Source organism: Mitsuaria sp. 7, assembly GCF_001653795.1.
GTDB lineage: Bacteria > Pseudomonadota > Gammaproteobacteria > Burkholderiales > Burkholderiaceae_C > Roseateles.
Genome location: NZ_CP011514.1, coordinates 1,471,257 through 1,699,230 on the forward strand (window position 1 = coordinate 1,471,257; position 227,974 = coordinate 1,699,230).

Genomic DNA, 227,974 nt, shown 5'->3' on the forward strand with positions numbered 1-227,974 from the left:
CGCACACGCTGATCGGCGCGGGCGGCGCGGCGGGGACGGGCGACGCGGCCAACCTGCTCAAGCCCGCGCTCGCGCGCGGCAAGCTGCGCACGATCGCGGCGACGACCTGGGCCGAGTACAAGAAGCACATCGAGAAGGACCCGGCGCTGACCCGGCGCTTCCAGGTCGTGCAGGTGCCTGAGCCCGATGAGCACAAGGCCGTCCTGATGCTGCGCGGCGTGGCCTCGATCCTGGAGAAGCACCACCGCGTGGCGCTGCTCGACGAGGGCATCGAGGCGGCGGTGCGTCTGAGCCACCGCTACATCCCGGCGCGTCAGCTGCCCGACAAGGCGGTGAGCCTGCTCGACACGGCCTGCGCGCGCGTGGCGGTGAGCCAGCATGCGACGCCGGCGGAACTCGAGGACTGCCTGCGCCGCATCCAGGCGCTGGAGATCGAGCGCGAGATCATCGGCCGCGAAGGCGCGATCGGCATGGACGTCGCGGAGCGCAAGCAGCGCGTGGCGACGCAGCTCGACGAGGCGCAGACGCGCAAGGCCGAGCTCGAAGCGCGCCACCTGAAGGAAAAGGGCATGGTCGACCGCGTGCTGGAACTGCACGCGCTGCTGCGCAAGGACGGCGAGGGCGCGCCGGAAGAGGCCGAACGCGAGACGCTGCTGACCGAGCTGCACGGCCTGCGTTCGGAACTGACGACGCTGCAAGGCGATGCGCCGCTGATCCTGCCGCAGGTCGACGAACAGGCGGTGGCGGCTGTGGTGCAGGACTGGACCGGCATCCCCGTGGGCCGCATGGTGCGCAACGAGGTGCAGGCGGTGCTGCAGCTGGCGGACACGCTGAACCAGCGCGTCGTCGGCCAGCGCCACGCGCTGGAGATGATCGCCAAACGCATCGAGGTCTCGCGCGCCGGGCTGGACAACCCGAGCAAGCCGATCGGCGTGTTCCTGCTGGCGGGCACCTCGGGCGTGGGCAAGACGGAGACGGCGCTCGCGCTGGCCGAGGCGCTCTATGGCGGCGAGCAGAACGTCATCACGATCAACATGAGCGAGTTCCAGGAGGCGCACACGGTCTCCACGCTCAAGGGCTCGCCCCCGGGCTACGTCGGTTACGGCGAAGGCGGCGTGCTGACCGAGGCGGTGCGTCGGCGCCCCTACAGCATCGTGCTGCTGGACGAGGTCGAGAAGGCCCATCCGGACGTGCACGAGCTGTTCTTCCAGGTCTTCGACAAGGGCCGCATGGAGGACGGCGAGGGCCGCCACATCGACTTCAAGAACACCATCATCCTGCTGACCAGCAACGCGGGCAGCGACCTGATCATGAAGCTGTGCGCGGACCCGGAGCTGATGCCCGAGCCGGACGGCATCGCCAAGGCGCTGCGCGAGCCGCTGCTGAAGATCTTCCCGGCGGCGCTGCTGGGCCGCCTGGTGACGATCCCGTACTACCCGCTGAGCGAGGAGATGCTGGGCCAGATCGTGCGTCTGCAGCTGGGCCGCATCCAGAAGCGCGTGGGCGAGAACCTGGGCGTGCCGCTGACCTTCGGCGAGGACGTGGTCAAGCTGATCATCAGCCGCTGCAACGAGGTGGAGAGCGGCGGCCGCGTGGTCGACGCGATCCTCACGAACACGGTGCTGCCGCGCATCAGCCGCGAGTACCTCACCCGTGTCACCAACGGCCAGGCGATCACCAAGGTCGAGCTGGCGGTGAAGGACGGGGACTTCGCGTACGCGTTCGACTGAGGGCGACAGGAAGGGTGTCCGGCCGGCGGCGCAGCGCCTCGCCGCTAGGCAAAGGGATCGGACTTTTCAAGCGGCATGCCCACGATTCGTGAACTATGTCCCATGAACAAGTGTCGAACTCCTTTACAGCTTGTCACTGATGCAAGGGGCACGGCTGCGTTAAGTCATTGACGCGGCTGGGAATTTTCCGGGTGGCACGGTCGGTGCAATGGGTGGGTTGGTTCCAACCTCATTCAAACGACAACACCATGACCTTCCGCTCGATGATCACCACCGCCCGTCTGTCCCTGGGCGCCGTGGCGCTGGCCTGCGCTTCGCTGCCGATGACCGCTTCCGCGGACGTCGTGTTCCAGTCGCTGCCCAGCCTCACCGGCAACTCGGCCACCTCGCCGTGGTGCTCGGGCTGCGGCGGCAGCTACCGCGTCTTCGACCAGTTCACGCTGAACTCGGCCAGCGACATCACCGGCTTCAGCGTCAACATCTACAACGTGGGCCAGTACTGGAACAGCGGCATGACGTTCTCGGTGTGGAGCCTCGGCGGCAACGGCCTGCCGGGCACGCAGGTGTTCAGCCAGACGCTGGGCGCCAGCGACTTCACGACGACGGACCTCGGCGGCGGCCAGGCCACGGCCACCACCGACGATCTGCTCCACCTGAATCTGGCGGCCGGTACGTACTACGCCAGCTTCTACAACACCAACCTGGCGGTGTGGGGCTACCGCAATGCGGGCGGCGTGCTGTATCAGCAAGGCGCCTCCCTGCGCAACGGCGAAAGCGCCGCGTTCGCGCTGGAAGGCAACGCCGTGCCGGAACCCGCGTCGCTGGCCCTGGCCGGTCTGGCGCTGGCGGCGGTCGGCGTCGTGCGCCGCCGCAAGTCGGCCTGATCGCCGACGTCATCGTCGGACCCGACGGTCCGACGCCGCCGCCGTCAGGCGGTTGAAGGAACGCCCGCGCTCGCGGGCGTTTTCACGTGCGGTCCCGGATCGACGGCGGCAGTCGCTCAGCGCGCGGTGATCGACAGCGAGCCGTCTTCGCCGGTGGGATCGCCGCCGATGACGCGGCGGTCGATCTGCCCCTCGCAGCCCTTGGCGCTGCACTGCTGGTTCACGAGCCGCAAGGGCTTAGCCGCCGTCGGCTCGCCGCGCTCGATGACCGGCAGCACGACCTGACCCTGCGTCGACCCGGCTTGCAGCGAATCACATCCGGCCCAGTAGCCGACGAAGCGATGCGCCGTGCCGGCGGGCTTGCCGCCGCTGAACGGCACCAGCACCACGCTGCTCCAGCGCTGGTACACGCCGCTCTTGCCGATGCCGGTGTGCGTGAACTCCAGGCAGCTGCCCCAGCGCTGGCCGCCGGCCGTCACGCGGTAGGCGTCCGTCGAGGTCCAGTCGATGTCCGGCAGCGGCTCGCCGCCCATGGCCTTGTGTTCGACGAGGACGAGCTGCCTGCCGCCCGGCGCCTTGGCGAAGCCGCCCTTGTCGCGGTCGAGGCGCAGCTCGCCGACGTCGACGAAGCAGCCCTGCGGTCCGCACCAGCCTTCCGTCCTGATCGGTTCCAAAGCTGCGGGCGTCGCGGTGCCGCGCAGCAGATCCCGCAGCTCGGTCGCGTTCTTGACCAGGGCATCGGCATGCGCAGCGCATGCGGTGAAGAGCGAGACGGCGAGGGCGGTCGCCGCGATCGGCGGCAGTCGGGACAGGCGAGGCATCAGTCGTACACCTTGTTGTTGGTGGCCTTCACGAAGTCGTCGTTGTACTTCCAGAAGATCGTGCCGCCATACGCGGCGGTGGACTCGTACTTGTAATCCCATTTGCCGCGCAGCTTGGTCTTGGCGCCCGCCGCGCTGCGCCACCATTCTTCACCGGGGACGTCCTTGTCCTTGATGTCGTAGATGTTGTGCTTCGGATCGGTGATGTGGATGCCGGCCTTGACCTTGGGGTGCTTGTCGTAGTTCGACTTGATGTCGGCGCCGTCCCAGAAGTAGCCGCCGTTGGCGTAGTCCGTCCCGGTGGGGCTGAGCGCGTTGCGCGCACCGCGCACGGCGTCGTTCATGCCGGTGTCCGCGGCGATCTCTTCCGCAGTGGCCTTCTTGAGCTTGTTGTGCCGCTGGTTGCCGTCATGCGCGGCGAACGCGAAGGTCTTGTCCGTCTTGATGAACGCGCTGATCGTCGCGAAGCCGCGCGCCTTCTGCTGACGCACGAGCACGTTGGCGATCGCGGCCATCTCCTCGTAGACGTTGCCGGTCGAGCCCTCGCCGTAGGCGACGGCGGCCAGCGCGCGGGTGTCGTCGTCGATGGCGGCGGCCTTCTCGGCGCGGGGCGCGGCGCCGACCGGCGACACCAGCGGCGAGGCGGCGCGGATCATCGTGCCGTCGTCGATCTCGTGGGTATTGGCCCCGGCGCCCAGGGGTCCGGGAATGCGTGCAGCAGGCATCGGCGCCTCTTCAGAATGCGGATGGACCCGAAGGTACCGGGCGGGACGGTCGGGCCGAAGTGACTTTGGCCTCTGCCCAGGCGGGAATTCGCAACGGGATGTTTCTCAGAGGGCAAGACCTGGCCCGTCTATCCGTTGATCCGCCGTGTCGGCATCGGCGCCGGCAGCCCGCGGACAATCACTTGGCCAGGTTCGAAGAGGGATTCCAGACGCTTGAGAAGCTGCTCGGCAGGCTGCTTGATCACGCCCAGATTGCCCAGGCCGATGGCGTACACGCTGATGCGGACCGAATAACGATCGCCATCGGGCAGGGCCACCGCGGTGACCGAGATCGGCTCGATGCGGCCGCCGAAGCAGCTGTCCGCGTCGTCGACCTTCAGGTTGTGCTCCGCGCAGGGCCGAAGCCCATGCTCGACGGCCCAGGCCGCGAAGATCTCCCGGACCTCCTGGTCCTTGCCATCGGGCAGGCTGAACTCGCGTGTGCCGAAGCTCTGGCAGGCGGTCAGCAGCAGGCTGGCGGCCAAGGCGGCGAACGGCGCGACGGCGATGCGGGGTGGGCGGGCGAAGTGGGGCATGAATGAGTTCCTGGGTCGATGGCTGAGGTTTCCAGGACGACGCGCGTCGGCGCGGGTGCCATGTCTTGCGCAGGCGGACTCCCCCATCATCGCCGCCGACGTGGCGTGCTTGCTGGTGCAGATGTCTTCTCGCCGCCGAACTTCGCGAGCCACGTGCCCTTGATGATCAGCACGAACAGCGCCATCCCGATGCTCAGCCAGAGCGCGACGCAGAGCACAAACATCATCGGTGACCGCGCAGCGACGAGGTCCGGCGCGCTCCAGAGCGGCGGGATCACGCCTCGCGCCAGCCCGCGGATCGCGATGAAGATCGGCGCGCCGCCGAAGATGACGGCCAGGAAGACGCCGAACACGCGGCCGGACCGTTGACCCAGCACGGAGTTGTCGAAGCCGCTGTCTTCCCACTGCCTATCACCGAAGACCTTGAGGTTGAAGATCGCCGCTGCCAGCGCCAGGATGCCGATGATCACCGCCATGATCGCGAAGGCGCCGCCCACCATGCCGAAGGTGCCTCGTCGACTCTCCTGGAAGGTCCAGACGCAGCCGGCGAGGACGGCGAAGGCGATGACGCGGCGGAGGAGGGACATGGCGCGCTTCAGGCGTTGGGCAAGCAGTAGTGGGCGATTGGCGAGCGAGCGGAGTATCGAGCGTTTCTCGCCCGGAATGACCTTCGCCGCTGACTTGCGTGATCGGGCGTCCTATCGTGCGCGCCTGAGAACACCTCAGGAAAACGCGGCAGCGAGCTCGACCCATGAACCTGGAAATCGATGTGATCGACGGACGTGTCACCGTCGACGGAAAGCTCGTCTGGCAAGCTGGCGCGTTGGGCGTGGCGGGTCTGGAAGGTGGGCCGGTCCGGTACTTGGACCTCTCGGCGAAACTGGTGATCGACGCCCGCAGTGGCCGAGCCCCTGCGGCATTCGTGCTGTTCGACGAGGAGGAGTTTCCGGAGTCGATCCTGACCTCGCGGATGGTGAAGCGCTTCGTCAAGAAGACCGGTGTCGAGCCCGAGATGGCGGCGCAGTCCCGAGCGGTGGCCCGATTCCCTTGGGGCGAGGTTGAGTTCTACGTCGATCGGAGGCTGGGCGATCTGTCGATCGAAGTCCGCGGTTGACGTGCGGCTAAGGCCGTCAGGCAGGCAGGACCTGACCCCCGTGGGGTGCCATTCTGATAATTCTGCGGAATTCACCTGAGGCTTTCGAACCGTCGGAGTGACTTTCGACCGTTGTGGTGATCGCGGGTGATCCCTAGCCTCCGGGTGTCGACCTGACCCTTGGTGCCATGGCCTCTCCTTTCCGCCTCAAGACCGCCTTGCCTGAAGAGACCCTGCGCGTGCACAGCTGTGTATCGCGGGAGGGTCTGAGCGACGCCGGAGACACCACGCTGACGCTGTTGAGCGAACGCAAGGACATCCAGGCCTCGGACCTGCTGGGCAAGCCCGCGACGCTGACGATCGCGCTGCGGGACGACGCGCCGCGATACCTCAGCGGCTACGTGACGCGCTTCGCGCAACGCGGCTTCGAGGGCAAGCACTGCGTCTACGAGATGCAGCTCAAGCCGTGGCTGTGGCTGCTGTCGCGCACCTCGGACTGCCGGATCTTCCAGGAGCTGTCGGTCCCCGACATCGTCAAGCAGGTCTTCGAGGACCACCCGGTGGCGCGCTACGAGTTCAAGCTGCTGCGCCCGTACCGGACCTGGAACTACTGCGTCCAGTACCGCGAGACGGACTTCAACTTCGTCGCTCGACTGCTGGAGCACGAAGGCATCTACTGGTACGTCGAGCACGACGAGGGCGGCCACAAGGTGGTGCTGTGCGACTCGGCCAGCGGACACGATGCACGCCCGGGTTGCGAGTCGCTGCCGTTCTATGGCTCGGGGGCGCAGGCCACGCCGGCGCTGGAGTACGTGCAGGCCTGGGGCAGCGCGGAGTGCGTGAAGCCGGGCAAGGTCGTGATCACCGACTACGACTTCCAGCGGCCGTCGACGTCGCTGGAGACGGACCAGAGCGTGGCGCGCAACTACGACCTGTCCGACGGCGAGATCTTCGACTACCCGGGCGGCTACATCCAGACGGGCGACGGCTCGCAGTACGTCGAGGACCGCCTGGACGAGCTGCAGACGCAGTTCCAGACCTACGACGGCACGACGAATGCGCAGGGCGTGAGCACGGGGCATCTGCTGTCGCTGTCGCGCCATCCGCGCGAGACCGAGAACGCGCAGTACCTGATCACGGGCACGCAGATCAGCCTGAGCCAGGCGGCCAACGAGGCCGGCTCGGGCGAGACGGGGCTGCGCTGCAGCTTCAGCTGCATCCCGGCGGCGCAGCAGTACCGGCCCGCGCGACGCACCCCCAAGCCGCTGGTGGCGGGGCCGCAGACGGCCATCGTGAGCGGTCCGGCGGGCGAGGAGATCCACACCGACAAGTACGGCCGGGTGAAAGTGCAGTTCCACTGGGACCGCCGCGGCAAGCGCGACGAGCGCAGCTCGTGCTGGGTGAGCGTGGCGCATCCGTGGGCGGGCTCGAACTTCGGGGGCATCCATATCCCGCGCATCGGGCAGGAAGTGATCATCGGGTTCATCGAAGGCGACCCGGACGCGCCCATCATCATGGGGCGCACCTACAACGGCGAGAACCTGCCGCCGTGGGACCTGCCGGCCAACGCCACGCAGAGCGGCTTCCTGACGCGCTCGACCAAGGGCGGCAGCTACGGCAACGCCAACGCGATCCGCTTCGAGGACAAGCACGGCGACGAGCAGCTGTGGATCCACGCGGAGAAGAACCAGGACATCGAGGTCGAGAACGACGAGACGCACTGGGTCGGGCGGGACCGGACCAAGACGATCGACCGGCATGAGACGACGCTGGTCAAGGGCAACCGCACGGAGACGGTGAACCTGGACGAGACGATCACGATCCATCAGAACCGCACCGAGCGCGTCGACCTCGACGAGAAGATCTCGATCGGGATGAACCGGACCGAAGATGTCGGCATCAACGAGACGATCAGCGTCGGGTCGAATCGGTCGGTGACGATCGGCGGCGTGAAAACGGAGACCATCGCCTTGGCGAAGGCCGAGACGATCGGACTGGGCAAGGCCCTGACCATCGGTGCGGCCTATCAGACGACCGTCGGCGGGCTGATGAACACGACGGTCGGACTGCAGCAGTCGGAGCAGGTAGGGTTGAGCAAGACCACGCGCGTCGGCAAGACCTACGAGTTGGTCGCGGGCGACGCGATCCGCTTCGTCGTCGGCAAGGCCAGTCTGACGATGACGAAGGACGGCAAGGTGACGATCGTTGGATCGGAGTTCCTGTTCGACGCGTCGGGTCCGGTGCAGATCAACGGCAAGGACATCGACCTCAACTGAGGTCGGAGCTCCGTATGGAACTGGTCAACCTCACGCCGTTCGGCGCGGCGGGTTATCGCGGCATCGACACCCAGGACCGCGAGCATGAAATCGTGGTGGTACGCACGGTCTACAAGCTCGTGCCGGCATGGCAACTCGAGGGCGCTCAGCCGACGACCGCCGGTCCGATGCGCCTGGTGCCGCAACTGATCGACGAAGGCGCCCCCCCGCTGGTCACCGAGGATCAATACGTCGGTGAGGTCGGCCTGAGCAGCGTACGCACGGAAAGCGATCTCGCGCCGTTCAAGCCGAAGTGCGACGTCCTGGTCACCGGCACCAGCCATGCGCCGGCAGGACGGCCGAGCGAAGGCTGGTTGGCCCGGCTGCGCGTCAGCCAACCGTCGCGTCATCCCCAGGCGGACCCGGCGGCCGGTTATGTGCCGCCGTTGACGGATCCCGACACGAGCTTTGCGGACCGCGTGGCGTGGCAGGAGGAGCGACGCGTCGCGATCGACGGCTGGCTGCGCGCGCCGGGACCGAACGGGGATCGCAGCCGCGAGATGCTGCTGGACAAGGCCTTGCATTTGCATGCGCCGTCGGAATTCGTGCGCGACGCCAAGGGCGCGTGGGCACGGCGGACGCTGAGTGCCGCGACCAGCGTCCCGCTGCTGTATGAACTCGCCTACGGCGGCAGCAGCCGCGTGCCGCATCCCGATTTCGGACGCGATGCGGAGGCGCCGGAACTGCTGCTCAACGAGGTTTGTTTCCTGAATCCTCTGGGCCGCGGCTGGATGCATGCGGATCTGGAACGCGCGTCGCGGGAGGCCCGTGTACCGGTGCCGACGTCGTGGCCCGCGCCGCAGATCGAGGCGCCGGATCTTCCGGTCGATCGACCGGACATCACGGCGCAGGCCGCAGGTCAGCAGCCGCCGCAGATGCTGGAGCAGGCCAGGGCTTATGCGCATCGTCCCGCGGGTTTCGGTCCGGTCGGACGCGCCTGGACGCCACGCATCCAGCGCGCAGGTTCCTATGACGATCGATGGCTGGCGGAGCGCTGGCCGAATCTGCCCAAGGATTTCGACATGGCGTACTGGAACGCCGCGCCGCAGGATCAGCAGATCGCCTTTCCGCGGCCCGACTGCTACATCGAGCTCGGGAACCTGATCGCCCCCGCGCTCTGCCCGAGCGGTCACGCCTTCGTCGCGCTGCCGGGGCATCGCGTGTCGGTGCTGTTCCATCTCGCCAGCGGCCTGATGCTCGGCGGCGTGTGCGCGATCGATACCTTGCACGTCGATACGGACGCGATGGAACTCGCTATCGTCTGGCGCGCGAGCGTGTCGGCGGAGATGGGCGTGAAGACGACCGAACTGCGTTTCGAGACCGACCTGACAGCGCCGCTGTTCAAGATGGAGGAGGCGGCTCATGGCCAATAACCTGGGAGCGCGCAAGGAAGGTGGCTGGGTCGTCTACAGCATGCCGCCGGACGTCTGCAAGACGCCGATGGGCAGTTCGATGGTCCCGGTGCCTTATCCGATCACTTCGCAGCTCAGCGATGCGACGGGCGTCGTGAAGAGCGTGAAGATCAATGGCAATCCCGTCGTGGTCTTCGACCAGAGCAAGACGCCCAGCAGCGCGGGCGACACGCCCGGCAGCGGCACCGGCATCAAGAGTGGCACGGTGGGCAAGAAGTGCGAGCCGCTGGACAAGAGCTCCACGGTGCGTGCCGGCAAGAAGTGGATGGTCCGCCACGGTGACAAGTTCTGGATGAACGGCGGCTGATCGCATGGGAAGCTACAACACGACGGGCGTCCTGCAGAAGCCGGCGGCCAGCGCAGGGAAGGCGGAGGACGCGAACGCGGCGGTCAAGGTGGAGACCATGGAGATCTCCAAGCTGGACGCGCTGCAGATGCTCCTGGATGTGGTGGGGTTGATCCCGGGCCTTGGGGCGCCGGCGGACATCCTCAACGGGCTGATCAGCGTGGCGCGCGGGGACTGGATCGGTGCGGGCCTCTCGCTGATCGGCGTTGTTCCCATCGCCGGCGAGGCGGCCGTGGCGGGCAAGATCGCCAAGAACGCCGACCGCTATGCGGCCGGCGTCCGCAAGGTCGCCGACGAGATCCTTCCTCATCTTCCGGAAGGCGTTCAGCGCAAGCTTCGCGATGCGATCGAGAAGGCCGAGGCCAAGATCGATGAACTGGCCGGGAAGGAAGCCAAGCCCAAGGCCAAGCCCGACGAGGCTCCGAAGGCGAAGGACGAAGGCGACGACGGCTTCAAGGGCAAGCCCAAACCGAAGCCCAAGTGCGGCCAGACGGGCCCTTACAAGGATCGCGACAGTCACGACAACGCGGGATTCAACTGGGATCACGTGCCATCCAAGGCCGCGCTCCTGAAGCGAGCGGAAGAGCTTGCCGGTGACGTGCTGTCCAAGGATCAGATCAAGGCCATCATCGAGAATGCGCCGACCATCGCGATCCCCGACAAACTGCACCAGAAGCACAGTGAGACTTACGGTGGTCGCCAGAACCAGATCGTCGACGACGAACGGCGCATCAAGCGCGACTCCGGCAACCTGCAGCGGGCGGCCAAGGAGAATACGGACGCGCTTCTCAAGCACGTCGACGACTTTGATCCGGGCTGCAAAGGCGCTTACAGTGAGGCCGCAAAGGCTTTCTCGGCCATCACCAATGACGATTGGGACAAGTGGTTGAAGAAGACGATGAAGGCCGCGAAGAAGAAGTGATTTCAAAGAGGTAATTGATGAACATCGAAGACTTTCACCAACTCCTCGGTCTGTCGAATACGGACCAAGAGCTCGTCGCGGCGATCGCGGAGCATGGCGGCAATGTGGCGGACCTGTCCGCGAAGAATATTCGCGAACTGGGTACCGACTACGTCAACCTGAGCGAGAAGGGACTCTCGCTGGCATTCCAGTCGCGCGCACGATTTGAAGATTCGCGGGGGACGCCGCGTGGCGAAGGCCCGTACGTGCTGTCCGGCATGTTCTATTACCCGCATGGCGGCACCGATCTCAGCACGTATGCGGGCCCGGCGCCGTTCGCGTCCGACAGTGTCCGCAATCGGGAAGACGCGCTTCGCGCTTACGGCGAGCCCAGCCGCACGGAAGAGGATGACGACGAGATCGAGTGGGATCAGTGGAGCAAGGACGGTCGCCAGCTGCGCACCAGCTACAGCGAAGATCTGCAGATCGACACGGTCTCGGTATCGGTGCCGATGGTGAAACGGTGACCATGTCGCCCGTGGATCATCTGGGTCGAGGGTGGAGCGACCCCGCAGTCCAGCGGGCGGTTGCCGATTGGCCGGATCGCCCCTATATCGATCGGGAGTCGATCGACAAGGCTGTGGAGGACGGCAGGTTCTCGCTTTTCAACCTCGAACAGGGCATCTTTCTGTTCTTCACGGACGGGCCTTCGTACATGGCCCGTTTCGGACTCGCAAAAAGCGAGGGTCCGATCGTCATCAGCCGTGTGGTGCTCTTCGGGACGTACCACGACGACGTTGACCCCTTTCAAGGACCGGTCCTCGGCGAACTGACGACGCGGTCCCGGCTCGACGCCTGGGCGGATGCGCTGGGTCGTGCCGAATGGACTCATGAGGTCGCGGGCACGGTCCGGAAGGCGCGATGGCTCGCGGACGGCGTGCTCGTCGATGTGAGCTTCACTCCGTCGGGAGAGTGCAAGCTGGTGTCGTTGATGCCGCCGTACGCCCTCGAAGCTGAGGCAATGCGCAGCGAGGCGAGGCAACGTCATGGCGCGCTGCCGGGCCCGGAGCAGATTCTGGTCGCGTTGGGAACCCCGGTCTCAGCCGATGCGATGAAGGTGGCGTTTGATGCAGTCGGCTACGCCGGAAAGCTTGAAGAAGCCAACAGCCATGGAGAAATGGATTTCTCCAGGACGGACGGCTTCGAGCTCTACGCCGCGCCTGCCGAAGTGCTGAACCCGCGGCGCGCGATCGACGCACCGCCGGCCACGCTGTGCTTGTCCGGCGCTCGTTATCGCTGTGATCTCGACTTCAAGAGCCTTCAGTGGCAAGGGCCGCTGCTCTTCGGCATCACGTTCGATGATGGACCCGATACGGTGATCGCCAAGGTCGGACGCCGGCCTGACCGGCAGAGCATGGATGAGATGCAAGGACATCATCGATGGCACCTCGGTGCCTACGACCTGCACATCCTCTACAGCCTGGCCGAGGACCATGTTTCTCGCGTGACCCTGCTTGGCAGGAAGAAGGACGGCGATTGACCGTCCTCCGGCTTGGCCGAACGGCGAGCTGACCGCCTGGGTTCCATCCGGATCGCCCGCCCGGCCCAACGACCCCAATACGGGTTATCGTTCAGCCTCATGACCACCACCACCATTCCGATGCTCCCCGAGCTCCCGAGCCTCCTCGGCCTGACCGAAGTCGACGCTCCGCTGATCGCCGCGGTTCTCGCGTACACCACGCCCGCGGGCACGCCGGCCCCGACCGAGCTCTCCCAGAAGCGCAAGAAGGAGATACGCGCCGGTTTCGTGCACCTGAAGGAGGCCGGCGTCGTGCTGTCCTTCTCCCCGCGCGAGACCCACGCGGTCGACTACGGCGAGCCGCTGGGCACCGGCACCCACGTGCTGAGCGCGATCTTCTACTACCCCGAAGGCAGCGAGGAAGTCGATCCCTACAAGGGGAACGGCCCGCTCGCCACCACGCCGGTGGACACCCGCGAGGCCGCCACCGCCGCCTACGGCGAAGCGGTCGACGGCGAGGAGGAAGAGGGCGTCTTCGAGTGGGAACAGTGGGAAGTCGAAGGCCGTGAGATCACCGTCGACTACGCCGACGACGGCGCCGTGCTGACGATCACCGTCTCGCTGACGCTGCCGATGTAACGGCCCAACGTGCGCCGCCGCACCGTGCGGCGCACGCGTCACCCACACCAGTGACACGCCCGGGGCTGCCGTATCACCCCTTTACATGGGGCGCCCCCGGGAATGACTTTGGTCGCTTTCGGCGGTGTTCGCACGAGCCTACCGTGAAGGTCCGATTGCTCCGGTCCGCCTTCACGGTCCGCCCATGGCAGCTCCATTCCGCCTCCAGACCGCCCTCGACGCCGATGTCCTCCGCGTGCACGCCTGCGCGTCGCGGGAGGCCCTGAGCGACCTCGGCGAAACCACGCTGACCCTGCTCAGCGAGCGCAAGGACATCCGCGCCTCGGAGCTGCTCGGCAAGTCCGCGACGCTGACGATGGCCCTGCGCGACGACGACCCGCGGCACCTCGCCGGCTATGTCACGCGCTTCGCGCAGACCGGCTTCGAGGGCAAGCACACCGTCTACCAGATGACGATGCGCCCCTGGCTGTGGCTGCTCACGCGCACCGCGGACTGCCGCATCTTCCAGGAGATGACCGTCCCCGACATCGTCAAGGCGGTCTTCGACGACCACCCGGTCGCCCGCCACGAGTTCAAGCTGATGCGCGCCTACCGGCCCTGGACCTACTGCGTCCAGTACCGCGAGACCGACTTCAACTTCGTCGCCCGGCTGCTCGAGAACGAGGGCATCTACTGGTACTTCACCCACGACGAGTCCGGCCACACGCTCGTGCTGACCGACGCCGCCTCGGCCCACGACTGCGCCCCCGGCTGCGAGACGCTGCCGTTCTACGGCGGCGCGAACAACGCGCCCCCGGAGCTCGAATACGTCGACACCTGGGTCACGCAGGAGAGCCTCAAGCCCGGCAAGGTCGTCATCACCGACTACGACTTCGAACGGCCCTCGACCTCGCTGGAAACCAAGCTGGACCGCGCCCGCGACTACGACCTGTCCGACGGCGAGGTCTTCGACTACCCCGGCGGCTACGTGCAGGGCAGCGACGGGGCGCAGTACGTCGAGGACCGCCTCGACGAGATCCAGACCGCCTACGCCCGCTTCGACGGCGACACCAACGCCCAGGGCGTGCGCACCGGTCATCTGCTGTCGTTGAGCCGCCATCCCCGCGACGACCAGAACGCCAAGTACCTCATCACCGGCACGGTCACGCAGCTGCGCCAGGCGTCGACGGAGTCGGCCTCCGGCGAGTCCGAGCTGCGCTGCCGCTTCAACGCCATCCCCGCCGACCAGCAGTTCCGGCCCGAGCGCCGCACGCCCAAGCCGATGGCGCCCGGCCCGCAGACCGCGATCGTGACCGGCCCGTCGGGCGAGGAGATCTTCACCGACAAGTACGGCCGCGTGAAAGTGCAGTTCCACTGGGACCGCCGCGGCCAGCGCAACGAGACCAGCTCGTGCTGGATCCGCGTCTCGCAGCCCTGGGCCGGCAAGGGCTGGGGCGGCGTGTCCATCCCGCGCATCGGGCAGGAGGTCGTGGTCGACTTCGTCGAGGGCGATCCCGACCAGCCGCTCATCACCGGCCGCGTCTACAACGCCGAGCAGATGCCCCCGTACGGCCTGCCGGCCGCCGCCGTCATCAGCGGCATGAAGTCCAAGACCCACAAGGGCGCCGGCTACAACGAGATGTCGATGGACGACACGGCCGGCAAGGAGATGATCACGATCCACGGCCAGTACGACATGGCCACCACGATCGAGCACGACCAGACCTCCACCATCCACAACAACCGCACCGACACGGTGGACGTGGACGACTCGGAGACCGTCGGCAACAACCAGACGCAGTCGATCGGCGTCAACCAGACCGCCACGATCGGGTCCAACCAGACGATCTCCGTCGGCAGCAACCGCAGCAAGACGGTCGGCGTGGACGAGACGCTCACCGTGGGCGCCAACCAGATCGAGACCATAGGCGCGACCCGCACGCTGAGCGTCGGCGCGGCCGACACGCAGAGCTTCGGCAGCACGCAGACGGTCACCGTCGCGCTGCTCAAGGCCGAGACCATCGGCGCGGCCTATGCGCTGACCGTCGGCGCGGCGATGAACCAGGCCATCGGCGCGGCGCTGCTGCAGGAAGTGGGCGCGGCCAAGGTGGTCGGCGTCGGCGGCCTGAGTTCCGAGACCATCGGGCTGAGCAAGTCCGTCAAGGCCGGCACGCACATCAGCCACGAGGCCGGCGGCAAGATCGCCCACAAGTCCGGCGCGGCCTACTCGGCGCAGGCCGGCGCGACAATGAGCTTCAAGTCCAGCGGCGACTACAGCGTCAACAGCGGCGGCAAGGGCGCGATCGACGCCGCCTCCGAGCTGGTGCTCAAGTGCGGCAGCGCGCAACTGGTGCTCAAGAGCAGCGGCGAGATCCTGCTCAAGGGCTCGGAGCTGACGATCCAGGGCAGCGGCAAGATCTCGGTGAAGGCGGGCGGCGACCTGAACCTCAAGGGTTCGCCCAACATCAACCAGAACAGCTGACGGAACGCCCATGGCCCACCCTTTCGATCTGGCGCCCCTGATAGGCGCCACCACCACCGGCTCGGCGCTGCGACGCGGCGAGGCGATCGCCCTGGACGACGACGGCTGCATGCGCGTGTCGGTGCCGGGGCTGGACCAGCCGCTGCGCTGCGAGGTCCTGCACCCCGAGACGCCCGGCGCGATGGTCTCCGGCGGCGACGCGGTGCTGGTCTGGCTGGAGGGCGGCGACCGGGGCGTGATCCTGGGCCGCATCGGTCCGGCGCGCGCGGCGTCCCCGGCGGTGACGGAGGCTGCGGCCTTCGCGGCGCGGCCCAAGACGCTGGTGCTCGAGGCGCAGGGCGACATCGTGCTGCGCAACGGACACTCGCGCCTGCGGCTGGGCGAGAACGGCGATGTCGAAATCGTCTGCAACAGCTTCGCCACGCGCAGCCAGCGCCTGTTGCGCCTGCTGTCGCCCTTGATCAAGTTCAACTGAGTGCGCGCCGCGCCTACGCGCACCATCGCCGGCCCGCCATGAACTCGACTGTCCTGCTGTCGGACGTGCCTCGCTGCCTGCGCCTGTCCGACGTGTTCGTCGGCGATCCCGCGGTGCGCGTGGTCGCCTCGCCCGGCTGGCGCGACGCGTGGCGCGACCGCGCCACGCCGACCGACGGCGCCGAGGCTTTCCGGCGCGACGCCGTCGAGCAGTGCCTCGATCTGGTCGGCGTGCTGCGCGGCTACCGCGAGCCGCAGGACGGCGAGCACTGGCGCACGCCCGCGGGCTCGGAAGAGCGGCTGCTCGCGCAGGTCAGCGCCATCCTCGGACTGGGCGGGACGGCCTTGCATCACGTGCGCGCGCTGGCGATCGACGAGGACCTGCCCGATCCCGGCCGCGTCTTCGCCGCGCTGTTCGTGCTCGGTTGCGTCGAGGGATCGACGTGGCTGGAGGCGATCCGCGAGGTCTTCGTCACCGCCGTCGCGCGTCATCCGCAGGAGGCCGCCGCGGCGGTCGAGGCGCTGTGCCTGGCCCCCAATCCCGGCATCGCCGACCTCCTTCATCCCTTGCTGGCCGATGAGCGCTGGCGCCTGCGCGCTGCCGCCGTGCGCGTGCTGGCGTACCGCGAGGCGCTCGACGATGCCGCCTGGCGGCACGCCGCGCAAGACCTGGAACCGGGCGTGGCGCAGGCCGCGCTGGGCGCGCCGCTGTGGCGCCTCGATCCGGGCGGCTGCGAGACCGTGCTGGCGTCGATCGCGGCGCGCACGGAGGCGCCGGAGGCGCTGGTCGCCGCGGCCTTGCGCGCCGGTGCGACCCACGGCATGAACGCGCTCCACGGCATTGCGCTGAAGCGCGCCGCGCACAGCGCGGCCTGGGCCGACGCGCTCCATGCCGTGGCCCTGCACGGCCGGCCGGAGGACGCGCCCTTGCTGCGCGCCGCGCTGGGCACGGGCGATCGCTGGCTGGCGGTACGGGCGGCGGGGCGGCTGGGCGCGGTGTCGCTGATGCCGGACCTGGTCGGCCTGCTGCTGGAAACGCCCTGCACGCCGGAAGAGGCGAAGCAGCTGCACGCGGCGATCCACGCGATCAGCGGCTTGCCGGTGGATGCGAAGGGCGTCTGGCGGCAGACCTGGCATGACCGCGCCGAGGCCTACCGGGAGGACCGCCGCTACATCGAAGGCCAGGAGGCCGCGCCGCGCTGGCTGCTGAGCCTGCTGTGCGCGCCGACCGCGGCCCGGCCGACGCGTCAGGCCCTGTACGCGTCGCTGTGCCTGGCCGCGCGCACGTCGCTGCCGCGCTTCAATGCCTACGATTTCGTCGGGGAACAGGTCCAGGCGCTGTGCCGGATCGGCGCGGCGCTGGGCATCTCGCGATCCGCCGCCGAGCATGCCGCAGCCGAGCATGCCGCCGCCGGACAGCCCATGGCCGGACCACCCACTGGCGGACAGACCAGCGATGGGCACGCCGATGCCGGCCACGCGCCGGCCGCCGGCGGCCAGAGGATCCCTCATGGATGAGCCGGCCTTCTACAACCACAGCGGCCATGCGGCGACGCTGCTGCCCATCGTCGATCGCGACGGCGCCCAGGCGCGGCTGGTGATCGTCAAGGCGGTCTATGCGATCACGCCGATCCGGCAGGGCCAGCCGGGGCCCGCCGCCGCGCAGTCGCTGCGTCCGGCCGACGCGCCGCGCGAGATCCGTCTGGGCGACGAGCCCTGGGGCGCGCCCGAGATCGCCGACCTGCGCCTGCCGGCGGACTTCGGCCTGCCCAAGCCGGGCACCGACTTCATCCTCGCCGGCCACGCCGTGCCGCCGCGCGGCGCGACGGCCACGCGCATGGACGTGGGCGTGCGCGTCGCCGATCGCATGAAGGTCCTGCGCATCCACGGTCCCCGGACCTGGCGCCGCTCGCTGACCGGCGTGGTCCCCGGCCCGGCGGGTCCGGTCGAGCGCACGCCGCTGGCCTGGTCGCGTGCCTACGGCGGCGCCGACTTCAGCGACCCGCGTCGGCCGCTCGAGGACGCGCGCAATCCCGTGGGCATCGGCATCACGCGCCACACCGAGCACCTGATCGGCCGCCCCGCGCCGCAGATCGAGTCGCCCGACGAGCCGGTCGCCTCGGCCGGGGGCTCGTACGCGCCGGTGGGCTGCGCGCCGCTGGGCCGGCACTTCGATCCGCGTCGCCGCACCGCGGGCACCTACGACGCGGCCTGGCTCCAGGGCGCCTATCCCGGCCGACCCGCCGACTACCGCCCCGAACACGAACACTGCGCGCCGCCGGACTTCGTCTTCCAGGAGCCGCTGCGCGGCGGGGAATCGGTCCGCATCGTCGGTGTGCATCCGGACGCGCTGCTCGATTTCCTGCTGCCCAAGTGGCTGGTCCGCGTCGACGCGACGATCGACGGACAGGTGCGCGAACAGCGTCCGCACCTGGACACGGTCGTCGTCGACAGCGACGCGATGGTCGTCGAACTGGTGTGGCGCGCGCTCTTCCGTTGCCCGCCCAAGATGCGCGACCGCTTCACCGCGGTGAAGGTCCAGGCCAAGGAGTTCCTCGCATGAGCGCGCGCATGCCCACGGCCAAGTGGCAGGCCGGCCTGAGCCATGCGGAGGCGGTCACCAGCCTGGGCGAATCGCTGGCCGAGACCGCGCTGCTGTACCGCGCCGGGTTGAGCGCGGTGGCCATGTCCGACCTGGTCGACGGCGACGGCGAGCGCGTGATGCTGTGCGCCTCGCCCGCGCTGCCGCGCGACCTGCCGGTCGTCGAACGGATGCTGACGATGGCGGCCCACGCGCTGGCCGGCGTCGAGCGCAAGCTGCATGCGTCCGGCGAGGCGCATGCCGCCGGACGTCCGCCGGTCATCCTGCTGTGCCTGCCGGCGCGCTGGTCGCGCGCGGGGCGGCACTTCGAGATCAATGCCGAAGGCCGCGCCTTCGTCCAACGACTGGGCGAGCTGCTGCCCGAGCGCTGGCGCGGCGCGGACATCGAGCCCTTCCCGGTCGGCCGCGCGGCCGGCGCGATGGCGCTGGCGCGCGCGCTGCAGCTGGTCGAGGGCGCGCGCGACATCATCTGGGGCGGCGTCGACAGCCAGGTCGACTGGCCGGTGCTGGAGGCGCTGGCCGCCGCCGACCGGCTGCTGACGATGAAGCAGGTCGACGGCCTGCGTCCCGGCGAGGCTGCCGCCTTCGCGGTGGTGATGCCGGGCACCCGCGCGGATGCCTTCGTGCTCGGCCTGGGCCTGGGCCGCGAGCCCGCGCCCGTCGGCGCCGAGGCGCCGTGCCGCTCCGACGGTTTCGCGCAGGCGCTGGGCGCGGCCGTGGCGCCGCTGCGCGCCTCGGGGCAGCGCAGCCGCGGCTGGTGGCTGGACACCTCGCATGAGAGCCACACCACGAACGAATTGCAGAACCTGATCGCGCGCTTCGGCGACGTGCTCGCGCCGCGCACCACCTTGCAGACGCCGCTCAAGGAACTCGGCGACGCCGGGGCCGCGACAACGCCGCTGCTGGCCGCGCTGGCGATGCAGTTCTGGGCGCACGGCGTGGCCGACGACGACGTCGCGGTGCTGGCCGCCGGCTCCGACGACGGCACGCGCGGCGCGCTGCTGCTGGCGGCCCGCGATCCGAAGACGGGCGTGCGCCAGCGCCGCGCCGAAGACATGGAGTTGCCCGCATGAGCGTCGTCGCCAACAACCGCGAGGTGGCCGGGGAATCGACCGGCCACAAGATCGTCTACATGACGCCCAGCGTGTGCCTCACGCCGGCCGCGCCCAGCCCCGTGCCCATCCCGTATCCGATCATGACGCCCGCGGGCACGGGCAACCTCGACGACGACGCGCGCAAGGTCAAGATAGGCGGCAAGCCGCTGTTCCACGTCGACGGCATCGTCCACAACTGCGTCGGCAACGAGCCCGGCTCGCAGAAGGAAGTCGTCAGCCACAAGACCAGCTCCAGCGCCTTCATCCTCGACGGCAGCCCGAACGTGAAGGCCGAGGGCAAGGCCGTGGTCTTCACCGGCAGCAAGTCGATGGGCAACCAGGCATGAAAGCAGGCAACGGCCATGGCTAGCAGCGCGGCGATGGTCCAGGCCCTGATCGTCAAGGCCGGCGGGATCGGGGGGATCGGCAAGCTGGACTGCTCGGAGGTCAAGGCCGCCTTCGGCATCGTGTCGGGCCGCTACAAGGACCTGGACATCAACAAGGGCGAGAACCGCGAGCACGGCGGCGCGCCGGCGAGCTCGTTCTACGAGAGCGGCCGCGGCCACGCTGGCGACGTGAAGCTGGACGGCTGCGGGAGCTACGATCCCGCCAACGCCTGGTGCTGGAACGTCGACGACGGACAGACCCACAACACCGAGCACCGCTACCTGACGGATAGGATGGCGGAGTTCCAGTCCTCCAACGGGGGCGGGCAGAAGACGCTCACCGAGCACATGGACGCGTACCAGAAGGCGGCCGAGGACTGTCTCGTCGACGGCGACCGGGCGCGCGACCTCAAGGACCCCGAACGCCGCGAGATGGCCAAGCGCGCCGCCGAGTGCATGCGCGAGGAACAGGAAGCGGCGTTCGCCAAGGAAGACTGCAAGGTCGAGGGCAAGACCAAGCTGCGCGCCCAGTCGCTGCCGCTGCGCTCGGAGCGGCCGAAGACGCTGCGCCGCCGATGAATTCACGAAAGGATTTCCGATGACCGACCCCACCGCCGCGCCCGCCCCCTCCGCCGATGCCGACGAGCCTGAATTCGTCGAGGACATCGTCGTCGTGCAGGAGAACGCCGGCCTGGTGCACCTGCTGATGATCACCTACCTGCCGGGCCACTCGGGCAACGCGTCCGGCTACGTGTTCCGGCGCCCGGTCGGCAGCGACGATCCGGCCGAGAACATCCTCGCCACCAACGACACGCTGCGCCAGCTGTGGGTCACGCCCGAGGGCAGCGTCTGGGCCGCCAGCAGCACCGGGCTGATCTGGACCACGGCCTCGGTCGACTGGCCCGACGAGATGGCGCCCGACCTCGAGTTCGACACGCCCGAAGGCGACATGACCTGGCACCACGTCGCCCTGCCGGCGCAGGAGCACAACGGCGCGCGGCCCAATCCGATGGCGATCTGGGGCAGCTCCGACCAGGACCTGCACGTCGCGACCTTCGGCGGCGTGCTGTACCACTGGAACGGCCGCGCGTGGTCGCAGTGGAATCCGGGCATCGGCCAGCCGATCGGCGCCTTGCGCGGCCGCGCGGCCGACGACGTCTACGCCGCCGGCTACGGCAGCACGCTGCTGCATTACGACGGCAAGCAGTGGACGCGCCTGGCCGATCCCGACGGCCCGGACATGTCGGACCTGCTCGCGGGCATCGCCTTCGACGACGCCGGCGAGGTCTATATCTGCGGCAAGTCCCGCGGCGGCCGCGTGCTGCGCGGCACGGCGGCGCAGGGCTTCTCGGTGCTGGGCCGCTATGACGCGCCGCTGATCGACATCGCGCAGGTCGACGGCCGGGTGTTCCTCGCCGCGACGAAGCAGGGCGTGCTCGAGCTGACACCGCAGGGGCCCGTGTCCATCGGCGAGGACTTGGTCCCCTGGTCCGTCGTCCCGGGCGAAGGCCGCATCTACGTCACCGAGACGCCGGGCGAAGCGGCGTACTCGGAACTCGACCTCGCCAGCGGGCAGTGGACCCGCCGCTACTACTGAGCCGGGCAGGCGGCATGGACCTCGGAACGCGGGACTTCGTCGCGGCCTGCCGCGCCACCGTCTACGTGGCGTCGCCGGACCAGCTCGGCGGCGACGCGGTCATGGCGGTGGTGGAGCGCCTGCGCGCGGGCGGCGCGGCGCTGCGCGTCCGCAGCGCCTCAGGCGCCGCCTGGCGATCGCTCGATCAAGGGGAACTGACCCGCCGTCTGCACGCCTGGTCCGAGCATCCCGATCGCGATGCGGTGCTCCAGTTCTCGCGCGACGGGGCGTCGGCACGCGACGCGTGGGATGAGGTCGACGCCGCCATCGTGCGGCGAGGCGCGTTCGTCACCACGCCGCGCGCCAGCGAACTGAGTTTCCGTTTCGAGGAGACAGCCCCGGCCGCGGAGCTGGCCGCCTTCGGGCTCTGGGCGATGGAACGGCTGCCGGTCTGGTGGGGCTGCGCGGGCTGGCAGTTCGTGCGCCGCGCGGGGTGGGGGTTCTGGATGGAGGACCGCGCGCTGATCGCGCGCGCGCGCCGCTACTGGACGATCCAGCCGCTCGATCCGGTGCTGATGCAGTGGGACGCGCTCGACGGGCTGCCCGGCGTCAACTGGCTGACGATGCTCGGCGACGCCTTCCTCCAGCAGCGCGAGCTCGATGTGGACGGGCTGTGCGCCGCCGCCGCCGCGCTCGGGCCGGAGGGCGTCTATCTGCGTCGCGCCGGGGCCGGCGTCGTGATGGCCGCCGGACCGCAGCCCTTGCCGGGCGACATCAACGCCCGGGCGGCGCTGGCGCCGTACGTCCGGATCGCCGAGCTGCTGTCGCCGCTGCTGCTCACGGCGCACGGCACGCGGGGCGGGGAGGGCGGTGGTAACGAGGTGTTCGCCGATCATCTCGCGCGTTTCCTGCAGCCGGACCGCTGGCTGGCGGCGCCTCTCCCGACGCGGTAGGGCAAGGGCGGCGGCGCGCCTGGTGACTTTCGTTCATTGCCCCCGATCCCCGTGACAGGGACGATGCGCATCGGGCGGCGATTCTCGTCGCGGCGAGGCGTTCGATGTCACGAAAAGAAGGCAATCCCCGCTCGGCCAAGCCGGGCAATGCACCGGCGGCGGCCGACGATCCCACGCTCGATCCGGACGCGACACGCATCGTGCCGGCCGGCGCGCCGCTCGACCGCATGCCGCCCAACACCGCCGCCAACCGCGCCGCGCCGGCCCCCGAGCCTCTCCCCGAGCCGCCCCCCGAGGCGGACAAGGAACCGCCGCACGACGACGGCCCCGAGACGGTCCAGCATGAGCGCGAGATCAGCTTCATCGATCCGACCTTCCCGGACACCTTCTCGATGCGCGCCGGCCGCAAGCCGGCCGACATCCCCGTCGACACCGATCACACCGTCATCGCGCCCGCCGCGCTGTTGACGCCACGCCCGCCCGCCGAATCCGCCGTTCCCGCCGTTCCCGCCGTTCCCGTCATTCCCGCTGAAGCCTCTTCCGTGACTCCCTCCCCGACGCCTTCGGCACCCGCTCCCTCCATGACACCGCCCGCCGCCCCCGTCGAGCCGCCCGCCGCGCCGCCCAAGTCGCTCGCCGAGCTCTCGGCGACCGGCAATGAAACGGTGATCGTTCCGGCGTCGGCACTGCCGCCTTCCACCAGGCCGGCGCCGTCCGCCGTTGTCGCAACGCCGGCCGCTCCCGCCACGCCGGCAGCGAGCCTGCCGCCTGCCGCGGCGACCGGCAACGAGACCGTGATCGCCCCGGCGGCGAAGCCGGTCGTGGCCAAGCAGCCGGCCGTCGAGGCCGCTCAACCCCCGGTGGAGCCGCCGGCGCCTGCAGTGGCGCCGCCCGCGCCGGTTGCCGCGCCGGTTGCCGTGCCCGTGGCCTCGGCGCCTCGGGCGGCCCCGCCGGTGGCCGATGAGGAGGAATCCGAATTCGGCGCCTCCGAGTTCGCCGAGACCGTCTTCGATCCCGACGCCGCCGCCGCCATGGCGGCGCTGCGCGCGATGCCGCCCGAGCCCGAGCGTCGTCCCTCCACCGGCACGCTGCCCGGCGGCACGCTGGCCGCCAAGGTCGCCAGCAACGATGCCCCGGTCCGCCAGGTCGGCCGTTTCCAGGTGCTGGACCGCATCGGTCGCGGCGGCATGGCCAGCGTGTTCAAGGCCCACGATCCGAGCATCGGCCGCGACGTGGCGATCAAGTTCCTGCACGCCTCGCTGTGCGAGGACGAGGAGTACCACGCCCGCTTCCTGCGCGAGGCGCGTGCCTCCGGCAGCCTGTCGCATCCCAACATCGTCACCGTGCACGACGTGGGCGAGGTCGACGGCCGGCCCTACATGGCCATGGAGCTGCTGGACGGGGATCCGCTCGCCGACCTGCTCGAACCCGGCACGCCGCTGCCCATCCGCGACACCGTCGTGATGGCCATCCAGCTGGCGCGCGCGCTGGACTACGCGCACAAGCGCGGCATCGTCCACCGCGACATCAAGCCCGGCAACATCGCCCGCGTGCGCGGCACGCTCGACATCAAGGTGATGGACTTCGGCATCGCCCACATGGAGTCGACCAAGGGGGAGCAGCGCACCCGCGTCGGCGACGTGCTGGGCACGCCGCAATACATGGCCCCCGAGCAGATGAACGGCGAAAAGATCGACGGCCGCTCGGACCTGTTCTCGGTCGGCATCGTGCTGTACCAGATGCTCACCGGGGTGCGCCCGTTCACCGGCGACAGCGTGGTGAACCTGGCGCTCAAGATCGCCAAGGACGATCCGACGCCGCTGAACAAGCTGCGCCCGGAGATCCCCGCGTCGCTGCGCCGCGTCGTCGACCGCTGCATGGCCAAGGCGCCGGACAACCGCTTCCAGACCGGCGCGGAGCTGGCGGACGCGCTGGTCAAGGTGCTCACCGAGATCGACGAGGAAGCGCGCAACAAGGGCCGCGCCAAGCTGATCCCGCTGCGCGTGAAGTGGGCGGCCATGATGGCCGGCATCGTCGCCATCGTGATGGCGGTGAGCGGCTCCATCATCAGCCAGCGCCAGAACGCGGCGCTGATGCAGCAGGTGGCCGACTACGGCACCGCGCTGTCGCGCTTCATCGCCGCGCAGAACGCCACGGCGGCGCTGGGCGAGGACTGGGTCTCCGTCGACGTGTCGCTGCAGGAGATCATGAAGACGGGCGACTTCGAAAGCGTCTCCGTCATCGACCGCGCCGGCGTGGTCGCGGCGTCCAGCCTGCCCGACACCGTCGGCAAGCCCTACCAGGCGCCGCCGGGCGAGACGCTGGGCGAGCAGGGCGTCGTCAAGCGCACGCGGTATCACGCGGCCGGCGGCGCGGCGATCCTGGGCTTCGACTCGCCGATCACCTTCCAGGACAAGACGGTGGGGCGCGTCGCGCTGGGCCTGCCGGAGCGTCCGCTGGAAAGCGTCGCGCGGCTGTCGCGCACGCTGATGGCGGTGCTCGCGGTGACGACGGTGCTCGCGGTCGCGATCGCGATGTTCTTCGTCGCCAACTGGTTCTCACGGCCGATCAAGCTGGTCGTGGAAGCGCTGGACGAGATCGGCCGCGGCCGCGTCGACTTCCGCATCCGCGAGCAGCGCAAGGATGAGTTCGGTCTGCTGTACGCCGCCTTCGACCGCATGGCGCAGGCGCTGCAGGACAAGCAGGCGCTGGCGGCCTCCGCCGCCAAGGCCGAGGCGCCGACGACGATCGGGCGCAAGTCCGGTGCCTTGGCCGCGGCGCGCAAGCAGGCTGCGGAGGCTGCTCAGGCCTCGTCGGCCGAGCCCAAGGCGCCGGTCGCCGCCGCGCCTTCGGACGAGCAGACGCAGCCCGCGCCGCCGGTGCCTCCGTCGACGCCGGGAGCCGCCTGATGTCCGTGTTGAATGGATTCATGGCCGGCGGTACTTCGCCGGCCGCTGGCCCTCACCCCCGCCCTCTCCCGCGAGCGGGAGAGGGAGAGGGAGTCCGACTGCGGCTTGCTGGCGCTGTCGCGGCTGCGGTGCTTGCGCTGACCGGCTGCGTCACGACGCCGACCGCGACCCCGCCGCTCAACGAGCCCGCGCCCGCGAAGGCGCCCTCGACCACGAGCAACGGCGAGATCGTCGCCCGCAGCGACCGGCTGCTGATCTACGTGCCGGTGGCCGGTGAATCGCTGCGCGGCATCGCGGGCCGGCTGCTCGGCAGCGAGGACCGCGACTGGCAGATCAGCGAGGCCAACGCCGGCGCCACCAAGGCCGAGCCGGGCCAGCCGCTGATCGTGCCGCTCAAGCCGATGAACCCGCTGGGCGTGCGCTCCGGCAACCTCCAGACGGTGCCCATCCTCTGCTATCACCGGCTCGGCACGGTGGGCGGGAAGATGGCCGTGTCGCAGGGCAACTTCGCGGCGCAGATGGAGTGGCTGGCGAAGAACGACTACCGCGTCGTCAAGCTGTCGCAGCTCGCGGGCTACCTCGACGGCAAGGAGCCGCTGCCGCCCAAGGCCGTGGTGATCACCTTCGACGACGGCTACGAGTCGGTCTACAAGCTCGCCTATCCGGTGCTGCGCAAGCTCGGCCTGCCGGCGACGATGTTCGTCTACACCGACTTCGTCGGCGCGGGCGGCGACGCGGTGAGCTGGCCGCAGCTGGCGGAGATGCAGGCCTCGGGACTGATGGACATCCAGTCGCATTCGAAGTCGCACCGCAACCTGATCGAGCGCACCACCGGCGAGAACGAGGAGCGCTACAAGCGCAACCTCGACACCGAGACCGCCGGCCCGCGCGACCTGATCGAGCAGAAGCTCGGCACGGCCGGCCAGGTGCGCCATTACGCCTATCCCTACGGCGACGCCAACGAGCTGGTCCTGGACACCCTGACGCGACAGAAGTACACGCTGGCGGTGACCGTCAACCCGGGCGGCAACGCCTTCTATGCGCAGCCGCTGATGCTGCGCCGCACGATGATCTTTGGCGACCACGACCTCGAGGCCTTCAAGGCCCGGCTGCAGACCAGCCGACGCATCGGACAGACCCCATGAGGGCGGCCGTTGCACTGGCCCTGGTGATGACCGCCGCGCTGGCGGCGTGTACCGGCGGTCCCGGCGGGCTGCGCAATCCGGAGGGGACCGCGGGCGCGCCGCCGTCGGCATTCGAGCTGGCGCAGGTCCAGCGCGCGCAGGAGCAGACGAAGGACGGCCAGCTCTCCGATGCCGCGTGGACCTGGGAGGCGCTGACGGTCCTGCGCCCGGACAACGCCGGTTATCGCGACAGCCTGGCCGCGACGCGGCAGCAGATCGACAGCGGCGTGAGCGAGCGCCTGGACAAGGCCAGGGCCGCGCAGAAGCGGGGTGACCTCGACGGCGCGACCACGCAGTACCTCGGCGCGCTGTCGCTGCAACCGGACAACGAAACCGCCGCCGATGCGCTGCGTGCGCTCGAGAAGGAACGCAACCAGAAGAGCTACCTCGGCAAGCCGGCGCGCGTGACCTTGCGCAAGGCCGCGCCGCCGCCGGTCGCGGCGAAGCCGGCGCCCGCGGCGAAGGCGCAGGCGTCCGCCTCGGGTGCGCCGGCGAAGGAGTCGGCCCAGGCCGCGGCGGCCGCCGCCGGTCCGGACCGCAACGAGCTGGAGCACATCGCGATGCTGGCCGCGCAGGGCGAGGTCGACGAGCCGATCCGTCTGCTCGAGAAGCGCGCGCCGCTGGACCGCAACGATCCGTCGGCGAAGCGGCTGCTGGCCGATCTCTACGTGCGCAAGGCCGAGAAGCTCGCGGTCATCGACAAGTCCGGCGCGATCATGGTGCTGCAGAAGTGCCTGCGCGTGGACCCGAAGAACGCGCGCGCGACGGCCATGATGCGGCAGCTCATCGACGAATCGGCTGCGAAGACGGCGTCGCCCCCGCCCACGCAAGCACCCGCCGCCGCGGCGACGGCGAAGAACAAGGTGGACAAGAAGTGATGGCGTAAGGGCCGGACGGGCGCCGGCTCAGGCGTCGTCTCGAGCGCCGATTCAAATACCGGCTCAGCGGCAGACCAGCCCGGCGCTCAGAACGTCACCTTCACCGACGCCGCGCTGCGCTTGGCCTCGCCGTGGAAGACGGCCTCGATGTTGTTGCCATCGGGGTCGAGCACGAACGCCGCGTAGTAGCCCGGGTGGTAGGGCCGCTCGCCGGGCGCGCCGTTGTCGGTGCCGCCGTTGGCCAGCGCGGTCTTGTGGAAGGCGTCCACCGCGGCGCGGTCCCTGGCCTGGAAGGCCAGGTGATGGCGACCCGTGAGGTGACCCTGCGCGGCCTTGCTGTCCGCGGTCGACACGAACAGCTCGTCGGCCCAGAAGTAGTCGTCGCCCGAGCCCCCGATCGGCACGCCCAGCGGCGGCAGGATCGCCTCGTAGAACTTCCGGCTCGCGGGCAGATCCCGCACGACGAGCTGGAGGTGGTCGATGAGACGTCCGCGATGCAGTTCCTGCGTTTCCATGGGGATCTCCTTGAAGTCGTGGCGGGGCGTCCGGTGAAGCCGCCCATTGAAGCCGATCAGCGATGAGGACGGGGCAAACGGCGTTCTTGTCCGTTGGCGATGCCGGCGCGTAGCCATTCGTTTTTCCCCGCGATACGTTCGGCGCCCCCGGAGTCCGGGACAGCGCGCGCGCTCGACGGGCCCCGCGTTTGCTCGCTTTGCCGCTCTCGTGCTTCGCACGTCTCCGAAGGCAGCCTTTTCATGAAACCGCTTCTTCTTGCCGCACTGTTCTGGGCCGTCGTGCCCCAAGCGCAGGCGCAGTTCAATCCGCCCGCCGGGCCCGAACAGACCATCGACCTGCACGCCGGCAATGCGACCGACAGCCGATCGAGCCATGGCTCCCCGGGATGGCTGAACGCCTCGGCCAGCGAGCACGGCATCGATGCCTCCGGCAACGCCTTCAGCTCGAGCGCGTCGGCCTCCACACGCATCGGCCCGGGCTACCTGTCGGGCAGCCTCGCCACGAGCGTGACGGGCAGCGGCAGCTCGACGAGCACCCTGACGGCCTACCAGACCGACGCGCTGACCTTCACGCGCAAGGACGGGAGCTTCGATCCGGAGTTGATCGTCCACTACAACATCGTGATCGCGGGCGGCACTTCAGCCTCGATGAGCGGCGGCGACGGCGGCACCACGCAGGCGGGGTCACTGGACTGGACCCTGGTCCACCAGCTCGACGGCTTCTACACGACCGCGTGGCAGAGCACGACCACGCTGGCCCACGACGGCAGCGTCGTCACCGACACCCAGTGGAACAGCAGCCCGATCAACGGCGTGTACGCGGTCTACAGCTTCTCCGCGGCGATCTCCGCGGGGTACGCGACCGACATGGATTTCTACCTCGAGATGAACAGCCATCTGAATGCGGCGGGGCAGGGGGGCACCGCCTCGATGGCGGCCAATGCGCCGACCATCCTCTGGGGCGGCATCTCGCAGGTCACCGACTGGAACGGCAACGTCATCGACTACTCGGTGTCGTCGGCGTCGGGCTTCAACTACGCGCTGTCGGCGGCCTTGTCGCCGGCGCCCGAACCGTCGACCTGGGCGCTGCTGATCGCCGGCGTCGCGGCGCTGGGCCTGCGGGCCCGTTCGATCTCGCGGATGCGGCGCGGCGAGGTCGGTCCGGCGTCCAGCATCGTCTGAACCCGGCCCTCGGCCTGCGCGACCAGCGGCTCGATCAACGCCGCTTCCGGCAGGTTCGCCCAGTAGCGGCGCGGCATCTCGCGTTCCATCATCGCGACCTTCAGCCGCGCCGGGTTGAAGATGCTGCGGTAGTAGGTGAGCCAGAGCTCGGCCCCGGCGTCCGGCGGCGGCGCGTCCTCGCGCCGGCCGCCGGGACCGGTCTGCAGCGTCGCGCCGTCCCACGACACCGAGCAGCGCGGCGACAGGATCGCCCATCGCAGGTTGGCGAAGCGCCGCGCGAAGAACGGCGCGGCGGCCTCGAGCGTGTGGTGCGTCGGCTCGAACCACGCGACCAGGCGCTCGCCATCGGCGTCCTGGACCGGCACGAAGCGGACGAACGCATGGGTCTTGTGGATCTCGTGCCGGACCTCGCGTTCGAGCCGCTCCGCGCGGCGGCGGTCAGCGTCCAGCGTGTCGCGCCAGTAGCCGGGCTCGGTCTTCAGGCGGAACAGCATCCGGTACAGCAGCGTGAAGCGCTGAGGCTCGGTGTGGAGCAGGGCGGTGCGACACAGTGACAGGAATGCGGCCGGCACGGTGAACGCGACCGGCGAGGACCCGGCCTGCGCTTCCTGCTGAAGCGGTAGCTCGGCGAGGGCGGGCCCGTTCTCGTGAGCCTCCTCTCCCCACAGGCCATCCGACTCGTGGCCCGTGGTCCAGACGACATCGGAGGGCGGGATGCCGAGCGCCATCAGCCTCTTCGCTGCCTGGCGGAAGCCATCGAGATCGATGGGGCCGTCGAGCTGGACGCGGACCATCAGAACAAGCCCATCTGCATGGGCATCGGCATTGCGGGGAAGGTCGTCGGATCGGTGAGATCCGTTGGCGATGCGGAACGCGCGGCCAAGGACGTCGTGGCCGTCAACATCGCTCCGGGTCTGTGCCCATCGACGATCACGAACGGCAGCACCTTGCGGGCCGGCACCTTCAGCTGCTTGAGATCCTCGGCGCGCAGGCGGCGGACGCGGCGCGCGACGATCAGCTTGTCGACCGAGCCGACGCCCAGTCCCGGCACACGCAGCAGCATCTCGCGTGGCGCCACGTTGAGGTCGACGGGGAAACGTTCCGGATGCGCCAGCGCCCACGCGTGCTTGGGATCGACGTCGAGCCGCAGCAGGCCGGTGCCGTCGTCGACGATCTCCTCGTGGTCGAAACCGTAGAAACGCATCAGCCAGTCGGCCTGGTAGAGCCGATGCTCGCGCACCAGCGGCGGCGCCTTCAGCGGCAGCGCCTGCGCGGCGTCGGGGATGGGACTGAAGGCCGAGTAGTACACGCGCCGCATCCGGAAGCGGACATAGAGCGCTGCGCTGCTGCGCAGGATGCTGCGGTCGTCGCTCGCATCGGCGCCGACGATCATCTGCGTGCTCTGGCCGGCGGGCGCGAAACGCGGCGGGCGCGCCGGCCGTGCGGTCGCGCCCGGCATCACGCGGATGGGCACCGCGGCCGAGGCCTTGTGCGCTTCCTTCGCATCGTCGATGTGCAGCCGCAGGCGGCCCATGGACCGGTGGATGGCGGCGGTGTCCTTTTCAGGCGCCAGCTCCTTCAGGCCTTCATCGGTCGGCAGCTCGACGTTGATGCTGAGCCGGTCGGCATACCGGCCGGCGCGCTGCAGCAGTTCCTCGCTGGCATCGGGGATGGTCTTCAGATGGATGTAGCCGCGGAAGTCGTGCTCCTCGCGCAGCACCTGCGCGACGCGCACGACCTGCTCCATCGTGAAGTCCGGGCTCTTGATGATCCCGCTGCTGAGGAAGAGGCCTTCGATGGTGTTGCGGCGGTAGAAGTCGAGGGTCAGTGCGACCACTTCCTCGACGCTGAACTTCGCGCGCGGCACGTTGCTCGACGACCGGTTCACGCAGTACAGGCAGTCGTACTGGCAATGGTTGGTGAGCAGGATCTTCAGCAGCGAGATGCAGCGGCCATCGGGTGCGTAGCTGTGGCAGATGCCCATGCCTTCGGTCGAGCCGATGCCGCTCCCGCCGCGGGAGTCGCGCGGGTCGGTGCCGCTGGAGGCGCAGGACGCGTCGTACTTTGCGGCGTCGGCCAGGATGGCGAGCTTGCGGGAGAGGTCCATGAACTGCCGGGGGGATTGAATACTGTATGAATATACAGCTTCATCGGCAGATGCCCGTCAGTTGCCGGGTGAGATGTCCGCTGCGTCCGTGCGGGTTTGCCACGTCCCCCGCATCGCGCGCGTCGCCAGTCCGGTGAGGCGCTTCATGACGCCCTCCAGCGCCACCGCGAGCCCGACGCTCGCGATGACCGCCGGCACATACACGACGAAGGTCCATGCCTGCGACGGGCCGAGCAGCGCGCGATAGAGCGCGACCGTGCCCAGCACGACGAACATGTGGCTCAGGTAGAGCTCGTAGCTGAGCCGTCCCATCCGGGCGAGCCAGTTCAAGGCGCCATGCGGGGAGGGCACCAGCGCGCGGAATGCGATCAGCATCGCGCCGGTGCCCACGCACAGGCCATACATGCCGCTCTTGAAGAGATGGCGGTGGACGAGGTCCCCCCACCCGATCACCAGCAGCACGCAGAAGCCGCCGAAGAGCGCGAGCGCCCGCGCATCACGCGGGCCTGGCCGCCAGCGCTGCGCGACCAGCGCGGTCAGCACGCCCCAGGCGATGGCGGACATGCCAGGCAGATAGGCCTTCTCCCACCAGACCTCGTCGCTCACGGGCACGAGGGCGCGCAAGGGCAGCAGGCTGAGCGCCAGCGCGGCGAGGACGACGATGAGCAGCGGGCGCGGCAGCGCCAGGCACAGCAGCGGAAAGGAGACGTAGAAGACTTCCTCGATCGACAGCGACCACAGCACGTCCCACGCGGCCGGTGCCCAGCCGGTCCGGCCCTCGTACCAGTTGAAGGTGAAGGTGAGCGCCGAACCCAGCAGGCCGCCCAGCGATTGCGCCGATGAGGGCGCGAAGTCCGGGACATCGAGCGCGGCGAGCAGCGTCAACACGCTCAGCACGACCAGCAGCAGCGGCACGATGCGACGCGCGCGGGCGAGGTAGAAGGCGCCCAGGTCGACACGCCGCAGATCGCCGTGCCGCTCGAGGAGTCGCGTCGTGATCAGGAATCCCGAGATCACGAAGAACATGAACACGGCTTCGTAGCCGTTGAAGCTGACGGCGTCGATGAGCCGCTTGGGGATCCACGGGCCGAGCAGGCTGGGCGCGAGCGGCAGCCGGAACGGCAGCGCCAGGTGGTGCACGACCACCAGCAGGATGGCCACACCGCGCAGGCAGTCGATGGCGAAGTTGCGTGGAGGGCGGAGAGACATGCGTGGAATTCGGCTCGGCAGGACGGGACGCCGCGCATGTTAGCGGCGTCCCGCGTCGAGTCACCGGGGATTCGCGCGGCCCGTGGGCAGAAGCGCCAGCTTGCGGATCAAAGAGGAGTCGCGAATACCGAAGCGTTCCACCACCTGGTCGACAGGCACACCCGCCCGGACGGCGGGCGCGGCCACCTCGTTGAACGACAGAATTTCCATTTGCCGGACAACGGCGTTGCATTCGTTGTCCGACCCGATGCCGAACTCTTGCTGGACTTTGCGACAGCTTTCTCCGGAGAGGATGCGCTGTCGGGCCGTGCGCTCGAACACGAGCTGTTCCATCAGCTCGAGAAATTCGCGGTCCTGGATGTCGTTGCGATAGGCGATATGGCCGACATGGGCCCCCGGGCTCAGCAGGGCCGTCCGCACTTCCTGTTGCCCGGACCAGCGTGCCAGTCGACGGACTTCGAACAGGTTCTTGATGCCGAAACGCCCTGCCACTTCCAAGGGCGCTTCACCAGCGCTGACGCAGTCTCCCGCAGCGTGGCAGATCGCGAGTGTGTGAAGCGTGTGGTGACTGTCGTACCCTTGAAGTTCAAAACGCTCGATCGCCTGCTGGACGGTGTCGCCCGCCCGGATCATGTCCCCCGCCGCATGGTCGACGAAGAACGCTTCAAGGGTGGAGGTGCTTGGATACCCCACCAAGCCCTGGTCTTTCACGAGATCCCTCACATCGCAGCCAGCCTTGGCCTGATTCAACAAACGCATCGCGGCGAATTGTTCCAACACCTCGCAGGCGCAATGGTCGTGACTGAGCCGATGTTCCGACACGACTTTGCGCACCGGTTCGCCTTGCCGGATCTTCTCGACTGCCGCAAGCACATTCGCCAGATCGACATCCTTGAAACAGGCTTCACAGACTGTCCGGATATCTTCATCCGCCGTAATGGCTTCCACGAAGTCGGAATGCTGCAGGACGCGCATCAGACGGCGCAAGTGATCCGTCTCCGCCGTTCTGGGCAACCTGGCGGAGGCCGCATCGAGTGACTCCAACATGAGGCTCACTTCACCGGGTAACACTTGGAGGTGAGCGATGGTCCTTGCCGCCGCAATGAGGGGCCACTGCCGATGGCGGACATCCAGAGTGGCACTGACCGCGAGCTTCCTTTCGAGCTCCGGCCACGTCTTCGTCTCCGATATCTCTGCCGCCAGTTGTTTCGCGAGAAGAACTCCCTCCATGGCCGCATTGATGCGGGCGGAGCCGGCCATCTTCAACGCCATCAGATCGCTGTGGGCCATGCTGCCCCCGATCTTCTCCAGGAGCTCAGGCGGCATGTCGTTCAGCGTGGGACGCCCGCTCTGCGCATCCCCTGATTCAGCAGCGTCCGGTGATCCTTCGGCGCTCGACGCCGCGAGGTCGAAGGGAGACATCGCGGTCAGGCTGTCAGTATGGGTTTGAATGAGCACGTGTCGGTTTTCGTTTCTATTCGTTGATCGAACGTCATTGCTGGAATTCCAGAAACGGCGAAGGAGTCGATATGTAGAAACGACGGAGCCGTGGGTTCACGTGAAAACTGGAGGGGACGTTGAGGCGCAGAAAAGCGAAAGGGCGCCGAAGCGCCCCTATCGCATGCGGTCAAGGACCAGTCACTTCAGCTGATCCGCCTTCGCCTTCAGCGTGACGGCCTTCTGGCGTTCCAGCTTGGCGAGCTCGTTGTCCGGGTCGAGCTGCAGCACGCTGTCCCAGCCCTTGATCGCGCCGGCCAGATCCTGCTTGGCGAACGCGGTGCGCGCCGTCAGCGTGGCCTTGGCGATCTGCTTCTTGCGGACGGCCTCGATCTTGGCGCCGGCGCCCGGCTGATCGGCGGCCTCGGCGCGGCGGTATTCCTCCAGCGCCTTGTCGAAGCGGCCCGCGCGGTCGTGCGCATCGCCGGCGCGCATGGCCTTCTCGCCGGGCGTGAGTTCCGGCGGCGGAGGCGGCGGGGGAGGCGCAGCCGGCGTCGGGGCTGCGGCGACCGTCGTCGTGGCGGGCGGCGTCTGGGCCTGTGCGGCAGCGGCCGCTGCGGCAGCCGCTGCGGCGGCCGCCTTCGGATCCGGCTTGGACGAGGGACGCGGATACAGCGGGCCCGCCGGCGGCTTGCCGGGGATGCGCAGCACCTGGCCGCCCGACACCTGGCGCGGCACGCGGATGTCGTTGTAGCGGGCCAGGATGTAGAACGAGTAGATGTCGCCCATGAAGCGGCCTGCGATCCGCGACAGCGTGTCGCTGGACTGCACCGTGTAGGCGAAGGATTCGCGGCCCAGCTGCTGCACCGGATCGACCGTGATCTGGCGCATCAGGTTGTTGGCCAGCTTGTTGGCGGGATCCAGCTGCAGCGCGCGCTGCAGCTCGTTGCGGGCCTGGTCTTCCTGGCCGGCCTCCAGCAGCTCGATCGCCTGCATGGCGGTCTTCTGCGACAGCGCCTGCTCGGCCGCGGTCGGCGGCACGGGCTCAGGCGGAGGCGGGGGCGGCGGCGGTGCCGTCACCACCGGATCCACCGGCGGCGGAGGCGGGGGCGCGGGTGTGACGCAGGCCGCGAGCGCCAGGCTCAGCAGCAGGGCCGTACCGGCCGCCAGGGGGGAATGACCACGACCCCGCGCCGCTTGCGCGGTCGGGGTCAGGGGATTCGGAGCATCGGAACGGAAGGTGGTCGACATCGGCATCACGTCGGGATTCGAGCGGGGTGGAGTATGAAACAGCGACAAGCCCCTCTCAGGTGACTTTCGTTCATTGAAGCGGAGCCATTGTCACGCAAACATCCCATGCCAGTCTCCCGAGGTCCCAAAGGCAGCCACATGACCCTCACCCTGCGCGCGGTGTCGCTCAACGACCTGCCCCTGACGCAGCCCATCACCGCGCGCTTCGACGCCACCGGGGGAACCATCGGTCGCGCCGACAACAACACCATGGCGCTGCCGGACCCGGAGCGCCACATCTCGCGCCAGCAGGCCGAGATCAGCGCCGAAGCCGGCGGCTATGTCATCCGCAACGTCGGCAGCGCCAACCCCATCACCGTCGCCGGCCAGCCCGTGGGCCAGGGCCAGGCCGTGCCGTTGCGTCATCTGGACATGGTCCGGATCGGCGGCTACCTGCTGGAAGTCCAGAGCGAGGCCGGCGCCGACAACGGCGCCACGGTCATCCGCCGCGCGCCCGACCTGAGCCGGCCCGTGACGCAGGGACCGGCTATCGCCGCGGCCCCGTCGCCGGCCGCCTTGTCCAGCTCCAACCCGTTCGCCGACCTGTTCGGCGGCACGTCGCCGCCGCCCGACGTCTTCAACGCCTCGCCGTCGCCGGCGCCGCACGTCTCCGCCTTCGCGGCCCCGCCCGTGCAGGCGCCGCCGCCCGCGTCGGCCGGTCCGATGATGCTGCCCGACGACTTCGATCCGTTCGCGCCGCCGCCGTCGCGGGCCGCGCCGGTGTCGTCGCCCTTGTCGCCCTCGTCATCGTCTTCCTCGTCGATGTCCGGCGGTGCCTCGTCCTTCGATCCGTTCGGCGGGCTCGATCTGGCGCCGCCGCCCGCGCCGGCCCTGCCGCCGGCGCGCAACGACGACCTGGGCTTCGGCGGTGCCTTCGCCGACCTCGTGCCGGGCGACAACAACCGGTCGCTGGACGACCTCTTCGGCCTGCAGCCCGGTGGCAGCGATCCGCTGGCCGGCTTCATGGCCGGCGCGTCCAAGCCCGGCGATGCGCTGCGCGACACGGTGGCCTCGGATCCGCTGGCGCTGTTCGGCGCCGCCGCCCCCGCGACGAACACCGAGCCTCAGACCCCCGCGCTACCGGACCACACCCCGGCGCTGAACTCGGCCTTCCGGCCGCCGGAGATCCGGACGCCGCCGCCGGTTCAACCGGTTCAACCGGTTCAGCCACCCGTGGCCGCCCTCCCGCCAGCGGTCGTCGCGCCGGTCATGCCGCCCGTGACGGCCCCGGTCGCGGCGCCCGTGATGCCGCCTGTGGCGCCGCCGCCGCTGGCGGTCGTCCCGCCGCCGTACATGCCGCCCGCTTATGTGCCGCCGCCCGCGCCGACGGTGGCCGCCGCGCCGACGGCCCCAGCGGCTCCGGGCCAGGCGGCCGACACCGCCGCGCTCTGGCAGGCTTTCTGCGAGGGCGCGGGCATCCGCATGGCCGCGCCGCCGCAAGGCTTGAACCCGGATCTGATGCGCGTCATCGGCTCCCTGCTGAACGCCTCCGTCGACGGCGCGTTGCGCATGATGGCCGTGCGCGCCGCGACGAAACACGAGCTGCGCGCGCAGGTGACCGTCATCCGCTCGCGCGAGAACAACCCGCTGAAGTTCTCGCCCGATGCGCAGTCGGCGCTCGAGCAGCTGCTCCAGCCGCCGGTGCGGGGATTCCTGCCCGGTCCCGCGGCGATGCAGGACGCGATGCGCGACCTGGTCGGCCACACGATCGGCACGATGGCCGGCACGCGCGCCGCGTTGGAGGGCGTGCTGACGCGCTTCCAGCCCAAGGCGCTGGAGGCCAAGCTCACGAGCCGGTCGGTGCTGGACAGCGTCCTGGCGATGAACCGCAAGGCCAAGCTCTGGGAGCTCTACCTGCAGCATTTCGAGTCCATCAAGGACGAGGCGCAGGAGGACTTCCACACGCTGTTCGGCAAGGCCTTCCTGGAGGCCTATGAAGACCAGCTCGAGCGCCTGAGCCAGCATGGGCAGAGCGCGTCCGCGTCTTCGCCGTCACCACAACAACAAGCACAGCAGAGCGGGGCTTGAGCCCCGCCACTTGTCCTACACGTCGTTCATACCATGCTCAAGATCAGGGTTGCCGCCTGCAGCGAACAAGGCGCGCGCAACAACAACGAGGACGCCATCGTGGCGCACGAGAACGGCCCCGGCTGGTATGCCGTGCTGGCCGACGGCGCCGGCGGCCACCGCAACGGGGCCGAGGCCGCGCGCCGGGCCGTGCACCGCATGCAGACCAGCCTGGGCGACGCGACGCTGCCGTGGCGCCCGGAGCTGCTCACCGGCGCGGTGCTGGCCGCGCACGACGACGTGCGTCGCGGCGTCGAAGGCACCGGCCGCGACCGCATGCACACGACGCTGGTCGCGCTGTGCGTCGACGCGCAGCGCAACTTCGCGCTGTGGACGCACGTGGGCGACTCGCGCCTGTACCGCATCCGCGGCGGGCAGATCGACACGATCACGCAGGACGACAGCGTCGTGCAGATGCTGATCGAGGCCGGCCTCCTGACGCCCGAGCAGGCGGAAGACCACCCGCACAAGAACCACCTCGTGGCCGCGCTCGGCATCGAGGACGACCTGAACCCGCACACCACCTCGCCGCAGCCGCTGCAGGACGGGGACGTCTTCCTGCTGTGCAGCGACGGCTGGTGGGGCAGCGCGGGCGACACCCTGATCCACGACACGCTGGGTGCCGCCGGGTCGCCGGACGACTGGCTGGCGGCGATGCGCGGGGTGATCGAGGAACGGCGGCTGCCGGATCAGGACAACTTCAGCGCGATCGCGCTGTGGGTGGGCGAACCGGTGCTGGCCTCCGTGGCGCAGACGCCCACGGACGAAGCGGGCAGCGCAGCGCAGGAGTCGACGGTCGACTCCGGCCCGATCCCGCTGGAAGAGGAAGAAGAGGACGACTCGACGCGGCGCATGCCGCTCTGAGTCTCGGCGCGGCTTCAGGTCGCTCGCGCGCGTTTCGTGGGTTTCGTGGGTTTCGTCGATTTTTCGGGCTTGGCGCGCTTCGTCGCGCCATCGGGGTCAGATCTTGCCGCCGACCACTGCGTCGGCGACGCCACGAACGCGCTCAACCGCAGCGCGGTCCTCGACAACGCCGCCGCCGTCTCCAGGTTGCTCTGCGCGACCTGTTCCGCATCGGCCGTCGCGCGGCCGACGTCGGTCAGCGCGACCTCCAGCTGACGTCCGGCGCTGGACTGCTGGTGCGTGGCCATCTTGATCTCCTTGCTCGCGATGTCCGACGCGGCCACGCGCTCCGAGATCAGTGTGAACATGGCCTCCGCTTCCGAGAACAGCGATGAGTTCGCCGCCACCGCCTTCACGCCCGCTTCCGTCGACATGATGGTGGCGTTGGAGACGTTGCGGATCGAGTCCAGCTGCCGCCGGATGTCCACCGCGTCGGCGCGCACCTTCTCGGCCAGGCGGCGGATCTCGTCGGCGACCGCGCGGAAGCGTTCACCGGCATCGCCCGCGGCGTAGGCCTCGATGGTGGCGTTGATCGCGAGGATGTTGGTGCGCTCTGCCAGTTCCTCGATGGCGCCGAGCACGGTGGAGGCGCCCTGGACCTCCTTGCCCAGCGTCGTCATCTGCGTGACGACCATGTCGATCTGCTGGCTCAGCCCGACGGTGGCCTCGCGTGCGCGGGCCATCGCGTGGCTGCCGGCATTGGCGGCGCGGGTGCTGGCCGAGGCCATCTCCTCGACCTCGGTCGAGCGCTGCGCGATCTGGTTCGCGGCGGCCTGCACCTCGTGCATCGTGGCGGTGAGCTCGATGGCGGCGGAGGAGGTCTGCTTCGTCGCCGCGGCCTGCCGCAGCGAGGAGGCCTCGAGTTCCCGCGAGCGGTCCGCCACGTCGACGGCGGATGCGCCCACCATCTGCGTCAGGAGGCGCTGCAGCAGCAGACCGGTGACGGCGACGATCAGCAGGCCGAGCGCCGTGCCTCCGAGCCCCACGGCCTTGATCGTCCGCGTGGTGTCGCCCATCTCGGCCGAACGCGCCTCCAGGTGCCGGACCTCGTCCTGCTCCATGTCGTTGAAACGGGCGCGCAGCCGCTCCATGCGCTGACGGACCTGGTTGACCTTGGGGGACCGGGTGACCTCTTCCAGCGTCATCGTCTGGCGGTCGGCGATGCGTTCACGGAACAGCACGAGGAGCGCCGAGATGTCCTTCTCCGTGTTGTCCAGGTCCACGGCGCGCGCCCGCCAGGCGGGCGTCACGCGGATCTCGGCCATGTCGGCGTTGACCTCGGCGGTCGACTTGTCGAGCGCCGTCAGATAGCCCGGGTCCTTGGTCAGCATGAAACCGCGCTGCGCCGCTTCGGCCTCGGCCACGTCGTTCAGCAGCTCGGCCAGGATGCGCAGGCCCTGGTGGCTCTGCGTCACGCCGGCGGCGGCCGACTCCATCAGGTAGGCGCTCCGCATGGCGACGGCGCCGACGCCGCACAGCACCGCCGCGGCCAGCAGGAATCCCAGCGCGAGGCTGTGTCCGAAGGTCTTCATGTGCGTGTTCTCCCTGGGACGCAATGTCGCACAGGTGGCGCCGCAGGTCTCGTGCCTTCCATGTGGGGGGTGGACGAGGCGCGGTCTTCAGGGCTTAGGCAAACCCATCTGCGGGCAAATCCAGATTGACGCGCTACCGGTGCTCGCCGCCAATCCATGCGGATATCGCAGAACGGAAGGCTGGTTCAGTCATCGATAGACCGCATCAAGGAGGTGGGATGGAGATTTCCCTTGTCGATCCGATCGAATGGGCGCGTAGTCATCCCGAGATGTTCTTCGGGACAGACGCAGTCGAACCCGTTCACTTGCTTTGGTACTTGTTGGGCGACGTCATTGAACTGGGGAGAGGAACTTGCGTCGTCTTCCAGGAAGGTGAGTGGACGGTCGTCGGGAGCGACGTGGACTGGCTGCAGCATGATCAGTACGCGCCGGAGGAACTGTTCGCCCACGTGGTGGCCGAGCCGAAACGCGGCGTTCATTCGATGAGAGGGGAGATCCTCGTCGGCGCCTTCGCACGACACATCTCCCTGGGGCTCGAAGGCAAGCTACACAGGATCGTTGGCGAGCTGCCACCCAAGCAAGTGCAGGATCGCGCGAGCCAACTCCATCAGGCCATCTTCTTCTCATTGCCCCCGCCGTAGATCCGGCGGCGACATCAGCCCGCCTTCTTCTCCAGCATCGCCGCGAACGCCTCCACGTACGGCAAGCCCGGCCCCCAGCGCATGTGGACCGGCTGCCCGGGCTCCGGGTTGGGCGACCACACCGTGCAACCGGCCAGGCGTTCCAGCAGTTCACCCGCCGCCAGCATCGGCACCGCCGCGGTGAGCAGGCTCGCCGGGGCGGTGTAGGTCACCCACTGCACCGCGTTCTCCGGCGCGGGCAAGGTCGCCGCGTGGCTGGAAGGCCAGGGCGGCGCGGCGGCCAGCGCCGCCTCCAGCGAGTTCACCGTCGCCGTGTCGTCCAGCGTGCGCATCGCCGCGTTGGCCAGCACCGTGTACCAGCGGTCCAGGTGATCCAGCCCGGCGCGGTCCACCGGCGGCTGCGCGCGCGGCTGCGCGATCACCAGCGGGAAGTAGCGCCCGACGTTGTCGCAGCTGGCCATCAGCACGCCGAACCACCACTTCATGTCGACCACGCCCGGCGCCCACGCGAAGCGCAGCACCGGCGCGGTCAGGTAGGTGTCGAGCCAGCGGGGACCGAGCGTCTTCGGCAGGTCCTGCATCATTCCGGACAGCCACGCGTCGCAATGCTGCACGCAGTGCTGCGGTAGGCGCCGCTGGGCGAAGTCGCCCAGTGCGGCGACCTTGCCGTACCAGCCGGGGACGGCGTCGCCGGCGGTGTTCAGTGCTTCGGGCAGCGCGCTCATGATCGGGCTCTCCTGATGTGGCTCACAGACCGCCCGGGCAGCGGAACTCGTTGAGTTCCTGCAGGCGGAACGGATTGCGGACGCTGCTGGCGGTGACCTCGAAGACCGCCTTGCGGCCTTCGATCTCGAAGGTGGCCTTGAAGCGCTCCGGCGCGGCGGTCTTCTCGATCTTGACGCGGTCGAAGAGCCGGAACAGCGCCCACGGGCCGTCGTTGACCAGACCCGACGAACCGCTCGCGCTGACCGGGCTCAGCTGCACCCGCACCTGCGAGCTGCCGCGCGGTCCCGGCCACTGCACCGAGGTCGGGATCTGCGGACCGTGGCTGTAGCGCACGATCTGGCCGTCCACGTCCAGGATGAACTGCTGGATCGTGGTGTCCATCTCGATGGGCTTGAAGTCCAGCCGCAGCGACGGCGCGTTGCTGCCGGGGAAGAAGGTCTCCTTGATCGCCTGCGCGCGCTGGAACTGCGGCAGCGTGCCGCTGTCCCCGCCCAGCGGCGTGCCCTCGACCGCGCGGAACTTCCACGGCCGCGTCGTCGTGTCCACGTAGGGCGCGAGCTTCTGCTGGAAGAGCTGGTCGATCTTGCCGCCCGGTCCGAACAGCATCGCGAAGTCCGCCTGCGTGGCGTCGCGCGGCGAGTTGCGGTCCAGCGGATAACGTCCGGCCACGGCCTGGTTGCAGAACTCGCCGACCTGCGAGCGCACCTCCATGCCGAGGTTCTGGCGCATCGCGCCCTGCGACACGCGGGCGCTGCTGCTGCCCAGGTCGTCGAGCATGGTGCGCAGCGGCTCGGGGCTCATCGCGGCGGCGGCCTTCAGGCGCGTGGGCACCGGCGACGGCGGCGGGGCGCTGCCGCCCTTGAGCGCGGAGTCGGCCGCCGTCAGCATGATGTTGGCCTCGGCGATCAGGCCGACCGTCTCGTCCAGCGGCGCCTTGCCGCCGCCCGGTGGGGCCGTGACCATGCTGCGCAGGCCGACGAAGCGCTCGTCGACGATGTTCTCGATGCGCGGTGCGTTCGGGTCCGCGGCGTTCGGCTGGCCGGGCTTGTTCGAGAAGATGCCCGCCACCTTTTCGCGGGTCTGCTGGACCAGGTCCGCGGCACGGCGCTCGGCGTTCTCGATCGCGTTGCCGGGCTGCGCGAGCGTGGTCTCGCGCGAGGCCGCCCGCAGGAACGGACCCAGCGGGCTGTCCGGCGCGGACAGCATGCGCGAGCGCTCCACCGACTGCGGCACCGTGGCCATCGGCAGCAGCTTCACGCTGTTGAGGAAGGACTCCCAGGAGGCCGCGTAGTCGTTGAGGTAGAGCCGGCGCACGTCGTCGACCAGCGGCGCGTTGGCGCGCACGATCGCCGACGCGTCCTTGGGGGCGGCGGCGACGCCGAGCACCCAGGGCTCTTCCGCGGCGAGCTCGTCCGCGACCTGGCCGACCCGCGGCTGGAAGCCGCGCAGGTAGGCGTCACGGGTGAAGAAGCCCGGCACGCCCTGCGTCAGCGGCGCGCCGTTGGCCCGTGTGAACAGCAGCGGCGCGTTGTGGCCGCCGGCGCGCGCGACGGTGAAGTCGGGGTACTCGGTGCCCAGGCCTTGCGCCCGCAGCCGGTTGTAGATCCGCTGCGGCAGCGGCTGCGTCGCGAGCTGCGTGCGCACCGAGGTCAGCAGCGAGGCGTCCTCCGGCAGCGGCGAGGCGATGCCGCCCTGCGACAGCAACGCGTCCAGGTGGGCGCCGAGCGCCTCGCGCTGGTCCGGCGTGAGCTCGCGGCGCGTGCTCTCCCAGTCGCCCTCGATGTGCTGCTTCAGCGCCGGCGCGTCGAAGTGCTGCGGGTCGTGCAGCATCACGTAGGCCTTGAGCGCCTCGTACAGCGTGACGGGGGTGGCCGCGCCCTGGCGCAGCTGTTCCTCGATGCGCAGCACCAGCCGCGGCAGGACCGCGTCGCCCAGCATCCGCTGGTAGGCCGCGCGGGCCGCGCTGTCGAGCTTCTTGCCCTGGAAGAGGCCCAGCCGCATCGACCAGGGCACCTTGTCGTCGACCGCCGCCAACGCGCGCGTCGCTTGCAGCGCGGGCAGGATGGGCAGCAGGTCGGCGGAGGCGCGGTTGGGCGTCGCCTGCAGCAGCTCGCGGACTTGGTCCGCGCGCGCCGAGGTCTCTTCCAGGTACTTCTTGTTGTTGAAGTAGCTGACGGTCCAGGCCGTGAGCATGCCGATGCCCGCCACCGCGACGACCGCATAGCCCGCCAGTGCCATCGCGTTGCGTCGGCGCTCCCAGCCGCGGTGCGTGCCGCCCAGGCCGGCTTCGGCGAAGACGACCTCGTTGAGCAGCCGGTTCAGGAAGTAGCTGCGACCGCTGGCCTGGTTGGGCGCCTGCACCGCGTTCTCGATCTGGTAGCTGCGCGCGACCGAGCCGAGCACCCGGTCGATCGGCGTGCCTTCCTGCGTGCCGCTGACGAAGTAGACGCCGCGCAGCAGCGGCTGGGATTCGTAAGGGGAGGGCGCGAAGACGCCCTCGGCGAACTCGGCCAGCAGCGCGCGCAGGCTCGCGAACTGCGCCGGGAAACCGTAGATGCGCGCGCGGCGCTGCGGGTCGCGCTCGGCTTGCAGGCGGTCGATCAGGCCGTTCTGCAGGCGCTGCTCGAGGGCGTCGAACTCCGCGCCGTAGCCGGCCAGCGGCGAGGTGCTGTTGCGCGGGAAGGTGAAGCCCCAGGGCGCGGCGCGCTGGTCCTTGTCGACCGTCGCGAAGTAGTCCATGAAGCCCGACAGCAGGTCGGCCTTGGTGACCAGCAGGTAGACCGGGAAGCGGATGTCCAGGTCCTTCTGCAGCTCCTGCACGCGGGCGCGCACGGTGGCGGCATGCTGGGCGCGCTCCGACGGGCTGCGCGCGAGCAGGTCCGTCACCGAGACCGTCACCAGCGCGCCGTTGATCGGCTGGCGCGGACGCGAGCGGCGCAGCATCTGCAGGAAGCCGCTCCAGGTCGCCTTGTCGTTGGTGGGATCGCTGTCCTGCGTGGTGAAGCGGCCGGCGGTGTCGATCAGCACGGCGCGATCGGTGAACCACCAGTCGCAATGCCGCGTGCCGCCGACGCCGCGGATGGCGTGGTCGCCCATCTGGTCGGCCAGCGGGAAGTTCAGCCCGCTGTGGCGCAACGCCGTGGTCTTGCCCGAACCGGGCGCGCCGATGATCAGGTACCAGGGCAGTTCGTAGAGATAGCGGCCGCCGAAGCGCGAGCGCAGCTTCGCGCCGAAACCGGCCGAGCCCTCCGCGCCGAAGCGCGAGCGCTGCAGCATCTGCAGGGCCTGGCGGAAGCGTTCGCGCACGGCCAGCATGTCGGCGGTCTCGCGCTCGGGCGTGTCCGCGGCGGGCTGCTGCATCAGCTGGTTGACGACGGCGCTGTTGCCGCGCTTGGCGCGCCAGCGGCTCCACGCGATGCTCAGCGCGACGATCAGGACCAGCACGCCGATCGTGATCCAGCGCGAGCGCTCGGTGTCGAGCGGCCGGGCCTCGCCGACGGCCACCAGCGGACCGACGATCCAGATCAGCAGTGCGACCGCCAGCACGAGGACCGCCAGCAGCACCCAGCGGTTGAAAATCCATCCCAGGACGCGTTTCATCGGGAAGCTCCGCGCGCCGGCGCTTCGGGCGCGCGGCCATTGACCATCAGACTGACTTCGACGCGGCGGTTCAGCGCGCGGTTGGCCGGGGTGTCGTTGGGGGCGACCGGCTCGGCCTCGGCGCGGCCCTCGGCGCGGATGCGCTCGGGCGCGACGCGGCGCGCGATCAGCAGCTCGCGCACGGTGTTCGCGCGCTCTTCGGACAGGTGCCAGTTCGACGGGAAACGCGCCGTGCGGATCGGCGTGTTGTCGCTGTGGCCGGTCACCAGCACGGTGCCCTGGACCTGCGTCAGCGCATCGGCGATGCGCCCCATGAGCGCCTCGCGCTCCGGCACGATCGTCGCGCTGGCCGGCGCGAACAGGCCGTCGCCGCGGATGATGACGACGCTTCGGTCGACCTCGTCGCGCACGGTGACCAGGTTGGCCTTGATGTCCGATTGGAGGAACTGCGCCAGGCGCGGCTTGGCCGGCGGCGGCGGGGGCGCGACCACGGGCGGCGACAGTCGCAGTCCCTGGATCTGCCCGAAGACCGGATCGGAACGCTCCGCCAGCGACAGCGTCAGCGACAGGTACACGCCCACCAGCAGCAGCGCCGTGAGCGCGGCGGTCGCCGCCAGCGGCAGCCAGCCGATGTGGCGACGCTGGGTGATGGCCTCGACCTGCCAGTGCTGCGCCAGCGCGGCGGGGTAGTCGCCGCGCTGCTGCTTGAGGATCTGGGCGAGGCGGTCGCGCACCGCCTCCAGCTGGGCCGGACCGTTGTCGATCACGCGGTAACGACCGGCGAAACCCAGCGTCAGCGCGGCGTAGATCAGTTCGAGCAGATCGCGGTTGGCCTCGGGCTTCTCGGCCAGGCGGGCCATCAGCTGGAAGACCTTCTCACCGCCCCAGGTCTCGTTGTGGAACATCGACAGCAGGCTGTGCCGCGCCCAGACGCCGGAGCCGCCCCAGGGCGTGTCGGCGCAGGCCTCGTCGATCATCGTGCACAGCACGTAGCGCGTGGCCATGACGCGCTCCGGCGGGATGCCGGCGGCGGCGGCGCGGGCCGCGAAGTCGCGGATGCCCTGCGCCAGGTTGTTGCGCAGCACGGCCACGTCGTCGACGCGGCGCGTCCCGCGCAGTTGCGGCACCAGCAGCAGCAGCGGATTGGCCAGCGTCAGCAGCGGGTTCAGCCCGGCGGCCGGCGGCGCGGCATCGGGCTGCACGGAGTCGGGCGGTGGCGTGGCGCCGCGCGGCGCCTGGGCGCCGCCCGGACGGGGCTTGATGAAGGTGCGCTGATCGTCGAAGCCTGCGAACGGATCGTTGAGCGCGGAGGGGTCCATGCCGGCTCCCGGAGGTTACTGGTGTCTTGGATCGGTGGATGCGTGGGGCAGGGGCCCGGTGTCGCCGCGGACGGCGATCACTGACGGATGGCCCAGAGCTCCAGTTCCAGTCCGGGGAAATCGCCGGCCACGTGCAGCGCCAGACTGCCGCTGCGCTCGAGCTGCTTCCAGAGGTCGCCGCCGCGGTCCAGCTCGAAATAGTGGAAGCCCGCGTGGAACGGCAACTGGCGCGGCGCCACCGGCAGCGCGCGCATGCTGATGCCCGGCAACTGCAGGTTGACGAGGTCGCGGATGCGGTCCACCGGACCCAGCTTGGATTGCGCGGGGAAGCGCTGGCGCAGCTGTTCCGCGGCCACCTGCGCGTTGACCGCGATGACGAAGCTGGCGCTGCGCAGCAGGTCGGCGTCGGGGACGATGGCGGTGCGCACGCCGTGGGTGCGCTCGGTCAGGTCGATCTGCAGCGCGTTGCGCTCCAGCACGACGCTGAGCATGCGGCGCAGGTCCTCCAGCAGCGGGGCGAAACTGCCGCGCAGGTCGTCGTGGCGGTACAGCGGGTATTCGGACGCCAGGCGGCTGTCGCTGACGAAGGTGGCCATGTCGCCGGCCAGTTGCAGGCAGTCGCGGTGCAGCGTTTCCGGGTGCACGTGCGGGGACGCCGCATGTTGGCGGAACAGCGGGTCGGCGCGGTTCAGCGCCTGCAGCATCAGGAAGTCGGCGAGCTCGGACACGCCGTTGCCCAGCTGCCCCATGCGCGACGACAGCAGCTGCGCGCGCTGGCGCACGAGGCCGTGCAGCAGCGAGGCCATCGCGGACAGGTGGCCGCTGGCGTCGATGCGGGTCTGCGGCGGGATGTAGCTGCGGTCCAGCACCAGTTGCTGGTCGGCGCGGCGCTCCGCGATGCGGGCCACGCCCAGCGCGGCGTAGGCGTCGTTGAGTTCGCGGGCGGGCAGCAGGCGCAGCGTCAGCGCGCCGGTCTGCACGGGTTCAGGTTCGTCGCCGGCGCTGGTCTGGTCGCGCAGGTCCTGGTCGACGACGTGATAGCGGTGCAGTTCCCCTGCGTCATGACCGTTGAACGCGACCTGGTCCGTGCCCGGACGCGCGATCGGCGCCGCGAGGACGACCATGTCGCCCTTCAGGTCCGCCGGCACTTCCAGCGGCGCCATCGCGGCGTCCGCCTGCGGGATCTGGAAGGGCGTGCCGTCGGGCAGCACGCCGCTGGCGCGCACGATGCCCAGCCGGCCGACGCTCAGCAGCGCCTCGTCCAGCACGAGTTCGGTGAAGCCCCAGCCATGCGGCGCCAGCGCGCGGGCGCGGCTGTCCACCAGATGCTCGAGGTAACGGGTTTCCTGCTGAAAATGGTGAGGCAGCAGGAACATGCCCTGCGACCAGATGACCTTGCTGTGCCAGCTCACGGCAGCCTGACCGTGGCGCTGACGGACAGCTCGTCAGCCTGGATGAGGATCTCCTGCTTGCGGCCGACCACCACCGGCACGATCGCGCGCCAGCGCGCACGCTCCAGGTCGCGGTAGGCGGCGAAGACCGCGACGAAGCGCGTCTCGGGCGACAGCGTCTTCTTCGTCCACGGACGTGCTTCGCCGGGCTGCAGCGTCATCTCCTCGCGGGAAACGAGCTCGGTGCCCAGCTCGGTCTGGTCCTTCTGGTACAGGCTGACGAAGTCGGCGGAATTGAAGCCGACGTCCGATTTCAGCTCATACACCCGCACCAGCAGCGGGGAAGGCCGCTTGGTGACGCTCGGATTCACCTGGGCCGAGGCCTGGATGCTGCCCTTGGTCACCTCGGTGGGCTTGTCCGAACTGGAGAACGGGTTGATCTTGTCGAGGGACGAGCAGCCCCCCAGGGCGCCCAGGGCAAGCAACGCCCCCAAGGCCAGCGGGGCCGCGACAGCAGCCCTGCGAGTGAGGGAAAGGGTTCTTGGGTGTCCCGAACGCGGCGTGAGCATCTTGGCTGTCCTTCTTTACCGGAAGAAAGGATAGCCAGCGGGGGGCGCTCGGGGTGGTGACTTAGGTAATCGTCCCCCACAAGCCGCCGTCAGGCGGTGGCGCCGACTCTGAACTGGCTCACCAGCTTCGCCAGTTGCTGGGCCTGGCTGTTGAGGCTTTCGGCGGCGGCGGCGCTTTCCTCCACCAGCGCGGCGTTCTGCTGCGTGACCTGGTCCAGGTGGGTGACAGCGTCGCCGACCTGCTGGATGCCGCCGTTCTGCTCCTGCGTGGCGGCGGAGATCTCGCGGATCAGGGTGTCGACCTGGCCGACCTGCGCCACCACCCGCTGCATCACCTCGCCGGCGCTCTGCGCCTGACGGGCGCCCGTGTCCACGCGCTGGGTGCTGGCCTGGATCAGGTCCTTGATCTCCTTGGCCGCGCCGGCCGAGCGCTGCGCCAGCGCCCGCACCTCGGAAGCGACGACCGCGAAGCCGCGACCCTGCTCGCCGGCCCGGGCCGCCTCGACGGCGGCGTTCAGCGCCAGGATGTTGGTCTGGAAGGCGATGCCGTCGATCGTGCCGATGATGTCGCCGATGCGGCGCGAGGCGTCGCTGATGCCCTGCATGGTCTCGACCAGGGCGCTCACGGCGTGACCGCCTTCGCCGGCGGCACCGGACGCGTCGGCCGCCATGCGGCTGGCCTGGCCCGCGGACTGGGCGTTCTGCGCGACCGAGCTGGTCAGCTCTTCCATCGACGCGGCGGTCTGCTGCAGGCTGCTGGCCTGGGTCTCGGTGCGCGAACTCAGGTCCGCGTTCCCTTGGGCGATCTCCTTGGAGCCGTTGGCGATGCTCTCGCTGCTGTCGCGCACCTGGCCGACCAGGGTCCCCAGCTGTTCCACCATGCGGCCCATCGCGCGCAGCAGGTCGGCGGGTTCGTCGCGGCCTTCCGCGTGGATGCGGACGGTGAGGTCGCCGCTGGCGACGTCTTCGGTCGCGCGAACGGCCTGGGCAATCGGCGTGGTGATGGATCGCGTCACCTGCAGCGCCAGGGCGATGCCGATGGCCAGCGCCACGGCGACCACGGCCAGGGTCACGCGCAGGCCATTGGCGTAGGAGGCGGCGGCGTCCTTGGCGGCCTGGTCGCCGCCTTCCCGGTTGTAGCTCACGTCGGCGTCGACGGCCTTGGAGAGGGCGCTGAAGAGCGACGAGGAACTGCCGCCGGCCAGCTTGCGGGCCGCTTCATGTTGCGACTCTCCGCCGGCGACGGCACGCTGCAGTTCGGCATCGGCGCCGAGGTAGGCCTTCCATGCGTCCCGGATCTGGTCGTAGAGCTGTCGCTCCTTGTCGCCGGAGATGGAGGGCTCGTACGCGCCCGCGGCCTTGTCGAAGGCCAGCACCGACGCGTCATGCTGCTGGATCAGCTTGGCGCGGGCGCCGTCGTCGTTCTCCAGCGCACCGCGCAGCGACAGGCGGCGCGTCTCGTTGGCGGCGGCCTGCATGTCGGCCAGCTTGGCGACGCTGGGCAGCCAGTTGGTGTTCAGGTCCTGCACGTTGTCGTTGATGCGCGCCATCTGCTGGACGCCGAATGCCGCGATGAAACACAGCAGCACCAGCACGGCGGCGAAGGCCAGCGCCAGGCGCTTGCCGATGCGGAAGTTGCGGAGGATGGACATGGTCTTGACCGGGGGAGGCCGGGTGTTACGAGAGGTGTCCCCAGGTTGCGCCAGACACCCTTCAGAAACCTTGCTGTGAAGGACCCCTGAACGTGGGGTGAAGCCCTCGTCCCAACGTCCGGCGACTTGCCGCGCAGTCGTTCACACCGCCGGAGAAAGCCGTACGGCGCACGACCTGAACCCGAGGGCGGGACCGCTTCGCGGCAGCGCATCTCGTCGCAGGCGATCGTCTCCGCACTTGCCCGGGTATGACAACGTTGTCAGCGTGCTCTATGCTTCGGTCCATAAGAGGAGACAAGTCGATGAGTGCAGATCTTTCCCAGGTCGCCGCTGGCGGTGCGCATCCGCGTCCTGGAGACGCCCCGGCGGGAGAGGCGCCGGGTGGCGGGACGGCGACGACGCATGCCCGTCATCCGCTGACCTGGGTGCCCTCCGTGTACCTGGCGATGGGCCTGCCGAATGTGCTGGTCGGCCTGGTCGCGGCCATCCTGTACAAGAACCTGGGCGTGTCCAACGAGGACATCGCGCTCTATACCTCGCAGATGTACCTGCCCTGGGTGCTCAAGCCCCTGTGGTCGCCGCTGCTGGAACCCTACCGGACCAAGCGCTGGTGGGTGATCACGATGCAGTTCCTGATGATGGCGTCGATCGGCGCCGTCGCGTTCTGCCTGCCGCTGGAAGGCTTCTTCCGCGCGTCGCTGGCCTTCTTCTGGGTCACGGGCTTCGCGTCGGCGACGCAGGACATCGTGGCCGACGGCGTGTTCATGACGACGATGAGCCCGCGCGAGCAGGCCCGCTACGCCGGGGTGCAGGGGATGTGCTGGAACCTCGGCGCGGTGGTGGCGTCCGGGCTGCTGGTGTCGCTGACCGGCTGGCTGCACGGGTCGCTGGGCTGGAGCTGGGTGCAGTGCTGGATGGCGGTGATGCTGGGCGCGGCGGCGATGATGGGCGGCTTCGGACTGTGGCACCTGCGCGTGCTGCCGCCGGGCGCGCCCTCGGCCGTGCAGGGGCGGGACCTGTCCAGCGCGATGGTGTCGCTGCGGGAATCGTGGGTCACGCTGTTCCAGAAGCCGTCGATCTGGATGATGCTGGCGGTGGTCTTCTTCTACCGTTTCGGCGAGGGCTTCATCGAGAAGTTCGGGCCGCTGTTCCTGCTCGATCCGCGCTCGGCGGGCGGGCTGGGGCTGGACAACGCGGCGCTGGGCCACATCTACGGCAGCGCCGGCACGATCGCGTTCATCGCGGGGGCGTTCCTCGGCGGCTTCATCGCCGCGAAGATGACGCTGCGGCGCTCGTTCCTGCTGCTGGCGATCGCGCTCAACCTGCCGCACCTGACCTACTACTACCTCAGCCACGCGCTGCCGACGGACCTGTGGTGGATAGGCGCCGTGGTCGCGATCGAGAAGTTCGGCTTCGGCATGGGCTCCGTCGGCCACATGCTGTACATGATGCAGCAGATCGCGCCGGGGCCCTTCAAGATGACGCATTACGCGATGGCCACCGGCGTGATGGCACTGACCAAGTGGGCCACGGGCAGCGTCAGCGGCTGGCTCTACGCGGGCCTGGGGCAGCACTACGCGAGCTTCTTCGGCTGGGTGCTGGTGTTCTCGATTCCGCCTATCGTGCTGGCGTGGCTGGCGCCGTTCCCGGTCGACAGCTCGCGGAATCAGGATGCGTCCGGCCCTGCCGGACATTGACGGTCACCTCACCACCACCTGGCCGCCACCTCGACGTCAAGGAGGTGCCGCATCGCGTGCGTGCGTCGCGGCGGACGCTGACAGCCTGGACCCGGCGAACGGGATCCCTCCTTCGAGTTTTCCTGCAATTCGCGTCACATGCGCTCCGCACTGACGTCGCGGGTGCTGTTGTTGGCACCCGGGGCCGCCGGATAGCCAAGGCCATCGGCGCTCCTTCTCTTTTCCAAAGGAGTTGGCAATGAGAGTCTTGAACGAGACGGAAGTGGTCCAGGTCAGCGGTGGCAGCGTGCCGTGGTGGCAGTGGGCGCTCGGCGTGTTCTGCCCGCCGGTCATGGTGTACAACGTGGCCGAAGAGGCGTCCGCTACGACGGACACGAACGTCGCTCGTCGGGCGGCCAGCACGACGCGCCTGCTCTCCGTCGGCGTTTGAACCCTCTGGATGAGCCGGGGAATGTGTCGCGCGTGTCGACCGAGCAGGCCCGGTGACGGTCACTGATCCAGGCCTCCCGCTGTTCCGTGAAGAGGCCTTGACGCGCGGCGCCGCGTCGGCAGGTGCCATCCTGCTGGCGCGGCCGGTGAGCTTCAAGATGTTGACGGCCATGGCCGCGCTCATCGTGGTCGGCTCGCTGGCGTTTTTCATGTGCTTTTCGACGAACGCGACGGCGCGTCTGCCCGGCGTCCTCACGCCGGAGTCGGGCGTGCTCCGCGTCGTGGCCGACCGCGACGCGTTCGTGGCGGAGCGCCACGTGTCAGAGGGGCAGGCCGTCAAGGCCGGCGAGGTGCTCTTCCTCCTGCGCGCCGGCCGCGACGATCCGCAGCGGGAGAACGTGGACGCCACGGTCGCGCGCCTCATGGCGCAGCGTCGCCACAGCGTCCTTGCGGACGCGCGCCATCGCCGCATGCAGGACGAACAGCGCCTGGCCGCCGCCAGTCGCCGGGTCGACGCCTTGGGGGACGAGCAGCGCCGCCTGGAAAGCGAATTGGCGTTGCAAGCCCGTCGCGTGGCGCTCTGCGACGCGGCATTGGCGCGACAACAGCAGCTGCAGCGCGCCGGCATGGGCACGGTGGCCGCCACGCAAGACCGTGAGATCGCGGCGATCGATGCGCGTCAGCGCCAGTCCCAGCTGGAAGGCGCGTTGGCATCGTCCCATCGTGACGAGGAAGCGGCGACGCGCGAACTGAGCGCGGCCAGGCTTCAGAGGGACCGCGACGAGGAAGGCCATGCCCGCGCGCTGGCCGTGCTCGACCAGGAAGTTGTCGAGCATCAAACCCGCCGCGAGACGCTGGTCCGCGCGCCGGCCCAAGGGCGCGTGTCGGCCTTGCAGGTCGGGCCCGGTCAGCCCGTCGCCGCCAGGGAGACGCTCGCCCAGCTGTGGCCCGAGGGCAGCGCGCTCGAGGCCGAATTGCAGGCCCCGTCTCGCGCCGCGGCCTTCATGGCCGAAGGCATGGCCGTCAGGCTCCAGCTGGAGGCATTCCCTCATCAGACGTTCGGTGCGCTCACGGGGCAGGTGCGCTCGGTGGACCTGGTGACTTCCGGACCGGAGTCCACCTACCGCGTCCGCGTGCGCTTGAGCCGACCCTCGCTGTTGGCGCGCGGCATCGAGCATCCCCTGCGCCCCGGCATGAGGCTGGAGGCGATCGTGCCGTTGGAGCGCCGCCGGCTGTACGAATGGATCCTCGACCCGATCAAGCGGCTCTCTCCCGCGCAGTCCCCGCTGGAGCGATGAAGCACTGTCCCCCTGTGCGAACGCCGACGCTCGCGTTCCGGCCTCGACGACGAACGCCCGAACTGCTGCAGGACGAGGCCGCCGAGTGCGGCGCGGCGTGCGTGGCGATGATCGCCGGCTACTGGGGGCGGCCGCTCGACATGCCGGCGATGCGGCGGCGTTTCTCCCTGTCCGTGCATGGCGCCACGCTGGCGGGCCTGATCGACATGGCGGGCGCGTTGCGGCTGAGCGGCAGGCCGCTGCAGCTCTCGCTCGAGGAACTCCCCGGCTTGAGTCTGCCCTGCATCCTGCACTGGGGCATTGACCACTTCGTGGTGCTGGAACGCGTCGATCGCGGCGGCGTGACGCTGCTCGATCCTGCCGTCGGGCGTCGGCGCCTGCCGATGGCGGAGGTGTCGCGCGGCTTCACCGGCATCGCGCTCGAACTCACGCCGGACGAGGGCTTCGATGACGAGGCCGTGGCCCCCGGCGGCGACGTGCGGGCGTGGCGATGGCGCGCCTTGCTCGGTCGCGTCACCGGCCTCAAGCGCTCGCTCGCGCAGGTCCTGGTGCTCGGCGTCGCGATGCAGACGCTGGGACTGATCGCGCCGTTCCACCTCCAATGGCTGACCGACCATGCGCTCGCGACCGGCGACCGCGATCTCATCCTCGTGCTGGGCATCGGCTTCCTGTCGCTCGCGGCGATGCGTGTCGCGCTGGGGGCCGTCCGCTCCTGGATGACGACGGTGCTGTCCACCAGCCTCGCGTTCCAATGGCAGGGCCGCGCGTTCGGCCACCTGATGCGACTGCCGCTGGACTGGTTCGAGAAGCGCCATCTGGGCGATATCGTCTCGCGCTTCGGATCGATCGAGACGATCCAGAACACGGTCACGACGCAGTTCGTCGGCAGCGTGATCGACGGTCTCCTGGTGGCGGTGACCCTGGTCGTGATGGTCCTGTACAGCACGGCGCTGACGGCCGTGGCCGTGGGGGCCGTGTTGCTGTATGCGCTGCTGCGCTGGGCTGTGTTCCACGGCCTGCGCGGTGCGACGGCCGAGACGATACGCCGCGCCGCCCTCCAGCAGACGCATTTCATCGAATCGGTGCGCGGTGTCCAGGCCGTGCGGCTGTTCGACCGCGGCGAGCAGCGCCGGGCCGGCTGGCTCGGACTGCTCGCCGACGAATTCAACGGCCGGCTGCGCCTGGCCCGCTGGTCGGTGGGCTACGAGACGGCCCGCGGCCTGATCTTCGGTCTCGAACGCGTCGCGGTGGTCTGGCTGGCCGCGCTGGCCGTGCTGGACATGCGGATGACCGTGGGCATGCTGCTGGCTTTCCTCGCCTATCAGGACCAGTTCAGCGACCGCGTGGCGGCGCTGGTCGACCGGCTCTTCGAATTCAGGATGTTGCGCCTGCACGGCGAGCGGCTGGCGGACATCCTGACGACGCCCGTCGAGGAGACGGGGACGCAGGACGCGGTGGACCTGGGCGTCCTGCCTGCCTCGATCGAACTCCGCGACGTCGCCTTCCGTTACGGCGATGGCGAGGAGGAAGTGCTGTCCGGCATCGACCTTCGCATCGAGGCCGGCGAGTGCGTCGCGGTGACCGGCGCCTCCGGCAGCGGGAAGACGACGCTGGTGAAGCTGCTGCTCGGTCTGTTGACGCCCACGCGGGGAGAGATCCTGGTCGGCGGCCGTCCGGTGCGACGACTGGGACTGGGCGCCTACCGCCGCATCGTCGGCACCGTGATGCAGGATGACCTGCTCTTCGCCGGCAGCATCGAGGAGAACATCAGTTTCTTCGATCCCGTGCACGATCCTGCGCGCGTGATCGACTGCGCCGGCCGGGCCGCGCTGCACGACGAGATCGTGGCGCTGCCGATGGGTTACCGGACGCGGGTCGGCGACATCGGCACGGGGCTCTCAGGCGGCCAACGCCAGCGGCTGCTGCTGGCGCGCGCGCTCTACAAGCAGCCGCGCCTCCTGGTGCTCGACGAGGCCACCAGCCACCTCGACGTGAACGCGGAGCGCCGCGTCAACGCGGCCGTCGAGGCGCTGGGCGCGACGCGCGTCGTCGTGGCGCACCGGCCGGAGACGATCGCCATGGCGGACCGGGTGATCGTGATCGACCGGGGGCGCGTTGCGTCTGACGAGCGACGCTGAACTCGGCGGCTGCGGTGCACGAGTCTTGAGTGCCCCCCCAATAATTCTCGAACGGCAGATCGATCCGCGACGCCGCTTCGCTCGGGCGGAGAAAGGACTTCGAAGTTGTCGAAGACGCGCGCGACAAGGGGCATTCACTCAGGTGACGGGTTGGCTGATGCCGACCCGGCCTCTCTTTCGCCATCCCGGCGGAGGTCGTGTTCATCTTGATCTAAGGAGTTTTGTATGCGAGTTCTGAACAGCAAGGAAACGCTCGTTGTCGCTGGTGGCAGGCAGCAGCCGTCCCAGCGCCGTGTCCGGTCGTTTTCCAGCCCAGCCGACATTGACCGGATGCTGGTGCTGGCCGAGCAATTGCGAAACGTGATGAACAAGCCGGCGACCTGAAGACCTGCGACGCGGTGACAGCTTGCGCCGCATACCGGAGTTGCGTCATCGGTGATGGGTGTTAGTCCGGCACTTCAATCCCCGATGGGCCTCGGCGCCGCCCGGCGCCGAGGCGGCGAGCGACGCTTCGGTTGGAGGCCAGCGATGCTGGATGCAAATTATTGAATCTTCGCGGCGGGACACAGGGCGGCAGATGGGTTTTCCTGAGGAGTCAAGTGAAATTTCAAGCCTTGGGTTGTCGGATGCTCAATCAAATGACAACACTGAGAGGTTTCCTTGTGAACTCTTGAGCTTTCGATGAAGCCAGAATCTCTTTCAAATCTGCGTGCCAGAATTTTTCAACTCGTTTTCGCTTGCACCGCTGGGCTGGGTGTCGCGCAGGCGGCAACTCCCAGTGTCAACGTCGTCACGGAATGGGTGCCGGAACCTCAGATTCTGAGTGGGAATTGGGGCAAAGGTATTGAAGCGCTCCAACATTATCGTTTTGATCAAAATGGCGACTTCGAGTGTTACAGCACGGATGGGAAAAACTGCCAACCCGGGCTGCCTGATGGCAATGTGGCAACGTGGCAGCCGGTGAATTGCAGGACGATCGTCGATGAACATCTTGGCTTTAACGGATATGACACTCTCGACCACTGGTGCAATAAAAAGATGCACCCGGTGGCCAGCAAGATTGACAGGATGACCGCCGCCAGTGGCACTTGGGTGAAAATCGCTGATTCACACGTATTGTGGCACAGGCCAGGAAATTACAGCGGGTACCCGCGGGTTCCTAAAACTCGCTGGATGAAGGTCCGTGATCAGTACTATCGTCTCGATTGGCTAGGATATTTCAGCTGCTATAGCGAGGACGGCGAGACTTGTAAACCTGGGGAGCGGACGAAAGGAGCGACCGACGTTAAGCCGAGAGTCTGCAACAGGAAGTCCGACTACGCCGACCCGAAACACTGGTGCACCATGGCCTTCGCCCAGACCTTTGCCGACTGGAAAGACTACGCGTTGCTCGGCTTGCCGTTTAATATGGCGAAGAATCTTGATGGCCGCATGATGTGTAGGAGTGCCGACGGGGAGGAATGTTTCGATATTCGCGCACTTAAAAACGACCAAAAACTAGCGGATGTGGCGCAAAAAATCATTGTCTGCAGCGAGCGAAAAAACTCTGGCGCGTGGCCAAGAAGCCGTCAATGGTGCAATTCGGACGAGATCGGCGAAGAAGTTTCGGGGTATTTGTCGACCGATAGTCCAAATTTCACGATGCCATATTTCTATATGCTTGGTCATGAGCATGCGGTCATCGTGATTGACAGTAGCAAAGAAGTCCCGGACGGAATTGAAACGATACTTTCGACGTTAGAAACGTCCTTTGCCGGACCGGCACAATTCTCTTCCATCAAGTCGGATCTGTTGAAGCATTTAAGTCTGATTTCCCTCGAGCGAAAGAAGGTAGATCCGAGGGCGGTGAATGAAATAGATCCGAAAGCGGTGAATGAAGAATTGATCTCTAAGAATAACGACGTGATCGTATGGGCAAACAATGTGGCGACCAAACGTGAAATGAAATTGAACGATTGGTGGGCGGGATTGGAGCTCAGACTCAAGCCTGATACCGATGTCGAAGCATCGGTCCAGGTCTTCAAGATCCTCAAGGCGCTGCCGTCAGTGGAATTGAAGGACTGAGGCGGTAAGACGTCGCCGTTGGTACCCCTGCATCAATATTCCTTCGCCACGGCGCTCATTGCCTGCTCAGCGTGTTCAGTGGAATCTTCAAATAGCTGACCCCGTTGTCCTCCGCGGGCGGCAACTGGCCGGCGCGGATGTTGATCTGGATCGAGGGCAGGATCAGCGCCGGCACTTCTAGCTGCGCATCGCGACCGTTGCGCAGCGCAACGAATTCGGCTTCGCTCACACCGTCGTGGACGTGGATGTTGCCGGCGCGCTGCTCGGCGACCGTTGTCTCCCAGGCGGGGGCGCGGCCTCCGGGCGGATAGTCGTGGCAGACGAAGAGACGCGTTGCCGCCGGCAGCGCCAGCAGGCGGCGGATCGAGCGGTAGAGCGTCGCCGCGTCGCCGCCGGGGAAGTCGGCGCGCGCAGTGCCGACGTCGGGCATGAACATGGTGTCGCCGACGAAGACCGCATCGCCGCTTCCGTCCTCGCGTCCGTCCTCGGCGTGGCCCTCGATCCGGTAGGCCATGCAAGCCGGCGTATGTCCCGGCACGAGCAGCGCCTGCGCCTCGACGCCGCCGATCATGAAGGTCTCGCCGTCACGGAACAGGTGATCGAACTGGCGGCCGTCGGGCAGGAAATCACGCTCCAGGTTGTAGAGCTTGCGGAACACCGCCTGCACCTCGCGGATGTGCTCGCCGATGGCGATGCGACCGCCGACATGCGCCTGCAGATAGCGCGCCGCCGACAGGTGGTCCGCATGGGCGTGGGTCTCGAGGATCCATTGCACCGTGAGTCCGGCCTGCGCCAGGTGCGCCAGCACGCGGGCGGCCTGGATCGTGGACGTGCGGCCGGACTTCAGGTCGAAGTCGAGCACCGGATCGACGACCGCGGCCTGGCGGGTCGCGGGGTCCGCCAGCACGTAGCTGACGGTGCCGGTCCGGTCGTCGTGGAAGGCGTGGATCGTGAAGGCGGAAGGAACGGGGCTCATGGCCTGGGGCGCGCGCGGCGGGGTGACGGTAAAAGTCACTATACCGAGCGCCGCGCTCAACCCCAGGGAGCGGCCGGCCTCAGACCAGTTCGAGGCCGACGTTGATGTTGCCGCGGGTCATCTTCGAATACGGGCAGGTGTCGTGCGCGCGCTTGATCAGCTCGTAGGCGGTGTCGCGCGGCAGTCCTGGCAGGCTGACGCGGAGCTTGGCGCTCAGGAAATAGCCGTCGGCGCCCTTGTTGAGGTCGACCGATGCGTCGACGGCGGCCTCGGCGGGCAGCCTGACGCCGATCGCGTGGGCGGCCAGACCCATGGCGCCGATGAAGCAGGCCGACCAGCCGACGGCGAACAGCTGTTCCGGATTCGTGCCGGGACGCGACGTGCCGGGTGAGCCCAGCTGGACGTCGAGGCGGCTGTCGTCGGACTGGCCGCGGCCGTCGCGGCCACCGGTCGTGTGCGTGTTGGCGGTGTAGAGGACTTGAACGTGATCTGTGGTCGAGGGCATGTGGGACTCCAGTGGCGCAGCATCGTCTGCTGCATGACCCGCATTGCATCGGTCCGATGTATCGACGGTGTGTGAGGTCGCCGGTGAATTGGCGCGGCGCGTGTCGCGGCGAGCCGTGGACACACTGGCATACAAAGCGGCGTCGTCGTGACGATCCAGGCGCGGCGTGTGACGGTCCGTGACGACGACGTTGCCGCCGCGTAAAACCTTGGGCGCCGAGCGCCGCGACGGCGCCCGGAGCGCCCGATCGAAGGAATTCTTAAGCACACCCTAATTCGATGGGCGCACCTTACGTCCAAGGCAACACGATGTTGCCGAGCTTCAGGAGATGCACATGAGCAAGTCCACCCCGATCCTCGCCATGGTCGCCGCGTTCGCCGCGGCGTCGGCCCAGGCCTCGACGAACCCCGACGACCTGACGCGCCGGTCGGAGCGCCGCGCGATGGTGCAGCAGCAGCTGCGCGCCGTGCAGGTCGAGCTCTACTGCGATCACCAGGACAACGCGATGCACTTGTTGCGCGATGCCCGTCGCCAGCTGATGGCGCAGCGGGATCCGGACAACACGCGCGATCTGCGTCAGCTCGAGAAGGTCAGCTGGCTGGTCCGCCACGGCGACACGGTGGAGGCGATCGCGACGATCGACGCAGCCCGCAGCCTGCAGGCCTGAGCAGGCAAGACCCGCCCCCGGGGGCGGCGGTGGCGGTCGCCGGAACGCGCTTCGTCGTATTCGACGGTATATTGCGAAGCGTTGTCAGCCCCGGCCCGCCATGCACAAACCCCCGTTCAAGCTCAATCCCGGTGGATGGAGCGCGCCCGTCGTCGAGGATCAGCCACCGGCGGATGCCTCGAACCGGGCGCGACTGCATCAGCTCGATCCGCACCTGCATTGCTCGGTGATCGGGAATTGCCTGGGCACGGCCGAGCTGCGCCGCCTGATGAGCCGCCACGTCGACGTGACGGGGATGAGCGACCTGGACATCCACCACGCGGCGGTGTCCCTGGCGCCGCAGGGCGGCGAGGTGTCGAAGGCACTGCACAAGGCCCTTGACCAGCGCCATGCCGGCGCTGTCCGGACCCTGGCTGCAGCAGCGGATGAGGCTGCGCTCGACGCGGCCTGGCGCGAGGCCTGGCGGCGCGGCGACATCCAAGGCGCCTACTGGGCGGTGTTGACGCACAAGGCGGTGACGGTGGCCTTGAGACAGGCCGTGTTCGGCGAGGTGCACATGCTCTCGCACCTGATGGCGTCGGCGAACCGGCATGATCTGCAGCGCTTCGTCACGCTCGAGAAGGGGCACGCGGAGCTGGAAGACAGACTGGAGCGCGAGCAGGCGCGTCGGCACGACGCGCTGCAGGAACGCGACCGCATGGCCGAACAGTTGCGCCAGCAGGCGATCGACTTCGAACGCCAGTTGGCGGAAGTTCGAGCGACGGTCCCGGACTCGACGGCGTCAGCGGGGGACCTTCCTGCGCAGGTCGCCTTGCAGACGGAACGTCGCGAGCGCGCGGAACGCGTGGCCGAGGACGCCGCGCGACAGCTGGAAAGTTTGAGGGAACAACTGGAGCGCACCCAGGCGCATGCCCGTGCGCAGGCCGAGGAGTTGACCGCTGCCGAAGCCGAGCTTCAGCGCCTCAGCGCCGGAACGCCTGACGCGGGCAGTGACGGATCGGCCCTGCTGACGGGGCGACGCATCCTCTATGTCGGCGGACGGCCGAGCTCCACGCCAGCGATCCGCGATTTCGTCGAAGGTCGGGACGGTGAGTTCCTGCACCACGACGGCGGCCTCGAAACCCGCAAGGGCCTGCTGGCGGCGCTGCTGCCGCGGGCGGACCTGGTGGTGTTCCCGGTCGACTGCATCGATCACGACTCGGCGCTCAACCTCAAGCGCCTCAGCGAGCGCCATCGGGTGCCGTTCCTGGCGCTGCGCAGCGCCAGCCTGGCGAGTTTCGCCGCCGCGGTGCGGCGGGAACTCGTGCCGTCGGGAGACGGCGCGGCGCCAGGGCAGGGCGCCCCGCGCTTCTGTCTGCGCCACGGCTGAACAGGGGTATTTACCCATCGATCCGCGGCTCGTTCGGCGCGGTTCGCTAGCCCCAATCTGTCCTGCGGCGCCGCCGGACTACTTGTTTGCATCATTTTGATGGCAAGAACCTCGCAAAACGCGGGGTGGGCTCATTTGTGAGTCCTCCGGGCAGTTCTAGGATCGTCTTCATCTGCAGTACTTGGAGATGAAATGACGTCGGAGGCATTGACATATTGGCTGGCGGGCACCATTCCCGCCGCAGCGACGTGGGCATTGAATGTGACGCTGCGAGGTCAGCCGGCCCTGAATAGTTCTCCAGCGGACTGGGCCTTGATGCTTCTCGCATTCGACGGAGCGATCGCCATCGGCATCCAGGATCTGGCTTGCTACGTGCCGAACGCGGCCATCCGGCAGCTTCTCCCAGCCATCACGCCGGCGCTGATTTTCCTCTCCTTCCTGAATTGGCTGCTCATCGTCCGCTGGATTGAGCCGACCTTCCTGGTGCCGCCGGAGCACCGCCCATCACTCGGCGTCAGGGTGGCAATAGCGATGAGTATGTGGGCATTTGTTGGCTCCAATATATATTTTCATTACTACCTTCTTGGAAGGGGATTCAATGTTGTCTGAGCTCCTGATCGGTGTCTTTGCGGCTTTTGTTTTCTACTTGATTTTCTTTGGCACGATCTTCTATATCGCCGGTCGACTGGGATACCTAGATACCGAGGAGGAAAAAGCCATCCGGCGTCGTAACAAGACGAGGGCCACTTCGACGGCAACTGAAGTGTGAGTTCCGCAGAGGATCCATGTGGAAAGACACTAGCCGACACCGCAAACCGTCGCGCTAGCATCGCGCGCCATGCGGATCCTCCTCGTCGAAGACGAAAAGCCCCTGGCCGACTGGCTGGTGAAGGCGCTTGGCCAGAACGACTTCGTGGTCGACTGGATCGACGATGGCCGGCTGGTGATGAACCAGCTCGCCGCCACCCGCTACGACGCGATGATCCTGGACCTCGGGCTGCCCGGCCTGGGCGGCCACGAGGTGCTGGCCCGGCTGCGCGATGCCGATTCGCGGGTGCCCGTGCTGGTGCTCACCGCACGCGACTCGCTGATGGAACGCGTCAGCACGCTGCACGAGGGCGCCGACGACTTCCTCGCCAAACCCTTCGAGCTGCAGGAACTCGAAGCCCGGCTGGTCGCGCTCATCCGCCGCTCCCGCGGCCGCGACCAGCCCCGCTTCGCCTGCGGCCCGCTGGTCTACGACGCGGCGTCCAAGCTCTTCACGCTGGACCGCGAACCGCTGGCGCTCTCGCCGCGCGAGCACGCGGTCCTGCGCACGCTGATCCAGCACAGCGGCGAGCCCCTGTCCAAGCAGGAGATCCTCGAGCGTCTGTTCTCCGACGAGCAGGACGTCCGGCCCGAAGCCGTCGAGGTCCTCGTCCACCGGCTGCGCCGCCGCATCGAGTCCGGCAAGGTCCGCATCACCACGCTGCGCGGCCTGGGCTACGTGCTGGAAGCGGCATGAGCATCGCGGCCCCAGGGGCGTCCGCGGCGACCGACGCGTCGGGTGCCCCGGGGGCCTCGCGAACTCCCGCCATGCATGGCCTCGGCCTTCGCTGGCCCTCCTTGCCGACCCGCTGGCATCGTTTCAGCGTCCGCCGCACGCTTCTTGCGCTGGTGTTGCCGGTGATGCTGGCCGCCGTCGGCATCGAGCTGGCGCTGACCTGGGGCACCGCGCTGCAGGCTGCGAATTCCGCCTATGACCGCTCGCTGCTGGGCGCCATCAAGGCCATCGACAGCAACGTGTCGACCGAGACCGGCGGCCTGTCCGTCGAGATGCCATATCGGCTGCTGGAGTTCTTCGAGCTCACCGCCAGCGGCCAGGTCTTCTTCCGCGTCAGCACCGAGGACGGTCTCGTCGAGATCGGCAACGCCGGCCTGCCGCTGCCGGGACAGCCGCTGAAGACCGGCGTGCCGCGCTTCATCGATGCCGAGTACTTCGGCGCCCCGGTCCGCGTGGGCGCCTGGGCCCGCGAGCTCGATCCCGAACGCCCCGGGCGGCGTCTGGTCATCCAGGTGGCCGAGAGCACCAATTCGCGCAATGCGTTCTCGCGTGCGCTGCTGATGCAGGCGATGTGGCGCGACCTGCTGACCGTGTCCATCGTCGCGGGCACGCTGGCGCTGGTGATCGGCTGGGCGCTGCGTCCGCTGGACCGGCTGCGGCGCGAAGTCGAGGCGCGCGCCGACGACGACTTGTCGCCCGTCGACGAGACGGAGGTGCCCGCCGACGCCGCGCCGCTGGTGCGCGCGATCAACCACCACCTCGCCCGGCAGCGCGAGCTGATCGACGGCCGCCGGCGTTTCGTCGACGACGCCTCGCACCAACTGCGCACGCCGCTGGCGACCTTGGCGACGATGGTGGGCTACGCACGCCGGGAGCGCGACCCGGCACTGCTCACCGAGGCGCTGACCGCGCTCAAGGGCCAGATCGACGACACCGTGCGGCGCACCAACCAGATGCTGGCGCTGGCGCGCGCCGATACCGCGCCCGTGGCGATGACGCCGCTGGCGCTGGACCGCCTGGCCGATCGATGCGCGCGGGAGTCCTGGCCGCTCGCGCGGGAGCAGGGCATCGACCTCGGCTTCGATCACGCGGGCGGCGACATCATCGTGCTGGGCCACGAAGGCCAGTTGCGCGAGGCGCTGCTGAACCTGCTGCACAACGCGCTGCGCTACACGCCGCGCGGCGGCGTGGTGACGCTGCAGGTCGGGGTGGATCGCAGCCACGGCGACACCGCCGTGATCCGCGTCGTCGACGACGGCCCCGGCATTCCCGCCGATGAGCGGCCCCGCGCGGGCGAGCGCTTCTTCCGCGGCAGCAATGTCGACCTGCCGGGCTCGGGCCTGGGCCTGGCGATCGTGCGGGCGATCGTCCGCCGTCACTTCGGCGAGATGGAGGTCGCCGCGGCGCGCCTCGACGCCGACGGGCTGGAGCGTGGTACCACCGTCACGCTGCGGCTGCCGCTGCGGGTCCCGACGGAAATTCCTTCCCCGCTGAAAGCCGGCTGAAAGCGCCGCTTTCCTAGAGTCGCGGCAAGCAGGTGGCGGGCGACCGCGCGGGCCTGCCGACGAAGCGCCACGGGGCGCGATCGGCGGCGGCCGGCGGCGACACAGATCACCGCGAGGAGACAAGACATGGAATCGATCTCGACCTTTCGGGCGGGTTGGCGTTCGGCTGTCCGGACAGGGGCGGCGCGGATCCGGGCCACCCGGCCTTGCGCGGCGGCCCTCATCGCGACCGTCTGGCTGGGCGTGCTCCCCGGTGCGTGGGCGCAGCCGGGCCGCAATGCCTCGACACCCGCGATGCCACCAGTGATTGCGCCCGCGACGGCCTCGTTGCCCGGCGGCGACGCCGCGCCCGAATGCATCGCCCCGGCCAAGCCCGGCGGCGGCTTCGACCAGAGCTGCAAGCTCGCGCAGGCTGCGTTCCAGCAGGCGGGCCTGACGACGACGCCGATGCGCATCAGCTACATGCCGGGCGGCGTCGGCGCGATCGCCTTCGACCAGATCGTCACGCGCCGCCCCGCCGAGCCGCGCACGCTGGTGGCCTTCTCCAGCGGCTCGCTGCTGAACCTCTCGCACGGCCGCTTCGGCAAGCGCAGCGTCGACGACGTGCGCTGGGTCGCCGCCGTCGGCGTCGACTACGGCGTGGTCCTGGTCGGCCGGCAGGCGCCGTGGAAGACGCTGCCCGAACTGCTGGTCGCGCTCAAGGCGGATCCCAACCGGATCAGCTTCGCCGCCGGCGGCACCATCGGCAGCCAGGACTGGGTCAAGTCGGCGCTGGTCGCCGGGGCCGGCGGCGTGGACCACAAGGCGATGCGTTTCGTCGCCTTCGAAGGCGGCGGCGAGGCCATCGCCGCGCTCAAGGGCGGCCACGTCCAGGTCTACATGGGCGACGCCTCGGAGGTCTTCGACAAGCTCGGCCCGAACAGCCCGTTCCGTGCGCTGGCGGTGCTCTCCGACCAGCGACTGCCCGGACCGCTGTCCGGCGTGCCGACGGCGCGCGAGCAGGGCGTCGACATCGTGTGGCCCGCGATCCGCGGTTTCTATGTCGGACCGAAGGTGTCCGACGGCGACGTCGCCGCGTGGACCGCCACCTTCGAGCGCCTGATGGCCGCGCCGGCCTTCGGCGAGGTCCGCGCGCGACACGGCCTGTTCCCGCTCGCACTCACCGGTGCGGCGCTGCGCGCGGTCATCGACCGTCAGAACCGCGAGTACGTCGAACTCGCCACGCGCTTCGGCCTCAGACGCTGAGCGCGCCGACGAACCGGTCCCGCGTCCGCTTCCGTTCCCGCTTCCCGCTCATCCGACTCACCGAACCGCGGTCCTCGACCAGGAGGACCGCGGGAGCCCCTGCGCCCGGATTTTTCAACCACAACAAGGAGACTCCCTTGACACCCTCCCGCCACACCGCGATCCGACAGACCACGATCCGACAGACCACGACCCGACAGACCACGACCCGACTGAACACCCTGTGCGCCGCCGGCCTGCTGGCCCTGTGCGCCGCGCCGTCCGCCTTCGCGCAGAGCAGCGTCACCGTCTATGGCATCGCCGACGTCCTGCTGGAATACCGCGACCACATGAACGCCGCCGGCGACCACCGGTTCGGCGTGACTTCGGGCGGCATGAACACTTCGCGCTGGGGCCTGCGCGGCGCCGAGGACCTCGGCGGCGGCCTGAAGGCCGTGTTCCAGCTCGAGGCCGAGGTCGCCTTCGACACCGGCATGGCCGGCTCGTCGTACTGGGGCCGCCAGGCCAACGTCGGGCTGGAGGGCGACTTCGGCCGCGTCGTCGCCGGACGCTCGTACACGACCACCTACGACTTCCTGCTGCCCTTCGACCCGATGGGCTACGCGCCGTTCTATTCGTGGGCCACCTCCGGCGGCCAGATCGCGACGCTGCCGCGCAAGGACGGGATGATCACGGGCATGTCCAACCTGATCAAGTACCAGGGAACCTTCGGCCCGGTGAAGGTCGGCGCGACCTACGCGCTGGGCGAGGTGACGGGCTCCGACTCGGCGGGCCGCTTCTTCGCACTGGCGGGCGCGTACACGGCGGGACCGTTCTCGGCGACGCTGGTCGTGGACCAGCGCAACGGCGCGACCATCGCCGCCAACGGCCGCTACGACAAGGAGAAGGCGCTGCACTGGGCCGCCTCCTACGACTGGAAGCCGGTCAAGCTGTTCCTGGCGCAGCGCGTCTACAAGAAGGAGTTGGCCGTCGGCGGCGCGGACGCGAAGAGCACGATGACCTGGCTGGGCGCGACCTGGCAGGCGACGCCCGCGCTGAGCATCACGCCGGCCGTGTACTTCCAGAACATCTCCAGCGGCGCCAGCGGTACCGACGATCCCAAGCTCTACGCCTTGCGCGCCAAGTACGAGCTGTCCAAGCGCACCAGCCTCTACGCGGTCACCTCGACGGCGAAGTCCGGCAGCGGCGGCCTGGTCAGCGTCTCGCGCGACGACAACGGCTTCGCGGACTCTCAGTCCAGCGTCGGCGTGGGCATTCAGCACCGGTTCTGACCGGCCGGGTCCGCTCCCCGCGGCGTCAGCCCGCCGCGGGCGTGTCCGGCACGACGATGGATTCCCCGATCGCGTAGAACTGGCCGCCCGCGATGTAGTGCAGCGTGCGCAGCTCGGGCGGCGCGGACTCGAAGTGCCAATGCCCGTCGCTGAACACGCGGGCATCGGCCCAGGCGGCGACCACCTCGCCGATGAACAGGTCGTAGATCCACTGGTTGCGGGGCTCGGGCAAGACCCGGCACACCAGCCACGCGGCGCAGCCGTTGACCAGCGGGACGGGACCCGCGGCGGTGTCGCCCGCGCCCGAAGCGCCACCTGCGTCGACGGGAAGCTCGACATCGATCAGCCTCGCCCCCGCGTGGGCGATCTTCTCCGGGTCCTGGTGCAGGCTGCGGTTGCCGAGCCGGTGCGTCAGCCCGGCCTGCGCGGCGGTCGGCACCTGCAGCACGAAGAAGCCGCTGGCTTCGACCAGTTCGCGGGTGCGCGTGGCCTTGTCGAGCACCACCGTCACCTTGGGCGGCAGGAAGTCCAGCGCGCAGGACCAGGCCGCGGCCATCGCGTTGCGTACGCCGCCGTGCGCGGCGGAGACCAGCACCGTCGGTCCGTGATTGAGGAGCCGGTAGGCCTTGTTCAGCGGGACCGGCGCGACGTGGTCGTTCAGGCGCTCATTCAGGGGCGTGTTCATGGCGGCGACCATTGTGACGGCGGTCGCCGGATCGTGCTTCAAGGCGGAGTTCAGACCGGCGCCGGCGGCGAGGTCTGGCCGGGCAGCAGGCCCTCGGCGCGCAGCCGCGACAGCACGGCGAAGAGCAGCTCGCTCTTGATGCCGTAGGCCGCGCGCGGCGAGTTCACGAAGCCCGACGCGTTGAGCACCAGGTTGGTCCCGTCCACGCCGTCGAGCTGCACGTTCGGCGCGGGCGTCGCCAGCACGCCGCCGTGCGCCTGGAAGGCTTCGAGCACCAGCGCCTTCACGCGGTCGGTGTCGGTGGCCAGCGGCATCGGCAGCTTGAACTGCACCATGCCGAGCGACTCGCCGTAGGTCACGTTGCGCACGATCTTGGTGATGAACTCGGAGTTCGGCACGATGACCGTCGAGCGGTCGCCCATCTGGATCTCCGTGGCCCGCACGCTGATGCGGCGGATGTCGCCCTCGACGCCGGACAGCGAGACCCAGTCGCCCACCTTCACCGGCCGCTCGGCCAGCAGGATCAGGCCGGAGACGAAGTTCTGCACGATGGACTGCAAGCCGAAGCCGATGCCCACCGACAGCGCGCTGGCGACCCAGGCCACGCTCTGCAGGCTGAAGCCGACGGCGGTCAGCGCCGCGGCGATCGCGGCCACGGTGCCGACGTAGCCGAACAGCGTCGTGGTCGACGAGCGCATGCCGACGTCCATGCGCGTGGTCGGCATGTAGCGCTCGGACAGCCAGCCCTTGAGCAGTCTCACGGCGGCCAGCCCGACGAAGAGGACGGCCAGGGCCTGCAGCAGCTTGATCGGATTGAGCTCCAGCGTGCCGATGGTGAGCCCGTCCTGCAGGCTGCCGGAGCGGCGCACCAGATCCATCGGTCCTTCGCCGTACGGCGCGAGCAGCAGCAGGAGCGCGAAGAAGGCGATCGACACGCGGCAGACGGCGGACAGCAGCAGGGCGGTCTGCTCGCGCGTGCGCGGCGGGGCGGGGCCGTCGTCGCCGGAGGAGGCGGCGGTGCCAGGTCTTGCGCCCGCGTTGCCCTTGCCGTCGTTCTTCCCATCCCCCGGGGTTGCGACGGGCGAAGGGGCCAGCAAGGTCATGAAGAGGTCGTCGACCAGCACGGTCAGCAGGTAGGCGCCGCCCAGCACGATCAACCCCCACACCACCTGGTTCAGCACGAACATCGCCAGCGACACGAAGCCGGTGAGCAGCGCCAGGGAGGCACCGACCAGCGTCAGCCACGAGGCGGCGCGCAGCACCGACAACCACAGCGGGCGGATCGTGAGCGCGGGATGCGCGCCCGTGCCGGCGTCGTCGGCGTCCGCCTTGTCCTCCGGCGCACCGGTGTGGCGCCGCAGCTGCGCGATGGCCAGGCCCAGCACCGCGACGAAGGTCAGCGACGCCAGCGTCTGCACGGCGCCGCTCGCGGCCACGCTCAGATCCAGGGTCGCCGCGGTCCGGGACGACAACCAGCCCAGCACGACGGCGGCCGCGAGCGTGCGCGGCAGCCAGGCCAGCCGCAGGGCGGCCGCGTCGGGCACCGGCAGCAGACGCCACGAGGGCTTGCGCGCCATCAGCAGCGCGGACCCGAGGCCGGCGATGAAGCCGCCGAACCAGACGATCATCTCGGCGGTGTCCAGCCATTGCGCGAGCGAGTCCGGACCGTCCGGCGCGCCCTCGACCAGGCTGGCCGTCAGGGTCAGCACCAGGCCGTGCGCGATCAGGCCGGGCCGCAGCGTGCGCAGGATCACCTCGCTGACCGCGAACAGCGATCGGCGCAGGCGCCCCGGCGGCAGGCGCGTCGCGCACAGGCGTGCGGTCAGGCGACGGGCGCCCAGGCACAGGAGCAGCCACGCCGCCACCGCGGCGACGAAGGTGATCCAGGCGGTGGTCGGCACCGTGGTCCACAGCGCACCGAGTTCAACCCCGAATACGCGGGCGCGTTCGACGTCCGCCGCGCCGTCGGTGCGCAGCGAGCGCCAGAAGCCCGACTGCAGGAACGACGGCACGCGCTCGCCGAGCCGCGCGCTCAACTGCAGCCGCTGCGCGGCTGTCGCATGGCGCAGCGTGCCCTCGGCCTGACCCTTCAGGTCGTTCGCCACCTTGATCTGCCCGTCGATCGTGGCGACCTCGCGACCCAGCTGCGCACGCAACTGCGCCACTTCAGGCGTCTCCTTGACATCGGCCTGCGGCGCGCCGAGCTGCGCCAGCCGGTTCTTGGCATCGTCCAGCCTCGGCTGCAGGGCGGAGACCGCCTGGTCGAGTCGGGACTGCACCCGCTCGACCTTGTCCTTGATGCCGCCCAGGTCCTCGGTCGTCAATTCCTTGCCCGGCTTGGGCTGGGTCGCCTTGAGTTCCGTGCGGGCGGCGTCGAGCAGTTTCGCTGGGTCGGTCGACTCCGGCGCCGGGTCTTGCGCGTGGGCGGGCAGCGCCGCGAACGCCGTGAATGCCGGGATGGCCGCCGCGGCGACGCACAGCAGCCAGGTCGCGAAGATCCGCGACACGCCCACGGTCAGGTCCTTGATCCGTCGCATCTTGAGTCGTGCGTGAGTCGTCAGTGAAGGTGCGCCAGGAGGGCAATCCGTCTGCCCGGTTGAACGTTTCGCTACATCGCATGAAAAACCCGGGAGGGCGGACGATCGTCAAGGAGGAGGATGCGCGCGGGGGCAGGAAGCTCTAAAAGCCATCTTGCGCGACTCACCGATGAAAGTACGCCGATGCCCTCACTCATGGTCTGCAGGACACGTCTGCCCACGCCGGAAGAAGCACAGCGGGCGAAGCTCCTCGCTCGCAGCCTGATCCCCATCGTTGAGCCCATCGTCGGCGATCTGCCGGGTCACGGTCGGCGCGGTGAAGACCGACGACTGGCCTTGCTGACCGCGCGTCGCTGGCCCGCCCAGGGCGCGTACCTCACGGTCCAGTTCCTGGATAACCCGTCGCAAGCCCTGCGCAAGCGGCTGCTGTCCCACATGAACGCATGGGGCGAGCACGCAAATGTCCGTTTCGATGAAACGCGCGAACTCGGCATGGTGCGGATCGCCCGCATTGAGGCACCTGAGGAGGATGCGGGTTTCTGGTCCTACATCGGCACCGAGATCCTCGGCATCGCCCCGGACAAGCCGACGATGAATCTGCAGGGGTTCACGATGAGGACCGAGGAGGCGGAGTTCCTCCGCGTGGTGCGCCATGAAGCCGGACACACCCTGGGCTTTGAACACGAGCATCTGCGGGCCGATCTGGTCGCACGCATCGACCCGCGCAAGGCCATCGCGCACTTCCGCGGTTCCGATGACTGGACCGCGGCACAGACGCGAGCGCAGGTGCTGACGCCGATCGGCGCCGGCGACCTGACCGCGACCCCGTCCAGCGATCCGCTGTCGATCATGTGCTATCAGATTCCGGGGGATATCACCCGGGACGGCCAGCCGATTCTCGGCGGTGTCGACATCGATGCACGCGATCACGCCTTCATCGCGCGCATCTATCCGAAGAACCGATCTTCTGTGCCGACGATCGAACCGATGGCCCCGCTTGCGCCGGCGTCCGGCTCAACCGAGGTGCTGGTCGACGACGAACGGGAAGGCGCAGCGCCGTCCTGGCGCGACGCGGACCGCGACGACGCGATGCAGATCACTGTCCTTGACGGATTCGACCCGTCCTCGGGCCGGACCGCCCCAAGATCCGGCACCGCCAACTTCGCGCGGGTGTTCGCCAGCTTCGGCGGTGCCCGGGTGATGGAGACGCTGCAGTTGAAGAAGACCGACAGGTCGCCGACGCGGTTCGGAAATATCATCGATGTGCACGAACGGATCAAGGCGTACACCGGCCGAGACATCGGTACCCTGCCTTCGGACGAGGAGATGCTCGAGCTGGGCGGAGATCTCTTCGAGACGCTGTTCACCGGTCAGGTCAGGCGTCTGTACGACGAAGCGCGTTCCCGACAGAACGGCAGGAAGCTGGACGTCGTGTTGACGTCGATGATTCCGTGGATTGCCGAAAAGCCGTGGGAGTTCGCCTACGACCGATCCCGACGCAGCTTCCTGGCGACGGAGGAGGTGCACTTCATCCGCAATGCGCTGGCCGCGATCCCCGCGGAGCGCATCGCGCCGCGGCGCGGACCGCTCAGGATCCTCGTGATCGCCGCGCAGCCGGTGAGCCTCGCGACGTTGTCGGTGGCGCAGGAGGAAGCCGTGATTCGTCGCGGCTTCGATTCGCTGGTGACGCACGGGCTCGCTGTCGTGGAGACGATCTCCCGGATCACGGCGACCCGGCTGCTCGAGCGGCTGGCGACGCGCCGCTACGACGTCGTGCATTTCATCGGTCACGGCGACGTCGACGAGGACACCGGCATTGGCGCGCTGTTGTTCGAGGACGGGAGCGGCAGGCCGGCGCGGATAGAGGAGCGCGCGTTGCGCGAGATTTTCTGCGGACGGGGCGTGAGGCTCGTCTTTCTCAACGCGTGCAAGACCGGAGCGGGGAATCCCAGCGAATTCAACAGGGGCGCGGCGCAGGCCTTGGTCTCACACGGCATTCCCGTGTTGGTTGCCAACCAGTACAGCGTGCTGGATGCCTCGGCGACCACTTTCGCCCAGCACTTCTACTGGGCGTTGGCGCAGGGCATGAGCGTCGGACAGGCCGCGCGGGAAGCCCGCATCGCGATCAATTGCTCGCTGCAGGGCGACAGCATCGACTGGGCCGTGCCGGTGGTCTACGCGCGCGACCCTTCGCAGCCGCTTTGCGAGCGGCCATCGGCCATCGCGCCGGCGCCGGCCGCCGCAGCCGCGTTCACGGCGCGGGACCTCGACCGCACGGTCGCGACGGCGCGCGTCCATTTTGCGGTGTGGGACATGGACAATCTGTTCCCCGGCCTGGATCGCACATTGAGCCGGATGAACGAGGCGCAACAGCTGTTCAGCTTCGAGCGGATCGATCTGTCCGCGCCCTTGGACATCTGGGACGCCAGGCGCAAGGCGGAGGATGGTCGACCGTATCTGCTGGCGCACCGGCTGGCATCCCGCATGGCAAGGGCACCGGCGGACGCGGGCGTGGAAGCCTTGCTGTGCCTCACCCGTCATTGGATGCGCGACAGCGACAGCGCGCGCATCTATGGGTGGTGGCCTGACGAACGGACGCCGCCCGTCACCCTGATGTCGTTTGCGGGCTTCCAGGACCTGCTGGCCGAGGGAGCTCAGACCGACCGCGCGATCGTCAACGTGGTCGTCACGGTGCTTGCCGGCTACGTCACCGGGATGGGGACGCACGGTGGCGGTTCGCACGCCTGCCCGATGTGGGAGAACCCGCGGCGCGATCCCGCGCATCTGACACTCCGCCAACGTTTTGACGCGGGCTGTCGCCGGGGGCTGGCGCGGCACTATGCGCCGGAGTTGCAGGCATTCGAAGGGCTGCTCCGCGTCTTCGACTGAACCGCCGTGCCGAATCCTCGTCGGTGGGGGACAGGCAGGCAACGTGCCCCCGGCAGGTCGGGTATGGGCGTCACCCGTGCGGCCCCCGCCAACGAGCGGGTAGAGTTGGCCGATCAAGTCTCCTATCGTCTTCGAGGACCCCACGATGACCACGACTGCTTCCTATCCCGACACCCGACTGCTGATCGCCAACGAATGGGTCGATGCCGCCGGCGGCAAGACGATCGATGTGCGCAACCCCGCGACGGGCGCCGTCATCGGCAAGGTCGCCCACGCGAGCAGGGCGGACCTGGATCGCGCACTCGAAGCGGCGCAGAAGGGCTTCGAAGCCTGGCGGAGCGTGTCCGCCCATGAACGCGCCGCGACGATGCGCCGCGCCGCCGCGCTGCTGCGCGAGCGCGCGCCCGAGATCGCGAAGCTGCTCACCCAGGAACAGGGCAAGCCCGTCGGCGAGGCCAAGGTCGAGGTCCTCGCCGGCGCCGACATCATCGAGTGGTTCGCCGACGAAGGCCGCCGCGTCTACGGCCGCATCGTGCCGTCCCGCAACCTCGCCGCGCAGCAGCTCGTGCTCAAGGAGCCCGTCGGCCCCGTCGCCGCGTTCACGCCGTGGAACTTCCCCGTCAACCAGATCGTGCGCAAGCTCGGCGCGGCGCTGGCCACCGGCTGCTCGTTCCTCGTGAAGGCGCCGGAAGAAACGCCGGCCTCGCCCGCGGCGCTGCTGCAGACCTTCGTCGATGCCGGCGTTCCTCCGGGCGCCGTCGGCCTGGTCTTCGGCGACCCGCATGAGATCTCCAGTTACCTGATCCCCCATCCGGTCATCCGCAAGGTCACCTTCACCGGCTCCACGCCGGTCGGCAAGCAGCTCGCGTCGCTGGCCGGCGCGCACATGAAGCGCGTCACCATGGAACTCGGCGGCCACGCGCCCGTCATCGTCGCGGAAGACGCGGACGTTGCCCTCGCGGTCAAGGCCGCCGGCGCCGCGAAGTTCCGCAACGCCGGGCAGGTCTGCATCTCGCCGACACGCTTCCTGGTGCACAACAGCCTCAAGGACGAGTTCACGGCCGCGCTCGTCAAGCACGCCCAAGGGCTCAAGCTCGGCGACGGCCTCGCCGAAGGCACCACCCTCGGGCCGCTCGCCAACGAGCGTCGCGTCGTCGCCATGTCCAAGATCGTCGCGCAAGCCCGCGAACGCGGCGCCAAGATCGCCACCGGCGGGGAACGCGTCGGCAGCGCCGGCAACTTCTTCGCGCCCACCGTGCTGGCCGATGTGCCGCTGGACGCCTCCGTCTTCAACGACGAACCGTTCGGGCCGATCGCCGCGATCCGCGGGTTCGACGCGCTCGAGGACGCCATCGCGGAAGCCAACCGGCTCCCGTTCGGACTCGCCGGCTACGCCTTCACCAAGTCCATCAGGAACGCCCATCTGCTTGCGCAGCGCATGGAGGTCGGCATGCTGTGGGTCAACCAGCCCGCCACCCCCTCCGCGGAAATGCCGTTCGGCGGGGTGAAGGACTCCGGCTACGGCTCCGAAGGCGGGCCGGAAGCGCTGGAGGCCTACCTCAACACCAAGGCAGTCTCGCTGCTCGGCGTCTGACTGGCCTCATGCCACCAGACGTGGCCACCACACGGTGATCACGCCCTGCACGCAGAGCGATCCCCACAGCAGCACCACCGCCTCGCGCGTGGCGTGCTGTCGGGGCCGGATCAGCCCACTCGCCAGCCGCGCGCCGTAGTACAGCGCCAGCATCAGTGCGACCGCGATCTGCAATCCCTGCAGGCTGTGCAGCGCGGCGAGCGTGCCCGTCCACGCGTCCAAGGTCGGCGGCCGCTCCGCGGGCCACGCCGTTTGCAGGCCGCTGTAGAACGCCAGCACCGCAAGCCCGAACGCCGGGACAAGCAACACCGCTCGCCACCTCGACACCTGCGCGCGCCGGGCCCCTGAACCCGCCCACATGACGAAGACCAGACTCAGCGCGTAGCCCAGCGTCTGCATCAGCAAGGCCGCATTGCCCGCCAGTCCCACGCCCGGCGGCGGGCACACGTCCAGCTTCATCGCCGCATGCAGATGCGCGAAAGCCATGGACGCGAAGATCGTCGCCTCCACCACGATCAAGATCACCACGCCCCAGAACGACGGCGCCTGCCGCCCCGTCACCCCCATCGGCAGGATCACGCCGTCCGCCGCCTCCGCTTCCTCGAACGGCGGTGCCCGGTCCGTCTGCCACAACCACGCCCAGATCGCGACGATGGCCAGCACGCCGCCCGCCACCGTGCCGCTCACGTGCTTCACCGTCATGAGCAGGAAGAAGGCCGCCGTGCCGATCGCCGCCAGCATCGGCCACAAGCTGTCCCGCGCCAGCGTCACCACACGCAGCGCATGCGCCTGCACGGGACTCGTCAACAAGGTCTCGCGCTCGCCCGTGATGGTGCCCGGCAGCCAGTGCGCACCCGACTCGACCTCCTCGTGCAACGCCGGGCGGTGCCACAGCGGCTCGTGGTGCTCGACGTGCGGAATGCTGCGCGTGCCGTAGGCCTCGCTCGGCAACCACTCCAGCGTCGAGGAGCGCCACGGATCGTCGTGATCCTGCTCCGGACCGCGCTGGCTGCGCACCAGGTCGATGACGAAGAGCAGCACGCCCGCCGCGATCACGAAGGCGCCGAGGGACGACAGCAGGTTCGGCAACTCCAGCCCCAGTCCCGCCGGGTAGGTGTGCACGCGGCGCGGCATGCCCAGCATGCCGGCGATGTGCATCGGGAAGAAGGTCAGGTGGAAGCCGCCGAAGATCAGCCCGAAGACCCAGCGCCCCGCGCGCTCAGACATCGCGCGCCCCTTCCACAGCGGGATCCAGTGGTACAACGCCGCGAACATCGGCAGCACCATGCCGCCGATCAGCACGTAGTGGAAATGCGCGACGACGAAGTAGGTGTCGTGCACCTGCCAGTCGATCGGCAGCAGGGCCAGCATCACGCCCGTCAGCCCGCCCACGACGAAGGTCACGAGGAAGCCGAGCAGGAACCACGTCGCCGTCGTCCATTGCAGCCGCCCGCGCCACAGGGTCCCGATCCACGCGAAGATCTGGAGCGCGCCCGGGATCGCGATCGCGACGCTGAAGATCGAGACCAGGCTCAGACCCAGTCCGCCGAGTCCCGCCGTGAACATGTGATGCAGCCACAGCAGGAAGCTCGCGGCACCGATCGCCACCAGCGCCGCGCTGACCGCGTGACGGCCGATCAGCGTGGTCCGCGCCAGCGCCGGCACCATCGTCGAGACCAGCCCCGCCGCCGGCAGGAAGATGATGTAGACCTCGGGATGGCCGAAGAACCAGAACAGGTGCTGCCACAGCAGCGGATCGCCGCCGCGCGTGGCGTCGAAGATCGGCCAGTCGAAGGCGCGCTCGATCTCCAGCAGGGCCGTGCCCGCGATCACCGCCGGGAAGGCCAGCACGATCATCAGGCCCACGACCAGCATGGACCACGCGTAGACCGGCATGCGCGCGAGGGTCATGCCCGGCGCGCGCGTCATCAGGATGCCGGTGATCAGCTCGATCGCACCCGCGATCGCGGAGATCTCGATGAAGCCGATGCCCAGCAGCCAGAAGTCCGCGTTCAGCCCCGGCGAGTACTTCGCGCTGCTCAGCGGCGGATACATGAACCAGCCCGCGTCCGGCGCCAGCTGCCAGAACAGCGTGGCGTAGAAGGCCAGCCCGCCGATCGCATACATCCAGTACGAATAGGCCGACAGGCGCGGGAAGGGCAGGTCGCGCGCGCCCAGCATGTTGGGCAGCAGGAAGACGGCGATCGCCTCCACCATCGGCACGGCGAAGAGAAACATCATCACCGTGCCGTGCATCGTGAACAGCTGCTGGAAGACCGGCGCGCTGAACAGCGTCTGCTCCGGTGCCGCCAGCTGCGCCCGCATCAGCAGCGCCAGCACGCCGCCCAGCAGCAGGAACACGAAGGCCGTCGCGATGTAGAGCTTGCCGATGAAGACGTTGTTGACGCTGCCGATCACGCGCCAACCCTGCGGCGGGGCCCACGCCGCGCGCAGACGATCGAGCTCGCCGTCCGGTCGCGGCAGGCGGTTATCGGGCCGGTGCATGCCCGGCGACGGGACGTCGCTCGCGGTGCTCATGGCGTGGACGCGACCAAGGGCCGCTCGGAGCCGCCGCCCGCCACGGGCGGCCCGGCGAGGAACTCGACCATCGCATCGATCTCGTCGGCCTTCAGCTGCCGGTAGGACGGCATGCGCGCGCCCGGCTTGATCTGCTGCACGTCGGTGATCCATTGCCGCAGCGCCGTGCGCGGGTCGCCGAGCGGATCGCGGTTGCGCAGCGCGCCGGCACCCAGCCACAGGCGGCTCGCGACATGCGTGAGGTCCGGACCGAGCGGCGGCGCCTGTGCCAGGTCTTGCTTCGCGGCGCCGCCCGGCCCCGCCTCCCCTGCGACCTTCGTGCCCCGGACCGCGTGGCAGGCCACGCAGCCGTTCTCGCGGAAGAGCGCCGCGCCGCGCAGCGCCTCGCGCGAGACGGGCTCCGGCGCGTCGCCGGCCTGCGCGCGCCGCCACTTCGCGAATTCCTCGGGCGGCATCGCGACGACCTGCAGCACCATCGCCGCGTGCTGCGTGCCGCAGTACTCCGAGCACGGCCCGCGGAACACGCCAGCCTGCGACGCGGTGAACGTCAGCCGGTTGAGCCGTCCCGGCACCAGATCGACCTTGCCGCCCAGCGCCGGCACCCAGTAGCTGTGGATCACGTCCTCCGACGCCAGCGTCAAGGTCACCGGACGGCCCACCGGCACGCGCAGCTCGTTGGCCGTGGCGAAGGCGGGCGCGTCCGGCTCGGCCTCGTACCGCATCGACCACCACCACAGGTGCCCGGTGACGGCCACGCGCAGCGCGCCGGGCGGGGACGGGTCGTCCAGGCCATGGGCCAGACGCTCGCCGTTGAGCAGCAGCCCCCCGAAGACCAGGACCGGCAATACCAGGCCGCCGCCCCAGAGCCACAGCGCCGTCGGGACGGGCCGGCGGCCCTTCCACCACAGCGCCGCGGCCAGGCAGACCATCGCGAACACGAAGGCGAAGGCGCAGACCACCAGCGTGGTGTTCATGACGCCGGCGAGCGCCTCCGCCTGGGGACCGGCCGGCCGGAGCATGCCGCCCGCGCTCATCGCAGCGACAGCAGATAGCCGGCGACGTCGCGCGCGTCGCGCTCGGACAGGCCCAGGCGCGGCATCGTCGTGCCGGGCAGCATCTGCGGCGGGTCCAGCAGCCAGCGTTGAAGGATCTCCGGCGAGTTGGGCAACTGCCCGGCGATGTAGGCACGCCGACCGAAACGCTCCAGCGCTGGCGCCCGCTGGCCGCCGCCCGGCACGCCGGGGACGGCGTGGCAGCTGCCGCATTGGAATTGGGACATCAGCATCCGGCCCCGCTCCAGGTCGGCAGCCTCGACCTGCCAGCGTCGCAGGGGCTCGTCCGGGGCCGGGCCGCAGGCCGAGAGCAGCAGACCGAAGGAGATGGCGAGGAGGCAGCGGCGCGTCATGCGCGCTCCCTGGCACGCGAAGTGCCCGCCCCGGCATCGCGCTTGCCTTGCTGCCGCCATGACTGAGCCGTCGCGTCGTTTTTCTCCAGTGAAAGCCGTGCTGGTCGCGGGCGCCGCGGCCGGCGTCCTCGGGGCTGCGGGCGCGGCGGCCTTCGTCTGGTTCGGCGTTTACGACGTGTCCGCGACCGGGCCGCATCTGCAGCCGGTGCATTCCTTGCTGGAAATCGCGCTGCAGCGCGCGGTCCAGCGCCGCGCGGACGCCCATCCGCCGCCGCGCGACCTGCTCACCCGCGAGCGCGTGATGCAGGGGGCCGCCTGCTTCCGCGACCGCTGCGTCGTCTGCCACGGCGCGCCGGGCGTGGCGCCGCAGGCCTTCGCGCTCGGCATGCAGCCGGTGCCCAGCTCGCTCGTGGAGGCCACGCGCCACTGGCGCCCGCAGGACCTCTACTGGATCACCCGCAACGGGATCAAGATGAGCGGCATGCCGGCCTGGGAATACCGGCTGGAGGAGGGCGAACTCTGGTCCGTCGTCGCCTTCCTCGACGCGCTGCCGCTGATGACGCCCGACCAGTACCGGGCATTGACCGCCTCGCGGTCAGGCGCGGCGCCGGTCACGGTCGGGCCGGCCGGCGCAGCGGACGCCGCGCCGCGTTGCGACGGCGTCGTCGACGCCCCGGCACCGCTGGTGCCGCCGCTGCCGACCGTGGAGCTCGCCCAGCGCGCCTTCCGCCAGCATGGCTGCACGGCCTGCCACACGATCCCGGGCGTGGTGGGACCGGACACCTCCAACGGCCCGCGCCTGAGCGGCCTCGCCGGACGCGACCGCATCGGCGGCAAGGCCTTCCCGACCGAGGACGGCCTGGCCGCCTGGATCCGCGATCCGCAGGCGATCGACGCGCATACCGCGATGCCGACGCTCGGCATCAGCGAGACGCAGGCGCGGCTGATGGCGCGCTACCTGCTCACGCATTGACGACACCGGCGACCGCGTGCGGCGGGTCGCCGGGGTGCGTTCACGACGACCTCACCGGCCGCCTGGCTCACCGCGTCTGCAACGACCTCACTGACGCGGCATCAGCCGGTCAGCCGGCGCCACGGGGAAGGGCGAGCCCAGCGAGCGCGCCTGGCCCTTGACCTGGTTCTGCGCCTGGCACTTGTGGGTGCAGATGGTCGCGGGCGGCGCGACCTCGGTCGCGTCCTCGCCGAAGACCATGCCCATGCGGCCGCCGCTGCTCACGTCCCAGCGCGAAGTCAGTCCGCAATGGCTGACCTTGGCGAGGGTGCCGTCGCGCTTGACGATGTTGTTCACGCAGGCCGCGTCGTTGATGCGCGTGGCCACCTGCGGGCTGTCGCGCCCGACGAAACGCGGCGAGTAGTCGTTGCCGAAGTTGACCCGCGGCGTCACCACGACGGTCGTCTCCTTGTAGGGCACGGCGTCGCCCTCCAGGTTGCGGAAGTTGCGGTTGTCGAAGTAGAAGGCATTCAGGCTCGGGCTCGTCGGATGCGTGGCCAGCGTGTGCGTGAACACGGTCGACGTGCCGTCGGTGCGCGCGACCTCCATCTGGAACACGCCGCCGTTGGCGCAGTCCTTCGCCTGGATCTTCATCGCGACCTGCGGGCCTTCGCGCATCAGCACGATGTCGGTCGTGTCCAGCTCGACGTCCACGCCGCCGGTCAGCGTCGCGCCGCGATGGTCGGGCAGCTTGGAGGCGAACACGGGCGTCGGCACGCCGCCGGTCATGTCCAGCGGATTGGCCGCGCCGGTCAGCACGTAGTCGCGGATGCCGAAGCTCGCGGCGTCGACTTCGAACTGCACGTACTTGCCCTGCACCAGGAATCGCGCCGGCACGCTGCCCGCCGCCACGGTCTGGGTGGCCTTGCCGCTCAGTCCGAGCACGCGGAAGCCGCCGCCGTCGCAGCCCTTGGAGGAGGCGGCCATCGCCACGCCGCTGAGCGCGGTCAACGCCAGGGCCGTCAGCAGCGCGCGGCCGCGATGCAGGGAAGTGGAGGAACGGGTCGATGTCATGCGCAAGCTCCGGTGTGTGGATGAGAACGGCGCCATGCTAGGAATCCGGCGCCCGCGCGCCCAGGGCACAAGGGCGGGATCTCGTCGGCACCAAGGTCGCGACCGGTCGGGACCTTGGTCCATGGGCGGGCCGGAATCACGCTGTTACAGTGCCGCCGGATGCCTCCTCCGACCCCGCCCCAGACGCCCCGGCGCCTGTCGCTGTCGCAGCAGTTCCTGCTGGTCAGCTTCCCGGTGCTGCTCGCGTCCACGCTGGTCATCGGCTGGTGGGTGGGCCGGCAGGTCGAGGAGAGCGTCGTGCACCGCATCGGCGGCGACACGGCGCTGTACGTGGACGGCTTCATCGCGCCCCATCTCGAAGGGCTGGCCCGCGACGGCCGGATCGGCGACGCGGACCGCCGCGCGCTGGAGGCGCTGGTCGTCGACGCGGACTGGGCCAGGCGAATCGTGTCGCTGCGCATCTGGCGGCCGGACGGCGTCGTGCTGTTCAGCAGCGACGGCGAGGGCGTCGGTCAGAAGCTCGAGATCGACGAAGGCCTGGAGGCCGCGGCGGCCGGCAGCATCTATGCCGAGATCAGCGTGCGGCGCGGCAGCCGGCAGACCGATCACGGCCAGCCGCTGGAGCGGATGATCGAGACCTACACACCGATCCACACCGCGCGACGGGGGCACATCGGCGCCATCGCCGAGTTCTACCAGATGCCCGACGAGATCGACCGCGAGGCGGGCATCGCGCAGCGGCGCAGCTGGCTGATCGTCGCCGCGGTCATGCTCGCCACCTATCTGCTGCTGTTCCTGATCGTGCGGCGCGGCAGTCTCACCATCGTCAACCAGCGCAACGAGCTGCGCGAGAAGCTGGCGCAGCTCACCGCGATGCACGCGCAGAACGAGGCCCTGAACGCCCGCGTGCGACGCGCGGCCGAGGAGGCGATCTCGATCAACGAGGCGCTGCTGCAGCGCGTGTCGGCCGACGTGCATGACGGACCGAGCCAGGACCTCGGTTTTGCGCTGATGCAGATCAAGAACCTGCGCGACGCGCGGAGCTCCCCCGCGCCGGACGTTCCCCCCGGAATGATCCCAGGGGGAACAGCCGAAGCGGCGCTGCCGCAGGACCTGGATCGCATCAGCGATGCGGTGCAGGCCGCGATGCGCGACCTGCGGGCCATCTCCGCGGACCTGGAGCTTCCGGAACTGGAGCCGTTGTCGCTGGCGGCCGTCGCCGCGCGCGTGGTGCGCGATTTCGAGGCGAAGACCCAAGGCGCCGTGCCGGTGACGCTGGAGGCGCCCGTCGATCCGGACCGGCCGGCGCCGATGCGGATCAAGACGACGCTGTACCGGTTGCTGCAGGAGTCGCTGGCCAACGTGTTCCGGCATGCGCGCGGCAGCCGATGCCGCGTCGAGCTGCGGACCGACGCGGCGGGCATCCGGCTGGCCGTCGACGACGACGGTCCGGGCTTCGACCTCCCGGAGGCGGGCGCGCGTCGGCGGCTCGGCCTGAGCGGCATGCGCCAGCGCGTGGAGTCGCAGGGCGGGACCTTCGCCGTGACCAGCGCGCCGGGGCAGGGCACGCGGATCCGCGTCGTCCTGCCGTTGGCGGCGCACGGCGGCGCGGAAGGCGGCATGAGCACGACGGACACGACGAATGCAACGAATGCGACGAACACGGACGAGGACGGACGATGAGCAGTGACGCGATCGAGGTGCTGGTGGTCGACGACCATCCGCTGTTCCGCCAGGGCGTGGTGCATTCGCTGGCGCTGGATCCGGGCTTCCGGGTCGTCGGGGAAACCGCGTCCGGCGAGGAGGCCCTCGCGCTGGCGCAGGCCTTGCTGCCGGATGCCGTGCTGCTCGACATCAGCATGCCGGGCTGGAACGGGATCACGACCGCGGAACGCATCGCGATGGCCTGCCCGGCGACGGCGATCGTGATGCTCACGATGTCGGAGGACAAGGACAAGCTGCTCGCGGCGCTCAAGGCCGGCGCGCGGGGTTACGTGCTCAAGGGCGTGTCGGGGAAGGAACTCGCCGGCGTGCTGCGCGCCGCCGTGGCCGGCGAGGTCTACGTGTCGCCGTCGATCGCCGCGGAGATGCTGGTGTCGCTGACGCAGCACAAGGCGCCCGATCCGTTGCAGGAACTGACCGAGCGGGAGCGTCGCATCCTGTCCTTGATCGGCGGCGGCAAGACCAACCGCGAGATCGGCGACGCGCTGTTCCTGTCGGAGAAGACCATCAAGCACCACGTGACCAACATCCTGCAGAAGCTGCAGGTCCGCAGCCGCGTGGAGGCGGCGCTGCTCGCCAGCCGTCATGCCGACGCGGAGCGCGGCGTTTGAAGAGCGCGCACGCGCCGGGTCGGTCGCGATAGACTGGTTTGAACCGACGCGCCCTTTCCGGGCGCGTCCGCATTCCCATTCTCGTGAAAGGCCCCCCATGAAATCCCGTGCCGCCGTCGCATTCGCAGCGGGCCAGCCGCTGCAGATCGTCGAGATCGATGTCGAGCCGCCCCGCAAGGGCGAGGTGCTGGTGAAGATCACCCACACCGGCGTCTGCCACACGGACGCGTTCACGCTCAGCGGCGACGATCCGGAAGGCCTGTTCCCCGCAGTGCTCGGCCATGAAGGCGCGGGCATCGTCGTCGAGGTCGGCGAAGGCGTCACCAGCGTCAAGCCCGGCGACCACGTGATCCCGCTCTACACCGCCGAATGCGGCGAATGCCTGTTCTGCAAGTCCGGCAAGACCAACCTGTGCGTGGCCGTGCGCGCGACGCAGGGCAAGGGCGTGATGCCGGACGGCACCTCGCGCTTCTCCTACGAAGGCCAGCCGATCTACCACTACATGGGCTGCTCGACCTTCAGCGAGTACACCGTGGTGGCCGAGGTCTCGCTGGCCAGGATCAGCCCGGACGCCAACCCCGAGCAGGTCTGCCTGCTGGGCTGCGGCGTGACGACCGGGCTGGGCGCGGTGAAGAACACGGCCAAGGTGCAGCCGGGTGATTCGGTGGCGGTGTTCGGCCTGGGCGGCATCGGTCTGGCGGTGATCCAGGGCGCGAAGCTGGCGCAGGCCGGCCGCATCATCGCGATCGACACCAACCCGTCGAAGTTCGAGCTGGCCAAGGTCTTCGGCGCGACCGACTTCGTGAACCCGAAGGATCACGAGAAGCCGATCCAGCAGGTGATCGTCGAGATGACCGGCTGGGGCGTCGACCACTCGTTCGAATGCATCGGCAACATCCACGTCATGCGCGCGGCGCTCGAGTGCGCGCATCGCGGCTGGGGCCAGTCGATCGTGATCGGCGTGGCGGGCTCGGGTCAGGAGATCTCGACCCGGCCGTTCCAGCTGGTGACGGGCCGCACCTGGAAGGGCACGGCCTTCGGCGGCGTCAAGGGCCGCTCGCAGCTGCCGGGCATGGTCGAGGAAGCGATGCGCGGAGACATCCAGCTCGCGCCGTTCGTGACCCACACGATGCCGCTCACGGGCATCAACGAGGCCTTCGACCTGATGCACGAGGGCAAGTCGATCCGCTCGGTGGTGCACTACTGACGCGAGGGCCGCCGCGGCGCGCGGCGGCATGGTGCTGCCCGCGGCGTGTGATCGCCGCTTGCAGCGACCGCGGCTCAGCCCGGTGACTTCCGCCCGAGCATGATGATGGCCATGCCGACCAGGCTGACGGCCACGCCCAGCCAGTCGGTGGCGGAAGGCTTCACCTTGTCCACCAGCATCAGCCACACCATCGCGACGGCGATGTAGACGCCGCCGTATGCGGCGTAGACACGACCCGCGGCGGTCGGGTGCAGCGACAGCAGCCAGGCGAAGAGTGCCAGGCTGCCGGCCGCCGGCACGAGCAGCCAGACCGGCTTGTCCTGCTTCAGCCAGAGGTAGGGCAGGTAGCAGCCGACGATCTCGGCCAGCGCGGTGACGACGAAGAGCAGGAAGGTCTTGAGCAGGTCCATGCGGGGATTGTCGTGTCCCCTCGTCCACTCAGCGTGACTCGCGCCAGCCGAGCACCCTGGCCGGCAGGAACAGGATGGCCTTGAGCAGCGCGAAGACCGCCTCGACGCTCAGTCCGATCAGCCGGAACGGCAGCGTCAGCAGCCAGAGGATCGGCCACATCACCAGCGCCAGCAAGGCCAGCGGCCAGCACAGCACGAACAGGACCAACCAGAACAGCAGGCCGACGAAGCCCATGACGCACTCCTTGTTGACGCCGTGATCGGTCGACACGGCACGACAGCACCTTAGCGCGCGTGACGGTCGATCGCCTCGGCCTTGCGACGGACCGGGTGATCGGACTTCCAGGATGCAGCGGCGTCCGACGCGCGGGCGCCGCCACTCCCCCATCGACCCTCGTCCCTCCCACCTTCGGGTGAGCGCCATGGCCGGAATTTGACGCGCCTCAAGGAGTCCTCAGATCGACGTCAGACCGATGGGGGAAGAGGGGGGATTTTCGGTTTCTGAGCCCGTCAGCGGTGGCAGAGTTGCTCTCCATGGCGGGCAGGGGCCCGCTGTTGATCGAGGTGGCGACGATGCAGATGAATCCCTATGAGAGCAGTTCGGCAGAGCGCGCGATGAGGTCCGATCCGGATCTGATCGCTCGGGTGCAAGCCATCGAGACGGTCCTCCCAACCCTGGCCACGCGTGTCCAACTGGAGCAGCTCCGCGGAGAAATGAAGGAGGGTTTCGGAGCGGTGCGTACCGAAATGCAGGCCATGCGCGCGGATCTGCAGGCCAGCATGGGCGAGATGCGCGTCGACATGCACCGGACCGTCAACAACACGATGAAATGGTCGATCGGCGTCGCCATCAGCTGCGTCGGTCTTGCGGCCACCTTCGTGACGACGGTCATGCCTCTCATCGTCAATCACGCGAGGTAATCAATGCAAATGAATCCCTTTGAGAACGGCGCGGCCGGGTGCGTCGCGAAAACCGATACCGAGATGGCAGCGCGTGTTCAGTCGATCGAGGCGGTCATGCCTACGCTCGCGACTCGTGTGCAGTTGGAGCAGCTCCGAGGCGAAATGAAGGAAGGTTTCGGGGCAGCTCGCTCAGAACTGAAGGAGGAAATCGGCACGCTTCGCGCCGAAATGAAAGAAGAGATCGGCAGCCTTCGCGCAGAAATGAAAGATGGTTTTGCAGCGGTGAACGAGACGATTGGTGCGCTACGCGCGGAAATGAAAGACGGCACTGCTGCTGTCAACCAGACGATCGGCGCGCTGCGCGCGGAGATCAAAGAGGGGCTCGGTGCAAATCGAGCGGAGATGTACAAGGCGACCGGCGACCGTCACCTCGAGACGCAGGAAGTGATCTTCGGTGCAATCAAGTGGGCCGTCGGCGTCACGTTCGGTCTGGTCGGGTTGATGGTGACGGTCTTCGCCGCCGTGTCTCCCCTCATCAAGTTGCACTAGCAACGGCGAGTGCCGTGGGCCGCTTCGCTTGGCCGGCAGGGAAATCGATCATCCCGACTTCCCCAATGCCGTGGCCATATGCTCGACGAACTGCCTCACCCGCGCCGTGCCTTGAACCCGCTGCGGGTACACCGCATAGATGTCCGCATCGGGCGTTTCCCAATCAGGCAAGACCTGGACCAGTCGCCCGGTCGCGAGGTAGCGCGCGATGTCCCATTCCGCGCGCATCAGGATCCCGTGACCGGCCAGTGCCCAGTTCACTGCGATCTCGCCGTCGTTGGTCGTCAACGTCCCGCGTGTCTTCACGGCTTCGGTGACGGTCTTGCGGCCGCGCTTGGAAGACAGCCGCCACAGGCCATACGCCTCCTCTCCCTGTCGGATGCCGATGCAGTCGTGCCGTACCAGTTCTGCCGGTGTCTTCGGTGTGCCGTGCGCGGCGAGATAAACGGGTGAGGCGCACAGCAGACGACGGTTCGCCGCGATGCGTCGGGCGATGACCCGCGCATCCGGCGGCGGGCCGAAACGGATGCAGACATCGAAGGCGTCCTCGCTCAGCGGCGGCGGATTGACCGACAGCTGCAGTTGCACCTGCAGCTTCGGATGCTGGCGCACGAAGCCGGAGATCAACGGCGCAATGTGCGTCCGCCCGAACCCGAGCGTCGCATTGACGCGCAGCAGCCCGCTTGCCATGCCGCCGCTCGCGCTCATCACCTCCTGCAGATCGTCGATCGAAGCGAGGATCCGCCGCGCGTGCTCCAGGTAGAGCTCGCCCTCCTGCGTCAGGCTCATCCGGCGCGTGGTGCGGCTCAGCAGCGCCGTACCGAGCCGGCTTTCCATCTGCGTCAGGTGCTTGCTGACCGCCGCGGTCGTGATGCCGAGCTCGCGCGCCGCGGCGCTCAGGCTGCCTGCGCTGCACAGCGCCGAGAAGAAGCCCAGATCGGCCGGGGCGATCGTCGCCGCGTTGGTCGCCGTCCTGGTCGCCGTCCTGGTCTTTGAAGCCATGGGCATGCTCTTCGGATTGTTGAATCCAGGTTGAAGACGGATTGACTTTATCCGCGATCCGCAGGGCAGGGCGCTCCTAGAGTCGGACCAGGATTTTTCGACATCACCAGGAGACGGAACCCCATGAAGACCTATCGCATCGCCACCATCCCCGGTGACGGCATCGGCAAGGAAGTGATCCCCGCGGGCCGCGAGGTCCTCGAGGCGCTGGCCGCGACGACCGACCGCTTCCGCTTCGAGTTCGAGGACTTCGGCTGGGGCGGCGACTGGTACCGCGCGCACGGCGAGATGATGCCGGCCGACGGCCTCGATGCGCTGCGCGACAAGGACGCGATCCTGTTCGGCTCCGCCGGCGATCCCGACATCCCCGACCACATCACGCTGTGGGGCCTGCGGCTGAAGATCTGCCAGGGCTTCGACCAGTACGCCAACGTGCGCCCGACCCGGGTGCTGCCCGGCATCGACGCACCGCTCAAGCGCTGCGGACCCGACGACCTCGACTGGGTGATCGTCCGCGAGAACTCGGAGGGCGAATACGCCGGCGTCGGCGGCCGCGTCCACCAGGGCCACCCGATCGAGGCGGCCACCGACGTGTCCATCATGACCCGCGCCGGCGTCGAGCGGATCATGCGCTACGCGTTCAAGCTGGCGCAGTCGCGGCCGCGCAAGCTGCTGACGGTGATCACCAAGAGCAACGCGCAGCGCCACGCGATGGTGATGTGGGACGAGATCGCCGCGCAGATCGCCAAGGAGTTCCCCGATGTCATCTGGGGCAAGGAGCTGGTCGACGCGGCGACCGCGCGCATGGTCAACAAGCCGGCGACGCTGGACACCATCGTCGCGACCAACCTGCACGCGGACATCCTCAGCGACCTGGCGGCGGCGCTCGCCGGCAGCCTGGGCATCGCGCCGACCGGGAACATCGATCCGGAGCGTCGTTATCCGTCGATGTTCGAGCCGATCCACGGCTCGGCCTTCGACATCATGGGCAAGGGCCTGGCGAATCCCGTCGGAACCTTCTGGTCGGTGGTGATGCTGCTGGAGCACCTCGGCGAAACCGACGCCGCCCAGCGCCTGATGCGCGCCATCGAAGCTGTGACGGCGAACCCGTCCTTGCACACAGGCGACCTCGGCGGGAAGGCGAAGACGACCGACGTCACCGCCGCCGTCGTCGCGGCGCTGCGTCAACCCCGCTGACGTTTCTCACTTCCACGGCCGCTGGCCCTCACCCCCGCCCTCTCCCGCAAGCTGTATGGACCGAGGACATAGGTAACAGGCGTGCCAGGACATGGGTGACACTTTTCCCGCCTAGTCAGCGGGAGGACGAAGTTGCCCTGGMGCCAAGACACCCGTGAAGGATCAACGAGAGGAATTTGTTCGACTGGCCCGACAGCCTGGCGCCAATATCAGCGAGCTATGTCGACGCAGCGGGATCAGCCGCAAGACAGGCTACAAGTGGCTCAGCCGAGACGATCTCGAGGATCGATCTCGGCGACCACACACCTCGCCGACTCGTACGCCCGAACAGCTGCAGGCGCAGGTGCTTGCAGTGCGGGCCGAATGTTCTGCTTGGGGCGGTCGCAAGATCGCGAAGGTGCTGGCGCGCGATCATGGTGTGCACGTAGCAGCCAGCACAGCCAACTGGGTGCTGCGCCGAAACGGCCTGATCGACCCGGCAGCAAGCCAGGCCGCGACGGCATGGCAGCGCTTCGAGCACGAGACGCCCAATGCACTGTGGCAGATGGACTTCAAGGGCCACTTCGCCACCGACACTGAGCGCTGCCATCCGCTGACCGTGCTGGACGATCACTCGCGCTTCAACATCGTGCTGCAAGCGCTGAGTAACGAGCGGCTAGAGTCCGTGCAGCCGGTGCTGCAGCGCGCCTTTGAGCGCTATGGGCTGCCTGAGCGCATCAACGCCGACAACGGTCCGCCCTGGGGCTCGCCGACGCGCGGAGCACTCACCGAGCTGGGCGTCTGGCTGATTCGCTTGGGAGTGCGGTTGAGCCACAGCCGACCGATGCATCCTCAGACCAACGGCAAGGACGAGCGATTCCATCGCACCCTGAAAGCCGAGTTGCTGGCCAGTCGGCACTTCAAGGACCTGGACGATGCCCAGCACCACTTCATCCAGTGGCGGCATCTGTACAACGCCAAGCGCCCGCATCAAGCGCTGGGCATGGACACGCCAGCCAGCCGCTACGCGGCCAGCCCGCGCTCGATGCCAAGCTCTTTGCGGCCCGTCGAATATGGCGATGGCGCCATCGTGCGCCGGGTCGGATACGGTGGACGGATCGCCTTCAAAGGCAACACCTACCGCGTCGGCAGAGGCCTCATCGGCCAGCCTGTAGCCCTACGACCTCACCTGGATCTTGATGGCAGCTTCGATGTCTTCTTCTGCCATCAAAAAGTACGCATGATTGACCTGTGCCAGGCTGACTAACCTGGACCTGACCTGTTACCCATGTCCTGGCACACCTGTCACCCATGTCCTCGGTCCATACAGCAAGCGGGAGAGGGAGTCCGACCGGTTCTGCTCGCAGCGCAGGCTCCTCTTGCTCCCTCTCCCGCTTGCGGGAGAGGGCAGGGGTGAGGGCTGCGGTCTCGCGCAGTACCACCCTTCGAATGGCCGTCAGAGCCATCGACCAGGAGACAAACCATGACCCTCGTCCCGACCTCCTTCCGCCGCCGGCTGCTGATCGCAGCGGCGATGACTGCTGCAGCCACCGGCGCGCTCGGCATTGCATCCCCTGCCTTCGCCCAGCCCTGGCCCGCCAAGCCCATCACCCTGATCGTCCCGTTCCCCGCCGGCGGCACGACCGATGTGCTCGCACGCGCACTGGCCGAGAAGCTCCAGCAGAGCCTGGGCCAGCCCGTGATCGTCGAGAGCCGACCCGGCGCCGGCGCCACGCTGGGCGCGGACTATGTCGCCAAGGCCAGGCCCGACGGCTATACGCTCCTCATCGGCGCGGTCCACCACACCATCGCCAGCAGCGTCTACAAGAAGCTGCCCTACGACTTCCAGAAGGACTTCGTGCCCATCACCGGCATCGCGCTGGTCCCCAACGTCCTGGTGGTCAACGCGAGCCAGACCTCGGCCAAGACGGTGCAGGAACTGGTCGCGCAGCTCAAGGCCAAGCCCGGCGAGTGGACCTACGGCTCCAACGGCAACGGCACCGCGCAGCACCTGATCGGCACGCAGTTCCAGAACCTGACCGGCACCACGCTGCTGCACGTGCCCTACAAGGGCAGCGGGCCGCTGGCCACGGACCTGCTGGGCGGGCAGATCCAGATGTCCTTCGACACGGTCACGCCGGTGCTGCCGCACATCAAGGCGGGCAAGCTGCGCGCGCTCGCGGTGACCACGGCCCGGCGTTCCAGCGCGCTGCCCGACGTCCCCACGCTCGAGGAGGCCGGCCTGAAGGGCTTCGACATCGGCACCTGGTTCGGCGTGCTGGCGCCGGCGGCCACGCCCAAGGACATCGTCGCGAAACTGAACACCGAGATGGTCAAGGTGCTGCAGGCGCCGGAGTTCCGCAGGCGCATGGAGGAGATCGGCGCCGAGACCACCGGCGGCACGAGTGAGCAACTCGCGTCGCAGATCCGCAATGAGACCGGCAAGTTCGCCAGGCTCGTGAAGGAGGCGAACGTGCAGATCGAGTGAATACGCAAAGACGAGGGCGGTCGCCGACCGAACACGCCCTGGGGTTTGTCGACTGACAGGGGTTGTCAACTCCGCCCCTCGTCATGCTCGATCCTCAGGAAGCCGACACGCGCTTTGCGCAACTTCTCGCTGCGTTGTCGCGGCGCACCGCCACGCCCCTGGAGGCCCGGGACGGCTTGCTGGTCCTGATTGACAGCGACGAAGCCGTCCAGCTCGTCGTCGAGCTGGCTAGCCCCGGCGACCGTGTGGTGATCGTCGCGCGGGTCATGTCCGTTCCGCAGGAAGATCCGGCGGGAACGCTCGCGTTGAGGCTGCTGCGCCTGAACGCCGATCGCGAGGCGCTGGACGGCGTCGTGATCGCGGCGGACGGCCTGCGCCAGTTCGTGCTGATCCGCGAGCTGCCGCTCGACCAGGAGGCCGAGACGCTGGCCGATGCCGTCGAGGCCCTGCTGGAACTCGCCGCCCTCGTGCGGGCCGAGGCCCCGGTCGACCGTGTCCGTGGACCGCGGACGGCCACGCTGCTGCGGGCGAACGGGAGCGCCCGATGAGCCGCATCGAGACGTCGCGACCGCAGTTCCACATCGAGACGCCGGGCGACCTGCGGTGTCTGGCATCGCAGGAGGGGCCGCCGCCGCCGTCCCGCCCCGGTGGCCGGCTCGACGGTCTGCGCCAGGCGACGGAGACCTTCAGCACACCGGGACCCGTCGCGCGGCGAGGGGCGTTCCGGCGGGATCCCGCCAAGGCGGGCCGGGTCGGCGGGGCATCGACACCCGCATCGGCAGCGGCGAATACCGCCAGGCTGGCGTCGCTGCGTCCTCAGCCGCAGCAGCAGGCCCTGAATGCGCACTACGAGAAGCGCGCCATGCCCACCGATTCACAGTCGTTGGAGGACCTGCAATGCAATGCCGCCCTCGCCAGATTCCCTTACGAGCGTGAGCAGGGAGAACTGCCCGCCGGCTGGGCGACCCGCGAGGATCTGGCGCAAGCGCTTCGTCAGACACTCGGCTTCCAGTCGACCCGTGTCGAGAATCCCGCAGGCTCCGTCGTCGATCGCGCGACGGGGCTGACGGCCGTCGTGCTGCACAACCCGCAGACGCGCGAGGTGGTGCTGTCCTTCGGCGGCACCACGGCGGGCAAGAAGACGGGTGAGACGGTGGGCGAGCGCTTCAAGCCCGGCCAAAACTTCAGTTCGACCATGACGCAGTGGGGCGCCAACCTGAAAGCCGGTCGCGGCGTCCTGCCGGAGAGCTACCGGCAGGCTGGCGAGCTGTTGCAGGCCCTGCAGGCGCAACTGCGCCTGCCTTCTTCCGCGCCCGAGGGCTGCACGGTCCGGGTGGTGGGACATTCCAAAGGCGGCGGCGAAGCCATCTTCGCGGGACTGATGTCGCCGGATCCGGTTCGCGTCACCGCGTTCTGCCCATCGCATCTGAGCGATGGTCTGGTCAAGCTGCTGCCCCCCGAGAACCTGAAGAAGGCCAAGGACCTGGTCGAGAGCTTCTCCCCGCGTGGCGACATCGTCTCTGGCCTGCGCGGCCTGCTGCCCAACGTGCACGGCGTCGGTGTCGGGCATCACTTCGACGGCATTCCCGGCAAGCGCTGGATCCATGTGCACGACCGATTCGACGAGCATGTGAAGCACTATTGCGGGGAGACCGAGGCTTCCCGGAAACGCGCGTGACCGCGCAATAACGTGTATTAATGTGCACAATCGCGTCTCGCTTCCAGGGACGCCATGTCGCTCGCAGATCTTCCCCACGCCCGTCGCCACGTCATCGCGGACCGGCTGTCCGCCGGCCATGCGGTGGTCGCGGCCGACCTGGCCGTTGAATTCAAGCTGTCCGAGGACGCCATCCGGCGCGACCTCCGCGCGCTGGCCGCGGACGGCCTGTGCCGGCGCGTCTACGGCGGCGCCGTGCCGATCGCCGCCAACGACCGGCCGCTCGCCGCGCGGATGAAGGAGGCGCCGGCCCGCAAGTCCGCGTTGGCCCGGGCCGGCGCGGCCACGGTCCGGCCGGGCGAGCTGGTGTTCCTGGACACCGGCAGCACCAACCTCGCGCTGGTCGAATTCCTGCCGGAGGACGCGGACCTGACGGTCGCGACCAACGCGGTCGACGTCGCCGCCGCCGTGCTGCGGCGGCAGGACCTGCGCCTGCTGATGATAGGCGGCGAGGTCGACCCGCACCTGGGCGGCTGCGTCGACGCGGCCGCGGTGGACAGCCTCTCGCGCCTGCGCATCGACCGCGGTTTCGTGGGCGTGTGCGCGCTGTCGATGAGCGACGGCGTGCTGACCACCCATTTCCGCGAGGCCGTCTTCAAACGCACGCTGATCGAGCGCAGCCGGCATGTCGTCGGCCTGGTCACGAGCGACAAGCTGCAGGCCGCGGCCGCCCATCGCGTCGCGGGTCTGGCCGCGCTGAACACCGTCGTCATCGAGCGCGACGTCGGCGCGAACGTCCTGAAGGCGCTGCGCAAGAGCGGGGCGGAGGTCCTGCCGGTCGATCCGGCGCAATGAGCCCATCGGACGGCCGCTCGTTCTTCCCTGAGCCTGCCAGGGACAGGCCCGAGGCGCGCCTGGCCGCGCGCCTGGCCTTCATCGTGGCCGGCTGCGGCGTCACCTGCGCGGCGGCGCTCATGCCTGGCCTGGCGCATAGGCTGGGGCTCGACGGGTGGGACCTGGTGATGGCGGGGGTCTTGCTGCTGTCGGGGGCTTGCATCGGAGCCAAGGGCGTCGCCACTGGCGCTGGCTCTGGCTCTTGCTCTGGCGCTGGCAGCAAGCTGCGTCGACTCGGCCCGCGCACGGCGGTGCTCGTGGGCGGCCTGGGTTCGGCGCTGATGCTGCCCACGGTCGCGTTCTCGGGATCGCTGGCGATGCTGCTCGCGGCCTTGTTCGCCTTCGGCCTCTGCGCCGGCGCGCTGGATGCCGCGATGCAGGCCACGGCCGACGAGGTCGCGCGTTCGATCTCCAGGCCGCGCAGGCCCGGACTGTCCGCGATCTACCTCGCCGCGGGCGTGGGCGGTGCGCTCGTGACGACGCTGCTGCTGGCCGTCGGCTTCGAGCCGCCGCTGGCGGCCGCGCTGGTCGCGGCGCCGATGGCGATCGCCGTCGTGGTGGCGTGGCCCTATGTGCTGGAGGCGCCGGATCGGGAACGCTGAACACGGGACTTGAGGCCCGACCTGAGGGCCGGTTTCGAGGGCATGGCGGTGGTGTTTAGCGGAGTCGCCTAAACACTTGGGAAACTCACGGGACTTTGTTGACCCCTGCCAGGGGCACTTCAAGAATCGTCCCCACCCATGAGCAGCACCACCATCCGCGATATCGCCAAGGCGTCCGGCCTGTCCATCGGCACGGTCTCGCGCGGTCTCCGCAACCAGTCCGGCCTGTCGGAGGAGACCCGCCAGGTCGTCCGCGACACCGCCCTGCGCCTGGGTTACGACTTCACGCAGCTGCGCAAGAACAGGATCCGGCGCATCGGCTTCCTGCTGCACAGCCAGCACAACACGCTCGCGTCCAGCCCGTTCTTCTCCGCCGTGCTGCACGGCGCCGAGCAGGTCTGCCGGCGCGAGGGCCTGTCGCTGTCCTTCATCGTCGCCGGCCCCGGCCAGACGATCGTGGAGCAGACCCGCGGCCATCAGCTCGACGCCTTCCTGTGCGTCGGCTACTTCGAGCCCGAGGTGCTCGAGGCCCTCAAGCGCAGCGGCAAGCCGACGGTGCTCGTGGACCTGCATCGCCGGGGCATGACCTCGGTCAATCCGGACCACCAGCACGGCAGCTTCCTCGCGACCAGCCACCTGCTGCGCAGCGGGCGTCGGACGATCGCGCTGATCTCGGGATCGCCGGCGCATTACAGCCTGGAGCAGCGGGCCCGCGGCTACCGGCGGGCGCTGTTCGAAGCCCAGGTGCAGGCCGATCCGGACCTCGAGGTCATCGCCCCGCAGCTGGGCGACGGCGAGGCCGGCGTGATCGAGGCCATGCGCCAGCTGCTGGCCCGTCGCAAGCGGCCCGACGCGGTGGTCTGCTTCAACGACAGCGCGGCGCTGGTGGCCATGCGCCAGTGCCTCAACGAGGGGCTGCGCATCCCCGAGGACATCGCCGTCGTCGGCTTCGACGACATCGGCGGCGCCTCCGTCGCCCATCCGCCGCTCAGCACCGTGCGCGTCGACAAGGAGTCGCTGGGCGCCAAGGGCGTGGAGCTGCTGCTGGGCATGTCGGCGGACGAGCCTCAAGAACTGACCCTGCCGGTGGTGCTGATCGTGCGCGAGAGCACCAGCAGCAACGACTGACCCCGGCGGGTTCCGACGACCACGTCCGCAAGATCCACTGTACGACCGACCGCACGACCGACCGCATGACCGACCGCATGACCGAGACGACAACCCCCGTGACCAGCGATCTGCCCGACTTCCGTTCCCGCGAGGTGCTGCTCGCGCACGCGCGGCACACGATGGACTTCTACCACCCGCGCTGCGTCGACCCGAGCGGCGGCTTCTTCCACTTCTTCAAGGACGACGGCACCGTCTACGACGCGCATCAACGGCACCTGGTAAGCAGCACGCGCTACGTGTTCACCTACGCGATGGCCTACCGGCGCTTCGGCGACGTGAACTACCTGGACGGCGTCAGGCACGGCGTGCGCTTTCTGCGCGAGGCGCATTACGACGACGCGCTGCGCGGCTACGCCTGGCTGCTGGATTGGCGCGATGGCAAGGCCGAGGTGCTCGACGGCACCCGCCACGCCTACGGCCTGGCCTTCGTGCTGCTGGCCTACGCGCATGCGGCCATGGCCGGCGTCGAGGAAGCCCGCCCGTGGATCGCCGAGACCTTCGCGCTGATGGAAGAGCGCTTCTGGGACGAGGCCGCCGGCCTCTATGCCGACGAAGCGAGTCCGCAGTGGAACGTGCTGTCGCCGTACCGCGGCCAGAACGCCAACATGCATGCGTGCGAGGCGCTGCTGGCCGCCTTCGACGCGACGGGCGAGCGGCGCTACCTCGAGCGTGCCGCGCTGCTGGCGCAGAACATCACCCGCCGCCAGGCCGAACGCTGCGGCGGTCTGATCTGGGAGCACTACGACACGCACTGGCAGCCGGACTGGCTGTACAACCGCGACGACCCGGCCAATCTCTTCCGCCCCTGGGGCTACCAGCCGGGCCATTTCACCGAGTGGACCAAACTGCTGCTGCAGCTCGAGGCGCGCGGCGAGTTCCTGGACCGGAATCACGACCTGTCCTGGGTGCTGCCGACCGCGAGCAGGCTGTTCCTCGTGGCGGTGCGGCGCGGCTGGGATGAGGCGCACGGCGGGCTGTGCTATTCGCTGGCGCCGGACCTGAGCATCTGCGACCCTGACAAGTACTTCTGGGTGCAGGCCGAAAGCGCGGCCGCCGCGGCCCGGCTGGCCGCGCGCACCGGCGACACCGTCTACTGGGACTGGTACCAGCGCCTGTGGGCCTACAGCTGGACGCACTTCGTCGATCACGCGCATGGCGCGTGGTACCGCATCCTCGACGCCGAGAACCGCAAGTACAGCGACGAGAAGAGCCCGGCGGGCAAGGTCGATTACCACACGATGGGCGCGTGCTACGACATCGTCGACGTGCTGGACGGCGCGGCCTCGATCGGAGGTCCTCGTCATGCATGACGCGATGCAGGACGCCCCCGAGTTCCTGTGCCTCGGCGAGGCGCTGACCGACATGCTGCAGCAGGCGCCCGATCAATGGATCAGCCGCGTCGGCGGCTCGACCTGGAACGTGGCACGGGCGCTGGCGGCGCTGGGCGGGCGCACGGCCTTCGTCGGCTCGGTGAGTCGTGACCTGTTCGGCGACGAACTGGTGCGGGCGAGCGAAGCGGTCGGGCTGGACACGCGACTGCTGCAGCAGGTGGACCGCGCGCCGCTGCTGGCGATCGTCGAGCAGGGCGAGCCGCCGCGCTACTTCTTCGTCGGCAACGACAGCGCCGACCTGCACTTCGATCCCGACGCGCTGCCGGCGGGCTGGGACGGCGCCGCGCGCCGCGCGCACTTCGGCGGCATCAGCCTGGCGCGCGAGCCGCTGGCCTCGCGGCTCGTCGCGCTGGCCGCTCGCTTGAAGGGGCAGGGCGTGTCCATCAGCTACGACCCCAACTTCCGCAACCTCATGGCCCACGGCTACGAGCCGACGCTGCGCCGGATGTGCGCGCTGGCCGATGTGATCAAGGTGTCCGACGACGACCTGCGCGGCCTGTTCCCGGACCTCGCGCTGGACGACGCGATGACGCGGCTGCGAGCGTTCAATCCCGAGGCGCTGTTCCTGCTGACGCGCGGCGGCGGCGTGGCCTACCTGTCGCGCGGCGACGCGGCCTGCATGGCCCGCGCACCGGCGGTCACCGTGGCCGACACCGTCGGTGCCGGCGACGCCGCAGTCGCAGGGCTGCTGCACAGCCTGCACGCCCACCCGGAGCGCCCGCTGCGCGCGCATCTGCATGCGGCGCTCGCGGCCGGTTCCGCCGCCTGCCTGCAGCGCGGCGCCACGCCGCCGGTGGCGGGCGCCGTGTCGCGCCTGTTCGAGGAGCTGCAAGCGGAAAGGGTGAGCTGACTTTCCGTTCCCGCCGATCAGCCTGGCCGATCAGGCTGGCCGATCGACCCCATCGATCACGACAACCACTCCCTCCGGGGAGACAAAGAGGAGACAACGATGAAGACATCGATCAAGAAGACGACCGCCCACCGTCCGTGGACCCGCCGCGCCCTGCTGGCCACCGCCGCGATGGCGACGATGGCCAGCCTGGCCGCGCCCGCGCAGGCCGGCGACCTGGAGGTCCTGCACTGGTGGACCAGCGGCGGCGAGGCCAAGGCCATCTCCGGCCTGAAGGACCAGCTGCAGGCCAAGGGCCACAAGTGGAAGGACTTCGCCGTGGCCGGCGGCGCCGGCGACGCGGCGATGACGGTGCTGAAGTCGCGCGCCATCTCGGGCAACGCGCCCACGGCCGCGCAGATCAAGGGACCGCTGCTGCAGGACTGGGCGGCCGAAGGGATGCTCGCCAACATCGACGACGTCGCCAAGGCCGAGCACTGGGACGACCTGCTGCTGCCGGTGATCAGCAACATCGTCAAGTACAAGGGCCACTACATCGCGGTGCCGGTCAACGTGCACCGGGTCAACTGGCTGTGGATCAACCCCGAGGTGATGCGCAAGGCCGGCGTCAAGCCGCCGACGACCTGGGACGAGTTCTTCGTCGCGGCCGACGCGCTGAAGAAGGCCGGCGTCACGCCGCTGGCGCATGGCGGCCAGTCGTGGCAGGACTTCACCACCTTCGAGACCGTGGTGCTGGGCACCGGCGGGCCGGAGTTCTATCGCAAGGCGCTGATCCAGCTCGACCCCGCGAGCCTGAAGAGCCCGACGATGGAGAAGTCGTTGACGACCTTCCGCCGGCTGAAGGCCTACACCGACCGCAACGCGCCGGGCCGCGACTGGAACCTCGCCACCGCGATGGTCATGAAGGGCGAGGCCGCCATGCAGATCATGGGCGACTGGGCCAAGGGCGAGTTCCTGGCCGCCGGCAAGACCGCGGGCAAGGACTTCCTGTGCGTGCCCGCGCCGGGCACGGCCAAGTCCTACACCTTCAACGTCGACTCGTTCGCGATGTTCAAGGTCAAGGGCGACGCCAACCAGCAGGCCCAGCGCGAGATGGCCTCGGCCATCCTCTCGCCGGCGGTGCAGGAATCCTTCAACCTCGAGAAGGGCTCGATCCCGGTGCGCAAGGGCGTCAGCCTCGCCAAGTACGACGACTGCGCCAAGGCCTCGGCCGCGGACTTCGCCGAAGCGGGCAAGGCCAACACGCTGCTGCCCTCCATCGCGCATGGCATGGCCGTGCGGCCCGCGGCGGAAGGCGCGATCAAGGACGTCGTCAGCCAGTTCTGGAACAGCGAGTCCATCACGCCGGCGCAGGCGATGGACCGCCTGGTTTCCGCGGCGAAGACGCAGTGATGCGGCGTTGAGGGGGAGCCCGCGACTCCGCGTGGTCGAGCGCGGGCACTCCACGGGGCATGGGGCGCCCCTCCAGGGACCCCAAGCCCCATTCCGGCCCCACCGGCATTCGCTGACCTCGGGCCTTGGGCGTGCGGGGTTCTTGCGGGAGGCCTTCGGAGGCGAGGCGTTCGCTTCGCTTTCGAGGAGGGCTCCGGCGCAAGGAGGACGAGACTCGTCGCTCCATCCCCTGGAGGCTCCATGGACGAGGTGCTCATCGATACGGCCCGGCCCCACGACCGCGTGGACGTGGACCGCTGGCTGTGGGACGGCTATCGGCGCATCGACACGATGCCCGATTCGCCGCAGCGTCGGCGCGCGCACATGACCCACGTGCTGGACTGCCAGCATCGGGTGCTCGCGTTGATGCCCCGGGACGATGACACCTCACCGGCCGACGAGCGCGCGCGCCAGCTCTCGCTGATGTCCTATGGCACCGAGCGGTGGCTGGCCTTGCTCGCGCAGGTCCGGCTGCAACATCGCGAGCGCGTCGCGCGTCGCGAGTACTCGGCCGAATACGCCGGTGAACCGCCGTTCCGCGATGCGGACCATGGCGTGGTCCACGTCGTCGACGTGCTCGACCGCGCGGAGGACTTCGCCGACGTCGAGCCCTACACCGATGCGCGCGTGGGTCGACGCACCCGGGCCTCGCACGCGCTGCGCCTGCTGGAGCCGCGTCGCATCGAGGCCGCGGATCTGCGATCGCCGCAGGAGGCCGCGCTCATTGGCCAGCGCGGGCTCTTCGCGCGTCGCGACATCCCGGCCGGGACCTGCCTGGGCGTCTACGGCGGACAGTTGCTCGACGAGGTCGACCTCTTCCTGCTCGACGACGACCGCTACCTGATGTCGGCCTCCGACCCCATCGGCAGTGTGGCCGTCAACGGCGAGAACCTGCTGTCGCTGATGAACACCTTGTTTCTCTTCGATGCCGAGGGCCAGCCCGGCGGCCATCCGCCCGCCGGCTACAACGTGCGCGGCGAGTCCTTCCCCGTGCGTCTGCGTCATGGCTGGACCGCGCGCATCCACGCGTTCCGCGCGTCGGAAGACATTCCCGCAGGCCGTGAGTTGCGCTGGAACTACGACCTCGGGGCCAGGCGCTGACATGACCAAAGTTGCACCACGTGCGCGCACGGGGTGGACCGGATGCCCCATGAACACGCACATCGCGGCCGTTCTGCGGGCCAGCGCTCTGACATCCTCCTGACAGCTGTGCGGGATTCCGCACGCCTTCCGTCACCGCGATCGTCATGCCGCAGACATGGGCGCGACAGTCAACGCTGTCAAGGCCTGACCCCCTCCGGGAACGTCCCGAGTTCCCTGGACGTTGTCATGACGCACCCTTAAACTCGCGCCCACTTTCGTGACCTCTGCCTCGCAACACGCGGGGAGATCAGGGGTGCGATGGCGTACGGCGTGCAGGGTCCTGCCGTCGGTGACAGCCATGAAGGGCAAGCTGAAGTGACGAGTCGTTTTCGCTTCGAAGGGTTGGTGCTTGACATGGCCTCGCGCGTCCTCCTGTCCGAGGAGGGCGTGCCCGTGCCGCTCAGCGGCCGGCAGATCGATCTGCTGGGCGTGCTGGTCGCGCATCGCGGCGCGGTCGTGTCCAAGAACGAATTGTTGAATCGCGTCTGGCCCGGTCAGGCCGTGGAAGAGAACAACGCGGCCGTCCACGTGTCGGCCTTGCGTCGCGCGCTGGGACGCGAGTCCATCGCCACGGTGGCCGGGCAGGGATATCGGTTCGCGCTGCCGGTGCGGCACGACGAGGACACGCCCCACGACTCGACCGACCGGCCGGTCGAAGCGGCATCCCCCATCGTCCGTCCGCGGGCCCTGCCGTCCGCGCCGGTGGGGATGCACGGCCGCGGCGCCGATCTGCAGGCGCTGTTGAGCCGCCTGGTGCGTCATCGGCTGGTCACGGTGGTGGGGGCGCCGGGTGTGGGCAAGTCGACGCTCGCGCTGGCCTGCGCGCATGAACGCCGGCAGGCGGCGCGCGACGGCGCGGTGTGGGTGGATCTGTTGAGCGGCGATGATCCTTCCGATCCGTTGCCGGCGGTGGCGGCCGCGCTCGGACTGGATCCGGGCACCGACCTGCAGACGCTGCTGGCGCTGCTGCGGCCGATGTCGCTGCTGCTGGTGCTGGACAACGCGGAGATCGCCGGCGCGCGCGCCGCGACCTTCTGCCACGCGGTGCTCGAGAACACCGAGGACGTGGCGCTGATGGTGACCAGCCGCAAGGTGCTGCGCGTGCCGGGCGAGCGTGTCCTGCGGACACCGCCGCTGTCGGTGCCGCCGCCCGGCGCGGGCGTGGACGAGTCGCTGATGCACGGCAGCGTCGCGCTGTTCGTCGACCAGGTGCGGGCGCAGGGGCAGCCCTTCGCGCTGGGCATGCACAACGTGGCCCAGGTGACGGGGCTGTGCCGCCGGCTGGACGGCATTCCGCTGGCCCTGCAACTGGCTGCGGGCCGGCTGGCGATGTTCGGCATCGATCAACTGTGCGAGCGCCTCAGCGACCGCTATCGCCTGCTGACGCGCGGCACGCAGGCGGGACCGCGCCGCCATCAGTCGCTGCGCGCCTGCATGGACGCGAGCCTCGCGTTGCTGGATGACGTCGAGCAGCTGGTGCTGCGGCGGCTGGAGCCTTTCGAGGGCGGCTTCACGCTGGAGATGGCGACGGCCGCGCTGTCGGACCGTCAGCTCGATGCCTGGACCGTGGCGGAGGCGCTCGAGGGACTCGTGGACCATTCGCTGGTGCAGGTCGACGCGGAGGATCGCCCTCGTTATCGGCTCTTCGACGGCATCCGCGCGTACGGGCTGCTGCTGCTGGAGGAGACCGGCGAGATCGACATCGCGCGCGGCCAGCATGCGCGCGCGATGAGCCAGCTGTTCGATCGCGCGGAGCGGGCGCTGCAGATGATGCCGGACGCGCGCTGGATCGCGGAGTTCTCGCCCGAGCTCGGCAACGTGCGCGCGGCGCTCGACTGGTGCCTGGAGCACGAGCCGGTGCGGGGACTCGGCCTGCTCGCGCATTCGCGGGCGCTGTTCGAGCTGCTGTCGCTGTCGCCGGAGACGGCCTGGCGCCACGCCGCCTACGAAGCCGAGCTGCCGAACGAACTGCCGCCGGCGGTGCTGGCGCGTTACTGCATCGATCACGCGGGACTGCTCGCGCCGCACGATCCCAAACGCGCGGCGATCTGGTACCGGCGCGGTGTCACGGTGTCGCGCACCGCGGAGGATCCCGCGCTGCGGTATCTGGCGCTGTGCCGGCAGGTCGTCGAGGACCGTGAGCTGAGCCAGGCCGCGATGCGCTACGCGATGGGCGAACTGGTCGCGCTCGCGGGCCGCTGCGAGGGTGCGCATGCGGCGCGCCTGAAGCTGTGGGGACTCGCGGCGCGCGCGCATGTGTGGCGCGTCGAAGGTCAGGCGGCCGAGGCTGACGAGGCGATGTGCGCCTCGCTGCAACTGGCGCAGGAGATCGGCGCGTCGCGATGGGTGCTGGACGATCTGCACCGGCTCATGAGCCTGCAGGTCGGGCATGGCGAGCCGCTGCGGTCCGCGGCGCTGGTGCGCCAGTGGGAAGACGGCGCCAGCCGCGCCAGCGGCATCAACACCGCCAACGGCGAGTTCCTGCAGCGCGTGCTGGGTTGCCTCTCCGCGGTGCTGCTGGCCGAAGGACGGACCGAGGCGGCGCGCGACGTGCTGACCGGCATCGTGTCGCCGAAGTCAGCGCGAGGGGCCTCGCGCGAGGCCTATCGCGACAGTCGGGCCGAGGGGCCTCATCACGTGCCCCACCACGGCCCGGGACAGGGCGAGCATCCGGGCGACTACGTGGGTGACTACGCGGGTGACAGCCAGAGCGAGGCCTTCGATCGTCTGCTGCCGGTGTTCGCGTGGCTGGCGTTCGAAGAAGGGCGCGATCAGGACGCCGCGCGCCTGACGGGGTACGCGGGCCAGGCGTATTCGCCGATCCGCGCGGATCCCTTGCCGCCGTGGGGCCGCCTGGTGCAGCGCATGCGCACGCGGCTGGACGGGTTCTCGATGGCGCGCCTGCAGGACGAAGGCAACCGCTGGGACGAGCCGCGGGCGATGATCGCCGCGCTGGCCCGGATGGCGGGCGTCACGGCGTCGTTCGGCGACTGAGGCCGCGGCGGCCGCGGCGGCCACTGAGGGCGAAGCGGCTCGCCACTGCGCGAAGCGTTCGCGAGGGGACCATGCCCGTACCGTCCCGGGCGTCACGCGCGGGTCATGCGGGCTGTCGAGAGTGGAAGCAGCTCATTGCAGGACCGCTTCCATGTCGATCACCTTGCCGCCCGGCGGTTTGCCCGCCGCTTCATCCAGTGCCACGTCCAACGGCATCGAACTCGATCGGCTGCAGCATGCGCCCACGCCCACGACGCCGGCGACTCCGGGATCGCCGACCTCGACGGGCGGCGGTGCGGCACCGCTTCGCCGGATGTCGTCCGAACTCGGCGGTCTGAACGCACGACGCAATTCCGATCCTGGCCCTTCGCGCAACGGGGAGGGGGCGCTCGCGCCGCGGCAGTCGCTCGAACAGCTGCGCCGTCCGGCGCGCCCTGCCGGTGAGGCCACGCCGCCCTTGCCATTGCCGCTGACCTTGACGCGGACCTCGTCGACGACCTCCATCGCTTCTACCGCGTCGTCCGCCTCAACGGCGTCCACCGCGTCGGGCGCGTCATCCCAGGCTGGCGCTGTCGACCTCCAAGTCCAGCGTCCGGCTCACGGAGCCCCAGCGGGCACTCAGGTGAACGCCAACGCCAACGCCAACGCCAACGCGAATGCCAACGCGAATGCCAATGCCAATGCCAACGCGCATGGGCATGGGCATGGGCATGCACCGCGCGAGGCCGGTGCGGCGTCTTTCTTCCTGATGCAGAACGTGCGTCACGCGATCCCGGTGGCGGGCGTGCGGACGGTGGTGCAGGGCGTGATCGCGCCCGAACTCGCGCGGGCGGTGGTGTCGCACCCGACCGCCGCGGTGGCGGCGCAGACCGCGCTGGCGGCCTACTCGCTGGGGCGTCGCATCGTGTCGCAGATCCACAGCGAAAGCAGCGCCCAGGTCGCCAACCAGGCGTTCGCCGGCGACATCGGACAGCAGAACAACAGCGTGCCGCGTCGCGTCTGGCAGGGCATCCAGTCGGCGGGCATCGCCGGCGGCGACTTCGCCGCGCTGGCGCTGACGATCGCCTCGCGCAGCAATCCCGCGCTGCAGGGCGCGGCGCAGGCCGCGGCGGCGATCCAGGTCGTCGCGCATCTGCAGGCGCAGTTCCGCGAGGCGCTCCGTCCCGCGATCAACACGGTGCACGTCGGCAACGGCGATCCCAACGTCGCGCAGCCGCCCGAGGGCCGCAACCTGCGTCCCGCCGACGTCACCTTGACGATGCGCGGCACCTTCGGCGCCGCCGCCGCGGTCATCGACATGGGCACGCAGCTGCTGATGCAGCGCGCGCTGGGCGGCCAGCCGGCGTGGCAGGCCGCGCGCGGCCTGGCCATCGGCGCGGGCGCCATCGCGGGCGTGGGGAACATGCTGACGTCCTCGGTCGAGGATCACCTCGTCGACACCGCGTCCGCGCGGCGCATGCAGCAGACCGATGCGTCACACGTCCGCCATCTCCACACGGATCTGCGCAACCCGTTCACCCGCAACGAGCTCGGCCGCCAGGCCGAACGCGCCGATGCCCGCGTCTTCAACACGATGGTGCCGGGCATGATCGCGCTGGGCATCGTGCAGGCGCTGCAGTCGACGCTGACCCAGCCCGGTGTCAGCCCCGATCAGCGCCAGGCCTCGCAGGCCGGCGTGCACGCGCTGGTCACGGGCCTGGTGGGCGGCGCGCTGCTCGCGCTGACCGTCGCGTCGTATCAGATGAACGACACGGTGCGCAGCCGCAATGCCGGCCAGCGCGCCGCGGCGCAACGCGCACAGCCTTGAGCCTGACTCCCTCTCCCGCTTGCGGGAGAGGGCAGGGGTGAGGGCCAGCGGCCGGGGCAGGACCGCAGCCTCTTTTCTCTTTCAAACGTCGAGGCGGTACCCGACCCCGTACACCGTCTGGATGCGCGGCACCGGCGTGCCGTCCATCGTGCGGGCCCGCGACCGCGGGCCGCCCGGGTTCAACTTGAGCCGCAGCTTGTAGACGTGCTGCTCCAGCGTGCGCTTGCCGATGTCGCTGGAACGTCCCCAGATCTCGGTCGACAGCGTATGCGTGCTCACCACGCGCCCGAGGTTCTCGAACAGCGTCCACGCCAGCGCGAACTCGCGCGCCGTGAGGCTCACCTCGCGCGCGCCGGTGGACAGGCTCTGCGTCGGCGCATGCAGCGCATACGGCCCCGCGCGCAGGGACGTGGCGCGCACGCTGTCCGTGCGGGTCTGGATGCGCGCGCGCAGTCGATGGATCAACGGCCCCGCGCCGTCGGAGATCACCGCGTAATCATCCGCGCCGCGTTGCAGCGCACGCGAGATCCCCACCGAGTCGCCCAGTCCGAGCACGACGATGGGCACGCTGCGTCCCGCATGCAGACGGACGGCGGTCAGCCAGCCCTCGATGTGGGCGTCGTGGTCTTCCAGCAGCACCGCGTCGGTGCCGGGCGCGCGCAACGCCGCGATCAACAGGCTCAGGTGAGTGTGAGGGGTGGGGTCGTAGCCGGCATCGCGCAGCGCGGCTGCGGCGAAGTGTTCCAGCGAACGGGAAGGGCAGAGGGTGGCGACTTTCACGTGGACCTTGAAAACCGGGGGACGTCCGCACTGTCGCCAACGCCGGCGTTTCATGTCCTTTACGGCACATTCATTTTCATTTATGACCCCCCGTTCAGGGGGTGAAAGCGGTTTCAGGCACGCCAACCAAGGTCGTGATCCGACGCACGTAATCTTCGGTCTCGGGGAAGGGCGGCACGCGTTGTCCGAAGCGTTGGACGGCGCCTTCGCCGGCGTTGTACGCGGCCAGGATCAGGTCCACGCGACCGTCGTAGCGGTCGTGCAGCGCGCGCAGATGGCGCACGCCGATGTCCACGTTCACGCGCGGGTCGAGCAGATCGGCGCGCGTGTACACGCCGTAGCGCGCCGCGGTCGCCGGCATCAGCTGCATCAGTCCCATGGCGCCCTTGGGTGAGCGGGCGTCGGCGCGGTAGCGGGACTCCACGAAGATCAACGCCGACACCAGCGCGGGATTGAGGCGGTGGCGATCGCTCGCGGCGCGGACCATCGAGGCGATCTCCGGCGGCATCGGTCGCGCGGCGTCGCGCAGGAAGCCGCTCAGGTCGGGCAGCGGGCCTCCGGCGCCAGGCGCTCCTTGAATGAGTCGTGCGGCGAAGCCGACCCATGGCGGGGTGTCGTCCGAGGCGCCGGGGCGAAGCGGCGCGACGGCCACGCGCACGAGGGTGCAGTCTTCCGCGAGGCCGGGATGGCGTTCGCGCGGATCTTCGATGAGCAGCCGCGTGCTGCCGTCGATGAGCGTGCAGCGGTAGCGGGTCACCTGCTCGGCGGGCCGGTCGTTCGCGGTGGTGAAGCTGGCGGCGCTGGCCACGCTGGTGGCGCCTATCGATTGCGCCATCGCGCCCGTCGTCGTGACGACGAGGGTCGTCACGATGGACGTGCGGAGGAAGGAAACGAACGAACGATCGTTCATATGGCACTCCATCGATGACTGCGAAGGGCGCGACGCTAGGGGTTGCCTGGATGGAGGGCGCCTTGCGATGCGAAGCGCGTGATGGCGGACCGAACTCACTCGTCGGAGGTAGTGCCAGGTCTTGTCCCTCGGAGTCCTCGGTAGCAGAGCCGATGGAGTGCGACGGTGGTTGGATGAGTGGTGTGCGACGGCCGCTGGCCCTCACCCCCACCCTCTCCCGCAAGCGGGAGAGGGAGTCCGACCGGCTCGACTCGAAGCGCTGGCGCCTCTTGCTCCCTCTTGCTCCCTCTCCCGCTTGCGGGAGAGGGCAGGGGTGAGGGCCAGCGGCGGTGGAAGTACTACAGCCTTCGCATCCCACGCACCGCCTTCGCATGGTCTCAATACTGCCGGGCGCCCGGTCCCTATGTTCCGCTCCATCTCATCAACCGGAGCCCTGCCATGACCACTCCCATCGTCGCCAACGCCCCGACCACGCCGGCTGCCGCCACGGGACCGACCGACATGCAGCAGATGGAATCGATGATGGCGCAGCGAATGATGATGAGCGTGCAGCAGGGTCAGCAGGCGATGAGCAAGTCCATGACCAAGGTGTCGGACCAGATCAAGGCCTCGATGCAGGACGACGAGTAAGCCGAACCCGCCTCCCGCACTGTGATCCTCATGACCCGACGTCTTCGTTCTCCTGGCCGCGCGTTGCGCGTCGGTCGTCTGCCGGTGGCGCTCATGCTCTGCGCGGCGGCGCCGCTCAGTTGGTCGGCGCGTGCCGGCGAGTCGCCGTCGGCGGTGATCACGCCGACGTCCACGCCGACATCGACGTCGGGCGCCAGCGCCGCTGCGGGATCCAGTGCGAGTCCGATCGCGGTGCCGCTTGCCGCGCCGCCCGCCAGGACCCTGACGCAGGCGCAGACGACGTCGCCGGCCGGATCGTCGACGGCGCCGGCCGCCGCGCCCTCGTCGAAGTCCGCGAAGTCGGATCGCATCGCGACGAAGAACGTCTCGCGCCAATGGCGCAGCCCGCGCTTCATCTACAAGGCCGAGGGCAAGCGCGTGAACGAGGTGCTGCTCGACTTCGCCGCGAGCCAGGGCCTGCCGGCCGTGCTCGCCGAGGGCATCGACGGCATGGTGCAGGCCAACTTCGACACCACGCCCGACAAGTTCCTCGACTCGATGAACCGGGCCTACGGCGTCATCTGGTACCACGACGGCACCGCGCTGTATTTCTACCCGGCGGGCGCCGTGCAGAGCCGGCTCTTCCGGCTCAAGGGCTTCCGCCGCGAGCAGGTCTCCGACCTGCTGGATTCGCTGCAGCTCGGCGACGCGCGTTTCCCGCTGCGCTTCAACGCGGCGGAAAGCACGCTGCTGGTCTACGGCCCGCCGCGCCACGTGGAGCTGATCGCCGCGGCGATCGAATCGCTGGACGTCGGCGCGATGGAGCGCAACCGCAAGGCGGTGCGCGTGGTGCCGCTGCGCTTCGCCTCCGCCGGCGACCGCACCTTCGGCCAGACGCGCATCCGCGGCGTCGCCTCGGTGCTGACCTCGCTGTACAGCGGCGGCGTCAGCGGCAACAACGGCGCGCAGGGCGACGAGGACACCCCGTCGATGGCCGAGGTCCATCCGGGCAAGCTCACCGCGCTGCAGGGCGTCATGGGTCGCGACACGCGCCTGGCCGACATCATGGCGCGCAAGCCCAACCAGGTCACCGCGGGACAGTCGGCCAAGTCCGGCGCCGGCGCGGCCTCGCAAGGCAGCGCGCGCGGCCTGCAGAGCCCGGTCGACGACGACGCGCCGCCCATCTTCCAGGCCGACGAAGGCACCAACACCGTCATCATCCACGGCCGCCCGCAGCGCATGGACGAATACGTCGAGCTGATCCGCCGCCTGGACGTGCAGCCGGTGCTGGTCGAGCTCGAAGCCACCATCATCGACGTCAGCAGCGACAGCATCGATTCCCTGGGCATCGACTGGAGCGTGCGCGGCAGCAAGGGCAGCTTCGGCGTCCAGCAGCCGGCGGGCAGCAACAACGCCGGCACCTTCACGCTGAGCACGCTGTGGTCCAACGCCGGCCGCGAACTGATGGCGCGCATCGACGCGCTGAGCGCGCGCGGCAAGGCCCGCGTGATCGCCAAGCCCAAGGTGCTGGGCGTCGCCAACCGGCCCGCGGTCATGCGCGAGAAACGCGTCGTCACCGTCAAGGTCGCCGGCAACCTCGAGGCCAATCTCTTCCAGGTCGAGGCCGGCACGCTGCTGCAGGTCACGCCGCAGATCACGTCCGTGCCCGACAACGGCGGCGTGTCGCGCCGCATCAAGCTCTCGCTCTACATCGAGGACGGCAGCTTCGAGGACCGTGTCGTCGACACCATCCCCATCGTCAAGCGCACCGAGATCATGACCGAGGCCCATGTGGGCGAGGGCGAGAGCCTGCTCATCGGCGGCATCACCACGACCAGCCAGGCCTCGCAGCGCGACGAGGTGCCGGTGCTCGGCCGCGTGCCGCTGCTGGGCGGGCTGTTCCGCCACACCAACCAGACCGCGGGCCAGACCGAACGGCTGTTCCTGATCTCGCCGCGGATCATCCGCGAGCCGACCTTCCCGGCGGGCCCGTACGGCGCCGCGACCGCGGGCGCGATGGGCATGACGGCGGACGGTCGACCGGTTCAATCGCCGCAATCGTCGTCGTCATCGGGTCAGTCGCCGGGTCAGTCCTCGGGTCTGTTGCCTTCCGGACCGGCCCCGACGACGGAGCCTCGCGCGCCGTCGTCGACGCCTGAATCGTTCCTGCAGGGCGGCGGCGGCTGAGCCGCGACGCCACCGACAGGTCTCCACGAAGCGACAAAGAAGTTCGGGATTCGCAAACCATGAAGCAGCTTCGCATCCTCACAGGCTTGCATGCCGGGGTCCAGCTACGGTTGACCCGTCGGCAGTACCGCATCGCCAGCGATGAGGACGCCGATCTCCAGATCAGCGACTGGGCCCACGCCCCGCTGATCCTGACGTTCGAGGAAGAAGGCTCCGACGTGTCTCCCGCGCTCCACCTCATCGCCGACGACGGAACGCCCGCCAGGACGACAGCGGGAGCGCAGGGCCTGCTGGAGGACTTCCTGCCCCGGCGCTTCGGTGACATCGTGTTGTGCGCCGGCCCCGATGCCGCCGCGTGGCCCAGCGACATGGCGCTGATGGATGCGCTGATGCGCCCCGTCGCGAAGATCAAGGCCACGGCCGCGGTGGTGGCGGAAGCCGCACCGCGGGCGAAGGCGGCGCTCGGCCTGAAGCTGAGCGCGCTGGTCGCCGCCGCGGGACTGATCGCGGGACTCGCGTCGGTGCTCAGCACGCAGACCGCCGCCTCGACCGCGCCGCCCGTCAGTCCGATGGAGCAGACCTTGCAGGCGCTGCGCCAGGCCGGCGTCGAAGGCCTCACGGTGCGTCGCGTCGACCGCCGCCTCGTCGTCGAGGGCCTGCTGCCCGGCAGCGCCGAGATGGCCCGCGCGCGCGCCGCGCTGCAGCCCTTCGGCGAGGGTCAGCTCCTGCATCGCTACGCCTCCGCCAGCGACATCGTCCGCCAGATCGGCGACGCGCTGAACCGGCCCGGCGTGCGCGTGGTCCACCGCGGCCAGGGCGTCTTCGTCGTCGAAGGCCAGGCCGCCGATCCCGCCGAACTGCAGGACGAGGTCCGCCGCATCGCCGGCGACATCGGCCCGCTGGTGCGTCGCATCGACGTCGCCGTCGAGCAGACGCTGCCCACGGCGCGCGTGCGCGTCGGCTCCATGCTGGCCGGCGACGACGGCCTGCAGTACGTGCAGACGGCCGACGGCACGAAGCACCTGTCGCTCCGGACCCCTGTGGATGACGGCGCCGCCGTCGCCGGGGATCCGTCTTCCTCATCCCCTACCGGAGAACCGTGATGGACAACCCCTTGGAACAGACCGTGTTCGCGGATCTCGCGCACATCGAGAAGACCCTGACCGACGACCTCAGCGGCGAGCGCACCCGCGCGATGCTGAGCTACTTCGACCAGGTCGCGCAGAGCACCGAAGCGCACATGCAGACGCCGCTGGCCGATGCCGAGCGCCAGTTGAGCTCGCAGCTGATCGAAGGTTTCCGCGCCTCGCAGCGCATCGTGCGGCACGTGTGGGAAACCATCCACACCGCTTCGCTGCCCGCCTGAGTGCCCAAGGAGCGTCCCATGTCCGCGTTGCCCATTGAAGCCTCGATCCCTGACGCTGCCGGTGCCGACGGCGCGTCCGCCAGCTACCCGCTGGTCTACCGCAACCTCATGGCCGTGGGACTGCTGGGCGCCGTGTACCGCGCCCGCGACGACGCCGCCCTGGTGAGCGCGGCGGTGGAGCTGACGATGGCCGACCCGTCGCCGTTCCGCATCTGCCGCGCCATCGCGCACAGCATAGGCGGCGACGCCGAGTACGCGTCGGCCACGCTGGTGCAGCACGTCGAGGACCACCCGCAGGACGAGGGCGCGAAGGTGGCGCTGGCCACGGCCTTCCTGCTGGCGCGCGACGCGCGCTGGAAGGGCGTGCTCGACGAGGTGCTGGCCACCAGCGCCGACCACAACGTGCGGCAGGCCGCGAACGGCGTGCTCGAGTACGCGGCGACGCTGCAGTGACGTTCCGATCGACAGCGACCGATATCCACGATTGACGTCGGCCGGCCCGCCTCACGCGGACCGACCGATCCCCCCGATCCGATGGGACGACGGACTCGTCCCACGGTTATCCGGTGCCTCGAGCACCTTCATTCCGGAAGTGATCTTCCGACCATCAGGAGAGAGCCATGAGTGTCAACAATACCAGCGCACAAGGTGCAGGTGCTTCTTCCGACATGAACCAGATGATGGGCGAGATGCGCGCCCAGAACGCGGAGCAGATGAAGAACAACCTGGAAATGGGCCGCATGAGCCAACAGGCTTCCATGTCGGAAGCGCTGGGCAAGAAGTTCAAGGCTTCCGGCGACAGCGTCAAAGGCCTGGTCTGACGCCGCGGCGGCCGCGCCGGCCCGTTCCGGGTCCGTCGCGGCCGCTCCGTGCCCCGCAAGGAGAACCCCATGTCCGCAACCTTCCCGGGAGCGCCCCTGGTTCAGTCCCAGTCGGCCGAGGCCTCCGCGTCGTCGCGGATGTTCATGGACGAGCTCAAGGCTCAGAGCAAGCAGACCGTCTCCAACAACCTGGAGATGGGCCGCATGAGCCAGCAGGCCGCCATGTCGGAAGCGCTGGGCAAGAAGTTCAAGGCCAGCGGCGACAGCGTCAAGGGACTGGTGTGACCCGCGCTGCGCGCACGACGCGTCACCGCATCCAACCTCTGTCGGAGCGAATTACATGAGCATTCAACAACTGATGCAGTCGCCGCTGAACATGCTGCAAGGGGCACAGAGCCCCCTGGCAGGCATCCAGCAGGCGCTGCAAGGACTTCAACAAGGTCTGCAAGGCCTGACCCAGCTGCTGCGGCCGCTGGAGCAGCTGATGCAGAACCCGATCCAGTCCGCGCTGAGCGGCGCGGGTCAGAGCATCGGTCAGGCCATCGGCCAGATGAGCCAGCTGGCCAACGCGCCGCTGGGCGGTCTGGGCCAGGCGCTGGGCGGCATCGGCCAGAGCCTCGGCGGCATCGGCCAGGCGCTGGGCGGCCTGACGCAAGGGCTGAACGCCCTGGGCGGCCAGGGTGGCGGCGCGGCCAACCCGTTCGGCGCGGCCATGGGCGCGCTGGGCGGCCTGACGCAGGGCCTCAACGGCCTGAACCAGGCCCTGGGCGGCCTCGGTCAGGCGGCAGGCGGTCTGGGACAAGCCGCGGGCGGTCTGGGCGGTGGCGGCCTGGGCGGCGCCAACCAGCTGCTGGGCGGCCTGAGCCAGGCCATCGGCGGACTGAGCAGCGCCCTGGGCGCGGCCGGTGCGCTGGCTGGCGCGGGTGCCGGCGGCGCGGGCGGTGCCGCACCGCTGGGCGGATCGATCAGCCCGCAGGGCGAGACCGGTCCGATGGACGGCAATCGCGCGGAACGCGCGCTGTTCAAGGCCATGTCGGACTCCGGCATGAAGATGATCAGCGGCAAGGAACTGGACGACGCCGCCAACGGCATCTGCCCCAAGGGCATGCGTCCCCAGGACTTCACGCCTGAGTTCCAGCAGGCGGCGAAGTTCCTGCGCAGCGAAGCCGGCGAGAAGAAGATGGGTCAGCTGGACACGGCCGACCGCGACAACGCCCTCGGCAAGATGGGCCTGGCCCTGAAGGACAAGGGCGGCGACGACAAGATCGGCATCGGCGATCTGACCGCGTCCATCCAGAAGCAGGGTCTGAACGCCGACCAGCACTCGACGATCTCGACGTTGAAGAACAACTTCGACGCGCTGTCCAAGGACGGCAAGACCTTCGACCTGGACACGATGAAGGACGTCGCTCAAGGCAAGCAGATGCCCAACGGCATCCTGCCGTCGTTCGAGCTGCAACAGGCCGCCCAGAAGTTCGTGAACGACACCGCGCTCAACAAGGGCACGGACGTCGCTCAGCAGACCTCTGACGGCAAGTTCAACCAGCAGGGCGACAACAAGTACAGCATGAGCGATCTCGAAAAGACGCTCAAGCGCGGCTGATGAGCCCGGGCCCCCGGGCGGTTCGCCCGGGGGCCTCTCAAGTTTCCTTTCAATGCGGCCATTTCCCCAAGCCCGCCGTGCCTGGCACGTGTGATGGAGCAGACATGATCGATTCCTCGTTGCAACGCAAAGATTTCGTCTCCGGCCTGGTCGGCCTGGTGAGCCTGGCGGTGGACCGCGAGCTGCTGGACGACGCCGAGACCCTGCTGGGCGCCGTGCGCCTGCTGCGTCCCAAGGTGTCGCAGCTGGACTTCTTCGAAGCCTGGATCGCGATGAAACGCGGCCACTGGACCGATGCGATGCGCACGCTGCGCAACCTCGACGCCACCGCGCCCGAATGGTCGACCGCGAAGGCCTTCCTCGCCTACTGCCAGTTCGCCACCGGCGACGCAGGCTGGCGCGCCACCGCGGAAGACGTGCTGCACACCTCCACCAACGCCGAGGCGCTGGACATGGTGCGCTCGCTGCTGCACCCGGACGAAGCCGCCGCGGAATCCGCCGGCGATGACGCCGAGGCCGGCACGACCACGCCGCCCGCGCTGACGATCGACCTCTCGCAGATGGCCTACATGCGGGCCTGAGGAACAGCCATGACCGATCCCATCCAAGCCATTTCCGCGCACGAGATGATCCGGCAGGCGGCGACGCCGACGCCGGACCTGCAGGCGCAGACGCAGAAGTTCGAGCAGCTGATGGCGCGCGAGCCGCAGGCCGATCCGTCGGCGGCGCACGCGGTCGGTCACACGGACACCACGATGACCAAGACGCTGCACACGCTGGACGACGCCTCGCGCCAGGTCACCGCGGACATGCAGCGCTACGTCGCCGACGCGCCCAACATGAACCTGCAGGAACTGACCGCGCGCTCGATGGAGCTGAACCTGCAGGTCGCCACGCAGGGCCTGCAGTTCTCGGCCTGCACCTCGGTCGCGCAGAGCAGCAAGAACGGCCTGCAGACCTTGATGAAGAACCAGTGACATGAGCGCCCATCCTGCTGCGGACCGCTTCGCCACGTTCGACCGTTCCAGGCCGACCTGGAACCTGGTCTACATGCTGGCGCTGATCCTGCTGATCACGCTGCTGGCCGGATGCAAGACCGACCTCTACACCAAGCGCACCGAGGCGGAGGCCAACGACATGGTCGCCGCGCTGCTGCAGCGCGGCGTGGAGGCGGAGAAGAAGAGCGGCGACGCGGGCAAGACCTGGAACGTCGCCGTCGACGAGCAGGAGGTGGTGAACGCGCTGGACATCCTGCGCGCCAACGGCCTGCCGTCGGACAAGTACGTGTCGCTGGGCGACATGTTCAAGAAGGAAGGGCTGATCTCTACGCCGACGGAGGAGCGGGTGCGCTTCATCCACGGCGTGTCGCAGGAGCTCTCCAGCACGCTGTCCAAGATCGACGGCGTGATCGTGGCCAAGGTGCACATCGTGCTGCCCAACAACGACCCGATGGCCACGACGGTGAAGCCCTCGAGCGCGTCGGTGTTCGTCAAGTACCGGCCCGAGATCGACGTGCCGCAGCTGGCGCCGTCGATCAAGAGCATGGTCGCGCGCAGCGTCGAAGGCCTGACCTATGACAACGTCACCGTGACGCTGGTGCCGGGCGCGATGCTGCCGACCTCGCCGCGGCATGCGGTGGCGGATGCGACCTGGGCCTGGGTCGCCGGCGGAGTGCTGGCGGTGCTGCTGATCATCGGCGGCGCGATCGGCGTGATCGCCTGGAAGAAGCCGGGCCTGCTGCCGCAGGGACTGGCCCGTCGACTCGCGCCAGGGGCTGCAGGCGCGGCGGTGCCCGTGGCCGAAGCCGGCGCATGACGATGGCCGCGCCCGAGCAGCTCGCGGGCTGGGCCGTCAGTTTCGACGGCAAGTTGCGCGGCCTGGTCGACGACCTCGATGCGAGCTGGCAGGACGAACTGCTCGGTCCGTGGGGCTTCCTCGACGCGCTGCCTCCGGAAAACGCCGCGGCGCTGTGGCCGCGGCTGTGGCGCGATCGCATGGCGCCGGGCGGCGGACTGCCCGCGCTGGGTCGCTTCGCCGATCCGTTGCCGCGACTCGGACTGCTGCCGCGCGGAGAGTTGCTTCAACGCCTGTGCACGCTCGCGCTGGCGCGCCGACCCGGCGTGCTGCGCTGCTGCATCGACCGCGCCGTACGGGCGCCGCTGCAACGCGCGCTGGGTGATCACTTCGCGCCGTTGGCTGCCATGAGCGCGCGAGGTCGCCCCGTCGAAGCCGAGCAGGCCGCGTGGTCGCCGGTGCAATGGGCGTGTGTCGGTTTCTCGGACTGGTCCGCGGCCTTGTCCAAGGACGATGAACCGGTGCGGCAACTGGTGCGCTGGTCGCTGCCGCGTGCGACGGTGGATGACGTGCTCGCCGCCGCGCCGGTCGCGGCGGAACGCAACGTGGCCGTGTCGATCGCGGCACTCGCCGAAGCCGAAGTGGAGTGGCCATGCTGATCTGGTGGAAGACCTCGACGGGCGTGGACGACGCCGCCGCGGCGGGAGCGCCTCACGGCATCCTGCGGGCCGCGGACGTCACGCTGCTGCGTCACGACGACGAGATCCGGCAGGCCGCGACCGCGCGCGCCGAGGTGCTGGTCGCACAGGCGCAGGCGGAAGCGGAGCGCATCGTGTCCGACGCGCAGGCGAGGGCGGAGACGATGCTGCGCGACGCGCAGGCCCAGATCGACGCCGCGTGCGAGGCCGGCCGATCCGAAGGTGAACGTCAGGCGGCGATCGCCTGGCACGAACGCCAGGCGGGGCGCGCGGTCGACCAGGCCGACGCCGTGCGCGGCCTGCATGAACGCATGGCCGAGGTCGTGACGAGCGCCGTCGAGCGCATCGTGCAGACCGAGGGCCGGGCCGCGCTGTACCAGCGCGCGCTGCGCAGCGTGCAGGCGCTGTCGCGCTCGGCGACGGCGCTGACGCTGAAGGTCAGCAGCGCCGACTTCGACGCCGCGCGCGACGGCATCGCCGCCGTGCCGGAACTTCAATCGGCCGGGCTGTCCGTCGAGGTCATCGTCGATCCGGCACTGCCGGCCGGCAGCTGCCTCTTCGAATCCGACATGGGCGTCGTCGACGCCAGCCTGAAGACGCAGCTCGACGCGCTCCGCTCCGCGATGTCGCGCGCCGTCAAACGCGCGGTCGCCGAGAGCTGATGTCAAGATGAACGCCCCTGATCGCCTCGCACCGATGAACCTGGACGAGCTCGGCCGCTGGATGGAGCTCGAGCTCGCCGGCGCCGAGACGCTGAACCGCACCGGCAAGGTCGTCGAGGTGATCGGCACGCTGGTGCGCGCGAGCGGGCTGTCGGCCAAGCTCGGCGAGATGTGCCACCTGCTCGACGCCAACGGCGGACTGCTGCAGGTGGCGGAGGTGATCGGCTTCTCCAACGGCCAGACCATCCTGTCGCCGTTCGGCTCCATCCTGGGCGTGGCGGCGGGGCAGACGCAGGTCGTCGGGCTCGGCGAGATCCAGAGCATCGCCGTCGGCGACGAACTGCTGGGGCGCGTGGTCGACAGCCTCGGGCAGCCGGTGGACGGCGGACCGCCCATCGTCTGCGAGGAGCGGCGACCGGTCTTCGCGATGCCGCCCAGTCCGATGGACCGGGAGATGATCGAGCATCCGCTGCCGACCGGCGTGAAGATCATCGACGGGATGATCACGCTGGGCGAAGGCCAGCGGATGGGCATCTTCGCGCCCGCGGGCGTCGGCAAGAGCACCTTGATGGGCATGCTCGCCCGCGGCACCGAGTGCGACATCAGCGTGATCGCGCTGATCGGCGAACGCGGTCGCGAGGTGCGCGAGTTCATCGAGATCATCATGGGCAAGGAAGGCATGGCGCGCTCGGTGGTCGTGTGCGCGACCTCGGACCGCTCCTCGATCGAGCGCGCCAAGGCGGCGCACGTCGCCACGGCCATCGCCGAGTACTTCCGCGACCGCGGGCTGCGGGTGCTGCTGATGATGGACTCGCTGACCCGCTTCGCCCGCGCGCAGCGCGAGATCGGCTTGGCGGCGGGCGAGTCGCCCGCACGGCGCGGTTATCCGCCGTCGGTGTTCGCGGAGATCCCGCGCCTGCTGGAGCGCACGGGCATGGGCGCGAAGGGCTCGATCACCGCGCTGTACACGGTGCTGGCCGAGGACGACAGCGGCAGCGACCCGATCGCGGAAGAGGTGCGAGGCATCCTGGACGGCCACTTGATCCTGTCGCGCAAGATCGCCGCGCGCAACCAGTACCCGGCCATCGACGTGCTGGGCAGCCTGAGCCGGGTGATGTCGCAGATCGTGCCCAAGGACCACCAGGCCGCCAACGGCGGGCTGCGCAAGCTGATGGCCAAGTACGACGAGATGGAGCTGCTGATCCAGATGGGCGAATACAAGCCCGGCAACGACGCGTTCGCCGACGAGGCGGTGCGCAAGCACGCGGCGATCCGCGAGTTCCTGAATCAGGCGACCTCGGACCTGCGGCCGATCGCGCAGACGGTGGCCGAGCTTCAGGCGCTGGTGAACGGCTGAGCGTCGCTCGCCGTTGATCCCCACGTCCTCACAGACGCTCACGCTCGAACTCTGGATCGCACGCCTGCATGAACGATCTGCGCTCGCTCAAACTGCTGTTGTGGGCCAAGCGCCGCCGGCTCGAACCGCTGGAGCTGCAGGTGAAGGGCGAGTCCGCGCAGCGCGACGCCGCGGTGGCCGCGCATCAGGCGGCGCAGTTGCGTCACGAGCGCTGCGTCGCCGATGAAGAGGCGTGCACCGCGCAGATCGAGGCGTTGGCCACCTCGGCGTCGTTCGTGCCGCAGGACGCGGTGACGCTGGGCTACGTGCGCGACGGTCTGCGGGACCTGGTCCGACAGGCCGAGGAGGGCGTCCGCACCGCGGCCACGCAGGTCGCGCAGGCCGAGGCCCGCGTGCAGGCCGCGAAGCAGGCCCTGCAGCGCGCGGAGCAGCAGATCGAGCAGCTCGAGGAGCGTCGCCGCAAGCGCCTCGTCGAGATCGACCAGGAGGCCGAGGACACGCAGGACGAAGAGAGCGAGGAGGCCGCGGTCGCGCGCCGCGTGGCGCAGCGGCGCGCGACCGAAGCGGCGGTGAGGGCTGCAAAGGCGGAGAGGGCGGAGGCCGGCGCATGAACGAGATGTTCAACACCTTCGCCGGCGTGATCGGTTTCGGCACGACGCTGCAGGACGGCGTGATGCTGCTGGCGGTGTGCCTGCTGCGCGTCTACGCCGTGTTCCTGGTGCTGCCGGCGACGACGGACCAGGTGCTGCAGGGACCGATCCGCAACGGCGTGTGCATCTGCCTGGCGCTGTTCATCGCCTGGGGTCAGCCGGCGGGACTGGTGCACGGCATGGACATGGTCCAGCTGGTCGCCACGATCGCGAAGGAGGCGCTGATCGGCGTGGTGCTGGGCTTCGCCGCGTCGACGGTGTTCTGGGTCGCGGAGGGGGTCGGCGTGCTGATCGACAACCAGGCCGGCTACAACAACGTCCAGCAGACCAACCCGCTCAGCGGCGAGCAGAGCACGCCGATCGGCAACCTGCTGTCGCAGCTGGCGATCAGCGGCTTCTACCTGCTGGGCGGGATGCTGATGCTCACGGGCATCCTGTTCGACTCCTTCCACTGGTGGCCGATCGGGAGCCTGTCGCCGGCGTGGGGAACGATCCTGGAGGACTTCGTCCGCGTGCAGACGGGGCACTACCTGGAGCTGATGATCAAGATCGCCGCGCCGGCGCTGCTGGTGCTGATGCTGATCGACCTGGGCTTCGGCATCCTGTCGAAGACGGCGGAGAAGCTTGAGCCTAACAACCTCGCGCAGCCGGTGAAGGGCGCGGTCGCGATCGCGCTGCTGTCGCTGCTGGTGGCGGTGTTCTTCGAGCAGGTGCGGCCGGCGCTATCGATGCAGAACCTGTCGGCGGAGATGGCCAAGTGGGCGAGGGCGGCGGAGGTGGCGAAGGCGGGGCCGCAGGCGGCCTCGGCGCCGGTCGCGAAGCCGCCGGTCGCGGCGGGTTCCTCGGACAGCGCGATGCCGGCGGGATCGGCGGCGTCGACACCACCGGCGGCGTCGGAACCGGATCGCACGTTGGCGTTGCCGCCCTGATCACGGCGGACCTGACGATTCAGCCCCGCCGCCGCAACCGGCGGTGATCAGCGCCGCCATCGAGATGATGAGCGTTCTTCGGTCTATCCGAGTGCCTTTCCTTGCTAAGTTTTATCCGGGGCTGCTGAGCCAGTGGCCATGCCAACTGATAGCAATCACGCCGATGCCGAGGACCCCCGCCGAAATCAAGGCCGACACAGCGAGATGCCTCTTCATTACCGTGGCCTGCAGCGCCGCCACGATCAGGGCATGAGCGATCGCCAGCGCCAACAGGTTGCGACCGACGACCGCATTGATGGCGTACCAAAGTTCGGGATCCGCGAGAGTCGCGGCAACACGAAAGCCCGTGGTGCGGTTGGGAGGCACCAGGCCCTGCCACATCGGGATCGCTGCCACTGCGAGGACGACGTCACCGACCCAGAAAAGGATCGCAGTCATCCAGGCGAGACCGTTCGTGCTCATCCTCGAATCGCCCTTCTCGACAAGTGATGACATGCGTCCACGGTCGCGTTCGCAACCGTCCTCCCTGGGTCGCAGGTTCTGGATCTCTCGCCCCGACGAGTGGCGACATGTCAGATGACAACTGACGATCACAACCTGATGGCGCGACTCTAAGTTCGCGACCATTCAGATCCTGTTAGGCGGCCGTTGGGAAGGTGGGAGATTCGACCTGTCAGAACTTTCGGGTTGACGCAGGTATCGACGACGCTTAGCCACGGTGATCGCAATGGAAGCGAGGGGGCGCTCTCCCGCGCCTTCCGATCTCAGACGGGCCGCTCGCCGAGAGAGTGGCGAAAGGAAGTGCTGCAGCACTAGGCGGCTCGTCACCCGAGCTATGTGCGTCGGGAGCCGTCGATCTCACGTTCGACGCTGAGGGCCGCGTCGATGGCTGCCAGCTCCTGCGAGGACAGAGGGGGCGCCTTGAGAGCGCCCAGGCTGTCGTCGATCTGCGATAGGCGACTGGCGCCGATCAACACCGACGTCATGCCTTGATGACGGAGCACCCACGACACGGCGAGTTGCGCCACCGTTTGCCCTCGCGCCTGCGCGATCTCCTGAAGCTTGCGCACTGCAGTCAGGCGGCCTGGCGAAATGTCGCCCGGCTTCAGGAAGTGGGCACGGGCGGCTCTCGAATCTTCTGGAATGCCGTCGCGCAGGTAGCGATCAGTCAGGATGCCTTGTGCCAATGGGGAGAATGCAATGCAACCGATGCCTTCTTCCGCCAACACCTGCAGCAGGCCTTCTTCGATCTCACGCGAAAGCATGCTGTAGCGCGGCTGATGAATGAGGCAAGGCGTTCCAAGGCGCCGCAGGATTGCGCTGGCGGCGCGTGTCTGGTCGGGAGAATAGTTTGACAGTCCTACGTACAGCGCACGCCCGCTTCTTACCGCATGGTCGAGTGCCGACATCGTCTCTTCCAACGGCGTCTCCGGATCGGGACGGTGGCTGTAGAAGATGTCGACGTAGTCCAACCCCATGCGCTTGAGACTCGCATCGAGGCTGGACAGCAATGACTTTCTCGATCCCCATTCGCCATAGGGTCCCGGCGTCATCCAGTAGCCGGCCTTCGTCGAGATCACCAACTCGTCCCGATAGGCGCTCAGATCCTCGCGCAGGATGCGTCCAAGGGTCCGTTCCGCCGACCCTTCCGGCGGACCATAGTTGTTGGCAAGGTCGAGGTGAGTGATGCCTCGGTCGAATGCACCAAGCACCATCGAGCGTGCATTGTCGAAACGGTCGACGTCGCCGAAGTTGTGCCACAGGCCCAGAGACAGACTGGGTAGTAGAAGACCGCTTCGTCCCGTCCTTCGATAGGGTTGTCGGTCGTATCGGGTTGAATCGGGTCGATGGGTCATTGTGAGATCTAGGTTGGGAGCGCCAGATATTCGCCTCAGTTTACGAACACTTTCGTTTTAATGGATACGGGACTTGTACCGAGCATTTTTTCTTTCGAATTCAAAGCGTCGGAAGTTTCGGGAGCGCAGATGGGTTCGGCGCCCAGGCGTCGAGCAAGGACTTCGCGACCTCGGGGACGCTTTGCAGCGCGCGCTCGATCGAGAGACTGCCCTCCGGTCCCTTCACGCCTTCGGCGCGCAGGACACGGACGTCGTTGATACCGATGAATCCGAGGACGGCGCGGAGGTAGTCCTCCTGGAAATCCAGGACACCCGCCAATGCGGGACCGTAGACACCGCCGCGTGACGAGGCGACCACCGCGCGTATGCCCGTGGCCTTGCCGATGGCGCCGGTCGGGGAGTATTGGAAGGTTCGACCCGGCTGCACGATCCGGTCGATCCAGGCCTTGAGCTGGCTCGGCACCGAGAAGTTGTACATCGGCGCGCCGATGACAAGCACGTCGCTGCTCAGCAGTTCGGTCACCAGGAACTCCGAGCGGGCGCGTTCCGCCGCCGTGAACTCGTCGAAGGGCGGATCGCCGATGTCCCGGAAACCCGCGGCGATCGCGGGATCGAGATGCGCAACGGGATTCGCGACGAGGTCTGCAGCTGCTGCTGCAGAGCGCGGTCGCTGGCGTCGGCGTCGCGCAGCTGCCCTTGAACCTGTGCGCGGCGCTGATCGAGGAAGGCCGCCTGCTGGCGCTGCTGCCCACGCATGCGTTGGCGCCGCATCAGGTGCATGCCGTCTTCCCGACGCGGCGCGGCATGATGCCGGCGGTGCGGGCCTTCCTCGACATGCTGGCGGCGGAGGTGCCCGCGATCCTGGACAGGAAACGGACATCCCGCAGGTCAGGCTGACGCGGCGTCAGCGGTCAGCGGGTCCATCACGCATGCGGCACCGATGTTGCTCCGCGATCCTGCCGCCTTCCGTTGTTACCGGCGGCGCGTATAGCTGTAGCGCTTGCCCAGCCACTTGACGGGCGCATCCCCCGCCGGCGTGAAGTACTGGTCCTTCTGCTCGTGGTCGGCGTCCAGACGCGAGATGACCTGCTCCATGCGCCACATCTGTCCGGTCGCGACCGGACCCGCGAAGCCGGTCCCGGGCGTCGCGAACGGCTGGAAGCTGACGAAGATGCGTTGTTCCGGATCGGCGTCCAGGCTCCACGCCGGCATGAGCCCGAGCGGAACGCGGCTGTCCATCGACATGTACTGCCAGCGGCCTTCGATGCGGCTGAAGGTCAGGTAGTCCGCCCGGCTGAACGGCGGCACCGTGGCGTCGGGGCCGGGACTCAGGATCTCCTCGAGCATCGGACCGATCATGCGGCGCTGGGCGATCAGCCCCGTGACGGTGACGGGCGCCGCGCCCGGCCCGTCCCAGGCGCCCACCCGGCGGGCCAGCGCCTGCGCCTCCGGACCGGGTTCGTTGAGGCGGTCGGACGCCGTGGGTGCCGCCGTGGTTGTCGCCGCGCCGGCGGACGGCACCATGCCGAGGGTGGAGACGACGGCGGCGGCAGCCATCGTCGTGCGCAGCAGTTGAGCGATGTTCATCGGGAAGGGCGCTTTCGGTGAGGACGTCACTGGGGCACGTCGAAGTTGCCCGGGCTGGCGTCGGTCGCCCGCCACTCCGGCGTGCGCGCGGCGCTCGCGGCCTGCAGCGCCGCGCGAACCCCCGCCGCGTCGAAGTCGCGGCAGTAGCCGGGTGAGCCGGGCTGCTGCCGCCAGGAGTCGGCGATCGTGCCGGCATCGACGCTGTCGAAGCCGAGCTCATCGAGCAGCGTCGCGACGATGGCCTTCTCCTGCGGCAGGTCCCCGGCGACCGCCAGCGCGATCCGGCCCGGCGTGCCCTTGGGGCGGCCGTTCTCGAGCAGGCTCTGCGCGAAGATCGAATTGAAGACCTTCACCACCCGTCGCCCGATCTGGCGCTGTACCCAGGCGCTCTCGGGGGTCCCGGATTCGATGTCCGCGATCCGCCCGTCGCGATGACGCGGGTAGTAGTTGCCGGTATCGATCACGACCTGACCCCGCGGGCCCTTCGCGAACAGGTCCGGTGCGAGCGACTCGACATTTCTCAGGGGGATCGTCAGGACCACGAGTTCGGCGTCCCGCACCACCTCGTCGGGCGTCGCGGCGAGCGCGCCGGTCTCGCGCGCCAGCGCCGCGAGCGAAGCCGGTCCCCGCGAGTTGGCCACCATCACTTCATGACCGACGGCGCGCAGGCGCCGCGTCAGCGTCCCGCCGATCTGGCCGGCACCAATGATTCCGATCTTCATCGTCTTTCCTTTCGCAGGCGTCGAGGCGACGCTCGATGGAAAGCAGTCTATTGATGATCGGCTTGAAGATAATCTCCATTCTTTGCCTCAGTCCCGCTACCAAGAGTGGTGAATGGATCGCCTCAGCAGCATGGCCACGTTCGTCAAGGCGGTCGACCTCGGTTCGTTCGCGGCGGCGGCCGCCGCGCTGACGATGTCGCCGCAGATGGTGGCCAAGCACGTCGCCTACCTGGAGGCGCGGCTCGGGACCCGGCTGCTCAACCGGACGACGCGACGTCAGAGCCTTACCGAGATCGGCCGCACCTACTACGAGCGCTGCAAGGCGGTGCTGGCGGAGGCGGAGTGGGCGGACGCGGCCGGCGACCACGCCACGGGGACGCCGCGCGGCCGCTTGCGGATCAACGCGCCGGTTTCGTTCGGCACCCACACGCTGACGCCGGTGGTGACGCGCTACCTCCGGCAGTACCCGGAGGTGGAGATCGACCTCACGCTCTCGGACCGCTACGTGGACCTGGTGGAGGAGGGCTTCGAGGCCGTCTTCCGCATCGGACGGCTCGCCGATTCATCCATGACGGCCCGCGCGCTGCGGCCGTTCCGCGTGGTGGCCTGCGCCTCGCCGGCCTACCTGCGCGAGCGGGGGGCGCCCGCCGACCCGTCGGAGCTCCACGCCCATCAGTGCCTGGTCTATGCCGGCACCCGGGCGGGGGCGTCCGATTGGCGCTTCGTGCGCGAGGGTCGACCCGTCGAGGTGAAGGTCCGCGGCCAGCTGCAGGTGAACAACGCCACGGCGCTGCTGTCGGGCGCGCTGGCCGGATTCGGCATCGCCTTCATCGCGGAAGACCTCGCACGGGCGCCGTTGGCCAGCGGCCAACTGATGCGGGTGTTGCCGGACTTCGACACCCCGTCCCGGCCAATGCATCTGCTGTATCACGCGGATCGGCGGTTGACGACCAAGCTACGCAGCTTCATCGACGTGATCGTCCATGAGCTGGGGCCGGAATCGCCCGCTCAAGCCGCTCTTGACGCTCAAACCGGATGAGCCGGGCGCGGCGCAGTCCGGGCGCGCACGACCTGACCCTGTCTCACAGGGAGGCCGCCAGCGCGGCGATCTCCTCCCGCAGCCATTGCTGCGCGGGATGGGCGTCATTGCGGCGGTGCCACATGAGGTCGTAGGCGATGTCCGGCAGCGCCACCGGCGGAGTGAACTGGTCCAGTTGCGCCCCGTGCGGCGACTGCCCGGCGACGCGTTTCATGACGGTGCAGACCATGTCGGAGTGGGCCACGATGGTGGGCGCCGCGAACATCTGCGGCAGGCTGAGCGCAACCCGACGACGCTTGCCGAGGTACGCCAGCGCCTGATCGACCAGGCCATGTCGATCGCCCTCGGGCGAGACCAGCAGGTGGTCCAGTTCGAGGAACAGCGCGAGGTCCAGGCCTGCTTCCTTCGTGATCGATGGCGTCCCCGATGGCGCGGCCGCTTTCGTCGCTGATCTGGACGTCGGTCTTGTCGACGATTTCTTGGTCGCCAATTTCTTGGGCGACTGCAGGGCCGGATGCCCGCGACGCAGGAGGCACACGAACTGGTCCTGCATGATCGATCGCGACAGGATGCGGCGCTCCGCCTGGGTCGGCGGCACGCCCACGGCCACGTCGATCGTGCCTGCGTCGAGCAGGTCGACGGCGTTGTCGCGGCTCCCGATGCCGTGGATGGCCAGGGAGAGTCCCGGGCCCCGCGCCTTCAATGCGCTCGCCAGGGCAGGGAGCAGGACGAAGGCCGGATATTCGGACATCCCGATGTTGAAGGTCAGCGACGCGCTGGCGGGCTCGAACAGCGGCTTGGGCAGCAGCGCGGTCTTGATCTGCTGGAGCGCCTGGGAGATCGGTTCCGCCATCTCCCGGGCCTTGGGCGTCGGCAGCAGACCTTGCGCGCTGCGCAGGAACAAGGGGTCGCCGAACAGCGTCCGCAGGCGCGACAGGGCCGCGCTCATCGCCGGCTGACTGACGCCCACCCGCGCCGCCGCGCGGGTCACGTGGCACTCGCTCATCAGCGCATCAAACGCGGCCAGCAGGTTCAGATCGATGCCGTGGAAATCCATATTTTGTATAAAGAGTCATACAGGCTATTTGTTGGACTGATTGGACCAGACTGCCCAGAATTCCGCCACGCCCTACCTCAGGCAGTCGCGGCGAGCCTGCCCGGCTTCGCCGCTTTCTTCCACGTCCACAGGTCCTCCAATGAAAAAGTTCTACCTCGCCACCACCTTCGCCTTCATGGCCTTGCTCTCCAGCGTCGGCGCTGCCCACGCCGCGGACGACCGGGCGGTCGTCGAATCGTTCTACAAGCTGCTGCTGAGCGGCACGACCAGTCCCGACCTCCAGGAGCGCATGAACGACGTGCTGTCGCCCGCGTGGGAGAGCTATGGCGGCTACGGCCAACCGGCAAAGACGCGGGCGCAGTTCCTGGCGCAGCTGCAGGGGACGGGCACCGTCGTTCCGAACCTGGTGTGGAAGGTCGAGGAGGTCCTGCAGGAGGGCAATCGATTCGTGGTCCGGGGTCGGGCGACCGCCACGCCGGTCCGCCCCTTCCTCGGCGTCGAACCGAGCAACCGGAGCTTCGAGATCATGTCGATCGACATCCACACGGTGGAGAACCACAAGATCGTGAAGTCCTATCACGTCGAGGACTGGCACGCTGCGATCGAGCAGCTGCAAGGCAAATGAACGCGATCGCAGGACGGCACAGGACCCACCCATGACAACGCTCAAGCTCATCGCCGCGGGCCTCGCGCTCGCCGGACTCATGACCGGCACCGCGGCGGTTGCCGCCGGCAAAGACGTCTCGCGGGAGAAGGTCGTGCGCGTGGCCAACCTCACCGAGGTCAGCCCCGGCGTGCACGTGATCGAGGACAAGCAGCACATCTTCCTGGTGCCCAACGTCACCATCATCGTCGGCCGCGATGCGGCGCTGGTCGTCGACACGGGCCTGGGCATTGATAGCGCCAGACTGGTCCTGCAGACCGCGAGGAAGCTGGCGGGCCATCGCAAGCTCTACCTGACGGTGACCCACTTCCATCCGGAACACGGCTTCGGCGCGCAGGTCTTCAAGGGTCAGGCGACCATCATCTACAACCGCGCGCAGCGCGATGAGCTGCTGAAGAAGGGCCCCGAGTTCCGGACCCTCTTCGCCGACAAGCTCGACGTCGCGCAGGCGATGAAGGGCGTGACGCTGACCTTGCCGGACGTGGTCTACGACAACGAGGCCGAGATCGATCTGGGCGGTCGCGTGGTCAAGCTCAATTACTACCAGCCGGCGCACACGCTCGGGGACCAGGTCATCGCCGTGCCGGACCAGGGCGTGGTGATCCTCGGCGACCTGCTGGAGACCCGGTCCTTCCCGATCATGCCGTGGTTCCCCGACCTCCAGGACACCGACGTCAACCCGCAGAACTGGCGGGAGATCTTCCGCATCGTCGCGGCGACGCAACCCAAGGTCGTGATCCCGGGCCACGGCAGCATCGGCACTGCGGCCGACCTCGAGGCAGCGGCCAATCACATGGATGTCGCGCGCGCCGAAGTGACCCGGGGGTGCGCCGCCGGCAAGGACCTGTCGACGCTGCAGAAGGAGCTCACGCCGCTGCTCGCGGCCCAGCATCCGGACTGGGATCTGCAGGACTGGATCCCGATGGAGATCCAGGTCTATTACGAGCGGCTCTGCCGCCAATGACACGCACACTGCGGTGACGGACGTTGGTGATGCGCCGACCGACGTCCAGGTCACCCAGTCGCCGGGTGTGGCAGGTCTGTTGAAGTGAAAGGGTGGACATGCATGTCGGATTGATCGTCGGAATCGGCCCTGCGGCGACCGACTACTACTACCGCCTGCTGATCGCAGCGGCGGCGCGAGCGGGCGTCGCGCTGGAGCTGACGATGTCCCATGCCGACGTGAGCACCTTGCTGCGGCACCAGGCGGCCGGGGACGTGCAGGCGCAGGTCGAGGTCTATCTCCGCCTGGCCGAGCGCCTGGCGAGGGCAGGGGCCCAGCAGATCGCCGTCACCTCGATCGCCGGTCATTTCTGCATCGACGCCTTCAAGGCCGTGTCGCCGCGCCCCGTCATCGACCTGCTGCAGGTCATGAGAGCGGACCTGCAGGCCCGCGGGCTCCAGCGCGTCGGCCTGCTGGGGACGCGCGGGGTCATGGCATCGCGCTTCTACGGCGTGCTGGACGGCGTCGACGTCATCGCCCCGGTCGACGATCTGCTCGACGTCCACGAGGCCTACGCCGCGATGGCCAGCGCCGGGATCGCGACGCCGGCGCAGCGCGAGGTGTTCATGCGCGCCGGGCGCTCGCTGACCCGGGAGCACGGGTGCGAGGCGGTCCTGCTGGCCGGCACCGACCTGGCCCTCGTCTTCGGGCCCGATGACGACCCCGGCTTCCCGGTGCTGGACTGCGCCGCGATCCATGCCGCGGTCATTGCCCGGACGGCCCTCCAGTCGCCATGACCTTCAGCGGTTCACGCCGGTTGGCCGCACTATCCGCATCAGCCGCGTGGTCCCTGATCGCACCGATCGCGCCCGCCGCTGTGATTTGTCCTTCCTCCTGAGTGCCGACCATGCATCGCGCCGCCTGGCCCCCGCTGAACCGCTGATGACCTGCGTGTCCGCCCGTCGGCGGACACCATGAGCTGCCGCGCCGCCCTCGATGGCCGACGCGGTGGTGTTGCCGCGTCGACCCGTGCCTGATCGTTCACGGGTGGCGGCCTCCTTTCATCAGTCAGTCACTCATGTCCTATTTTGATTTCGCGGTGTCCCGCGCGATCGGCCTTCTGCCGCGCGCTTTCGTGGGTCGCATCGCGGCCCGTTACTTCGCAGGTCCTCATCTCAGCGACGCCATGGCCTGCACCCGTCGGCTGAACGCGGAGGGCTTCGCCGTCACGCTCGACGTGCTGGGCGAGTCCGCGTCCAGCCTGGAAGAGGCCGCGCCGAAAGAGGCGGAGTACCTCACGCTGCTCGACGCGATCGGCCAGGAGAACCTGAGCGCCGACATCTCCATCAAGCCGACGGCGCTGGGACTGCTGCTGGACAGCGCGTGGTGCGAGGCGGCCATCCGGCGCATCGCGGGTCGCGCCGCGGCGATCCGTCGCGGGGTCTGTCTCGACATGGAAGACAGCCGGTGCACCCAGTCCGAGATCGATCTCTTCGATCGCCTGCGCGAGCGGGACGCACCGATCTCGCTGGCGCTGCAGGCCTACCTGCTCCGGACGCCCCTCGACGTCCAGACCCTGGCCGCCCTGGGCGATCCCTTGCGGATCTGCAAGGGCATCTACACCGAGCCCGCTTCGCTGCTGGTGCCCGGCGCGGGCCGCAACCGGCGGCTGATCAACGAGCCCTTCCTTGAGGCCGTGAAGGTCTGCTTCAAGGAGGGCAACTTCGTCAGCATCGCGACGCACGACGCCGGGCTCATCGACGACGTCCTGACGCTGGTGAAGGAATGGAAGGTGCCGCGCACGCGATTCGAGTTCCAGATGCTGCTCGGCGTGTGCGAGCCGCTGAGGGACACCCTTCGCGATCAAGGATTCGCGGTGCGCATCTACGTGCCGTTCGGCGGCGACTGGTACGGCTACGGCGTGCGTCGCATGACGGAGAACCCGCGTCTTGCCGGGCAGATCGCACGGGCGCTGCTGCGCGGATGAGGGAGAGCCAGGGCCCCACACCTATCTCCCGCATCGCGCTCCCAAGCCGGCTCCTTGCGCGTACCCACCCATCAATACAGGAGAACCAATGCACCTTCTCACCACCGTCCCGGGCTTCTCGCGTCTCGCCCTCGGACTGGTCCTGATCTTCACTGCGAATGCTGCGAAGCCACAATCGCCTGCCGCCGATCTGGCGCCGACCGCCACGCAGGCGCGCCTGCGCGACACGCAGACGGACATCGACCGTGCGCTCGAACGCTTTGACGTCCCGGGTATGGCCATCGCCGTCGTGCTCGACGGCAAGGTGGTCGACTCCCGCGGCTTCGGCGTGCGCAAGCGCGGCGAGACGGCTCCCGTCGATGGTCGGACCCTGTTCGACATCGCCGCGAACTCGAAGGCATTCACGGCAGCGATGCTGGGGATCCTCGTCGACGAGGGCAAGCTGGCATGGGATGACCCGGTCATTCGACATCTGCCGGACTTCCAGATGTTCGACCCCTACGTGACCCGGGAAATCACCGTGAGGGACCTGCTCGCCAACCGCAGTGGATTGGGGGAAGCCGCCGGCGATTTGATGTGGTGGCCGAATTCGACTTTCAGTACGGACGAGATCATCCACAACATCCGGTTCCTCGCCCCTGCCACCAGTTTCCGCAGCCGCTTCACCTACGAATACCTGCCCTACATCGTGGCAGGAAAAATCATCGCCCTGAAGACCGGAAAGCCTTGGGGCGAGGCCGTCCGGGAACGCATTCTCAGTCCCCTGGAAATGACGCGTACGACCACCCGTCCTGCGGAGAATTTCGACCTGATCGATCAGGCGGCGCCGCACAGCCACATCGACGGCAAGATCGCCGTCATTAAGCCGGCGTCCATGGAGAACGCGGCTGGCGCGATGGGTGTCCGCACCAGCGCCGACGACATCGCCAAGTGGATGAAGATGCTGCTGGACGACGGCAGACTGGACGCACCGGGTCAAGACGGGAAAAGCCGTCGACTCATCAGCGCCAAGCAACTGCGCGAATTGATGACGCCCCAGACGCTGATCCGCCTCAGCGAACCCCCTCCGAAACTGGCCGCGACCCGGGCGACGTTCGCCGCCTACGGACTGGGCTTCGACGTGCGCGACTACCAGGGGGTCAAGGTCGTGTCACATCGGGGATGGCAATTCGGTTTCTATTCAACGGTGGTGCTGGTGCCTTCGGCGCGATTGGGCATCGCGATCATGACGAATGCAGAAAGCGGCCCGGCATTGAGCGCGCTCAAGTACCGGCTGCTCGACAGGTACCTGGGTCTGCCTCCTGCCGACTGGATCGCCGCCTTGACGGATGACGCAGATGAATCCAGCGCCGACGCCATCGCGCCGTCGCGTGAGGTGATCGGGACGGAAGGGCGCCGGATCGGCCCGTCCCTGCCGCTGGCGGCCTACGACGGCGAGTACCGCGATCGCTGGTACGGCGCCGCGACGATCAGGACCTCAGGCACCCGACAAGTACTCAGCCTCGCCAAGACCCCGGAGCTCACCGGCGAGCTTGAGCATTTCCGACACGACACCTTCATCGTGCGCTGGAAGGCGCGCCATTTGAATGCCGACGCCTATGTCACCTTTTCACTGAAGCCGGACGGCAGTGTCAATCGGATGACGATGGCGCCGATCTCGGCCGAGACCGATTCCAGCTTCGACTTTGCCGACTTGTCGTTCGAGCCAGTCAAGCTTGCGCACTGATGCGGCGCGTTGTCTTCCGCGTGTTTTCAGACGCCAGGCGATTGCTCCGGATTCGCACGTTGGCGTTCCCGCCCTGATCACGCGCCCCTGATCCCGGCTTCACGCCCTGGAAAGGCGTCGACCTCCCGCTTAGGCTTCCTGCCGCGACCGATCCGGTCGACGATAAGACTCAAAGGGGAGTTGTCATGAATGCACTGTCATCGTGCCTTGCCCGCTGTCGCCTGCTGTGTGCGCTGACGCTCACGGCGGTGCTGTCGGCCGGCGGGTCGCCCGCCGTCGCGGAGGAACTCCGCTATCACTACACGGGCAATGTCTTCCAGATGCGCATGGAGAATATCCGCGCGAATCCCGGAGACCCCAACGAATTCAGGATCCTGGACGTCTTCCTCAGCGCGGACATCTACATGCCTGTCACCCGGCTGCTGCAGGCGGGCGACACTCTGGAAGACGTCTCGCGCTTCTCCATGACGCTGCACGTGGACTCGGGCAGCGGCTTCAACATCAGCGAGGTGCTGACCTATCCCTTCAAGCCCTATTGCGACGTGCCGCAATGCCCGGTGCAGCGGGACATGGACGGGAGCCTGTCGATCGGGGCCATCGGCATGTTCGCGCTGCCGACCGATTGGGATTTCTCCATTTCGCGCCGCGACCTCGTTCCCCCAGGACGGGTCGACTACCTGCAGCTCGCAAGCACCGATACGCGGGAAGCGGTGTCCGGGTTCTACGAGACCTACACGAATTCATTCGGCCAATTGAACAACGCCCGCGGCGTCTGGACACTGGCAGTCGTGCCGGAACCATCGACGTATGGGTTGATGCTGGGCGGGCTGGGATTGCTGGCGTGGGTGGCGCGGCGCAGGGTGGCGCCGACCGTCTCGTTTCTGCTGAAGCGCGGCAAGGTGTTCTTCGGACTAGGGCTTGCGGCGGCTTTGTCCGCGGTCGCGTCGCCCAGTTGGGCGTCGGAGATCCGATACCACTACACCAGCGATCCATTCCAGATGCGCACGCTGCATGTGCGGGCTGATCCTGACGACCCTGACCGATACACCTTCTCGGACGTGGTGCTGAACGCCGACATCTACATGCCCATCGACCGACCGCTCGCGGCCGGGGACACGCTCGATGACGTGCTGCGTTTCACCATGACGCTGCACATCAATGATGGCGGCGTACTCCGCAGCGATACCTTGTACTTTCCATTCAAGCCCTACTGCGACGAGCCGCAATGCGTGGTCCAGCGGGAGATGAACGCGAGCCTGTCGATCGGCGCCATCGGTGCCTTCGCATTGCCGACCGAATGGAATCTCTTCATGTCGCGGCTGGACATCCCGCCCACCGGCCGGCACGAGTACCTCGAGCTGAGCAGCACCAACACGCAGGAGCGGCTCGCCGGGTATTACGAGACGTGGAGCGCCACTGACGGCGTATTGAACAACTCCCGCGGCGTGTGGACACTGGCGGTCGTGCCGGAGCCGGCGACGTATGGATTGATGCTGGCGGGGGCCGGGCTGCTGGCGTGGGTGCGGCGACGCAGTCTCGCGCCGATGCAATAGCACCCGTCCGCCCCTGATCTCCGAACAGGCCCACCACGGGAACACCCGTGGTGGGCCTGTTCGCGTGTCCACGGAGAATGCGCCTCGCCTCCACCATGTCCGATTTCCTTTGACCACCCAGATCCTTGGTGACGAGTTCGACGAAGCGCTTCGTTTGAAGCTCGGCGAAGTGCTGCGTCAATCCGGCGCTCGAATGAATGAGCCGGCGGCACACGCACTCGGTGGCTCGCAGGAGTCGGTGTCGATGGTCTTCGACCTTGATGGTGAAGTGCTGACCGTGATGTCGGAGACCTACATCGGGCTTTCCATTCACGGACCGGAGGACCTGGTCTTGAAGATCAGAAGGGCCGTGCTTGATGAGCCATGAACACATGCTCATCGAGCTCCATCTGATTCCGCCGCTGTGCTTCGACGCTCGCGGCTATCGTGACGATGAGGATGACGTCCGCTCGATGCTGATGGACGTCTGCGGCGCGCTCGACCCGCGGAGCAAGTTCCGCGTGTCCGGATTCGGACAAGAGCGCTGGCCGGTGGATGTGTCGTGTGATCTCGGAATCTTCCTGGAGCAATTGCCCTATGCGCTGCGTCGACTGCAGACGGGTCAAGCCGCGCAGATCGACCTTTATGAGCAGGGTGTCGAGCGTTCCATTGAATGGGTTCCCGACGGAACGGTTTGCGTGGCGACTTGCCGCAGCTGGACGGACTGGAAGCCGGAACCTTCGGTGGAGACCGTCGCGATGCGCGACGTCATCGAGATGATGTCGACGGCGCTGGAGACGTTTCTTTCGACCATGTCGCAGATGGCATCGGGACTGCTCGCGCATCCATGGATCGTCGAGTGGCGCGCGGGCCTCACAGAGGTCTGAAGCTCTGACCATGCGGGCTCGAAGCTTGTGGTGCGATACCCCGCAGGGAGAGGCTAGACCGACGATGCCCGGGCAAGCCGCCTAGGGATTCCGAAGGTGTTGATGAGCAGATGCATCAGCGGCTCCTTGTCGCGGATCCTCTCAATGAAGGCGATGCCGAGGTGATGGCGAAGGAGATGTGCATGATGAATAACTTCTTGATGTCAGTACTTCTGGCTTGCAGTTCTGGGTGCGCATTCGCCGCGCAGGAAGGCTTGAGAGGCGCGGAGGCTTGTATAGAGAATCGAATCTATGCCCGCGCAATGAAGGCCTATGAGAAAGGCATTGCTGCACTTGAACGAAAAGACTTCGGCAGTGCTGCTCAGATCCTTGATGACGGCCTTGGGATTCTGGGCGATGCCTACCTCTACGAAGGTCTTGTCGACGATACCGGCATGAAACTCGTTCTCGCTGAAGTCGAGGAGAGTAAAGGCGCTTTCGAAGCTGCGGCGAAGATGAAAGGTCGAGTGCTGGACTCAAGGCTGATTGCCTTCCATGCAAGAATCAGATGCAATGAAAAGCCGTCCGTCGAGTAGCCCCGGCCCGGTCGGAGTTTCTGTTGTACGCGGCCAGATCTGGCTTGGCAGGGGTAGGAAATCGAGAAACAGGTTGATGCACGACACTCAAAGCGTCCGATGACCAGCGACGTCAAGATGCCACTGGAGGATCTGCTCCTGTGCCTGGATGACCTTGAGTACCTGGTTCCCTCTTTGGCTCAAATCGGGTCGGCCTCGTTGGGCCACGAAGAACGGGCGCTGGAACTCCAGCGATTCGCGATCGAGGGCAATGTGTTCCGCCGACTGGCGACCATGAGGAACCGGCTGACGCTCGTGTTGGAAGCGCAGCTTTCGAAGGCCGAGGTCGAGCGATTCGACGCCCGCATGGAGAAGATTGAGACCTGGAAAGTTCGATCGACGCAGTGATGTGCGTCGAACTCGTCAGAGCGGCGTCGTCACGCCCTCATCCACGTGTACTCCCCCAACGACAGGCTCTCGAACATCTCGTCTTCGGCGAGCAGGATGTTCTCGCGCCAATAGCGGCCGTGTTCGATGTAGTGGTTGATGGTGTCGGCGAGGTAGGGCCCGTCGACGCCGTCGAGCATCGGCACGCGCACCACGAGGAGCACCACGCCTGAATCGGCATCCAGGCCGAGCTGTGCCTGGTCTTGCGCGTAGAGGCTCAGGTTCGCCTCCAGCATCAATCGATAGACCCGCAGGCTGCGCCCCGACGTCACGCTGCCGAACGTGAAGTTCAGATACATCGCCTCGGGGTCGTTGTCGTAGTAGCCGAGCAGCACCTCGAAGCCTTCGACCTCGATCGCGCTGCGAGCGAGCGCGGTCTCGGCGTCGGGCAGGCCGACCGCTTCGCACAGGCCGACGATCAGGTGCTGGTAGTGCTCGACGCTCATGGCTGGATGTCCTTCTTGAGGAACGCTTGGTCGGAAGGGGGCGACGTCAGCGCGCGTTGCAGTTGACCGCTGCGCACCTCCGCGCCGTCGCGCAACGCGTCGAGGGGGCGGAAGAGGGCACGCAGCCCGTTCAGCGGAAACAGCAGGTTGGCATTCTTCTGGGCGTCGGTCGTCGACGGCGGCGGTCCGTTGGCCGCGCACCAGGCCACCGCCGCGGCCTTCACGACGGACAGCGAGGGCGTTGAATCCGCCGGCAGATGCCGAGCCACTGCCGTCATCGCCGCCAGTCGCATCGCGCCGACGGCAATGCCCGCGCCGCCACCCTTGAAGTACAGCGACGCCAACGCATCGAGCAGCACCGCCGGCGGCTTGCCCTCCGGCGTGGGTGTCGCGCGCAGCATCACCGCCGCCGGCAGCGCGCTGCGTCTCAGCGCCGCGCCTTCACGCACCTCCGGCGGCGGTGGCGGCATGCGCGTGCGCGGCGGCGAGCTCAGCGATCCCTTCTCCTGACGCTCCCCGGCATCCTGCTTCTGCTGCTTGGCGCCCGTGCCCTGCACCGGCTGCATCGTGTTCGCACCGGCGCCGCCCGCGGCCATCTGCCGCGGATCGTCCATTGGCATCTGCGGGTGCTCGTCCTCGGGATGCGCGCCCTGCGCGCCGCTAGCCGGCGGCCGCGGTCGGGGCTTGGGCGCCGGTCCCGTGTTGCGCCGCGCCGGCAGCTGCGCGCGCGGCGCATGCCGGTAGGCATTGCCCTTGTGCATGCCGCCCGCATACCCGGACGAGCCGCTCCCGCGCGCCTGCCCCTTGCCCGCGGCCTCCTGCGCTTCCCGCGCCTGCTGGGCCTCGGCGCCCTGGCGCGCGCGGTCGAGCTTCATTTCTGGAACACCGCCGTGAAGAGGTTCTCGCTGAACTTCATCAGCGTCGATCCCGCCCACGGCGCCGTCACCACGACCACGCCCGTCACCGCCAGCAGCTTGATGCCCTGCGAGATGCTCGAGTCCTGCAGCGACGTGATCGCCTGGAAGAACGACACGATCAGGCCCATCACCGCCGACACCACCACCGCCGGCAGCGACAGCAGCACGCACATCATCAGCGCCTCGGAGGTCAGCTGCACCACCACGTCGTAGTTCATGGACCGGTCCTCATCGGTAGGTCAGCACCAGCCCGTGCACCAGCCGCGACCAGCCGTCCAGTGTGACGAACAGCAGCAGCTTGAACGGGATGGCGACGTTGGTCGGCGTCACCTGCGACAGGCCCATCGCCAGCAGCACGTTGGCGATGACGATGTCGATCACGATGAAGGCCAGGTAGAGCAGGAAGCCGATGCGGAAGGCCGCCGTCAGCTCGCTGAGCAGGAAGGCGGGCGCCAGCACGATCAGATCGTCCTTCTTCAGCGCCGCGGCCTTGTCGGCCGGCCAGATGATGGCGGCGGACTTCAGGAAGAACTGCTTCTCGCGCTCCTCCGCGTGCTTGTCGAGGAACTTGCGGAAGGGCTCACGCGCCGAGTCGGCAGCCTCCATCAGCGTCTGCGTGCTGGAGCCGCCGGCGGACGCCGCGCTCATGCCCTTGGTCGCCTCGATGAAGACCGGCGCCATGATGTAGCAGGAGATGATGATCGCCACGCCGTTGAGCACCATGTTGGGCGGCACCTGCTGCACGCCGATCGCGTTGCGCAGCAGGCCCAGCACGATCGAGATCTTGGTGTACGAGGTGACCACCATGGCGGCGAACGGCAGCGCCGCCAGCGCCAGCAGCACCAGGAAGAGCGCAACCGGATCAGCGTGCTGCAGCGGCGACATGCGCGAACTCCAGCCGGGTGATGCGCACGCCGAGGTGGTCGCCGATGGCGATCAGCTGCCCCACGCCCAGCGTGCGGCCGTGGCAGACCAGGCGCACCGTCGCCTCGCGCAGCGGCACGTCGAGCTCGACGGCGTAGCCCGGCTGCATGCTGGCCAGCTCCGCGAGGCTGACCCGCGCGGTGTCCAGCTCGAAGGCCACCGGCAGCTGCAGCTCGTCGAGCGAGCCGGCGGATTGCGGCGCCTCGGTGCTTTCAGCGGCCGTCTGCTCCGCCTCGTAGGCGGCCGGGTCGTCGGAGAGGGCGGGCGGCTCGGCAAGGTGCACGGTGAACTCCTGGGGATCGATGTGAAGGGAAGCCCGCAGCGAACGGCCGACGCCGCAGCGCAGCAGCGCGGGCTGATCGCCCGCCAGCACGGTGTCGCCCGGACGGAGTCCGCGCAGCACGTGAAGCGGGAAGGCGCGGGCGAAGAGGCGGATCACCGGTCGCAGCGGCAATTGCGCGAGCGGGGTCAGGTCGACACCGGACGCGGCGACGGTCGCGAGGACGCGCTCCAGCACGGCCGGGTCGGCGTCCAGCAGCGCGATGGGCATCGCGCCGCCGAGGATGAAAGGGACGAGTCGTCGCGACGCTTCGACATCGGCGAGCGGCTCGTTGATCGGCTCGATGTCCACGACACGCACCGTTCCGAGCATCGGGGCGAAGGCCTCGGCCCAGCCGGCCAGCAGCAGCGTCACGACCGCGCATGCGGTATCGCGCGGTTGATGCGCGCAGGCGAGCTGCAACGCGGGCGAGTCCACGGCGTCGAGCCCGAGCTGGAAGCGGCCCTGCGCCGACTCGACGGTGAGTCGCCACGGCATCGCCTCGCGCTGCCGCGTGATGCCGATGCCCGCGTGCTGGAGCGTCGCGCGCAGCCAGTCGGCGAAGCGGCCATCGTGGGCCACGCGTGACAGCGAGGCGTCGGCCGCGCTCATCGACGGCAGGCGGCCGGCGAGGGTGGTCGATTCGGCCAGGGCGACGCCGGCGTCGCTGGAGGCGCTCGCCGGGGGCATCGATGCGGAGGAGGGCGGCCGGTTCATGTGATGTCGATCTCGATGTGGCGGTCGCCGGGCAGCGCGCGGACCAGCAGCGCGCGCAGTTGCGACTGGTGGGCCGAAATTAGGGCGAGCGAGCGCGTCGACTGCGTGCTGAAGCGAAGCGTCAGTTGGTGAGGCGAAAACGAGAGACGAAGCTCCGTGTGGGGCAGGGTCTCGGCGTCGACCGGCACCTGGATGGTCCAGCTGTGGAAGTTGGGCTCGCTGCTGCGGCACAGCGTCGCCACCGTGTCGGCGAGCTCGCGCTCCCAGCCCTCCGGCAGCGGCGTCCAGGCCACGTGCGGGATGGGCATGCTCGGCGCGGTGACGGTCTGGTCGAGCGCCGCTTCCTGCCCGGCGTCGGCCTCCTGCGCCTCGCTGGCTTCGCGCGCGCCGGTCTCCGCCACGGCCATCACGGGCGGTCGTGGACGATGGCCGTCGACGAGGAGGGCACCGTCGTTGCGCGACGCTTCCTTCTTGCGGGAAGGCGAGCCGGACTCCTTCCGATCGTGCCGCTCAGCGCGGTCCGAGCGCTCGCGCGACGGCACGGCGATCGCCACGACCGGCGCGTGCGTCGCCTCGTGCCGAGGCGGCGGGGCCTGCTCGGAAGGCGGCTGTGGTGCGGGCGCCGGAGACTCGGTCGCGGCGTCGGTCGCCGACGCCGCGCGCCGCACGGCACCGAGCGCGCGATGGAAGCGCTCCGCCTGGCGCGGATCCACCGCCAGCGGCATCAGCGGGATCTGCGGATCCGCGACGACGAGGCGCCGGATGCGGCGGATCTCTTCGTCGTTCATGGCGATCCACTTCCCGGTGAAACGCTCATCGCGGTCCGCGCCATGGACTTGCGATCACGGTTGCCTCGCCACGCCGGGGCGGCACATTCAGGCCGCCACACGGCCCAGCGGCCGCAGCTCGACCTGGTTGCCCAGCTCCTGGTACGAGTAGACGCGCAGCCCTTCCATGCGCGACTCGATGATCTTCTTGACGTAGCGCCGGATGTCCATGGACGTGATCACCGCCACGCCGGCCTCGGGCACCTCGCCGGCGATGCGCATCACCTTCTCGGTGATCGCGGCGGCGCTCTCCGGCGGCATGGCCAGGTAGTTGCCGGTGGGCGTGGGCTTGATGCACTGGCGGATCGCCTGCTCCACTCCCGCGTCCAGCAGGATCGCCGAGACGTAGTTGCGGCCGCCGCTGGCCTCGAACGCGAGGTAGCGACCGAGGTCGCCGCGCACGTACTCGGTCAGCAGCAGCATGTCCTTCTCCTTCGGGCCCCAGGTGATCAGGCTCTCGAAGATGGTGCGCACGTTGCGGATGGGCACCTGCTCCTCGAGCAGCCGCCGCATCACCTCCGCGATCCGCTGCACCGGCAGGATCTTCTGCACCTCGGCGACCAGGCCCGGGTAGTCCGCGGTGGCCTTGTCGACGATCCACTGGATCTCCTGCACGCCCATGAACTGGTGCGCGTTGCGACGCAGCAGCAGCATCACCTGGCGCGCCATCACCTGCTCGATGTCCAGGCACTTCGCGCGCTCGGCCTCGGGCACCTGCGCGGCCGGCAGCCACTGCGATTCCGGCTGGTCCAACAGGGCCCCGTGCGTCGCCGCCGACGCGGCCCAGGGCTCGCGCGCGAGCGCCGTCGGCACCATCAGCAGCCGGCCCGGCAGCGCGATGTGGCGTACCGGCACGTCGTTGATCAGCACCTCGAAATTCAGGTCCTGCAAGGCCGCCTCGACCCACATGCAGACCCCGGGGAAGGGCACGCCCAGCATGGACTGCAGCTGCAGCCGCTCGCGCTCCATCGCCTGGTCGAGCATGTGCGGCAGCAGCAGCTCGGCCAGCGCCGGGGACATGCGCACGGCCAGCGGCCGCGAGAAGTGCGGCGCCTCCTGCATGATCGACGGCGCGTCGCCCTTGGCGCCTTCGCGCTGCAGCGCGGCGATCGGGGCGGAGACGCTCTGCGCCTCGCCGCTCTTGCGCTGGCGCGCCAGGTAGCGGCCGGCCGCCGCCAGGCCGATGCCCAGGGCCATGAACTGCAGCGCCGGGAAACCCGGCACCGCCGCGAACGCCACCGTCAGCCCCGCGGCGAGGTACATCGCCCGCACGTTGGTGGTCAACTGCGCGAAGATCTCCTGGCCCAGCGACCGCGGCTTCTTCTGATGCTCGTCGGCCACCCGGGTGATCAGCACGCCGGCCGCCACGCAGATGAACAGCGACGGGATCTGCGACACCATCGCGTCGCCGATCGACAGCACCGCGAAGCGGTTGGCCGCCTCGCCGGCCGTCATGCCGTGGTACATGATCCCGACGACGATGCCCGCCAGGATGTTGACCATGGTGATGATCAGCCCTGCGATGGCGTCGCCCTTGACGAACTTCATCGCGCCGTCCATGCCGCCGTGCATCTGGCTTTCCATGCCGAGCAGCGCGCGCTTGCGGCGCGCCTCGTCGCCGCTGAGCAGGCCCGCGCGCAGGTCGGCGTCGATGCTCATCTGCTTGCCCGGCATCGCGTCCAGCGTGAAACGCGCGCCGACTTCGGCCACCCGCTCCGAGCCCTTGGAGATCACGATGAACTGCACCACCGTGATGATGATGAACACCACGATGCCGACCACGAGGTTGCCGCCGACCACCAGCTCGCCGAAGCTCTCGATCAGGTGACCGGCGTCGGCGTGCAGCAGGATGGACTTGGTCGACGCGATGTTCAGCGACAGCCGGAACAGCGTCGTGAACAGCAGCAGCGACGGGAAGGAGGACAGCGCCACCGCGTTCGGAATGAACAGCGAGGTCATCAGCAGCAGCACGCTCACCGCCAGGTTGACCGCCAGCAGCGTGTCGATGGCCACCGTGGGCAGCGGCAGGATCATCAGCCCGACGATCGCCACCACCAGGAAGCTCATCGCGAGGTCGTTGCCGAGGGTGCTCTTGTCACCCAGTGCCTTGCTCATGCCTTGCTCCCGCTTGGTTTACTTCCACCGCCACTGCCGCCGCCGCCGCCGCCGCCGCCGCCCTTGGCGCCCACGCCGTCCAGCATCGCCACCCAGCGCAGCACGGTGGCCACGGCCTCGAACAGCGCCTCGGGCACCGTCTCGTCGACCGGCATCTTGAACAGGGCGCGCGCCAGCGGCGGATCGCCGACGATGGGCACGCCCGAGGCTTCGGCGATGCGGCGGATCTCCATCGCCTGCGCGTCCGCGCCCTTGGCCACGATCAGCGGCAGCGGCGTCACGCCGGGCTGGTAGCGCAGCGCGACCGCGTAGTGCGTCGGGTTGGTGACGACCACGGTCGCGTTGGGGACCGTCTTCTTCGGATCGCTGTTGGCCATCTCGAAGGCCAGGCGCTTGCGCTGGCCCTTGACCATCGGATCGCCTTCCATTTCCTTGTATTCGCGCTTGAGCTCGTCCTTGTCCATGCGCTGGTCGCGGATGAAGAGCCAGCGCTGCAGCGCGAAGTCCACGGGGCCCAGCACCACCAGCGCGATCACCGCCGCGACGAAGAGCTTGAGCATCGCGGTCCACGCGATGGTGGCCACGCCCATCGGCGTCTGCGTCGCGGCGCCCACCATCAGCGGGACCAGCCCCATCGTGATGATCGCGATCACGCAGCCGACCAGGATGGCCTTGAACACGGTCTTCGCGAACTCGATGATGGAGCGCAGCGAGATCAGCTTCTTGAGCCCGGAGCCCGGATTGACCTTGTCGAAGTTGGGCGTCAGCGGCTCGAAGGTGATGTTGAAGCCGACCTGCGCGAAGGACGCGAGCAGGCCGACGAAGACCGCCGCGACGACGAAGGGCAGCACGATCCACACCCCCTCGATAGCGATGTCGTAGGCGACGGCGAAGACGTCGCTGTCCGTCTTGGCCTGCAGTCCCACGCCGCTGGCCAGGGAGAACAGCCGCTCCAGGTGGCTGAGCGCGGTGGCGCTGGCCGCGCTCAGGCAGACGGTGATCACCAGCAGCCCGGCCGCGGCGTTGATGTCCTGGCTCTTGGGCGACTGGCCCTTCTTCTTCGCATCGTCCAGCTTCTTCTGGCTGGGTTGTTCGGTCTTTTCCCCCATGGCTCAGGGGGCCGCGGCGTCCGTGGCGTGCGATGCATCCCCTGCCGCCGGAACGTCCCCGTCCCCGGCGCCGGCGAAGTCCGCGGCCTGCGTGTCCTCGAAGTCCCGCGGCACGTCCGCCAGCGTCATGCCGAGCAGCACCATGTCGCGGCGCTTGCCGAAGGCGGTGATCGCGCCGGGCAGCTCACCCCACGAACTGAAGCCGGCCCGGCGCAGCACCGACAGGCTGGCCGCGTTGTCGCTCCAGACCATGGCCAGCAGGCGGTCCACGCGCCACACCGGCGCCTGCGTGATCAGGTGCTTGATCAGCCGCGTGCCGACGCCGCGTCCGCGCCAGCGCGGCGCGACGTAATAGGACAGCTCGAACAGCGAGGACAGCCCGGGCCGGTCGTGCAGGCCCAGCGATCCCATCCAGCCGACGGTCTCGCCGCGCTGCGTGGCGATCACCATCGGGCGGCGATAGAACTGGTGGAGCTCGATCTGCAGCTTGGCCATCGGCACGCTCATCGGACCGATGTAGTTGGCGTCCTTCACCGCGTCCTTGTCCTTGACCTTGGCGAGCTGCTCCGCGACCCAGCGCGCGCCGTCGGTTTCGCTGACGCCGTCGGGTTGATAGGGCTGCGTGCGCAGCGAGGCGTTGTAGATCGCCGCGACCGAGGTCGCGTCCTGCGTCGTCGCGGGCCGCAGCGAGAGGAGGTCGGAGATCGCGTTGGCGTTCTTCTCGGCGAGCGGAAGGGCTAGGGACACGGGGGCTCCTCGGGGTTGAGGCGCACTGTCCCTGCCGGCACCGATGCGAGGCGAGGAGGGGGCGAAGCGATTTGCGCAGACGCGAAATCGAGGCGTCTTGCTCCCTCTCCCGCTTGCGGAAGAGGGCAGGAGTGAGGGCCAGCGGCCATGGAAGTGAGACAGCCGTGTGACCCTCCCTCCCTATCACTTCGTGTTGAGGATTGTTGAGGATTTCATCGTGAAGACATGAGCCCTTCCGCGAGGTCGGCTGCCTAGCATGGGCCCACGCCGAAGCGAACCGCCGGCGAACGAAGGCAGGCGGCGGATCCCCGATGAACACGGGGTAAACCCGCGAGGACACGCGTTCAGAACGCATCCGCAAACGCATCCGAAAACGCATCCGAAACGCATTGAAGAGGAGTTCACATGTTGTTGCTGACCCTGGGCAGTTTGAGGCTCGATCAACAGGATGGCGATGTCGCCGCCGCCGTGGCGCGCGGCGATGTGCAGGAAGCCTTGCGGCTCGGACTGGGGCGCCTCGATCGTGGGGCAGGCGGCGATCCCGAGCGGCTCGCGGCGCTGGGCCAGGTGCTGGGTCAGGCCTTGCTGGCCGCTGGCCGCGACGAGCAGGCCGAGGAGCTCTTCCAGAAACAGCTGAAGATGTATGAAGGTCTGCCGCGGGCGCAGGTGCGCTGGCTGTCGTCCATGGACCGGGGCTTCATGTTCCTGCACCTGAACAAGCCGGGCCGCGCGGCGGAGACCTTCAACGTGGTCGCCGATGCCGACGACGCGCCGCCGGTGCTGCGGGTCGAGGCGCTGGCCGGCATGGCGCAGGCGATGCAGTCCATGGGCGAGCACCGCCGGGCGGCGCGCACCCTGGCCTTCGCGGTGGCGATCGCCGAGGCGATGGAGGCGCCGTCGCTGATGATGCCGCTGCTGACGGCGATCGAGCTGGAGCTGCAGGTCTGCCGCGCGCTGCGGCACTACGACGACCTCGCCGGCGCGGAGCTGCCGCGCGACCGCGACGTGCGCGCATCGTTGCGGTCGTCGGCGCTCGCGCTGGCGGCATTGCCGGGCGTGGTGGCGCGAATCGAGTTCCTGATCGCGCTCGCGGCGCATGAGCCCGCGACCATCGGCGGCCAGAACGGTCACGGCGGTCAAGGCAACGGCCAAGGCGCAGAAGGCGTGGACGGTCTCTTCGACGGCGTGCGCTGGTATCGCGACCGCCGTCTGGCGCCGATGGAAGAGCGCGCCCGCGTCGAGGCCGCGCTCGCGCTGCTGGACCGCGGCCAGGCGCGCACCGCCTACGACATCCTCGGGCCGCTGGCCATCGACGATGCGCGCCAGCTCCACCACCGCCATGCGATCGAGCTGCGCTACTGCGCGTCCAAGCTGCATGCGATGAACGGCCGCCACTCCGACGCGCTGCGCTGCTACCGCCAGCATGCGCAGCTGTCGCTGGCGCGGCTGCGCTTCGAGCTGACGCGGGTGCCGTACTCGCGCTTCCTCGAACAGCAGGAACGCGCCGAGCAGGCCGATGCCGATCAACTGCGCCTGCCGCCGCGGTATCGCCGCGCCTATCAGTACATCCTGGACCACCTGCACGACCGCGCGCTGTCGGTCCGCCGCATCGCCGCGGAGATCGATGTCACCGAGCGTGCGCTGCAGATGGCCTTCCGCGCCAACCTCGGCCTGACGCCGGCCGAGGTGATCCGCAAGCTGCGCATGGCCTGCATCCGCACCGAGCTGCAGCAGATGGCCGGGCGCGACAGCGTGCTGGCGGTCGCGGCACGCTGGGGCATGGCCAACCGCTCGACGCTCGCGCACAACTACCGCCAGCAGTTCGGCGAGACGCCGAGCGCCACGGCGAGCCTGCCGAGCTTCGCGGAGCTGCCGTCCATCGCCGCCACCGTGGCGGCGGCGGTCGCCGGCGGTGGGACGGGGATCGGGACAGGCATGGGTAGCGCAATGGGTAGCGCAATGGGTGTCGGCATGGGCACGGCGATCGAGCCTGTGTTGCCGATCTCCCTCGCTGCCGGAGTCGGCGCCGAAACCAGCCGGCGCGAGTTCTCCGTCGACGGCGTGTGAGTCCGCGCCATGCGTGGCGATCCGCCCCGACTCCCGGCGCGACCCTCGTCGTCGTCGGCCAGTTCCTCGGCGGCTTCTGCCGAGGAGGTCCGACCGCTGCCCGGGGATCCGTCGGCGCGCCGGCGCGATGAGGCCAGCGGCCGTCGGCAGGCGTCGGCCAGCCGGTTGATGGGCGCGGTGACGCGGCATCTGCTGGAGGACGAGGAAGAGCGCGTCACCGGCGATGCCTCGCATGACAAGGGTTCAGACCTGGCACCGGCGGCGTCGAGCTCGGGCTCGGACGGCGCCGCGAAGACGAGCGCGCGCGCCGCGGCCGGCGGCGGCAAGGGCAAGACGCCAGCGCGCGGAACGCCGGGGCCGGTCGTGCGTCGCGGTGCGTCGTCGGCGCGACGCAGGCCTCCGCCGGAGGACGACGTGTGGGCGCAGAGCGTCGACGCGGCGGACGGCGCGGGGCGTGTCGTCGGGCCCGAGTCGCGCATCCAGCCGCGGCGTAGCGCGGCGCGCATCGAGGGTGTCCGGCCCGAGGCGGCGGAGCGTGTCGGCCGCTCGCCCAGCATGCGCATCGCCAGCTGGGGCGCGGTGCTGGCGGCCGTCGCCGTGTTGGTCGTGATGATCGCGGCGGGCTGGCTGGACGTCGGGCCTCGTGAACCGTCCGGCGATGGGGCAGGGGAGCCGCACAAAGAGGCCCGTTGACTGCCACGGCCGCTGGCCCTCACCCCCGCCCTCTCCCGCAAGCGGGAGAGGGAGTCCGACCGGCTCTGCTCGTTACGCCGGCTCCTCTTTCCCCCTCTCCCGCTTGCGGGAGAGGGCAGGGGTGAGGGCCAGCAGCCGTCGATGAGCCAGGATCAAGGGACGTCGCGCCCCCTTCGCATGGCCGATGGACGCTTCGTTCCGCGGTTACCTTCCGATGCGAATCCATCCACAGTGGTGTGAAAACGTATCAGGAGGAACGTTGATGTTGAATGTCCACCAGGGGCGGCCTTCTACGCTGCCAATGCCGGGCGGCACCGCGATCACCGACATCGCGGGTCTCTTCGTCACTTCCAACACACCGCAGCCCGCCGTCAGCGCGCGGCTGCGCGCGCGGCAGGCCGCGCAGGCGCTGCTGGCTCGCAAGGCCGCGCGCGAGGGCGTCCTGGCCCTGGCCATCGAGACGATGCAGGAGGCCCGCCAGGCGCTGCCGCTGCGCATGGATCGGGTGCTGGCGGCCGAAGCCGATCACGCCGAATGCGAGAACGCGATCCTCGCGATCCGGCAACTGGTGACGGCCACGCTCGGCGCCGCCGGGACGGCACTGGCCGCGCGGCATGCCATGAGCAACAAGGCCCAGGAGGCGCTGGACGAAGCCGCCGCCAGCCTGCGGCGCAGCGAGGAGCGGATGAGCCGGCGCGCGCCCGCGCTGTCGGAGCATGCCGCCGCGCTCGCGAGGGCGACCGGCGCCTACCGGGATGCGCAATGGGCGGCGCTGACGCGCCGGGACGTGGCTCGGAAGGCGGAGATGCGGCTGCGCGACGCGATCGTGGCGTTGCACCGGACCGCCGGGACGCACATGCCGTTCATCGTCGGTCATGCCGGCACGGCCGAGATCGCGCTCGACGACGCCAGGAAGGCGCTGTCCGAGCACCGGCGCGCGGTCGCCGCGGCGGCGCGGGTGGTGGAGGACATCGGCCACACCGACGCGGCCAGCGACGCCTTGACGGTGCAACTGGCGCAGCACGCGCGTTGCGTCCAGGCGCACGCCGACGCGATGGCGGCCCTCGCGCCCGGCGCGAGGCTGCAGTGGCAGGCCCAGGATTGCGGGGCGGCGATCGCGATGCAGCGGGCCGGGATCCGCCGCCTCACCGGCGAGGTCGACGCGGAGCACATCGTCGTGGTGATGCGTCGCACCGACCTGATGCGCCACCAGGGCGCCGAGGCGGCCGCCGTCCAGAACCGGTCCGCGCGCCGGGGTGCGGCGGCCAAGGCGGACCAGCGCGCCGAAGCCAGCGCGCGGACCTTCGACGATCGCCGCGAGGCGGCCGACGCGGCCGCCGCCATGATCGAGCAGGCCATCGAGCGTCTGCGCGAGGTCTTGACCGGCGAGCCGCCCCAGGCCTGATCGCAGTGCTCTTGCCCCCTCTCCCGCTTGCGGGAGAGGGCGGGGGTGAGGGCCAGCGGCCTCGGCAGTCAACAGGCTTGTGCCCGCTGGCGCGCGCGCCGGAACTTCGCGTCGCCGACAGCCGCTTCGGCTGGCGATGATCCACCGAACGGACTACGCCCGACAGTCTTGCGAAAGACATCAGGGGACGGTCGATGGTCCAGTTCTTCGCGCGCACCCGCGGCATGCCACCGCCGCCCCTGACGACGCCGCCGCCCACGACCGGCGGCACGGGCGCGGCAGGAACGCAGAACGCGACGACAGCCGGCACGCTGCAAGGCCTGACCCCCGCCAGCGGCACCGTGGCCACGCGGCAGAGCCAGCGGCCGCGGATGAACCTGTTCGGCCGGAACGGCACTGCGCCGGCTCAAACGCAGCCACAGACACCCGTCGTGTTGCCGGACATCGCGACAGCGATGGGGCAGGCGCACGGCGCGCACGGCCAGGTCGCGGCGCGTGTCGACGGCGAGGCCACGGCCAGCGCCGCGCTCAGCAAGCGCCAGCAATCGATCCAGGATCTCCAGCAGCGCGGCACCGCCGCGGCCGCCGCAGCGGCGGCCGAAGCACCGCTCCGGCAGGCCGAGCTGACCGCGGCGCAGGCACACGCCCAGCAGACCGCCGCGGCCTTGCCCAATCTCCAGGCGGACGTGGACCAGCATCGGAACCTGCGGGACACGGCGCAGGGACGGGTGCCCACGCTGGACGCCGCGGTGAGCGCCGCCCGCAACGATCCCGCCTGGGGCACGGAGCGGACCAACCTGCGCGACGCGGAGCGCGCGCTGCGGCGTGCGCAAAGCCTGCCCCCCGATCCACCGGCGACGGCACAGCCAGCGGCTCCCGGCGCGGGGCCCGCCGCGCCCACCCGCGCGCAGCAGATCACGCAGGCGACGACGGCCCGGGACAACGCCAACGCGGCCCTGGGTCAGTTGAGACAGGCGGTCACCGACGCCGAGGGCGACAAGACCCGCAACGCCGCGGACATCGTCACGCACACCGCCAACCACGCGACCGCGGAGGTAGCCCAGCGCACGGGCATCGCGGCGGACACCGCCGCCCGGCAGCGCGTGACGGCGGCCACCGATGCGATCACGCGGCTCGCCAATGCCCGCGGGGATCTGAACACGCTGACCCTCGCGACCGCGCCGGAGCAGGCGGCCATGCAGGCCCATGCCACGGCCGCGCAGGCCGCCGTGCCCGATGCGGTCGCCGCTACACAGGCCCATCGCACGTTCGCTCAATCCACGGCCGACGCGGCGGAAAGCACCCGTACCGCCGCCACGCATCGCGATGCGCAGGCCAGGCAGCAGGTGATCACCGACGCGGCCATCGACCGCCACGCACAGGCGCGCGACAGGCTGCAGCCCGGCGGCGACCTGCATGCCCATCACCAGGCCTGCGTGCAGGCCGTGAACGCCGCCCAGGCCGCGATGCCCGCGCCGGCGCCGGGCGCGCCGCCGCCGGCGCCCAGCCGCGCGCTGCAGCGGGCCAACGCGGATCTGACGCTGGCGCAGAACGCCAACGCCGCGCAGCAGACCGTGGTGGCGCAACTCCTCGCCGCCGCCAATACCGAGCGCGGTCATCTGGCCACGTGCCAGAACAATGTGGCGACGAGCACGCCGCTCGAGACCACCGCCAATCAGCAGCGGGACCAGCACCGTGTCGCGGCCGGCCACGCGGACGCCACCGCCCTGACCAGCGCGCAGGCGCGCGACGCGCTCAAGCCCGCCGCCGATCAGGCACAGCAGCGGATCGAGCACGCGATCGACGCGTTGTGCGAGGAGATCCGCCCCAAGCCCTCGCCGCCGCCGCCGGACGAACGCGCCCTTGGCCACAAGGCCAAGGACAACCTGCTGAGCCGGCCGCTGGCCGCGGTGGAACGGCGCATGGCGCCCGTCAAATACGACTTCGCCGTCGGGCCGATCGCCGGATCGAGCAGCGGCACCGCGCCGACGAAGTTCAACAACGGCGTTCCGCCGGTCCGGACACCGACGGACACGGTCCTCAGCGACCGCGCCCTGAGGCGGGTCGACGCCCATGTGAAGGTCGCCGCCAGCGGCGCGGCGAATCTGCTGACGGACGCGTCGATCCGGACGAACCGGGCGGCGCAGACGCCGCCAGCCTTCGGCAATGCGCAGGCCTTCGCCTCGGAGGTCGGGCGCATGTTCGCGAGCGAGACGCACGCCACCGAATCCACGCCGGTCGGCACGACACTGGCGCAGGCGCTGCTCTCGCATCCCAACCCCGATCCGGCGGGCCGGCCCGACGGCCACCCGCTGCGGCACGAGCAGGCGCTGCTGATCGCGACGACGCTGCGCACGGTGACCGACGACCCGACCGTCGCCGCGCATGTCTACAACGCGCTCTGGAACAGCGCCGGTGCAGGCTTGCAGGACATGGTGCCGCGCGCCCCGGCGCAGTCGCCGCTGGCCGGCATGACGACGGCGCCGCCCGGTCCGGAGGTGGCGCGGCTCACCAACGCCGCCAAGCGGGCGCTCGCGGCGACGTCCGGCGGCATGCAGGCGTTGCTGGATCTGCAGGGTCAGTCCTTGCCACCGCCGGCGCCGTTCCCGGCACCGCTCGGTCCGAATCCCACGCCCGCCGAGCAGGCCACGCACCAGGCGGATCTCACGGCCTTCCAGACGCGCCAGCATGCCGAGCGGGCGGTCGAGCACTGCAAGCTCGGCCTGCGCGCCGAGAGCGCCCTGCTCGCGCAGGGCCTCAACGTCGGCGGCAACCAGACGCCGGCGGACTTCCGCACGGCGATCATGAATGCTCCCCCGGGCGTTGCGGCGGCCGAGCACGCGAAGCTCGTCGACCCCGCGCGCCTGGGCACCGGCAACATGCGCCGCGGCCCGGCGCAACGTCGCGATCCGGAGCACCGGTCCACGCTGGCCGCGCAGGCCTTCCTCTACGCCGCGGACAACGTGGGCCGGGCGCGGGGCACGCCGGAGGCGAACACCGCGATGAAGCCCGCCTACGTCGCGCTGCGCAACGGCTTCACGGAAAGCGGGGCGGGCTCCGACTTCCACCTGATGGCCAAGCGGCTGCACAAGTTCTGCAAGTACATCGACCTGGCCTGCAAGACGCAGGTCTCGGGGCCCGGCGTGCGGGACTCGCTCCGTCATCCGGTCGATTCGATGCGGCGCAAGGTCGGCAAGGACAAGACGCCGCTGAAGACGCTGATGCAGGCGGGACCGCTGGGGTCGGAGATCGGCACCGTGCCGGGCGAGCATGCCAAGCGGCTCAAGGGCGCGCTGGACCGGAGCAAAACCCTCCTCATGACTGACGTGCGGGCCAACGCCGCGACCATGACGGGCGACGAGCGCACCCGCGCGGTGATGCGCCTGGCCGTGATGGACGCGTGGAACGCGAAGGTGCCTCCGGGCGCCGATCCGTTGATCGACCTGACGCAGGGACTGCGACTGACGAAGGCCGAGATCAGCGCGGCCGCGGCCCGCGTCAACGACGAGATCTCCAATCCGCCGCCGCCGGCCGGCACGCCCGCAGGGACGCCGCCGCCGGCGCACGTGGCGCCGCCGGCGCTGAACCAGACCCTCGTGGATGCCGGTGCCGCCGCGCACGCGGACAAGACGCTGCTGCCCGGCACGCTGAACGACTGGGTGAAGTCAGGCGGGCTCAGCGCGTCCGGCGCGCCCGGAACGGTGCCGCAGGGCGGCGCGGCCGCGGTCACGCAGCTCCGGACGGACTTGAAGGTCCTGCGCGGCAAGGCGGCGATGGACAGCGAGCTCGCGCAGTTGCAGCGCGACTTCGACGCCGCCACGCCGCAGGACCGGCAGGACATCCTGCGCAAGGTGCTGGTCACCGTCGTCGCCGGCGGCGACATGACGGACTACAGCGACGGCCGCAAGTTCGGCATCGGCGGCATGTTCGGCTACGGCGTGGCCAGCGTCGACGGGATAGGCGGGGTGACCACGGGCATCACGCCGGTGGGCGAGTTCAACGTCGACCACAGCCGCACGGCGGTGCTCAAGGCGGGCGTGGCCTCCAACACCGGCGTGATCTTCCTCGGCAACGAGACCAAGGTCACCGAGATGCTGGGCGGCGGCGTGCGCGTGGGCGCGCAGGTGGGCAAGCTGGGCGGCAGCGTGCAGGCGATGGCACGGCTGGGCGGCGCGCACCTGTTCAGCAAGGGGCTGATGATCCGCACCAACAAGACGGGCGCGGAGCACCAGGAACTGACGGCCTCGCTCACGCCCGCGCAGTCCGCGGCCATGCGGGCGCCCGAGGGCAGCTGGAAGCGCATGAGCGAGAAGACGGTGAACTCGATCTTCGAGCTCGCGGCGCAGAACGGTCCGGGCGGACCGGGCAACGCGCCGGCGCGACCCGCCAACGGCGGCGAGATGTGGGCGCAGATGGTGGGCAAGGTCGGCGACTACCGCGACATCTCCTTCGGCTGGAACGAGGGCAAGTCCCACCAGATCAACGGCTCGCTCAGCGCCGACGGCAGCGGCGGCGGCAAGATCGCGGGCGTGGTCGGCGCGTCGGGCACGGCGGGCGTCGCGCTCAAGCACACCTTCATGAACCGCAGCAAGGCCAAGGACACGGCCGGCGCGACGCAGACGGTGCAGGCGGGCAGCGGCTCGCGCACATCGCTGGGCGCGGCGGCCAGCGTGGGCGTGTCGCATCCGACGATCAAGCGCGACGACCAGCCCGACGTGGGCGTCTTCGCGCGACACAAGGTCGGCGTGGAGACGGAGCTGGTGATCCAGGCGAAGAACGGCTTCGTGCGCATCACCACGGAGGACGGCAAGGTCAAGCCCAACATCTCGTACAAACACCGCGAGTACGCCGTGCAGGACGACTTCATCAAGCTGGTGAACAAGGAGAGCGGCGCGTGGGAGGCGCGGCTGGGCCAGCGCGGGCCGGACGGCGTGCTGCGCGGCGGCGACGAGGCGCTGAAGGGCTTCATCCAGCAGATGGTCAACCTGCCGCCGGGCAACAACCGGCTGTTCATCGAGCGCAAGTGCCTGACGCAGGACGCGGCGGACACGATCAACGCCTGCCTGGAGCGCATCAACGTGCTGGAGCGCCCGGGCGCGACGGTGGACGCGGGCGCGGCGGCGCAGATCAAGGATCTGCAGAAGCAGATCGCGGCCCATGTCGAGGCGGAGGCCAGCTGGCAGCCGTTCCGGCTGTTCGTCAACGAGGCGAATCAGCGCGCGAAGGACTCGTCGGTGGTGGGCGGCGAGTTCCGGGCCACGCCGAAGGCGGCGACGGACAAGGACGCTGGCCCGCAGAGCTTCGCCGAGCGCTTCCTCGGCGGCGGCAAGATCACGCTGGGCGGGAAGATCAACACCGCCCACGGCGGGCGGGACCTGATCACGATCGATGCGCAGCCGGCGAGGGTGTGAGGCCGGCGACCGGCGCCGGCGGCAGCGTGAATTCGAACGCGGCGCCTGGGGCGTCCAGCAACCGGATCTCCGCGCCGTGCAGCGCCAGGATGCGGTGGACGATGCGCAGACCCAGGCCGCCGCCCCGGCGCGCGCCGTCGACGTTGAAGGGGCGCTGGAAGAGGTCCGCGCGTCGCGCCGGATCGATGCCCGGGCCGGTGTCGGCGATCCGCACGCGCACGTGCGCGGGCATCTGAGCGGGCACCTGAGCAGGTGTTGACGCAGGCATAGGAACGGTGACCTCCGCGGTGGCCGGCACGGTCCGGTCCAGCGTGACGCGCACCTCGCCGCCCGCCGGCGTGTGACGCAGCGCGTTGTCCAGCAGATTGGTCAGGACCCGCTCGATGAGTCCGAGATCCGCTTCCACCGGCGGGACCGCGTCGTCGAACTGCGCGCTTAGCGTGACCTCCCGCTGGGCGGCGATCAGCTCGAATTTCTGGAAGACGTCCTGCACCAGATCCGTCAGTTGGAAGGTCTCCCTCTGCGGCTCCACGAATCCCTGCTCCAGCCGCGCGAGCTCGAACAGCGAGCGCGCGAGGCCACCCACCGCGGTGCTCTGCTCGATGGCGATCTCGAGGTAGCGGCGGCGCTGGGCCGCATCGAGCTGGCCGTCCTTCAGCAGCAGCGTCTCGAGGTAGCCGTGCAGCGACGACAGCGGCGTGCGCAGGTCGTGGGAGATCGTGGTCACCATCTCCCGGCGCTGCTCGTCCTGGCGCGACAGACGCCGCCATTGCTCGCCGAGGCGCGTCGCCATCTGCGAGAACGCCGCGCGTAGCACGGCGATCTCATCGCGCTGCGCCGTGACCGGCGATCCGTCGTCGACAAGCAATGCGGGCGCCGCGGCGGCGTCGATGTCGTAGCCGCGCACGGCCTCCGCCAATCGTCGCAGCGGCCGCGTGATCAGGCCGAAGGCGATCAACCCGGCCGCCAGGCACAGCAGCGCCACGATCGCGATGGACCACAGCGCCGCGCGCAGCGCGTTGCCGGTCGCGTCGAGTCCCGCCAGCCGGTCGTGCGCCTCGCCCAGCAGCACGACGTAGACGAAGCCCGCGTCGCGGTCGCCGACGCGCAAGGGCGCCGCGCTGAACACCTTGCGCGCGGAGCTCCGCGGATCGTCGCCGGTGATCGGCAACGGCGCGCGGTCGAGGAAACGGCGGACCGGATCGAGATCGACGCGCTCCCGCACCAGCCGGCCCTGCGGGGCCGCGTGCTCGACGATGCGTCCGTCCCTGTCGAGCAGATAGACCTCGACGCTGGGATTCACCGCCATCAACTGGCCGAAGAGCCGTCGCACCGCGCCGGGCATCGGGCCGCGTTCGTCCATCAACGGCGCCTGGGCCGCGATGTGCGCGGCGAGCTGGCGCGACAGGCCTTGCACGACCTCCTGCTCGTGCATCCGGCTGGACTGCACCTGCAGCCAAGCCGAAGCGCCGGAGCACAGCAGCAGCAGGCCGGCGAAGACCAGGGCCAGTCGTTGCGTCAGGTTCAACGGCCATCTCATCGTCAGGTCCCCGCCGGCGGCGCCATCTTGTAGCCGCGGCCCCAGACGGTGAGGATGCGCGCGGGGTTCGACGGGTCGGCCTCGATCTTGGCGCGCAGCCGGTTGATGTGCGTGTTGACGGTGTGCTCGTAGCCTTCGTGGTTGTAGCCCCAGACGGCGTTGAGCAGATCGAGCCGCGAGAACACCTGGCCCGGCTGCCGGGCGAAGAAGTAGAGCAGGTCGAACTCGCGCGGCGTGAGCTCGATCGCGCGGCCGTCCAGTTGGGCCAGCCGCGCGACGGGATCGATGAACAGCCCGTCCAGGCCGACGCTGCCGGCGTCCAGCCTGGCGCTGCGGGACATCGCCTCGGCCCGGCGCAGCAGCGCCTTCACGCGCGCCACCAGCTCGAGTACCGAGAAGGGCTTGGCCAGGTAGTCGTCCGCGCCCAGCTCCAGGCCGAGGATGCGATGCAGTTCGCCACCGCGCGCGCTGATGATCACGATGGGCACGTAATGCGGCATCGCCCGCGCGCGGCGGCAGATCTCCAGCCCGTCCACGCCCGGGAGCATCACGTCCAGGACCAGCAGGTCCCAGCCGCCTTGCTCGGCCAGGCGCAGCCCTTCGCGTCCGTCGGCGCAGTGCACGACCTCATAACGCTCGTCGCGCAGGTGCAGCGCGAGCAGTTCGGCGATGTGCGCGTCGTCCTCGACGAGCAGCAGGCGCTTGGGCTGATGCGCAGGCGGCGGGGGGGACGGCGGGGTGGGCGGGGTGGGCGGCTGTTTGGATGGATCGCTGACCATGCCGGGCATTCTCTCCGCTGGGCCGGCCCGCGGGCTCATCTGGAGTTCTCACATTTATTTGAACTTTGCGTGAGGACTTCGGGAGGCCTGCTGCGTACGCTGACGACCATCGTCCCCGGAGCGGGACTTCGATCGGGAGCCACGCCATGAGCACACGACGCCGATTCCTCGTCCTGGGCGGCACAGCAGCCGGAGCCGTCCTTGTCGGCGCCGCCGCGCGTCATTGGCCGTCGCCGCTGTCGCAGGACGCCGCCGGTCTGATCCCCGCGGCCGAGGCCGCCCCGTCGAGCGAGCGCTTCGAGGTCGTCTTCACCGAGGCTGAATGGCGCGCCAAACTGTCGCCCGCCAGTTTCGCCGTGCTGCGGCAGGAAGCCACCGAGCGGCCCTACAGCAGTCCGCTCAACGGCGAGCATCGCCGCGGCACCTTCGCCTGCGCGGGGTGCGCGCTGCCGCTGTTCTCCTCGACGACGAAATTCGAGAGCGGCACCGGCTGGCCGAGCTTCTGGCAGCCGCTGACCGACGCGGTGGCGGTCCGCACGGACTCGACGCTGGGCATGGCGCGGATGGAGGTCCACTGCCGTCGCTGCGGCGGACACCTCGGCCATGTCTTCGACGACGGGCCGCGTCCCACCGGCCTGCGCTATTGCATGAACGGCGTGGCGATGAGCTTCGCCGCCGCCACGACGTGATCCCTTCTTCGATCTCCAGATTCCGGACTTCCGAATGCTGCTGCTCCTCCTGACCTACCTCGGCGGCGTGCTGACCATCGTCAGCCCCTGCATCCTGCCGGTGCTGCCCTTCGTCTTCGCCCGCGCGGGCCAGCCCTTCACGCGCTCGGTGCTGCCGATGCTCGCGGGCATGGCGCTGATGTTCACGCTGGTGGCCACGCTGGCCGCGGTCGGCGGCGGCTGGGTGGTGCATGCCAACCAGGCGGGCCGCGTGCTGGCGCTCGTGCTGATGGCGGTGTTCGCGCTGGCGCTGCTGTGGCCGCGCCTGGCCGATCTCGTCGCGCGTCCCTTCGTGGCGGCGGGCGATCGCCTGTCGTCGAGCGCGCAGTCGGCGCAGACGTCCGGGCGCGGCGGACCGTGGTCCTCGCTGGTGCTGGGCATCGCGACCGGGCTGCTCTGGGCGCCGTGCGCGGGCCCCATCCTCGGCCTGGTGCTGACGACGGCGGCGCTGCAAGGGGCCGGCGTCCATACGAGTCTGCTGCTGCTGGCCTACGGGCTTGGCGCCGTGACCTCGCTGGCGGTCGCGCTGCTGGCGGGTCAACGCGTGTTCGCGGCCATGAAGCGCAACCTGGGCGGCGGCGAATGGCTGCGTCGCGGTCTGGGCGTTGCGATGCTCGCGGGCGTCGCGGCGATCGCGCTCGGACTCGACACCGGCGCCTTGTCGCAGCTGTCGGTCGCTTCCACGGGAGGCCTCGAGCAGCGCTTGCTGGAGCGCCTCCAGAACGACGGCGCACCCGCCGCGATGGCACCGCAACCGCAGTCGGCCATGATGGCGGCCGCCGACACCGGCAACGCGATGGCGCCGAAGAACGCCATGCAAGGCGCAATGACCGGGGCGATGTCAGGTGCGATGACCGGCGCCATGTCGGGCAGCGCCGAGGGATCCGGGGTCGCTGGTGGCGCCATGATGATGTCGGGCGGCCACGGTGGCGCTGGTGCCGGCGCCTTGCCGGACCTGGGCGGTCTGCCGTCGCTCGATGGCGCCGTGCAATGGCTGAACTCGAAGCCCCTGACCGCCGAAGCGCTGCGCGGCAAGGTCGTGCTGATCGACTTCTGGACCTACTCCTGCATCAACTGCCTGCGCAGCCTGCCGTACGTGAAGGCGTGGGCGGAGAAGTACCGCGACCAGGGGCTGGTCGTGATCGGCGTGCATGCGCCGGAGTTCGCTTTCGAACGTGACGTGGACAACGTGCGCAAGGCCGCGCGCGACCTGGGTGTCGGCTATCCGATCGCCGTCGACAACAACTTCGCGATCTGGCGCGCGTTCGCCAACCGCTACTGGCCGGCGCACTATTTCATCGACGGGCAGGGGCGGGTCCGCTTCAAGCATTTCGGCGAAGGCGAATACGCGCACTCGGAAGCGGTCATCCAGCAACTGCTGCGCGAGAACGGCAGCGGCCGCATGGATTCCGGCACGGTCGAAGTGCAGGCGAAGGGCGTCGAGTCGGCCGGCGGCAGGCAGGAGGTCTCTTCCCCCGAGACCTACGTCGGATATGAGCGGGCCGAGCGCTTCGCATCCAAGCCCGCCGCCGCGCACGACCAGCCGGGCACTTACGCGGCGCCTGCGCAACTCGCGCTCAACGACTGGGCGCTCGACGGGACCTGGCGCGTCGGGCCGCAGCAGGCGACCGCGCTGAAGCCGCAGGCGAGGGTGGTCTACCGCTTCCATGCGCGGGACCTGCACCTGGTGCTCGGCTCTCCGGCAGGGACGTCCGTGAGATTCCGCGTCACGCTGGACGGTCAGCGACCGGGTGCGGCGCATGGCGTCGACGTGGACGCCGACGGCAGCGGCACCGTCAGCGGCCAGCGCCTGTACCAGTTGATCCGGCAAGGCGAAGGTCCGTTGAAGGACCATGGCTTCAGCATCGAGTTCCTCGATCCCGGCGTGCTCGTCTACGCCTTCACCTTCGGTTGAACCGGGCCCGCGAGGCCTTGAAAGGATGACCATGATCACGCCCTCCAATCCCCGACCGGACCGCTCGGCCACCACGACTTCCAACAACGCCGCGAGCCGTCGGCGACTGCTCCTGCTCGGCGCCGTGGCATTGCCGCTGGCGGTGCTAGGCATGCAGCAGCTGGCGGTGGGACGGTCGGCCACGCCGGCGATGGTCGTCGTGGCGCCGACCTCCGATATCGCGCCCGACGCGGCCCGGCCCACGGAGACCGCCATCTTCGCGGGCGGCTGCTTCTGGGGCGTGCAGGGCGTCTTCCAGCACGTCAAGGGCGTGACGCGCGTCGTCTCGGGCTATGCCGGCGGCAATGCCGGCACCGCGCACTACGAGATGGTGGGCAGCGGCCTGACGGGTCACGCCGAGGCCGTGGAGATCACCTACGACCCCAGGCAGGTCAGCTACGGCGCCTTGCTGCAGATCTTCTTCTCGGTGGCGCACGATCCGACGGAGCTCAACCGGCAGGGACCGGACACCGGGCCGCAATACCGCTCGGCGATCTTCCCGAAGGATGCGGAGCAGGCGCGCGTCGCGCAGGCCTACATCGCCCAGCTGGACGCCGCTCGGGCGTATCCGAAATCGCTCGCGACCAAGGTGGAGGCAGACAAGGCCTTCTTTCCGGCGGAGGGCTATCACCAGGACTTCCTCGAACGCAACCCGCGCCATCCGTACATCGTGATCAACGATCTGCCGAAGGTGGATCAACTCCGCCAGCTGTTCCCGCAGCGCTGGCGGGCGACGGCGGTGCTGACCCGCACGCCGTGACGCCAGCAGCAAGGCCGGCGACGATCGCCAGACGCGCGATCCTTCACGGCGTTCCGTAGAGATCGGTGCGCACCGCCTGGCTGTAGTGCGCGTCGATCTGCGCGATCTCGGCCTCGCCCAATTCACCGGCTTCTCGCAGCCGGTTCACGTCCGAGATGATCCGGCCGACCGAGGGCAGGCTGTGTCGATCGAGTCGCGATTCCTCGTCCCACAGGTGCGCCCGGTTGATGGCCTTGCCGCAATGCATCAGCACCTCGTCGATCAGGACGACCGTGGCCGTCTTCGGCGTGTGCTGGCCTTCGCGCAGGTCGCGCAGCAGGTCCTCGTCGGTCGAGATGCGCCCGCGGCCGTTGATGCGCAGGAAAATGTCGAGCCCCGGGAACAGGAACACCATCGCCAGCCGGTCGTCGCGCTGCAGGTTGCGCAGCGACTCGATGCGGTTGTTGCCCGGCCAGTCCGCGAAAGCCACGGTGAACGGGTCCAGCACGTGCACGAAGCCGGGCGGCCCGCCACGCGGGGAGGCGTCCAGTCCGCGCTCGCTGCCAGTCGACAGGCAGAAGAAGGTGGCTTTCGCGAGGTAGTCGCGGTGGAACGCCATCAACCGGTCGAGCACCGCCTTCTGGATCATCTCGGAAGGGGGTGAGTACAGGGCGTCCAGGTCGGGAGGGGCCAGGTCTTGCATGGGAGGTCTCGTGGTCGTGATGACCCGAGCGTACGGACCAATGGCGTGGCGGCCATACACTACCGGCGCCATCAAGTAGCTTGAATCCGCCAATGTCGAAGAGACTGGACGACGCGTATCAATGGGCCAACTCGGCCGACGGCCCCGTGCTGGTCGCCGTCGAGGGGCGCGAGGAGCAAGGCATCGCGGCGGAATCGCACAGTCACGCGCGCGGACAGCTCTTCGGATCGCTGAACGGCGTGTTGTCCGTGGACGTGGAGGAGGGTGTCTGGCTGGTGCCCAGCAGCCACGCGGTGTGGTTGCCGCCGCACGAGGCGCATGCGGGGCGCTCCCACGGGGCGTTCCGCGGCTGGAGCGTGTACGTGGCCGAGCCGGCCTGCGCGGACCTGCCGCAGCGTCCCTGCACGATCCGCACGTCGGGACTGTTGCGCGAAGCGGTGCTGCGTGCCTGCACCTGGCCGATCGACGCGTCGACGCCGCCGCTCGACGCGGGACGCGCGCATCTGGCCGAGGTCGTCCTGGAGGAGATCCGCAGCTCGCCGCCGGAGCCGCTGGGACTGCCGCTGCCGAGCGATCCTCGATTGCAGCGCATCGCCAGGGCCCTGATCGAGGATCCCGCCGATGAGCGCGACCTCGATCAATGGGCCGACTGGGGCGCGGTCAGCGCGCGCACCTTGAGCCGGCGCTTCGTGTCGGAGACGGGTTTCAACTTCAGCGCGTGGCGGCAGCGCGCGCGGATGATGCGATCGCTGGAGATGCTGGCCGCAGGCGCGGCGGTGTCCGCGATCGCGCTCGATCTGGGCTACTCGACGGCGAGCGCGTTCATCCAGGTCTTCCGCCGGACGTTCGGGCAGACGCCGACGGCGTATCGCGCGCGGCTCTGATCGACGATCCGACGAGAGGGATCAAGCCGCCGCGGCCAGTTGCCGCAGCTTGGGCTGATGGAAGGTCAGCGGGGTGTCCGCGAACACGCACAGCGTGTCCAGCAGCGCATCCAGTTCGGACTCGCGGCTGTAGAAGGCGTTGAAGCCGGCCTCCATGCAGCGGGGCCCGAACAGCACCTCGTCCGCGTTGCTGATGGCGAAGGCCACGCCGCGGAAGCCCGACTTGCGCATGCGGGCGACCGTGTTCAGGCCGGAACCTTCGCTCAAGGCCACATCGCAGATGACGACGTCCGGCTGGCACAGCGCGGCGGTGATCACCGCGTGCTCCTCGCAGGCGCACTGCGCGACCACGACGGCGCCGGGCACGTCGCCCAGGCGGTGGCGCAGGGTGGCGATCCAGGTCGGGGAGGGATCAACGAGGAGGATCTTCATGGCGGGGCGTCCCAGGCGATTGCGTTGCCGCAGTGTGTCGCGACGCCCCGCCGCGCGGTATCTCCGGACTTCCGTGCCGCGCGTCCGGCTTGTGCCGCATTGCGTGTCAGCAAATTGCCGACAGCCAGCGTCCTCGCCCTTCAGCCTTCAGGAGACCGACGGACTGAACGCCCTCAACCGCGCCACCTCGTCCACCGGCGTGGCGCCGAAGTAGCGCTTGAACTCCCGGCTGAACTGGGACGGGCTCTCGTAGCCCACGCGCGTCGCCGCGACGCCGGCCTTCACGCCTTCGTTGAGCATGATCAGCCGCGCCTTGTGCAGCTTGTAGCTCTTCACGTACTGCAGCGGCGAGGTGTTGGTCACCGCCTTGAAGTTGTGATGGAAGGCGGACACGCTCATGTTCACCAGGCCGGCCAGCTGCTCGACGCTGAGCGGCTTGGCGTAGTGGGATTCGATGTGCTGCAGCGCCTTGGTCACCTGCGCGAAGTGCGTGTGCCGGTTGGCGAGCGCCTGCAGCGCCGCGCCGCTCTCGCCGCACAGCACGTGATAGATGATTTCCTTGAGGATGAGCTTGCCCAGCACCTTCGCGTCGCGCGGCTGGTGCATCGCGTCGAACAGGCGTTCGATGGCGCAGAGGACTTCCTCGGTGAACGCGGCGCTGTTGACGCCCGTGGTCTCCAGGCTCGTGCGGCGGTCCAGGCCCTCGTCCTCCAGATCGATCAGCAGCTCCTGCAGCACCGCCGTGTCGATGTCGATCGACACGCCGACGAAGGGCTTGGCCTTGCTCGCGATCGTCTGGCACTCGAAGGGCAGGGGGACCGTCAGCAGCAGGTAGTTGTCCGCGTCGTAGCGGAAGGTCTTCTCGCCGAGGAAGCCCACCTTCGCGCCCTGCGCCACGATGACGATCGAGGGCTCGTACAGCACCGGCGTGCGCGGGTGGGAGGTCTCGGAATAGAGGATCCGGACGCCCGCCACCGGCGACGGCGTCGAGAAGGAACCCGACTTGTAGCGGGTCGCGGCTTCGATGATGCGCCGGCGGATGCTGTCGTTGAGGGTGGTCGCCATGGGTGCTTCAAAAGACTTCGGGCGCACGCGGACGGATGCCCGCGTGCGCCTTGAAGGGAGGGATCAGCGGAAGATCAGCGGGCCGCTTCGAGGATGCGCTGGCTGTCCTCGATCGTGATGTCCTGGTGCTCGCCCAGGGCCGTGCCGCCGTGTTCCTTCAGCTTGGCGATCATCGCCGGGATCGAGCTGCCGTCCAGTCCGTAAGCGGACAGGCGAGTGCCGACGCCCAGTTGCTCGAAGAAGGCGCGCGTGGCGGCGATCGCGCCGTCTATGCGCTGCGCCTCGCTGCCGTCGCGCAGGCCCCAGACGCGGTCCGCGTACTGCAGAAGCTTCGCGCGCTTCTGCTCCTTCTTGTACTCGAGCACCGAGGGCAGCACCACCGCCAGCGTCTGCGCATGGTCCAGGCCATGCATCGCGGTCAGCTCGTGGCCGATCATGTGCGTTGCCCAATCCTGCGGAACGCCGGCGCCGATCAGGCCGTTCAGCGCCTGCGTCGCGCTCCACATGACGTTGGCGCGGACGTCGTAGTTCTCCGGCTCGGCCAGGGCGCGCGGGCCTTCCTCGATGAGCGTCAGCAGGATCCCCTCGGAGAAGCGGTCCTGGATGCGGCCTTCGGCGGGGTAGGTCAGGTACTGCTCGACCGTGTGGACGAAGGCGTCCACGACGCCGTTGGCCACCTGGCGCGCGGGCAGGCTGTACGTGGTCACCGGATCGAGGACCGCGAACACCGGGTAGGTGTAGGCAGAGAAGAACGGCAGCTTGTCGCCGGTCGCCTTGCGGCTGACGACGGCGCCGTTGTTGGACTCCGAGCCGGTGGCCGGCAGCGTCAGCACCACGCCCATCTTCACGGCGCCGGTGACCTTGGCGCCGCGCTTCAGCAGGATCTCCCACGGGTCGCGCGCTTCGTCGTACCGGGCCGCCGCAGCGATGAACTTCGTGCCGTCCGCGACGGAGCCGCCGCCGACGGCGAGCAGGAAGTCGACCTGCTCGGCCTTGACGACCTCGACGGCCTTCATCAGGGTTTCAAACGTCGGGTTGGGCTCGATGCCGCCGAACTCGAACACCGTGCGGCCGGTCAGCGCGGCGCGGACCTGGTCGAGCACGCCGTTCTTCTTGATGCTGCCGCCGCCGTAGGTGATCAGGATGCGGGCGTCCGCGGGGATCTCTTTGCCGAGCTCGGCGATCTGGCCCTTCCCGAACAGGATCTTGGTGGGCGTATTCAGGCTGAAGTTGTTCATGGCTTTCGGCTCCGCAAAGGGTGAACGAGGATTCGTGTCGATGGAGCGGATTGTTCGCTCCGGACCGGATCCGGGCAACGCACGAAGCTGCCTTTGTTTTGCCCAATCCTGTTTCATCGGAGATGAATGGGCAAGGGCTCGCGACCGCCTGTGGGCTAGGCGCGCCCGTTGCCGGAGCACGGCATGAACGCTGCAACGTCCTGGTCAGGCCGGTCGCTCAAGACCTGGTGGCTCCTGCTGAAAGACTCGCTGTCGGCCTGGATCGACGACTACGCGCCCAGCATGGGGGCGGCGCTGTCGTACTACACGGTGTTCTCGCTGGGGCCGCTGCTGGTGATCGTCATCTCGATCGCGGGGCTGGTCTTCGGCGAGGACGCCGTGCGCGGAGAACTCTTCGGCCAGATCGAGGGGGTCATGGGCGCCGAGGCGGCCAAGGGCATCCAGGAGGTGCTGAGCAGCGTCAGCAAGCCCAGCACCGGCATCCTGGGCACGGTGCTCGGCGTTGGCGTCCTGCTGATCGGCGCGACCAGCGTCTTCGGCGAGCTGCAGGATGCCCTCGACCGCATCTGGCGCGCGCCGGTGCGCCAGGGCACGAGCGGCCTCTGGTCGCTGGTGCGGGCCCGGCTGCTCAGCTTCGGGATGATCGTCGGCGTGGCCTTCCTGCTGCTCGTGTCGCTGGTGACCGGCGCTGTGGTCGCGGCGCTCGGCAAGTGGTGGGGCGGCTGGTTCGGCGGCTGGGAATGGCTGCTGCAGAGCCTCAACGCCCTCGTCGGCTTCGCCATGACGGCGGCGGTGTTTGCCTTGATCTACAAGGTCATGCCGCGGGTGAAGGTGGCCTGGTCGGACGTGTGGGTGGGCGCCACGGTGACGGCCACGCTGTTCACCATCGGCCGGATCCTGATCAGCCTGTACATCGGCAAGACCGGCGTGGCGAGCGGCTTCGGCGCGGCCGGCTCCGTGGCGGTCGTGTTCGTGTGGGTCTACTACTCGGCCCAGGTGTTCCTGGTCGGCGCCGAATTCACGTGGCTCTACGCTCAGCGCCTGGGCTCGCGCCGGCGTGTTCCCGCCCGGGACCGGACGGCGCCGGGGCGGTCGACGCCATCAGCGCCTTGATCGCCTCCGTGCTGACGGGCTTCACGAGGTGGGCGTCGAAGCCCGCCTCGCGCGACTGGCGGCGGTCCTTCTCCTGTCCCCAGCCGGTGAGCGCCACCACCACCATGTCGCGACCCCACGGCGACGCCTTGATCCGGGCGCACGCCTCGTAGCCGCTGAGCCCCGGCATGCCGAGATCGAGCAGCACCAGTTCCGGCTGGCACCGCTCGGCCTGCGCCACGGCGTCCAGGCCGTCGTGCGCGACGCGCGGCCTGGCGCCCATGAGTTCGAACAGCAGGGCCAGGCTGTCCGCGGCGTCGACGTTGTCGTCGGCGATCAGCACGCGACGCCCGGCCAGGCTCGGCAGGTCGTCGGACCGGTCGCTTTCGCCGACCGGCCGTGCGGCGTCGGCCGCCATCGGCAGACGCACGATGAAGGCACTCCCTCGCCCCGGTCCGTCGCTGCGCGCCTCGATGCTGCCGCCGTGCAGTTCGACCAGGCCTCGCGCAAGCGACAGGCCGATGCCCAGCCCGCTGCGTTCGCGCTCACGGTCCTGCGCGCGGTCCACCTGCACGAACATCTCGAAGATCCGCGACAGCATGTCGGGCGGGATGCCTTCTCCGTCATCGCGGACGGTGACGACGACGTCGCGCCCTTGCTGCTCGGTGACGATCTGGAGATGACCGCCGGGCGCGGTGAACTTCGCCGCGTTGGTCAGCAGATTCAGGAACACCTGCGCCAGCCGCGTCGCGTCCGCGTCGACGAAGACGGGGCGGCCCGGTGCGGCGATGCTCAAGCGGTGCCCCTGGAGATCGATCGCCGGCTGGCTGGTCTCGACGGCCGCCTGCACCACCTCGGCCAGCGCCACGCGCGACCGGCTCATGCGGATCTTGCCGCTGGAGATGCGCGTGACGTCGAGCAGGTCGTCGATGAGGCGCACCATCTGCACCAGCTGGCGGTCCATCATGGCCTGCACCTTCTGGAGCGTTGGCTCATCGCGCGCTCCCAGGCGGCGGAACACTTCCAGGCCGTTCTTCAGCGGTGCCAGCGGATTGCGCAGCTCGTGCGCCAGGATGCCGAGGAACTCGTCCTTGCGCTGGTCGTTCTCCCGCAGCTGGTCCGCCTGGCTGCGCAGCGTCTCCTGCATCGCCTTGATCTCGGTGATGTCGCGCGTGGTGCCGGCGACGGCGATCACCTCGCCGCCCGGACCGAACACGGGCACGAAGATGTAGTCGTAGATGCGCCGGCCGAAGGCGCCCGCGAAGGGCACCTCGCCGCGGACCGGCTGGCCGGTCGCGACGACACGCTCGATCTCCTCGTCGTGCATGGCCGCATGCCAGGGTTCGTAGCCCAGTTCCAGGCAGTTCCTGCCGATCGCCTCGTCCCAGGTCTTGCCCCACATCCGCAGCAGCACCTCGTTGGCGTAGACGAAGCGGTGGGACAGGTCGAACACGTAGGCCAGGTCCGGCGTGTTGGCCAGGATGGCCTCGTAGAGCCGGCGCTGGCCCTGCGTCTGCTGCAGGGCCGCGGCGAGCGCGGACTCGGCGCGCCGTTGCGCGGTCACGTCGAAGCCTTCGCAGAACACGCCGGTGACGCGGCCGCTCTCGTCGCGGATCGGCTCGTAGATGAAGTCCAGCAGCCGCTCTTCTTCGGCGCTGCCGGGGGCGTAGCGGTAGCGCACCGGCGCCGAGGCGGCAACGAAGCGGTTGCCGGTCCGGTACACCTCGTCCAGCTGCTCGAAGTAGCCCTGTCCGGCGATGTCCGGGAAGGCTTCCCGCGCCGGCTTGCCCAGCCATGCCGCGCTGTTGAACAGGCGCAGGTGGGCGCGGTTGACGAACTCGAACACATGGTCCGGGCCCTTCAGGATGCAGACGAAGCTCGGGGCCTGTTCGAAGATCCGGCGGAGCTCCTGTTCCGCATGCAGGCGCGCCCGTTCCAGCGCCAGGGCGTTGACGTCGGAGATGGATCGTCCGATCTGCCGGCCGATCAGCGCGATGAACGTCCGGTAGTCGTCGTCCAGCGGGCGCTGCGGATTGAGCACGGCGACGAAGGTGCCGAGCCGCTCGGCTCTGCCTTCGATCTGGATCGGCACCGCGATGGCGCAGGGGATCGGGCAGGCGGTCGCCGGCGTGCCGCTGGCGTCGCCGGCTGCGAGGTCCGCGGTCAGCTCCGCGGGCCAGTCGACCGGTCGTCCGATGGGAGACGCGGTCTGCGCGACCCGCATTTCCGCGTGGCCGGATTGGCGCAGATACAGCGCGGCTTGCGGCACATCCTGCGTGCCCGCGCCCAGGACCGTCATCGCCCGCGAGCACACGTCCCGGGCATCGACGGCGTCGGCGGTGGCGTCGTCCAGCGCCTTGAGGAAAGCGAGCCGCCTTTCGCCGACGACGCGCTGCGTCGTCTCCATCGTGACCGCGAGGATGCCGCCGACGCTGCCGTCCTCCACGCGCACGGGACCGAAGGAATAGGAGAAGTAGGTCTCCTCCGCGGCGCCGTGCCGTTCCAGCGCGAGGTAGCCGTCGGGGATCCAGGTCGCTTCGCCGGTGCTCATCACGCCGGCCATGAGCGGCGCGATGACGTCGGCGATCTCGGTCCACACGTCGTGGATGCTGCAACCCAGCGCGCCGGGATGCTTGTCGCCGAGCAGCGGCGCATAGGCGTCGTTGTAGAGCATGACGAGCCGCGGGCCCCAGAGCACGACCATCGGGAAGCGCGAGCCCAGGCAGATGCTGACGGCGGAGCGCAGGCTCTGCGGCCAGGTCTGCAGCGGACCCAGCGGATGGTCGCGCCAGTCCATGTTTCGCATGCGCGCGCCCATGTCCCCGCCGCCGTCGAGCCAGCGCTGGCTGTCCGTCGGGGAAGGCGAGGGCGTTGAAGGCGGCTGGCTCATGGCCAGAATGCTACTTGAGCGGGAGGGCCCGGCTCACCGGGAGAGCCCCGCAGCCATTCCAGCAACCATGACGGCGTTCCAGGCGAGGGGGCGTTGTCCTACACGGCTTTGGAGGCTTCTCCGGTCTCCGCCTGAATCCGCCGACAGTACCGTCGAGGCTCAGACCCACCAGGAGCAATTCCATGCGCACTGCCCATGCCACCGCCCCGTTCTCGATGAGCCAGGCCGGCGCCATCACCGGACTGCCGTCGAGCTATATCAAGGCATTGATCTCGGAGGACCTGCTGGCACCGAGCCGGGACATGCGATTCACGTTCCAGGATCTGGTGCTGCTCCGGGCGGCGCGTCGGCTCCTCGCGTCGGGGGTGCCGTCCTACAAGGTGGTCGCCGCGTTGGCGCACGTGCGTGAAAGCCTCGCCGCGGACTATCGGAAGAGTCTGAACTGATCCCGAGGGATCACGCCCGGACACGGCGGCCCCGGCAGGGCGGACGTGCATGTCGAACATCGGGCATGGCTCTTTCAGATTCGCCGGATCGTGCGACGGATCAACCGGTCACTTCGGCGGCTTGATTTCCTGGCGGTAAGTGCCCACGAGTTCGCCCTTGCCGAGCACGTGTCCCTTGGCCGCCGCCAGCACGTCGTCGCGGTTCGCGCCCAAGGGCAGCTGCAGCAGGATGTCCAGCGCCAGGACCTGGAAGTGGTAGTGATGCGACGGATCGCCGACGGGCGGCCGAGGGCCGTAGTAGCCGACGGAGCCGCGGCTGGTGGTGCCCTGCATCAGTCCCGCGGGCTCGGTGAGCCGCTCCTGTTCCTGGAGACCTTCTGGCAGCGCGGTCACATCGGCGGGGATGTTCCAGGCGACCCAGTGCACGAAGGGCGTGATGGGCCTGGCATCGGGGTCCTCGACGAGCAGCACGTAGCTCCTCGCCCCGGCGACCGCCTTCCAGGTCAAGGCCGGCGAGACGCCGTCGGCGTACTCGCTGTGCCTGGTCGGGATGGGCGCGCCTGAGGCGAAGGCGGTAGAGCTCAGCTCAATGACGGCCGACGTGCGCGGGGTCGTCTCCGGCCTGTCATTCGCGAGCGGCACGCCGACGCCGCGTTGCGCCTGGCGCTTCATCTCGTCCGCGGGTGTCTGCATCGCTGCCGCCGGCTGGGCGTTCCCCTGATAGGCCACGCGATAGAGGACGCCGTTCGCGTCGTCCGACATCAGCAGTGCGCCATCCCGGGCCCAGGCCAGGCCGACCGGCCGCGCGATGTGCGTGCGACCGCGGTCGGTCAGGAAGCCGGTGACGAAGGGCTCGATGCGTTGCGGCTTGCCGTCGGCGAAACGGATGCGGACGATCTCATAGCCCGATGCCTCCTTGCGGTTCCAGGAGCCGCGCATCGTCACGAAGGCGTCGCCCGCGTACTCCGCGGGGAAGCGGCCGCCGCCCTTGTCGAAGACCATCTGCATCGGCGCCGCATGGGCCTTGTAGCCCAGCGCCATCGGCACGCTGTCGTTCTTCCACTGCGCCTTGGTGATCTCGCCCGGCGGCGTGCTCTGCGGGTTGATGCCGCCCGGGCCCCAGACATGCGGCCAGCCGTAGCGTCTGCCTTGTTCGATGAGATTCAGTTCCTCGGGCTGCACGTCGTCGCCCAGGAAGTCGATGCCATGGTCCATGCCCCACAGCGCGCCCGTGGCCGGATGCCAGTCGAAGCCGATCGTGTTGCGCAATCCGCTGGCCACGATGACGCGGCTCTGACCGTCCGGCGAGGCCCGCAGGATCGTGGCGTTCTCGGGGTTGCTCTCGTTGCACGCATTGCAGGTCGAGCCGGCGGTGATGTAGAGCATGCCGTCCGGCCCGAAAGCGATCGTCCGGTTCGGATGCTGGCCGGCATCGGGCAGGTCGCCGACGATGAGCGTCGGTTCGCCGACGCGACCGTCGGCTTGCAACGGCGCGACGAAGATCTCCTTGACGGTCGCCACGTACAGCTTGCCGTCGTGGATGGCCAGGCCATGAGTGCCGGCCCGGGCTAGCACCTTCACCGGCGGCCCGTCGGCGACACCATCGCCATCGCGGTCCTCGAGCATCAGGACGTCGCCCGTATCGCGCCGGCTGACGTAGATTTTCCCGTCGGGCGCCACGGCGATGATCCGCGCGTTTTTCAGGTTCCTTGCGAAGACGGACACCTTGAACCCGGCCGGCGCCTTGAGGGCCGCGACCTGGGCGTCGGTAGCGTCGACCTTGTCGGGCTTGAAGACGTGACTGCGGATCGGCACGTCGGTGCCGTCACCTTGCTGCGCACTGGCGGTCAGCGCCAGGCAGGCGCCGGTGATCAGGATCAAGAGCCGGGAACGGGGAAACATGGGAATCCTAGGAGTGGATCCCATGGCAATCGGCAGACGACGCTCCCGCGATCTGCGTGCCCGTTCCCGACGCAGGCGATGGCATCGCGGCCGTGATGCCCGTGATGCCCGTGACGCCTTTCGACGCCGTCTGCGGCGCGACGGCTCCGCAGGATCAGTGCAGCGCCACGTTCAGCTGGTCGACGGCCTCGGCCCAGTCCGCGTCCTGAAGCAGCAGCTCCTTGAGCAGGCGCGACTGCTGCTCGGACCAGAACGGCGCCTCGGTGATCTTCACGTCACCGGGCAGCGGTCGGTGCACCGAGATGAACTCGCGGATCTCCGCCTCGGAAGAGGGCAGACCGAGCTGGTCGAACAACTCGTGAAACTGGTGGTTGGGCGCTTCCATGAGGTCTCCTTCAAAGTTCGGTCGCGTTCGAGATTAACGCCAAGCGCGGCGCGGCGGTGTAGGACAGTGTTCCATTCAGGACACCGCTGCGCTTACCTCGGCGGTGCTTGCCTCGGCGGTGCCACAAGCGCCCCTTCGATCCCATGCCGGCGCAGCGCCTCCGCCACGAAGCCGGAAGCCTTCATCTCCTCAACGAATCCGCTCAGCCATCGCTGCGCGGCCACGCGTCCCTTGGGCACGCCCATCGCCTGCTCGATCACCATGAAGCGGCCCGGCAGCAGGCGCACGCCGCCCACGCGGCGCGCGTCGGCTTCGAGCTGCTGACGCACACCCGCGGCGACATCGAGCTGGTCGGCGAGGAACATGTCGGTGACCGCCGGCGACGTCGGCGCGCGCACCAGCGTGGCGGACCTGATCTCGCGGGTCAGGTACAGGTCGTAGGCGCTGCCGCGGCCGACGACGATGCGCCGGCCCGTGCGGTCGACGTCCTCGTTGCGCTGCAGCGGCGAGTCGTTGCGGACCAGGTAGGCGCCTTCGATGATCACGTAGGGCGCGGTGTAGTCGGTGTCGGCGCCGCGCAGCGGATCGATGGCGACGAAGGCGAGGTCGACCTGCTTGTCCTTGATCGCCTCGACGACCTTGCCCGCCGCGTTGAAGGCGACGAGCTCGATGCTCACGCCCAGTCGCCGCGCCGCCTCGCGCGCGAGGTCCACCGAGACGCCGCGCAGTTCGCCGTCGGCGCCACGGCTGGCCAGGATGGGATTGCCGAGGTTGATCGCGGCGCGGAGCTTGCCGTTGCCGGCCAACTCAGCTGCGGCGGCGCAGGCCTCAGACGAGCCTGGCGACGCGCACGCGCTCAGCAGCAGTGTGGCGGCGCCGGCGGCGCAGAGTTCGCGACGTTGCACGTTCATGTCGATGTCCTTGTCGTTGTTCAGTCCGCACTTCCCGCCAGCACGATCTTGCCGAGATGCTCGGCGTGTTCCATCGAGGCCTTGGCCTGCGCCAGGTCCTCGAAGCGGAACACGCGGTCCACCACGGGCCGCAGGCGACCGTCGGCGAACAGCGGGAGCCAGTCCGTCCTGAACCCTGGCACCGGTTCCGCGCGCTGCCGCGGAGTTCGGAGCTTGTTCGAGACGCCGAAGAGATGAAGACGCCGTGCGTGCAACGCTTCGAGGTCGAGCTCGGCCTTGAGCACGCCGTCCACGTAACCGACCATCGCAAGCCTTCCCTGGAAGCCCAGCGACCGCACGCATTCGGCGAACACGGTGCCGCCGACGGTGTCGATGGCGAGGTCCGCGCCACGACCATCCGTCGCCTCGCGCACCGCGGTGGCGAACTCTGGCGCGCGGGTCTCGAGACCGAGGTCCAGCCCCAGCGTCTTCAGCCGGGCGAGCTTGGTCGCGCTGCCCGACGTGGCGATCACCGTCGCGCCCATGGCCTTGGCCGCCGACAGCGCGGCGACGCCGACGCCTGAGCTACCTCCCGCCACGAGCAGGGTCTCGCCCGCCATCAACCGGCCCTGGACCACCAGCATGTCGTAGACGACGAGGAAGGTGAGCGGGATCGCGCCCGCGGCTGTCCAGTCGAGGGCTTCGGGCACGTGCAGCGCCTCCGCCTCGCTGATCAGCGCGAAGTCGGCGAAGCCGCCGGCGCACCGACCCATGACGCGATCGCCGACGCGCCACCCCTGGACGCCGCCGCCGACTTCGATGACTTCGCCGGCCGCTTCCGCGCCCACCGGCTTCGGGGCGCCGCCAGCGCCGCCAGCGCCGTGAAGGCCGTGACCGGCCAGGAACTCACCGCGGTTCAGACCCGCCGCGCGCACGCGGATGAGCAGTTGACCGGGACCGGGGACAGGGCGGGGCAGGTCCTCGCGGAGCACCAGCTCCGCGTGGCCGTCGTGGTGTTGGAGGGTGTAGCCGCGCATCGTGTGCTTGTCTCCGCTCATCGAAACTGATCGAAGCCGATCGAAGCCGACCGAACTCAGGGCCGCGCCAGTGCTGTCAGCTCGCGCACGTCGGCCAGGTCGCCGAGCTTCCAGCAGGCCGCGATCAACGCGTCGCTGCGCGCGGCGCCGATGACGACGTCCGATTGCGAGTGGAATTTCGCGTCCAGCGCCGCGTCGCTCATCGGCTTGTGCAGCGAGCCGATCGCGTGCTCGACGAAGACGTGGACGCGACGGCCGTCGCGCAGCACCGCCGTCATGTCGACCGAGGCCTCGTCGATGTTGTCGTCGATCGTCGCCACGACCTTGCGGCGCAACGCCACGACGTCCTCGCGGTTGACGATCGCGTCGTCGTACTCGGGCTCGCCCGCGCGGCCGAAGATCAGGCCGGCCGAGACGCCGTGATAGACGCTGAACTTGCCCTGCAGGCCGTCCGCCGGTTCCTTCTTGCCGGTGAGCTCCAGCACCAGCGAATGCACCTTCAGCTCGATGCGCTCGACGTCCTCGGGCCGCACGCCCTGCTCGCGCAGCTGCACGGCGGCGTCGATGCTCGGGTGGATGACGATGCCGCAGGCGAAGGGCTTGTAGGTGTTGAAGGAAATCTCGAAGCGCTCGCCGAGCTCGTCGGTGGCCTCGTTCCAGGCGTACTTCGTCGACACCACCTGCGCAAAGCCGCGCGGTGCCTCGAGGGCGCGCGGGCTGGCGGTGTAGCCGTGCCTGGCCAGCAGCGCCGACAGCAGTCCGGCGCGCGCGGCGCCACCAGGATGGAAGGGCTTGGTCATCGTCCCGAACTGCTCGCGCAGGCCCACGGGCTGCGAGGCGGCGATGCCCAGCGCCATCTGCGTCCGGTACTCGTCCAGTCCGAGCAGCCGCGCGCAGGCCGCCGCGGCCCCCAGCGTCCCGGTGGAGCCGGTGATGTGCCAGCCGCGGTCGTAGTGCTCCGGGTAGACGAGGTTGCCCATGCGGCAGGACACGTCGATGCCCAGGACCATCGCGTCGATCAGCTGCCGGCCGGACAGGCCGAGGTGCTCGGCCAGCGCCAGCGCCGCCGAGGCCACCGGACCGGCCGGATGGATGATGGTCTTCAGGTGCGTGTCGTCGAAGTCGAAGGTGTGCGAGCTGATGCCGTTCAGCAGCGCGGCGCCGGCCATGTCGACCTTCTCGGCGCGGCCGAGGATGCTGGCCTGCGCGGAAGGCTCCAGCATCTGCACGGCGGCCAGCGCCGCGTGCATCGCCTCATGACCGGCGGCGCCGACGGCGCAACCCGCCCAGTTCATGAAGGTGCGATGGGCCTCGTGGTCCACCGCGTCGCTCCAGCCGCGCGAGGGATGCGTGGCCACGTAGCGGGCGAGGATCTGGGTGATGGGCGGGGCGTTGTGGTCGGCGGCGACCTGGGTATTGCGTGCCATGAAGTGCTTTCGTCCTTGAGTCGTTCTTCGGGCCGAGGAGTTGGCCTGGGTCGGGTTGTCGATCGGTGGGTCAATCGTCGACCTGGATCTTGCGTTCGCGGGCCAGCGTGGTCCACCGGGCCACCTCGGCCTGGATGTGACGGCCGAACTGCTCGGGGCTCATGGCCGTCGGATCGACGGCTTCCGCGGCCAGCTTCTCGCGCATGTCGGACGCCTTGAGCACCGCGTTCAGCGTGGCGTTGAGCTGCTTGACCAGCGGCGCGGGGATGCCGGCGGGGCCGACGACGCCGTACCACTGCATCGCGTCGAAGCCCTTGAATCCGGACTCGATCAGCGTGGGCACGTCCTTGAGCGTCGGATTGCGCGCGGTGCCGGTGACGGCCAGCGGTTTCACGCGGCCGGAGCGGATGTGCGGCAGCGCTGCGGCCAGGCCGGGGAACATCGCGTGGGTCTGGCCGCCCATCAGGTCGGTGAAGGCCGGCGAGATGCCGCGGTAGGGCACGTGCAGCATGAAGACGCCGGCCTGCTGCTTGAAGAGCTCCATCACGAGCTGCGTCAGCGAGCCCACGCCGGAGGAGCCGTAGCTCAGCTTGCCGGGGTTCTTGCGGGCGTACTCGATGAAGCCCTTGAGGTCGTTGACCGGCACCGCGCTGTTGACCACCAGCACGTTGGGCGTGCCGCCAATCATGCCGATGGGGCTGAAGTCCTTGACCGCGTCGTAGGGCAGCTTGCGCGTGGCCGGGCTGGTGCCGTGCGTGGCCACGTAGCCCTGCATCAGCGTGTAGCCGTCGGGCGGCGCCTTGGCCGTGGCCTGCGTGGCGATCACGCCGCCTCCGCCGCCGATGTTGTCGACGACGAACGTCTGGTTGAGCGCATGGCCCCAGCGTTCGCAGACGGCGCGGCCGATGAAGTCGCTGCCGCCGCCCGCGGCCACGGGCACGATGTATCGGATCGGCTTGCTGGGGAAGGTGTCCGCCGCCCATGAGCGCCTGGCGAGCAGGAGCGCGGGAGCGGCGATCAGCACGGATCGTCGGTTCGTCATCGGTTTGTCTCCGTATGAAGCGGGGCTCTTTGGCGGCCCTCGTTCTTGCTTGGGTGGGATGTGCGCCGGCGCGCGCCCGGGATCCGGCCTAGCTCATGCCGTCGCCCGGGTCGCCGCCGCCGTTCTTTCCTTCCGTCTCCAGCAGACGCCCGTGCGCCGCGTTGACGTGGTGTTCCTGCAGCCGCTGGCACAGCGCGGCGTCACCGTCGTCGAGCGCGGCGACGATCTGGTCGTGCTCCAGGATCGAGACCTTCATGCCCACGTCGCGCGACAGGTTCCGCAGCCGCGACAGGTGCAGCTGCTGGACGATCCCCTGGTAGGTGCGCGTCAGCGGCTCGTTGTCGGTGGCCTCGACGATGGCCCAGTGGAAGGCGAGGTTGGCGGCGTAATAGGCCTGCACGTCGCGACGGCGCGCGTTGGCCTTCATCTCGCGGCCCAGCGTCACGAGCCGCTTCACGAGGGCATCGCGACGGGGACGGTCCAGCGCCGCGGCGCGGCGGCCGGCGTGGCCGTCGAGCAGGCTGCGCAGCTCGTAGAGGTTGGAGATTTCCTTGGGGTCGAGGACCCGCACGAACACGCCGGCGTGCTTGCGCGCGGCGACCAGGCCGGTGCTTTCAAGCTCGCGCAGCGCCTCCCGCACGGGGACGCGCGAAACGCGCAGGCGGGCCGCGACGTCCGGTTCGTTGATGCGCTGTCCCGGCGGCAGGTCCCCGCGGAGGATGGCGTTCAGCACCTCGTCGCGGACGAGCTTGGCGAGCGACGTGTCCCGCACCTCGGCGAGCAGGTCGGGGGAGGTGTCGGTGATCCAGGGCAGCATTCGTCTATCGTATACGATCAGACGAAATGAACAAGGTCGGGATCCAGGTCTTGCCTGTCACGGTGCGAATGGCGATTTCTCCCTCTCCCGCTTGCGGGAGAGGGCAGGGGTGAGGGCCAGCGGCGGCGGCAGTACGGAAGCTCAGGCCGCGACCGGCGCCAGATGACATCCCGCCGAATCGCCGTCGGTGGACAGCGCGCGGCCCACGTCGACCGGCAGCTGCAGTCCGGGCCCGCCGCACGCGGTCGCTCGCACCAGCGGCGCGAACGGCGCCTGGATCTGCCCGAACAGCGTCGCGAACGGCACATCCGCCGCATCGCGTCCGGTGCCGATGCGCACGAAGCCCATCGGGATCCCGTTCCCCGACGCGTCGAAGATGTACCAGCGCCTGCCGAGGTAGACCTCCACATAGGCATGGAAGTCCGGCGCCTTCGTCGGATCGGCGCCGTAGTCCGTGCCGGTCACATACCTCGCCGGCATCGACAGCGCCCGGCACAGCGCGATCATCACGTGCGCCTGGTCCCGGCAGACGCCGACCCGGTCCGTCAAGGTATCGAGCGCGGTGGTCTGCGTCGTCGACCCATAGGAGGAATAGGCGATGTGCCGCTGCACCCACGCCGCGATCGCCGCGGCGCGCGCATAACCCGGCGGCACGTGCCCGAACTCGGCCTCGGCCCACGGCGTGAGCCGATCGGATTCGCAGTAGCGGCTGGGTGCGAGGTAGGACAGGAACTCGACAGGCAACTGGTCGATCGGGCATTCCTCGATGAAGGCCGGATCGCCGACCGCATGCTCGATCGTGACGCTCGCCGTGTAGGTCAGATGGAAGTTCCCCTGCGGCGCGCGCACGCGCAGCAGCCGGTTGCGGCTGCTGGCCACCGTCTCCGACCGCCACGGCACGTCGGGCGTCAGCACGACGCTTTCCTGCAGCACCCGCTGCGCCGCCGTGTGCGCCGGCTGGATGCTGAAGACGAAATCGCCGTACGGCGAGTCGATCTGGTAGTCCAGTTCGAAGTGGAGATCGAGGCGAATCATGGGGTCCTGCCGTGCTCGACGACGCAATGGATGAAGTGCAGCTTCGGGACGACCCGGCGCTGCAGCACGAAGGGATAGAAGTCGGGTTGGCCCATCGCGCGGGACATCTCGTTCATCACGCTGGTGATGGCGAGCCAGTCGCGCAGCAGGCGCAGGAAGGCGGGTCCGGTGGCGTGGCCGGGCGACCAGAGGTCGGCGAGGGCGTAGGGCCACGGCCGCAGCTCGTCGACGGTGCTGAGCAGCTTGAAGCTGCCCGCGGTGTCGATGGTGTCGCGCAGGTGGAGGTAGTGGGCCCAGGTCTCCGCCCAATCCTCCCACGGATGCGCGCTGGCGTACGACGTGATGAAGCGCTGCGGCCAGTCCGCCGGCGCGCCGGTGTGGTGATGGCGCTGAAGCGCCTCGGCGTAGTTGGTCCGCTCATCCCCGAACAGCGCGCGGAAGGGCTCGTGCCATTCCGACCCGGCGACCAGCCGGTCCCAGTAGTAATGACCGATCTCGTGGCGGAAATGCCCGAGCAGCGTCCGGTAGGACTCGCCCATGCGCTGCCGGGCGGCTTCGCGCTTGGCGTCGTCGGCTTCCTCGATGTTGATGGTGATGACCCCCCAGGCGTGGCCGGTCATCACGCGCGGCTGGCCGGGGAGGGTGCGCAGGAAGTCGAAGGCGAGGCCGCGATCCGGGGCTTCGAACTTCGGCACCACCGGCAGGTGGAGCCCGAGGAGTTGCGACACCAGCCGCCGCTTGGCGCGCTCCATGCGGCCCCAGAGTTCGGCGTTGATGGGGTCCGATAGATCGGGAATGGTGCGGTTGAGCGCGCAAGCCACGCAGAGAGGGCTCTTACGTCGGTCATCCAGCGGCAGCAGCCAGTTGCAGCCAGCGGCGGTGTGGAAGTTCGCGCAACGGGTGAAGACGCCGTCCACGCCGTCGATGCGCCAGGTTTCGGTGGTCGGACCGGGCAGCAGCGCGTGCAGCGCGAGGTCGTCGGGCAGGAAGCCGAGCGGCGCCTTGCACACCAGGCAGGCGCTGTTGCGGAAGTAGAGGCGGTGGCCGCAGGTGCAGCGATAGACGCGGGGAGAGCTCATGGTCAGGATCCCCTTGGCAAGGATGGGGCCTGATGACTGCGACGGCCGCTGGCCCTCACCCCCACCCTCTCCCGCAAGCGGGAGAGGGAGTTCGACCGGCTCCCTTCTTACCCCCTCTCCCGCTTGCGGGAGAGGGTAGGGGTGAGGGTCGCGTCCTGTGCCCACCACACCGGCAGCAGCCGCTGCACCTCCGCCCGCGCGAAGCGGTCGTCGATCAGGTGCACGACGCCGCGGTCCTCGGTCGTCCGGATCACGCGACCCGCCGCCTGCACGACTTTCTGCAAACCCGGGTACAGGTAGGTGTAGTCGTAGCCCGCGCCGAACAGCTGGTCCATGCGCGCCCGGATCTGTTCGTTGACGGCGTTGACCTGCGGCAGTCCCAGCGTCGACAGGAACGCGCCGATGAGCCGCCGCCCCGGCAGGTCGACGCCCTCCGCGAACGCGCCGCCCAGCACCGCGAAGCCGACGCCTCGACCGTCGACGGTGAAGCGGTCGAGGAACTGGCGCTGTTGGGCCTCGCTCATGCGGCGCGACTGGCGCCATTGCGGCACGTCGGGGTGGCGTTCGCCGAGCAGGTCCGCCACCTGTTCCAGATAGTCGTAGCTGCTCAGGAACGCCAGATAGTTGCCCGGCGCGCGACCGTACTGCGCCGCGATCAGATCGGCGATCGGCTGCAGCGACGCGCGTCGATGCTGGTAGCGCGTCGAGATGTGCGAGGCCACATGCACCTGCAGCTGGCTCGCGTCGAAGGGCGAGGCCACCTCGACGCTCACGTGGTTCTCCGGCAGCCCCAGAAGATCGGCATGGAAGCCTTGCGGCTGCAGCGTGGCGGAGAACAGCGTGCTCGTGTGCGCCGCCGCCAGGCGCGGTTTCAGGAACGGCGCGGGAACGATGTTGCGGATGCAGAGCACCGACGGGGCCGTCTTGCCGTGGAGGCTGGGCGGCTTCTGGACATCGACCAGCGAATGAGGCCCGAAGGATTCCACCGCGCGCGTGACGTGCAGCGTCTCGAAGTGGAAGTCGAGCAGCGCGGGCTCGACCTCGTCGGGATGCGCGGCCAGATGTTCCGAGACCACGGCGATGCTGTGCTGGAGGGCGCTCAGCAGCGCTTCCGGAAATGTCTCGTAGGCCGCGTAGGGCTCGGCCTGCGCCTTGTCGATCGCGCGCCAGGCGCGGCGCACCTTGTCCAGTGCCTTGCGGACGAGAGGCGACGCTGAGGCGCCCGACGACTGCCGTGCCTGGAACAGCCGCTCCGGCGACAACGTCGCGCTGAACATCTTGCGTCCGCGTTCGACGAGGTTGTGCGCCTCGTCGACCAGCAGGCCGATGCGCCATTGGTTCACCTGCGTCAATCCGTGGAGGAGGGCGCCGTGGTCGAAGTAGTAGTTGTAGTCGCCGACCACCACGTCGGCCCAGCGCGTCAATTCCTGGCTCAGGTAGTACGGGCAGACGTCGTGGGCCAGTGCCGCCTCGCGCACGGCGGCCCGCGTCAATGCGACGCCCGTGTCATGACCGATGCGCAGCGCCGCCGACCGGGCGGCCGGCAGGCGGTCGTAGAAGCCCTTGGCCAGCGGACAGGACTCGCCGTTGCAGGCGAGGTCCGGGTGCTCGCACGCCTTGTCGCGCGCGACGAGTTCGAGCACACGCAGCGGGACCGATGTGTTCGGCGTCACCGATGCGCCCGATGCATCGTCGCGATCAACCAGCCGCTCGATCGCATCCAGCGCCGTCTGCCGGCCCGAGGTCTTCGCCGCCAGGAAGAAGACCTTGTCGACGCGCTGCCCGGGCGCGGCCTTCAGCAACGGGAAGATCGTGCCCATCGTCTTGCCGATGCCGGTCGGCGCCTGCGCGAGCAGGCAACGGCCCGTCGCCGCCGCGCGATAGACCGCTTCCGCCAGCGGCCGCTGTCCCACGCGGAAGTCGCCGAACGGGAAGCTCAGCGTCTGCAGCGCGGCATCGCGTCGCTCCCGATGGTCGAGCTCGAGGACGGCCCAGGCAAGAAACCGCTCGCACAGGGATTCGAAGTGGGCTTGCAGCTCCGCCGCCGTGCAGCGTTCGAGCAGGACCGTTTCCTCCTGGCTGCCGAGGTCCAGGTAGACCAGCGCGACCTCGATGTCGGGCAGCGCCTCGGCCTGGCACAGCAGCCACGCGTAGACCTTGGCCTGGGCCCAATGAAGCCGGCGATGCGTGGGGCGCTGACGGTCGATGCTGCCGCGGAAGGTCTTGATCTCCTCGAGGCGACGGCGTTCGGGATCGAAGCCGTCGGCGCGACCTCGCACGCGGAGTTCCCCGAACTCACCGCTGAGCGTCACTTCCCGCCGATAGCTCGGGCCCCGGCGCTCATACACCAGCGCATGTCCCGCGATGCCTTCCTGCGCCGTCGGCGCGGGCGTGAAGCGCAGGTCCAGGTCGCCTTGCTTGGCGGTGAACTCGCAGAGTTCGCGGACGGCGACGGTGTAGGGCACGGGGAGGGGTCAGGCTTGAATGCTGTTGTTGCATACAGTATCTCAAATCCTTGTACATCGCCCCTGCCAAGGCGCCTCACGGTGTCTTGACTGCCGCGGCCGCCAGCGCCGCGGCGGTCGCGATGAACTGCTCCCGCTCCGGCGCATCGGCGATGTGACGCGCGAGCGATCGTGAGAGCTCCTCGACGTTGGCGCTGTGCGCCAGATCGCGCGAGACGAGGTGCCTGGCCAGCGGCCCGATGTGCGACGCGAGGGCGCGCTCGACCTGGAAGATCAGCGCGGCATCGAGCGCGCGGCTCGCGCCTGAGCCTGCGGTCGATGCGCCCGTCGGGGTGGCGCCTGAGCCGTGGCGAGGCTGCACCAGCGTGCGATCGTCGAAGCCACCGCCGGTGTTGGGGGCCAGGCCCCCGCCCGCCGCGATCTCCGCCAGCGCGACGCGCATCGCCGCCGCATCGGCGAATCGATGGCGCGGATCCCGGGCCATCGCGCGCCGCACCACGGCATCGAGCGCCGGCGGCAGTTCGCCGGGACGCAACGCGCTCGGCGCCGCGGGCTCCTGATGCAGCGTCTGGTACATCACCGCTTCGGGCGCGCCGCTGAACGGCGTGCGTCCGGTTGTCAGCCGGTACAGCAGCACGCCGCAGGCGAAGAGATCGGCGCGGTGGTCGATCGGACCGCCGAGGTACTGCTCAGGCGCCATGTAGCCCGGTGTCCCGATCTGCGAAGCGACCTGCGTGAGGTGGCGGTCGGCGATGCGCGCGATGCCGAAGTCGGTCAGTTTCACGCGGTTGTCGCGGGTGATGAGCAGGTTGCCGGGCTTGATGTCGCGGTGCCAGACGCCGCGGTCATGCGCGCAGCCGAGCGCGTCCAGCAACTGGTCCATGACGTTGAGCGACCAGGTCAGCGGCGGCCGGGCGATCTTCAACATCTGATCGAGCCCGCGGCCGTCCACGAGCTCCATGACGAGGAAGGCGAAGCTGCCGGCGCCGGCGAGAGCCCCGGCGCTTGCACCGGCCCCAGCACCAGTACCTGTGCCGGCGTTCGGCGATGCGGACGTCGCCTCGGTGATCTCACCGAAGTCGTGGATGGTCACGACGCCGGGATGGGCGATGCGCCCGACCGCGCGGGCCTCGTTGCGGAAGCGCGCGGTGATCGAGTCTTCGGGCGCGGTCTCCCCGACGATGTCCTCGAACTGGCGTCGCAGTACCTTGATGGCGACCTCGCGCTGGATGTGCGGATCGAAGGCGCGGTAGACGACGCCCATCGCGCCTTCGCCGAGCCGGCCGCGGATGAGGTACTTGCCGATGCGCGCCGGGCCGCCCGCCGGGGCGCCGTCGGCCGGGGGGCGGGTGTTGTCGTCGGTCATGCGTTGCCCTCCAGCATCGCCATCGCCTGATCGAGGCTGCGGCGCATGCGGCCGAAGGACACGGTCAGCACGCCGATCTCGTCACTCGAGCGCGCGTCGAAAGGCGGTGCGTCCTCGCCGAGCGACACGCGGTCGGCGATCCGCGCGAGGCGGGTCACCGGCCGGATCACCAGGCGCCAGAGCATCAGGTTGAGTGCCGCGCCCATCGCGAGGAAAGCCGCCGTCAGCGCGCCCATCACCAGCCAGAAGGTCTGCGAGGCCTGCTTCAGCGGCAGCGTCATGGGCACGCTGACGACCTCGGCGCCCAGGGTCTCGTTGAGCCGCCAGCCGAAGCCGTTGGACGGGCCGTAGCGCGCGACCAGCGTCGCCGGTGCCGTCTGCGGCGACGCGTGGCAACCGAGACACGCCGCATTGCTGATCCGGATCGGCCGCGCGATGTAGAGCGCCTCGCCGCCGGGCGTCTCGCGACGTCCGATGAACTCCGTCAGCGCGGGCCGGCGCGCGAACTGCGAGATCACGTCCTCCTCCCAGCTCACCGCCCGGTTGCGCGGGTTGGTCGGATTGAGCATCGCCGCCTTGTAGCTGTAGTCCTCGTAGGCCTTGGACAACGTGGCCAGCACCTCGTGCGCGGAGAACGCGGGGACGGCCTCGGGCACGAATCGCTCGCGCAGCTGGCCCTCGAGCAGCGGGCGGATGTGGTCCGCGGTGTACTGGTTGACGGCGCCGGCGCTGTGCATCAGCAGCCGGGCGCGATCGGCGACCTGCTCCTGCGCGCCGTCCTGCAGCCATCGACGCGCCAGGACGCCGGTGGCCGTCAGTCCCACCAGGAACACCGCGAGGAAGATCAGGTTGAACTTCGCTAGCAGGCTGAGATGGGGCAGGCGGTCCCAGGGCAGGGCGCGTGCGGGGCCACGCCCGGAGGGGGCGTGCGTGGGGCGTGTTCCGGTGCGGCTGGCGGTGTCGATGCGGCTCATGGTCGTCCTCGGGTCCGACCGGACGGGTGGGTCCGGTCTCAACATCGGGACTTACGGAGACAGCCGAGACACGGATGCAGCCGGGACGGAAAAAGAGGGGGGCGATCGACGGATCGGGGCGTTCAGCGCCCCGCCGTGATCAGGTCGAACTGCTCCCACGCCCCGATCGCCGTGCGGTTCGCGATGAGCGAGCCCGCGCCGGCGTTCTCGGCCGTGACGTAGCGGTTGTTCGCGATCGCCTGCAGCGACACCGAGCCGTTGGCGTTGCGGATCAGCTTGAACGACTCCCACGGGCCGATGGCCGTCCGGTTGGCAATCAGCGCGGAGCCGCCGCCGTTCTCGGCGCAGACCAGCTTGCCGTTGGCATGCGCGCGCAGCGCGATGTTGCCGCCGCCGGCGTCCAGCAGGTCGAACTGCTCCCAGCCGCCGATGGCGTCGCGGTTGGCGATCAGCGACGCCCCGCCGGCGTTCTCCGCCGTCACGTAGCGGTTGTTCACGCGGGCGCGCAGGGTCACGACTTGCGTGGTCGGCGTCGTGGGGCCCACCACCGGCTGCGTCGGACGCGTCGGCGTCAGCGGCAGCTGGCCCTTCAGCATGCGGCCGCCGTCGTTGGTCAGGCGCAGGTAGTAGTCGGACGAGCAGGCCGTGCCGTCCTCGTCCAGCGCGAGGATGCCCGAGCCCGCGGGCACGAAGGCCGCGCTCTCGGCGGTCTTGGCGATCTGGTTGCCCTCGTTGAACTCGTCGAACATCGAGATGTAGATCCCCTGCGCGCCGATCCGGACCATGTTGTAGAACTGGCGCCACATGAAGTCGCCGTGCGCGCGCTGGCGCACGCTCAGGTCGCCGGGCAGCACGCAGGGCTGGTAGTCGATGCCGCGCGCATTGCAGTCGGCCTGGTCGGCGAGGTTGACGTTCTGGTAGAACCAGTCGGACCCGGCGACGTCGCCGATGCGGCCGACCATCCACGGCGAGATCATGTTGAACGCGTGATACGCGTCGAGGTAGCCGGCGCGCGAATCGTTCTTGCCTTCGCGCCAGTAGGTCGGCACGCCGCCCATCACGTAGCAGCCCTGGCTCTTGAACCAGTTGATGACGTCCAGGCAGGCCGCGGCGGACCAGGGATGGTTGTCGTCGTTGAAGCCGAAGCCCCAGAGGCCCACGACCGGCTTGCCGTTCTGGCGCGCGTAGGCCGAGGACGCCACCAGCGCGGCCATCTTGTTGAGCCAGTCCGCCTTGATCTCGGGCTGCATGTTGCGCCAGCCGCTCACGTCGTACATGACGTAGAACTTGCGGCCGTAGGACTCGGCGGCGCTGCGCACCTTCAAGGCCATCGCGTCGCGGGTCGCGCCCTCGCCCCCGTTGGGGTTGAAGCGCTGCAGCGCGGCGGTGTCGCAGCCGTTCTGCTGCATCCAGCGGAAGTGCGTGTCGACGGTGGCCTGGTCGTAGGACGAGAACAGCGTGGCAGGCCCGCCGTTGCCCAGTCTGGCGAAGGCGGTTGTGTAACCCGACGCGTACTCGCGCATGTCGGGCCACGAGACGATGGCGCGGTTGGTCGGGGAGGGCGTGCGGCCCCAGTCCTGCGCCCAGTGCCACCAGCCGTTGATCGGGGCGCTGTCGCCGGCGCAGGCGAACCAGCCCTGGTAGCCCACGGTGATCTTGCCGACGACGTCGCCGACCGGACTGGCGGCGATGGCGCCTGACAGCGGCAGCGTGGAGGCAGCGACGCCGGCGGCGGCGGTGCCCAGGAAGGTACGACGGGACAAGGTCAAGGCGGTCTCCAGCAGGGACGCCATGACCGGCGTCGAAGTGGCGCCACTGTAGGGAGCGCCTGGCGGGGCCTGTGTCGAGGTGCGTCGTTGCGGCGCCAACGAGGGGACGGCGTTGCAATGCTTGCAGACACGCAACGAGGCTTGCGTGGAACTCTACCTCTTCGGAGGTGGGTACCGTTTCGTGCCCGGCACCGGATACGCAGCAACACCTGGCACTGATCACGCCTTCAAGTCGACCAGCAGCTCGGCCTTCCACCACTGCTTGCGCTTGATCAGGCCGCCGATGTGGCGCAGGAGCAGCCGCCGGCCTTCGACGACCGCTGCCGAGTGGGCGCGGGCCTGGTTCTCCCAGAGCGCCCAGGTGACCTGCTGGGCCCGCAGCGGCGCCCAGCTGAACGACGGGTCATCGACGATGCCGGGCAGCGCGGAGGCCGGCACGACGCTGAGGGCCAGACCCCGCCGGGCCATGTCGAGGCAGATGTCGACCGAGTCGGTCTCCACGGCGACGCGGCAGTCGAGGCTGCGACGGGCCATCGCCTGCTCGAGCTGGACGCGCAGGACGTTCGGCCGCTCGGGGAGCACCAGGTTCCTGCCGTCCAGGTCCGCGAGCGGCACCGGCCTGTCCGGCGTCATCAGGTCGGAGGCGAGGCCCACGACGACGATGGGTTCGCGCAACAGGGCGGTCTGCGTGTGCTTGTGCGCCGGCGTCGCGCTGAAGGGCACGATGCCGAGGTCCAGCAGGCCCGCGGCCATGTCGTCCTGCAACTCGTCGCTGAGCCCCTCGCAGACGCGCAGCTTGACGCCCGGCAGCTGCGCGGCGATGGCCTCGATGAAGGGGCACGACACGATCTGCCGCCAGGCCGGCGGCATGCCGATGGCGAGCTGTCCGGCAGCCTGCTCCCCGACCTGCTGCTTCAGCAGGTTGAACTGCCTGAGCAGCGGGCGGGCCCGGTCCGAGAGCAGGCGGCCGGCCTCGGTCAGCAGCACGCCGCCCTGTGACCGGCTGAAGAGCAGCACGCCCATGTCCCGCTCCAGCAGGGCGATCTGACGCGACAGGGCTGGCTGCGACAGCTGCAGTGTCTGGGCGGCGCGGTTGATGCTTCCCAACTCCGCGACGCGGAGGAACAGATCCAGCTGGCGGACTTCCATCGTGTTATCCAATCCTTCGATAACGGTCATCGACCTTCAACATTATTCAGCCAACGGACCGATGACTAGAGTGACGGCTTGGATCAACCGAGAAGGATCGACATGATTGCCATCACTGGAGCCGCTGGACACCTCGGCGGCCTGGCCGTGCGACAGCTGCTGAAAAAACTGCCGGCCAACGAGATCGTCGCCGTCGTGCGCGACCTGGAGAAGGCCGACGAGCTGCGCGAGCTGGGCGTGCAGTTGCGCGTGGGCGACTACGACCGCCCCGACACCCTGCGTGCGGCGTTCGAAGGCGTGGAGAAGCTGCTGCTCGTATCGGCCGTCGTGCCGGGGCAGCGCCTGAGGCAGCACCAGGCCGTCATCGACGCGGCGAAGGACACGGGCGTCCAGCTGGTCGCCTACACGAGCATGCTGCGCGCGGACAGCAGCACGCTGTCACTGGCGCGGGAACACCACCAGACCGAGGAGTATCTGAAGCGCTCGGGCCTGGCCCATGTCCTGCTGCGCAACGGCTGGTACTTCGAGAACACCACGGCCGGCCTGGCCGATGCCGTGACGCACGGCGCCATCATCGGCAGTTCGGGGCAGGGGAGGCTGGCCTCGGCCTCGCGTGAAGACTATGCCGGGGCCGCGGTCGAGGTGCTCACCCAACCGGGCCATGCAGGCAAGACTTACGAACTGGTCGGCGACCAGAGCTTCTCGATGACCGGGTTCGCCGAGGAAGTGTCCAGGCAGGCTGGCCGGCCCGTGGTCTACCGGGACCTCGCGCCCACGGACTTCGCCGCGGCGCTGCTGAGCTGGGGGCTGCCGCAGATGATCGTCGACGTCGTGGTCGACGCCAGCGTGAAGTCGGGGCACGGCGAACTGGATGACGCGTCGCGGGACCTGTCGCGCCTGCTGGGGCGGCCAACGACATCGCTGGCAGACGCCGTCGCAACTGCCCTGCGCGGTTGATCATCCGCGTGTGGCGATGGTCGTCGGATGACCGGCCACCCGTCTCACAGCGGCGTGTGGGCGGCTGAAGGCGCGCGCTGCCTTGCGCTGTCCGCAACGGTGCTTTGCCGCCCGGCACGTTGTCCCGCGATGCGCGCGGAATCAGACTGTGACCTCTGTTCACCGACGATGCGGAGCGGCCATGTTCTCCATGCAATACGGCTTCGATTTCCCCGAGACCTTCGACATCGACGCCGTCCGCCGACGCGCCGTCGAGATCGGGCCTCGCTTCGACGAGCTGCCGGGACTGCGCTACAAGGGCTTTCTCGTGAGCGGACACACGGCGCTGGCGCCCGCGCGCTACTCACCGTTCTACGTGTGGGAGGACGTCGAGGGCATGCAGTCCTTCCTGGCCTCGGCGGCATTCCAGGCGCTGGTCGACAAGTACGGCCGGCCCATCGTCGACCAATGGCTCCCGCTTGCTCACCATCAGGCGGAAGATGCGGCCGCGACGACGCCGCTTTACGCGACCCAGGAGATCGTCGCTATCGGCGATGTGCAGAACATCGGCGAGCTTGCGTCCAGGGCTGCGGCGCGGGTGCGGGAACTCACCGGGCACCCTGGCTTCCACACTGCCATCGCCGCGCTGGACGCGTCGACCTGGCGACATGCATTGACGGTGTTCTGGAGCGCGACGCCGGAGGCGTCGTGGGGGCGCGTGTACGAGGTGCCGTACTTCTCGCGTCCGACGAAGCGCTGAACGGGTGGCAGACGCACGAACTCGCGACGGGAACGATCCCGCCGCGAGTTTGAAAGCCAAAACGGAGACGCCTGCCGCGCTGTGATGCGGCGGCAGGCGAGGCTGCTTACTTCATCGCCTTCTTGTCGGCCTCAGCCTTCTCCTTCATGGCCTTGGCATCCGCCTCGGCCTTTTCGTGTGTCGCCTTGGCGTCCTTTTCGCATTGCTTCTCGGCATCGCCCTTCATGGCGTTGCACGCCTTCTTGGCGGCCTTGTAGTCGGCGTCGGCTTGCTTCTTCAGGGCCTTGGCCTGATCAACAGTGCCGGAGGTCGGGCTGGAGGCGGCTTGTGCCATGGCCGAGCCGGTGGCGACGCCCAGGGACAGAACGGTCGCCGTGGCGGCGATGAGCAGGGAACGCTTCATAAGGAATCTCCTTGTCGTTAAAACAACGTGAACGGCGACGAGGTCGCCGGCCTGCGAGCAAGGTGTTCTAGCAATCGGCGATCCCAGGGTGCATTGCTCCTCCATCGGGATTCGAGATTTCGCCTCCAGTCCCGCCGGTGGAAACGTCAAACTGTCATCTACCAACGTCTTGTTTTCAAACGAAAAATCTTCATCTCGGCGACTGGTTGCAGATCCTTCCTCGAACCTTCCGTGTCAAGTTCTCCGCGCAGACAGTCATGCCGAAATTCTTTGCATTGCCGGATCTCCCTATTGGTTCCCCTCACCGGAACGTTCGCGAGTACATCGAATCACTTGCTCGACGCCACCGCGTCTCATCCGAAGACAGTGGTCTTGACTGCTGGACCGAAGCCGTCAGCCGAGCTGCCGGCGACACGGTCCAACTCGACGACATTGGTCGTCTCCTAGTAAGGCTGCGACAGCAGCGCCTGATCACCGGAACACAGATGGCTCACCTCATGAATTACTACATGACGGAGCAAGAAGGGGTACGACCCGAACGCTGATCCATCGAAGGACGCCAGCGTTGCCGACGTCTTTTTGCCGCACCTTCGAGTCGGCGCGGAGAAGTCCTTCCAATGGCCCCAAACTCCTGAAGACAGGTGCCGGATCGAGTTTCCGGCAACTGATCCACGCGCCGCTGCCTGCGCGGTTCAAGGCGCCTGGAACTTCCACCGCGCGTTGTCCCCCGCACAATCCCACTGCTGCACGCCTGCGCCGTCCGCTGCCGACACGTCGGTCACGTCCAGGCACTTGTTGCTGTGCGAGGCGCGCAGGTAGAAGAAGCCGTTGCCCTGGTCTTCCAGGCGGAACAGCTGGTTGCCGCCGCCCGTGCAGGTCCATTGCTGGATGGCCGCGCCGTTGGCGGTGCTGACGCCGCTGACGTCCACGCACTTGTTGCTCGACGTCGAGCGCAACTGCCACAGGCCGTTGCCCGCGCTTTGCGCCACCCATTTCTGATTGGCGCCCGCGCCGTAGGCCCATTGCTGCAGCAATCCGCCGTCCTGCGTCGAGCGCTCGCGCACGTCGAGCGCCTTGCCGCTGTGCTTGGCGATCAGCGCGTAGGTCTGGCCTGAGACCGGTGCCGCAGAGCCCGGAGGATTCGTCGGCGGCGTCGTCGGGGGCGTGGTCGGCGGCGTCGGCGTGTTGGTGCCCGTCGAGTCCTCGAACTGCAGCCAGTCGAGGTTGGCGACGCCCGTGCCGCCCTTGGCCACCAGGTAGAGATTGCGCACGCCGGTGCTGCGCTGGATCGGCGTCGTCACTTCCTGGAAGCTCGTCCATCCGCCAGTGCTCGGCACGGTGACTGTGCCGATCTGCGCGCCGGTCGGGCTGTCCAGACGGACTTCGATCTGTTTGCCGGCGCTGCTCGCATCCACCGCCAGACGCAGCTTCAGGCGGTCGACGCCGCTGCCGAAGTCCACGTCGATGTAGCGCAGCCAGTCGCCCGCGTCGAAGCTGCCGATGCCGGTGCTGTCGAAGCTCACGCCGCTCTGCGCATAGAACATCTCCGCCTCGAGCCGCGTGGTCGCGCGCCAGGTGCCTTCGAAGGGCAGGTTGCGGATCAGGCTGTTCTTTCCCGTCAGCGCGGCCTTGAACACGCTGTTCAGCATCGTGTTGGGCGCCATGTTCTTCTCGACGTCCCAGCTGCGCCACTTGGCCTCGATGGTGGCGTAGCTGTCGCTGTTCACGTTGGGCGTGTTGGCGCCGGCGTTGGTGCTGTTGTAGAGCGCCCAGTTGCCGATGTTGGTGCCCTTGTAGGTCCAGCTCGTCCAGTGCCAGCCGGCCTCGTTGTAGCGGCGCAGGCCGTACTCCCAGCTGCTCTGCAGGTTGAAGTACATGAACTCGCCGACGTAGTGCGGCACGTTGTACGAGAGGTACTGCTTCTCCTGGTTGATCTTGGCCTCGGTGAAATTCACCTGCGACTGGTAGTTCGAGTCGTTGCCCCAGTTGTAGTAGTGGAACTCGTAGATGACGTTGGTCCAGCCGTAGTCGGACGGCCGCGTGATCGCGGACCAGTCCCAGATGCCTTCCATGATCACGATGTGGTTCGGGTCGACCGCGCGGATCTCCCTGTAGATCCGGTCGTACATGTCGAGCACCGGCCGCGTCGCGGGCGCCGGGTAGTTGAGCGAAGGCTCGTTGAGCACGTCGTAGCCGGCGACCGTGGGCTCGTTGCGGAAGCGCGTGGCCAGCTCGCGCCAGAAGGTCAGCGTCTGGTTCTGGTAGGTCGTGTTGTTCCACAGCTGGCCCGAGCCGCCGATGCGGCCGCTGTGGTCCGCGCCGTTCTGCGAGCCCGGCGCGCCGTGCAGGTCGAGGATGACGTACATCCGGTACTTCTTCGCCATCGCGACCGTCCACTCGATGCGGCGGAAATCGATGCGGCCGGCGGCGTCGCGCTTCCACGACCCGTCCTCGTTCATGTGGTTCAGGTAGTAGATGGGCAGGCGCACGGCGCTCATGCCGAGGTCCGAGAGGATCCTGAAATCCTTCTCCTGCAGGTAGCTGTCCTGGTAGGCGTTGATCAGCGCGTCGCGGCCGCCGTCGCCGAAGCGCTGGCTCAGCGTCTTGCGCATCGTGTAGTCGTCGCCGGCGCCGCCCAGCGGCGACATCCAGCCTTCATGCACCTGCCAGCCGCCGAGGTTCACGCCGCGGAGGTAGACGGCGTCGCCGGTGCCGTTCTGGTTCCGGACGGTGCGCCCGTCGACCTTCAGGAAGCTGCTGTGGGCGAGGGCGGTGCCAGTCGTTGCCAGCGAGGCGACCAACGCGACCAGAGGCAGGAGAGCGAAGCGCTGAAGGGAGTTCATTGACGTCGTGGTGATGAAGTGGAGGGACGGACCCGCGGCTCCGCGGGCGAGCTGCGCATCTTCATCTTCACGGGATCGGAACGTTGTGCGCGAACGCTACGGGACTGCTCTCTTTGTCATGAGCTGCAACGGGGAGGCACCCGGAAGAGGTAGCGCCTCGATCGGCGTGTAATCTGCTGCGCCATGAACAAGCTTTACCAATCCCTGCACGACCGACTTCCCCTGTGGCTGGCCGAATGGCTGGACATCTTCGTCCCGCTGATCGAGGTGGCCGTCATCGGTGTCGGCGCCTGGCTGCTGATGCGCGTGGCACGGCTCATCTCGCGGCGCCTGACGACACGCTACGGTTTCCCCGTCAAGGTGGCGTCGCTGTTCCTGCGCAGCATCGGCGTGCTGATCTACGGCGGCGCGCTGCTGTGGTCGCTGGAGCGCCTGGGCGTCTCGGGCTCGGTGCTGTGGACGGCGTTCACGGGATTCGCCGCGGTGGGCGCGGTCGCCTTCTTCGCGGCCTGGAGCGTGCTCTCGAACCTGTTCTGCACGCTACTGATCTACATCACGCATGCGTTCCGGATCGGCGACGTCGTGGAGCTGCTGGAGGCCGGCGACCGGCCCGGCGTGAAGGGCCGGGTGGTGGACATCAACCTGGTCTACACGACGCTGCTGGAAAGCGGCGACGCGCAGAACGGGACCATGCTGCAGCTGCCGAACAGCCTGTTCTTCCAGAGGGCGTTGAGGAAATGGAACGGGATCCCGGCGGATGGCCCCTTGTCGCCATTGACGTCGCGGACGCTGGAGACGCTGCAGACGCCGCACTGAAAAGCGTCCGATGGGGCCGCATCGGACGTAGCAAGTTGCAAGGCTTGTTGCCGGATGGACGGCGTCGCGAGGGCCGTGTCGGCTTTCCATCGGGCAACACCTGGCACCAGACGTTTTGCATATGGCGGCTACGGTTCTTCGTATTGGCATTGAAACGGAGGCGTTCCTAGACTCGCGCCCTCGATCAAACCGCCCCTGCGAGGAGCCTCATGCATCAACGTCGCGCATCCCGGATGACCGCATTCGGAAGAACGGTCACGGCCGCCGCCATCCTCCTGCCGCTGGGCGCGTCCGCCGCGGACGTCTGCTTCTTTGAGCACTACAACTACCAGGGCGCGAGCCATTGCACCTCGGCCGCGAGCGGTGAGGTCGGGGCCGCCGTCGCGGATCGCATCTCGTCGGTGCGCGTGCCCGCGGGCACGCGGGTCACGCTGTACCAGCATCCGGGCTTCTCCGGGAGCACGCTGGAGCTCGCCGGCGACGTGCCCGATCTCACCGCTCGGGGCTTCAACAACCTGACCTCGTCGTTCAAGGTCGCAGCGGCGCCGCCGCCGCCGCCACCGGCTGGGCCGGTGTGCTTCTACGAGGACTACGACTTCCGCGGGCAGAGCGAGTGCACCAGCGCGACCGGCGGCGAGATCCAGGTGCTCACCGACCGAGTGTCCTCGGTGAAGGTGCCGGCCGGCGTGAAGCTCTCGCTCTACGAGAACGGCGGCGCGTCGGGCCGCATGCTCGTGTTGTCGGGCGACGCGCCCAATCTGGCGATGGCGGGCTTCAACAACCGCACGTCCTCGTTCAGGCGCGAGAGCACGGGCACCGGCGCGCCGCAGGTGGTGTTCATCGGCAACAGCTTCACGCACGGCAATGCCAATCCGGTGCTGCACTACAACTCGGTCAGCGTCACCGACCTGAACGGGTCCGGCTACGGCGGCATGCCGGGGCTCTTCAAGCAGCTGACGGTGGAGGCTGGCCTGAACTATCAGGTGGCCATCGAGGCTGTCAGCTCGCAGACGCTCAAGTTCCACTACACGAGCAAGCGGGCGGTGCTGGACAACCAGCGCTGGGACGCGGTGGTCATGCAGGACCAGAGCAACCTCGATCCCGCCGCGCCGGGCAATCCGGCCAGCCTCATCACCTATTCGGGCCTGCTGGAGAAGTTCATCCACGGGGTCGACGTGAATGCCAACGTGAACGCCAACCCCAAGGCCAACGTGTGGCTGCTGGCCACCTGGCCGCGGCCGGATGAGGTCTATCAACCGGGCGGACACTGGTACGGACAGACGCTGGAGCAGGCCGCGGCCGTGTTGAGCAACGGCTACAAGGGCGCCGCGACGCAGAACCGCGGGACGGCCGGGATGATCCCGGTCGGCGATGCGTTCGTGCGTGCGGTCGGGCAGGGCGTCGCGGACCGCAATCCCTACGACGGCATCGACGGCGACAAGCTCAACCTCTGGTCCGGCGACAACCACCATGCCAGCGCGGCGGGCAGCTATCTGGAAGCGTTGATGGCCTTCGCCCGATTGACCGGTCGCGATCCACGCGGCCTGGGCGCGAACAGCGTGGCGGCGCGGGCGATGAACCTGACGGCGGCGCAGACGACGGCGTTGCAGGAGATCGCCTATCGGCAGCTGCTGGCGAGTCAGGCGCCGTGAGGCCTGCCGCGTCCTGAGCCACCGGAGTCGAGCAGGCCACGCGCGATCGTGTTGATGGCGAGGTCGATGGCGGCACCTGGAGCGCCATCGTCGCCATCGCCGATGAACCAAGCCGCGGACAGCCCCGTCCACGCCACGATCCAGCGAAGGAGCCGCTGGGGATCGAGCCCTGCAGCCGCGACAACGATCTCCAGCCGGCGCTCGAAGCGGCCCGGCAGCGTGGCCAGCGGTCGGCCCGGATCGCTGAGGTCGGGGTTGGTGAAGAGGTTGGCGTAGTCGAACGTGCGCTCGCCCCGCAGGCCGTGCGGGTCGATGGCGAGCCATCCGCGTTCGCCGAAATCGAGCACGTTCTCGTGGTGCAGGTCGCCGTGGAGCGCAACGACCTCGCGCGGCGTGGCCAGGAGTTCGCTTGCGATCTCGGCGGCCGGCGCGAGTGTCGTGTTCGTGGTCGCCAACTCGAGGAGCGGCCGAAACCAGTCTTCCAGCGGATGAAGCTCGGGCATCGCGCCCCTGCGCGGCGCGTGCAGACGGGCCGCCGTGTCGCAGAGGATCCTGCACGCTTCGTCGTCCTGGCCGGACCAGGCCATCTGCGCGAGATCTCCGGCGCCCGACGCCCGCTCGATGAGCAGAACGCCTTGGGCCGATTCGAAGACCCGGGCGGCGCCTTGCCCCTCCCACCAGCTCAGCAGGCGGAAGCCCGCCGCTTCATCGGGGATGCGGGCCACCTTCAGCATGGCGGTCGACGCTTCGTGCCGGACATGCAGCACCCAGCTCGATCGCGTGGTCAGCAGGTCCCCGTCGGGGACGAGCGCCCAGCGTTCGAGCCACCGGGCGACGTCGGGCGGAAGTTCAGACAGTGGTTCCATGGCTGTCAGCGCCGGCGACGAACGCCCCGACGTCGCGACGCCTATCGTCGCGCGCCGGGGCTTCGATGATCAGAAGCGGTAACCGACGTTCAGGTTCACGCCGTCGACCGTATCGCCGTCCTTCTTGTAGTACTGCATGTAGTCGAGGCCGCCGTAGATGGTCTTGCTGAAGTTGTAGCGGCCGCCCAGGCCCCAGGCGAAGCTGCCGTCGCTGTTCGAGCTGCTCAGGCCGAAGCCGGAGGCCTTGATCTTGCTGTTGGCATAACCGACGCGACCGAAGACCTCGAACTGGTCGAAGCTGTACTTCGGCGTCACGAAGAGGCCGTAGCTGCGCGTGACCTTGAACTTGACGCCGTCCACGGTGTCGTCCTTCAAGCCGGTGGCCAGCATGGCTTCGATGGCCACGTTGGGGTGCAGGTCCCAGCCGATGATGCCGCGCAGCGCGCCCGGCTTGACGGTCGGACCGTCGGACTTGAGGTTGAGGAAGGTGTAGCCCACGTCGCCATACAGACCGCTCGTCGCGGGAGCGGTCTGAGCCTGGGCGGCGCCGGCGCCGGCGGCGAGCAGCAGGGCCGCCGTGAGGATGGAAATCTTGGTCATTCGAGCACTTCTTTGAATGGAGGGGAACCCCGCCTCGCGGAGGCGGGTCAGAAGGTCGCGATGACTCCCAATTCATTGGCGCGCGCAGAAGTCACTGCGCTCGAGGAAACGCCCGCCTGGCGACCGTGGTTGACCGCGACACAAACCTTCACACTGTGAGCAAAGGTCGCGCCGCCAGACAAGCAAGACCTGGCCCCGGCGTGTCCCGCATCAGGGGCTCAGGACAGCGCCTTCACCAGGACCGGCAGGCTGATGTCCATCCGGTAGTCGACGGCCGTGTGATCGTCGTCGAACTCCTCGTAGTGGTGCTTCACGCCCATCGCATCCAGCCGCCGGTGCATGCGGCGGGCGCCGTAGACGAGGTTGTACTGGTCGACGTTGCCGCAGTCGATGTAGAGCGCCTTGAGCGCGCTCAGGCCGGGGCCATGCGATTCCACCAGCGTCAGCGGGTCCCAGGCCAGCCAGTGGGCCCAGCGGTCCGGGATCAGCTCGCAGGTGTCGGAAGTCACCGGCAGCCGGACGCCGTAGGGCGCCGCAGGATCTGGATCGAAGCTCGCCGCCTGCGCGAACATCATCAGGATGTGGACGTCGCTGTCCTTGGGCTTCATCGCAGCCCAGAAGGCATCGACCCATTGGCCGATGTCGGGCTGCTTGGCCAGCGCACGCAGCACCGGGACGAACTCGTGGCGATAGAGCAGTTCGAAGCCCATGTCGCCGGAGTGCACGGCGGCCGCGGACCAGAAGTCCGGATGGAGCAGGGCGTGGACCATCGCGCCGTAGCCGCCGCTGGACTTGCCGAACAGGCCGCGACGGCCGTTGCCGCCGCAGTCGAAACGCTGCTCGACGAAGGGCACCACCTCGTCGCGGAGGAAGTCGTCCCAGCGCCCCATGGCGACCGAGTTGACGTACTGGTTGCCGCCGAGTTTCGTGAAGCAGTCCGGGAAGGCCACGACGACGGGCGGCATCGCTCCGGAAGCGATCAGACGGTCCAGCCGCTCAGGCAGGTTCTCGCCGAAGTTCTTCCAGTTCGTGTGCACCGGGCCGCCGGCGGTGAAGCCCACGATGTCCACCAGCAGCGGCAGCCCACGACCGTCATGGCCGTGCGGGATGTAGACGTTCACGCGACGCCGGGTGGGGGCGCCGACCAGGTTGCCGGCGAGCAACTCGCTGTCGAGGGTCAGGCGATGGACAGTGCCAGTGGGCGTGCTCGGATCTTTGTGCATGGGGCTCCAATGCGGACGGTTGTTCGAGGGGAATCCTGTCTTGATTGAACCATGCAGGAGAAGTCGCGTCGGGAGTGGGGAGGGCTCGTTGCTACGATCCACGGGGCGCCAGTTCGCGCTCAGACATCTTCAAGGGGACAGGGATGACAAGCCGTTTCGCCGCATGGCTGCTGGTCGGTGCGCTCATCGGCGTGCCGGTGGCCGCCGCACCGTCGACAGCCTCGCCGCTCGTGGGCGAATGGACGCTGGATGTCGCCACCTTGCCGATGCCGCCCGAGCTGCGGCCCAAGCGGGTGGCGTTGTCCTTCCGCGATGGCTCCGACGGCAGGTGGTCGACGCAGGTCGAGATCATCGACGCGAAGGGCACGCGGCTGCATTCATCGTCCACGGTGGCGCTGGACGGGACGACGGGCCGTGCGACCGGGACCTATCAGGTCGACGTGGTCGCGGCCAAGATGCCGGAGCCCAATGTGCTGGTGATGCAATTCGTCTACGAGGGGATCCCGCGCTCGACCCGGGTCTATTCGGTCAGCGGCGATGGCGCCGTGCTCACCGAGACCGAGGTGTACTTCAGGGACGGCGCGCCGGTGCTGCGCACCGCGCACTTCACGCGGGCCGCCGGCAACCCTTGACCCCGGCGGGCGCGGCCGTCGTCCTTCGAGCACGGCGAGGGGCCATCGGACATCTGCCGGTTTTCTGCCGGCGGTTTTTCCTGGAGTAGGATTTGCCGGATACCGACGACTCGCAATCAAAATATGCGCCCGCGCCGCGTCGCGATTGTTGCGAACAACCTGCACACGTACCAGATCAAGATCGTCTGCGGGATCAGTGACGTGCTCCGCGTCAACGGGGTGGATTCACTGCTGATCCTCGGCCAGTCCCTGCGACCGCCCGATACCGGCCCGATGCACGCCAACGACGTCTACGGCTTGATCGACGGCCGGAACTTCTGCGGCGTGATCGTGCTGTCGACGGTGGTCGGGCCCCAGGTGTCCGACGAGGCCTTGAGCGAGTGGATCAGGACCTTCTCACTGCCCGTCGTCAGCATCGGACGCCCGCTGCGGCACGCCGGCAACGTCCTGATCGACAACGTGCCCGGCATGTCGGCGCTGATGACGCACCTGCTCGACACGATGGGCTACCGCAAGCTGGCCATGCTGAGGGGAATCCCCGGCAACGCGGATTCAGAGGAGCGGGAGTCCGTCTTCCGCGCCAGCCTCGAGGGGCGAGGCATTCCTGTTGAAGACGATCTGCTGATGACCGGCGACTTCGCCTCGGTGAAGGCTTTCCGCCTCGTGCAGGAACTCCTGAACCGCAGGCGCGATGTCCAGGCCATCGTCTGCGCCAACGACGACATGGCGGACGGCTGCGTCCGGGCCGTCAACGCCGCCGGGCTGCGTGTCCCGCAGGACGTCGCGGTGGTCGGCTTCGACGACGCGATCCACCACGTCGTGCCCGCCCTGACCACGGTACGCATGCCGGTCTACGAGCAGGGCCGGGAAGCGGCACTGATGCTGCTCACGATGCTTGAAGCGCCGGCCCCCCAGGGCTGGCCCGACACGCGGGTGCTCCAGGCCGAACTGGTCGTGCGGGAGTCCTGCGGCGCCGGCGGCCGGCACGCCAGTGCGCGCTCGATGCCGGCCGGCGCCAGTGTGTCCAAGGGCGGCATCGAGAGCTATCTGGCCGATCCCCTGCGTCGATGGATGGCGCGGTTCGACGAGATGGCCCCGGACGCCGAGCGGCATCAGGCGTTCCTGGAGGCCTGGAACGAGGCGCTGTCCCGCCGCCCGCTCATCGAAGTGGAATACCCGATGTGGCGCGACCAGTTCGCCGGTGTGGTCGACCGTGATCACGCCGATCCCACGGTGGCCCGGCTGGCGCTGGCGGCGCTCTCGTCCCTGGCCGGCGTGATCCAGCGGGACAACTCCCGCCGTCACAGTCTGCGCGCCGGCTTCGGCGAGATGGTGCCGCGGCTGTTCAATTGCGAGAGCCACGAGCATCTCCGGCACGAGCTGTCGAGGTTCCTGAGGCATGTCGGCCTGGACCGCCATGCGATGGTGCTCTACGAGCGGTTCGAGTCCGTGATACCGGAGCGGTCGCGCCTGGTACTGGACAGCTCGGGCACTGCGGCGGCGGATGAATCCTGGTTCCCCACCCGGGACATCCTGCCGGCCGCCGTGTGGGGGCGGCTCACCGGCGAGCTGCTGGTGTTGACGCCGCTCCTCGTCAACGCGATCCACTACGGCCTGATCGTGTACGAGCCGCCGTCCTGGTGGGGGCCGTACCCCGATACCAGCTTCAGTCACACCATCAGCCACGCCATCAGCCAGGTCGAGAACACCATCGCCGCCCGGGACTACGCGCTGCAGCTCGAAGGCCTGGTCAAGGCGCGCACCGCTGCGCTGGAGGCCCAGGTCGCGGAGACCTTGAGGGCCCAACAGGCCTTGCGCCTCGCCAATGCCTCGCTGCAGCACACGGCGTTCCACGACGGCCTGACGCAGCTGTTCAACCGGACGGCCTTCGACACGCACTTCGAGAATCAATGGAACCAGCACATGGCGCGGCAACGACCGCTGTCGGTGCTCCTGTGCGACGTCGACCACTTCAAGAAATACAACGACCTGCATGGGCACGTCATGGGCGACGAGTGCCTGCGGCAGATCGCCCAGGCCCTGCGCAGCGCGGTCCGCGGCGAGCACGACATCGTGGCGCGCTATGGCGGCGAGGAGTTCGTCCTCGTCCTGCCGTCCACCGACCTGACCCTCGCGGTCGTCGTCGCCGAGCGCATCCAGCAGGAAGTCCGCAAGCTGCAGCTGCGTCACGGGGCGGACGGCGCCGGAGAGCACGTGACCGTCAGCATCGGCGTGGCCACCACCCATCCCCGCAGCGACGTGACGAAGCAGTCCCTCATCGAGCTGGCGGATGACTGCCTCTACCAGGCCAAGTCGACGGGACGGGCGCGCTGCGTGTCGGCCGACATGGCCTGAGACCATTCACGGCGCATGAGGCAGCGCCTCAGCGCCTCAGCGCTGCAGCCTGTCCCGCAGGTCGTACCAGAAAGCCCCCAGCGCGGTGAACGGGACGCGCAGCAGCCGCCCGCCGGGGAAGGGATAGTGCGGCAGCGAAGCGAACGCGTCGAAGCGCTCCGCCTGACCCTGGAGGGCTTCAGCCAGGACCCGGCCGATCAGGTGCGTGAAGGTGACGCCGTGACCGGAGCAGCCTTGCGAGTAGTAGATGTTCGGTGAGAGCCGGCCGACCTCCGGCAACCGGGAGAGGGTGAGCAGGAAATTGCCTGTCCATCCGAAGTCGATGCGCACGTCGCGCAACTGGGGGAAGGTCTTCAGCAGCTTGGGCCGGATCATCGCTTCCACGTGGGCGGGGTCGCGCGCGCCATAGGTGACACCGCCGCCGTACAGCAGGCGCCGGTCGGCGGACAGGCGGAAGTAGTCGAGCAGGAAGTTGCAGTCTTCCACGCAGAGGTTCTGCGGGAGGATCTCGGCGAAGCGTTCCCCCAGCGGTTCGGTCGCCACGACCTGGCTGCCGCAAGGCATGGTGCGGGCCGCGAGTTCCGGCACCAGGCCACCCAGGTAGGCATTGCCCGCCACGATCACGTAGCGCGCCTGCACTTCGCCGTCGGCCGTATGCACCACGGCCGGCTCGCCGCGCTCGATGCGCGTCACGGTCGAGTCTTCGTGGATCACGCCTCCCAGCGACTCGAAGGCCTGGGCCTCGCCCTGTGCCAGCCGCAGGGGATGCACGTGGCCGGCGCTGCGATCGAGCAAGGCGGCGCGGTAGCGGGTCGATCCGACCGCGGCTTCGCATTGCCCTGTATCCAGCATCTCGAGCTCGGCATGACCGAAGCGTTCCCACAGGGCCTTGTGATGCGCCAGCTGGTCGACCTGCCGGCTGTTGATGGCGGCGAACAGGCCGCCGGGCCGGAAGTGACAGTCGATGCCGTAGTGCCGGATGCGCTGCTTGATGATGGCCGCGCCTTCGAACGCCATGCTGCCGAGCGCCCGGGCCGTGTCGACGCCATGGCGGGCCTCGATCACGTCGAGGTCGCGCGAGTAGCTGTGCACCAGCTGGCCGCCGTTGCGGCCGGAAGCGCCCCAGCCCACGCGCCGGGCTTCCAGCACCACGACACGGAATCCAGCCTCGGCCAGGTGCAGGGCGGCGGAGAGACCCGTGTAGCCGGCGCCGATCACGGCGACGTCGGCCTCGGCCCGGCCTCGCAAGGGTGGACGAGGCGGTTGCGGCAGGGCGGTGGCGGCGTAGTAGCTGGGCGCGTGGGTGTCGTTCGTCGCGGGGCGTGGATGGGGCGCCTGGCCGGGTTGGCCGGGTCGCCCGTGTTGTCCGGATTGGCTGAAGACAGTCGTCTGCATGGCGTCGTCGGCTAGGCCCGGTCCGGCGACCCGGCGATGCGCAGCCAGGTCGTCTTGAGCTCGGTGTATTTCTCGAATGCGTGCAGCGACTTGTCGCGGCCATTGCCGCTCTGCTTGAACCCGCCGAACGGGACGGTGATGTCGTCCTCGTCGTACTGGTTCACGTGCACGGTGCCGGCGCGCAGGCGCCTTGCCACGCGGTGGGCGCGATCGACCTGGCCGGTCCAGACGCTGGCCTGCAGTCCGTACGGGCTGTCGTTGGCCATCGCGATGGCCTCGTGCTCGTCGTCGAAGCTCATCACGCCCACCACCGGTCCGAAGATCTCTTCCCGGGCGATGCGCATGCCGTTGTCCACGCCGCGGAAGATCGTCGGTTCCACATAGAAGCCGCCGCTGGACGTACGCGCCCGCTGGCCGCCCAGGTCGAGCTGCGCCCCTTCCTCGCGGCCCGCGGCCACGTAGCCGAGGACCGTCTGCATCTGCGCCTCGTCCACCAGCGCGCCCATCCTGCAGGCGTCGTCCAGGGGATCGCCAGGGACGAAGCGCCTGGCCTCGTCCTTCATCACAGCCAGGCACTCGTCCAGCCGGGAGCGATGCACCAGCAGCCGGGTCGGCGCGTTGCAGCTCTCCCCCTGGTTGAAGAACACGCTGGCCGCGGCGGTTCGCGCAGCGCGTTCCAGGTCGGCGTCGGCGAAGATCAGGAAGGCCGACTTGCCGCCCAGCTCGTTGTAGACCCGCTTGAGATTGGATTGCGCGGCGCACGCCAGCATCCGTCGCCCCACGCGCGTGGAGCCGGTGAACCCCATGGCGTCCACGTCCATGTGCAAGGCGAGGGCCTCGCCCGCTTCCGCGCCGAATCCGGGCACCACGTTCAGCACACCGGGAGGGAGTCCGGCCTCCAGGGCCAGCTCGGCCAGGCGCAGCGCGGTGAACGGCGACCTCTCGCTGGGCTTGAGCACCACGCTGTTGCCGGCGGCCAGTGCCGGCCCCAGCTTCCAGGCGGCCATGATCAGCGGATAGTTCCAGGGCACGATCGCGCCGACCACGCCCATGGGCTCGCGCGTGATCAGGGCCAGCGCCTGGCTGGAGGTAGGCGCGATCTCGTCGTAGATCTTGTCGACCGCCTCGCCGTACCAGGCCAGGCAGTGGGCGCTGGAGGGCACGTCCACATCCCGGCTGTGGGTGATGGGCTTGCCCATATCCAGCGTTTCAAGTAGCGCTAGTTCGTCCCGGTGGGACAACAGCAGGTCGGACCATCGCTGCAGCACGCGCTTGCGCTCGCGCGGCGAGCGCTCGCGCCAGCGACCGTCTTCGAAAGCCTGGCGTGCGCTGGCCACGGCGGCGTCGATGTCCTCGGCGCTGCCGCGAGCCACGGGGCCGAGCAGCCGGCCGTCCACCGGCGAATGCTTGGCGAAGGTCGCGCCGCTGAGGCTGGCGCGTCGTTCACCGTTGATCAGGAGGCGGCCATCCGGGCGCAGCGCCGCGGCGCGGGCGGTCCAGTCGTTCTTCGGCAACGGAAGTGACGCGTTCATCCTTGGTTCCTTTCTGTCGAGGTGGCGGCCTGGCGCTGATCGCGCCACGCCCGGCAGGCCGCGCCGAACGCCTGGAGAATGGCGATGGAAGCCGTGTTCTGCCCGGCCTGCCACTCGGGATGCCATTGCACGCAGAGCGCAAAGCCCCGGCCGTGCACCGGCGTGAACGCTTCCACGAGCCCGTCGGGCGCGCGCGCCTCGACGCGCAGGCCGGGTGCCAAGCGATCGATGCCCTGGCCGTGGAGACTGTTCACCGTGAGTTCGCTCCCGGTCGTCAGGCGCGCCAGCAGGCCTCCCGGCTCGATCAGGACGCGGTGTGCCGGCCCGTACTGCAGATCGATCGGTTGATCGTCGTCCGCGCGATGGTCCGCCAGGCCCTCCTGCTCATGTACCGCCTGATGCAGACTGCCGCCCAACGCGACGTTGGCCTCCTGGAAGCCGCGGCAGATCGCCAGCAGCGGAAGCCCTCGGGCCAAGGCCAGCCGGATCAGCGGCAGGGTCCAGGTGTCGCGGAGCGGATCCAGCGGCAGCGCCGGGTCGTGCACCTCGGCACCGAAGTGCGTCGGATGCACGTTGGACGGCGAACCGGTGAGCAGCACGCCGTCCGCCTGATCGAGCCACCCCTCCAGTTCGTCGGGATGGGCGGCCGGCACGATCACCGGATAGGCACCGGCCAGGCGCACGGCCTCCACGTACTTTCGACCCACGACGTGGAAGGGGTGGACCCCGAGCGAGAGATTGCACGCGGGCAGCAGCACACGCGGCGCGTTGCGGGCCAGCGGGGCTTCGATGGGTTCGCTTGCAGAGCGCATGTTCAAGTCCTCATTCCGGATGGGCCGAGACCGCATCGAGTACCTCTGCCAGCACCTGCAGCGCGGCGTCGAACTGGGGCTCGGGAATGGTCAGCGGATACAGGAAGCGGATCACGTTGCCGTCCTGTCCGCAGGTCAGCAACAGCAGGTCGCGCCACAGCGCCGCCTGTTGCACGCGTTGGGCGAATCTGGCGCTGGGTCGGCCGTCTTGCGGGTCCGCAAATTCCGCCGCCACCATGGAACCCAGGCCACGGACTTCGACCAGCGATGGACAGCGCGCCTGTCGGGACCGGAGGAACTGGACGAGGCGCGGGCCGAGCTGGCGGGACCGCTCGCAGAGTGCCTCCTCCTCGATCACGTCGAGCACGGCGTGCGCCGCCGCCACGGCGAGCGGGTTGGCGGCGTACGTCCCGCCGAGACCGCCCGGTGCCGGTGCGTCCATGACTTCGGCACGGCCGCAGACCGCCGACAGCGGCATGCCGCCCGCCAGGCTCTTGGCCATGGTGATCAGGTCCGGCTTGACCTGATGCTGTTCCATGGCGAACAGGGTGCCTGTGCGCCCGAAGCCGGTCTGGATCTCGTCGGCGATCAGCAGGATGCCGTGCTCATCGCACACGCGCCGAAGAGCGGCGGTGAGTTCGGGCGGCGCTGGGTGGAAGCCTCCCTCGCCCTGCACCGGTTCCAGGATGACGGCCGCCACCCGCGCGGGCTCGATGTCGCACTGGAACAGCTGGCGCAGCGCCCCCAGGCTTTGTTCGACCGTGATCCCCCGCCTGGCGGCGGGGAAGGGCAGGTGATACACCTCGCCGGGGAAAGGACCGAAGCCTTGCTTGTAGGGGATCGTCTTTCCCGTGAGCGCCAGCCCCATGAGCGTGCGGCCGTGAAAGGCCCCGCCGAACGAGACAACCCCCGGACGGCCCGTGGCCGCGCGAGCGATCTTGATCGCGTTCTCCACGGCCTCGGCCCCGGTCGTGAAGAACGCCGTCTTGGCGGCCCCGTCGATGGGCGCCAAGGCGTTGATGCGTTCAGCCAAGGCGATGGCGCTCTCGTAAGGGACGATCTGATAGGCCGTGTGGGTGAACCGCTGCAACTGCTGCTCGATGGCCTGCACGATGCGCGGGTGGCGGTGGCCGGTGTTCAGCACGGCGATGCCAGCCGCGAAGTCCGTGAAGGCGCGACCCTCCACATCCCACAGCGTGGCGTTCTCCGCGCGGTCGGCATGGAAGTCGCACATCACGCCCACGCCGCGTGGGGTTGCAAGGCGCCGGCGCCCTTCGAGATCCTGGTTCTTCGACATCGATGTTCCTCGTCAGGCCTCGTCCTCGTAGGCCACGAAAAGTTTCCGGGTGGGCTCAATCACTTCCCAGCAGCCACGAAATCCGCGCGGGATGACGAAGCGATCGCCAGCGCGCAAGGTGCTGGTGTGGCCCTGCGCATCCGTGAGCAGGCTGACCCCTTCCAGGATTTCGCAGAACTCCTCCTCGGTGTAGGCCACGTGCCACTTGCCGACTTCGCTGTGCCAGTAGCCGGCGCTGAAGCGCTGCCTGGCATCCACGTGATGCACCCACAGCGTCTGCAGGGGATCGCCCTCGATCAACTTCTCAGGCGGCAGGCGGTAGCGCGAAGGCTCGACGGGATCGCTCCATGGCTTCACGGTGATGCACATGCGCCGGCCCTCACACGTGCAGCAGCAGGTGTTCGCGTTCCCAAGGGGAGATCACCTTCATGAACTCATCGTGTTCCAGGGCCTTGACCTCCGAATACACCGTGATGAACTCGTGGCCCAGCACCTCGCGCAGGTCCTTCTCGTCCGCCAGCAGCGCCAGGGCTTCGCCCAGCGAGCGCGGCAGCTGGTGATCGCCGAGGTAGGCGTCGCCCTCGCATTCCGGTGAGGGCTCGATGCGGTTGCGGATGCCCAGGTAGCCGCAGGCCAGCGTCGCCGCCAGCGCCACGTAGGGGTTGGCGTCCGCGCCTATCACCCGGTTCTCGATGCGCCGGGCGTTGGGCGTGGCCAGCGGAGAGCGGATGCCCACCGTGCGGTTGTCGGTGCCCCACTGGATGTTGATCGGGGCCGCGGTCGACCGCGCGAGTCGCCGGTAGGAGTTGACGTAGGGCGCGAACAGCGCCATCGCCGCAGGGGTGTACTTCTGCAGTCCGCCGATGTACCAGAGGAACTCCTGGCTGGGCGATCCGTCGGCGTTGCTGAAGATGTTGCGGCCGCTGGCCCGGTCCACCACGCTCTGGTGGATGTGCATCGCGCTGCCCGGCTCGCCCGCCATGGGCTTGGCCATGAAGGTGGCGTACATCTCGTGGCGCAGCGCGGTCTCGCGGATGATGCGCTTGAAGAAGAAGACCTCGTCGGCCAGCCCCAGCGGCTCGTCGTGGAAGAAGTTGATCTCCATCTGGCCGGCTCCGACTTCGTGGATCAGGGTGTCCACGTTGAGCTCCATCTTTTCGCAGTAGGAGTAGATGTCCTCGAACAGCGGATCGAACTCGTTCACCGCATCGATCGAGTAGGCCTGGCGCGAGGTCTCCGCGCGGCCGCTGCGGCCGCGCGGCGGCTTCAGCGGCGTGTTCGGATCGCTGTTGCGCTCGATCAGATAGAACTCCAGCTCGGGCGCCACGATGGGCGTCCAGCCCTCCGCGGCGAACAGGTCGCAGACCCGCCGCAGCACCGAACGGGGCGCGAAGGGCACCAGTTTTCCGTCGCGGTCGAAGCAGTCGTGGATCACCTGCGCCGTCGGGTCGGACGCCCAGGGCACGATGCGCACGCTGCTCGGATCGGGCCGCAGGTGCATGTCGCGATCCGTGGGGTGGATGACGTCGTAATACGGGCCCTCGTCGGGGAAGTTGCCCGTGACGCCCAGGCCCACCACGGCCTCGGGCAGGCGCATGCCGCGGTCCTCGGTGAACTTCTCGCGCGGCAGGATCTTTCCGCGGGCCACGCCGGTGAGGTCGGGCACCAGGCATTCGATCTCGGTGACGCGATGCTGGTCCAGCCAGTGTTCCAGGTCGGTGAAGGTGAAGGTGCTCTTGTCCATGTCGCTTCTCGATGGGCGAGCGCATCCCGCCGCGTGCCGTGCACGGGCTGCCTGCGCTGTCGTTGATGTGGGGGAGGGCGGGGCCGTCAGCGGAGGCCGTCGGGAGGTTCCGGCTCCCGGACGGACACGCGTTGCCACGCGCGGCGTGATCCCCGGATGGGCGTGCGGCTCATAGCAGGTCCTTCAGGCGGTAATAGGCCATGCCCGCGACCAGCGCGGGAGTCCTCAGCCAGCGGCCACCCGGGAAGGCGCGATGGCGCAACGCGGCGAAGGTGTCGAAGCGCTGCGCGTCGCCGGCCATGGCCTCGGCCACCAGGCGGCCGGAGAGTCCGGTCAGCGCCAGGCCGTGGCCCGAGAAGCCTTGCAGGTAGTAGATGTTGTCGGGTTGGCCGCGGGCGGCCGGCAGGCGGCCGAAGTCGGGCGCGCGGTTCATCGTCACGTCGACGAAACCGCCCCACGCATGCGTGATCTGCACCTGCGCGAGTTGCGGGAAGACTGTCGCAATGCGCTTGCGCATGCTGTCCGCGAGGCCGGAGGGCGTGAGCGTGCTGTAGCTCGCACGCCCTCCGAAGATCAAACGGCCGTCCTGGGAGGGGCGGAAGTAGTCCAGGACGAAGTTGTTGTCGCAGACGGCGGCGCCGCACGGGATGAGCGCGCGCAGTTGGTCGGGCGGCAGCGGCGCGGTCGCCGCGATGTAGGTGCCGACCGGCATGATGCGCGGGGCCAGTGCCGGCGCCAGGCCCTGGAGGTAGACGTTGCCGGCCAGCAGCACCTTGCGGGCCTTCAGTCGCCCGCCCGCCGTGACGAGCACGGGGCGTCGTCCGGGTTCCACGGCCGTGACCTGGCTGTGTTCGTGGAGGGTGACGCCCAGCGAGGCCGCGGCGCGGCCCACGCCCAGCGTGTACCGGAGCGGGTGCAGGTGGCCGGAGCGGGGGTCGTGCACCGCCGCGACGTAGCGTGCGCTGGCGATCCAGGCCGGCAGATCCGCGCGGGCGATGCGCCTCATCGGGTAGTCGTAATGCCGCTCCAGATGATCGGCGTGGGAGAGCAGCTCGCGCGCCTTGCGTCCGTTGACGGCCACGCCGAGGAAACCGTCCCGCCATTGCGCATCGATGTCGAAGCGCGCGATGCGCTCGCGCAGGATGTCGAGCGCCTCGATGCTCATCTTCCAGACTTCGCGGGCGCGCGTTTCGCCGAGTTGACGCTCGATCTCCCGCTGGTCGCAGGCCAGTCCGTGGATGGCTTGTCCGCCATTGCGTCCGCTGGCGCCGGAGCCCAGTTCGCGTGCCTCCAGCACCGTGACACGGAACCCTCGTTCCGCCAGCTCGATGGCGGCGGACAGGCCCGCCAGCCCGCCGCCCACGATGGCCACATCGCAGTCCTGCTCGCCCTGCAGCGGCGCGTGGACGGGATCGCGCGTCGTGCCTTCGAGGTAGTAGGAGTCGCGCGCCAGCGCCAGATCCTCGTTCAGATAGTTCATGTCCGCTCCACGGGCATGAAGCCAACGAGTTGGCCGTCCGCGACGGCGCTCCAGGCCTGCCGGCACAGCGCCGTGCCTGCGCGCATGACCGAGTCGCGCCAGCCGTGATCGCTCGGCATGAAGGCTTCGGCATATTCGGCGCGCGCCGCGCGCGCGGCAGGCGTTGCGGCGGCGTCCCCGGTCTGCCGGCGCAGCCACATCAGCGCCAGGTGGGCGCGCTGCATGACGCGGCGCTCGCGGGTGCCGAATTCGATGGCCACGGCGGACGTGCGGCAGTGCGGCAGTTCGTCGGCGAAGGCGTCGAGCAGCAGACCCTGGAAGGTCGCCAGGGCCTTGTGGGTGGAACCCTTGCCGCTGAGCGCTTCCTCGCCCCAGACGCTCAGTGCGAGCTCGCGCGCCGGCGACGCCGGCGGGTCGACGTTGATCAGGAACGGCTCACCGTAAGGACCGATGCCCGTGTGCAGGTCGACGAAGAGGCAAGCCCTGGCACCGGCGAGTCGACTGCGCAGCAGGCCACGCAGGGTCGTGTTGGCCCAGCAGGGGCTGGTGCCGCCGAAGAAGATCCCATCGGGTCGGCTGTACTGTCCGCCGTTGAAGGCATCGGAGAACGCCTTCTCACCCATCCGTTCGCGGTAGGCGTCCATGGCGGCGAAGGCGCGGGCGATCTCCTCCTCGTCCCAGTGCGCCAGCGCCAGCTGCGGATGCAGCTCGTCGTAGCCCGGGTTGTCCGGCGTCGGCGTCGTCCCGTGATGGCGGAAGTTCCGGTTCAGGTCCACGTTGTCTTCCGTGACCCGCTGCCGATGGGCGAAGCCCCAGGGATTGACCGCGTGGATCAGCAGCACCGCGGTGTCGGCCGGAGGGTTCGCGGGGCCGCCTTGGGCCAGCCAGGCGGTCTGGACGGCCGAGCCCGCATACCCTTCGATGCCATGCGTGCCGCAGGCCACGACCAACACCTGCCGCGCCGCAGGTTCGCCGAACCACGCGGCATCCATCCAGAGCACTTCACCGTCAGGACCGAGCCCCGGGTGTTGGAAGCCCTGCCACTCGCCGCCCAGCCGCTGGACTTCCGCCAGCCAGGCGGTGCGTGCCTCGGCGTAGGTGTCGGGGAAACGGGCGGAAGCGGCGGCGGGGGCGGAAGGGGAGGACGGGCCGGAGGAGGGGGAGGAGTCGGCTTGCAGCATGCATGGGATGCTAGGCAGGAGCCCTGCCGACGGCCATAGCCGGCCCGGCATACGAGTTAACCCTGCATCAGCGCGCCTGCACCTGCACGAGCGGATCCACGGGCTGGTCGGGGTCGGCGAAGGGGATGCACTGGATGAAGAGCGAGAACAGCTCGGCCTGGGACCCCGTCTCGAGCTTGCGATGGATGCTCTTGCGCTGGTTGCGGATGGTGCCTTCGGCGGTGTGCAGCCGGTCGGCGGTCTGCTCCGAGGAGTAGCCGCTCAGCATGTAGAAGAGCACCTCGCGTTCGCGCTTGGTGAGCAGCGACGCGCCGAACTGCTCCATGGTGGTCTGCACCTTGCGATGCACCAGGTGGTTGGCCTCGTCGCGCGCGGCGGGCGCCGCGAGGTCGTGATGCCGGCGCAGCGCGCTGAACAGCAGCGGCAGCGTGTGGCGGATCAATGCGATCTCGGCGGCCTCGAAGGGGGGCGTCTCGTCCTCCCGTCCCAGACAGATGGCGATGCCGCTGCGCTCGTCGATCCGCCAGAAGATGTCGATCGTGTCGATCAGGTGCGTGTTGCGGAAGAAGATCTCGAAGAACTCCCCTTGCTGGAAGTTGTCCGGCACGTACTCGGACATGGCGTAGGCGCCGTCGGCCTGGCCGCTCATGAACAGCTGATACGCCGGGTCCAGGATGTAGGGGCCGTTGATGTAGACCTCCTCGCGCGCGCCGCGCTGCCGCGCCGCGGGGGCGTCGATGGCGAGGTAGGACGGGCGTTCATCCACGGCGTATCGCAGCATCACGCCCTGTTCCGCATCGATCAGCAGGCGCAGGAAGCTCAGCATCGCTGCGAAGAAGCCCGGCAGTCCGATGGCGGCGTTCATCGCCGCCAGGTGGTCGATGCCGTCGGCATCCAGGGCCAGCGCGAAGCAGGTCCGGCGGCGGTTCTTGCGAGGGGAGGGACGGTTCGGCAACGCGGGGATCTCGACCATGTCCTGGATCATGCAGCGTCCAGGCACCCCGGACCCATGGGTTACAGCTTAGCTCGCGGGGGATATTTCAGTGGCATGACAGGCTCCCTACGATGCGCTCCATGCGATGCGGCGGCCCCGGCCACCGCTGTCGACAGCAGCCCGAACGCCCCCACTTCGGAGAAATTGCATGGTCCTTCGAGAATCGCCCTCACGACCCCTTTACAGACCTGTTTCGAGGCAGACGCTTCACTGCTCACTGCTGGTACTCGGCAGTGTGATCAGCCTCGGTGCCTCGGCGCAGACCGCGCCCGCGACGGGGCCCGACGAGCCCCCGGCCAGCAGGAAGGTCGACGCGGACAAGACGGCCGACAAGCCGATCGGCAAACCGGTCGCCGAACTGGATCGGGTCGAAGTCACCTCCAGCAAGCGACGTCAACTGCAGGACGAGGTCGCGGGGACCGTCACCGCGCTGTCGGGCAGCAAGCTGGAGCAGATGGGCGTCAAGGACGCGGAGGATCTCTTCAAGCTGACGCCGGGCGTGCAGTTCAACAAGGGCAATGCCGACGGCGCGCTCTACAGCATCCGCGGCATCGGCACCAACACCAGCTCCGACAACGTCATCTTCGGCCAGACCCCCACGGGGATCTACATCGAGGACATCCCGTTCACCGACCCCTACGTCTACATCTCCAGCCCCGACGTTCCCCCCTTCGACCTGGAGCGGGTGGAAGTGCTGCGCGGACCGCAAGGCGCGCTGTACGGCTCGGCGTCGCTGGGCGGCGCGGTGCGCTACCTGTTCGCCAAGCCGCAGCTGCGGCAGCAGCAGTTCTCCGTGCTCACGGGCGTATCGAGCGTGGGGCAGGGCGGCACGGGCTACACCACCAACCTGATGGCCAACCTGCCCTTGTTCAGCGACGTGGCCGCCTTGCGCGTCGTGCTGACGAAACGTCGGGACGCCGGGTACGTGGACAACAAGGGCACCGGCCGCAAGGACATCAACGCCAACGATGCGGAGTCGGCCCGCGTCATCCTGGCCTTCAAGCCCAGCGCCACGCTGGACCTGACGGCCACCTACATGCGGCAGCACAGCAAGCAGAACGGGGACTCCGGCGTCTTTCCGGATCCGGAGAAGCTCAGCATCGATACGCCGACCGATGCCCGCATCGATTCGCGCATCGACCTGAGTAGCCTGCAGGCCAACTGGGACATGGGCGGGCTCAAGCTCACTTCGCTCACCGGCTACCAGACCAAGCGTCGCGAGCAGCAGACGGACGTCACCTACCTGCTGGTGCCCGACTTCACCTTGTATGGCGGGGTGAACTATCCCAACGTGGACCGCGCGATCAACGTCGAGCCCCGTCGTTCCAACGGATTCACCCAGGAGTTCCGGCTGGCGCCGACCGAGACCGGCGACCTCAGCTGGCTGGTGGGCGTGTTCCACCAGAAGGTCAACTTCTTCCGGTCGCAGGTGGTGACCCTGCCGGGCGCGAACGATCCGGTCGACCTGCCGGGCGATGTCTACTTCGAGACCGTGCGTCAGGGCAGCGCGACCGAGAACTCCCTGTTCGCCGACTTCGACTGGAAGCTGACGCCGAAGTGGACGGCGGGCGCCGGCGCGCGCTACTTCAAGACCCGCGTGAACTTCGACCGCTCCAACTTCGGCGCGCCGTTCACCCGCTTCGAGAGCGACGAGAGCGGGACCACGCCCCGGTTCAGCACGCGCTACGAGCTGTCGTCGCAGGCCTCCGTCTATGCGACCGCGTCGCGCGGCTATCGCTTCGGAGGCATCAACACGACGGGATCGCTCCCCTACAAGTCCGATTCGCTGTGGAACTACGAGATCGGCGCGCGCCTGCGGCCGTCACGCCAGCTGTCGCTGGAGCTGAGCGCCTTCACGCTGCGATGGAAAGACATCCAGGTCTCCACCTCGGATCCCAACGGCTTCATCGTCACCACCAACGTGGCCTCCGCCCGGTCGAACGGCCTGGAGGCGACGCTCGGATGGCGGCCGGTGAACAGCTTCGCGCTCAATCTGTCGACGGCCATCACCAGCGCCCAGATCAAGGCGCCGTTCGTCTCGGGCAACGGCCGCGACGTGGCCTCCGGCACGGACCTGCCGGGCGCGGCCAAGTTCCAGGCCACGGCCGACGCCAGCTACAACTTCGCCGGTCCGCTGGACAGCAGTGGCAGCGTCAGCGCCGTGCTGCAGTACCTCGGCAAGCGCAAGGCGCAGCTGGATGCCGACCTCGTGCTTCCGGCCTACACCACGCTGGACCTGCGAACGAACTTCGGCTGGACCCATTGGGAGCTGGGCGCCTTCGTGCAGAACGTGACCGACAAGCGCGGTCAGTCCAGCGCCGCCGTCAACTACTCGAGCTATCAGAATCCGGGCGCGGTGAACTTCACCCAGTGGTATCCCATCCGTCCCCGGACCGTTGGCGTGACACTGCGCTATGACTACTGAGCGCGTGGCGAGGATAGCCGTGGGAACGATCGCCGTGGAGAGGCAGGGCCTCAGGGGACACGCCCTCGTGGTGCTGGGCGTGCTGACCCTGGTCAATACCGTCTCGCAGTCGGGGGGCACGCTGCTGTCGGCCGTGCTGCCGCTGATCAAGGCGGAATTCGGCTTCTCCGACTCGGCCCTCGGGCTGCTGACCGGCTACGGGTCGGCGGTGTCCTTCGCGCTGCTGACGCTGCCGATCTCGCACTGGGCCGCCCGATACGGCAATTCGCTGGTGCTGGCCCTGAGCATGCTGGTCTGCGCGCTCACCAACATGATGACGGCCGGCTGCCATGCGTTGTGGCAACTGATCGCGGCCCGCTTCGTCTCGGGGGCCGGCCCTGCCGCGGCATGGCCCCTTGGACAGGCGCTCGTGGCCGAGCACTTCCCGCCTCACAGGCGGTCCGGTGCCATGGCCGTGTACACGGCGGGTGACTTCGTCGGCAGCACGCTGCCGCTGGTACTCGGCGGCTGGTTGGCCGTGCAGTATGGATGGCGCACCGCGTTCGTGGTGTTCGGCCTGCTGACCCTGGTCGCGCCGGTGCTGCAGTGGTGGCTGGTGCCCAACCATCCCGCCGTCCCGGTGGAGCAGGGCGCCGCGACCGACGACGAGCCGCTTCGCTGGAAGGACGGATTGCGCGAGTTGTGGCGGCTTCCCGCCTACGTGCACATCATGTTCGGGTTCAGCTGGGCGTCCTTCGCCGTGTACGGCCTGTCGCAGTGGATGCCCAGTTTCTACAACCGCCAGTTCGGCCTGGCGCCGGACGAGGCGGCGGCCTTCTTCGGCGGCGCCTACGCGTCCGGCGCCATGCTCGGCCTCGTGCTGGGAGGCGCACTGGGCAACCGCCTCGGTCGGGGCGGCAACGAGCGGCTGCTGCCCTTCTGCATGCTCACCTACCTGCTGACCTTCCCCTGCATCCTCGGCGTGCTGTTCGCGCCCAACCTCAAGTTCGCGTTCGCAGCCCATGTCGCGGCCACCGTCTTCGGCGCGATGCCCAACGGCCCGGTGCTCTCCATGCTGCATGGCAGCGTCCCGCGTCGCCTGCGCGTGCTGGGCTCCTCCATCTTCCTGCTGGTCATGACCCTGCTCGGCGCCGGTGGCGGCCCCTTGCTGATCGGCATCGGCAGCGACCTGCTGGCCCCCACGCTGGGGCCCGAGGCCCTGAAGTACGCCATGCTCTGCGTGAAGCTGCTGGGCGTGCTGCTCTTCGTCCATCTCGGCATCGCCTGGCGCAACGCGCGCCGGGATGCTGCCCTCACTCTAGGAGACGGCCCATGACGGTGGCCTCGGCAGTCCAAGGTTTCCATCCCGAAGACTTCTTCTCGCTCCGCCTTCCTGGCGATCCTCAGATCTCGCCCGACGGGCGATGGGTGGCGCACACGCTGATCCAACCCCGGGTGGAAGAAGACGTCTGGGGCGAACAGGTGTGCGTGATCGAGCGCGCGTCACGCCAGACTCAATCCCTGGGCAAGGGGGGGCAACCGCGATGGGCCCCCGACAGTCGGCGACTGGCGTTCACGCGGGGCACTGCAGACGGTTGTGAGGTCGTGCTGTGGGACAGCGCCACGCAGCAGACCACCGTGCTGGCCACCTTGCCCGAGGCCGCGGAGGGACTGGCATGGTCGCCCGACGGCGGCACCCTGGCCTTCGTGATGCTCGTGCGCGAACCTGCGCCCACCGGTCGTGTGGGCGGGCCGCCCGCCTGGCATGCCTTGCGCACGCCCCGCTGGGCCAAGCCGGCGCGCTACACCGAGCGCCTGGTGCGCCGCGTGGAAGGCGTGGACGCCGACGAACTGCCGCATGGCCACCACCAGATCTTCCTGATGGACACCACGAGCGGCCGCCATCGCCAGCTCACGGTCGATCCGTTCGACCATGGCAGTCCCGTGAGCGGCATCACCAAGCTGAATCTGGCGGGCCGGATCTCGTGGACACCGGACAGCCGATACGTCGTGATGTCCATGCGACGGGAGGCCATGCCCGACGGCCCCTGGGATCCGGAGGCGATGCTGGCCACGGAGGTCCACGAGTTCTGTGTCGCCGATGGATCGGTGCGCACGCTGAGCCGGTTCAAGGGGGTGATCTGCCGTGCGGTGGTGTCGCCGGACGGGCAGTGGATCGCCTTCGTCGGCTTCAAGAACCGGCGTCGCGCCTTCCATACCTGCATCGTGCATGTGATGCCGCGCGCCGGCGGAGAAGCCCGCGCCTTGCCTCATCCGCAAGGACTGGAGATTCATCAGGAGTTGCAATGGCTGCCTGACAGCTCGGGCCTGCTCGCCCTCTATCCCTACCAGGGGGATGGCTGCCTCGCCCGCGTGGATCTGCAGGGCGAGTGGTCGCAGATCCGTGGCGGAGTCGGCGGCTCCCTGTCCACCGGGTACGTCATGTGGATGAAGGGCTTCACCGTGTCACGCGACGGCGACATCGCGATGCTGGACGCCCATGAAGGGCGCAGTGACGAGATCGCGGTGCTGGACGCGCATCGGCATCACACCGAGGTGCTCAGCAGCCACGGCAGCTGGTTGAGCGAACGCGCGCTGGCAAGGCCGGAAGCCTTCTGGGCGCCCACGCCGACACCCATGCATGGCTGGCTGCTGCGCCCGCCCGATGCGCCTGCGGACAAGACGCTGCCGCTGCTCGTGTGGCTGCATGGTGGACCTTACCTGAGCTGGGGGCCGCAGTTCGCCGCCGTTCCCCAGATCTGGGCCTCGGCCGGATACGCGGTGCTCATGCTGAACCCGCGGGGGTCGCTGGGCTATGGCGAGGCTTACAGCGACGCCTTGCACCATGACCTGCCAGGCCAGGACGACCTGCAGATCGTCGACGCCGTGGACCACGTCGTGAGCCAGGGCGGCATCGACCCCGACCGGGTGTTCCTCGCCGGCGAATCGGCGGGCGGGCTCATGACCGCCTGGCTGATCGGTCATTCGGACCGGTTCGCCGCAGCGGCGGTGATCTATGGGGTCATGGACTGGACCAGTGCGGTGCTCACCCAGGATCGGCCCGATTACTACCCCTTCTACTGGCGGCCCGCGCCGCCGTGGGCCCCCGGCATGCAGGAGGACTACTGGAAGCGTTCCCCGTTGTCCGTGGTCGATCGCGTGAAGACGCCGACCATCGTGATGTGCGGCGAGCGGGATTGGCGCACGCCGATGTCCCAGTCCGAGCAGTACTACGCCGCGCTCAAGCTCTGCGGGGTGGATGCGGCGCTCGCGAGCTTCGAAGGCAACAACCACGGGCTGGAGCTGCATCCCAGCCAATGGATGGACCTGGTGGACCTCGTCGACCATTGGTTCCAGCGCCACGACCCGGCGAGGCCATGACGGGGCTCCGGCCCTGATTCAGCCGCTTGATCCATCCAGCTGAATCGCGCCTGCCGGTGGACAGTTCCTGACGGGGACTCAGGGGCGACGGGCCGCGTCCCAGATCTGCATGACCTGTGCAATCGCCGCATGCAGGCGGCTGACCTTGGCGCCATCGCGCGCGAGGGTCGACAGTCCGATGAGGAAGCTGTCGAATGCCGTGGCAAGCGCGGCGATGTCGGTGTCCGCACGGAGTTCTCCGCCGTCGACACCGCGTCGGACGCAGGCGCGCAGACCGGCGCGCGTCTCGGCGCGCGAATCCAGCAGCGGCTGCGCCACGGCGGCAGTCGTCGGCGACGACCCGCCCATGGTGCCCAACGCCACCATGCACCCCCGCGGATGGCCCGCCTCGCATTGCATCGCGGCGGAGCGGCGCAGCGCTGTCTCGATGGCCTGGCGCGGCGGCAGGCTGCCGTCCCGCAGACTGTCCGTGACCCGCCCGTGGGTCTGCAGATAGAGGTCCACGCATTCGCGGAACAACGCCTCCTTCGACCCGAACGCCGCATAGAAGCTGGGCGCGGAAATGCCTCCGCCGAGACTGTCCTTGAGCTGCGCCAGTGAGGTCGCGTCATAGCCCTGTTCCCAGAACAGATGCATGGCGTCCGACACCGCCGTGTCCCGATCGAACGCGCGAGGGCGACCCATCTTGGCCATGGTGAATTCCTGCAAGCGACGAGGTTGATCAACTTACATACTAGTTGATACAGAAGTTGTTGGCAAGCGACGACCACGGAGTCCGACATTTGTCCTTGTCGATACAAAAGTCGTTGACCTCGCCAAAAGCCAGGACCTACATTTGCACTCATCGATACAGAAGTCGGGTTGAGCAGATGAAGGCAAGGGTTTTTGAAGCAGAAGCAACACGGGGGCGAGGTGGCCCATTCCAGGAGGCCGGAGAACGTCTGCCGATGGCGGCACTGCTCGCCCTGGCCATGACCGGGTTCATCTGCATCGTGACCGAGACGCTGCCCGCCGGTCTGCTGCCGCAGGTGGGGGCGGGGATGGGGGTGTCGCAAGCCCTGGCCGGTCAGCTGGTGACGGCGTATGCGCTCGGTTCGCTCGTCGCCGCCATCCCGTTGACGATCCTCACCCGGCGCTGGTCGCGGCGCCGTGTGCTGCTACTCACCCTCGTCGGATTCCTGCTCTTCAACACGGTCACCGCGGCGTCGGCCCACATGGGATTGACGCTCGCGGCGCGCTTCATGGCCGGCGCATCCGCAGGGCTGGCCTGGAGCCTGATCGCGGGTTATGCGCGACGCATGGTGGCCCCGCACCAGCAGGGCAGGGCGCTGGCGATCGCGATGGTCGGCACGCCGATCGCGCTCTCCCTCGGGGTTCCGCTGGGGACCCTGCTGGGTGGATGGGTCGGCTGGCGCACCGCATTCGCCGTCATGTCCGGACTGACGCTGCTCCTCGTCTTCTGGGTATTGGCCAAGGTGCCGGACTATCCGGGCCAGGCTGATGCGGAACGCGTGCCATTGCGTCAGGTGCTGACCACGCCAGGTGTGCGCGCCGTGCTCGGGGTCGTCGTCACCTGGATGCTGGCGCACAACCTGCTCTACACCTACGTCGCGCCCTTCGTGGCGCAGGCGGGGCTGCGCGATCGGGTGGACCTGGTCCTTCTCACGTTCGGCGTGGCCGCCTTGGCGGGCATCGCCGTGTCGGGACGCCTCGTGGACCACCATCTGCGGCTGGCAGTCCTGGGAAGCCTTGCAGCTTTTGCCGGGGTAGGCCTGCTGTTCATCGCCTGGGCCGACACGCCGCTGGCGGTCTTTGCCGGCGTCGCCGTCTGGGGCGTGAGCTTCGGCGGCGCGGCCACGCTGCTTCAGACGGCCCTCGCCGATGCCGCGGGCGACGGCGCCGATGTGGCCTTGTCGCTGAACGTCGTGGTCTGGAACAGCGCCATTGCCGGCGGCGGCGTCATGGGCGGCGCGCTGCTCGATTCGTGGGGGCCGTCGTCATTCCCGTGGGCGGTGACCGTGCTGACGCTGATGGCGCTGCTGATCACACGTGCCGCGCATGCGCACGGCTTTCCACCCAGGCGGCGCCACGACATCTAGCCGGGCGAGGCTGTCGTGCCGACACCGGCGACGTTCGCTGCGCCCCTTTTTTTCCTACTCGATCTTTCAACAGGAGAGCTCATGCTTCCACCCACCCTCCGCGCGCTCTGCGCTGCAATCTCCCTCGCCCTGGCGGCCCCCGCATTCGCCGCGGACGAGTTCCCGCTGCCCGCCGGCTTCACCAGTGAGTACCAGACCGTCGACGGCGTGAAGCTGCACTACGTCAAAGGGGGCTCGGGGCCGCTCGTGTATCTGGTCCACGGCTTCGGCCAGTCCTGGTATGAGTGGCATCAATTGATGCCAAGGCTGGCCGAAAAATTCACGGTGGTCGCGCCCGACCTGCCCGGTCTGGGGCAGTCCGCCGTACCGCCGTCGTTCCGTGCGACCGATGTCGCGCCGCTGCTCTACGGTCTGGCGAAGAACCTCAGCGGCGGCCAGAAGTTCGACCTGGTCGCGCACGACATCGGCATCTGGAATACGTATCCGATGCTCGTGGCGCACCAGGACCAGATCCGGCGGGTCGTCTACATGGAGGCGCCTATCCCTGACGAGAGCATGTACACCTTCCCGGCCTTCACCGCCGAGGGGGAGTCCCTGGTCTGGCACTTCAGCTTCTTTGCGGCCGGGGGCAACATGGCTGAGAAGTTGATTGCCGGCAAGGAGCGGTTCTTCTTCGAACACTTCATCAAGGTGCACGCCACCAACAAGGAAGTGTTCACGCCCAAGCTGCTGGATCTCTACGCCAGGTCGTATGCCAAGCCGCACAGCTTGAACGCCGCGTTCGAGTACTACCGGGTGGTGAACCAGGGCGTGCAGGACAACAAGGTGCTGGCGAACAGGAAGATCACCGTCCCGGCCATGGCCATCGGCGGTGGCGGGCATGGTGGCCTGGGGCAGTTCCAGGCCGACCAGATGAAGCGATATGCCACCGATGTCACGGGGGTGGTGCTGCCTGCCTGCGGTCATTGGCTTCCGGAGGAATGCGCGGCGCCATTGAATGACGCGGTCACGGGATTCCTCAGCCAGCCGTAACAAGCACACAGGATGCTGTCGCCGCGATGGCATCCGCCCACTACTCCGGGATGGTGGGCCGGGATGGTGGGCGCCTTCTGATAGAGTCTATCAACTAGTAGATTGAGTCTGCATGACTGATTCCATCGAGCAGATGAAGGATCGAATCAAGATCGCCTCGCTGCCGTTCGAACCGGTCGTGCAAAGTGTTGCCAGTCGGGCAGGAGTTGAGTCATGAAGGAACTTGTCGCCCTCGCGGGCATCGTCGGCGTCATGTCGGTGGGCGTCGTCAGCCCAGGGCCGAGCTTCGTGATGGTGGCGCGAATGTCGGTCGCAGGCTCCCGATCTCAAGGCGTGGCGGCCGCGCTTGGCATGGGACTCGGCGGCATGGTGTTCGCGATCATGGCGCTGCTCGGAATGCAGGCGGTGCTGATAGCCGTGCCGACGCTGTATTTCGCGCTGAAGCTCTGTGGCGGGCTCTACCTCTGTTACCTCGGTTTCCTGATCCTGCGCGGTGCGAGCGAGCCGCTGGCGATCAACGTCACGCCGGCGGGCGCTTCCCGGCAGTTCGCCCGTTCGTTGTGGCGTGGATTGGCCACGCAGCTCAGCAATCCGAAGACGTCCATCGTCTACGCGAGCGTGTTCGCAGCGTTCCTTCCCCAAAGCTATTCGTTGGGCTTCGGCATCGGGGTGGCGCTGGCGCTGTTTGCTGTGGAGACGAGCTGGTACACGTTCGTTGCGCTGCTGCTGTCATCGGAGGCTCCGCGGAAGGTTTACCTCGGTTGCAAGACCTGGATCGACCGCGTGGCCGGCGCTCTGCTGTTCGGCCTCGGGGTCCGGCTCATCGTCACCGCCCTGGACGAGTGAGCGGCGTCTCGCGTCCAGAGGGGCAGGTCCTCATGCGTCCCGCGAATCCCGGCGAGCGTCCTCAGACATGAACCATCCGTAGCCGCGGGTTCGACCCCGTTCCAGGCGCAGGCCTGCGTCCGGCGTTTTCATAGATAATCTATAAAATGTCGTCGTGGAGAAAATCGGACCATGGGCCAGATCGTCATCCTGAATGGGGTCAGTCTCACCGCTGAAGCCGTTGTCGCGATCGCTCGCGATGGCGCGCGAGTCGGCCTGGAGGAGCGCGCGCGCGAAGCCTTGACGGCCACGCGTCAGTACATCGAAGAGCACTGGCTGGGGGTCGACGCGCCGCTGATGTACGCCTTCAACACAGGCGTGGGAGCCCTCAAGAGTCAGCGCATCGCCCCTGGAGACATCGAGGCGTTCCAGACGAATCTGGTGCGGTCTCATTCCGCAGGCGCGGGCGATGCCATGCCCACCGAGGTGGTCCGGGCAATGATGGCATTGCGCGTCAACGCGTTCGCCAGCAACCATTCAGGCGTGCGCGTGGAGATCCTCGACCGGCTCATCGCGATGTTGAACCATGGCATCACGCCCGTGGTGGCCGCCAAGGGGAGCGTCGGCGCCAGCGGCGATCTTGCGCCGTTGGCGCTGATGAGCGGAGCGATGATGGGGCTGCCGCACAGCCGGGTCCGTTTCGATGGTCAGGAGATGCCGGCGGCGCGAGCCTTCGAGCGGTGTGACCTGCCACCGACGATCGATGTCCAGGCCAAGGATGCGACCGCCTTGATCAACGGCGCCACCGCGTCCCTGGCCTACGCGGTGCTGGCGGCGTTTGACGCGCGATCGCTGCTGACCGATGCCATGATCTCCGCAGCGATGACCATCGAGGCCTTGCGCGGGGAGGTGTCGTCCTTCGACGCTCGCGTCATGCGGGCGCGACCGCATGCAGGTCAGGCGCGGACCGCTTTCGCTCTACGGCAGATGTTGTCCGGGAGCCAGCGATGCAGCGAACCGGCCAGGCAAGTCCGTCTGACTGGCGCGCAGGGCCCGGCGGGCCAGCGGCACTCGCCGCCGCTGGCGCCGCGGATCCAGGATGCCTATTCCTTGCGATGCATACCGCAGGTCCACGGGCCCGTGCTGGATGCCCTTGATTATGTCGACGCGATCGTCGCCACCGAGATCAACAGCGCCACCGACAACCCGCTCATCTTCCCGGAAGAGGAGGGCTACGCGATCGTGTCCGGGGGGCACTTCCATGGGCAGTACATCGCGCAGGCCATGGACTTCCTGGCGCTGGCGGTGACGGACCTCTCCGCCATCTGTGATCGACGGAGCGCCCGACTGATCGATCCCTCCTGCAACTTCGAATTGCCAGGCAATCTGATCGCGCAGCGTCCGGGGATCAATTCGGGCTTTGCCGTGGCCCAGAGCATGGGCACAGGGCTTGTGCTAGAAAACATGGGCTTGTGCAGCCCTGCCAGTGCGACGAGCCTGCCTGCGAAGGGGAACACCGAGGATCACATCAGCAATTCCTGCTTCGCGGCGCGACGCACCCGGACGATCGTGGACAACGCCCGGTCCGTGATTGCCGTGGAGACGCTGCTCGCCGCGCAGGCGCTGGATCTCTGCGAGCGGGACCTTGCCGACTTCCCCCTCGGCATCGGTACTTCAGCATCGTGGCGGGCGTTACGGGAAACCGTTCCCGCGATGCTGGGTGATGATCGATGGATGCACGATGACATTGCGCAGGTGACGGCCTTGCTGGCCGATGGCACTCTGCGCAAGCGGGTTGGCGTCAGCTGTGGCCCCCTCTGGCCCGCCAGGGACTCGTGGTGAACCCCAAGTACGACGAAGACGACAACACCCTCCCTGCGCGCATCGCACGTGCGCTCATCGAGCGCATCGTGACCGGTGTCTTGCGACCGGGAGAGCGTGTCGGCCAGGACGCGATCGCGGCCGAATTCGGAGCCAGTCATGTGCCGGTGCGGGAGGCCTTCCGCCGGGTCGAGGCGCGTGGGTTGCTGATCAGCGAGCCGAGAAAGGGCGTGCGCGTCAGTGCATTGGACGACGCTTCCATCGTGGAAATCACCGCCATGCGTGCCGCATTGGAACCTCTGGCACTCCGCAGCGCCTGGCCGTCGATCGCGCCGGCGGACCTTGTCCATGCGCAGTCCGCGATCAACGAGGGTGCCAAGGCCAAGGACATGCAGGCGTGGGAAGCTGCGAACCGGGAATTCCACTTTGCGCTGTATCGGCCGAGTGGGATGCGCCGTCTGCTGGCAAGCATCGACGTGCTGCATGAGGCGCGCACCCGATGCATGTACGCCACCGCGCCGTTCATTGCCTGGGACCCCGGCTCTCAACGAGAACACAGGGAAATGCTGGCGGCCGTCCGAAAGGGTGATGTCGAGCGCGCATGCATGCTGCTGGAGCGGCATATTGCAGAGGCCGGGCAGACCCTGATTCAGGGCTTGACGCGTTGGCGCGCTTCCCAGGGGTAGGGCGCCGCCGGGCTACCAATGCAGGGATCGAGGCGCAGGCGATGGCCGGCCCCCGGCCCCGGCGCACGCATCCATCACGGCCTTGACTGCAAGATCTCTTCGAGCACCCGGCCGGTCCAGCTCCGGGCGGTGTCGTCCCAGCGGCGATGGATGACGGTGCGGACTGGAAGCGACTGTCCCGATATGACCTGTCCATCGCTGGTCGTCGTCCGGGTCACCATCACGTTGACGGTGGCGATCGGCTTGTCCTGCTGAGCGGCGTTGGTTCCCAAGGCTGTCCGCCAGATGCCCTCGCGGTAATGAAGCGTCAACGGCAGCCTCCTGAAATTGGAGTCGCCGCTGTCAGGCAGTCCGAAGGCGTTCGCACGTGGACCGAGCTTCGCCAGAATGTTCCATGCAAAGCCAGAGCATGAAGAGACGCAGTTGTCGTCGAGGATCAGGGAGACTTTTCCCGCGAAGCCGTGCGGCTTTGGTTTGACCAATGTGCCTTCGCAGGTCAGGTCCTCCTCCGCGCAGAACATCGCCACCGGGGGAAGATATCCGCCGACATTCCGCCAGGCCCTGCTGTTGGTCAGCTTGATTCCGGCCAGCCACCGCTCGTGTGCTTGATCGTCCGGCAACTCGGCAGCGATTGCCGGATCATCGAATGCCTTCAGGCGACGGTATTGAGCGTATTGCTCCTGGTAGGGCTGGTCGAAAAGGAGCGAATACCAGGGGAGGGGAACATCGCCCCCGCCGTTGCCGGACACGTCGATGATGAGTTCCTTCACCGAGGATGCGGCGGTGCTCCAATGTTTTTCCCACAGTCCTTCAACTTCGGTTTTCGGGGAATCGAATGTGGCCTCGGTGCCGTAGCTGAAACTTTTCAGGCGCCAGATCTCCACGCCGGGTCGGGCGGCACTGCGAAAGGCGCAGAGGTTCCAGCCTGTATAGACCGCAGTGAAGCCTTCATAGCGCTCATCGTCCTGACCGCAGCCGGTGCGAACGCGCGGATCAGCAGGGTCGGGCGTCGACGGCGCCTGGTAGGTGATGGTCTTCCGGCTGCCGTTCCTGCTGATTCCCAAGGTGAGAGGGCGTCGCGGGTCCCATCCGAGCAGTCCCGTACGAAGTTGCTTGTCAAAGTCGCCATAGCATTGCCATCGGCTGTTTCTCCGGCACACCTGCGCTGATTTGGAGAGCCAATGCCCGATCGGGCGACCATTGATCGTCAAGACCTGGTCGCCGACCGCTGCACCCGGGCCGGCCAGTCCGATCTGAACCTTCGCCGTATCCGCGATGAGGACGGCGTCGGGAATGATGTCGGGCCCCAGTTCTCTCACCTTCATGGTGAAGGGAATGCTGCGATGGCCGAGCGTCGTCCTGTAGTCCAGATCGGATCGAAGATCGATCCGGCTGTGCAGACTCGGATAGCTGGCGTAGAGCGTCCTGAGCGTGAGACCAAACGCCGCCGGGTCCTCCGCCGCCGTGGCGTTCACTTCAGCCCGGCGTACGGCCTTGTCCCACCCCTGTTTCCCCTGCCAACCCACCTGGATGGCCTCTGAATCGTTATCCGCAATGCCCGCGGCAAATGCTTTCACCGCCTGGACTCGCAGCGCCGACGTCTCCAAACCGTCCGGCCACGGCATCGAGGGATTGGCGACGGCAGGCGATATCCCCATGCCGAGCCCTGCGCTCAAGACTGCGCAGGCAGTCCACGCCGACCTGTCGACGAAGCCATTTCTCAATGGTTGGAGAGGGTTCCACCGCACAGTTTCTTCCTTGTTCGTGAAGGGTCCGTTCAGGGCCTAGCCGGCGATGTCGGATGCAGCAAGCTCAAAGCTTGCCGTGCAGCCGACGCAGGCCTCGGCTCATCGCTGCTCCCATGATGGATTCATGGCTCTCCTCGGGGAAGACATGGGCTTCGACCGAGAACTGATCGCCGCGCCATCCGCTCAGGATCTGCTCCATCATGAACATGTCGCCCGGCATGTCGACGCTGCCCAACGCGTGGCTGACGATCGACTTGATGTGCTCGGGCATCGGCCCGTTGAACTGCCGGCCGAAGCGCGCCTTGTTCTCCAGCTCTCCCGCGCACAGGTAGACGCTGGCCGTGGGTGCGGGATGCTCGGACACGATGCGCGCCGCCGCCTCCAGCAGCGAGCGGTCGTCCCACCACAATGACGGGCTGACCGCGAGATACCGTTTGAAGACTTCCGGACGGGTCAGCAGCGCATAGAGCGTGAACAGCCCGCCGAAGGACTGGCCCGCCAAGGTGGCCTCGGCGAGGTCGATGGGGAAGGCTTCGGCAAGCGCCGGCTTCAGCTCCTCCGCCAGGAAGTCGAGGAAGCTGTCGGCGCCTCCGGTCGGCGCGACGCCGGGGAGACCTGCCATCGCCGCCGTGACGGGTTCGAAGGCGAACCACTTCGTCGTCAGGTCGCGGTTGCGCTTGATGACGAACGGCGGATTGGCGTTCAGCGGATACCCGATGCTGACGCCATAGACATGAGGCAGGTCCAGCCCGACGGCGCAGCTCTTCAGCGTGCTGATGAGGGTGCCGGCGCTCAATTCCGCATCCGTGGCGATGACCAGGCCGGCGCGATGTCCCTCGGGCGGCACCCGGTTGGGGGTGATGCACACCCGCAGGATGTCGTCGATGTTGTCGGGCTGGACCAGCCACACGTCGGTAGCGGACAACAGCGTGTCCTTGTGCTTTTCAATGATCTTCACGCCTTGCTCCAGATTGCAGGATCGAATGGTGGGTTGAAAGGGTCCGCATGCCCGGCCGACGGCGCGAGCCAGCGGAGGTCATGCAGGTGCTCGAATGCGGCGGACGACGGCGTCGTCTCGAAGCGGTGCGCCCACTTGGCGCTACCCGGCACCTGGACGTAGTCCTGCTGCCAGCGCCGCCAGTGGAGCGCCACGGCCGCCACCGCGTCGCACGCGGCGTGGATCTCCGCGTCGCTGCTCACGGGGTGGAAGGAGAGGCGGGTCCAGCCCGGCTTGGCGGCGGCATCGCCGGCGTCGATGCGGTCGGTGATGGCGCGCGACTGCTCGGGGCCGATGCCCAGCAGGTGGTGACCGTAGCTGCCCGCGCAGGAACAGCCGCCGCGCGCCTGCACGCCGAAGCGGTCATTCAACAGGCGGACGACGAGATCGTGCGGGCAGTCCTCGATGCACAGCGAGAACACCGGCAGCCGCTCGCGCTGATGACCGGCCAGGATCTGCAGCCCTGGTACGCCTTGGAGGCTGTCGAACACCAGCGCGCACTGTGCGCGTTCGCGCGCCGCGATCGCCTCGACGCTCATGGCTTCCTTCAGCTGGATCGCCATGCTGGCGCGCAGCAGCTGCAGGATGGCGGGCGTGCCGCCGTCCTCGCGTTCCTCGATGTCGTCGACGTACCGATGCGCGCCCCACGGGTTGGTCCACTGCACGGTGCCGCCGCCGGGCTGGTCGGGCACCGCCGCGGTGTAGAGCGCGCGCTTGAACAGCAGAACGCCGCACGACCCCGGTCCGCCGAGGAACTTGTGCGGCGAGAAGTAGATCGCGTCGAGCCGGCGCATGGGGTCCGACGGATTCATGTCGATGTCGACGGACGGCGCCGCCGCGGCGTAGTCGACGAAGCACAGCCCGCCGGCCGCGTGCATGCGCGCGGCGATCTCGTGCACCGGCGTCGTGATGCCGGTGACGTTGGAGCAGGCCGTGACGGCGGCGACACGCATCTCGCGATCGGGATGGCGCGCCAGGATGGCGGGAATGGCGTCGACGTCCACCAGCCCCTGCGGCGTCGCCGGGATCATCTCGACGTCGGCACAGCACTCCAGCCACGAGGTGTGGTTGGAGTGGTGCTCCATGTGGGTCACCAGCACCAGCGGACGACGCCGCGCCGGCACCTCGACCGTCCCGATGAAGCCCGATGGCATGCGCCATCCGAGCAGCCGCTGCAGCTTGTTGACGGCGCCGGTGGCCCCCGTCCCCGTGGCCAGCATCACGTCGTCGTCCTGCGCGTTCACATGGCGCTTGACCACCCGGCGCGCATGCGCCGTGGCGACAGTCATCGCACGTCCCGTGGCACTGTCCTCGCTGTGCACGTTGGCCATCCACGGTCCCACGATGCGCAGCAGGTGCTGCTCGATCGGTTCGAACAGGCGACCGCTCGCCGTCCAGTCCGCGTAGATCGCGCCGCGGCTGCCGTAGGGGGTGGCGATCCGCAGGTCGCGTCCCACCACGCCCTCCGCGAATCGATCGAATCGCGCGCGCAGGCGAAGCGCCTCGCCGTCATCTCGTGAGGAGCTCATGGAACGGCGAGGTGCTCGGACGACCAATCCCGCAGCTCCGCTTCAGCGGTCGCGGCGCCGCGTGCGAGATTCTCGAAGGCCGACGTGCGCTGCACGCGCAGGCTCGATATCAGCGAACGGGCCTGGTCCTGGGGAAGGGGCCGGCCGAAGAAATAGCCCTGGATCTCGTCGCAGCCCAGGGCCACGAGCCGCGCCCGCTGCTCAAAGGTCTCGACCCCCTCAGCGAGCACCACGAGCTGCATCGCATGGGCCAGGTCGACCACCGCGCGGACGATGCAGGCATCTCCCCGGGGGCACCCTCGACTCATCTCGCTGATGAAGGTCCGATCCATCTTGATCTTGTCCAGCGGCAGACGATGCAGGTGTGCCAGGCTGGAGTAGCCGGTCCCGAAATCGTCGATGGCCACCGACACGCCGATGGCTCGTATTTCCTGCAGAACCTCGCGCACCTTCTCGGGCTCCTGCATGGCCGTGCTTTCCGTCAACTCGATCTCCAGCCATCGGGCGTCCAGACCCGACATGGACAGACACGCGCGCACCATGTCGACGAAGCCGGGGTGCTGGATCTGTTGCATCGCCACGTTGACGGCAATCACGAGGGGCCGCCTGAAATCGGCGTTCCATTCGGCGTTCCATTCGGCTGCCTGCAGGCATGCCTGCTCGAGCACCCACGCGCCGATGGGCACGATGAGTCCGGACGCTTCCGCCACCGGGATGAACTCGGAAGGAGCAACGTCCGTCCCCGATCGACGCCATCGAAGCAACGCCTCGAAGCCGCGAAGCTCACCCGATGCCAGGTCCTGCTGCGGCTGATAGTGCAACGCCAGCTCCCCTCGTTTCATGGCGCAGGCGAGGTCTTCGGCCATGCTGGTCGGCTCAAAGGCGGGAGAGGGCAGGCGAGGGGAGTCGCGATGCCGGCTGAGGTGATGTTCACCCGGAGCGGGACGGTTCATATCGGGCGTGTTCCAGGGACCGGAGTCCGGACAATAAGCGATCTACTAGTTGGTAGACAGAAGTTTGGAGCAAGGGGTGGGCGACAATCGCATCTCAATGGGATGGGGGAGTGACGAGCGCGCCGCGACGCGCCCAGGCGTCTTCGTCAGCTGGGAAAACGCAGCTCGAACCGGATGGTCCCGCTCGTCGAGCACGTCACGCGCGCCTCGCCGCGATGCAGGTCCATGATGGCCTTCACGATGGACAGGCCCAGGCCGCTGGAGTCAGCAGGGCGCTCCCCGGTGGCGTCCGCCCGGTAGAAGCGATCGAACAGCCGCTCGAGCTGCTCGGCGGGGATGAACGCCCCGTCGTTCTCCACGGCGATGAGGGCACCGGACGCGAGCGGCTCGCCGATCAGGCGAACGGTCGTGTCCGGACGGCTGTAGCGAAGCGCGTTCACCACCAGGTTGTGGAGGGCGCGTCGCACCAACGGCGCGTTGGCCATCGCGGTGCCGCTCGCCTGCACCGAGAACCGCAGTCCCGCCTCTTCCGCAGGTCCTTCGAAATAGTCGGCGATGCCCTGCAGCTCGTCGGCCATCGCCAGCGGCGCGCGCGCGATGTCGAGCATGGCGTGGTCGGCCCGCGCGAGGAACAGGATGTTGTCCACGATGAGGCTGAGGCGGGTCAGCTCCTCCAGATTCGACTCCAGCAGCTGCTGATACTCCGCCGGCGTGCGCACGCGGTTGAGCGCCACCTGCGTCTGCCCGATCAATGCGCCGACCGGCGTGCGGATCTCATGCGCCAGGTCGGCCGAGAACTGGGACAGACGGTCGTAGCCCTGGGCGATCCGATCCAGCATGGCGTTGAACACCGTCACCATGTCGCGCAGTTCCCGCGGCGCGTCGTGTTCGGGGAACCGGATGGAGAGGTTGATCGGATGGATCTCCGCGGCCTGCGCCGCCACGCGACGAAGCGGACGCAGCCCGTGGCGCAACGCCAGATAGACCAGCAGCACGGACACGACGATGGACATCAGCGTGCTGCGCAGGATGTGGAAGCGGCTCTGGTCGATCATCTGCAGCTCGCTCTCGAGCGGGTGTCCGGTCAGCACTTCCACCATCGCGCCGTCGTGTCCCGATCGGGCAAAGCCCGCCACCCAATGCATCTGCGGGTGATCCGCGGTGCGCAGCACGTCCTGTGTCGTCATCCGCCGGTCCGTGGGCACCAGGGGCAGGGCAGGGGGCACCGCGACGCGCCCGGGATTCACCTCGACGAAGGCGCGCTCCCCGACGCGGCGCAGGATCAGCACGTCCGCGGTCGCGCCCAGGAGCGCCGCGAACATCAGCGACTGATCGCGCAGGTCCTGGACCGTGCGCGCGTCGCCGACCAGCGTCCGGAAGTGCTCGGCCCTGCCGATGAGTTGATCGTCCGCATGCGCGTTGATGGCGTTGCGCGCGAAGAGGAAGAAGTAGCCGCCCAGCATGCCGGTCATCGCGAAGGCGATCAGGCCGCACAGCAGGGTCACGCGGACCGCGAGCGATTGGGGGAGCCAGCGCCCGCTCATGTCGCGGTCTCTTCCTCGTCCTGGTCTTCGCCGCCGGGCGCGTCTCCGAAAACATAACCGACGTTGCGCACCGTGTGGATCAGCGGCGTCGCGAAGGGACGGTCCACCTTGGCCCGCAGCCGCTTGATCGCGACGTCGACCACGTTGGTGTCGCTGTCGAAGTTCATGTTCCAGACCTCGGAGGCGATGAGCGTGCGGGAGAGAGCCTCGCCCTGGTGCTTCACCAGCAGGTGCAGCAGCAGGTATTCCTTGTTGGTCAAGGTGATCTCCACGCCTTCGCGCGTCACCTTGCGCCGCAGCGCATCCAGCTTGAGATCGGCGACCTGGTACACGTCGGCGTCTCCGGAGACGCCCCGCCTCAACAGCGTGCGGATGCGCAGCACCAGCTCGGTGAAGGAGAAGGGCTTGACGAGGTAATCGTCGGCCCCCAGTTCGAGTCCGCGGATGCGATCGCTCAACTGGTCGCGCGCCGTGAGGAACATGACGCGCACGTCGCCCTTCTCGCGCAGCGCCGGCATGATCTGCCATCCGTCGATGCCCGGCAGGGTCACGTCGAGGACGACGAGGTCGTAATCGTTGTTCAACGCCATGTGCAGGCCGTCGCGCCCGGTGCGCGACAGGTCGACGGCGTAGCCGCTCTCCCGGAGACCCTTCTTCAGGTAGTCGCCGGTCTTGGGATCGTCCTCGATGACCAGGATCTTCATGCGACGGGATTCTGCATTCGCGCGGGCGGCGTCGCATGACGTTTTTGTCATCGACCTGTCACCCCCCTCGGGCGGCCGAATTCCTACAGTCGCTCCGACCGCAACACCTGACGCTTCCAACGCAGGTCTGCCGTCTGCGCGCTGTCCTCGGCACGAGGCGCCGCGCAGCCCTCACGCCCAACGCGTCGAACACCCCACGCGTCGAACACCACCATTCCAACTGAAGGAATTTCCCATGCGTCAACGTCTTCATTCGATCCTCGCCGCCGGCCTCGTTGCGCTGGCCGTCGCTGTTCCTGCGGTCGCCTCCGCGGCCGACGCGGGCGTTCGCGTTCGCGGCACCGTGATCGCCCGCAACGGCGATGTCCTCGAAGTGAAGGCCCGCGAAGGCGACGTCGTCAAGATCAAGCTCAAGGAAGGCTTCCACATCAACGCCGTCGCCAAGGCCGCCATCACCGACATCAAGCAGGGCGACTACGTCGGCATCGCCTCCCTGCCCAAGGCGCAGGGCGGCGACGGCGCGCTGGAAGTGCTGATCTTCCCGGCCGCGATGAAGGGCATGGGCGAAGGCAGCTTCGGCTGGGACCTCAAGCCCAAGAGCTCGATGACCAACGCCACGGTGTCCAACGCCGTGAAGTCGGTGGACGGCAGCACGGTCACCGTGACCTACCACGGTCAGGAAAAGAAGATCTCGATCCAGAACGGCACGCCGATCGTGACGCTGATCCAGGCCACGCCGGACGATCTGCGCGCCGGCGCGTCGGTGTTCGTCTCCGCCGAAAAGGCCGCCGACGGCAGCCTGTCCTCCGGACAGCTGGTGGTCGGCAAGGACGGCGTCGTTCCTCCGATGTGATCGTGAGGCGGCCGGCCACGCGCCGGCCGCGCCACCGATGTGGAGCCCGCCATGCTGTTGACCACCCCGCCGCCGCCCTTCGATCCACCGCGCCGCACGCTTGTCCATCGACATGCCGTGTTCGTGCGGCTGAGTCATTGGCTCAACGTCGTCTACCTGATCTTCCTGCTCGCGAGCGGGCTGCAGATCTTCAACGCCCACCCGCGTCTGTACCTCGGCAAGTTCGGCGCGGACAACGACCCCGCGGTGCTCGAGATCGCCAGCACGGGGGACGGCGAGGCGCGCCGGGGCCGCCTGCGCGTCGGCAGTCTGAGCGTGCCCACGACCGGCGTGCTGGGCGCCAGCAAGGAAGACGGCGCGATCGTCGAGCGCGCGTTCCCGGGCTGGATGACGCTGCCGTCGTATCACGACCTCGGCGCCGGCCGTCGCTGGCACTTCACCTTCGCCTGGCTGCTGCTGCTCAACGGCCTGGGCTACATGGCCTACGGCTTCTTCAGAGGGCACTTCCGGCGCGATCTTCTCCCCACCCGCGACCAGCTGACACGGCGCAACCTGTGGCACGAAGTGCGTGACCACGCGCGCCTGCGCTTTCCCAAGGGCGAGGAGGCGCGTCGCTACAACGCCTTGCAGAAGCTGACCTACCTGCTGGTGATCTTCGGCCTGCTGCCCGCGATGGTGGTGACGGGACTCGCCATGTCGCCGGGGGGCAATGCGGTCCTCCCGCATCTGGTCGATGCCCTGGGTGGGCGGGCGACCGCCCGGACCCTCCATTTCTTCAGCGCGTTCTCCATCGTCGCCTTCGTCGTCGTGCATGTGGCCATGGTCGTGGCGTCGGGGCTGTGGAACAACCTGCGCTCGATGATCACCGGCCGATATGCGATCGACAGGGGCCCCGACACCGACATCCACATCGACATCGACACCGTCGGTGAGGTCGACATCAACGTCGATATCAACGTCGATATCGAGATCGACAGCGAT

The 227,974-nt window shown here is 68.7% G+C and carries 201 protein-coding genes and 2 pseudogenes (2 of these 203 only partly in view); 115 read left to right on the forward strand and 88 right to left on the reverse strand.

All coding sequences use genetic code 11. From position 1 onward, the window contains the following. Together tssH and ABE85_RS06545 are read left to right on the forward strand one after the other, a co-directional pair. On the forward strand, positions 1-1,730 hold the 3' portion of the coding sequence (gene tssH, locus ABE85_RS06540) for a type VI secretion system ATPase TssH (protein WP_067271549.1). The gene continues 922 nt to the left of window position 1, outside the view; 1,730 of the gene's 2,652 nt are visible here — the last part of the coding sequence; its start codon lies beyond the left edge, outside the window; the stop codon is at positions 1,728-1,730. Positions 1,731-1,978: 248 nt separating this feature from the next. Further along, entirely contained in the window at positions 1,979-2,614 is a 636-nt protein-coding gene (locus tag ABE85_RS06545; protein ID WP_067271555.1) for a PEP-CTERM sorting domain-containing protein, read from the forward strand. A gap of 116 nt (positions 2,615-2,730) precedes the next feature. Here the strand turns inward: ABE85_RS06545 and ABE85_RS06550 are convergent, their stop codons facing one another. From ABE85_RS06550 to ABE85_RS06565, 4 genes are all read right to left on the reverse strand, one after another. Next, on the reverse strand, positions 2,731-3,435 hold the full coding sequence (locus ABE85_RS06550) for a hypothetical protein (RefSeq protein WP_067271558.1): 705 nt from the start codon (positions 3,433-3,435) through the stop codon (positions 2,731-2,733). Next, positions 3,435-4,160, reverse strand: coding sequence for a hypothetical protein (locus ABE85_RS06555; RefSeq protein ID WP_231993244.1), 726 nt, complete (start codon positions 4,158-4,160; stop codon positions 3,435-3,437). Before ABE85_RS06555 ends, ABE85_RS06550 begins: the two co-directional genes overlap by 1 nt. Before the next feature lie 128 nt (positions 4,161-4,288). Then, positions 4,289-4,735, reverse strand: a complete 447-nt coding sequence (locus ABE85_RS06560) for a hypothetical protein (RefSeq protein WP_067271560.1) — start codon at positions 4,733-4,735, stop codon at positions 4,289-4,291. Between the two features lie 86 nt (positions 4,736-4,821). Then, positions 4,822-5,322, reverse strand: coding sequence for a hypothetical protein (locus ABE85_RS06565; RefSeq protein ID WP_067271563.1), 501 nt, complete (start codon positions 5,320-5,322; stop codon positions 4,822-4,824). A 164-nt stretch (positions 5,323-5,486) separates the two neighbouring features. Between ABE85_RS06565 and ABE85_RS06570 the strand changes: the two genes are divergently transcribed. From ABE85_RS06570 to ABE85_RS06665, 20 genes are all read left to right on the forward strand, one after another. Further along, positions 5,487-5,849 carry a hypothetical protein gene (locus tag ABE85_RS06570; protein WP_067271566.1) on the forward strand — a complete coding sequence of 121 codons (363 nt, stop codon included), beginning with the start codon at positions 5,487-5,489 and terminating at the stop codon, positions 5,847-5,849. A gap of 167 nt (positions 5,850-6,016) precedes the next feature. Beyond that, complete coding sequence (locus ABE85_RS06575; RefSeq protein ID WP_067271569.1) at positions 6,017-8,104, forward strand: type VI secretion system Vgr family protein; 2,088 nt, start codon at positions 6,017-6,019, stop codon at positions 8,102-8,104. 14 nt (positions 8,105-8,118) lie between these two features. Beyond that, a complete protein-coding gene (locus tag ABE85_RS06580) occupies positions 8,119-9,516 on the forward strand; it encodes a DUF2169 domain-containing protein (protein ID WP_067271572.1) in 1,398 nt (465 codons plus the stop codon). Further along, entirely contained in the window at positions 9,506-9,862 is a 357-nt protein-coding gene (locus ABE85_RS06585; RefSeq protein ID WP_067271576.1) for a DUF4150 domain-containing protein, read from the forward strand. The genes ABE85_RS06580 and ABE85_RS06585 overlap by 11 nt, the downstream gene beginning before the upstream one ends. A 4-nt stretch (positions 9,863-9,866) precedes the next feature. Continuing rightward, a complete protein-coding gene (locus tag ABE85_RS06590; RefSeq protein WP_067271579.1) occupies positions 9,867-10,823 on the forward strand; it encodes a hypothetical protein in 957 nt (318 codons plus the stop codon). 17 nt (positions 10,824-10,840) lie between these two features. Beyond that, complete coding sequence (locus ABE85_RS06595; RefSeq protein ID WP_067271583.1) at positions 10,841-11,329, forward strand: hypothetical protein; 489 nt, start codon at positions 10,841-10,843, stop codon at positions 11,327-11,329. Between the two features lie 2 nt (positions 11,330-11,331). Then, on the forward strand, positions 11,332-12,342 hold the full coding sequence (locus ABE85_RS06600; protein WP_067271588.1) for a hypothetical protein: 1,011 nt from the start codon (positions 11,332-11,334) through the stop codon (positions 12,340-12,342). Positions 12,343-12,441: 99 nt separating this feature from the next. Then, positions 12,442-12,960 carry a hypothetical protein gene (locus ABE85_RS06605; protein WP_067271592.1) on the forward strand — a complete coding sequence of 173 codons (519 nt, stop codon included), beginning with the start codon at positions 12,442-12,444 and terminating at the stop codon, positions 12,958-12,960. Between the two features lie 184 nt (positions 12,961-13,144). Next, on the forward strand, positions 13,145-15,421 hold the full coding sequence (locus ABE85_RS06610) for a type VI secretion system Vgr family protein (protein ID WP_067271596.1): 2,277 nt from the start codon (positions 13,145-13,147) through the stop codon (positions 15,419-15,421). Between the two features lie 10 nt (positions 15,422-15,431). After that, a complete protein-coding gene (locus ABE85_RS06615; RefSeq protein ID WP_067271599.1) occupies positions 15,432-15,896 on the forward strand; it encodes a hypothetical protein in 465 nt (154 codons plus the stop codon). 38 nt (positions 15,897-15,934) lie between these two features. After that, positions 15,935-17,413, forward strand: coding sequence for a hypothetical protein (locus tag ABE85_RS27900; RefSeq protein WP_067271602.1), 1,479 nt, complete (start codon positions 15,935-15,937; stop codon positions 17,411-17,413). Continuing rightward, entirely contained in the window at positions 17,406-18,458 is a 1,053-nt protein-coding gene (locus ABE85_RS06625) for a DUF2169 domain-containing protein (RefSeq protein ID WP_197507228.1), read from the forward strand. Before ABE85_RS27900 ends, ABE85_RS06625 begins: the two co-directional genes overlap by 8 nt. Then, positions 18,455-19,570, forward strand: a complete 1,116-nt coding sequence (locus tag ABE85_RS06630; RefSeq protein ID WP_067271614.1) for a hypothetical protein — start codon at positions 18,455-18,457, stop codon at positions 19,568-19,570. The genes ABE85_RS06625 and ABE85_RS06630 overlap by 4 nt, the downstream gene beginning before the upstream one ends. Next, positions 19,567-19,938: a DUF4150 domain-containing protein gene (locus ABE85_RS06635; RefSeq protein WP_067271617.1), complete on the forward strand. Its 372-nt coding sequence runs from the start codon at positions 19,567-19,569 to the stop codon at positions 19,936-19,938. Before ABE85_RS06630 ends, ABE85_RS06635 begins: the two co-directional genes overlap by 4 nt. A 15-nt stretch (positions 19,939-19,953) precedes the next feature. Next, the gene (locus ABE85_RS06640) at positions 19,954-20,556 is read left to right on the forward strand and encodes a hypothetical protein (RefSeq protein ID WP_157521990.1); all 603 of its coding nucleotides are present in this window, start codon (positions 19,954-19,956) and stop codon (positions 20,554-20,556) included. Positions 20,557-20,575: 19 nt separating this feature from the next. Then, complete coding sequence (locus ABE85_RS06645; RefSeq protein ID WP_067271623.1) at positions 20,576-21,574, forward strand: hypothetical protein; 999 nt, start codon at positions 20,576-20,578, stop codon at positions 21,572-21,574. A 14-nt stretch (positions 21,575-21,588) separates the two neighbouring features. Beyond that, the gene (locus tag ABE85_RS06650) at positions 21,589-22,506 is read left to right on the forward strand and encodes a type VI immunity family protein (protein ID WP_067271627.1); all 918 of its coding nucleotides are present in this window, start codon (positions 21,589-21,591) and stop codon (positions 22,504-22,506) included. Positions 22,507-22,610: 104 nt separating this feature from the next. Then, positions 22,611-25,415 (forward strand): protein kinase domain-containing protein, encoded by a 2,805-nt coding sequence (locus tag ABE85_RS06655; protein WP_067271631.1) that lies wholly within the window; start codon positions 22,611-22,613, stop codon positions 25,413-25,415. 128 nt (positions 25,416-25,543) lie between these two features. Continuing rightward, a complete protein-coding gene (locus tag ABE85_RS06660; protein WP_067271635.1) occupies positions 25,544-26,560 on the forward strand; it encodes a polysaccharide deacetylase family protein in 1,017 nt (338 codons plus the stop codon). Next, the gene (locus ABE85_RS06665; protein WP_067271639.1) at positions 26,557-27,477 is read left to right on the forward strand and encodes a hypothetical protein; all 921 of its coding nucleotides are present in this window, start codon (positions 26,557-26,559) and stop codon (positions 27,475-27,477) included. The genes ABE85_RS06660 and ABE85_RS06665 overlap by 4 nt, the downstream gene beginning before the upstream one ends. Before the next feature lie 86 nt (positions 27,478-27,563). Here the strand turns inward: ABE85_RS06665 and ABE85_RS06670 are convergent, their stop codons facing one another. Continuing rightward, the gene (locus ABE85_RS06670) at positions 27,564-27,992 is read right to left on the reverse strand and encodes a VOC family protein (RefSeq protein WP_067271642.1); all 429 of its coding nucleotides are present in this window, start codon (positions 27,990-27,992) and stop codon (positions 27,564-27,566) included. Positions 27,993-28,922: 930 nt separating this feature from the next. Here ABE85_RS06670 and ABE85_RS28850 point away from each other — a divergent pair. Beyond that, positions 28,923-29,090 (forward strand): annotated as a pseudogene (locus ABE85_RS28850) (hypothetical protein); the annotation flags it as partial. Here the strand turns inward: ABE85_RS28850 and ABE85_RS26820 are convergent. The 5 genes from ABE85_RS26820 to ABE85_RS06700 all read right to left on the reverse strand — a co-directional run bounded on the left by ABE85_RS26820 (position 29,027) and on the right by ABE85_RS06700 (position 35,178). Further along, positions 29,027-29,968, reverse strand: coding sequence for a TIGR03915 family putative DNA repair protein (locus ABE85_RS26820; RefSeq protein ID WP_082938386.1), 942 nt, complete (start codon positions 29,966-29,968; stop codon positions 29,027-29,029). The pseudogene ABE85_RS28850 and the gene ABE85_RS26820 overlap by 64 nt on opposite strands. Continuing rightward, complete coding sequence (locus ABE85_RS06685) at positions 29,968-31,281, reverse strand: putative DNA modification/repair radical SAM protein (RefSeq protein ID WP_082938387.1); 1,314 nt, start codon at positions 31,279-31,281, stop codon at positions 29,968-29,970. Before ABE85_RS06685 ends, ABE85_RS26820 begins: the two co-directional genes overlap by 1 nt. 57 nt (positions 31,282-31,338) lie before the next feature. Next, positions 31,339-32,490: an acyltransferase gene (locus ABE85_RS06690; RefSeq protein WP_067271649.1), complete on the reverse strand. Its 1,152-nt coding sequence runs from the start codon at positions 32,488-32,490 to the stop codon at positions 31,339-31,341. 60 nt (positions 32,491-32,550) lie between these two features. Beyond that, positions 32,551-33,948 carry a hypothetical protein gene (locus tag ABE85_RS06695; RefSeq protein ID WP_067271652.1) on the reverse strand — a complete coding sequence of 466 codons (1,398 nt, stop codon included), beginning with the start codon at positions 33,946-33,948 and terminating at the stop codon, positions 32,551-32,553. A gap of 180 nt (positions 33,949-34,128) precedes the next feature. Next, the gene (locus ABE85_RS06700; RefSeq protein WP_157521994.1) at positions 34,129-35,178 is read right to left on the reverse strand and encodes a LysM peptidoglycan-binding domain-containing protein; all 1,050 of its coding nucleotides are present in this window, start codon (positions 35,176-35,178) and stop codon (positions 34,129-34,131) included. Positions 35,179-35,316: 138 nt separating this feature from the next. Here ABE85_RS06700 and tagH point away from each other — a divergent pair, with 138 nt between their 5' ends. Together tagH and ABE85_RS06710 are read left to right on the forward strand one after the other, a co-directional pair. Beyond that, positions 35,317-37,245, forward strand: coding sequence for a type VI secretion system-associated FHA domain protein TagH (gene tagH, locus ABE85_RS06705; RefSeq protein WP_067271658.1), 1,929 nt, complete (start codon positions 35,317-35,319; stop codon positions 37,243-37,245). Positions 37,246-37,278: 33 nt separating this feature from the next. Next, on the forward strand, positions 37,279-38,148 hold the full coding sequence (locus ABE85_RS06710) for a PP2C family serine/threonine-protein phosphatase (protein WP_067271661.1): 870 nt from the start codon (positions 37,279-37,281) through the stop codon (positions 38,146-38,148). Positions 38,149-38,162: 14 nt separating this feature from the next. Here ABE85_RS06710 and ABE85_RS06715 read toward each other — a convergent pair whose 3' ends face one another. Then, entirely contained in the window at positions 38,163-39,719 is a 1,557-nt protein-coding gene (locus ABE85_RS06715; RefSeq protein ID WP_067271664.1) for a methyl-accepting chemotaxis protein, read from the reverse strand. 218 nt (positions 39,720-39,937) lie between these two features. Between ABE85_RS06715 and ABE85_RS06720 the strand changes: the two genes are divergently transcribed. Continuing rightward, positions 39,938-40,360, forward strand: coding sequence for a hypothetical protein (locus ABE85_RS06720; RefSeq protein ID WP_067271667.1), 423 nt, complete (start codon positions 39,938-39,940; stop codon positions 40,358-40,360). A gap of 14 nt (positions 40,361-40,374) precedes the next feature. On the opposite strand, the gene tagF is transcribed toward ABE85_RS06720, so the two are convergent. The 6 genes from tagF to ABE85_RS06750 all read right to left on the reverse strand — a co-directional run bounded on the left by tagF (position 40,375) and on the right by ABE85_RS06750 (position 49,617). Then, positions 40,375-41,085 (reverse strand): type VI secretion system-associated protein TagF, encoded by a 711-nt coding sequence (gene tagF, locus ABE85_RS06725; RefSeq protein WP_067271671.1) that lies wholly within the window; start codon positions 41,083-41,085, stop codon positions 40,375-40,377. A 22-nt stretch (positions 41,086-41,107) separates the two neighbouring features. After that, positions 41,108-44,686: a type VI secretion system membrane subunit TssM gene (gene tssM, locus ABE85_RS06730; protein ID WP_067271673.1), complete on the reverse strand. Its 3,579-nt coding sequence runs from the start codon at positions 44,684-44,686 to the stop codon at positions 41,108-41,110. Beyond that, on the reverse strand, positions 44,683-46,005 hold the full coding sequence (locus ABE85_RS06735; RefSeq protein ID WP_067271676.1) for a DotU family type VI secretion system protein: 1,323 nt from the start codon (positions 46,003-46,005) through the stop codon (positions 44,683-44,685). Before ABE85_RS06735 ends, tssM begins: the two co-directional genes overlap by 4 nt. Before the next feature lie 77 nt (positions 46,006-46,082). Next, a complete protein-coding gene (tssK, locus tag ABE85_RS06740; RefSeq protein ID WP_067271679.1) occupies positions 46,083-47,417 on the reverse strand; it encodes a type VI secretion system baseplate subunit TssK in 1,335 nt (444 codons plus the stop codon). Further along, positions 47,414-47,890: a type VI secretion system lipoprotein TssJ gene (tssJ, locus tag ABE85_RS06745; protein ID WP_067271681.1), complete on the reverse strand. Its 477-nt coding sequence runs from the start codon at positions 47,888-47,890 to the stop codon at positions 47,414-47,416. The genes tssK and tssJ overlap by 4 nt, the downstream gene beginning before the upstream one ends. A gap of 164 nt (positions 47,891-48,054) precedes the next feature. Beyond that, complete coding sequence (locus tag ABE85_RS06750; RefSeq protein WP_231993245.1) at positions 48,055-49,617, reverse strand: methyl-accepting chemotaxis protein; 1,563 nt, start codon at positions 49,615-49,617, stop codon at positions 48,055-48,057. A gap of 302 nt (positions 49,618-49,919) precedes the next feature. Between ABE85_RS06750 and ABE85_RS06755 the strand changes: the two genes are divergently transcribed. From ABE85_RS06755 to ABE85_RS27405, 6 genes are all read left to right on the forward strand, one after another. After that, the gene (locus ABE85_RS06755; protein WP_197507229.1) at positions 49,920-51,314 is read left to right on the forward strand and encodes an MFS transporter; all 1,395 of its coding nucleotides are present in this window, start codon (positions 49,920-49,922) and stop codon (positions 51,312-51,314) included. A 238-nt stretch (positions 51,315-51,552) separates the two neighbouring features. Continuing rightward, the gene (locus ABE85_RS06760) at positions 51,553-51,744 is read left to right on the forward strand and encodes a hypothetical protein (protein WP_067271684.1); all 192 of its coding nucleotides are present in this window, start codon (positions 51,553-51,555) and stop codon (positions 51,742-51,744) included. A 52-nt stretch (positions 51,745-51,796) separates the two neighbouring features. Beyond that, positions 51,797-53,041, forward strand: coding sequence for an HlyD family efflux transporter periplasmic adaptor subunit (locus ABE85_RS06765; protein WP_157521996.1), 1,245 nt, complete (start codon positions 51,797-51,799; stop codon positions 53,039-53,041). A gap of 14 nt (positions 53,042-53,055) precedes the next feature. Beyond that, entirely contained in the window at positions 53,056-55,179 is a 2,124-nt protein-coding gene (locus ABE85_RS06770; protein WP_231993246.1) for a peptidase domain-containing ABC transporter, read from the forward strand. Positions 55,180-55,404: 225 nt separating this feature from the next. Next, the gene (locus tag ABE85_RS27400) at positions 55,405-55,563 is read left to right on the forward strand and encodes a hypothetical protein (protein WP_157521998.1); all 159 of its coding nucleotides are present in this window, start codon (positions 55,405-55,407) and stop codon (positions 55,561-55,563) included. Positions 55,564-55,860: 297 nt separating this feature from the next. Beyond that, complete coding sequence (locus ABE85_RS27405; protein ID WP_157522000.1) at positions 55,861-57,243, forward strand: hypothetical protein; 1,383 nt, start codon at positions 55,861-55,863, stop codon at positions 57,241-57,243. A gap of 55 nt (positions 57,244-57,298) precedes the next feature. Here ABE85_RS27405 and ABE85_RS06780 read toward each other — a convergent pair whose 3' ends face one another. Both ABE85_RS06780 and ABE85_RS06785 read right to left on the reverse strand, forming a co-directional pair. After that, positions 57,299-58,219 (reverse strand): MBL fold metallo-hydrolase, encoded by a 921-nt coding sequence (locus ABE85_RS06780; protein WP_067271697.1) that lies wholly within the window; start codon positions 58,217-58,219, stop codon positions 57,299-57,301. 79 nt (positions 58,220-58,298) lie between these two features. Next, positions 58,299-58,724 (reverse strand): organic hydroperoxide resistance protein, encoded by a 426-nt coding sequence (locus tag ABE85_RS06785; RefSeq protein WP_067271701.1) that lies wholly within the window; start codon positions 58,722-58,724, stop codon positions 58,299-58,301. A gap of 334 nt (positions 58,725-59,058) precedes the next feature. Here ABE85_RS06785 and ABE85_RS06790 point away from each other — a divergent pair, with 334 nt between their 5' ends. From ABE85_RS06790 to ABE85_RS06820, 7 genes are all read left to right on the forward strand, one after another. Next, the gene (locus tag ABE85_RS06790; protein ID WP_067271703.1) at positions 59,059-59,391 is read left to right on the forward strand and encodes a hypothetical protein; all 333 of its coding nucleotides are present in this window, start codon (positions 59,059-59,061) and stop codon (positions 59,389-59,391) included. A 100-nt stretch (positions 59,392-59,491) separates the two neighbouring features. Then, positions 59,492-60,760 (forward strand): DUF2325 domain-containing protein, encoded by a 1,269-nt coding sequence (locus tag ABE85_RS06795; protein ID WP_067271706.1) that lies wholly within the window; start codon positions 59,492-59,494, stop codon positions 60,758-60,760. A 192-nt stretch (positions 60,761-60,952) separates the two neighbouring features. Further along, entirely contained in the window at positions 60,953-61,369 is a 417-nt protein-coding gene (locus tag ABE85_RS06800) for a hypothetical protein (protein WP_067271708.1), read from the forward strand. A 229-nt stretch (positions 61,370-61,598) separates the two neighbouring features. Further along, positions 61,599-62,264 carry a response regulator gene (locus tag ABE85_RS06805; protein WP_067271714.1) on the forward strand — a complete coding sequence of 222 codons (666 nt, stop codon included), beginning with the start codon at positions 61,599-61,601 and terminating at the stop codon, positions 62,262-62,264. 71 nt (positions 62,265-62,335) lie between these two features. Then, on the forward strand, positions 62,336-63,808 hold the full coding sequence (locus tag ABE85_RS06810; RefSeq protein WP_067271718.1) for a sensor histidine kinase: 1,473 nt from the start codon (positions 62,336-62,338) through the stop codon (positions 63,806-63,808). A gap of 294 nt (positions 63,809-64,102) precedes the next feature. Then, a complete protein-coding gene (locus tag ABE85_RS06815) occupies positions 64,103-65,053 on the forward strand; it encodes a tripartite tricarboxylate transporter substrate binding protein (protein ID WP_157522002.1) in 951 nt (316 codons plus the stop codon). A 137-nt stretch (positions 65,054-65,190) separates the two neighbouring features. Next, positions 65,191-66,324, forward strand: coding sequence for a porin (locus ABE85_RS06820; RefSeq protein ID WP_231993247.1), 1,134 nt, complete (start codon positions 65,191-65,193; stop codon positions 66,322-66,324). A 25-nt stretch (positions 66,325-66,349) separates the two neighbouring features. Here the strand turns inward: ABE85_RS06820 and ABE85_RS06825 are convergent, their stop codons facing one another. Together ABE85_RS06825 and ABE85_RS06830 are read right to left on the reverse strand one after the other, a co-directional pair. Then, positions 66,350-66,985 carry a flavin reductase family protein gene (locus tag ABE85_RS06825; protein ID WP_067282071.1) on the reverse strand — a complete coding sequence of 212 codons (636 nt, stop codon included), beginning with the start codon at positions 66,983-66,985 and terminating at the stop codon, positions 66,350-66,352. A 74-nt stretch (positions 66,986-67,059) separates the two neighbouring features. Then, entirely contained in the window at positions 67,060-69,546 is a 2,487-nt protein-coding gene (locus tag ABE85_RS06830) for a mechanosensitive ion channel family protein (RefSeq protein ID WP_067271724.1), read from the reverse strand. A gap of 183 nt (positions 69,547-69,729) precedes the next feature. Here ABE85_RS06830 and ABE85_RS06835 point away from each other — a divergent pair, with 183 nt between their 5' ends. Both ABE85_RS06835 and ABE85_RS06840 read left to right on the forward strand, forming a co-directional pair. After that, positions 69,730-72,435, forward strand: coding sequence for a CHAT domain-containing protein (locus tag ABE85_RS06835; protein WP_197507230.1), 2,706 nt, complete (start codon positions 69,730-69,732; stop codon positions 72,433-72,435). A gap of 145 nt (positions 72,436-72,580) precedes the next feature. Beyond that, positions 72,581-74,029: an NAD-dependent succinate-semialdehyde dehydrogenase gene (locus tag ABE85_RS06840; RefSeq protein WP_067271737.1), complete on the forward strand. Its 1,449-nt coding sequence runs from the start codon at positions 72,581-72,583 to the stop codon at positions 74,027-74,029. 6 nt (positions 74,030-74,035) lie between these two features. On the opposite strand, the gene ABE85_RS06845 is transcribed toward ABE85_RS06840, so the two are convergent. Genes ABE85_RS06845 through ABE85_RS06855 form a run of 3 tightly spaced genes read right to left on the reverse strand, consistent with a single transcriptional unit; the run spans position 74,036 to position 77,972 of the window. Next, positions 74,036-76,567 carry a cbb3-type cytochrome c oxidase subunit I gene (locus tag ABE85_RS06845; protein WP_067271740.1) on the reverse strand — a complete coding sequence of 844 codons (2,532 nt, stop codon included), beginning with the start codon at positions 76,565-76,567 and terminating at the stop codon, positions 74,036-74,038. Further along, positions 76,564-77,586, reverse strand: a complete 1,023-nt coding sequence (locus ABE85_RS06850; protein ID WP_197507231.1) for a cytochrome c oxidase subunit II — start codon at positions 77,584-77,586, stop codon at positions 76,564-76,566. Before ABE85_RS06850 ends, ABE85_RS06845 begins: the two co-directional genes overlap by 4 nt. Before the next feature lie 11 nt (positions 77,587-77,597). Continuing rightward, the gene (locus tag ABE85_RS06855) at positions 77,598-77,972 is read right to left on the reverse strand and encodes a cytochrome c family protein (protein ID WP_067271746.1); all 375 of its coding nucleotides are present in this window, start codon (positions 77,970-77,972) and stop codon (positions 77,598-77,600) included. Between the two features lie 58 nt (positions 77,973-78,030). Between ABE85_RS06855 and ABE85_RS06860 the strand changes: the two genes are divergently transcribed. Then, positions 78,031-78,945, forward strand: a complete 915-nt coding sequence (locus ABE85_RS06860; RefSeq protein ID WP_067271749.1) for a c-type cytochrome — start codon at positions 78,031-78,033, stop codon at positions 78,943-78,945. A gap of 87 nt (positions 78,946-79,032) precedes the next feature. Here ABE85_RS06860 and ABE85_RS06865 read toward each other — a convergent pair whose 3' ends face one another. Beyond that, complete coding sequence (locus ABE85_RS06865; protein ID WP_067271754.1) at positions 79,033-79,998, reverse strand: hypothetical protein; 966 nt, start codon at positions 79,996-79,998, stop codon at positions 79,033-79,035. Between the two features lie 159 nt (positions 79,999-80,157). On the opposite strand from ABE85_RS06865, the gene ABE85_RS06870 reads away from it, so the two are divergent. The 3 genes from ABE85_RS06870 to ABE85_RS06880 all read left to right on the forward strand — a co-directional run bounded on the left by ABE85_RS06870 (position 80,158) and on the right by ABE85_RS06880 (position 83,538). Next, complete coding sequence (locus ABE85_RS06870) at positions 80,158-81,681, forward strand: sensor histidine kinase (RefSeq protein ID WP_067271757.1); 1,524 nt, start codon at positions 80,158-80,160, stop codon at positions 81,679-81,681. Further along, complete coding sequence (locus ABE85_RS06875; RefSeq protein ID WP_067271760.1) at positions 81,678-82,331, forward strand: response regulator transcription factor; 654 nt, start codon at positions 81,678-81,680, stop codon at positions 82,329-82,331. The genes ABE85_RS06870 and ABE85_RS06875 overlap by 4 nt, the downstream gene beginning before the upstream one ends. Before the next feature lie 97 nt (positions 82,332-82,428). Then, positions 82,429-83,538, forward strand: a complete 1,110-nt coding sequence (locus ABE85_RS06880) for an S-(hydroxymethyl)glutathione dehydrogenase/class III alcohol dehydrogenase (protein WP_067271764.1) — start codon at positions 82,429-82,431, stop codon at positions 83,536-83,538. A gap of 74 nt (positions 83,539-83,612) precedes the next feature. Here the strand turns inward: ABE85_RS06880 and ABE85_RS06885 are convergent, their stop codons facing one another. Next, positions 83,613-83,948, reverse strand: a complete 336-nt coding sequence (locus tag ABE85_RS06885) for a YnfA family protein (RefSeq protein ID WP_067271768.1) — start codon at positions 83,946-83,948, stop codon at positions 83,613-83,615. A 28-nt stretch (positions 83,949-83,976) separates the two neighbouring features. Then, a complete protein-coding gene (locus tag ABE85_RS06890) occupies positions 83,977-84,219 on the reverse strand; it encodes a hypothetical protein (protein ID WP_231993248.1) in 243 nt (80 codons plus the stop codon). 245 nt (positions 84,220-84,464) lie between these two features. On the opposite strand from ABE85_RS06890, the gene ABE85_RS06895 reads away from it, so the two are divergent. Both ABE85_RS06895 and ABE85_RS06900 read left to right on the forward strand, forming a co-directional pair. After that, complete coding sequence (locus tag ABE85_RS06895; protein WP_067271772.1) at positions 84,465-84,869, forward strand: hypothetical protein; 405 nt, start codon at positions 84,465-84,467, stop codon at positions 84,867-84,869. A 3-nt stretch (positions 84,870-84,872) separates the two neighbouring features. After that, positions 84,873-85,400, forward strand: a complete 528-nt coding sequence (locus ABE85_RS06900) for a hypothetical protein (protein WP_157522004.1) — start codon at positions 84,873-84,875, stop codon at positions 85,398-85,400. Between the two features lie 48 nt (positions 85,401-85,448). Here ABE85_RS06900 and ABE85_RS06905 read toward each other — a convergent pair whose 3' ends face one another. Then, the gene (locus ABE85_RS06905; RefSeq protein ID WP_067271779.1) at positions 85,449-86,402 is read right to left on the reverse strand and encodes a LysR substrate-binding domain-containing protein; all 954 of its coding nucleotides are present in this window, start codon (positions 86,400-86,402) and stop codon (positions 85,449-85,451) included. Positions 86,403-86,525: 123 nt separating this feature from the next. Between ABE85_RS06905 and ABE85_RS06910 the strand changes: the two genes are divergently transcribed. The 13 genes from ABE85_RS06910 (at position 86,526) to ABE85_RS06970 (ending at position 102,198) form a co-directional block, all read left to right on the forward strand. Further along, positions 86,526-87,599 (forward strand): tartrate dehydrogenase, encoded by a 1,074-nt coding sequence (locus ABE85_RS06910; protein ID WP_067271782.1) that lies wholly within the window; start codon positions 86,526-86,528, stop codon positions 87,597-87,599. A 154-nt stretch (positions 87,600-87,753) separates the two neighbouring features. Beyond that, positions 87,754-88,845: an IS481 family transposase gene (locus tag ABE85_RS06915; RefSeq protein WP_067271785.1), complete on the forward strand. Its 1,092-nt coding sequence runs from the start codon at positions 87,754-87,756 to the stop codon at positions 88,843-88,845. 216 nt (positions 88,846-89,061) lie between these two features. Then, positions 89,062-90,066, forward strand: a complete 1,005-nt coding sequence (locus ABE85_RS06920; RefSeq protein WP_067271789.1) for a tripartite tricarboxylate transporter substrate binding protein — start codon at positions 89,062-89,064, stop codon at positions 90,064-90,066. Positions 90,067-90,149: 83 nt separating this feature from the next. Beyond that, positions 90,150-90,614, forward strand: coding sequence for a CesT family type III secretion system chaperone (locus tag ABE85_RS06925; protein ID WP_067271792.1), 465 nt, complete (start codon positions 90,150-90,152; stop codon positions 90,612-90,614). Continuing rightward, positions 90,611-91,744 (forward strand): hypothetical protein, encoded by a 1,134-nt coding sequence (locus ABE85_RS06930; RefSeq protein ID WP_067271794.1) that lies wholly within the window; start codon positions 90,611-90,613, stop codon positions 91,742-91,744. Before ABE85_RS06925 ends, ABE85_RS06930 begins: the two co-directional genes overlap by 4 nt. A 54-nt stretch (positions 91,745-91,798) precedes the next feature. Next, the gene (locus ABE85_RS06935) at positions 91,799-92,578 is read left to right on the forward strand and encodes a DeoR/GlpR family DNA-binding transcription regulator (protein ID WP_067271796.1); all 780 of its coding nucleotides are present in this window, start codon (positions 91,799-91,801) and stop codon (positions 92,576-92,578) included. Then, on the forward strand, positions 92,575-93,219 hold the full coding sequence (locus ABE85_RS06940; RefSeq protein WP_067271798.1) for a hypothetical protein: 645 nt from the start codon (positions 92,575-92,577) through the stop codon (positions 93,217-93,219). The genes ABE85_RS06935 and ABE85_RS06940 overlap by 4 nt, the downstream gene beginning before the upstream one ends. 138 nt (positions 93,220-93,357) lie before the next feature. Further along, a complete protein-coding gene (locus ABE85_RS06945) occupies positions 93,358-94,347 on the forward strand; it encodes a LacI family DNA-binding transcriptional regulator (RefSeq protein ID WP_067271800.1) in 990 nt (329 codons plus the stop codon). 77 nt (positions 94,348-94,424) lie between these two features. Continuing rightward, a complete protein-coding gene (locus ABE85_RS06950) occupies positions 94,425-95,699 on the forward strand; it encodes an AGE family epimerase/isomerase (RefSeq protein WP_067282078.1) in 1,275 nt (424 codons plus the stop codon). Continuing rightward, on the forward strand, positions 95,692-96,630 hold the full coding sequence (locus ABE85_RS06955; protein ID WP_082938393.1) for a carbohydrate kinase: 939 nt from the start codon (positions 95,692-95,694) through the stop codon (positions 96,628-96,630). The genes ABE85_RS06950 and ABE85_RS06955 overlap by 8 nt, the downstream gene beginning before the upstream one ends. A gap of 99 nt (positions 96,631-96,729) precedes the next feature. Further along, positions 96,730-98,022 (forward strand): ABC transporter substrate-binding protein, encoded by a 1,293-nt coding sequence (locus ABE85_RS06960; RefSeq protein WP_409072576.1) that lies wholly within the window; start codon positions 96,730-96,732, stop codon positions 98,020-98,022. Positions 98,023-98,262: 240 nt separating this feature from the next. Beyond that, positions 98,263-99,162, forward strand: a complete 900-nt coding sequence (locus ABE85_RS06965) for a hypothetical protein (protein ID WP_067271802.1) — start codon at positions 98,263-98,265, stop codon at positions 99,160-99,162. A 396-nt stretch (positions 99,163-99,558) separates the two neighbouring features. After that, positions 99,559-102,198, forward strand: a complete 2,640-nt coding sequence (locus ABE85_RS06970; protein WP_067271805.1) for a winged helix-turn-helix domain-containing protein — start codon at positions 99,559-99,561, stop codon at positions 102,196-102,198. 132 nt (positions 102,199-102,330) lie between these two features. On the opposite strand, the gene ABE85_RS06975 is transcribed toward ABE85_RS06970, so the two are convergent. Further along, positions 102,331-102,738, reverse strand: a complete 408-nt coding sequence (locus ABE85_RS06975) for a hypothetical protein (protein WP_157522006.1) — start codon at positions 102,736-102,738, stop codon at positions 102,331-102,333. 82 nt (positions 102,739-102,820) lie between these two features. Between ABE85_RS06975 and ABE85_RS27905 the strand changes: the two genes are divergently transcribed. Next, a complete protein-coding gene (locus tag ABE85_RS27905; protein WP_067271812.1) occupies positions 102,821-104,005 on the forward strand; it encodes a hypothetical protein in 1,185 nt (394 codons plus the stop codon). A gap of 81 nt (positions 104,006-104,086) precedes the next feature. Here the strand turns inward: ABE85_RS27905 and ABE85_RS06985 are convergent, their stop codons facing one another. Continuing rightward, the gene (locus ABE85_RS06985) at positions 104,087-104,785 is read right to left on the reverse strand and encodes a response regulator transcription factor (RefSeq protein ID WP_067271815.1); all 699 of its coding nucleotides are present in this window, start codon (positions 104,783-104,785) and stop codon (positions 104,087-104,089) included. 94 nt (positions 104,786-104,879) lie between these two features. Further along, on the reverse strand, positions 104,880-105,695 hold the full coding sequence (locus ABE85_RS06990; RefSeq protein WP_231993250.1) for a lytic transglycosylase domain-containing protein: 816 nt from the start codon (positions 105,693-105,695) through the stop codon (positions 104,880-104,882). 438 nt (positions 105,696-106,133) lie between these two features. Between ABE85_RS06990 and ABE85_RS06995 the strand changes: the two genes are divergently transcribed. From ABE85_RS06995 to sctT, 16 genes are all read left to right on the forward strand, one after another. Beyond that, a complete protein-coding gene (locus tag ABE85_RS06995; RefSeq protein ID WP_067271819.1) occupies positions 106,134-106,325 on the forward strand; it encodes a hypothetical protein in 192 nt (63 codons plus the stop codon). A gap of 30 nt (positions 106,326-106,355) precedes the next feature. After that, positions 106,356-108,491, forward strand: coding sequence for a type III secretion system outer membrane ring subunit SctC (gene sctC / locus ABE85_RS07000; protein ID WP_082938398.1), 2,136 nt, complete (start codon positions 106,356-106,358; stop codon positions 108,489-108,491). A 59-nt stretch (positions 108,492-108,550) separates the two neighbouring features. Beyond that, positions 108,551-109,594 (forward strand): hypothetical protein, encoded by a 1,044-nt coding sequence (locus ABE85_RS07005; protein WP_067271823.1) that lies wholly within the window; start codon positions 108,551-108,553, stop codon positions 109,592-109,594. Next, positions 109,594-109,857: a hypothetical protein gene (locus ABE85_RS07010; protein WP_067271830.1), complete on the forward strand. Its 264-nt coding sequence runs from the start codon at positions 109,594-109,596 to the stop codon at positions 109,855-109,857. Before ABE85_RS07005 ends, ABE85_RS07010 begins: the two co-directional genes overlap by 1 nt. Positions 109,858-109,875: 18 nt before the next feature. Further along, complete coding sequence (locus ABE85_RS07015; RefSeq protein WP_067271837.1) at positions 109,876-110,310, forward strand: hypothetical protein; 435 nt, start codon at positions 109,876-109,878, stop codon at positions 110,308-110,310. 167 nt (positions 110,311-110,477) lie between these two features. Beyond that, positions 110,478-110,678 (forward strand): hypothetical protein, encoded by a 201-nt coding sequence (locus ABE85_RS27415; protein WP_157522008.1) that lies wholly within the window; start codon positions 110,478-110,480, stop codon positions 110,676-110,678. 69 nt (positions 110,679-110,747) lie between these two features. Then, on the forward strand, positions 110,748-110,963 hold the full coding sequence (locus ABE85_RS07020) for a hypothetical protein (RefSeq protein WP_067271840.1): 216 nt from the start codon (positions 110,748-110,750) through the stop codon (positions 110,961-110,963). Between the two features lie 55 nt (positions 110,964-111,018). After that, positions 111,019-112,281 carry a hypothetical protein gene (locus tag ABE85_RS07025; protein WP_157522010.1) on the forward strand — a complete coding sequence of 421 codons (1,263 nt, stop codon included), beginning with the start codon at positions 111,019-111,021 and terminating at the stop codon, positions 112,279-112,281. A 104-nt stretch (positions 112,282-112,385) separates the two neighbouring features. Next, complete coding sequence (locus ABE85_RS07030; protein ID WP_067271845.1) at positions 112,386-112,862, forward strand: HrpB1 family type III secretion system apparatus protein; 477 nt, start codon at positions 112,386-112,388, stop codon at positions 112,860-112,862. 9 nt (positions 112,863-112,871) lie between these two features. Continuing rightward, positions 112,872-113,258, forward strand: a complete 387-nt coding sequence (locus ABE85_RS07035) for a hypothetical protein (RefSeq protein WP_067271848.1) — start codon at positions 112,872-112,874, stop codon at positions 113,256-113,258. Between the two features lies 1 nt (position 113,259). Next, a complete protein-coding gene (gene sctJ / locus ABE85_RS07040) occupies positions 113,260-114,096 on the forward strand; it encodes a type III secretion system inner membrane ring lipoprotein SctJ (protein ID WP_231993251.1) in 837 nt (278 codons plus the stop codon). Next, a complete protein-coding gene (locus ABE85_RS07045; RefSeq protein ID WP_067271852.1) occupies positions 114,093-114,734 on the forward strand; it encodes a type III secretion protein HrpB4 in 642 nt (213 codons plus the stop codon). Before sctJ ends, ABE85_RS07045 begins: the two co-directional genes overlap by 4 nt. Then, positions 114,728-115,435: a type III secretion system stator protein SctL gene (gene sctL / locus ABE85_RS07050; RefSeq protein ID WP_067271855.1), complete on the forward strand. Its 708-nt coding sequence runs from the start codon at positions 114,728-114,730 to the stop codon at positions 115,433-115,435. The genes ABE85_RS07045 and sctL overlap by 7 nt, the downstream gene beginning before the upstream one ends. A gap of 7 nt (positions 115,436-115,442) precedes the next feature. After that, positions 115,443-116,792 carry a type III secretion system ATPase SctN gene (sctN, locus tag ABE85_RS07055; RefSeq protein ID WP_197507232.1) on the forward strand — a complete coding sequence of 450 codons (1,350 nt, stop codon included), beginning with the start codon at positions 115,443-115,445 and terminating at the stop codon, positions 116,790-116,792. 68 nt (positions 116,793-116,860) lie between these two features. Next, positions 116,861-117,403 (forward strand): hypothetical protein, encoded by a 543-nt coding sequence (locus ABE85_RS07060; protein WP_067271858.1) that lies wholly within the window; start codon positions 116,861-116,863, stop codon positions 117,401-117,403. Further along, a complete protein-coding gene (gene sctT, locus ABE85_RS07065) occupies positions 117,400-118,371 on the forward strand; it encodes a type III secretion system export apparatus subunit SctT (protein WP_197507233.1) in 972 nt (323 codons plus the stop codon). Before ABE85_RS07060 ends, sctT begins: the two co-directional genes overlap by 4 nt. Positions 118,372-118,482: 111 nt before the next feature. On the opposite strand, the gene ABE85_RS07070 is transcribed toward sctT, so the two are convergent. The 3 genes and pseudogenes from ABE85_RS07070 to ABE85_RS28300 form a co-directional block, all read right to left on the reverse strand. Further along, a complete protein-coding gene (locus tag ABE85_RS07070) occupies positions 118,483-118,833 on the reverse strand; it encodes an SdpI family protein (RefSeq protein WP_067271860.1) in 351 nt (116 codons plus the stop codon). A gap of 371 nt (positions 118,834-119,204) precedes the next feature. After that, a complete protein-coding gene (locus ABE85_RS07075) occupies positions 119,205-120,227 on the reverse strand; it encodes an aldo/keto reductase (RefSeq protein ID WP_067271864.1) in 1,023 nt (340 codons plus the stop codon). Between the two features lie 100 nt (positions 120,228-120,327). Next, a pseudogene (locus ABE85_RS28300) lies at positions 120,328-120,855 on the reverse strand (FMN-dependent NADH-azoreductase); the annotation flags it as partial. A gap of 26 nt (positions 120,856-120,881) precedes the next feature. Between ABE85_RS28300 and ABE85_RS28305 the strand changes: the two are divergent. After that, positions 120,882-121,124 carry a LysR substrate-binding domain-containing protein gene (locus tag ABE85_RS28305; protein WP_255362659.1) on the forward strand — a complete coding sequence of 81 codons (243 nt, stop codon included), beginning with the start codon at positions 120,882-120,884 and terminating at the stop codon, positions 121,122-121,124. A 75-nt stretch (positions 121,125-121,199) separates the two neighbouring features. Here the strand turns inward: ABE85_RS28305 and ABE85_RS07090 are convergent, their stop codons facing one another. Further along, positions 121,200-121,814: a hypothetical protein gene (locus ABE85_RS07090; protein ID WP_067271872.1), complete on the reverse strand. Its 615-nt coding sequence runs from the start codon at positions 121,812-121,814 to the stop codon at positions 121,200-121,202. 26 nt (positions 121,815-121,840) lie between these two features. Beyond that, the gene (locus tag ABE85_RS07095; protein ID WP_067271874.1) at positions 121,841-122,536 is read right to left on the reverse strand and encodes an NADPH-dependent F420 reductase; all 696 of its coding nucleotides are present in this window, start codon (positions 122,534-122,536) and stop codon (positions 121,841-121,843) included. 112 nt (positions 122,537-122,648) lie between these two features. Here ABE85_RS07095 and ABE85_RS07100 point away from each other — a divergent pair, with 112 nt between their 5' ends. Next, positions 122,649-123,575 (forward strand): LysR family transcriptional regulator, encoded by a 927-nt coding sequence (locus ABE85_RS07100; protein WP_067271876.1) that lies wholly within the window; start codon positions 122,649-122,651, stop codon positions 123,573-123,575. Positions 123,576-123,618: 43 nt separating this feature from the next. Here ABE85_RS07100 and ABE85_RS07105 read toward each other — a convergent pair whose 3' ends face one another. Beyond that, a complete protein-coding gene (locus tag ABE85_RS07105) occupies positions 123,619-124,632 on the reverse strand; it encodes a LysR family transcriptional regulator (RefSeq protein ID WP_067271884.1) in 1,014 nt (337 codons plus the stop codon). A gap of 139 nt (positions 124,633-124,771) precedes the next feature. Here ABE85_RS07105 and ABE85_RS07110 point away from each other — a divergent pair, with 139 nt between their 5' ends. From ABE85_RS07110 to ABE85_RS07155, 10 genes are all read left to right on the forward strand, one after another. Continuing rightward, positions 124,772-125,257 (forward strand): ester cyclase, encoded by a 486-nt coding sequence (locus ABE85_RS07110; protein ID WP_197507234.1) that lies wholly within the window; start codon positions 124,772-124,774, stop codon positions 125,255-125,257. Positions 125,258-125,288: 31 nt separating this feature from the next. Beyond that, positions 125,289-126,260, forward strand: a complete 972-nt coding sequence (locus ABE85_RS07115; protein ID WP_082938401.1) for an MBL fold metallo-hydrolase — start codon at positions 125,289-125,291, stop codon at positions 126,258-126,260. Between the two features lie 98 nt (positions 126,261-126,358). Beyond that, the gene (locus tag ABE85_RS07120; RefSeq protein ID WP_067271886.1) at positions 126,359-127,036 is read left to right on the forward strand and encodes an aspartate/glutamate racemase family protein; all 678 of its coding nucleotides are present in this window, start codon (positions 126,359-126,361) and stop codon (positions 127,034-127,036) included. Positions 127,037-127,317: 281 nt separating this feature from the next. Continuing rightward, positions 127,318-128,226, forward strand: a complete 909-nt coding sequence (locus ABE85_RS07125) for a proline dehydrogenase family protein (protein ID WP_067271888.1) — start codon at positions 127,318-127,320, stop codon at positions 128,224-128,226. Positions 128,227-128,314: 88 nt separating this feature from the next. Continuing rightward, positions 128,315-129,952 (forward strand): serine hydrolase, encoded by a 1,638-nt coding sequence (locus ABE85_RS07130; protein ID WP_067271890.1) that lies wholly within the window; start codon positions 128,315-128,317, stop codon positions 129,950-129,952. 185 nt (positions 129,953-130,137) lie between these two features. Then, positions 130,138-131,505, forward strand: a complete 1,368-nt coding sequence (locus tag ABE85_RS07135; protein WP_067271892.1) for a PEP-CTERM sorting domain-containing protein — start codon at positions 130,138-130,140, stop codon at positions 131,503-131,505. 109 nt (positions 131,506-131,614) lie between these two features. Next, positions 131,615-131,872 carry a hypothetical protein gene (locus tag ABE85_RS07140; protein WP_067271894.1) on the forward strand — a complete coding sequence of 86 codons (258 nt, stop codon included), beginning with the start codon at positions 131,615-131,617 and terminating at the stop codon, positions 131,870-131,872. After that, positions 131,862-132,371 carry a hypothetical protein gene (locus ABE85_RS07145; RefSeq protein WP_157522019.1) on the forward strand — a complete coding sequence of 170 codons (510 nt, stop codon included), beginning with the start codon at positions 131,862-131,864 and terminating at the stop codon, positions 132,369-132,371. The genes ABE85_RS07140 and ABE85_RS07145 overlap by 11 nt, the downstream gene beginning before the upstream one ends. Before the next feature lie 110 nt (positions 132,372-132,481). Further along, on the forward strand, positions 132,482-132,946 hold the full coding sequence (locus ABE85_RS07150; protein WP_067271897.1) for a hypothetical protein: 465 nt from the start codon (positions 132,482-132,484) through the stop codon (positions 132,944-132,946). 99 nt (positions 132,947-133,045) lie between these two features. After that, positions 133,046-133,333 carry a hypothetical protein gene (locus tag ABE85_RS07155; RefSeq protein ID WP_067271898.1) on the forward strand — a complete coding sequence of 96 codons (288 nt, stop codon included), beginning with the start codon at positions 133,046-133,048 and terminating at the stop codon, positions 133,331-133,333. A 29-nt stretch (positions 133,334-133,362) separates the two neighbouring features. Here the strand turns inward: ABE85_RS07155 and ABE85_RS07160 are convergent, their stop codons facing one another. The 9 genes from ABE85_RS07160 to ABE85_RS07200 form a co-directional block, all read right to left on the reverse strand. Next, the gene (locus tag ABE85_RS07160; protein WP_067271899.1) at positions 133,363-133,818 is read right to left on the reverse strand and encodes a CesT family type III secretion system chaperone; all 456 of its coding nucleotides are present in this window, start codon (positions 133,816-133,818) and stop codon (positions 133,363-133,365) included. Beyond that, complete coding sequence (locus ABE85_RS07165; RefSeq protein ID WP_067271901.1) at positions 133,815-134,693, reverse strand: hypothetical protein; 879 nt, start codon at positions 134,691-134,693, stop codon at positions 133,815-133,817. Before ABE85_RS07165 ends, ABE85_RS07160 begins: the two co-directional genes overlap by 4 nt. Next, complete coding sequence (sctS, locus tag ABE85_RS07170; protein WP_067271902.1) at positions 134,690-134,953, reverse strand: type III secretion system export apparatus subunit SctS; 264 nt, start codon at positions 134,951-134,953, stop codon at positions 134,690-134,692. The genes ABE85_RS07165 and sctS overlap by 4 nt, the downstream gene beginning before the upstream one ends. Positions 134,954-134,963: 10 nt before the next feature. Further along, positions 134,964-135,620: a type III secretion system export apparatus subunit SctR gene (sctR, locus tag ABE85_RS07175; protein WP_067271904.1), complete on the reverse strand. Its 657-nt coding sequence runs from the start codon at positions 135,618-135,620 to the stop codon at positions 134,964-134,966. Then, positions 135,598-136,695 (reverse strand): FliM/FliN family flagellar motor switch protein, encoded by a 1,098-nt coding sequence (locus ABE85_RS07180; protein WP_067271910.1) that lies wholly within the window; start codon positions 136,693-136,695, stop codon positions 135,598-135,600. The genes sctR and ABE85_RS07180 overlap by 23 nt, the downstream gene beginning before the upstream one ends. Continuing rightward, entirely contained in the window at positions 136,692-137,483 is a 792-nt protein-coding gene (locus ABE85_RS07185) for a type III secretion HpaP family protein (protein WP_067271911.1), read from the reverse strand. The genes ABE85_RS07180 and ABE85_RS07185 overlap by 4 nt, the downstream gene beginning before the upstream one ends. An 87-nt stretch (positions 137,484-137,570) precedes the next feature. Further along, complete coding sequence (sctV, locus tag ABE85_RS07190; RefSeq protein WP_067271913.1) at positions 137,571-139,637, reverse strand: type III secretion system export apparatus subunit SctV; 2,067 nt, start codon at positions 139,635-139,637, stop codon at positions 137,571-137,573. Further along, complete coding sequence (gene sctU / locus ABE85_RS07195) at positions 139,634-140,746, reverse strand: type III secretion system export apparatus subunit SctU (protein WP_067271915.1); 1,113 nt, start codon at positions 140,744-140,746, stop codon at positions 139,634-139,636. The genes sctV and sctU overlap by 4 nt, the downstream gene beginning before the upstream one ends. 3 nt (positions 140,747-140,749) lie before the next feature. Continuing rightward, positions 140,750-141,493 (reverse strand): GNAT family N-acetyltransferase, encoded by a 744-nt coding sequence (locus ABE85_RS07200; RefSeq protein ID WP_067271918.1) that lies wholly within the window; start codon positions 141,491-141,493, stop codon positions 140,750-140,752. Positions 141,494-141,898: 405 nt separating this feature from the next. Here ABE85_RS07200 and ABE85_RS07205 point away from each other — a divergent pair, with 405 nt between their 5' ends. The 4 genes from ABE85_RS07205 to ABE85_RS07220 all read left to right on the forward strand — a co-directional run bounded on the left by ABE85_RS07205 (position 141,899) and on the right by ABE85_RS07220 (position 151,069). Continuing rightward, positions 141,899-143,560, forward strand: coding sequence for a helix-turn-helix transcriptional regulator (locus tag ABE85_RS07205; protein ID WP_067271919.1), 1,662 nt, complete (start codon positions 141,899-141,901; stop codon positions 143,558-143,560). 9 nt (positions 143,561-143,569) lie between these two features. Continuing rightward, positions 143,570-144,253: a hypothetical protein gene (locus ABE85_RS07210; protein ID WP_157522022.1), complete on the forward strand. Its 684-nt coding sequence runs from the start codon at positions 143,570-143,572 to the stop codon at positions 144,251-144,253. Between the two features lie 262 nt (positions 144,254-144,515). Further along, positions 144,516-145,658 (forward strand): hypothetical protein, encoded by a 1,143-nt coding sequence (locus ABE85_RS07215; RefSeq protein WP_157522025.1) that lies wholly within the window; start codon positions 144,516-144,518, stop codon positions 145,656-145,658. A 194-nt stretch (positions 145,659-145,852) separates the two neighbouring features. Further along, the gene (locus ABE85_RS07220; RefSeq protein ID WP_067271924.1) at positions 145,853-151,069 is read left to right on the forward strand and encodes a hypothetical protein; all 5,217 of its coding nucleotides are present in this window, start codon (positions 145,853-145,855) and stop codon (positions 151,067-151,069) included. Here ABE85_RS07220 and ABE85_RS07225 read toward each other — a convergent pair. Further along, entirely contained in the window at positions 151,038-152,609 is a 1,572-nt protein-coding gene (locus ABE85_RS07225) for a HAMP domain-containing sensor histidine kinase (protein WP_067271926.1), read from the reverse strand. The genes ABE85_RS07220 and ABE85_RS07225 overlap by 32 nt on opposite strands. 2 nt (positions 152,610-152,611) lie before the next feature. Further along, positions 152,612-153,388 (reverse strand): response regulator transcription factor, encoded by a 777-nt coding sequence (locus ABE85_RS07230; RefSeq protein WP_082938988.1) that lies wholly within the window; start codon positions 153,386-153,388, stop codon positions 152,612-152,614. 146 nt (positions 153,389-153,534) lie between these two features. Here ABE85_RS07230 and msrB point away from each other — a divergent pair, with 146 nt between their 5' ends. Genes msrB through msrA form a run of 3 tightly spaced genes read left to right on the forward strand, consistent with a single transcriptional unit; the run spans position 153,535 to position 156,830 of the window. Further along, the gene (gene msrB, locus ABE85_RS07235) at positions 153,535-154,077 is read left to right on the forward strand and encodes a peptide-methionine (R)-S-oxide reductase MsrB (protein ID WP_067271928.1); all 543 of its coding nucleotides are present in this window, start codon (positions 153,535-153,537) and stop codon (positions 154,075-154,077) included. A 34-nt stretch (positions 154,078-154,111) separates the two neighbouring features. After that, complete coding sequence (locus ABE85_RS07240; RefSeq protein ID WP_067271930.1) at positions 154,112-156,031, forward strand: cytochrome c biogenesis protein DipZ; 1,920 nt, start codon at positions 154,112-154,114, stop codon at positions 156,029-156,031. A 31-nt stretch (positions 156,032-156,062) separates the two neighbouring features. Beyond that, entirely contained in the window at positions 156,063-156,830 is a 768-nt protein-coding gene (msrA, locus tag ABE85_RS07245) for a peptide-methionine (S)-S-oxide reductase MsrA (RefSeq protein WP_231993252.1), read from the forward strand. A 43-nt stretch (positions 156,831-156,873) separates the two neighbouring features. Here the strand turns inward: msrA and ABE85_RS07250 are convergent, their stop codons facing one another. Then, positions 156,874-157,512: an MSMEG_1061 family FMN-dependent PPOX-type flavoprotein gene (locus tag ABE85_RS07250; RefSeq protein WP_067271933.1), complete on the reverse strand. Its 639-nt coding sequence runs from the start codon at positions 157,510-157,512 to the stop codon at positions 156,874-156,876. A 92-nt stretch (positions 157,513-157,604) separates the two neighbouring features. Between ABE85_RS07250 and ABE85_RS07255 the strand changes: the two genes are divergently transcribed. After that, entirely contained in the window at positions 157,605-158,396 is a 792-nt protein-coding gene (locus tag ABE85_RS07255; RefSeq protein ID WP_067271941.1) for a helix-turn-helix domain-containing protein, read from the forward strand. Between the two features lie 21 nt (positions 158,397-158,417). Here ABE85_RS07255 and ABE85_RS07260 read toward each other — a convergent pair whose 3' ends face one another. The 3 genes from ABE85_RS07260 to yqhD all read right to left on the reverse strand — a co-directional run bounded on the left by ABE85_RS07260 (position 158,418) and on the right by yqhD (position 161,131). After that, complete coding sequence (locus tag ABE85_RS07260; protein WP_067271945.1) at positions 158,418-158,828, reverse strand: response regulator; 411 nt, start codon at positions 158,826-158,828, stop codon at positions 158,418-158,420. 147 nt (positions 158,829-158,975) lie between these two features. Then, a complete protein-coding gene (locus ABE85_RS07265) occupies positions 158,976-159,893 on the reverse strand; it encodes an AraC family transcriptional regulator (protein ID WP_067271954.1) in 918 nt (305 codons plus the stop codon). A gap of 74 nt (positions 159,894-159,967) precedes the next feature. Further along, positions 159,968-161,131, reverse strand: coding sequence for an alcohol dehydrogenase (yqhD, locus tag ABE85_RS07270; RefSeq protein ID WP_067271956.1), 1,164 nt, complete (start codon positions 161,129-161,131; stop codon positions 159,968-159,970). A gap of 183 nt (positions 161,132-161,314) precedes the next feature. Between yqhD and ABE85_RS26830 the strand changes: the two genes are divergently transcribed. Then, positions 161,315-162,244: a YihY/virulence factor BrkB family protein gene (locus ABE85_RS26830; RefSeq protein WP_082938405.1), complete on the forward strand. Its 930-nt coding sequence runs from the start codon at positions 161,315-161,317 to the stop codon at positions 162,242-162,244. On the opposite strand, the gene ABE85_RS07280 is transcribed toward ABE85_RS26830, so the two are convergent. After that, entirely contained in the window at positions 162,150-165,113 is a 2,964-nt protein-coding gene (locus ABE85_RS07280; RefSeq protein ID WP_067271963.1) for a PAS domain-containing protein, read from the reverse strand. The two genes, ABE85_RS26830 and ABE85_RS07280, sit on opposite strands and share 95 nt — an antisense overlap. A gap of 182 nt (positions 165,114-165,295) precedes the next feature. Between ABE85_RS07280 and ABE85_RS07285 the strand changes: the two genes are divergently transcribed. Then, positions 165,296-165,559 carry a MerR family transcriptional regulator gene (locus tag ABE85_RS07285; RefSeq protein ID WP_067271978.1) on the forward strand — a complete coding sequence of 88 codons (264 nt, stop codon included), beginning with the start codon at positions 165,296-165,298 and terminating at the stop codon, positions 165,557-165,559. 108 nt (positions 165,560-165,667) lie between these two features. Here ABE85_RS07285 and ABE85_RS07290 read toward each other — a convergent pair whose 3' ends face one another. The 14 genes from ABE85_RS07290 to ABE85_RS07355 all read right to left on the reverse strand — a co-directional run bounded on the left by ABE85_RS07290 (position 165,668) and on the right by ABE85_RS07355 (position 182,896). After that, positions 165,668-167,461: a YbhB/YbcL family Raf kinase inhibitor-like protein gene (locus tag ABE85_RS07290; RefSeq protein ID WP_067271980.1), complete on the reverse strand. Its 1,794-nt coding sequence runs from the start codon at positions 167,459-167,461 to the stop codon at positions 165,668-165,670. A gap of 154 nt (positions 167,462-167,615) precedes the next feature. Next, on the reverse strand, positions 167,616-167,846 hold the full coding sequence (locus ABE85_RS07295; protein ID WP_067271982.1) for a DUF2789 domain-containing protein: 231 nt from the start codon (positions 167,844-167,846) through the stop codon (positions 167,616-167,618). Positions 167,847-167,938: 92 nt separating this feature from the next. Further along, complete coding sequence (locus tag ABE85_RS07300; RefSeq protein ID WP_082938406.1) at positions 167,939-168,757, reverse strand: ABC transporter substrate-binding protein; 819 nt, start codon at positions 168,755-168,757, stop codon at positions 167,939-167,941. Positions 168,758-168,777: 20 nt separating this feature from the next. Further along, positions 168,778-169,794: a zinc-binding dehydrogenase gene (locus tag ABE85_RS07305; protein ID WP_231993253.1), complete on the reverse strand. Its 1,017-nt coding sequence runs from the start codon at positions 169,792-169,794 to the stop codon at positions 168,778-168,780. A gap of 35 nt (positions 169,795-169,829) precedes the next feature. Next, positions 169,830-171,200: an MmgE/PrpD family protein gene (locus ABE85_RS07310; protein ID WP_067271986.1), complete on the reverse strand. Its 1,371-nt coding sequence runs from the start codon at positions 171,198-171,200 to the stop codon at positions 169,830-169,832. 70 nt (positions 171,201-171,270) lie between these two features. Further along, positions 171,271-172,242 (reverse strand): tripartite tricarboxylate transporter substrate binding protein, encoded by a 972-nt coding sequence (locus ABE85_RS07315; protein ID WP_067271989.1) that lies wholly within the window; start codon positions 172,240-172,242, stop codon positions 171,271-171,273. An 88-nt stretch (positions 172,243-172,330) separates the two neighbouring features. Beyond that, positions 172,331-173,059: a GntR family transcriptional regulator gene (locus ABE85_RS07320; protein WP_067271991.1), complete on the reverse strand. Its 729-nt coding sequence runs from the start codon at positions 173,057-173,059 to the stop codon at positions 172,331-172,333. A 141-nt stretch (positions 173,060-173,200) separates the two neighbouring features. Next, positions 173,201-174,094, reverse strand: coding sequence for a transglutaminase family protein (locus ABE85_RS07325; RefSeq protein WP_067271995.1), 894 nt, complete (start codon positions 174,092-174,094; stop codon positions 173,201-173,203). Beyond that, positions 174,091-175,173 carry a putative zinc-binding metallopeptidase gene (locus ABE85_RS07330; protein ID WP_067271999.1) on the reverse strand — a complete coding sequence of 361 codons (1,083 nt, stop codon included), beginning with the start codon at positions 175,171-175,173 and terminating at the stop codon, positions 174,091-174,093. Before ABE85_RS07330 ends, ABE85_RS07325 begins: the two co-directional genes overlap by 4 nt. Before the next feature lie 107 nt (positions 175,174-175,280). Continuing rightward, positions 175,281-177,638 (reverse strand): ATP-dependent DNA helicase, encoded by a 2,358-nt coding sequence (locus tag ABE85_RS07335; RefSeq protein ID WP_067272001.1) that lies wholly within the window; start codon positions 177,636-177,638, stop codon positions 175,281-175,283. 76 nt (positions 177,639-177,714) lie between these two features. Beyond that, positions 177,715-179,004: a serine/threonine-protein kinase gene (locus ABE85_RS07340; protein ID WP_067272004.1), complete on the reverse strand. Its 1,290-nt coding sequence runs from the start codon at positions 179,002-179,004 to the stop codon at positions 177,715-177,717. Further along, positions 179,001-179,978, reverse strand: a complete 978-nt coding sequence (locus ABE85_RS07345) for a DUF3365 domain-containing protein (protein WP_082938407.1) — start codon at positions 179,976-179,978, stop codon at positions 179,001-179,003. The genes ABE85_RS07340 and ABE85_RS07345 overlap by 4 nt, the downstream gene beginning before the upstream one ends. A gap of 122 nt (positions 179,979-180,100) precedes the next feature. Further along, positions 180,101-181,771: a lectin gene (locus tag ABE85_RS07350; RefSeq protein WP_197507236.1), complete on the reverse strand. Its 1,671-nt coding sequence runs from the start codon at positions 181,769-181,771 to the stop codon at positions 180,101-180,103. A gap of 195 nt (positions 181,772-181,966) precedes the next feature. Beyond that, complete coding sequence (locus tag ABE85_RS07355) at positions 181,967-182,896, reverse strand: LysR family transcriptional regulator (protein ID WP_067272006.1); 930 nt, start codon at positions 182,894-182,896, stop codon at positions 181,967-181,969. Positions 182,897-182,998: 102 nt separating this feature from the next. Between ABE85_RS07355 and ABE85_RS07360 the strand changes: the two genes are divergently transcribed. After that, positions 182,999-183,853 carry an SDR family oxidoreductase gene (locus tag ABE85_RS07360; protein WP_067272010.1) on the forward strand — a complete coding sequence of 285 codons (855 nt, stop codon included), beginning with the start codon at positions 182,999-183,001 and terminating at the stop codon, positions 183,851-183,853. Between the two features lie 181 nt (positions 183,854-184,034). Beyond that, a complete protein-coding gene (locus ABE85_RS07365; protein WP_067272013.1) occupies positions 184,035-184,592 on the forward strand; it encodes a DUF4865 family protein in 558 nt (185 codons plus the stop codon). Between the two features lie 106 nt (positions 184,593-184,698). On the opposite strand, the gene ABE85_RS07370 is transcribed toward ABE85_RS07365, so the two are convergent. Together ABE85_RS07370 and ABE85_RS07375 are read right to left on the reverse strand one after the other, a co-directional pair. Further along, complete coding sequence (locus ABE85_RS07370) at positions 184,699-184,995, reverse strand: hypothetical protein (protein ID WP_067272016.1); 297 nt, start codon at positions 184,993-184,995, stop codon at positions 184,699-184,701. A 692-nt stretch (positions 184,996-185,687) separates the two neighbouring features. Continuing rightward, positions 185,688-187,838 carry an RICIN domain-containing protein gene (locus tag ABE85_RS07375; protein WP_067272019.1) on the reverse strand — a complete coding sequence of 717 codons (2,151 nt, stop codon included), beginning with the start codon at positions 187,836-187,838 and terminating at the stop codon, positions 185,688-185,690. Between the two features lie 183 nt (positions 187,839-188,021). On the opposite strand from ABE85_RS07375, the gene ABE85_RS07380 reads away from it, so the two are divergent. Together ABE85_RS07380 and ABE85_RS07385 are read left to right on the forward strand one after the other, a co-directional pair. Beyond that, positions 188,022-188,654 carry a mechanosensitive ion channel family protein gene (locus ABE85_RS07380; protein WP_067272022.1) on the forward strand — a complete coding sequence of 211 codons (633 nt, stop codon included), beginning with the start codon at positions 188,022-188,024 and terminating at the stop codon, positions 188,652-188,654. Positions 188,655-188,863: 209 nt separating this feature from the next. Then, positions 188,864-190,306 (forward strand): peptidase inhibitor family I36 protein, encoded by a 1,443-nt coding sequence (locus ABE85_RS07385; protein ID WP_082938409.1) that lies wholly within the window; start codon positions 188,864-188,866, stop codon positions 190,304-190,306. Here ABE85_RS07385 and ABE85_RS07390 read toward each other — a convergent pair. The 3 genes from ABE85_RS07390 to ABE85_RS07400 form a co-directional block, all read right to left on the reverse strand. Further along, a complete protein-coding gene (locus tag ABE85_RS07390) occupies positions 190,294-191,172 on the reverse strand; it encodes an APH(6)-I family aminoglycoside O-phosphotransferase (protein ID WP_067272027.1) in 879 nt (292 codons plus the stop codon). The two genes, ABE85_RS07385 and ABE85_RS07390, sit on opposite strands and share 13 nt — an antisense overlap. 69 nt (positions 191,173-191,241) lie before the next feature. Beyond that, the gene (locus ABE85_RS07395) at positions 191,242-191,772 is read right to left on the reverse strand and encodes a porin family protein (RefSeq protein WP_067272031.1); all 531 of its coding nucleotides are present in this window, start codon (positions 191,770-191,772) and stop codon (positions 191,242-191,244) included. Positions 191,773-191,990: 218 nt separating this feature from the next. Next, positions 191,991-192,995, reverse strand: coding sequence for an alpha/beta hydrolase family protein (locus ABE85_RS07400; RefSeq protein WP_067272034.1), 1,005 nt, complete (start codon positions 192,993-192,995; stop codon positions 191,991-191,993). A gap of 143 nt (positions 192,996-193,138) precedes the next feature. Here ABE85_RS07400 and ABE85_RS07405 point away from each other — a divergent pair, with 143 nt between their 5' ends. Together ABE85_RS07405 and ABE85_RS07410 are read left to right on the forward strand one after the other, a co-directional pair. Then, positions 193,139-193,627 (forward strand): LuxR family transcriptional regulator, encoded by a 489-nt coding sequence (locus ABE85_RS07405; RefSeq protein ID WP_067272038.1) that lies wholly within the window; start codon positions 193,139-193,141, stop codon positions 193,625-193,627. A gap of 123 nt (positions 193,628-193,750) precedes the next feature. Then, positions 193,751-195,982 (forward strand): diguanylate cyclase domain-containing protein, encoded by a 2,232-nt coding sequence (locus ABE85_RS07410; RefSeq protein ID WP_067272041.1) that lies wholly within the window; start codon positions 193,751-193,753, stop codon positions 195,980-195,982. 36 nt (positions 195,983-196,018) lie between these two features. Here ABE85_RS07410 and ABE85_RS07415 read toward each other — a convergent pair whose 3' ends face one another. The 9 genes from ABE85_RS07415 to ABE85_RS07455 all read right to left on the reverse strand — a co-directional run bounded on the left by ABE85_RS07415 (position 196,019) and on the right by ABE85_RS07455 (position 206,408). Beyond that, positions 196,019-197,377, reverse strand: coding sequence for an FAD-binding oxidoreductase (locus ABE85_RS07415; RefSeq protein ID WP_082938410.1), 1,359 nt, complete (start codon positions 197,375-197,377; stop codon positions 196,019-196,021). A gap of 11 nt (positions 197,378-197,388) precedes the next feature. Continuing rightward, on the reverse strand, positions 197,389-198,909 hold the full coding sequence (locus ABE85_RS07420) for an aldehyde dehydrogenase (RefSeq protein WP_067272044.1): 1,521 nt from the start codon (positions 198,907-198,909) through the stop codon (positions 197,389-197,391). Then, on the reverse strand, positions 198,906-199,721 hold the full coding sequence (locus ABE85_RS07425; protein WP_067272047.1) for a gamma-glutamyl-gamma-aminobutyrate hydrolase family protein: 816 nt from the start codon (positions 199,719-199,721) through the stop codon (positions 198,906-198,908). Before ABE85_RS07425 ends, ABE85_RS07420 begins: the two co-directional genes overlap by 4 nt. A gap of 10 nt (positions 199,722-199,731) precedes the next feature. Further along, on the reverse strand, positions 199,732-201,018 hold the full coding sequence (gene gabT, locus ABE85_RS07430) for a 4-aminobutyrate--2-oxoglutarate transaminase (RefSeq protein ID WP_067272050.1): 1,287 nt from the start codon (positions 201,016-201,018) through the stop codon (positions 199,732-199,734). 12 nt (positions 201,019-201,030) lie between these two features. Continuing rightward, positions 201,031-201,387 (reverse strand): cupin domain-containing protein, encoded by a 357-nt coding sequence (locus ABE85_RS07435; RefSeq protein ID WP_067272054.1) that lies wholly within the window; start codon positions 201,385-201,387, stop codon positions 201,031-201,033. A gap of 10 nt (positions 201,388-201,397) precedes the next feature. Then, on the reverse strand, positions 201,398-202,762 hold the full coding sequence (locus ABE85_RS07440) for a glutamine synthetase family protein (protein WP_067272058.1): 1,365 nt from the start codon (positions 202,760-202,762) through the stop codon (positions 201,398-201,400). A 169-nt stretch (positions 202,763-202,931) separates the two neighbouring features. Continuing rightward, positions 202,932-204,242, reverse strand: a complete 1,311-nt coding sequence (locus tag ABE85_RS07445; protein ID WP_067272061.1) for an FAD-binding oxidoreductase — start codon at positions 204,240-204,242, stop codon at positions 202,932-202,934. After that, positions 204,239-205,423, reverse strand: a complete 1,185-nt coding sequence (locus tag ABE85_RS07450; protein ID WP_197507238.1) for a DUF2817 domain-containing protein — start codon at positions 205,421-205,423, stop codon at positions 204,239-204,241. The genes ABE85_RS07445 and ABE85_RS07450 overlap by 4 nt, the downstream gene beginning before the upstream one ends. Before the next feature lie 67 nt (positions 205,424-205,490). After that, positions 205,491-206,408, reverse strand: coding sequence for a helix-turn-helix domain-containing protein (locus ABE85_RS07455; protein WP_067272068.1), 918 nt, complete (start codon positions 206,406-206,408; stop codon positions 205,491-205,493). Positions 206,409-206,652: 244 nt separating this feature from the next. On the opposite strand from ABE85_RS07455, the gene ABE85_RS07460 reads away from it, so the two are divergent. The 3 genes from ABE85_RS07460 to ABE85_RS07470 are packed head-to-tail and all read left to right on the forward strand — an operon-like array spanning position 206,653 to position 212,202. Then, positions 206,653-208,842, forward strand: a complete 2,190-nt coding sequence (locus ABE85_RS07460; RefSeq protein WP_067272071.1) for a TonB-dependent receptor — start codon at positions 206,653-206,655, stop codon at positions 208,840-208,842. A gap of 19 nt (positions 208,843-208,861) precedes the next feature. Next, on the forward strand, positions 208,862-210,157 hold the full coding sequence (locus tag ABE85_RS07465) for an MFS transporter (RefSeq protein ID WP_197507240.1): 1,296 nt from the start codon (positions 208,862-208,864) through the stop codon (positions 210,155-210,157). Further along, the gene (locus ABE85_RS07470; RefSeq protein ID WP_067272078.1) at positions 210,154-212,202 is read left to right on the forward strand and encodes a S9 family peptidase; all 2,049 of its coding nucleotides are present in this window, start codon (positions 210,154-210,156) and stop codon (positions 212,200-212,202) included. Before ABE85_RS07465 ends, ABE85_RS07470 begins: the two co-directional genes overlap by 4 nt. A gap of 78 nt (positions 212,203-212,280) precedes the next feature. Here ABE85_RS07470 and ABE85_RS07475 read toward each other — a convergent pair whose 3' ends face one another. Further along, the gene (locus tag ABE85_RS07475) at positions 212,281-212,895 is read right to left on the reverse strand and encodes a TetR/AcrR family transcriptional regulator (protein WP_067272081.1); all 615 of its coding nucleotides are present in this window, start codon (positions 212,893-212,895) and stop codon (positions 212,281-212,283) included. 254 nt (positions 212,896-213,149) lie between these two features. Here ABE85_RS07475 and ABE85_RS07480 point away from each other — a divergent pair, with 254 nt between their 5' ends. The 5 genes from ABE85_RS07480 (at position 213,150) to ABE85_RS07500 (ending at position 218,665) form a co-directional block, all read left to right on the forward strand. Continuing rightward, positions 213,150-214,301: an MFS transporter gene (locus tag ABE85_RS07480; protein ID WP_067272084.1), complete on the forward strand. Its 1,152-nt coding sequence runs from the start codon at positions 213,150-213,152 to the stop codon at positions 214,299-214,301. 81 nt (positions 214,302-214,382) lie between these two features. Further along, on the forward strand, positions 214,383-215,333 hold the full coding sequence (locus ABE85_RS07485; RefSeq protein ID WP_067272088.1) for an alpha/beta fold hydrolase: 951 nt from the start codon (positions 214,383-214,385) through the stop codon (positions 215,331-215,333). 213 nt (positions 215,334-215,546) lie between these two features. After that, entirely contained in the window at positions 215,547-216,179 is a 633-nt protein-coding gene (locus tag ABE85_RS07490; RefSeq protein WP_067272091.1) for a LysE family translocator, read from the forward strand. Positions 216,180-216,350: 171 nt separating this feature from the next. Beyond that, a complete protein-coding gene (gene hutH / locus ABE85_RS07495; protein ID WP_067272094.1) occupies positions 216,351-218,000 on the forward strand; it encodes a histidine ammonia-lyase in 1,650 nt (549 codons plus the stop codon). Next, positions 217,997-218,665 carry a GntR family transcriptional regulator gene (locus ABE85_RS07500; RefSeq protein ID WP_067282121.1) on the forward strand — a complete coding sequence of 223 codons (669 nt, stop codon included), beginning with the start codon at positions 217,997-217,999 and terminating at the stop codon, positions 218,663-218,665. Before hutH ends, ABE85_RS07500 begins: the two co-directional genes overlap by 4 nt. A 74-nt stretch (positions 218,666-218,739) precedes the next feature. On the opposite strand, the gene ABE85_RS07505 is transcribed toward ABE85_RS07500, so the two are convergent. From ABE85_RS07505 to ABE85_RS07530, 6 genes are all read right to left on the reverse strand, one after another. Continuing rightward, a complete protein-coding gene (locus ABE85_RS07505; protein ID WP_157522030.1) occupies positions 218,740-220,341 on the reverse strand; it encodes a hypothetical protein in 1,602 nt (533 codons plus the stop codon). Between the two features lie 136 nt (positions 220,342-220,477). Beyond that, the gene (locus ABE85_RS07510; RefSeq protein ID WP_067272100.1) at positions 220,478-221,371 is read right to left on the reverse strand and encodes an alpha/beta hydrolase; all 894 of its coding nucleotides are present in this window, start codon (positions 221,369-221,371) and stop codon (positions 220,478-220,480) included. Continuing rightward, positions 221,368-222,939 carry an aminotransferase class V-fold PLP-dependent enzyme gene (locus ABE85_RS07515; RefSeq protein ID WP_067272104.1) on the reverse strand — a complete coding sequence of 524 codons (1,572 nt, stop codon included), beginning with the start codon at positions 222,937-222,939 and terminating at the stop codon, positions 221,368-221,370. The genes ABE85_RS07510 and ABE85_RS07515 overlap by 4 nt, the downstream gene beginning before the upstream one ends. Further along, positions 222,936-223,805 (reverse strand): bifunctional diguanylate cyclase/phosphodiesterase, encoded by an 870-nt coding sequence (locus tag ABE85_RS07520; RefSeq protein WP_067272108.1) that lies wholly within the window; start codon positions 223,803-223,805, stop codon positions 222,936-222,938. The genes ABE85_RS07515 and ABE85_RS07520 overlap by 4 nt, the downstream gene beginning before the upstream one ends. A 233-nt stretch (positions 223,806-224,038) precedes the next feature. Beyond that, on the reverse strand, positions 224,039-225,436 hold the full coding sequence (locus tag ABE85_RS07525; RefSeq protein WP_067272109.1) for a heavy metal sensor histidine kinase: 1,398 nt from the start codon (positions 225,434-225,436) through the stop codon (positions 224,039-224,041). Continuing rightward, positions 225,433-226,140 carry a heavy metal response regulator transcription factor gene (locus ABE85_RS07530; protein ID WP_067272110.1) on the reverse strand — a complete coding sequence of 236 codons (708 nt, stop codon included), beginning with the start codon at positions 226,138-226,140 and terminating at the stop codon, positions 225,433-225,435. Before ABE85_RS07530 ends, ABE85_RS07525 begins: the two co-directional genes overlap by 4 nt. A gap of 235 nt (positions 226,141-226,375) precedes the next feature. Between ABE85_RS07530 and ABE85_RS07535 the strand changes: the two genes are divergently transcribed. Further along, positions 226,376-226,993, forward strand: coding sequence for a hypothetical protein (locus ABE85_RS07535; RefSeq protein ID WP_067272113.1), 618 nt, complete (start codon positions 226,376-226,378; stop codon positions 226,991-226,993). Positions 226,994-227,044: 51 nt separating this feature from the next. Beyond that, a protein-coding gene (locus ABE85_RS07540; RefSeq protein ID WP_067272116.1) for a cytochrome b/b6 domain-containing protein crosses the window boundary here: on the forward strand, positions 227,045-227,974 show its 5' portion. The gene runs 21 nt beyond the window's last position; only the first 930 of its 951 coding nucleotides appear in the window; it begins with the start codon at positions 227,045-227,047; the stop codon falls past the right edge of the window.

Coding starts and splice junctions, on each gene's coding strand:
- ABE85_RS06545 (WP_067271555.1), top strand. CDS start 1,979: ATGACCTTCCGCTCGATGATCACCACCGCCCGTCTGTCCCTGGGCGCC.
- ABE85_RS06550 (WP_067271558.1), bottom strand. CDS start 3,435: ATGCCTCGCCTGTCCCGACTGCCGCCGATCGCGGCGACCGCCCTCGCC.
- ABE85_RS06555 (WP_231993244.1), bottom strand. CDS start 4,160: ATGCCTGCTGCACGCATTCCCGGACCCCTGGGCGCCGGGGCCAATACC.
- ABE85_RS06560 (WP_067271560.1), bottom strand. CDS start 4,735: ATGCCCCACTTCGCCCGCCCACCCCGCATCGCCGTCGCGCCGTTCGCC.
- ABE85_RS06565 (WP_067271563.1), bottom strand. CDS start 5,322: ATGTCCCTCCTCCGCCGCGTCATCGCCTTCGCCGTCCTCGCCGGCTGC.
- ABE85_RS06570 (WP_067271566.1), top strand. CDS start 5,487: ATGAACCTGGAAATCGATGTGATCGACGGACGTGTCACCGTCGACGGA.
- ABE85_RS06575 (WP_067271569.1), top strand. CDS start 6,017: ATGGCCTCTCCTTTCCGCCTCAAGACCGCCTTGCCTGAAGAGACCCTG.
- ABE85_RS06580 (WP_067271572.1), top strand. CDS start 8,119: ATGGAACTGGTCAACCTCACGCCGTTCGGCGCGGCGGGTTATCGCGGC.
- ABE85_RS06585 (WP_067271576.1), top strand. CDS start 9,506: ATGGCCAATAACCTGGGAGCGCGCAAGGAAGGTGGCTGGGTCGTCTAC.
- ABE85_RS06590 (WP_067271579.1), top strand. CDS start 9,867: ATGGGAAGCTACAACACGACGGGCGTCCTGCAGAAGCCGGCGGCCAGC.
- ABE85_RS06595 (WP_067271583.1), top strand. CDS start 10,841: ATGAACATCGAAGACTTTCACCAACTCCTCGGTCTGTCGAATACGGAC.
- ABE85_RS06600 (WP_067271588.1), top strand. CDS start 11,332: ATGTCGCCCGTGGATCATCTGGGTCGAGGGTGGAGCGACCCCGCAGTC.
- ABE85_RS06605 (WP_067271592.1), top strand. CDS start 12,442: ATGACCACCACCACCATTCCGATGCTCCCCGAGCTCCCGAGCCTCCTC.
- ABE85_RS06610 (WP_067271596.1), top strand. CDS start 13,145: ATGGCAGCTCCATTCCGCCTCCAGACCGCCCTCGACGCCGATGTCCTC.
- ABE85_RS06615 (WP_067271599.1), top strand. CDS start 15,432: ATGGCCCACCCTTTCGATCTGGCGCCCCTGATAGGCGCCACCACCACC.
- ABE85_RS27900 (WP_067271602.1), top strand. CDS start 15,935: ATGAACTCGACTGTCCTGCTGTCGGACGTGCCTCGCTGCCTGCGCCTG.
- ABE85_RS06625 (WP_197507228.1), top strand. CDS start 17,406: ATGGATGAGCCGGCCTTCTACAACCACAGCGGCCATGCGGCGACGCTG.
- ABE85_RS06630 (WP_067271614.1), top strand. CDS start 18,455: ATGAGCGCGCGCATGCCCACGGCCAAGTGGCAGGCCGGCCTGAGCCAT.
- ABE85_RS06635 (WP_067271617.1), top strand. CDS start 19,567: ATGAGCGTCGTCGCCAACAACCGCGAGGTGGCCGGGGAATCGACCGGC.
- ABE85_RS06640 (WP_157521990.1), top strand. CDS start 19,954: ATGGCTAGCAGCGCGGCGATGGTCCAGGCCCTGATCGTCAAGGCCGGC.
- ABE85_RS06645 (WP_067271623.1), top strand. CDS start 20,576: ATGACCGACCCCACCGCCGCGCCCGCCCCCTCCGCCGATGCCGACGAG.
- ABE85_RS06650 (WP_067271627.1), top strand. CDS start 21,589: ATGGACCTCGGAACGCGGGACTTCGTCGCGGCCTGCCGCGCCACCGTC.
- ABE85_RS06655 (WP_067271631.1), top strand. CDS start 22,611: ATGTCACGAAAAGAAGGCAATCCCCGCTCGGCCAAGCCGGGCAATGCA.
- ABE85_RS06665 (WP_067271639.1), top strand. CDS start 26,557: ATGAGGGCGGCCGTTGCACTGGCCCTGGTGATGACCGCCGCGCTGGCG.
- ABE85_RS06670 (WP_067271642.1), bottom strand. CDS start 27,992: ATGGAAACGCAGGAACTGCATCGCGGACGTCTCATCGACCACCTCCAG.
- ABE85_RS26820 (WP_082938386.1), bottom strand. CDS start 29,968: ATGGTCCGCGTCCAGCTCGACGGCCCCATCGATCTCGATGGCTTCCGC.
- ABE85_RS06685 (WP_082938387.1), bottom strand. CDS start 31,281: ATGGACCTCTCCCGCAAGCTCGCCATCCTGGCCGACGCCGCAAAGTAC.
- ABE85_RS06690 (WP_067271649.1), bottom strand. CDS start 32,490: ATGTCTCTCCGCCCTCCACGCAACTTCGCCATCGACTGCCTGCGCGGT.
- ABE85_RS06700 (WP_157521994.1), bottom strand. CDS start 35,178: ATGTCGACCACCTTCCGTTCCGATGCTCCGAATCCCCTGACCCCGACC.
- tagH (WP_067271658.1), top strand. CDS start 35,317: ATGACCCTCACCCTGCGCGCGGTGTCGCTCAACGACCTGCCCCTGACG.
- ABE85_RS06710 (WP_067271661.1), top strand. CDS start 37,279: ATGCTCAAGATCAGGGTTGCCGCCTGCAGCGAACAAGGCGCGCGCAAC.
- ABE85_RS06715 (WP_067271664.1), bottom strand. CDS start 39,719: ATGAAGACCTTCGGACACAGCCTCGCGCTGGGATTCCTGCTGGCCGCG.
- ABE85_RS06720 (WP_067271667.1), top strand. CDS start 39,938: ATGGAGATTTCCCTTGTCGATCCGATCGAATGGGCGCGTAGTCATCCC.
- tagF (WP_067271671.1), bottom strand. CDS start 41,085: ATGAGCGCGCTGCCCGAAGCACTGAACACCGCCGGCGACGCCGTCCCC.
- tssM (WP_067271673.1), bottom strand. CDS start 44,686: ATGAAACGCGTCCTGGGATGGATTTTCAACCGCTGGGTGCTGCTGGCG.
- ABE85_RS06735 (WP_067271676.1), bottom strand. CDS start 46,005: ATGGACCCCTCCGCGCTCAACGATCCGTTCGCAGGCTTCGACGATCAG.
- ABE85_RS06750 (WP_231993245.1), bottom strand. CDS start 49,617: ATGTCCATCCTCCGCAACTTCCGCATCGGCAAGCGCCTGGCGCTGGCC.
- ABE85_RS06755 (WP_197507229.1), top strand. CDS start 49,920: ATGAGTGCAGATCTTTCCCAGGTCGCCGCTGGCGGTGCGCATCCGCGT.
- ABE85_RS06760 (WP_067271684.1), top strand. CDS start 51,553: ATGAGAGTCTTGAACGAGACGGAAGTGGTCCAGGTCAGCGGTGGCAGC.
- ABE85_RS27400 (WP_157521998.1), top strand. CDS start 55,405: ATGCGAGTTCTGAACAGCAAGGAAACGCTCGTTGTCGCTGGTGGCAGG.
- ABE85_RS27405 (WP_157522000.1), top strand. CDS start 55,861: ATGAAGCCAGAATCTCTTTCAAATCTGCGTGCCAGAATTTTTCAACTC.
- ABE85_RS06780 (WP_067271697.1), bottom strand. CDS start 58,219: ATGAGCCCCGTTCCTTCCGCCTTCACGATCCACGCCTTCCACGACGAC.
- ABE85_RS06785 (WP_067271701.1), bottom strand. CDS start 58,724: ATGCCCTCGACCACAGATCACGTTCAAGTCCTCTACACCGCCAACACG.
- ABE85_RS06790 (WP_067271703.1), top strand. CDS start 59,059: ATGAGCAAGTCCACCCCGATCCTCGCCATGGTCGCCGCGTTCGCCGCG.
- ABE85_RS06795 (WP_067271706.1), top strand. CDS start 59,492: ATGCACAAACCCCCGTTCAAGCTCAATCCCGGTGGATGGAGCGCGCCC.
- ABE85_RS06800 (WP_067271708.1), top strand. CDS start 60,953: ATGACGTCGGAGGCATTGACATATTGGCTGGCGGGCACCATTCCCGCC.
- ABE85_RS06805 (WP_067271714.1), top strand. CDS start 61,599: ATGCGGATCCTCCTCGTCGAAGACGAAAAGCCCCTGGCCGACTGGCTG.
- ABE85_RS06810 (WP_067271718.1), top strand. CDS start 62,336: ATGCATGGCCTCGGCCTTCGCTGGCCCTCCTTGCCGACCCGCTGGCAT.
- ABE85_RS06815 (WP_157522002.1), top strand. CDS start 64,103: ATGCCACCAGTGATTGCGCCCGCGACGGCCTCGTTGCCCGGCGGCGAC.
- ABE85_RS06830 (WP_067271724.1), bottom strand. CDS start 69,546: ATGCGACGGATCAAGGACCTGACCGTGGGCGTGTCGCGGATCTTCGCG.
- ABE85_RS06835 (WP_197507230.1), top strand. CDS start 69,730: ATGCCCTCACTCATGGTCTGCAGGACACGTCTGCCCACGCCGGAAGAA.
- ABE85_RS06840 (WP_067271737.1), top strand. CDS start 72,581: ATGACCACGACTGCTTCCTATCCCGACACCCGACTGCTGATCGCCAAC.
- ABE85_RS06845 (WP_067271740.1), bottom strand. CDS start 76,567: ATGAGCACCGCGAGCGACGTCCCGTCGCCGGGCATGCACCGGCCCGAT.
- ABE85_RS06850 (WP_197507231.1), bottom strand. CDS start 77,586: ATGCTCCGGCCGGCCGGTCCCCAGGCGGAGGCGCTCGCCGGCGTCATG.
- ABE85_RS06855 (WP_067271746.1), bottom strand. CDS start 77,972: ATGACGCGCCGCTGCCTCCTCGCCATCTCCTTCGGTCTGCTGCTCTCG.
- ABE85_RS06860 (WP_067271749.1), top strand. CDS start 78,031: ATGACTGAGCCGTCGCGTCGTTTTTCTCCAGTGAAAGCCGTGCTGGTC.
- ABE85_RS06865 (WP_067271754.1), bottom strand. CDS start 79,998: ATGACATCGACCCGTTCCTCCACTTCCCTGCATCGCGGCCGCGCGCTG.
- ABE85_RS06870 (WP_067271757.1), top strand. CDS start 80,158: ATGCCTCCTCCGACCCCGCCCCAGACGCCCCGGCGCCTGTCGCTGTCG.
- ABE85_RS06875 (WP_067271760.1), top strand. CDS start 81,678: ATGAGCAGTGACGCGATCGAGGTGCTGGTGGTCGACGACCATCCGCTG.
- ABE85_RS06880 (WP_067271764.1), top strand. CDS start 82,429: ATGAAATCCCGTGCCGCCGTCGCATTCGCAGCGGGCCAGCCGCTGCAG.
- ABE85_RS06885 (WP_067271768.1), bottom strand. CDS start 83,948: ATGGACCTGCTCAAGACCTTCCTGCTCTTCGTCGTCACCGCGCTGGCC.
- ABE85_RS06900 (WP_157522004.1), top strand. CDS start 84,873: ATGCAAATGAATCCCTTTGAGAACGGCGCGGCCGGGTGCGTCGCGAAA.
- ABE85_RS06905 (WP_067271779.1), bottom strand. CDS start 86,402: ATGGCTTCAAAGACCAGGACGGCGACCAGGACGGCGACCAACGCGGCG.
- ABE85_RS06910 (WP_067271782.1), top strand. CDS start 86,526: ATGAAGACCTATCGCATCGCCACCATCCCCGGTGACGGCATCGGCAAG.
- ABE85_RS06920 (WP_067271789.1), top strand. CDS start 89,062: ATGACCCTCGTCCCGACCTCCTTCCGCCGCCGGCTGCTGATCGCAGCG.
- ABE85_RS06925 (WP_067271792.1), top strand. CDS start 90,150: ATGCTCGATCCTCAGGAAGCCGACACGCGCTTTGCGCAACTTCTCGCT.
- ABE85_RS06930 (WP_067271794.1), top strand. CDS start 90,611: ATGAGCCGCATCGAGACGTCGCGACCGCAGTTCCACATCGAGACGCCG.
- ABE85_RS06935 (WP_067271796.1), top strand. CDS start 91,799: ATGTCGCTCGCAGATCTTCCCCACGCCCGTCGCCACGTCATCGCGGAC.
- ABE85_RS06940 (WP_067271798.1), top strand. CDS start 92,575: ATGAGCCCATCGGACGGCCGCTCGTTCTTCCCTGAGCCTGCCAGGGAC.
- ABE85_RS06945 (WP_067271800.1), top strand. CDS start 93,358: ATGAGCAGCACCACCATCCGCGATATCGCCAAGGCGTCCGGCCTGTCC.
- ABE85_RS06950 (WP_067282078.1), top strand. CDS start 94,425: ATGACCGAGACGACAACCCCCGTGACCAGCGATCTGCCCGACTTCCGT.
- ABE85_RS06955 (WP_082938393.1), top strand. CDS start 95,692: ATGCATGACGCGATGCAGGACGCCCCCGAGTTCCTGTGCCTCGGCGAG.
- ABE85_RS06960 (WP_409072576.1), top strand. CDS start 96,730: ATGAAGACATCGATCAAGAAGACGACCGCCCACCGTCCGTGGACCCGC.
- ABE85_RS06965 (WP_067271802.1), top strand. CDS start 98,263: ATGGACGAGGTGCTCATCGATACGGCCCGGCCCCACGACCGCGTGGAC.
- ABE85_RS06970 (WP_067271805.1), top strand. CDS start 99,559: ATGGCCTCGCGCGTCCTCCTGTCCGAGGAGGGCGTGCCCGTGCCGCTC.
- ABE85_RS06990 (WP_231993250.1), bottom strand. CDS start 105,695: ATGAACGATCGTTCGTTCGTTTCCTTCCTCCGCACGTCCATCGTGACG.
- ABE85_RS06995 (WP_067271819.1), top strand. CDS start 106,134: ATGACCACTCCCATCGTCGCCAACGCCCCGACCACGCCGGCTGCCGCC.
- sctC (WP_082938398.1), top strand. CDS start 106,356: ATGACCCGACGTCTTCGTTCTCCTGGCCGCGCGTTGCGCGTCGGTCGT.
- ABE85_RS07005 (WP_067271823.1), top strand. CDS start 108,551: ATGAAGCAGCTTCGCATCCTCACAGGCTTGCATGCCGGGGTCCAGCTA.
- ABE85_RS07010 (WP_067271830.1), top strand. CDS start 109,594: ATGGACAACCCCTTGGAACAGACCGTGTTCGCGGATCTCGCGCACATC.
- ABE85_RS07015 (WP_067271837.1), top strand. CDS start 109,876: ATGTCCGCGTTGCCCATTGAAGCCTCGATCCCTGACGCTGCCGGTGCC.
- ABE85_RS27415 (WP_157522008.1), top strand. CDS start 110,478: ATGAGTGTCAACAATACCAGCGCACAAGGTGCAGGTGCTTCTTCCGAC.
- ABE85_RS07020 (WP_067271840.1), top strand. CDS start 110,748: ATGTCCGCAACCTTCCCGGGAGCGCCCCTGGTTCAGTCCCAGTCGGCC.
- ABE85_RS07025 (WP_157522010.1), top strand. CDS start 111,019: ATGAGCATTCAACAACTGATGCAGTCGCCGCTGAACATGCTGCAAGGG.
- ABE85_RS07030 (WP_067271845.1), top strand. CDS start 112,386: ATGATCGATTCCTCGTTGCAACGCAAAGATTTCGTCTCCGGCCTGGTC.
- ABE85_RS07035 (WP_067271848.1), top strand. CDS start 112,872: ATGACCGATCCCATCCAAGCCATTTCCGCGCACGAGATGATCCGGCAG.
- sctJ (WP_231993251.1), top strand. CDS start 113,260: ATGAGCGCCCATCCTGCTGCGGACCGCTTCGCCACGTTCGACCGTTCC.
- ABE85_RS07045 (WP_067271852.1), top strand. CDS start 114,093: ATGACGATGGCCGCGCCCGAGCAGCTCGCGGGCTGGGCCGTCAGTTTC.
- sctL (WP_067271855.1), top strand. CDS start 114,728: ATGCTGATCTGGTGGAAGACCTCGACGGGCGTGGACGACGCCGCCGCG.
- sctN (WP_197507232.1), top strand. CDS start 115,443: ATGAACGCCCCTGATCGCCTCGCACCGATGAACCTGGACGAGCTCGGC.
- ABE85_RS07060 (WP_067271858.1), top strand. CDS start 116,861: ATGAACGATCTGCGCTCGCTCAAACTGCTGTTGTGGGCCAAGCGCCGC.
- sctT (WP_197507233.1), top strand. CDS start 117,400: ATGAACGAGATGTTCAACACCTTCGCCGGCGTGATCGGTTTCGGCACG.
- ABE85_RS07070 (WP_067271860.1), bottom strand. CDS start 118,833: ATGAGCACGAACGGTCTCGCCTGGATGACTGCGATCCTTTTCTGGGTC.
- ABE85_RS07075 (WP_067271864.1), bottom strand. CDS start 120,227: ATGACCCATCGACCCGATTCAACCCGATACGACCGACAACCCTATCGA.
- ABE85_RS07090 (WP_067271872.1), bottom strand. CDS start 121,814: ATGAACATCGCTCAACTGCTGCGCACGACGATGGCTGCCGCCGCCGTC.
- ABE85_RS07095 (WP_067271874.1), bottom strand. CDS start 122,536: ATGAAGATCGGAATCATTGGTGCCGGCCAGATCGGCGGGACGCTGACG.
- ABE85_RS07100 (WP_067271876.1), top strand. CDS start 122,649: ATGGATCGCCTCAGCAGCATGGCCACGTTCGTCAAGGCGGTCGACCTC.
- ABE85_RS07105 (WP_067271884.1), bottom strand. CDS start 124,632: ATGGATTTCCACGGCATCGATCTGAACCTGCTGGCCGCGTTTGATGCG.
- ABE85_RS07110 (WP_197507234.1), top strand. CDS start 124,772: ATGAAAAAGTTCTACCTCGCCACCACCTTCGCCTTCATGGCCTTGCTC.
- ABE85_RS07115 (WP_082938401.1), top strand. CDS start 125,289: ATGACAACGCTCAAGCTCATCGCCGCGGGCCTCGCGCTCGCCGGACTC.
- ABE85_RS07120 (WP_067271886.1), top strand. CDS start 126,359: ATGCATGTCGGATTGATCGTCGGAATCGGCCCTGCGGCGACCGACTAC.
- ABE85_RS07125 (WP_067271888.1), top strand. CDS start 127,318: ATGTCCTATTTTGATTTCGCGGTGTCCCGCGCGATCGGCCTTCTGCCG.
- ABE85_RS07130 (WP_067271890.1), top strand. CDS start 128,315: ATGCACCTTCTCACCACCGTCCCGGGCTTCTCGCGTCTCGCCCTCGGA.
- ABE85_RS07135 (WP_067271892.1), top strand. CDS start 130,138: ATGAATGCACTGTCATCGTGCCTTGCCCGCTGTCGCCTGCTGTGTGCG.
- ABE85_RS07145 (WP_157522019.1), top strand. CDS start 131,862: ATGAGCCATGAACACATGCTCATCGAGCTCCATCTGATTCCGCCGCTG.
- ABE85_RS07150 (WP_067271897.1), top strand. CDS start 132,482: ATGCATCAGCGGCTCCTTGTCGCGGATCCTCTCAATGAAGGCGATGCC.
- ABE85_RS07155 (WP_067271898.1), top strand. CDS start 133,046: ATGACCAGCGACGTCAAGATGCCACTGGAGGATCTGCTCCTGTGCCTG.
- ABE85_RS07160 (WP_067271899.1), bottom strand. CDS start 133,818: ATGAGCGTCGAGCACTACCAGCACCTGATCGTCGGCCTGTGCGAAGCG.
- ABE85_RS07165 (WP_067271901.1), bottom strand. CDS start 134,693: ATGAAGCTCGACCGCGCGCGCCAGGGCGCCGAGGCCCAGCAGGCGCGG.
- sctS (WP_067271902.1), bottom strand. CDS start 134,953: ATGAACTACGACGTGGTGGTGCAGCTGACCTCCGAGGCGCTGATGATG.
- sctR (WP_067271904.1), bottom strand. CDS start 135,620: ATGTCGCCGCTGCAGCACGCTGATCCGGTTGCGCTCTTCCTGGTGCTG.
- ABE85_RS07180 (WP_067271910.1), bottom strand. CDS start 136,695: ATGAACCGGCCGCCCTCCTCCGCATCGATGCCCCCGGCGAGCGCCTCC.
- ABE85_RS07185 (WP_067271911.1), bottom strand. CDS start 137,483: ATGAACGACGAAGAGATCCGCCGCATCCGGCGCCTCGTCGTCGCGGAT.
- sctV (WP_067271913.1), bottom strand. CDS start 139,637: ATGAGCAAGGCACTGGGTGACAAGAGCACCCTCGGCAACGACCTCGCG.
- sctU (WP_067271915.1), bottom strand. CDS start 140,746: ATGGGGGAAAAGACCGAACAACCCAGCCAGAAGAAGCTGGACGATGCG.
- ABE85_RS07205 (WP_067271919.1), top strand. CDS start 141,899: ATGTTGTTGCTGACCCTGGGCAGTTTGAGGCTCGATCAACAGGATGGC.
- ABE85_RS07210 (WP_157522022.1), top strand. CDS start 143,570: ATGCGTGGCGATCCGCCCCGACTCCCGGCGCGACCCTCGTCGTCGTCG.
- ABE85_RS07215 (WP_157522025.1), top strand. CDS start 144,516: ATGTTGAATGTCCACCAGGGGCGGCCTTCTACGCTGCCAATGCCGGGC.
- ABE85_RS07220 (WP_067271924.1), top strand. CDS start 145,853: ATGGTCCAGTTCTTCGCGCGCACCCGCGGCATGCCACCGCCGCCCCTG.
- ABE85_RS07225 (WP_067271926.1), bottom strand. CDS start 152,609: ATGAGATGGCCGTTGAACCTGACGCAACGACTGGCCCTGGTCTTCGCC.
- ABE85_RS07230 (WP_082938988.1), bottom strand. CDS start 153,388: ATGGTCAGCGATCCATCCAAACAGCCGCCCACCCCGCCCACCCCGCCG.
- msrB (WP_067271928.1), top strand. CDS start 153,535: ATGAGCACACGACGCCGATTCCTCGTCCTGGGCGGCACAGCAGCCGGA.
- ABE85_RS07240 (WP_067271930.1), top strand. CDS start 154,112: ATGCTGCTGCTCCTCCTGACCTACCTCGGCGGCGTGCTGACCATCGTC.
- msrA (WP_231993252.1), top strand. CDS start 156,063: ATGATCACGCCCTCCAATCCCCGACCGGACCGCTCGGCCACCACGACT.
- ABE85_RS07250 (WP_067271933.1), bottom strand. CDS start 157,512: ATGCAAGACCTGGCCCCTCCCGACCTGGACGCCCTGTACTCACCCCCT.
- ABE85_RS07255 (WP_067271941.1), top strand. CDS start 157,605: ATGTCGAAGAGACTGGACGACGCGTATCAATGGGCCAACTCGGCCGAC.
- ABE85_RS07260 (WP_067271945.1), bottom strand. CDS start 158,828: ATGAAGATCCTCCTCGTTGATCCCTCCCCGACCTGGATCGCCACCCTG.
- ABE85_RS07265 (WP_067271954.1), bottom strand. CDS start 159,893: ATGGCGACCACCCTCAACGACAGCATCCGCCGGCGCATCATCGAAGCC.
- yqhD (WP_067271956.1), bottom strand. CDS start 161,131: ATGAACAACTTCAGCCTGAATACGCCCACCAAGATCCTGTTCGGGAAG.
- ABE85_RS26830 (WP_082938405.1), top strand. CDS start 161,315: ATGAACGCTGCAACGTCCTGGTCAGGCCGGTCGCTCAAGACCTGGTGG.
- ABE85_RS07280 (WP_067271963.1), bottom strand. CDS start 165,113: ATGAGCCAGCCGCCTTCAACGCCCTCGCCTTCCCCGACGGACAGCCAG.
- ABE85_RS07285 (WP_067271978.1), top strand. CDS start 165,296: ATGCGCACTGCCCATGCCACCGCCCCGTTCTCGATGAGCCAGGCCGGC.
- ABE85_RS07290 (WP_067271980.1), bottom strand. CDS start 167,461: ATGTTTCCCCGTTCCCGGCTCTTGATCCTGATCACCGGCGCCTGCCTG.
- ABE85_RS07295 (WP_067271982.1), bottom strand. CDS start 167,846: ATGGAAGCGCCCAACCACCAGTTTCACGAGTTGTTCGACCAGCTCGGT.
- ABE85_RS07300 (WP_082938406.1), bottom strand. CDS start 168,757: ATGAACGTGCAACGTCGCGAACTCTGCGCCGCCGGCGCCGCCACACTG.
- ABE85_RS07305 (WP_231993253.1), bottom strand. CDS start 169,794: ATGAGCGGAGACAAGCACACGATGCGCGGCTACACCCTCCAACACCAC.
- ABE85_RS07310 (WP_067271986.1), bottom strand. CDS start 171,200: ATGGCACGCAATACCCAGGTCGCCGCCGACCACAACGCCCCGCCCATC.
- ABE85_RS07315 (WP_067271989.1), bottom strand. CDS start 172,242: ATGACGAACCGACGATCCGTGCTGATCGCCGCTCCCGCGCTCCTGCTC.
- ABE85_RS07320 (WP_067271991.1), bottom strand. CDS start 173,059: ATGCTGCCCTGGATCACCGACACCTCCCCCGACCTGCTCGCCGAGGTG.
- ABE85_RS07325 (WP_067271995.1), bottom strand. CDS start 174,094: ATGATTCGCCTCGATCTCCACTTCGAACTGGACTACCAGATCGACTCG.
- ABE85_RS07330 (WP_067271999.1), bottom strand. CDS start 175,173: ATGAGCTCTCCCCGCGTCTATCGCTGCACCTGCGGCCACCGCCTCTAC.
- ABE85_RS07340 (WP_067272004.1), bottom strand. CDS start 179,004: ATGACCGACGACAACACCCGCCCCCCGGCCGACGGCGCCCCGGCGGGC.
- ABE85_RS07345 (WP_082938407.1), bottom strand. CDS start 179,978: ATGAGCCGCATCGACACCGCCAGCCGCACCGGAACACGCCCCACGCAC.
- ABE85_RS07350 (WP_197507236.1), bottom strand. CDS start 181,771: ATGGCGTCCCTGCTGGAGACCGCCTTGACCTTGTCCCGTCGTACCTTC.
- ABE85_RS07355 (WP_067272006.1), bottom strand. CDS start 182,896: ATGGAAGTCCGCCAGCTGGATCTGTTCCTCCGCGTCGCGGAGTTGGGA.
- ABE85_RS07360 (WP_067272010.1), top strand. CDS start 182,999: ATGATTGCCATCACTGGAGCCGCTGGACACCTCGGCGGCCTGGCCGTG.
- ABE85_RS07365 (WP_067272013.1), top strand. CDS start 184,035: ATGTTCTCCATGCAATACGGCTTCGATTTCCCCGAGACCTTCGACATC.
- ABE85_RS07370 (WP_067272016.1), bottom strand. CDS start 184,995: ATGAAGCGTTCCCTGCTCATCGCCGCCACGGCGACCGTTCTGTCCCTG.
- ABE85_RS07375 (WP_067272019.1), bottom strand. CDS start 187,838: ATGAACTCCCTTCAGCGCTTCGCTCTCCTGCCTCTGGTCGCGTTGGTC.
- ABE85_RS07380 (WP_067272022.1), top strand. CDS start 188,022: ATGAACAAGCTTTACCAATCCCTGCACGACCGACTTCCCCTGTGGCTG.
- ABE85_RS07385 (WP_082938409.1), top strand. CDS start 188,864: ATGCATCAACGTCGCGCATCCCGGATGACCGCATTCGGAAGAACGGTC.
- ABE85_RS07390 (WP_067272027.1), bottom strand. CDS start 191,172: ATGGAACCACTGTCTGAACTTCCGCCCGACGTCGCCCGGTGGCTCGAA.
- ABE85_RS07395 (WP_067272031.1), bottom strand. CDS start 191,772: ATGACCAAGATTTCCATCCTCACGGCGGCCCTGCTGCTCGCCGCCGGC.
- ABE85_RS07400 (WP_067272034.1), bottom strand. CDS start 192,995: ATGCACAAAGATCCGAGCACGCCCACTGGCACTGTCCATCGCCTGACC.
- ABE85_RS07405 (WP_067272038.1), top strand. CDS start 193,139: ATGACAAGCCGTTTCGCCGCATGGCTGCTGGTCGGTGCGCTCATCGGC.
- ABE85_RS07410 (WP_067272041.1), top strand. CDS start 193,751: ATGCGCCCGCGCCGCGTCGCGATTGTTGCGAACAACCTGCACACGTAC.
- ABE85_RS07415 (WP_082938410.1), bottom strand. CDS start 197,377: ATGCAGACGACTGTCTTCAGCCAATCCGGACAACACGGGCGACCCGGC.
- ABE85_RS07420 (WP_067272044.1), bottom strand. CDS start 198,909: ATGAACGCGTCACTTCCGTTGCCGAAGAACGACTGGACCGCCCGCGCC.
- ABE85_RS07425 (WP_067272047.1), bottom strand. CDS start 199,721: ATGCGCTCTGCAAGCGAACCCATCGAAGCCCCGCTGGCCCGCAACGCG.
- gabT (WP_067272050.1), bottom strand. CDS start 201,018: ATGTCGAAGAACCAGGATCTCGAAGGGCGCCGGCGCCTTGCAACCCCA.
- ABE85_RS07435 (WP_067272054.1), bottom strand. CDS start 201,387: ATGTGCATCACCGTGAAGCCATGGAGCGATCCCGTCGAGCCTTCGCGC.
- ABE85_RS07440 (WP_067272058.1), bottom strand. CDS start 202,762: ATGGACAAGAGCACCTTCACCTTCACCGACCTGGAACACTGGCTGGAC.
- ABE85_RS07445 (WP_067272061.1), bottom strand. CDS start 204,242: ATGAACTATCTGAACGAGGATCTGGCGCTGGCGCGCGACTCCTACTAC.
- ABE85_RS07450 (WP_197507238.1), bottom strand. CDS start 205,423: ATGCTGCAAGCCGACTCCTCCCCCTCCTCCGGCCCGTCCTCCCCTTCC.
- ABE85_RS07455 (WP_067272068.1), bottom strand. CDS start 206,408: ATGATCCAGGACATGGTCGAGATCCCCGCGTTGCCGAACCGTCCCTCC.
- ABE85_RS07470 (WP_067272078.1), top strand. CDS start 210,154: ATGACGGTGGCCTCGGCAGTCCAAGGTTTCCATCCCGAAGACTTCTTC.
- ABE85_RS07475 (WP_067272081.1), bottom strand. CDS start 212,895: ATGGCCAAGATGGGTCGCCCTCGCGCGTTCGATCGGGACACGGCGGTG.
- ABE85_RS07480 (WP_067272084.1), top strand. CDS start 213,150: ATGGCGGCACTGCTCGCCCTGGCCATGACCGGGTTCATCTGCATCGTG.
- ABE85_RS07485 (WP_067272088.1), top strand. CDS start 214,383: ATGCTTCCACCCACCCTCCGCGCGCTCTGCGCTGCAATCTCCCTCGCC.
- ABE85_RS07490 (WP_067272091.1), top strand. CDS start 215,547: ATGAAGGAACTTGTCGCCCTCGCGGGCATCGTCGGCGTCATGTCGGTG.
- hutH (WP_067272094.1), top strand. CDS start 216,351: ATGGGCCAGATCGTCATCCTGAATGGGGTCAGTCTCACCGCTGAAGCC.
- ABE85_RS07515 (WP_067272104.1), bottom strand. CDS start 222,939: ATGAGCTCCTCACGAGATGACGGCGAGGCGCTTCGCCTGCGCGCGCGA.
- ABE85_RS07520 (WP_067272108.1), bottom strand. CDS start 223,805: ATGGCCGAAGACCTCGCCTGCGCCATGAAACGAGGGGAGCTGGCGTTG.
- ABE85_RS07525 (WP_067272109.1), bottom strand. CDS start 225,436: ATGAGCGGGCGCTGGCTCCCCCAATCGCTCGCGGTCCGCGTGACCCTG.
- ABE85_RS07530 (WP_067272110.1), bottom strand. CDS start 226,140: ATGAAGATCCTGGTCATCGAGGACGATCCCAAGACCGGCGACTACCTG.
- ABE85_RS07535 (WP_067272113.1), top strand. CDS start 226,376: ATGCGTCAACGTCTTCATTCGATCCTCGCCGCCGGCCTCGTTGCGCTG.